Source organism: Methanomassiliicoccus sp. (genome assembly GCA_033485155.1).
GTDB lineage: Archaea > Thermoplasmatota > Thermoplasmata > Methanomassiliicoccales > Methanomassiliicoccaceae > UBA6.
The window spans coordinates 1-177,278 of the sequence record JAWQJJ010000006.1 but is presented as its reverse complement, the minus strand read 5'-3'; the positions used below and the strand labels follow the sequence as shown (position 1 = coordinate 177,278).

The 177,278-nt window shown below is 56.0% G+C and carries 172 protein-coding genes, 3 tRNA genes and 1 riboswitch; of the genes, 72 read left to right on the top strand and 103 right to left on the bottom strand.

Annotation, left to right across the window (positions count from 1 at the left end):
* Nucleotides 1–49 precede the first annotated feature (49 nt).
* The gene (locus SA339_10295) at nucleotides 50–574 is read left to right on the top strand and encodes a hypothetical protein (GenBank protein MDW5563604.1); all 525 of its coding nucleotides are present in this window, start codon (nucleotides 50–52) and stop codon (nucleotides 572–574) included.
* Nucleotides 575–837: 263 nt separating this feature from the next.
* Here the strand turns inward: SA339_10295 and SA339_10290 are convergent, their stop codons facing one another.
* Nucleotides 838–1,653 (bottom strand): hypothetical protein, encoded by an 816-nt coding sequence (locus tag SA339_10290; protein ID MDW5563603.1) that lies wholly within the window; start codon nucleotides 1,651–1,653, stop codon nucleotides 838–840.
* Nucleotides 1,654–1,989: 336 nt separating this feature from the next.
* Here SA339_10290 and SA339_10285 point away from each other — a divergent pair, with 336 nt between their 5' ends.
* From SA339_10285 to SA339_10275, 3 genes are all read left to right on the top strand, one after another.
* Entirely contained in the window at nucleotides 1,990–3,096 is a 1,107-nt protein-coding gene (locus SA339_10285; GenBank protein ID MDW5563602.1) for an acyltransferase, read from the top strand.
* A gap of 668 nt (nucleotides 3,097–3,764) precedes the next feature.
* Nucleotides 3,765–4,760: a hypothetical protein gene (locus SA339_10280; GenBank protein MDW5563601.1), complete on the top strand. Its 996-nt coding sequence runs from the start codon at nucleotides 3,765–3,767 to the stop codon at nucleotides 4,758–4,760.
* A 727-nt stretch (nucleotides 4,761–5,487) separates the two neighbouring features.
* Nucleotides 5,488–5,997 carry a hypothetical protein gene (locus tag SA339_10275; GenBank protein MDW5563600.1) on the top strand — a complete coding sequence of 170 codons (510 nt, stop codon included), beginning with the start codon at nucleotides 5,488–5,490 and terminating at the stop codon, nucleotides 5,995–5,997.
* 130 nt (nucleotides 5,998–6,127) lie between these two features.
* On the opposite strand, the gene SA339_10270 is transcribed toward SA339_10275, so the two are convergent.
* A complete protein-coding gene (locus SA339_10270) occupies nucleotides 6,128–6,946 on the bottom strand; it encodes a hypothetical protein (GenBank protein ID MDW5563599.1) in 819 nt (272 codons plus the stop codon).
* A gap of 559 nt (nucleotides 6,947–7,505) precedes the next feature.
* Here SA339_10270 and SA339_10265 point away from each other — a divergent pair.
* The gene (locus SA339_10265) at nucleotides 7,506–8,324 is read left to right on the top strand and encodes a DUF4352 domain-containing protein (protein ID MDW5563598.1); all 819 of its coding nucleotides are present in this window, start codon (nucleotides 7,506–7,508) and stop codon (nucleotides 8,322–8,324) included.
* Between the two features lie 185 nt (nucleotides 8,325–8,509).
* Here the strand turns inward: SA339_10265 and SA339_10260 are convergent, their stop codons facing one another.
* The 3 genes from SA339_10260 to SA339_10250 form a co-directional block, all read right to left on the bottom strand.
* The gene (locus tag SA339_10260) at nucleotides 8,510–8,872 is read right to left on the bottom strand and encodes an SHOCT domain-containing protein (GenBank protein MDW5563597.1); all 363 of its coding nucleotides are present in this window, start codon (nucleotides 8,870–8,872) and stop codon (nucleotides 8,510–8,512) included.
* 86 nt (nucleotides 8,873–8,958) lie between these two features.
* Entirely contained in the window at nucleotides 8,959–9,198 is a 240-nt protein-coding gene (locus SA339_10255; GenBank protein MDW5563596.1) for a hypothetical protein, read from the bottom strand.
* A 98-nt stretch (nucleotides 9,199–9,296) separates the two neighbouring features.
* On the bottom strand, nucleotides 9,297–9,533 hold the full coding sequence (locus tag SA339_10250; protein MDW5563595.1) for a hypothetical protein: 237 nt from the start codon (nucleotides 9,531–9,533) through the stop codon (nucleotides 9,297–9,299).
* Between the two features lie 1,071 nt (nucleotides 9,534–10,604).
* Between SA339_10250 and SA339_10245 the strand changes: the two genes are divergently transcribed.
* Nucleotides 10,605–11,021, top strand: a complete 417-nt coding sequence (locus SA339_10245) for a hypothetical protein (protein MDW5563594.1) — start codon at nucleotides 10,605–10,607, stop codon at nucleotides 11,019–11,021.
* A 69-nt stretch (nucleotides 11,022–11,090) separates the two neighbouring features.
* Here SA339_10245 and SA339_10240 read toward each other — a convergent pair whose 3' ends face one another.
* The 4 genes from SA339_10240 to SA339_10225 all read right to left on the bottom strand — a co-directional run bounded on the left by SA339_10240 (nucleotide 11,091) and on the right by SA339_10225 (nucleotide 15,606).
* Complete coding sequence (locus SA339_10240) at nucleotides 11,091–12,119, bottom strand: hypothetical protein (GenBank protein MDW5563593.1); 1,029 nt, start codon at nucleotides 12,117–12,119, stop codon at nucleotides 11,091–11,093.
* A 161-nt stretch (nucleotides 12,120–12,280) separates the two neighbouring features.
* Nucleotides 12,281–12,709 carry a hypothetical protein gene (locus SA339_10235; GenBank protein MDW5563592.1) on the bottom strand — a complete coding sequence of 143 codons (429 nt, stop codon included), beginning with the start codon at nucleotides 12,707–12,709 and terminating at the stop codon, nucleotides 12,281–12,283.
* 11 nt (nucleotides 12,710–12,720) lie between these two features.
* A complete protein-coding gene (locus SA339_10230) occupies nucleotides 12,721–12,882 on the bottom strand; it encodes a hypothetical protein (protein ID MDW5563591.1) in 162 nt (53 codons plus the stop codon).
* 1,104 nt (nucleotides 12,883–13,986) lie between these two features.
* The gene (locus tag SA339_10225; GenBank protein ID MDW5563590.1) at nucleotides 13,987–15,606 is read right to left on the bottom strand and encodes an ATP-binding protein; all 1,620 of its coding nucleotides are present in this window, start codon (nucleotides 15,604–15,606) and stop codon (nucleotides 13,987–13,989) included.
* Between the two features lie 408 nt (nucleotides 15,607–16,014).
* On the opposite strand from SA339_10225, the gene SA339_10220 reads away from it, so the two are divergent.
* Nucleotides 16,015–16,374, top strand: a complete 360-nt coding sequence (locus SA339_10220) for a cupin domain-containing protein (protein MDW5563589.1) — start codon at nucleotides 16,015–16,017, stop codon at nucleotides 16,372–16,374.
* Nucleotides 16,375–16,552: 178 nt separating this feature from the next.
* Here SA339_10220 and SA339_10215 read toward each other — a convergent pair whose 3' ends face one another.
* The 3 genes from SA339_10215 to SA339_10205 all read right to left on the bottom strand — a co-directional run bounded on the left by SA339_10215 (nucleotide 16,553) and on the right by SA339_10205 (nucleotide 18,230).
* Nucleotides 16,553–16,816 (bottom strand): hypothetical protein, encoded by a 264-nt coding sequence (locus tag SA339_10215; protein MDW5563588.1) that lies wholly within the window; start codon nucleotides 16,814–16,816, stop codon nucleotides 16,553–16,555.
* Between the two features lie 93 nt (nucleotides 16,817–16,909).
* The gene (locus SA339_10210; GenBank protein MDW5563587.1) at nucleotides 16,910–17,269 is read right to left on the bottom strand and encodes a hypothetical protein; all 360 of its coding nucleotides are present in this window, start codon (nucleotides 17,267–17,269) and stop codon (nucleotides 16,910–16,912) included.
* A 184-nt stretch (nucleotides 17,270–17,453) separates the two neighbouring features.
* The gene (locus SA339_10205) at nucleotides 17,454–18,230 is read right to left on the bottom strand and encodes a phosphotransferase (GenBank protein ID MDW5563586.1); all 777 of its coding nucleotides are present in this window, start codon (nucleotides 18,228–18,230) and stop codon (nucleotides 17,454–17,456) included.
* 630 nt (nucleotides 18,231–18,860) lie between these two features.
* Between SA339_10205 and SA339_10200 the strand changes: the two genes are divergently transcribed.
* Nucleotides 18,861–21,254 (top strand): PAS domain-containing protein, encoded by a 2,394-nt coding sequence (locus SA339_10200; GenBank protein ID MDW5563585.1) that lies wholly within the window; start codon nucleotides 18,861–18,863, stop codon nucleotides 21,252–21,254.
* Nucleotides 21,255–21,263: 9 nt separating this feature from the next.
* Here the strand turns inward: SA339_10200 and SA339_10195 are convergent, their stop codons facing one another.
* Nucleotides 21,264–21,599, bottom strand: coding sequence for a hypothetical protein (locus SA339_10195; protein MDW5563584.1), 336 nt, complete (start codon nucleotides 21,597–21,599; stop codon nucleotides 21,264–21,266).
* Between the two features lie 88 nt (nucleotides 21,600–21,687).
* The gene (locus SA339_10190) at nucleotides 21,688–22,605 is read right to left on the bottom strand and encodes a TRC40/GET3/ArsA family transport-energizing ATPase (protein MDW5563583.1); all 918 of its coding nucleotides are present in this window, start codon (nucleotides 22,603–22,605) and stop codon (nucleotides 21,688–21,690) included.
* 402 nt (nucleotides 22,606–23,007) lie between these two features.
* On the opposite strand from SA339_10190, the gene SA339_10185 reads away from it, so the two are divergent.
* Nucleotides 23,008–24,777, top strand: a complete 1,770-nt coding sequence (locus tag SA339_10185) for a cation:proton antiporter (GenBank protein ID MDW5563582.1) — start codon at nucleotides 23,008–23,010, stop codon at nucleotides 24,775–24,777.
* Between the two features lie 160 nt (nucleotides 24,778–24,937).
* A complete protein-coding gene (locus SA339_10180) occupies nucleotides 24,938–26,338 on the top strand; it encodes a hybrid sensor histidine kinase/response regulator (protein MDW5563581.1) in 1,401 nt (466 codons plus the stop codon).
* Here the strand turns inward: SA339_10180 and SA339_10175 are convergent, their stop codons facing one another.
* The 7 genes from SA339_10175 to SA339_10145 all read right to left on the bottom strand — a co-directional run bounded on the left by SA339_10175 (nucleotide 26,339) and on the right by SA339_10145 (nucleotide 31,076).
* Nucleotides 26,339–26,503: a rubredoxin gene (locus SA339_10175; GenBank protein ID MDW5563580.1), complete on the bottom strand. Its 165-nt coding sequence runs from the start codon at nucleotides 26,501–26,503 to the stop codon at nucleotides 26,339–26,341.
* The gene (locus tag SA339_10170; protein MDW5563579.1) at nucleotides 26,500–27,015 is read right to left on the bottom strand and encodes a hemerythrin domain-containing protein; all 516 of its coding nucleotides are present in this window, start codon (nucleotides 27,013–27,015) and stop codon (nucleotides 26,500–26,502) included. The genes SA339_10175 and SA339_10170 overlap by 4 nt, the downstream gene beginning before the upstream one ends.
* Nucleotides 27,016–27,073: 58 nt before the next feature.
* Nucleotides 27,074–27,526 carry a YbhB/YbcL family Raf kinase inhibitor-like protein gene (locus SA339_10165; protein ID MDW5563578.1) on the bottom strand — a complete coding sequence of 151 codons (453 nt, stop codon included), beginning with the start codon at nucleotides 27,524–27,526 and terminating at the stop codon, nucleotides 27,074–27,076.
* Nucleotides 27,527–27,537: 11 nt separating this feature from the next.
* Entirely contained in the window at nucleotides 27,538–28,053 is a 516-nt protein-coding gene (locus tag SA339_10160) for a YbhB/YbcL family Raf kinase inhibitor-like protein (protein ID MDW5563577.1), read from the bottom strand.
* 254 nt (nucleotides 28,054–28,307) lie between these two features.
* The gene (locus SA339_10155) at nucleotides 28,308–29,345 is read right to left on the bottom strand and encodes an LD-carboxypeptidase (protein MDW5563576.1); all 1,038 of its coding nucleotides are present in this window, start codon (nucleotides 29,343–29,345) and stop codon (nucleotides 28,308–28,310) included.
* A gap of 1 nt (nucleotide 29,346) precedes the next feature.
* The gene (locus SA339_10150; GenBank protein MDW5563575.1) at nucleotides 29,347–29,772 is read right to left on the bottom strand and encodes an ACT domain-containing protein; all 426 of its coding nucleotides are present in this window, start codon (nucleotides 29,770–29,772) and stop codon (nucleotides 29,347–29,349) included.
* Nucleotides 29,772–31,076, bottom strand: a complete 1,305-nt coding sequence (locus SA339_10145; GenBank protein MDW5563574.1) for a phenylacetate--CoA ligase — start codon at nucleotides 31,074–31,076, stop codon at nucleotides 29,772–29,774. The genes SA339_10150 and SA339_10145 overlap by 1 nt, the downstream gene beginning before the upstream one ends.
* Nucleotides 31,077–31,346: 270 nt before the next feature.
* Here SA339_10145 and SA339_10140 point away from each other — a divergent pair, with 270 nt between their 5' ends.
* The gene (locus tag SA339_10140; protein MDW5563573.1) at nucleotides 31,347–31,883 is read left to right on the top strand and encodes a hypothetical protein; all 537 of its coding nucleotides are present in this window, start codon (nucleotides 31,347–31,349) and stop codon (nucleotides 31,881–31,883) included.
* Here the strand turns inward: SA339_10140 and SA339_10135 are convergent.
* Both SA339_10135 and SA339_10130 read right to left on the bottom strand, forming a co-directional pair.
* Nucleotides 31,852–33,960 carry a CHASE4 domain-containing protein gene (locus SA339_10135; GenBank protein ID MDW5563572.1) on the bottom strand — a complete coding sequence of 703 codons (2,109 nt, stop codon included), beginning with the start codon at nucleotides 33,958–33,960 and terminating at the stop codon, nucleotides 31,852–31,854. The two genes, SA339_10140 and SA339_10135, sit on opposite strands and share 32 nt — an antisense overlap.
* 293 nt (nucleotides 33,961–34,253) lie before the next feature.
* Nucleotides 34,254–35,774, bottom strand: coding sequence for an MBL fold metallo-hydrolase (locus SA339_10130; protein ID MDW5563571.1), 1,521 nt, complete (start codon nucleotides 35,772–35,774; stop codon nucleotides 34,254–34,256).
* 356 nt (nucleotides 35,775–36,130) lie between these two features.
* On the opposite strand from SA339_10130, the gene crcB reads away from it, so the two are divergent.
* A complete protein-coding gene (crcB, locus tag SA339_10125; GenBank protein MDW5563570.1) occupies nucleotides 36,131–36,517 on the top strand; it encodes a fluoride efflux transporter CrcB in 387 nt (128 codons plus the stop codon).
* On the top strand, nucleotides 36,518–36,850 hold the full coding sequence (locus tag SA339_10120) for a DUF190 domain-containing protein (protein MDW5563569.1): 333 nt from the start codon (nucleotides 36,518–36,520) through the stop codon (nucleotides 36,848–36,850).
* A gap of 1,068 nt (nucleotides 36,851–37,918) precedes the next feature.
* Here SA339_10120 and SA339_10115 read toward each other — a convergent pair.
* From SA339_10115 to SA339_10100, 4 genes are all read right to left on the bottom strand, one after another.
* Nucleotides 37,919–38,470, bottom strand: coding sequence for a hypothetical protein (locus SA339_10115; protein MDW5563568.1), 552 nt, complete (start codon nucleotides 38,468–38,470; stop codon nucleotides 37,919–37,921).
* A gap of 369 nt (nucleotides 38,471–38,839) precedes the next feature.
* Entirely contained in the window at nucleotides 38,840–39,637 is a 798-nt protein-coding gene (locus tag SA339_10110) for a proline dehydrogenase family protein (GenBank protein ID MDW5563567.1), read from the bottom strand.
* 33 nt (nucleotides 39,638–39,670) lie between these two features.
* Nucleotides 39,671–40,498: a recombinase family protein gene (locus SA339_10105; GenBank protein MDW5563566.1), complete on the bottom strand. Its 828-nt coding sequence runs from the start codon at nucleotides 40,496–40,498 to the stop codon at nucleotides 39,671–39,673.
* Nucleotides 40,491–41,318: a recombinase family protein gene (locus tag SA339_10100; protein ID MDW5563565.1), complete on the bottom strand. Its 828-nt coding sequence runs from the start codon at nucleotides 41,316–41,318 to the stop codon at nucleotides 40,491–40,493. Before SA339_10100 ends, SA339_10105 begins: the two co-directional genes overlap by 8 nt.
* Before the next feature lie 237 nt (nucleotides 41,319–41,555).
* On the opposite strand from SA339_10100, the gene SA339_10095 reads away from it, so the two are divergent.
* Complete coding sequence (locus SA339_10095; GenBank protein ID MDW5563564.1) at nucleotides 41,556–41,948, top strand: OB-fold nucleic acid binding domain-containing protein; 393 nt, start codon at nucleotides 41,556–41,558, stop codon at nucleotides 41,946–41,948.
* A gap of 318 nt (nucleotides 41,949–42,266) precedes the next feature.
* Here SA339_10095 and SA339_10090 read toward each other — a convergent pair whose 3' ends face one another.
* From SA339_10090 to larB, 12 genes are all read right to left on the bottom strand, one after another.
* On the bottom strand, nucleotides 42,267–43,634 hold the full coding sequence (locus tag SA339_10090) for a hypothetical protein (protein MDW5563563.1): 1,368 nt from the start codon (nucleotides 43,632–43,634) through the stop codon (nucleotides 42,267–42,269).
* 155 nt (nucleotides 43,635–43,789) lie between these two features.
* Nucleotides 43,790–45,151, bottom strand: a complete 1,362-nt coding sequence (locus tag SA339_10085; protein ID MDW5563562.1) for a hypothetical protein — start codon at nucleotides 45,149–45,151, stop codon at nucleotides 43,790–43,792.
* A 152-nt stretch (nucleotides 45,152–45,303) separates the two neighbouring features.
* Nucleotides 45,304–46,974 (bottom strand): thermosome subunit alpha, encoded by a 1,671-nt coding sequence (gene thsA / locus SA339_10080; protein MDW5563561.1) that lies wholly within the window; start codon nucleotides 46,972–46,974, stop codon nucleotides 45,304–45,306.
* A gap of 186 nt (nucleotides 46,975–47,160) precedes the next feature.
* Nucleotides 47,161–47,994: a radical SAM protein gene (locus SA339_10075; protein ID MDW5563560.1), complete on the bottom strand. Its 834-nt coding sequence runs from the start codon at nucleotides 47,992–47,994 to the stop codon at nucleotides 47,161–47,163.
* Nucleotides 47,987–49,282: an Nre family DNA repair protein gene (locus tag SA339_10070; GenBank protein ID MDW5563559.1), complete on the bottom strand. Its 1,296-nt coding sequence runs from the start codon at nucleotides 49,280–49,282 to the stop codon at nucleotides 47,987–47,989. The genes SA339_10075 and SA339_10070 overlap by 8 nt, the downstream gene beginning before the upstream one ends.
* 67 nt (nucleotides 49,283–49,349) lie before the next feature.
* Nucleotides 49,350–50,345, bottom strand: coding sequence for a polyprenyl synthetase family protein (locus tag SA339_10065; GenBank protein MDW5563558.1), 996 nt, complete (start codon nucleotides 50,343–50,345; stop codon nucleotides 49,350–49,352).
* A complete protein-coding gene (locus tag SA339_10060) occupies nucleotides 50,342–51,283 on the bottom strand; it encodes a UbiA family prenyltransferase (protein ID MDW5563557.1) in 942 nt (313 codons plus the stop codon). The genes SA339_10065 and SA339_10060 overlap by 4 nt, the downstream gene beginning before the upstream one ends.
* Nucleotides 51,284–51,382: 99 nt before the next feature.
* A complete protein-coding gene (locus SA339_10055) occupies nucleotides 51,383–52,090 on the bottom strand; it encodes a hypothetical protein (protein MDW5563556.1) in 708 nt (235 codons plus the stop codon).
* Nucleotides 52,091–53,059 carry a hypothetical protein gene (locus SA339_10050; protein MDW5563555.1) on the bottom strand — a complete coding sequence of 323 codons (969 nt, stop codon included), beginning with the start codon at nucleotides 53,057–53,059 and terminating at the stop codon, nucleotides 52,091–52,093.
* Between the two features lie 198 nt (nucleotides 53,060–53,257).
* On the bottom strand, nucleotides 53,258–54,223 hold the full coding sequence (locus SA339_10045) for a GNAT family N-acetyltransferase (protein MDW5563554.1): 966 nt from the start codon (nucleotides 54,221–54,223) through the stop codon (nucleotides 53,258–53,260).
* 4 nt (nucleotides 54,224–54,227) lie between these two features.
* Entirely contained in the window at nucleotides 54,228–55,889 is a 1,662-nt protein-coding gene (locus tag SA339_10040; protein ID MDW5563553.1) for a hypothetical protein, read from the bottom strand.
* 22 nt (nucleotides 55,890–55,911) lie between these two features.
* Nucleotides 55,912–56,685 carry a nickel pincer cofactor biosynthesis protein LarB gene (gene larB / locus SA339_10035; GenBank protein MDW5563552.1) on the bottom strand — a complete coding sequence of 258 codons (774 nt, stop codon included), beginning with the start codon at nucleotides 56,683–56,685 and terminating at the stop codon, nucleotides 55,912–55,914.
* A gap of 83 nt (nucleotides 56,686–56,768) precedes the next feature.
* Between larB and larE the strand changes: the two genes are divergently transcribed.
* A complete protein-coding gene (gene larE, locus SA339_10030; GenBank protein ID MDW5563551.1) occupies nucleotides 56,769–57,575 on the top strand; it encodes an ATP-dependent sacrificial sulfur transferase LarE in 807 nt (268 codons plus the stop codon).
* Nucleotides 57,576–57,664: 89 nt separating this feature from the next.
* Nucleotides 57,665–58,228 carry a hemerythrin domain-containing protein gene (locus SA339_10025; protein ID MDW5563550.1) on the top strand — a complete coding sequence of 188 codons (564 nt, stop codon included), beginning with the start codon at nucleotides 57,665–57,667 and terminating at the stop codon, nucleotides 58,226–58,228.
* Between the two features lie 76 nt (nucleotides 58,229–58,304).
* Here the strand turns inward: SA339_10025 and SA339_10020 are convergent.
* A tRNA-Ser gene (locus tag SA339_10020) sits at nucleotides 58,305–58,411 on the bottom strand.
* A 155-nt stretch (nucleotides 58,412–58,566) separates the two neighbouring features.
* Here SA339_10020 and SA339_10015 point away from each other — a divergent pair.
* The 3 genes from SA339_10015 (at nucleotide 58,567) to SA339_10005 (ending at nucleotide 62,058) form a co-directional block, all read left to right on the top strand.
* Nucleotides 58,567–58,767: a hypothetical protein gene (locus tag SA339_10015; protein ID MDW5563549.1), complete on the top strand. Its 201-nt coding sequence runs from the start codon at nucleotides 58,567–58,569 to the stop codon at nucleotides 58,765–58,767.
* A gap of 295 nt (nucleotides 58,768–59,062) precedes the next feature.
* On the top strand, nucleotides 59,063–60,526 hold the full coding sequence (gene dnaG / locus SA339_10010) for a DNA primase DnaG (protein MDW5563548.1): 1,464 nt from the start codon (nucleotides 59,063–59,065) through the stop codon (nucleotides 60,524–60,526).
* Nucleotides 60,523–62,058 (top strand): ATP-binding protein, encoded by a 1,536-nt coding sequence (locus tag SA339_10005; GenBank protein ID MDW5563547.1) that lies wholly within the window; start codon nucleotides 60,523–60,525, stop codon nucleotides 62,056–62,058. Before dnaG ends, SA339_10005 begins: the two co-directional genes overlap by 4 nt.
* Here SA339_10005 and SA339_10000 read toward each other — a convergent pair whose 3' ends face one another.
* From SA339_10000 to SA339_09980, 5 genes are all read right to left on the bottom strand, one after another.
* Complete coding sequence (locus SA339_10000) at nucleotides 62,059–62,493, bottom strand: GNAT family N-acetyltransferase (protein ID MDW5563546.1); 435 nt, start codon at nucleotides 62,491–62,493, stop codon at nucleotides 62,059–62,061.
* Between the two features lie 7 nt (nucleotides 62,494–62,500).
* On the bottom strand, nucleotides 62,501–64,486 hold the full coding sequence (locus SA339_09995; protein MDW5563545.1) for a phospholipase D-like domain-containing protein: 1,986 nt from the start codon (nucleotides 64,484–64,486) through the stop codon (nucleotides 62,501–62,503).
* 57 nt (nucleotides 64,487–64,543) lie between these two features.
* Complete coding sequence (gene tpiA, locus SA339_09990; protein MDW5563544.1) at nucleotides 64,544–65,212, bottom strand: triose-phosphate isomerase; 669 nt, start codon at nucleotides 65,210–65,212, stop codon at nucleotides 64,544–64,546.
* 1 nt (nucleotide 65,213) lies between these two features.
* A complete protein-coding gene (locus tag SA339_09985) occupies nucleotides 65,214–66,356 on the bottom strand; it encodes a fructose-1,6-bisphosphatase (GenBank protein MDW5563543.1) in 1,143 nt (380 codons plus the stop codon).
* Between the two features lie 114 nt (nucleotides 66,357–66,470).
* Nucleotides 66,471–66,698, bottom strand: coding sequence for a ferredoxin (locus tag SA339_09980; protein MDW5563542.1), 228 nt, complete (start codon nucleotides 66,696–66,698; stop codon nucleotides 66,471–66,473).
* A 116-nt stretch (nucleotides 66,699–66,814) separates the two neighbouring features.
* Here SA339_09980 and aspS point away from each other — a divergent pair, with 116 nt between their 5' ends.
* Together aspS and SA339_09970 are read left to right on the top strand one after the other, a co-directional pair.
* Entirely contained in the window at nucleotides 66,815–68,131 is a 1,317-nt protein-coding gene (gene aspS, locus SA339_09975) for an aspartate--tRNA(Asn) ligase (protein MDW5563541.1), read from the top strand.
* A gap of 142 nt (nucleotides 68,132–68,273) precedes the next feature.
* Nucleotides 68,274–68,726 (top strand): hypothetical protein, encoded by a 453-nt coding sequence (locus SA339_09970; protein ID MDW5563540.1) that lies wholly within the window; start codon nucleotides 68,274–68,276, stop codon nucleotides 68,724–68,726.
* On the opposite strand, the gene SA339_09965 is transcribed toward SA339_09970, so the two are convergent.
* Nucleotides 68,723–69,403, bottom strand: a complete 681-nt coding sequence (locus SA339_09965; protein ID MDW5563539.1) for a RusA family crossover junction endodeoxyribonuclease — start codon at nucleotides 69,401–69,403, stop codon at nucleotides 68,723–68,725. The genes SA339_09970 and SA339_09965 overlap by 4 nt on opposite strands.
* Nucleotides 69,404–69,470: 67 nt before the next feature.
* On the opposite strand from SA339_09965, the gene SA339_09960 reads away from it, so the two are divergent.
* The 3 genes from SA339_09960 to SA339_09950 all read left to right on the top strand — a co-directional run bounded on the left by SA339_09960 (nucleotide 69,471) and on the right by SA339_09950 (nucleotide 71,981).
* Nucleotides 69,471–70,679 carry a hypothetical protein gene (locus SA339_09960; GenBank protein ID MDW5563538.1) on the top strand — a complete coding sequence of 403 codons (1,209 nt, stop codon included), beginning with the start codon at nucleotides 69,471–69,473 and terminating at the stop codon, nucleotides 70,677–70,679.
* Nucleotides 70,680–70,812: 133 nt separating this feature from the next.
* Nucleotides 70,813–71,058 carry an Lrp/AsnC ligand binding domain-containing protein gene (locus tag SA339_09955; protein MDW5563537.1) on the top strand — a complete coding sequence of 82 codons (246 nt, stop codon included), beginning with the start codon at nucleotides 70,813–70,815 and terminating at the stop codon, nucleotides 71,056–71,058.
* Nucleotides 71,059–71,354: 296 nt separating this feature from the next.
* Nucleotides 71,355–71,981 (top strand): LysE family transporter, encoded by a 627-nt coding sequence (locus SA339_09950; GenBank protein ID MDW5563536.1) that lies wholly within the window; start codon nucleotides 71,355–71,357, stop codon nucleotides 71,979–71,981.
* Here SA339_09950 and SA339_09945 read toward each other — a convergent pair.
* Both SA339_09945 and nadA read right to left on the bottom strand, forming a co-directional pair.
* Complete coding sequence (locus tag SA339_09945; protein ID MDW5563535.1) at nucleotides 71,956–73,395, bottom strand: hypothetical protein; 1,440 nt, start codon at nucleotides 73,393–73,395, stop codon at nucleotides 71,956–71,958. The two genes, SA339_09950 and SA339_09945, sit on opposite strands and share 26 nt — an antisense overlap.
* 141 nt (nucleotides 73,396–73,536) lie before the next feature.
* Nucleotides 73,537–74,421, bottom strand: a complete 885-nt coding sequence (nadA, locus tag SA339_09940; protein ID MDW5563534.1) for a quinolinate synthase NadA — start codon at nucleotides 74,419–74,421, stop codon at nucleotides 73,537–73,539.
* 167 nt (nucleotides 74,422–74,588) lie between these two features.
* On the opposite strand from nadA, the gene SA339_09935 reads away from it, so the two are divergent.
* The 6 genes from SA339_09935 (at nucleotide 74,589) to SA339_09910 (ending at nucleotide 80,017) form a co-directional block, all read left to right on the top strand.
* A complete protein-coding gene (locus SA339_09935) occupies nucleotides 74,589–74,984 on the top strand; it encodes a dihydroneopterin aldolase family protein (protein MDW5563533.1) in 396 nt (131 codons plus the stop codon).
* Between the two features lie 164 nt (nucleotides 74,985–75,148).
* Nucleotides 75,149–75,694, top strand: coding sequence for an NTPase (locus tag SA339_09930; GenBank protein MDW5563532.1), 546 nt, complete (start codon nucleotides 75,149–75,151; stop codon nucleotides 75,692–75,694).
* A complete protein-coding gene (locus tag SA339_09925; protein ID MDW5563531.1) occupies nucleotides 75,691–76,800 on the top strand; it encodes a tRNA (guanine(26)-N(2))-dimethyltransferase in 1,110 nt (369 codons plus the stop codon). Before SA339_09930 ends, SA339_09925 begins: the two co-directional genes overlap by 4 nt.
* Before the next feature lie 45 nt (nucleotides 76,801–76,845).
* Nucleotides 76,846–78,153 (top strand): adenylosuccinate synthase, encoded by a 1,308-nt coding sequence (locus tag SA339_09920; protein ID MDW5563530.1) that lies wholly within the window; start codon nucleotides 76,846–76,848, stop codon nucleotides 78,151–78,153.
* A gap of 94 nt (nucleotides 78,154–78,247) precedes the next feature.
* Nucleotides 78,248–78,727 carry a flavodoxin family protein gene (locus SA339_09915; protein MDW5563529.1) on the top strand — a complete coding sequence of 160 codons (480 nt, stop codon included), beginning with the start codon at nucleotides 78,248–78,250 and terminating at the stop codon, nucleotides 78,725–78,727.
* A gap of 84 nt (nucleotides 78,728–78,811) precedes the next feature.
* On the top strand, nucleotides 78,812–80,017 hold the full coding sequence (locus SA339_09910) for a phosphoglycerate kinase (protein ID MDW5563528.1): 1,206 nt from the start codon (nucleotides 78,812–78,814) through the stop codon (nucleotides 80,015–80,017).
* Here SA339_09910 and gpmA read toward each other — a convergent pair.
* From gpmA to SA339_09885, 5 genes are all read right to left on the bottom strand, one after another.
* Entirely contained in the window at nucleotides 80,014–80,748 is a 735-nt protein-coding gene (gpmA, locus tag SA339_09905) for a 2,3-diphosphoglycerate-dependent phosphoglycerate mutase (GenBank protein MDW5563527.1), read from the bottom strand. The two genes, SA339_09910 and gpmA, sit on opposite strands and share 4 nt — an antisense overlap.
* Nucleotides 80,745–81,662: an aldolase gene (locus SA339_09900; protein MDW5563526.1), complete on the bottom strand. Its 918-nt coding sequence runs from the start codon at nucleotides 81,660–81,662 to the stop codon at nucleotides 80,745–80,747. The genes gpmA and SA339_09900 overlap by 4 nt, the downstream gene beginning before the upstream one ends.
* Nucleotides 81,649–82,626, bottom strand: a complete 978-nt coding sequence (pfkB, locus tag SA339_09895; GenBank protein ID MDW5563525.1) for a 1-phosphofructokinase — start codon at nucleotides 82,624–82,626, stop codon at nucleotides 81,649–81,651. The genes SA339_09900 and pfkB overlap by 14 nt, the downstream gene beginning before the upstream one ends.
* The gene (gene gap / locus SA339_09890) at nucleotides 82,623–83,672 is read right to left on the bottom strand and encodes a type I glyceraldehyde-3-phosphate dehydrogenase (protein MDW5563524.1); all 1,050 of its coding nucleotides are present in this window, start codon (nucleotides 83,670–83,672) and stop codon (nucleotides 82,623–82,625) included. Before gap ends, pfkB begins: the two co-directional genes overlap by 4 nt.
* Nucleotides 83,673–83,818: 146 nt before the next feature.
* Nucleotides 83,819–85,081 carry a UbiD family decarboxylase gene (locus tag SA339_09885; GenBank protein ID MDW5563523.1) on the bottom strand — a complete coding sequence of 421 codons (1,263 nt, stop codon included), beginning with the start codon at nucleotides 85,079–85,081 and terminating at the stop codon, nucleotides 83,819–83,821.
* Nucleotides 85,082–85,285: 204 nt separating this feature from the next.
* On the opposite strand from SA339_09885, the gene SA339_09880 reads away from it, so the two are divergent.
* Together SA339_09880 and SA339_09875 are read left to right on the top strand one after the other, a co-directional pair.
* Nucleotides 85,286–85,963, top strand: a complete 678-nt coding sequence (locus tag SA339_09880; protein MDW5563522.1) for an alpha/beta fold hydrolase — start codon at nucleotides 85,286–85,288, stop codon at nucleotides 85,961–85,963.
* Between the two features lie 68 nt (nucleotides 85,964–86,031).
* The gene (locus SA339_09875; protein MDW5563521.1) at nucleotides 86,032–87,714 is read left to right on the top strand and encodes a glutamate--tRNA ligase; all 1,683 of its coding nucleotides are present in this window, start codon (nucleotides 86,032–86,034) and stop codon (nucleotides 87,712–87,714) included.
* Between the two features lie 97 nt (nucleotides 87,715–87,811).
* Here SA339_09875 and SA339_09870 read toward each other — a convergent pair whose 3' ends face one another.
* The 8 genes from SA339_09870 to map all read right to left on the bottom strand — a co-directional run bounded on the left by SA339_09870 (nucleotide 87,812) and on the right by map (nucleotide 96,174).
* A complete protein-coding gene (locus SA339_09870; GenBank protein ID MDW5563520.1) occupies nucleotides 87,812–88,447 on the bottom strand; it encodes a LysE family transporter in 636 nt (211 codons plus the stop codon).
* 42 nt (nucleotides 88,448–88,489) lie between these two features.
* Nucleotides 88,490–88,942 (bottom strand): hemerythrin domain-containing protein, encoded by a 453-nt coding sequence (locus SA339_09865; GenBank protein MDW5563519.1) that lies wholly within the window; start codon nucleotides 88,940–88,942, stop codon nucleotides 88,490–88,492.
* 54 nt (nucleotides 88,943–88,996) lie between these two features.
* The gene (gene feoB / locus SA339_09860; GenBank protein MDW5563518.1) at nucleotides 88,997–90,913 is read right to left on the bottom strand and encodes a ferrous iron transport protein B; all 1,917 of its coding nucleotides are present in this window, start codon (nucleotides 90,911–90,913) and stop codon (nucleotides 88,997–88,999) included.
* Nucleotides 90,913–91,575 carry a metal-dependent transcriptional regulator gene (locus SA339_09855; GenBank protein MDW5563517.1) on the bottom strand — a complete coding sequence of 221 codons (663 nt, stop codon included), beginning with the start codon at nucleotides 91,573–91,575 and terminating at the stop codon, nucleotides 90,913–90,915. Before SA339_09855 ends, feoB begins: the two co-directional genes overlap by 1 nt.
* A 56-nt stretch (nucleotides 91,576–91,631) precedes the next feature.
* Entirely contained in the window at nucleotides 91,632–92,669 is a 1,038-nt protein-coding gene (locus tag SA339_09850; protein ID MDW5563516.1) for a radical SAM protein, read from the bottom strand.
* The gene (cysS, locus tag SA339_09845) at nucleotides 92,648–94,054 is read right to left on the bottom strand and encodes a cysteine--tRNA ligase (protein ID MDW5563515.1); all 1,407 of its coding nucleotides are present in this window, start codon (nucleotides 94,052–94,054) and stop codon (nucleotides 92,648–92,650) included. Before cysS ends, SA339_09850 begins: the two co-directional genes overlap by 22 nt.
* A gap of 232 nt (nucleotides 94,055–94,286) precedes the next feature.
* Nucleotides 94,287–94,928, bottom strand: coding sequence for a serine O-acetyltransferase (cysE, locus tag SA339_09840; GenBank protein ID MDW5563514.1), 642 nt, complete (start codon nucleotides 94,926–94,928; stop codon nucleotides 94,287–94,289).
* A 358-nt stretch (nucleotides 94,929–95,286) separates the two neighbouring features.
* Entirely contained in the window at nucleotides 95,287–96,174 is an 888-nt protein-coding gene (map, locus tag SA339_09835; GenBank protein ID MDW5563513.1) for a type II methionyl aminopeptidase, read from the bottom strand.
* A gap of 553 nt (nucleotides 96,175–96,727) precedes the next feature.
* Here map and SA339_09830 point away from each other — a divergent pair.
* Entirely contained in the window at nucleotides 96,728–97,546 is an 819-nt protein-coding gene (locus SA339_09830; protein MDW5563512.1) for a type I restriction enzyme HsdR N-terminal domain-containing protein, read from the top strand.
* 346 nt (nucleotides 97,547–97,892) lie between these two features.
* On the opposite strand, the gene SA339_09825 is transcribed toward SA339_09830, so the two are convergent.
* From SA339_09825 to SA339_09815, 3 genes are all read right to left on the bottom strand, one after another.
* Nucleotides 97,893–98,618 carry a hypothetical protein gene (locus SA339_09825; GenBank protein MDW5563511.1) on the bottom strand — a complete coding sequence of 242 codons (726 nt, stop codon included), beginning with the start codon at nucleotides 98,616–98,618 and terminating at the stop codon, nucleotides 97,893–97,895.
* Nucleotides 98,619–98,826: 208 nt separating this feature from the next.
* Nucleotides 98,827–100,749, bottom strand: a complete 1,923-nt coding sequence (locus SA339_09820) for a PAS domain S-box protein (GenBank protein MDW5563510.1) — start codon at nucleotides 100,747–100,749, stop codon at nucleotides 98,827–98,829.
* A 293-nt stretch (nucleotides 100,750–101,042) separates the two neighbouring features.
* Entirely contained in the window at nucleotides 101,043–102,047 is a 1,005-nt protein-coding gene (locus SA339_09815; protein MDW5563509.1) for a ComEC/Rec2 family competence protein, read from the bottom strand.
* A 173-nt stretch (nucleotides 102,048–102,220) separates the two neighbouring features.
* On the opposite strand from SA339_09815, the gene SA339_09810 reads away from it, so the two are divergent.
* Nucleotides 102,221–102,460 carry a hypothetical protein gene (locus SA339_09810; GenBank protein MDW5563508.1) on the top strand — a complete coding sequence of 80 codons (240 nt, stop codon included), beginning with the start codon at nucleotides 102,221–102,223 and terminating at the stop codon, nucleotides 102,458–102,460.
* 39 nt (nucleotides 102,461–102,499) lie between these two features.
* Here SA339_09810 and cysK read toward each other — a convergent pair whose 3' ends face one another.
* The 3 genes from cysK to SA339_09795 form a co-directional block, all read right to left on the bottom strand.
* Nucleotides 102,500–103,432 carry a cysteine synthase A gene (gene cysK / locus SA339_09805; GenBank protein MDW5563507.1) on the bottom strand — a complete coding sequence of 311 codons (933 nt, stop codon included), beginning with the start codon at nucleotides 103,430–103,432 and terminating at the stop codon, nucleotides 102,500–102,502.
* A gap of 627 nt (nucleotides 103,433–104,059) precedes the next feature.
* Nucleotides 104,060–104,162, bottom strand: a tRNA-Cys gene (locus SA339_09800).
* A 165-nt stretch (nucleotides 104,163–104,327) separates the two neighbouring features.
* Nucleotides 104,328–106,196 carry a LytS/YhcK type 5TM receptor domain-containing protein gene (locus SA339_09795; protein MDW5563506.1) on the bottom strand — a complete coding sequence of 623 codons (1,869 nt, stop codon included), beginning with the start codon at nucleotides 106,194–106,196 and terminating at the stop codon, nucleotides 104,328–104,330.
* A gap of 157 nt (nucleotides 106,197–106,353) precedes the next feature.
* Here SA339_09795 and SA339_09790 point away from each other — a divergent pair, with 157 nt between their 5' ends.
* Nucleotides 106,354–107,160, top strand: coding sequence for a hypothetical protein (locus tag SA339_09790; protein MDW5563505.1), 807 nt, complete (start codon nucleotides 106,354–106,356; stop codon nucleotides 107,158–107,160).
* Here the strand turns inward: SA339_09790 and SA339_09785 are convergent.
* From SA339_09785 to SA339_09775, 3 genes are all read right to left on the bottom strand, one after another.
* Entirely contained in the window at nucleotides 107,144–107,596 is a 453-nt protein-coding gene (locus SA339_09785; GenBank protein MDW5563504.1) for a BTAD domain-containing putative transcriptional regulator, read from the bottom strand. The genes SA339_09790 and SA339_09785 overlap by 17 nt on opposite strands.
* A 782-nt stretch (nucleotides 107,597–108,378) precedes the next feature.
* Nucleotides 108,379–108,777, bottom strand: a complete 399-nt coding sequence (locus SA339_09780; GenBank protein ID MDW5563503.1) for a hypothetical protein — start codon at nucleotides 108,775–108,777, stop codon at nucleotides 108,379–108,381.
* A 320-nt stretch (nucleotides 108,778–109,097) separates the two neighbouring features.
* Nucleotides 109,098–111,383: a carboxypeptidase regulatory-like domain-containing protein gene (locus tag SA339_09775; protein MDW5563502.1), complete on the bottom strand. Its 2,286-nt coding sequence runs from the start codon at nucleotides 111,381–111,383 to the stop codon at nucleotides 109,098–109,100.
* A gap of 322 nt (nucleotides 111,384–111,705) precedes the next feature.
* Between SA339_09775 and SA339_09770 the strand changes: the two genes are divergently transcribed.
* Nucleotides 111,706–111,903, top strand: coding sequence for a hypothetical protein (locus tag SA339_09770; protein MDW5563501.1), 198 nt, complete (start codon nucleotides 111,706–111,708; stop codon nucleotides 111,901–111,903).
* Between the two features lie 924 nt (nucleotides 111,904–112,827).
* Here SA339_09770 and SA339_09765 read toward each other — a convergent pair.
* Nucleotides 112,828–113,655, bottom strand: coding sequence for an ABC transporter permease (locus SA339_09765; protein MDW5563500.1), 828 nt, complete (start codon nucleotides 113,653–113,655; stop codon nucleotides 112,828–112,830).
* Between the two features lie 4 nt (nucleotides 113,656–113,659).
* Nucleotides 113,660–114,592, bottom strand: a complete 933-nt coding sequence (locus SA339_09760; protein MDW5563499.1) for an ABC transporter ATP-binding protein — start codon at nucleotides 114,590–114,592, stop codon at nucleotides 113,660–113,662.
* Nucleotides 114,593–114,934: 342 nt separating this feature from the next.
* On the opposite strand from SA339_09760, the gene SA339_09755 reads away from it, so the two are divergent.
* Nucleotides 114,935–115,192 (top strand): hypothetical protein, encoded by a 258-nt coding sequence (locus SA339_09755; protein MDW5563498.1) that lies wholly within the window; start codon nucleotides 114,935–114,937, stop codon nucleotides 115,190–115,192.
* Nucleotides 115,189–115,824, top strand: a complete 636-nt coding sequence (locus SA339_09750) for a hypothetical protein (GenBank protein MDW5563497.1) — start codon at nucleotides 115,189–115,191, stop codon at nucleotides 115,822–115,824. Before SA339_09755 ends, SA339_09750 begins: the two co-directional genes overlap by 4 nt.
* 153 nt (nucleotides 115,825–115,977) lie before the next feature.
* Here the strand turns inward: SA339_09750 and SA339_09745 are convergent, their stop codons facing one another.
* Complete coding sequence (locus SA339_09745) at nucleotides 115,978–116,478, bottom strand: type IV pilin N-terminal domain-containing protein (protein ID MDW5563496.1); 501 nt, start codon at nucleotides 116,476–116,478, stop codon at nucleotides 115,978–115,980.
* 162 nt (nucleotides 116,479–116,640) lie between these two features.
* On the opposite strand from SA339_09745, the gene SA339_09740 reads away from it, so the two are divergent.
* On the top strand, nucleotides 116,641–117,216 hold the full coding sequence (locus tag SA339_09740; GenBank protein ID MDW5563495.1) for a hypothetical protein: 576 nt from the start codon (nucleotides 116,641–116,643) through the stop codon (nucleotides 117,214–117,216).
* Here the strand turns inward: SA339_09740 and SA339_09735 are convergent.
* Together SA339_09735 and SA339_09730 are read right to left on the bottom strand one after the other, a co-directional pair.
* Nucleotides 117,195–117,395 carry a hypothetical protein gene (locus SA339_09735; protein MDW5563494.1) on the bottom strand — a complete coding sequence of 67 codons (201 nt, stop codon included), beginning with the start codon at nucleotides 117,393–117,395 and terminating at the stop codon, nucleotides 117,195–117,197. The genes SA339_09740 and SA339_09735 overlap by 22 nt on opposite strands.
* A gap of 16 nt (nucleotides 117,396–117,411) precedes the next feature.
* Entirely contained in the window at nucleotides 117,412–117,612 is a 201-nt protein-coding gene (locus SA339_09730) for a PF20097 family protein (GenBank protein MDW5563493.1), read from the bottom strand.
* Nucleotides 117,613–117,751: 139 nt separating this feature from the next.
* Between SA339_09730 and aksA the strand changes: the two genes are divergently transcribed.
* Nucleotides 117,752–118,921: a homoaconitate hydratase gene (aksA, locus tag SA339_09725; GenBank protein ID MDW5563492.1), complete on the top strand. Its 1,170-nt coding sequence runs from the start codon at nucleotides 117,752–117,754 to the stop codon at nucleotides 118,919–118,921.
* On the opposite strand, the gene SA339_09720 is transcribed toward aksA, so the two are convergent.
* The 4 genes from SA339_09720 to nifS all read right to left on the bottom strand — a co-directional run bounded on the left by SA339_09720 (nucleotide 118,905) and on the right by nifS (nucleotide 122,456).
* On the bottom strand, nucleotides 118,905–119,675 hold the full coding sequence (locus SA339_09720; GenBank protein MDW5563491.1) for a dihydroorotate dehydrogenase electron transfer subunit: 771 nt from the start codon (nucleotides 119,673–119,675) through the stop codon (nucleotides 118,905–118,907). The genes aksA and SA339_09720 overlap by 17 nt on opposite strands.
* Complete coding sequence (locus SA339_09715) at nucleotides 119,665–120,576, bottom strand: dihydroorotate dehydrogenase (protein MDW5563490.1); 912 nt, start codon at nucleotides 120,574–120,576, stop codon at nucleotides 119,665–119,667. The genes SA339_09720 and SA339_09715 overlap by 11 nt, the downstream gene beginning before the upstream one ends.
* Nucleotides 120,577–120,799: 223 nt before the next feature.
* A complete protein-coding gene (nifU, locus tag SA339_09710; protein MDW5563489.1) occupies nucleotides 120,800–121,285 on the bottom strand; it encodes a Fe-S cluster assembly scaffold protein NifU in 486 nt (161 codons plus the stop codon).
* Entirely contained in the window at nucleotides 121,266–122,456 is a 1,191-nt protein-coding gene (gene nifS, locus SA339_09705; protein ID MDW5563488.1) for a cysteine desulfurase NifS, read from the bottom strand. The genes nifU and nifS overlap by 20 nt, the downstream gene beginning before the upstream one ends.
* Nucleotides 122,457–122,764: 308 nt before the next feature.
* On the opposite strand from nifS, the gene SA339_09700 reads away from it, so the two are divergent.
* Together SA339_09700 and SA339_09695 are read left to right on the top strand one after the other, a co-directional pair.
* On the top strand, nucleotides 122,765–123,010 hold the full coding sequence (locus SA339_09700) for a hypothetical protein (protein MDW5563487.1): 246 nt from the start codon (nucleotides 122,765–122,767) through the stop codon (nucleotides 123,008–123,010).
* 223 nt (nucleotides 123,011–123,233) lie between these two features.
* Nucleotides 123,234–124,445 carry a cysteine desulfurase gene (locus SA339_09695; GenBank protein ID MDW5563486.1) on the top strand — a complete coding sequence of 404 codons (1,212 nt, stop codon included), beginning with the start codon at nucleotides 123,234–123,236 and terminating at the stop codon, nucleotides 124,443–124,445.
* Here SA339_09695 and SA339_09690 read toward each other — a convergent pair.
* The 4 genes from SA339_09690 to thpR all read right to left on the bottom strand — a co-directional run bounded on the left by SA339_09690 (nucleotide 124,418) and on the right by thpR (nucleotide 126,407).
* On the bottom strand, nucleotides 124,418–124,831 hold the full coding sequence (locus SA339_09690) for a hypothetical protein (protein ID MDW5563485.1): 414 nt from the start codon (nucleotides 124,829–124,831) through the stop codon (nucleotides 124,418–124,420). The two genes, SA339_09695 and SA339_09690, sit on opposite strands and share 28 nt — an antisense overlap.
* Nucleotides 124,828–125,301, bottom strand: a complete 474-nt coding sequence (locus tag SA339_09685) for a hypothetical protein (GenBank protein ID MDW5563484.1) — start codon at nucleotides 125,299–125,301, stop codon at nucleotides 124,828–124,830. Before SA339_09685 ends, SA339_09690 begins: the two co-directional genes overlap by 4 nt.
* A 4-nt stretch (nucleotides 125,302–125,305) precedes the next feature.
* Entirely contained in the window at nucleotides 125,306–125,785 is a 480-nt protein-coding gene (locus tag SA339_09680; GenBank protein MDW5563483.1) for a hypothetical protein, read from the bottom strand.
* Nucleotides 125,786–125,852: 67 nt separating this feature from the next.
* Nucleotides 125,853–126,407: an RNA 2',3'-cyclic phosphodiesterase gene (gene thpR / locus SA339_09675; protein MDW5563482.1), complete on the bottom strand. Its 555-nt coding sequence runs from the start codon at nucleotides 126,405–126,407 to the stop codon at nucleotides 125,853–125,855.
* Nucleotides 126,408–126,566: 159 nt separating this feature from the next.
* Here thpR and SA339_09670 point away from each other — a divergent pair, with 159 nt between their 5' ends.
* Nucleotides 126,567–127,502, top strand: a complete 936-nt coding sequence (locus SA339_09670; GenBank protein MDW5563481.1) for an NAD(P)/FAD-dependent oxidoreductase — start codon at nucleotides 126,567–126,569, stop codon at nucleotides 127,500–127,502.
* 3 nt (nucleotides 127,503–127,505) lie between these two features.
* Here the strand turns inward: SA339_09670 and SA339_09665 are convergent, their stop codons facing one another.
* The 3 genes from SA339_09665 to cbpB form a co-directional block, all read right to left on the bottom strand.
* On the bottom strand, nucleotides 127,506–128,249 hold the full coding sequence (locus SA339_09665; protein MDW5563480.1) for a PrsW family glutamic-type intramembrane protease: 744 nt from the start codon (nucleotides 128,247–128,249) through the stop codon (nucleotides 127,506–127,508).
* A 106-nt stretch (nucleotides 128,250–128,355) separates the two neighbouring features.
* Nucleotides 128,356–128,529 (bottom strand): 4Fe-4S binding protein, encoded by a 174-nt coding sequence (locus tag SA339_09660; GenBank protein MDW5563479.1) that lies wholly within the window; start codon nucleotides 128,527–128,529, stop codon nucleotides 128,356–128,358.
* A 107-nt stretch (nucleotides 128,530–128,636) separates the two neighbouring features.
* Complete coding sequence (gene cbpB / locus SA339_09655; protein ID MDW5563478.1) at nucleotides 128,637–130,007, bottom strand: peptide-modifying radical SAM enzyme CbpB; 1,371 nt, start codon at nucleotides 130,005–130,007, stop codon at nucleotides 128,637–128,639.
* A 357-nt stretch (nucleotides 130,008–130,364) separates the two neighbouring features.
* On the opposite strand from cbpB, the gene SA339_09650 reads away from it, so the two are divergent.
* From SA339_09650 to SA339_09605, 10 genes are all read left to right on the top strand, one after another.
* Nucleotides 130,365–131,432, top strand: coding sequence for an amidohydrolase family protein (locus SA339_09650; GenBank protein ID MDW5563477.1), 1,068 nt, complete (start codon nucleotides 130,365–130,367; stop codon nucleotides 131,430–131,432).
* Nucleotides 131,429–131,881: a universal stress protein gene (locus SA339_09645; GenBank protein ID MDW5563476.1), complete on the top strand. Its 453-nt coding sequence runs from the start codon at nucleotides 131,429–131,431 to the stop codon at nucleotides 131,879–131,881. Before SA339_09650 ends, SA339_09645 begins: the two co-directional genes overlap by 4 nt.
* Nucleotides 131,878–132,723 (top strand): CBS domain-containing protein, encoded by an 846-nt coding sequence (locus SA339_09640; protein MDW5563475.1) that lies wholly within the window; start codon nucleotides 131,878–131,880, stop codon nucleotides 132,721–132,723. Before SA339_09645 ends, SA339_09640 begins: the two co-directional genes overlap by 4 nt.
* A gap of 30 nt (nucleotides 132,724–132,753) precedes the next feature.
* The gene (gene glyS / locus SA339_09635; GenBank protein ID MDW5563474.1) at nucleotides 132,754–134,457 is read left to right on the top strand and encodes a glycine--tRNA ligase; all 1,704 of its coding nucleotides are present in this window, start codon (nucleotides 132,754–132,756) and stop codon (nucleotides 134,455–134,457) included.
* A 172-nt stretch (nucleotides 134,458–134,629) separates the two neighbouring features.
* A complete protein-coding gene (locus SA339_09630) occupies nucleotides 134,630–135,829 on the top strand; it encodes a CBS domain-containing protein (GenBank protein MDW5563473.1) in 1,200 nt (399 codons plus the stop codon).
* 166 nt (nucleotides 135,830–135,995) lie between these two features.
* Nucleotides 135,996–137,198, top strand: coding sequence for a CBS domain-containing protein (locus SA339_09625; GenBank protein MDW5563472.1), 1,203 nt, complete (start codon nucleotides 135,996–135,998; stop codon nucleotides 137,196–137,198).
* 118 nt (nucleotides 137,199–137,316) lie between these two features.
* Nucleotides 137,317–139,935, top strand: a complete 2,619-nt coding sequence (locus tag SA339_09620) for a valine--tRNA ligase (GenBank protein MDW5563471.1) — start codon at nucleotides 137,317–137,319, stop codon at nucleotides 139,933–139,935.
* A gap of 77 nt (nucleotides 139,936–140,012) precedes the next feature.
* Nucleotides 140,013–140,088, top strand: a tRNA-Gly gene (locus tag SA339_09615).
* A gap of 245 nt (nucleotides 140,089–140,333) precedes the next feature.
* The gene (locus SA339_09610) at nucleotides 140,334–140,657 is read left to right on the top strand and encodes a hypothetical protein (GenBank protein MDW5563470.1); all 324 of its coding nucleotides are present in this window, start codon (nucleotides 140,334–140,336) and stop codon (nucleotides 140,655–140,657) included.
* A gap of 110 nt (nucleotides 140,658–140,767) precedes the next feature.
* Nucleotides 140,768–140,986, top strand: a complete 219-nt coding sequence (locus SA339_09605; protein ID MDW5563469.1) for a hypothetical protein — start codon at nucleotides 140,768–140,770, stop codon at nucleotides 140,984–140,986.
* Between the two features lie 65 nt (nucleotides 140,987–141,051).
* Here the strand turns inward: SA339_09605 and SA339_09600 are convergent, their stop codons facing one another.
* Nucleotides 141,052–141,576: a hypothetical protein gene (locus SA339_09600; GenBank protein MDW5563468.1), complete on the bottom strand. Its 525-nt coding sequence runs from the start codon at nucleotides 141,574–141,576 to the stop codon at nucleotides 141,052–141,054.
* Nucleotides 141,577–142,312: 736 nt separating this feature from the next.
* Here SA339_09600 and SA339_09595 point away from each other — a divergent pair.
* From SA339_09595 to SA339_09585, 3 genes are all read left to right on the top strand, one after another.
* Nucleotides 142,313–142,819, top strand: a complete 507-nt coding sequence (locus SA339_09595; GenBank protein ID MDW5563467.1) for a hypothetical protein — start codon at nucleotides 142,313–142,315, stop codon at nucleotides 142,817–142,819.
* Nucleotides 142,820–143,528: 709 nt separating this feature from the next.
* Nucleotides 143,529–143,951: a hypothetical protein gene (locus SA339_09590; GenBank protein ID MDW5563466.1), complete on the top strand. Its 423-nt coding sequence runs from the start codon at nucleotides 143,529–143,531 to the stop codon at nucleotides 143,949–143,951.
* A gap of 380 nt (nucleotides 143,952–144,331) precedes the next feature.
* Entirely contained in the window at nucleotides 144,332–144,895 is a 564-nt protein-coding gene (locus SA339_09585) for a response regulator (GenBank protein ID MDW5563465.1), read from the top strand.
* A 58-nt stretch (nucleotides 144,896–144,953) separates the two neighbouring features.
* Here SA339_09585 and SA339_09580 read toward each other — a convergent pair whose 3' ends face one another.
* Both SA339_09580 and SA339_09575 read right to left on the bottom strand, forming a co-directional pair.
* Nucleotides 144,954–147,320 (bottom strand): PAS domain S-box protein, encoded by a 2,367-nt coding sequence (locus SA339_09580; protein MDW5563464.1) that lies wholly within the window; start codon nucleotides 147,318–147,320, stop codon nucleotides 144,954–144,956.
* 465 nt (nucleotides 147,321–147,785) lie between these two features.
* The gene (locus SA339_09575) at nucleotides 147,786–148,499 is read right to left on the bottom strand and encodes an undecaprenyl diphosphate synthase family protein (protein ID MDW5563463.1); all 714 of its coding nucleotides are present in this window, start codon (nucleotides 148,497–148,499) and stop codon (nucleotides 147,786–147,788) included.
* Nucleotides 148,500–149,156: 657 nt separating this feature from the next.
* Here SA339_09575 and SA339_09570 point away from each other — a divergent pair.
* A complete protein-coding gene (locus SA339_09570) occupies nucleotides 149,157–149,726 on the top strand; it encodes a DUF308 domain-containing protein (protein MDW5563462.1) in 570 nt (189 codons plus the stop codon).
* Nucleotides 149,727–150,365: 639 nt separating this feature from the next.
* Nucleotides 150,366–151,490, top strand: a complete 1,125-nt coding sequence (locus SA339_09565) for a uroporphyrinogen decarboxylase family protein (protein ID MDW5563461.1) — start codon at nucleotides 150,366–150,368, stop codon at nucleotides 151,488–151,490.
* A 37-nt stretch (nucleotides 151,491–151,527) separates the two neighbouring features.
* Here SA339_09565 and SA339_09560 read toward each other — a convergent pair whose 3' ends face one another.
* From SA339_09560 to SA339_09550, 3 genes are read right to left on the bottom strand one after another with little or no spacing between them, the layout of a single operon-like run.
* Complete coding sequence (locus SA339_09560) at nucleotides 151,528–151,737, bottom strand: CooT family nickel-binding protein (protein MDW5563460.1); 210 nt, start codon at nucleotides 151,735–151,737, stop codon at nucleotides 151,528–151,530.
* A 16-nt stretch (nucleotides 151,738–151,753) separates the two neighbouring features.
* On the bottom strand, nucleotides 151,754–152,515 hold the full coding sequence (locus SA339_09555) for an AAA family ATPase (protein ID MDW5563459.1): 762 nt from the start codon (nucleotides 152,513–152,515) through the stop codon (nucleotides 151,754–151,756).
* 2 nt (nucleotides 152,516–152,517) lie between these two features.
* Nucleotides 152,518–153,234 (bottom strand): DUF4198 domain-containing protein, encoded by a 717-nt coding sequence (locus SA339_09550; protein ID MDW5563458.1) that lies wholly within the window; start codon nucleotides 153,232–153,234, stop codon nucleotides 152,518–152,520.
* Nucleotides 153,235–153,904: 670 nt separating this feature from the next.
* Here SA339_09550 and nikR point away from each other — a divergent pair.
* Nucleotides 153,905–154,372 carry a nickel-responsive transcriptional regulator NikR gene (nikR, locus tag SA339_09545; protein MDW5563457.1) on the top strand — a complete coding sequence of 156 codons (468 nt, stop codon included), beginning with the start codon at nucleotides 153,905–153,907 and terminating at the stop codon, nucleotides 154,370–154,372.
* Between the two features lie 38 nt (nucleotides 154,373–154,410).
* Here nikR and SA339_09540 read toward each other — a convergent pair whose 3' ends face one another.
* Genes SA339_09540 through SA339_09515 form a run of 6 tightly spaced genes read right to left on the bottom strand, consistent with a single transcriptional unit; the run spans nucleotide 154,411 to nucleotide 160,182 of the window.
* A complete protein-coding gene (locus SA339_09540) occupies nucleotides 154,411–155,088 on the bottom strand; it encodes a dipeptide/oligopeptide/nickel ABC transporter ATP-binding protein (protein MDW5563456.1) in 678 nt (225 codons plus the stop codon).
* A complete protein-coding gene (locus SA339_09535; protein MDW5563455.1) occupies nucleotides 155,076–156,002 on the bottom strand; it encodes an ABC transporter ATP-binding protein in 927 nt (308 codons plus the stop codon). Before SA339_09535 ends, SA339_09540 begins: the two co-directional genes overlap by 13 nt.
* On the bottom strand, nucleotides 155,995–156,900 hold the full coding sequence (locus SA339_09530) for an ABC transporter permease (GenBank protein ID MDW5563454.1): 906 nt from the start codon (nucleotides 156,898–156,900) through the stop codon (nucleotides 155,995–155,997). Before SA339_09530 ends, SA339_09535 begins: the two co-directional genes overlap by 8 nt.
* Before the next feature lies 1 nt (nucleotide 156,901).
* Nucleotides 156,902–157,843, bottom strand: coding sequence for an ABC transporter permease (locus SA339_09525; GenBank protein MDW5563453.1), 942 nt, complete (start codon nucleotides 157,841–157,843; stop codon nucleotides 156,902–156,904).
* Nucleotides 157,844–157,851: 8 nt separating this feature from the next.
* Nucleotides 157,852–159,405 (bottom strand): ABC transporter substrate-binding protein, encoded by a 1,554-nt coding sequence (locus tag SA339_09520; GenBank protein MDW5563452.1) that lies wholly within the window; start codon nucleotides 159,403–159,405, stop codon nucleotides 157,852–157,854.
* A gap of 9 nt (nucleotides 159,406–159,414) precedes the next feature.
* Nucleotides 159,415–160,182 (bottom strand): methyltransferase domain-containing protein, encoded by a 768-nt coding sequence (locus tag SA339_09515; protein ID MDW5563451.1) that lies wholly within the window; start codon nucleotides 160,180–160,182, stop codon nucleotides 159,415–159,417.
* Nucleotides 160,183–160,801: 619 nt separating this feature from the next.
* On the opposite strand from SA339_09515, the gene SA339_09510 reads away from it, so the two are divergent.
* The 8 genes from SA339_09510 (at nucleotide 160,802) to SA339_09475 (ending at nucleotide 166,733) form a co-directional block, all read left to right on the top strand.
* A complete protein-coding gene (locus tag SA339_09510; protein ID MDW5563450.1) occupies nucleotides 160,802–161,296 on the top strand; it encodes a gamma-glutamylcyclotransferase family protein in 495 nt (164 codons plus the stop codon).
* Nucleotides 161,297–161,656: 360 nt separating this feature from the next.
* Nucleotides 161,657–162,454, top strand: coding sequence for an ATP cone domain-containing protein (locus SA339_09505; protein ID MDW5563449.1), 798 nt, complete (start codon nucleotides 161,657–161,659; stop codon nucleotides 162,452–162,454).
* A 472-nt stretch (nucleotides 162,455–162,926) separates the two neighbouring features.
* Entirely contained in the window at nucleotides 162,927–163,178 is a 252-nt protein-coding gene (locus SA339_09500) for a hypothetical protein (GenBank protein ID MDW5563448.1), read from the top strand.
* A 135-nt stretch (nucleotides 163,179–163,313) separates the two neighbouring features.
* Nucleotides 163,314–163,787 (top strand): hypothetical protein, encoded by a 474-nt coding sequence (locus tag SA339_09495; GenBank protein ID MDW5563447.1) that lies wholly within the window; start codon nucleotides 163,314–163,316, stop codon nucleotides 163,785–163,787.
* A 54-nt stretch (nucleotides 163,788–163,841) separates the two neighbouring features.
* Nucleotides 163,842–164,144 (top strand): hypothetical protein, encoded by a 303-nt coding sequence (locus SA339_09490; protein ID MDW5563446.1) that lies wholly within the window; start codon nucleotides 163,842–163,844, stop codon nucleotides 164,142–164,144.
* Between the two features lie 41 nt (nucleotides 164,145–164,185).
* Entirely contained in the window at nucleotides 164,186–164,440 is a 255-nt protein-coding gene (locus SA339_09485) for a hypothetical protein (GenBank protein ID MDW5563445.1), read from the top strand.
* Between the two features lie 491 nt (nucleotides 164,441–164,931).
* A complete protein-coding gene (locus SA339_09480) occupies nucleotides 164,932–165,873 on the top strand; it encodes an ATP-binding cassette domain-containing protein (protein MDW5563444.1) in 942 nt (313 codons plus the stop codon).
* Nucleotides 165,874–165,875: 2 nt separating this feature from the next.
* Nucleotides 165,876–166,733 (top strand): ABC transporter permease, encoded by an 858-nt coding sequence (locus SA339_09475; GenBank protein MDW5563443.1) that lies wholly within the window; start codon nucleotides 165,876–165,878, stop codon nucleotides 166,731–166,733.
* A gap of 578 nt (nucleotides 166,734–167,311) precedes the next feature.
* On the opposite strand, the gene SA339_09470 is transcribed toward SA339_09475, so the two are convergent.
* A complete protein-coding gene (locus SA339_09470; protein ID MDW5563442.1) occupies nucleotides 167,312–168,109 on the bottom strand; it encodes an alpha/beta fold hydrolase in 798 nt (265 codons plus the stop codon).
* Nucleotides 168,110–168,760: 651 nt separating this feature from the next.
* Between SA339_09470 and SA339_09465 the strand changes: the two genes are divergently transcribed.
* Both SA339_09465 and SA339_09460 read left to right on the top strand, forming a co-directional pair.
* Nucleotides 168,761–169,201 (top strand): hypothetical protein, encoded by a 441-nt coding sequence (locus tag SA339_09465; GenBank protein MDW5563441.1) that lies wholly within the window; start codon nucleotides 168,761–168,763, stop codon nucleotides 169,199–169,201.
* Between the two features lie 600 nt (nucleotides 169,202–169,801).
* Nucleotides 169,802–170,398 (top strand): hypothetical protein, encoded by a 597-nt coding sequence (locus tag SA339_09460; protein MDW5563440.1) that lies wholly within the window; start codon nucleotides 169,802–169,804, stop codon nucleotides 170,396–170,398.
* A gap of 990 nt (nucleotides 170,399–171,388) precedes the next feature.
* Here the strand turns inward: SA339_09460 and SA339_09455 are convergent.
* The 4 genes from SA339_09455 to thiM all read right to left on the bottom strand — a co-directional run bounded on the left by SA339_09455 (nucleotide 171,389) and on the right by thiM (nucleotide 174,362).
* A complete protein-coding gene (locus SA339_09455; GenBank protein ID MDW5563439.1) occupies nucleotides 171,389–171,796 on the bottom strand; it encodes a bacteriohemerythrin in 408 nt (135 codons plus the stop codon).
* Between the two features lie 708 nt (nucleotides 171,797–172,504).
* A complete protein-coding gene (locus tag SA339_09450; protein MDW5563438.1) occupies nucleotides 172,505–173,209 on the bottom strand; it encodes a thiamine phosphate synthase in 705 nt (234 codons plus the stop codon).
* Nucleotides 173,193–173,516, bottom strand: coding sequence for a thiamine-binding protein (locus tag SA339_09445; GenBank protein ID MDW5563437.1), 324 nt, complete (start codon nucleotides 173,514–173,516; stop codon nucleotides 173,193–173,195). Before SA339_09445 ends, SA339_09450 begins: the two co-directional genes overlap by 17 nt.
* 3 nt (nucleotides 173,517–173,519) lie before the next feature.
* Nucleotides 173,520–174,362, bottom strand: a complete 843-nt coding sequence (gene thiM, locus SA339_09440) for a hydroxyethylthiazole kinase (GenBank protein MDW5563436.1) — start codon at nucleotides 174,360–174,362, stop codon at nucleotides 173,520–173,522.
* A riboswitch (TPP riboswitch) is annotated at nucleotides 174,351–174,475 on the bottom strand. Its footprint overlaps the gene before it by 12 nt.
* 459 nt (nucleotides 174,476–174,934) lie before the next feature.
* Here thiM and SA339_09435 point away from each other — a divergent pair.
* The 3 genes from SA339_09435 (at nucleotide 174,935) to SA339_09425 (ending at nucleotide 176,959) form a co-directional block, all read left to right on the top strand.
* Nucleotides 174,935–176,200, top strand: coding sequence for an MFS transporter (locus SA339_09435; GenBank protein ID MDW5563435.1), 1,266 nt, complete (start codon nucleotides 174,935–174,937; stop codon nucleotides 176,198–176,200).
* A gap of 63 nt (nucleotides 176,201–176,263) precedes the next feature.
* Nucleotides 176,264–176,524 carry a hypothetical protein gene (locus tag SA339_09430; protein ID MDW5563434.1) on the top strand — a complete coding sequence of 87 codons (261 nt, stop codon included), beginning with the start codon at nucleotides 176,264–176,266 and terminating at the stop codon, nucleotides 176,522–176,524.
* Nucleotides 176,525–176,770: 246 nt separating this feature from the next.
* Nucleotides 176,771–176,959, top strand: coding sequence for a hypothetical protein (locus tag SA339_09425; GenBank protein MDW5563433.1), 189 nt, complete (start codon nucleotides 176,771–176,773; stop codon nucleotides 176,957–176,959).
* Nucleotides 176,960–177,278 lie beyond the last annotated feature (319 nt).

Sequence of the window (177,278 nt, the reverse complement as noted above, 5' to 3'; positions counted from 1 at the left end):
AAGCAAGCTAACCGGATCAAGCCTTCTGATGTTGATCGGATGTATCTGCATGGCCACCATATTCGTCAGCGCGGCCGTGCTCATACTGTCGATGCCCAGGACTAATGGGTCACAGGCTGTCACCACCTATCCAGTCAACATAGGTTTGACCAGCTCGGCCAACTATCACGATCAATATTCTGCCATCACCGGCATGGAAGCTTGGACTTACACCACGGCCGTCCCTGCCAACCACTATGGGGAGATGTTCTCTGCATTCTACCCTAGCGGCGATGGCCCGAACTATGACATCAAGGTGACCGTGACTTGCGATAAGGCGTTCGTGGGAAGCGACATCACCATCGGATACCTTATGAACATCAACGGCCCCGGCCTTAACACTCCTGACACTGGCGCCTCCTACACCGCTCTGACCATACAGGATGGAACCCAGGTCGACATCGATACCTGGACATCGAGCGCCGTAATCCACTCTGACGCCAATGCCCAGGAGTACTTCTGGATGCAGATCACTCCGTACTTGGAGAGCGCGCACTTCACCGTGACCTACCAGGCCATCCAGGCCGCGGTTTAAACTCTTTAATCCAACTTCTTTTTTATTCTTTTCCGATCTAAAGAGTTACATCTTCGGACCCCCTCAGTACTCTCGTTTTAGATGTAGATTAACAGCCCCTCGTTTGTTATTGCCGTTAGATGGATAATAGAATTTTATAATGGCCATAACTGGACAGATAAAATGAACAATGTGCAGTGACGACCATCGTAAAATTATTATCAAGTTATCGTAATGCTCAATAGCGATAAGATATCAATAGAAAAATAATGGATGAAAGGGGTTTACTGGATCGGCAGCTCCGGCATCCAGGGCATGTTGGTATCGATTATTTCAGTGGTCAAAGTGTAATAAGTGTCCGAATCGATTTCCTTATAAGTCCACCCCTTATCGCCATCAACATACAGGTACCGGTCAATGGTCTCAGTGCCATTGATAACACGGTAATGGCTCAAAGTCATGTTACCCCAATGAGTCTGCACGGTCTCATTCCCGATGTAGGTGAGATTCGTTAGCCCCTCGGACCATGGAGCTGACATGTTGTATGTTATGGTCTCCGATGGGTAATTGATGTTAAGGTAAGTGATCGTCTCGGTGTATGTAGTAGCCGTCAGTGACACTACTGACGCATTTGCACCATAGTCTATCAATATTCCATTCACTGAGCCAGTAACATGGACCTTCATATATGCTCCGACAACATATTCGGGGTAGAAATGCAGGTATGTCGAGTTATCACCTATGGCCATGGTGTGATTTCCATCCTCAGACGTGGTGACGGTGAAGTTGAGGGTCTTGGTCTCATTGATATCCAGGTGCACCGTCTGCGACTGATACAGACTACCGTCCATGGTCAGGTTCGCCGTGTAGTTACCGTCCTTGGTTCCGTTATTCACTACATCGATCGAGACCCTGGCGGATTGATTGTCCAGCACGTTGTGCTTGTTGACGCTGAACGAGGTTACGTGGAACGAAGCGGCGCGATCGTCCGTCTTCGCGGTATTCGACTTGCCGTTGTTCGTCAGCAGCAAAGCTGCTCCAGCACCAGCGATCACCACTACAGCAACAATTACAATTGCGATTATGGAATTCTTTTGCATGTAAGGATTCCCCCCGGAGAGATAGTTTGTTGAACTAGTATATAATGTATTGATATCAATAATATTATTTGAAAAAAGTTCACTGACTGGAGTTCCATGGGTCCGACATTTCACTCCATATGTTCTGGCTTCAAACGATGACACTGATTATTGGAGGGGCGAGGCTTGAGGCCTGGCCAGAAGGGTTGCCCGGAAATTAAATTATTTCTTCCCACATTCTAGGTTTTTCTCCCGGTGTTATCAATCGATAATCTATTTACGCACATGAAAAGGTAGGCGGCCCAGGTCAACTTTGGTGGGGGCCATCATATCGAGAATGTAAAAAATGCTCACTGGATGAACGAATTGGATTACATGCGAGGATTCGCCATCATAGCTATCGTCACCATACATGTGATGGGTTTCGCACTTGTCATAGATCATCCAAACATCATAACGCCGATCGCGAACTACCTAACCCATCTGGCAGATTTTGGTGTGCCTCTTTTCCTGCTGATCTCTGGCTATATCCTTGGATTAAGATATTTCGGCAAGCTTGATCCCAAGCGGTTCTATGGGCGGCGGTTAAAAACTATCCTTTTACCATACATCTTCTTCGCGTTCGTTTATGCGATTTTCAACTGGTTCTTCATGGATCAACGTTCAATCAATGACCAGTTAATCTCGTTTATACTTTTCAGCGGAACGAGGGCACTGTGGTTCGTGGCAGTGATCATCCAGCTTTACCTCCTGTTCCCATATCTGGTTAGGTTCTACAAGCGCCTGGAAAGGACCAATGACGAAATCCTCTTACTCATTATTCCTCTGGCAATCTACCTGCTATGGTATGCCGTGATCGAGGGTGCATTTATCAACTCCATGGGCGGATACTTCGGCGTCTCGTATTACTATGCGAACTTGATGATGAGGCTGATATGCCTGCCGTATCTGGTCTTCTTTACCGCTGGAATGTATCTCAGCAGGCACAGAGATGAAGTGAAAATCGCTATGGGGAAAGCGAACCAATGGATCGTAGCTGTGCTCGCCTTACTCCTGGCACTGGTCTTGCAGTTCTTCCCTTCCGGATTTATATGGTCGGTCTTCCTGTTGCCATTCGTCGCTCTGATGAGCATTTCACTGTACCGCCTCTCTTTATGGCTCAAGGATCATGCAGGCATGCCAGCTAGGATGATCAGGACCGTCGGTCTGTATTCATACGGCATCTATCTGGTGCATATGCTTGCTATATCCATCGTGACCAAGCCTCTTTACACAATGGGCTTAGGGGTCGAAGACGCGCTCTTCTACATTCTGATGATGCCTGGGGTCGTGGCCATCAGCGTGCTCATCATCTACATTCTTGGCCGTCTTCCGTACGGCCGTTACTTATCTGGCATCAAGACCGGTCCGAAAAGTGGTATGGAAAAGAGTCCAGGTCAAAGTTCGCGAGGTGTCCATGACTGAGAAATCCGATGAGCTGTAGGTCGGTAGGCTGAAGAGTGAGCCGTCTCCAGCTGGCAACTACGAACACCCGTGGTTGCTGCCCACCACCCATCAATCAGCCCTCTCTACAATGGCGGGCAGTTAGTGATCGAGGCTAGGGCATGCGGCATTTATTCGGACGCGTAAGTGGTTGCGAATGCGATGCCCATTCTATTCGCGCCTGATGGTCCATTGCCTTTGCGACGTAAGCATCCAGGCGCTCAGGGTGGCCGGCCTTGGCTTCCCAGACCATATCGATAACATCCTTGATGTGATTGCTGCAATCACAAGTGCCGTCGGTCCTCTTCAACGAGCACGTGTTGCTATCGCACCACTTGCCGCCCCTGAGGCTCTCGTCATAAACGAGGCCGAGCCTCCTGGCTAGACAGTCTAGTGTATCATTGTCCATGTTCCGATACCAAGGATATGAAAATGGCAGAAGATAGAGGTCGTTTGTGGGGGGAGGTGACCGAAAGAACACCCTCGTCTCCGGTGGAAATTTAACAATTTTAATAATGATGTCTGGCTCGAAAGGAATCGCCGAGGCTTGATGTTGAAAACTAAATGAACATTAATAATCGCAAGGGAAGCAACAAGATGTTTTACTCTTGATTCTATTCCTAAATGGGCATCAATTGACGCGAAAAGTAGTGGCCACAATCCTGAATTTGGCAATGCATGATGAGATTCAAAGAAATGTGCCCGATGGCATAATTTTTGAATTTAAGGATTCAGAAGGCAATCTCATTCAGATAATCACAGCCAATATGCCAAAGGAATTAGCAAGGGAAGCATTTCACAACCATGACTCATATGAAACCGGCTGGATTGAGATAACAACTGAACAAGAGATAGACACGAATCAATCACTGGATGCCTTTACGGCGAAAACCCTTGATCCTTTAATCGCCCTATTGGATGTGGCAGAGCTGGAAAAACATTATCCAATCAAAATAGACCTGTACGAAGATGGAAAATTCATATGTGGGCATGGAGTAGGAAAATTATTACTGCATGATCGATGTAAACTTCGCCCGGATTATCTTTTCAGCGATGGCACACTCCAGCAATTTTTATTGAAGACATATCCAATCTATGCCTCGTCGGCTATAGATCCTGAAGTAAAAAGAAACATACCAGTGATTAAGGACATCTTTTTCTCAAGTTTCAACTCAACATTTGAGCAGGTCCACTATCTGATAGAGTTTTCAGCTCTAGAATGCTTAGTTGAGACCTATTCAGAAATTGCCGAAAGAAAGGGAATAATCGGAATCTCAAGCGTAATGGGCGAAGACAAGTTTGAAGAGTTCTTAAAGAGATTTGATGAGTGCTTGCCAGCAATGATTGGTGATGGTCCAGAGAAGGAACAGATTGAGAAGATGTTGAAGAAAAAGATAAGAGAATTCAATCGCCCAACATTCAAGAGTAAGATTGAGAACATGATTATGCATTATCACCTAACTGCCCCTAAAAATCTACAGAAGATGATTGATCTCCGAGATCTCATAGTCCATGGTAATTATTATGGGAAGAGGAGTAAAGGGAAACCAGACCCCAACTCATTGGATGATATTTTTCCTTTGAAGGGTGAACTGGATAAGTTGGTTTCTTTGCTCTTGGTCAAAGTCGTGAGTGAACCCATCTAATTATGATGTAGCGTCAATAGAAAGCAATATGTCAATACAATAATCGGTAGTTCCTCTTCTATGGCCTCTTCCCGCCACCAGTGCCAAGCGGTCATCGAGCAGCTGCAGTTCGAGGATCGAGGGCAAGAGGTAAAGATGCCCTATCTGTTGCCGTCGATACGTCCGAGGAAGGCATTGGGTTCTCGACGAGGCGGGCTTCCCGGTCAACGAGATCTGGGACAGGAGCGACCGGCCGGCATATTGTACACAGTGCAACTGGGCCGGCCCCATGAGATCGACCGCGAACCGGGCGGACGATTGTTTCCCCCACCGGTGCCCGAAGTGCGGTGCCGTGGTCGCGAACCGGAAGGGCGAGGAATAGTCTTCTGAAATTCAATGGCAAATAATATGCCAATGAAACGATATTGAGGTCGTTGGTGGGGACTTGGACAGAACTAGAAGTGTCGTTATAGGCTCAGTGCTTGGCGGATTAATTATAGCCTTCTTTGGCTATCAGCTCCTATTATGGGCTGAGCCGTTCGAAGATGATATTACTCGCCAATATTGGCCCGCTTTCTTTCTGTTGCTCGGTCTGGCCATAGCGGTCAAGGGCGCCTTCGTCCACATTGATGCTTACCTGGCCGATAGGCCGTAGGTCGTGTCGCGCCGTTGAGAATGATACTCAAGACTCGGAATCACCGATAGCATTATTATAATCTAAGATTGATGTAAACTTACAGGTGGGGAGATGAACAACGAGATGTTCAAAGTACTGGCAATCTTGGAAGCGGTGACGATCGTATTCCTTGTGATCGTATTTGTTTCGATATCGTCGCTATCTAATGCATCTAGCGGGTCCGACACATCTCTGGACGACACCTTATTCCATTTTTATGGCCCAAACAGTAACGGTTCTTATGTCGTCGTACAGGAACTGATGGTGAAGAACATGGTGGGTAGCGTCAACTTCACTGTCGATGGTAATTGGAATGCTATCGGGATCTATGTTCAGGGCATCAGTGGAGCCGATGTGATCTACACCGAAACTCCTCCTGACAATCCAGCCGGGGCGACCATTGTCAACGGGACGGCGCTGCCATTCATGTATTCCGGTCCGTTTCATGTGAATAGTGAGAACCTCTTTGGGGCAACCACAGTGTTGGACAACCAGACGTCAGGGAACTGGACACTCCATTATGATGTCCAAGGCGGGCCGGTGAAGATCTACATCGTGGAAGCCCAACTCCCAGATCTATGAGTCATTGACCAGTTGGCATAGTTACGAACAGGAAGGGGGAGGAGTGACCACCATTACTCTTCGAATTATAAGGTTTTTCAATTACTTTTTTTCATGATCCTGAATGAACTCAATCACTCGTGGTTCGAATTTAATTTTTGCTTTGACGATGTCTCTGTGCTTTTTTTTCATTAGCTGGATCGTCATAGCTCCCTCCCCTGATGGCACCATTTTTTATGCAATCAGATAAGTAATTGGCATATTCCGGAATTAATCGCGCTTGGAATTGAAAATAGTTTTTTTCCTTGCCCGTAAAAACTTCCTTCTCAGTCTTATTCTCATTCTTCTCACGGCCGGCCTTCTCCTCATCCGAAACTGTGGTTGAACAGATCTGATTGAGACCGTGTATTTCCGCAACTTCCAGCATTTCCCACCCCAGTTCCTCCGAGGTGAGCCTTTCTTTATGCTTTACTAATGGGGCCTGGATATTACATATCAGCCTTTCAAAAACCAAATCCTGTCTTTTCCCCTTTATGCTCATCTTCTTTCTCTCTAAGCTGAGGACGTTTATAACTGCTGATTTGATTAAGAAATCGAATAGCCAGTATCGAGGGGCCCCCATACTCGTATTGGACGATTTCTCTTGAAGAATGGAAACCAGCGTACCTATCTCCACGAGATTGTGCTCAATCGACCCCTCCATATACGATACAGGGTAAGCGCCAATTATTGCCACTATCTTACTATTGTCGTCTTCAATCTTGACGAATAGTCCATTGGATATGCTGAATTCCAATTCTTCCTCTGTTCGCTTGTAAATAGCTTCACTCCGGTCGTCTCCGCTAATCACATAGTCATTTATGAGTTTAGATATCTCCGAAAAATCCTCCTTAGTAGCAATAGCTGCTGTATATATTGGAGATTTAAAATAATTTATTATTTCTTTTTCTGGATTCTCCATCTCCCCCACAATAATAAGGACTCCTTCGAAGTGCTTATAGTTATCTAATATTGGATAGAGAAAACTGCACCATAACAAAGACCTGAGTTATGAATGATACGTCATGCTCCAAGGGGCCGTTATTGTTTCCCGTTCCGTTAACCATCGTGTGACAGCACCATCGCGAACCGCAAGGGCGAGGAATAAAAGCGATAGGTAGCCCCCATGGAGGCGGTGTGACCCCCATGGTATTGTTTACTGTACAAGGGCTACTGTCGGAAGAAAATCTCCAAGCCCGTTCATAATCGTTAGCTCAACGTTATCAAGGGAATAAGGCAACTCGGCGTGCGTAGGGCGCCGTATATCGAGCCCCGTTATTTCCATAGTTATATTTTTGATAATTACAATAATCTCTGGAACTAAATTATGGGGGGAACAAGATTTGACATGCTCTAAATGTGGTGCGCTCACAAAGCCAGGCGCAGAATTCTGTCCGAGCTGCGGAGCGAGCTTGAATGCTTCACCACAACCGCCGGTACACCAGCCGGCTCCAGCGTATTATCCACCAGCCAAGAAGAGTAACAAGAAGTTGCTTATCATTGGGGTGGTCGCCGCAGTGGTCGTCCTGCTCATCGCAGCAGTCGCGGCCTCATTGGGGGGAAACACCAAGGCCACTGACAAAAACAATGGATCGAGCGACAACACTGCTAGCAACTCTCAGCTCGCCATGACGGTATCGAGGATCAGGGGACATCACTCTGCCGACATGATGGATCAGGCTGCTGATGGCAATATCATCGTCATGGCCTACGCCAACATCACCAACAATGGCGCAACGTCGACGCTCGTGTCCGCGCTGTACCTGACTCTGACCTGCTCGGATGGCAAGAACTACACCACTTCATGGAAGGGCGACACCTTCACCGCGCTGAGACTCGATCACGCCAAGTCGACCGCCATTTACTGCGCCTTCGAGATCCCAGTCGGTGTCACTCCCACATCGCTTAAGTTTGATGATCATACCGACAGCATCATCGTCCCGGTCACCTCGAGCATCATCGACCTGTCCTATCCGCAGTTCGCCGAGATCTCCAGGGTTACCCATACGGATCCTCTCGTCTACAGCCCATACATTCTCCCGGCTGCTGGCAACAAGTATGTGCAGGTAACCCTGATTTTGAAGAACGATCTGGCCACCACGCTGACACTATACGGCTCCTACTTCAAGCTGGAGACCTCTGACGGACAGACCCATGACATCACCTACTCCGTTTCCCCGATGATGCCGGACGACATGCAGTCCGGAGCCTCGGCCATCATTCAGGTGAATTTTGAGGTCTCCCAGAGCTCGACCCCGACCAAGCTGCTCTATGACGATTACGTCAACACCGTCACAGTCAATTTGTAAACCTCTTTCATTTCCCTTTTTCATCTCGAAGACTGAGGCGAAGAACTAAGGGGCTCCAGCTGCGCGACATCGATTCATTCGAGAAAGCTATTGGGTCCTCGACGAGGCGGGCTTCCTAGTCAACGAGCGATAGCAGGAGAGCGACCGGCCAGCCCATTTTAGAAGAAGTTTAGGACATCCAAGCTCTATCTGCCCATTCTCATGTCCTCTCTCATCCTAAGATACTCATCCCTGCTGATCTCTCCGCGAGCGTATCTTTGATCCAGCACCTCTTCGGGAGTGCGGCTGGACGTACGCGGAGCATACGGGTATTGATAGTAATTGTAGTAGTAACGCCGGTGAGGCCAACCGAACGCGGTCCGAAAAACCCACCAGATCAAGAGGAATACGATGATGAGGACGAACAGCCACGGAAAATAAACCAGGAAAAGGGCAAAGCCATAGAGGACGGCGAGCACCATGATTACTACAAATATTACCAACAACACTACCAAGAGAAGCGCTAATATCAGGCCAAATATCCCCTGGCGAGAGTCCAGTTTCCGCATCGGTCTAGCTAGCTCATCGACGTGTATATAGGAATGACTTGGAGTATCAACAAAACCAATGCCGTATAAACTCGACAGCGGCGGCATCAGCGCGACATGAGCGCTGCTGGCGATACGGTTCGCTCGAAGCAATCCTTGTGCACATATCCGTACCGCGGCCCCAAGGCCTTGCTCCTGAGCCTCAGTTCGAAGCCGAAGTCCTCGACCGTCACCAGGTCACCGCACAGCTCGCATTGAACGATGCGACCGAGCTCGTAGCGAGCAGGTCCCTCGTACCCGAGGACCTCGAGGCCATGATGACCAAGCACGCCCAGCAGCTTCGTCAAGTTGTGCAGACGGTCCTGTGCTTCGCGAAGGAGCTCGACCTCGCTCCGGGGTTACTCAACGCGGCGGGAGAGGACCGATCGCTGCGATCGCACCGCCATCACGCCTCACCGTCCTGATCGTACTGATCGAGCGTCACGAGCTCCGGCGCATCGTCCTCGAATGCCGTCCGGATGGAACCGCAGGCGCCGAGCATCTTCCGCTTCCACTTGACCAGGGCACCGCATGACGAGCAAGGGGCCTCGACCATCATTGTTCTCCAATCGTACCGGATGCGGTTGACGGCTCCGCAGGCCGGGCAGATCTTCGCCTTGGTGACGTTGACGTAATCATTCATCATAATCATCCGGAGAAGAGGGCCGCTTGACATCCGTTGCGGGGGGAGGGGAGCGAAAGTGTGTACAAGAAGACGAGAAGTGGTTATTAGGCAACAGATAAATGAATCCGAAAAATTTGGAATGAAATACGTTCAGATGATAAGTCTTTGGTAGCAGGGAGAAGTCTCAGTCAATATCTAAATAGATAACAACTTATCTAACCTCCAGAGCTGTAGAGATACAGCTGTGGGGAATAGGAAAATGGTCAAAGGAAAATGTATGCAAATAGCAGTAATGCTCGGCATTTTTGCTATCAGCCTAATGATGATTTTGCCGCCAACAGTCTCTGCAGATTATACGAACGCAGATCCGAGATATGTGAGCTTTTGCTCCGAGACTTGGTCCAATTACTCCTATAATGGCTTCACGGGGATGAGTGCGGACCTAATGGTCTTTTATGATTTCTAGACCCATCACATGTTCTATACTGCCAAGGCACACATCTCTGGATCTAGCCAGTATCCTTTGGCGACAGGGTCGAATCCAGCGCTCTATATGGCTTGGTCAAGCCCAACCTCCAACGGACAAAATGTAGTAGTATCGGCAGCAGCTCCCGCCAATGGGACAACATTGGGTGACCTAAATTCGAACAATTGGGCATATGTTGGATTAAATCCATATGCAGTCCAAAACTTTGGAACACAGCCATCGTGTGAAATTTGGTTCCAAACCTACTATAATAACCAGAAATTGGTTTGCACTGGACACAGTAATACGGTACGCCAATTTAATGGATATATCAAGCAATCTGGGACGAGCAGTTACGATTTTGGGACATGTGCGTCGACACCTAAGGCGGCCGGCGGCTACCAATATTGTGGGTTCACGTCTATCGTATACATGTCCAATGGACAATCTGTAGGGCAGAACTTCGCCAATCTCTATGTTTGGGTCGGTTAACCTGCCTGACCAAACCTCTTTTATTTTATTAATAAGGATATGAGGTCTCGTTCAATGGATCGTTAAAAAATCAAGATAGGGGGAAAAGTCATTTGTGGAAAAAGAGTATGTTTTCGATATTAGGCATTGGATTGATCATCGTCATCTTGCTAGTATTAATGTCGCTCGTGGGGCCAAACCAGGCAAGCACATATTATGGCCCCCCTCTAAGCGATGCCAAGTACACAGAGGTCTTTTCGTTCTCGACTACCAACGGAGAATCTTCAAGACATATTGATGTGGACAGCAGCTGGATCGGCATTAGGCTTACTGCTGAGTTTGTAGGCACGGCTAGTTTGAACATCTCTGCGGTCAGTCCAGATGGAGTTATCCTTGCCTCAATTGTAAAAGAAAATATAGCTAACCAGAGTGTCAACACCGTCAGGTCATTCAACCCATCTATGTATTCGGGCAAGTTTGTCGGTCAATGGACGTTGGAATACAAGGTAACCGGCAACCCAGTGAATATTACGGTGATGAGGGTCGATTCGTTCGGAACGCCACCATAGGTTGTTCGACTTTTTGAATATTCAGCTCAAAGAGGTCGTCGACCATGCTGGCTACTGTCCATTTACGATTTAGCCACTATTAACCTCTCGTACACAGATTACGCAACCGCTCTCGGTGAACACCTCATATAAATGAGCTCCTTCCGCCAACGGGGCGATATTCAGTGAGATGGCAATGATACTCGAATCGACACGAAAGCCAGTCGCTAAGTCGATATTGCCGGTGGTAATATTGACCATTTCGAAGGTGACAGCCCTTCCGAGAAAGTCGAAGGAGAGGTTCGGACGATCGCCCGAAGGGAATTCATAGGTTGTATTCTTCATAGAAAGCGTTACGTTCGCTTCTTGTCCCCCAGCGAGGTGCAAGGTGGAATGGTTCCACGAACTTGATGACGTATCTGGCCCGCTGCTCTCCATCGGAACGCCGTAGACTGAACCTAAAGAGTCGCAATTCATCCCTTCCATCTCTCCAGTCTCCTTAATATAGTATCCAAACAAACCAACTTTGGCATACAGCATCGTCAGTCCGCTCCCAATTGAAACTTTACACGTCATGTTCTTTAATGGAAGGCCAAGAACTTTCGGTTCGGTGGAGCCTTCCTCCTTAACATAGTAGTAGCCACTGGTCAGGTTGACGTTCAACGTAAAATTGGATGAGCCGTCCGGAGAGTCGACATAAGTCACTATGCCTAACGGCAAGTTGATAATCTTGTTTGGAAACAGGGTGAAGTTCTCCTCGAACTCGGTGTCGTGATATTTCGGATACACGGTGGTCTGTTCGCCCCAGTGTCCTTTACAGTTCGCCATTATGGTCAGTGATGATGAAGTGGTATTAAATGCGAGGATGTACGAGCCATTGGCTTCTATTGTGGCGTAAAATTCTCCCTCGTACATGCTTTGTGTCTTTATGGTAGCGTTTTCTAACGGCGTTCCATTGTCGTCGGTCACCATTCCGTATATTGTGACCAGGGCGGGATTTCTATCGTCCAATACAGTATCGTCCTTGCTCGCACCTTGCGGATTGTACATCAGGGCCACCAGCATGATGGCAAAGACAATCATGAGCGCCGGGGCGGTGATGATAAGATTCTTCCTCATTATTGCCAATTATTCTTCCCCATCTTTCAATCTTTAGATTGATATTATATTTATTGGGCCAATTATCCAGATTAATCAATATCATTATCACTAGAGGCCATGGCCATCTATCATCAGGGGCTTGTTCAAGTAAATTTATACTTAAAAATATAAAAAACGACTCAGGGGAACGGTACCTCCACGGCCGCGGTCACGACCTTGATGCCGACGACCGCCATTAGGAGGATGAGGATCACCTTCACGCCGTACTTGATGATCTCCTTACGCTCTTCGATGCTTGCCTTATTGTTGCAGGTCACGAGGCCTTGGTAGAACTCGATGTTCTTCTGCATGGCCTGGCGGTCCTTCTCCCGCTCCTCGGCCTCCTGCATCCTCTCCTCTTTGCGATCCTCGCGGTCTTCCTTGATCTCGGTGACCAGCTGGGTGACCGTAGTCTCCAGCTTGGTGTGAGCGATGGTGAGGTCGGCGACCCGGTCCTCGAGAGATTTCTCCATATCCTTCGAGCTCCTGACCGAGTCATCGATGCGGGAGTGCTCTGGACAAAATAGAAAGACGGGGAGCTCGTCCATCAGGGGATCGTGACCTTCCACCACCTACCACCTCACCCCTTGATCAGCTGGGCCAGTGCTCCGACCGCCTTCTCTGCCTTCCCGACGATGACCGCCACCTCGTCGGCGTCGATCTTGTCGTCCTCCATCGCCTTGTCGGCTGCGGCGACCAGGTCCTCGGCCGCATTGGATGTCGGCTTCAACGATGTCGACACCTTGCATGGCCCTTCACTCCTCCGGCGACTTTGTTCCAAATTTCCTTAGTCGATCTGCGAGGCGACCTTCTTGATCTAGCATTCTCGCCCACCTGTAGCAATGCCTGCAGAACGGCATTCTTGCCGGGGCACCCCCTCGCCCGAGAGGAATTGTTCATAATGCTTTTGTAGCCCGCGTGGACACTATTATTACTCGATCACAGCAACCCTCGGTATTTCAGGAAGGCCACTCAGAACGCTGTGATCATCCGGCCCACCCCCTATTCGCCCGAGCATTGGGGTGGGCCGGGTATAAGCCTTTCACCTTCGAGTCCGCCCCTGCCCAACCATGGACCTCAGCCCCATTTCTCAACTTCATCATCCGTGGAGGTTCTCTTTCTCAACGCTCGACGGGGAGCAATCGTTCACAAGATTCATGTAGTCAATTTTTCGTGTTTGAGGTTCAGTCACAGCATCGGACAGGGGCTTGCTACCAATCAGGCCGCTGTGATCCAGCTCCCCCGCATTCCAGTATCTGTGGTCGGAGCTGCTGCCATCTTTATTCCCCCACCGGGCCGGCCTCATCCCCACGAGGTCCCGGCCCACAACCCCTCTGCCTTGCCATCTTACTCTTGGCATGCTTGAATCCATTGGTCGCTTAGTTGGACATCCATTTCCGCCCATTATGGGCGCAGAATACGCATGAACACCCTGCCGCCTCCTCATTGCGTAAGACTTGATATTATTGGCAGCCCCCACATGCGGAGCATTCCTCCATCCTGAATTCCGTTGCGTACTGTTCATCATATTTTCTGACCAGTAGGTTGAAGGTCATTGCGTACGGGAGGAGAAGAACGTAAGTGCGAATTAGATGGGCGAGGGACGATCATGCGATTGATCTGAGCCCTATCAGACCATCCTCAACTGGTCGATGATGTCTCAGTGCCAGAGATGGTCGGTTGGGATGCATTGACCAGACCCATTTGTAAGGAGGACAGGCTGAAGGTCATCCGAAGTTACGTCAATATCAGATCGGGCCTCGCCTCCTGTTCCATATCTCGATCCCGGGGCCCTCTACACGCTCCATATAGAGCGCCCCACAACCCGCCAGGACCTGTCAACCAGCTACGTCGGTATTGTGAAGTAGAACGTCGTCCCCTTGCCCGGTTCGCTCTCGAACCATATTCTGCCGCCGTGACGCTCCACGATCTTCTTGCATATCGCCAAGCCTATTCCCGTACCGGGGTACTCCTCTTTCGTATGAAGACGTTGAAACATCTTGAACAGCTTGTCCGCGTACTTGGGGTCGATGCCGATGCCGTTGTCCTTGACCGAGAAGACGTACTCGTTGTCGAAGGTGACGGCCGTGATTTCGATGTATGGCTTGTAGTCACCGCGGAACTTGATGGCGTTGGCGACTAGGTTCTCGAGTAGCAGCACGATCTGTGATCTATCAGCCGTCACCGTAGGAAGCTCCACGTTCGTGATCTGGGCCCCGCTCTCCCGTATGGCAACCCTGAGATCGCCGAAGGCGGTAGCAAGCACATCGTTCATGTCAACGGGTATCATGGGTGTACCGCTGGTGCCTATCCGCGAGTAGGTGAGCAGATCATCTATGATGGAGGACATGCGCACCGCGCCTTCCACGGCGTAGCGCAGATACTCCACGCCATTATCGTCGAGCTTGTCCTCGTACTTCTTCTCCAAGAGGCCCAAATACGAGGAGACCATGCGCAGCGGCTCCTTGAGGTCGTGCGATGCGGTGTATGCGAACTGCTGCAGCTCGGAGTTGGACCGTTTGAGCTCCTCCTCGTGCTTCCTGCGCTCGATGATGTCGGCGGCCTGCCTTGCCACCAGATCGATACGCCAGAGGTCCTGCTCGCTCGGGTCGTAGAGCTTAGTCCAATGGGTGCTCAGCACGCCGAGCAGCTTTCCTTCACGACCGATCAGGGGGGTCGACTGGACCGACCGAACACCAGCATTCTGCAGGACCTTAAGGGAAGCCGTCCCGGCGAAGAGGGGGCTGTTTTCCACATCGGGAACGATGACCCGCCCATAGCGCTGCACCGCATGGCCGCAGGAGGAAGCAATCCCTGTGGCATCTGCAAAATGGTCCAGGAATGTTTTCTGGAACCCGTGGTACGCAACGACCGTGAGAGAACCGTTCTCATGGATCTGCATGGTGCCCATGTCCGCCTTGGCCAGAACAACGGCCGTGTCCATGATCTCCTGGTAGGAGGTCCGGGCATCGTCCTCGATCATCAATCGCATGCTCAGGTTCCGCAGAAGGCGGGTATCCCTGAGCTCCGACTCCAATCTTTGCTCCGCTCGTTTGTTCTCGGTGATATCTCTGGACAACGTCCCGATCCGATCCGGACCGATGCGAAAGATACAGCTCTCAAAATACCGATCGAACCTCGGGACCTGGTGCTCCATTATTTCCCGTTCGCCGGTTCTTTCCACCCTTTCGATAGCATCGACCAGGTCCCGGTCATTGTATAAGCTGGAAGCCTTCATTCCTCGCCCGATTACCATCTTGAGATCTTGATGGGCATTTCTCTCCCATACTGTGTTGGCATCGACCAGTATGATGTCGACAACATCGCCACGTTCATCGCGCACCAGCTCCAGGATGGCGAGCGCTTGCCCCGTATTACTATAGAGCAGACGACATTTTTCATCCTCGGCGACATTGCTCCACAATCGGCCTATCGCCTCGTTCCCTTCTCCACTCTGCAAGCCCACTCAGATGGCCTCCCCACGCAAGATTGAACAGATTTATGGGAAGATATTGGCCATCCCCGCTGACCTTGTATGTTATTACCGACCTGATTATAATAAACCATGGTCCAATGCACATATATCCGTATAGCAGTCTCTGGCCTGTCCGATCAACAGCAACGAGGAGGGCATTGTCTCCAAGAGCCGCTGTGAAGGAAAGCTGGTAACGGTGACATTACCTGACCAACAGACCTGGTCGGTTTTCCGGATGTTGCCAAGGCGGCGCCCGACCTGCACCTCGATGCGACATAACGCGCGGCCCATTCAAAGCCGTTGAGGAGCGGTGAAGCATGAACAATTTATGTATCATCACATCGGTTCCATCGAAGGGACGTTATCGGCCTAAAAGGCAGCTCCCAGGTGGAACATATCGTGGCAGGATCCGGGACGGACGACGAGCAGAAAAGAAAATATGACGACCTACACTCCAAGGTCTTCCTCTTAAAAGACCTCATTTCTTATCAGGAGGGGACGGTGGCAAGCCGGATGATTGTAAACAAGAAGGCGGGCACCATCACCGTCTTCTCATTCGACGAGGGCGAGGGGCTATCCGAGCACACCGCACCGTACGATGCGGTCCTCACCGTTGTCGAAGGCGAGAGCGAGGTGTGGGTGGGAGGCCAGGTACACCAGGTGAAGGAGGGAGAGACCATTGTCCTTCCAGCGAACGTACCGCATGCTCTCAAAGCCGTCAGGAGGTTCAAGATGGTGTTGACGATGATCAGGGAGTGAGCTAGAATAAGGATGCACCAGTCAGGTCATCGCTGTGGTCAGGAGCTTGGACCTATCTGATGGTGATCTTATCATCGGGAGAAGTGCTCCAGCGGACCACGGCGATAGACTTCGCATCGGCTAGGAGGGCGTAGGACGATCGCCGACTTGCTAAGCTCTTCTGTTGCAAAAAGAGGGATCATCCATCCATTGGTTGGTAGGCGATGAGGGTTGTGTCCAAGGTTCTCTCAAGCTCTCGCAACCTCTCTACCTGAGCATCATCGAGCTTCGCGAAGATTATTGGCTGTTTGTACCAGGCGAGAAGGATCACGCCCATCTCCCGCTCGAGCTTTTGCATCTCGTTAAGGCTCGCCGCAGATTTTTCCTTTATCCGAGGTGGCTCTCGTGGCATCATCTTTTCTGGAATCTCTAGTTCATTCCGCGTTATAAATGTGTATGGCACTATGTTCCGACCTCCCTTTGTATCCCGCGACGGACCATTGTGGAGCGTGACCGGCCTTCTGGGACGTATCGCGGGCAGATTCACACCATACTCCTACTTCGTTTGATCGCGATTGTCTGGTCGCATTGGTCCGCGGAGCGTCATACGCACGAAGAGAATGGACTGCATGTGGATCTCGAATGCAAGCCCGTTGGTTTGAACAATGGATCGGACGACCTGCAACGAGCGCCAGACGTGACGCGGTCTTTTTACATGGCAAGGGTAAGATCTCTTCGACCCCGTGTTCCCGCCTTTATCCCCCTCATCCTTCGTCGACCTCTCGCAAGGGCCAGGGGGCATGTTCTCGATGATACGGGCCGCCTCGGTGAAAGCCCTGCATCTCTCCTCGTTCCCGAAAACCTGGGCGGCCATCGCTCGAGCTATGAGATAGCCGACGGCCTTGTTCCTGTCCACGGTCCCCCCACCTTTCATATCCGTCACTTAGACGCCGATATATAACATCGGTGCCCGGCATATTTATATTTATCCAATAATAATAAATATCCTTTCGGATAATGAGTTCCCAGAGCCTGAAAAAATTGACGGTGGCACGGCCGCCGACCGGGCTTTAATTTCCAGTCTCGACACGCGGGCCGTTTCATCGCCGGGCCAAATTATCGATCAGATCCCTCAGCCTTCTCTCCTCCCCGGGTATGGACTGGCAAAGGCGGGCAACGGCCATCGTGAAGGTCCATCGGTCGAGGAGTTCCTCAGTCTCTGGGGTGGAGCGGAACGAATGTGCCCGATAGACCTTGTGGAACCGGTCAAGGTCATGGGCGGGAAGGGACGCCCCCATCCGCTCTAGCTGGTTTGGCAGCCAGGCCAGAATTAGCACCAACGACCGAGCTACATCCGCCAGGTAGTGGCCGCTGGACGCCTCCACCCAATCGAGTATATAGCTGCCCTCCTGAGCCATTATGACGTTGCCGGGATGGAAATCCCCATGACATATCCATTCCCCGTCGGGAAGGTCGGATAGCGACCACAGGGCCTTGTTCTTAAGCTCGGCCTGGAGGTCCGCTTCCTGGATGAGGGGCCGAAGGCGGTCCTTGAGCAGCGGCATCCCCGTCCCGGGGTGCTCATGAAGGTGGCGATGGAGCTGGGCGAAGGACATGGCCAGCTCCTCGATGTCCCGTTCCCCGGCGATCAAGACGTCCATGATAGTGGAGCCGTTGATCTTGTGGTAGGAGAAGCCCCATCGGTCACTGGTCTGGACCAGCTCCTGGATCTCGGGTGTCAGTATTCCCAAGCTGCGAGCGAGGTTGGTAAGTCTTACCTCCTCCTCTACCAGCTCCCTGGATACCTGCGGGGAGAACAGCTTGATAACCAGGGCCCCGTCACACTCGATGATGTCAGAAGCCAGACGTTCGCTCATGAGCCTGGTGGTCTGGCACGTACCATTCAATGCTCTCCCCTTGACCCCCATAAAAAACCGTCCCATGGCAGTTTTTGTAACCCCGGGTATAGCTAATTATCGGTATCCTTACCGCGGTTGCCGGCGAGCGAGGGGAGCGGACGGCATGCCCAGTACCCTTCCGGCCGGCGAGTGGTCTAATTATCACGGGGTGAAGCGTCCTAAGCAATTACTTAAACCGGGAGGCACGGTAGGTATCATCTGAACAAATGAGACCTACCGGAGGAGGCTGAGCTTGTGACCTTGTTGCGCGAATATGGGTCTCATTCCCCCTCCCGTAGGTCGAGGACAGGAGTTGTCGGCGGTCGTTGAACCTAGACCAAGGGGAAGTTCTCCTGCACCTCTGTTCTTTCAATTGCATCGACCTGTTTATAATAATTTCTGATGACATAGAAACTTTTTCAATAACTATACTATTTGAGAATGAATGCTTCTGGCCTGACGCCATTTATTGTTCTTGTTCTATCAATATAAAATTGGCCAGCATCTCTTTTGGTTCTCCGGAGAGGTGTACCCCGCTGGGGCGAGGGGGGGCGGGGCGATGGACAACTAAATCTACTTCTGGCCCCGCTACATAATAGGAGGGCAGTAATGGAACAGGCGAACCGGCTAAGGGATGAGGCGGCCGATCATCTAGACATCACGACCGTCCTCACGGGGACCACCAGTTACATCTACCTCGTGGACCGGAAGCTGCGGATCCAATATGCCAGCCCGAGCGCCGAACGGTACCTGGGCCTCAAGCTCGAAGGCATCATGGGAAAGAAATTTTCCGACCTTTCTCTCTCTTCCGGTGAGGCCAGGGAACTGGAGGAGATCGTCCGGCGAGCCTTCGAGAACGAATCTGCCCAGAAAGGCGAGGCTACCTACGTCACAACCGGGAGAAGGTCTTTCTTCCACTACGATGCGGTCCCGGTGCGTAACCAGAACGGCGAAGTCAGGGTCGTTGTCACTGCCAAGGATGCCACCGCTCACAGAAGCGGGGAGATGCTGGGGGAGGTCCTTAACCGGGTCTATGGAGCGGTCAATTCGACCATGAGCACACCCGACATCATGAAACGGGTCATCGAAATCGCCGCCTCGGCGCTGGACAGCGAGACCGTGATCATCTCCATACGGGAGGGCGATAGATGGACGGTCCGATTCATCAACGACTCTCCTCCCAACGGCCAGACGGAGCACACCATGACCGATGAGACGATGCACCGTACATTCCTGTCACCAGAGGAGGTACCGGTCGCCGTCCCGGACATCCGCCAGGTCGCATGGGTCGACCAGGAGACTATGGCCAAGTTCAACATCCTGTCAATCCTTAGCGTTCCCTTCAAGGTGCGTTCGGACGTAGCCTGGGCCTTGGTGTTCTCCTTCTCCCACCCTCGTGCCTATTCGACTGAGGAGATAGATTTCTCGATGAAGCTGGCGACCGTGGTGTCCCTGGTTCTGGAGAACTCCGAGCTGTACCACCAGGAGCTGGATCAGCGCTACATACTCCAGACATTGCTGGACGACGTACCGGCGGTGGTCATCGCGGTGGGTGGAAGAGACCTTCAGGTCAAGTGGACCAACGGTTATGCGGATCGGTACCGGCCTGAAGGATTCAAAGGCAGATCCATCGTCGGCTTGAGCCTGGAGACGGTGATTCGGGGTTCCCAGGAGACCGGCATGATCCAGATGCTCAAGAACGTCGCGACAACCGGCAGGCCTTACTACGCCAGCGACTTCGTCCTGACCGGACTGGGGCCGGATGTCATGTACTGGTACGGCTCAGTGGTGCCCCTGCGGGCCGAGGGTCGGGACCTCCCGGACCTGCTAATCATGGCCGTGGATGTCACCGAGCAGAGGAAGACCCGCCGACGGGCACAGGAGCTATCCCAGGAGGTCACGGAAGAGAGGGAGAGGCTACAGGCCATAATGGCCACCCTGCCGGTGGGAGTGGCGTTGGTCGACCGCTCTGGAAGGATAGCCGAGATTAACGCCGTTGGGGTCAGCTTATGGGCCTCCATCCTCCCCTCTTTCAGCGACCTGAAGGACCTGGACAAGGTCCAGGCTTGGTCCTTCGAGACCGGAGAGCCTCTCCGCATGGATGACTGGGGGATGGTAAAAGCGACCTTCGAGGGCGTTGTCACCAACAACGAAATGGTCACCCTGAAGCGGTACGATGGACGGGACATGGTGATGATGATGTCCTCCACTCCCATCTATGACGACGAGTCCCACAGGACCATCGGAGCCGTCGCGGTCGGACAGGATCTCACCAACCAGCTCCAGGTCCAGAGGGAGCTGGTCGTCTCCAAGGAGCGTGCCGAGCTGTTCATCGACCTGCTCACCCACGACATCAACAACCTCAATGCCGCGTCGATGGGGTACCTCCAGCTGTTGCAGGCGGTGAACGAGCTGGGCACGAAGGAGCGAGGTTGGGTCAGGGGATCTTTGCAAGCCCTGGAGGAGAGTTCCCGCCTGATCGAGAGCATCCGCGGCCTGCAGGCGATCGAGTCAGGGCGGGAGGCGCTGGCCATCATCGATCTAGATCAGGTGTTGCGCAAGGTCATCGCCGACCATGCTCCTCACCCCAGCCGGGAGATCGACATCCGGTTCATCTCGAGGGGGAACCACTGCATCATGGCCAGCCCGCTTGTCCAGGAGGTCTTCTCCAACCTCATCGACAACGCCATCAAGCATTCCGAAGGGACGCTGAACATCTGGATCGGGGTCAGCTCGACCTTCGAGACGGGGATCGAGTATCACCGAGTGGATGTCGAGGACGACGGCCCGGGGATCGCCGACCGGGTCAAGGAAAACGTCTTCTCCCGGACCTGGCGGGGCCGGACCAAAGGGGTGGGTAAGGGGCTTGGTCTTTTCCTGGTGCGAAGGTTGGTGGAGAGCCTCGAGGGGCGGGTGTGGGTGGAGGACCGGGTCCCCGGGCAGCCGGAGGCAGGGGCTCGCTTCGTCGTTCTCCTTCCTGCCGCCAAATGCCGGGATCCTTGAGCCTCGGCCTCAGAGCCGGCCTTGTTCCACTGCCGTCCTGGCCTTCTCCAGCGTTTCCACCAGCTTCTCGACCGTAGGCACTCCACCGAACAAAGTGAGGCTGCTGTTGATGAAGAGCGCCGGGGTCACTCCCTGCCCGTACTTCTGGATCAGCGGCTGGATCGCTCCAAGGTAAGCGTACTGGGGTGACATCCGGGCCTCGGTGGCATGCACCAGGTCGATGTCCCCTTCGATCCCGGTCCGGGAGAGCGCTTCCCTCAACCGTTCGGCATATTGCTGGTCGTACGGCGCCAGCTTGGGGTTGCAGCAGGCGAACGACAATATGGTTAGGCGCAATTTGTCCATGGCATCCCTCGTCGTGATCGTCCCGATCGGTCAAGCCTTGAACGATATCGGCAGTATAGATAGCTTCGCCGCATCCAGGGCTCGAGCCTCATCCATATAGGATCTTTCCGACCTTGCGTAGGCTCTCCACCCCGTAGACGTCGGTCTCGAGAAGCGGTACCTCCGTCCTGAGCATGTCCGCGAACTTATTCTGGATGATCGTCAGATACTTGTCCTGGGTGGCCCGACGGCGCTCCAGGAACCAATTCCCTTGAAGCACCTCCCGGGGGATGACTTCATTGATGATGAGGGCCGGCACATTGATGCCAAATGTCCCCAGGTCCTCAACCGCCCGCTCTGTCTCGTCCACGGGCAGCTTCTCCGGCAGGAGGACCAGGTTGAAGGCGGAGGTGGAGCTGTCCGATAATGCCCGGACCGCAGCATCGTACCGCGCCTTCTCGGCCCTCAGGTCGTTGATCATGTTCTCATCGTAAACGAAGCCCATGAGCTCGGATAGCTCCCTGCGGTTCTCGATCTGGTTGGCGATGTAGCCAGACCAATCGAAGGGCATGCTCAGCTCCCGCAGGGTATGCCCGGTCGGCGCGGTGTCGAAGACCACCTTGTCATGCTCGGTATCAGCCATATGGGTAACGAACTGGTCGAAGGCGGCGATCTCCTCGGTGCATGGCGTCGAAAGCAGCTCCGACCCGAAGAGAGTGGAAAAGCCCTCCATCATGTTATTCATCCGGCTCTGGAAGACCCCCATGGCCTTCTTGGGATTGATGTTGAGCCCGCACAGGTTCTCCTGCTTGTCGATGACCGTGAGGTCGGTCTCCCCGATGTCCTGCTCATAGATCGCCGATAGTGAGACCGTGGGATCGGTCGCCACAATCAGGGTCTTGTAGCCCTGATCAGCGAGCCAGCTTGCGGTGGCCGACGCCATGGTGGTCTTGCCCACGCCCCCTTTGCCCCCGAAGAACAGGAACTTCTTGCTCTCGACAAGCTCGGTCAAACCGGACTGGTGCATCATTTCGCCTCGCCCCTCGAAGGCTTCGGGCCTCCATTAGTCTTTCTATCGCCCGGCCTTCTCCCCACCGTCCCTCGTCCCCGAGCTCGATCACGATGAGGGCGGCAAACGGCACTCTCCCTGAGCATGACGACTTTCGTCCGGGCTGGCGATCGATCGAATATATTTTTATATCAGGATGGTCTCGTAATAGCATAAGCCTGGGCCGCAAAAAGGCGGCCATTGCGGCAGGGTGTCCTGACCCGCTTACACCGGCCCCATGAATTTAACGGGGGCCTGTGCCCCAGAGCCTGGACCACACCCTGATGATGAAGTGCACGCGTGACCGGTCCCAGGTAGATCGCCGATGCAAGTTACGAGGTCCGATGAGAGCACATGTTGAGTTGACGGGAGCAGGGCACGATGGCTGAAACGACCAGGGTAGTCATTGACCTGGCCCTCCTCCTGCTGATCTCCGGAGGGCTCTCCATTCTTTTCACCAAGATCAGGATGCCTCCGATCCTCGGCTATCTGGCCGCCGGCATCATCCTGGGCCCCACCATGCTCCCATCCCTGTGGGTGGAGGGGAACACTGTCTCCCTGCTCTCCGACATCGGGATCGTCCTCCTTATGTTCTACATCGGCCTGGAGACGGACATAAGGAAACTGAGAGTCACCGGCTCGAAGCTCCTGTTCATCGTCTGCCTGCAAATGCCCATCGTCGTCGCCGCCGGCTACCTGACCGGAGTCATGCTGGGAATGACCACATTGCAGGCTATCTTCCTCGGCGCCATCATCTCCGGGACCAGCACGGCGGTGGTGGTGGGAGTGTTGAAGGAGACAAAACACATCGACGCCGAGATGGCCAGATCGATCATTACCATCACCATATTCGAGGACGTGGGCCAGGTCCTGATCCTGGCCATGGCCGCCCCGCTGTTGGCGGGAGACTCCCCGGCCCTGGGCTCCACGGTCAACATGGTCATCGGGCTCGTCCTATTCATCGGCCTGTCCATGGTCTTCGGCATGTCTCTGGTGCCTCGGGCCTTGGATCGCATCGGCCGCCGGTACTCGTCGGAGATCCTCCTCATCGTAGGCGTCGGCCTGTGCTTCGCCATGGCTGCCATCTCTCAGGAGATGGGGCTCTCCATTGCCATCGGCGTCTTCATCATGGGCATCATGGTCTCGCTGTCCAAGTTCAGCGACCGGATGATCAAGAGCGTGGAGCCGGCTAAGGACCTGTTCATGGCGGTGTTCTTCATATCCATCGGGCTGCAGATCACGCCCCAGCTGATCGGGGAGAACATCGTGCTGGCGGTGATCATCGCCGTGGTCTTCATCGTCAGCAAGACGTCCACTGTCTGGCTGGGCAGCTACCTCTCCAACATGACCGCCCGCGACAGCTTCCTGGTCGCCACCAGCCTGCTCGCCATGGGCGAGTTCGCGTTCATCATCGCCAAGACCGCCTACGAGGCTGGGGCGGTAAGCGAGGGTTATTACTCGGCGGTAATCGGGGCGGCGCTTATGACCATGATCATCATGCCCATGATCGCCAAGAAGCAACCCCAGCTGTTCGACGCCCTCTCCCGCATGGTCCCGGAGAGGGTCCGGTGCGCCATGGGCCGGATCGATGATCTGCACTCCGCGGCCGACCGGACGAGGGGGGCCCACCCCGCCAAGGCGGAGATCAGGAAGCGGCTTTCCCTGATCTTCATCGATGTCATGGTCATCGTGGCCATCATGATGGCGTTCACCGTGGTGTTCGATCTCACTGCAACCTTCGCTCATCCCGCCACCGAGCTGAGGCTCCTCCCCCAGGAGCTGCTGCTGTTGATGCTGCTGGTGGTCATGGCGCCCATTATCTACAACATGCACTCGCACGTCAAGGGCATAGCCACCGGTCTGACCGCCCTGGTGAGGGATTCCTCCAAGGAGACGAGGACCAACGAGCGGACGGTGTACCTGATCTTCGCCAACCTCGGAACCGCTTCGCTGGTGCTCCTGATGTTGGTCCTCGTCGTGCCCTTCCTGCCGCAACTATTGTTCGGCACGGTGTGGACGATCGCGGTGGGAGGCGCGGCGGCGATCATCGTGTACCTGTCCTGGAACACGGTGAAGCAGGGATATGGCAGGTTCTGCCAGCTCATCTCTCCTAACGGCGAGGAAGCCGACGAGCCCGAGGCGGAGCGCTGAACCTCGGCGAACCTTTTCCGTCCCCGGACGGTGCCTTTGGTGACAGGACGGGCGATCGCTCCTCCATGTTCCAATTGTTCCCTGTTCAGATTACTGTTATTTTAGTGCCATCTATTATATCTGGAACCGTTAATGGAGTGGGGCTTGGAGAGTATGCTTGATGCAGGTGCTGTTCGTAGACGACGATCCCAAAGATCTGGAGTCATGCGCGGACCTGTTAGGCTCAGATGGTAGCTTCAAGGTCGATACCGCATGCTCGGGGGAGAGCGCCCTCGATATGATCGCTTCGGGCAACTACGACGCGGTGGTCAGCGATTACATGACCGCACTTTCCATGAACGGCGTGGACCTGCTGCGCAACGCTCGGGCCATGGGATACCTCAACACTTTCCTCTTGGTGTCCAGGAACGCCGACGAGGATATCGTCCTCGATGCCATCCTGAACGGGGTGGACCAGTACCTTCCCCGGACCGGGGACGTCTGCCATGATATTTCCATGGTGCGGTCTTTCCTGGAAACGAGGCAGCGGCGGATGATCGAAGAGAAGGAGAGGAAGGATGAGGCCGCCTATCATTCTCTCCTCATGAGAATGGAGGAAGGCTTCGCCTACCATCGCATCATCTACGATGAGCGCGAGAGGGCCTTCGGTTCTGTGATAATCGATGTCAATGACGCCTTCGAACGGGTGTTCGCCCGGCCTGGTGAGTCGGTGCTAGGCCAGGATGTCCGCCGGCTCATCACCGACCACGAAGGCTTCGAGCACGAGATGCTCAAGGCCTTCGACGGCATCATCAAGGACGGCAGGGAGGTGCGCTTCACCGCCCGCTCCGAGCCCCTCGACCGCTGGTTCTCGGTCGCGCTGTACACCCCCGAGCCAGGCTACTTTGTCACCATCCTCACCGACCTGACGGGACAGAAGAAGCTGGAGGAGGAGCTCACCATATCGAAGAGGAAGCTGTCGCTGATGGGATCCATCACCATGCATGACCTCATGAACCAGCTGACCATCCTCTACGGATACCTGGACATCGCCCGTTCCAAGAAGGACACCGACAGCATGAGGGACTACATCGCCAAGGCGAGCGTGTCGGGGGAGAAGATGAGGAAGGCTATGCAGTTCTCCCAGGATTATCTCAGGATGGGGGAGCAAAGCCCGGAGTGGTTCTTCGCCCATGAGGCCGTGGCCAAGGGAATAGCCGAGGCGCAGATGGGTGAAGCCGCCGTCATTATCGACCTCAAGGGGCTGGAGATCTACGCCGATCCCCTGATCCACAAGGTCTTCCACAACCTCGGTTTCAACGCCGTTCGCCATGGGAACGCGAGCGAGATCAGGTTCACCTATGAGATGCGTGGGGAGGATCTGGTGATCGTCTGCCTCGACAACGGCTCAGGCATCCGGCCAGAGAAGCGCAGGGAGATGTTCGACGACCGCTTCGGCCACGGGCTGTACCTGGTCCGGGAGATCCTCGGAATAACCGGCATGACCATCCGGGAGACCGCTCCGGCCCAGGGAGCGCTGTTCGAGATCCTGGTGCCCCGGGGCCGGTACCGATTCGTTTAGTCACTCTTCGATGGGTTCGAACGCCGACTTGGGCGCTCCGCACATCGGGCACACCCAGTCATCGGGCAGGGACTCGAACGGGGTTCCCGGAGGAATGTTGCTGAGGGGGTCGCCATTCTCTGGATCGTACTCATAACCGCAAACCGTGCATCTCCACTTCCTCATTTTCTCTCCACTCCCTCTACCACCGCGCGATATTTCTCATGGATGAGCTTGCGGTCGAACTCCTCGAATTGTCCGAGGAGAGCGATGCTCTCCTCCTTGTCAAGATATTTCATGGCCGCGGGGAAGAACTGCTTATCCTCCCTGAAGATGTGGTCCGGGTAGAGAGTCACAATCTCGCCAAGAACCTTACTTATCTCTCTCCCGTCGGGCAGGTCCCCGCCGCGCGATCGGTCGTTCAGCTCGCTCAACCGGCCGACAAGCGCTCGCGAACGAACATGGTCGGCTATCAGCCGGTCCATGGCCTGGACCATCTCCGGGACCATCGACTTGGCCCTGAGCTTGGCGAAAAGCAGCTCCTCCTCCTTGCCGTGATGGCACCGGTCGGCGTAGGTCCTCATGAAATCGACCGCACTGTCCAGCAAGCCATGGTTCGGGGGGCTTCCCGCTTCGACGGATACCCGTTGCCGGTCCAGCACTGTGATCATCCGCTCGATCAGCCTATGCTCGATCATCAGGGGCCCTGCCGGCAACATCGCTCCATCATTGGCCCTGGAGGCTAATATAATTCACTCAGGGGCGGGCGTAGGTGGCCATGGCCTCCCCGAACTGCACGATTTTGGCCTCCATCTTCGTTTCCAGCTCCCTCTTCGACGCCCCCGGCCCAAGGTCCAGCTGCGCGTTCAGGCCGTACACCTTGAGAACGTAGCGGTGAGACCCCCGCGGCGGACAGGGAGGCGTGTAGCCGATCTCCTGCCCCGAGTTCAGCCCCTGGGTGGCACCGGGGAGCTCAGGGGGATGGTCCACGGGAGATACGCTCTCCGGTATCCTGTCCCTGGCCGGGATGTTCCAGATAATCCAGTGAGTAAAGGTACCCCTGGCATCGGGATCATCCATTATCATCGCGAGATAGGGAGCGGTCAGGCCGGATATGGTGATCGACGGAGAGATCCCTTCCCCGTCGCATGTGTATCTACTCGGATAGATATTGAAGCCCAGCTCCACTTTCAGGTCCCTGTCGCTCAAGCCCTACCACCTCACGGAGCCCGTCCCAGGATGTTCCCGGCCATCGGACGCTCGTAGATCGTAGATGCTTCCCCGAATTGCAGGATCTTGCCCTCCATGGCCCTCTCCAGGTCCCGCCCGGTGGCCCCGCCTGGGAGGTCGAGGTCCTCGCTCAGCCCGAACACCCGGAAACGGTAGGTCCGCTTCGCCCCCTGGGGCGGGCAGGGTGCGGAGTAGCCGATGTCGCCGAAGGAGTTGCGGCCCTGCCGGCCTCGGATGGGGCGGGTGATCTCCGCCTCTTTCGGCAGGTTGCGGGGGATCGCCTCCGCCCTCTCCACATTCCACAGAAGCCAGTGGACGTTCGCTGGGACGCCCCGTCCCATCTCCTCCATGACCACCGCCACGAAGGGCGCCCGCAGGTTGCCGATCGAGATCTGAGGAGAATACCGTGTTCCCTCGCACACCTCGTCCGTGGTCAGGTCCCCGGCCTCGACCATGACCTCCAGTCCCCTCTGCCTCGGCCTATGGGCCACCTGCTCATCGATCATCTTCAATCTAGCACCTCCTCGAACATCGTTTCTTTTCCAACCCAGGGTATAAATCGGTTTCCGGGCCACGGCATGCATATGGGGGAGGCAGACGATCGGACCGTCAACTCGATCCGATCAACCACGCGATGCTCTGGAAACGTTCGGCTGGGCGGCGCCATTCCTTCCCTCAGCTCGAAATAAAAAGCGGTGGATCAGCCAATCGAGATCGTGCGGCAGGATGCAGGAAAGGGCTTTGAGCAAACGACGAGAACTCATCGCACCGCTGGCTCGAGCAGCCTCAGCCCCGGCCCGGCGATGTCCACCTCGACCCTGACCCCCAGGGGCAAGACCATCTGGGGATCGGTGTGTCCGAAGTCCATGTTGACCACCACGGGGAGCTCGGGTCTCCCGACCTCCTCGCTCACCACCGCCCTTATCGTTCTTTCCATCTCGGCCCTCTGCTTCGCGGAGAACCCGCGGAGTCGGCCGAACAGCACCGCGCTCACCGACTCCAGCGCCCCCATTATGCCATAGTTGCGGAGCATCGTTTTGACCGATGACGGTGACGGTGTCGACTCCGAGGTCTCCAGGAACAGCACCTTGCCTTCCCAGAAACGCTTGGGCGGCCAGTACCTGGTGATCCTCATCAGATCGAGAACCTCGAGGCAACCTCCGAACAGCTCCCCGCTCACCCGCCCCTCGCCCTGCAGGGCCTTCCACCGCATGCTCCTCTTCCTTCTGTTCACCCTCCCCACCGCGCTGTCATCGGACCAGTCGGGATATCCTTCACTGTAGGAGGGTGAAGGGACGTAATCGTAGGTCGGCCGGGGGTGGAAAAGGACAGACTTGAGATGCTCCACCTCCCGGGGACGACCTCGCATCTGCGATATGCCGGCCATGACCGAAGGGCCGTAGAAGGTGACCATTCCTCCCAGGGATAGATGGGTCAGCAAGGTGGTGGTATCCGAGAAGCCCATGAGAACCTTGGGGTTGTCCAAGATCTCGTCAGTCCTCAGGCCGGGGAGCGTCCGTATGGAGTCGTCCCCTCCGATGGTGGCGATTATGCCGTCGATCTCGGGATCCAGGAATGCATTGTTGATGTCGTCCGCCCGCACCTTGGGGTTGCGGCGCAGGTAGGATTGCCGGGTGCAGGTGTGCTCCATCGCCACCACCTTCAGGCCGAACTCGTCCTCGAGGACCGATACCCCCCTCGCATACACCTCGGGAAAGGCGTGGGGACCTCCCCAAGACGGGGAGATGAGGGCGACCGTGCTCCCCTCCCGCAACCGGCGGGGCCTGGTCGCAGCCAAATCAGGACAGCTCGTCACGGGCCAGCAGCTGCCCGCCCTTGGAGAGGATGGCCTTGATGGCGTCGTCGACCTGGTCTACCCGGAGGATGAGGACGGCATGAGGGCGGCCAGAATAGGCATAGGCGTACTCGATGTTGATGCCCGCATCCCCCAGCATCCTGGATATCTCCCTCAGGCCCCCGGGGCGGTCGTGCATCTTCACCCCTATGACATCGGTGGTGGAGACCACGTAGCCCAGCTCGGAGAGCTTCTTGAACGCCTTCTCCGGGTGGTCGACCAGCGCCCTGACCACGCCAAACCCGCTGGCCTCGGCGATCGAGAACGCCAGAATGTTGATGCCCTCCGACTCCAGGACCTCAGCGATCGCCGCCAGCCTTCCCGGCTTATTCTCGGCGAATATCGATATCTGCTTGATAGTATAGCTCATTACAGCACCCTCTTATCGACTACCCTCTTGGCCTTTCCCTCGAAACGGGCCAGGGTCCCCGGCGACACCAGTTCCACGTCCACAGCCACATTGAGGTTGTTCCTCAACAGATGGGCGACCTTGCTCTTCAGCCGAATGAGGTCATCGAGCTTGTCGGAGAACAGCTGGGCGTTCTTCAGCTCGACCCTAACCAGCATGGTGTCCAAGGCCCCCTGGCGGTCGACCACGATCTGGAAGTGCTCTCCCAGCTCGGGGATGGACATCAAAGTGAACTCCACCTGGGACGGGAAGACATTGATGCCGCGGATGATTAACATATCGTCCACCCGGCCCTGGATGCGCGATATCCGCACGTGCGACCGGCCGCAAGAGCATTCCGAGTCGTCGTATGAGGTGATATCCCCAATGCGGTAGCGGATCATGGGCAGGGCCTCCTTCTGCAGCATGGTCATGACCAGTTCTCCTCTCTCCCCGGGTCCGAGGCGTTCCCCGGTCTCGGGATCGATCACCTCCACATACGCCAGGTCGCCCCAGATGTGGATGCCGTCCTGCTCGCTGCACTCGGTGAACAGCGGACCGGACAGCTCCGAGGTCCCGTAGATGTCATAGGCCTTGATCCCGGTGCTCTCTTCGATGCGGCTCCTCATCCTCTCCGACCATGGCTCGGCCCCCAGGATGGCGGTACGGAGCTTGGTGTCCCGGTTGATGTCCACACCCATCTTCTCAGCCACTTCGGCCATGTGCAGCATGTACGAGGGGGTGCAGGCGATCGCCGTGACCCGGAGGTCCTGAATGAGCTCGATCTGCCGCTCGGTGTTGCCGACCGAGGCGGGCACGACGGTGGCCCCGATCTTCTCCGCGCCATAGTGAAGGCCCAGTCCGCCGGTGAACAGTCCGTAGCCGTAGGAAACTTGCATCACATCCTTCCGGCCCAGGCCCACCGACGACAGGCCCCTCGCCACCGATGTGGACCAGTTGTCGAGGTCCTTCTGAGTATAACCCACCACTGTGGGCTTGCCGGTCGTCCCGGAGGAAACGTGATAGCGCACCAAATCCTCCTGGCCTCCGATGAACATCTTGTCCGGATAATTGTCCCGCAGGTCCTTTTTGTACATGAACGGGAGCTTGACGATGTCATCCAGGGACCGGATGTCATCGGGGTGAACATTTGACCCTTTCATTCGGGCCCGGTAGAAGTCGGAGAAGGAGTACAGTCGGTATACCAGGGTCTTCAGCAGCTTGAACTGCATAGCCTCGATGTCGGCCTTGGTCATCTCTTCCATGCGGGGGTCCCAGTACCTCACGTTATCACCTAGTCGTCCCTGGCGGCCGAACTCGGTAGCTGGCGGCCGGGGTCGTGACTTGCTACGCCATAGCACGCGAGATATTTCATTCTTCCCGCCATCCCCCGGTTCGCTTGTCGCCATGCTCGGTCGCTTGACATCATCTCCTGATAACCGAGCACATTCCAGCCGAGATGGCGTCCAGCGACCATATTGAGATAATATCTTGAGGAAGTGATTTCGAAAAATATTGACGGTATCCTATATCTCTGTCCAGGTAGATGTCGAGGCGTGAGCAAACGCAGCGTGCTGATCATCGAGGCCATTCCCCTTAAGGAGGACCCCACCGAGGGGGACATGCTCAGCAAGGTCCTGGAGATGGCCAGCTACGACTACTTCGAGCTGCACGGTGTTTCCAATAAGAGCGATCTGCTGAGCATGTTGGAGGACCGTCAGTTCATGAGGCGGTTCAGGATCGTCCACCTCTCCGGACATGGAGACGAGGGCGGGGCCAACTTCCTACTTCCTCGGGGGAGCATCGATGCCTCGGAGTTCCCCTCAGAATGCTTCCGCAACCGCACGGTGTGCCTCTCCGCCTGCACCCTGGGTAAGACCTCCTTCGTCACCCCGTTCATGGAGCAGACCGCGGCGCGCTTCGTCATCGGGCCCCGCCGGTCCATCTACCTCATCGACGCCACCCTGTTCTTCCTTACCTTCTACTATTGGACCAACCGCCGGAGACTGGGCATCGAGGCTTCGTTTAACCGGGCGGTAAGGAGCGAGGCGCGGGGGGACTTCACGCTGTGGGCTCGATCGAGGACAAAGTGAACCGGGGAGCATGGCGATATTTGGTCGGGGGGACGGAGATCTCGAACCTCGCCCCCTTGCCCACCTCTCCGGTCTCTCGTAAGGTCATGCCCGAAAAGCTCAGTATCTCCCTCGCCAGGAAGAGACCATAGCCGGTGTTCTTTCCATAACCGGCCCTGAAGATCAGTTCTTTCTCCTCCTGAGGTATGCCTGCGCCATTGTCCTCGATCGTCAGGAGCATTCCGTCTTCCTCGATATGAGCGGCAATATGGATGGTAGTCACCTTCACGCCGTGCCGCTGGGCGTTATCAAGGATATTGAAGAATACCTTCTCCACGAGTGGGTCGGTCAGGATCTCCAGGTCCCCCACCTCCACGGTCACCTCGATGCCATCGGAGCGTACACCGGCGGCAGCTTCGCCGATGGCCTCTTCCAAATTGAGCCATACCGGTGCGGCCAGGCCCATCTGTTGGAAGTCCCGGGTGAAATCCAGGTAGCCTTCGATGGACTTCAGCGCAGCCTCGGCCTTGGTCAGGTGTTCAACGACCTTGGTATCGGAGGACTGTCCCCGGACTATGGTCACGTAGCCATGGGCCACTGTGAGCTTGTTCATCACGTCGTGGCGGGTGATCGAAGCGAGAAGATTGAGCTTCTTGTTGGCCATGGCCAACGCGCTCTCGGCGATTTTTTGCTCGGTGAGGTCCCTGCCGACCCACTGGAACTCCAATGCGCCATTCTCCACAGGGATCTTCCGGATGATCCAGGACATCCACCTGTCCCCGGATGAACGGGGGGAGTGGTGGTCGATTTTCAATGCGCCTTCGACCATTGCCGCTTCTTCGCAGCGGGCCTTCAGCCTTTCGAAGATCTCGGGCGGCACCAGGTCCTGCACCTTCGTACCAATGACCTCGGCCTCGCTGCGGCGAAGGTCGTGCAGGAGGGCCTGGTTGGCGAAGGTGACCACGCCGTCCTCGGTCATGCGGAAGATCATCTCAGTCTGATCGTTGACGATGGCCCGATACCGTCTCTCGCCCTCTTGGAGGGCGATCTTGGTCGAATGGAGGGCGTCAATGGTCTCGTTCATCTCCTGGGCAAGATCAGACAGCTCGTCCGAACCGTCCATGTTTACATGGCTGGCGGTGTTGCCGTTCTTTCCAATCTCCTTAACCTGGCGAGACAATCGGCCTATCCGTCTCGTGGTGAAGCGGTCTGTCACCACCAGTGTCACCGCGCAGAACAGGAGGGAGACGAACACGAGATCTGTGGCGATGAGGTTAGTGGACTCGATCCCCTGAGCAATGGAATGCCGTTCGCCCACAATCTTCATCACCGCCACGGCCGACCCGTTGATCCCGGGCAGGGCCTGATAGCCGAAGACCAAGGTGTCGTTGAAAGGCTTAACCACCACCGACCCGTTGTGGAGCACATCGTTCCAGGTCGCTGCGTCGAGATCACATCCGGCAGAGTCGTTGGCCGGGAACACTTCCGCATGCACCTTGACGATATCGCTGATGCTTTCGATCACTGCATCGTCTAATTGACGGGCCATTACCAGGAACCCCCTTACCGGCAGGGCCTCGGACCCGTCGGTTATGGAGTGAACGGCGATCAGGAGGGGGCCCCGCTCGGTCAGGACCACCCCCTGGAAGGAATCATTCGGCTCGTCCACGGCCTTTTCGGGAATATTGGCCAGGACGACGTCGATGATTCCTGGGGATACGTTCAGAGGTTCGGCATTCTCATTGTCGTATCCCTGACCATAGATAAGCTGGCGGGAGTTATTGAACATCAGGAGATAGTTCATCTGCAGGCTGCTCAACGTCTCATTATCCATGTTGGATTCCAAATATGACTGGTCCAGGCTGTCGATGAACTCGTAGGTGGCGTCCCAAGCGGCCCAATCCTTGGCTGTCCTAGACATCTCCGATTCGACCGATCGAATGGAGATGGAGACGCTGTCCAGGGCTAAATCGACGTCCTTCTTCTCGTGAGTGATCGCCCCCTGCATCACTATGTCTGAGGTGATAGCAACGATGGCGAACATCATAACTATCATGATAGCGCCCACGGCGAGGAGGGTCTTCGAACGGAGCTTCATCGTAGCCTCTGCGGAGCCCCGGGACGGAGTCCAAAGCGCCCCAGATGTGTCAAAAGAGCATGTTATATAATCCTTCTAACCCGTCTATCAAAAGCCAGCTTGATGCAATTGATACGAGACGAAGTTGGTATAATCATCCCCGTATCCTCGTCCGCCTGCGGGAATGTATGGAGGGGAGATCAAGAATGATCACACCGTGACCGACCGGTAGAGGATCGATCGCTCAGGATCATCCTCTCCATCACTCGGATCGGGCATCGTCAACCTTCACTTGCAGGAGGACAGAACAATGCTCACTTCGCCTGATAATGCTCCTCTACCGAGTAGCGTTTCGTTTCCCCGAGCACCCTGAGGCCGTTGCCCTCGATGGTGGAGACTGCCCCGTGACCACAGCAGACGAGTAGTCGACGGCCATCTTCTTTTGCACGGTCGTCGAACTCACGGCCGATCTCCAGCAAGGCCTTGCGTTCCTTGCGCGCTCGTTCCGAGTCAACGTTGACCGTGGTCATCAGGTTCTTGGCTAGAGTGGCGAACTCCTCCATCTCGGGGGTGAGGGAATCGAAGTTGATGAGGCAATCGCCGGTGAACACCAGCCCTACCTCTGGGCAGAGATAGAAGACGTGCCCGTGAAGATGCCCTCCCAGCGATTCGAGTACCTCGAACTTCAGGCCGCATATTTCGATCTCACCCATGATGGAGAGGCCGTTGCGGGTCTTGTTGGACGCCGGAGGTAGGAGAACCACATTGGTCGGAGGGTTGAACTGGGAGAACAGGTTGATGAACTTGGTGTACACCTGGCCGAGGATCGAACCCTCCATCTGCGAGCCGTATGCCCGGTTGGCAGCGTGGATGATGTCCATCGAGCCCTGATGCAGGTACGATGGGGCCTCGAAGAGCGCCCCGCCCCCGGAGTGATCGGCGTCGGCATGGGTGATGAATATCCCTTCCAGCTCCCGCGCGTCCAAGCCGAAATGGGCCAGCATCTCCACGATCTCACGGTGATAGATGCCAAACCCGGTGTCGAACATGGCGATCCGGCCGGCGTTGCGCAGGACGTACACCGATCCGCCGCAGGGCAGCTGGAAACAGTAAAGCTTCCCTCCAGTGCTCAGCGTCATCTCCTGGAATACCGAGTAGAATCCGGCCCCGGTGGTCTGGCGAAGGGTCCGGCCGGTCTGCAGGATGGAGCGGAACACCATATGGGGATCGCGTCCCTGGGAGGTAAGCTCTTGAGCGATGTGGTTGGAATCGTGCAGCAGACGGAACAGGAACTCCTCGTCCTCGGTACCGATGATCTCGCGGAGCTCCTGGGCGAAGCGGATGTAGAAGACAGTGTCATCAAGCCTCTTGCCCGTGGAGTCATACTCGAGGATCTCCAACCTCCATCGGAGCTTCATTTCCTCCAGCAGTTGGTAGGCCACGACGTCGTTGTCCAGGGTCAGGGCGACGGTAAGGCGCCCGGGGTGCTTACCGCGGTCGTCAAAATCGAGGAATGCTATATTGGCGCCGGCACCAGTGGTATGTCCGAGGAACTCGAACAGCATGCCCGGCTCGTCCGGAAGGTACACTGAGAACTTGAGGAACCTCAGGGTCGCCAGCGAGGTCTGTAGGTACCCGATGGCCCGGAGGTCCTTGGTGATCTTCTCTGGGGCATCCTCGTCCGCGTCTACCTGGAAGAACACGATATGGGGATCGATGCGGCGGTCGTAGTCGACGCGATGGATGTTCCCACCGTGGCTCTTGATGATCTCTGCGGCCCGATGCAGGGCGCCGGGATCATCAGGCATCCGGGCGATGAACGAGAAGGTGCTCACGCGCCCATGTACCGGCCTAAGTGGTTTAAAATGTTGCCAATCGTCCATCTGGTATTTTCAGTGCGGCCGTTCTATTCACAGAAAACGATCTTCATTCCAAGACCTGGTACTGGAAGTTGAGAACTTATGGACACGGACGACGACTGCTCTTTCCGATCGGGCTTCCTGATGACCCGCACGTCGGCACGATATTCCCTTTCAAGCGACATTATGTCCTATTTTAGACAACATAGCTGTATCATTAAATCATTAAGCTATTTCAGCTACTAACTTGTATTTTTTATCTTTTTGCTATATTTAACTGGAAAACCTGGAAAATAGTCAATCATAAGTAATCTGATTGCTTGAGGGCGGGCGTGGAAACGGAAGAGTTGAAGCTCGTTATTCTTGTAGCACTAGGTGGGGCCATCGGAAGCGTGTTCCGCTACCTCCTGCAGGGGTATTTGACCAGGGGAGACTTCCCTTGGGGCACCTTTGCTGTCAATCTGATCGGCAGCTTCCTGATCGCCATGCTGTTCTTCTTCTGGTCCCAGGGAGAGGGCATCAGCTCGGTGACCAGGGCGTTCCTGTTCATAGGCGTTTTCGGCGGTTTCACCACCCTGTCTTCATTCTCCCTGGAAACGGTCAATCTAGCTCAGGGAGGGCAATGGCTATGGGCTTTGGGGAACATACTCCTTAATGGCGGAGTCTGTGTCCTGGGGGCGTTCCTGGGGAGAGCAGTGGGTTTGCTGGTAGGGAGCTGAATGACGTCAATGGTGAAGATGCTGCGGCTGAAGGCATATGTGGGTGAATCGGACCAGTTCAAAGGAATGCCGACATACAAGGCGGTGGTCCATTTGCTTAGGGAGGATGGCATCAGAGGGGCTACGGTGACCCGTGGCGTGTATGGGTTCGGAAGGCGAAGTTTGCTACATTCAACGTCCCCTTTGCGTCTTTCAACTGACCTCCCGATGCTTATCGAGACCGTGGATTCTGAGGAGAAAATCATGGCCGTTCTGCCCAAAATCCGGGCGATGATCAAGGACGGGCCGATAACTTTAGACGAGGTAACGGAGGTCCGCGAGAGCGCGCCTTGACTGAGAAAGTCAAGTGAAAAAGATAGAAAATATTTATTAATTAATATATAAATACAATGTATGAAAAATCAAAAATCCCCATGTTTTTTCTTGCCCCTATCTTAGGCGGGGCGCCGTTTCTTTTCGTTTTTTTACTGCTAATAATATCGTCACGAGCGAAAATACGCGTTAATGTTTCACCTTAACAATAATAGCAGTTATCCATACTAGCTAATAATTATTAGCTTCGTAAAAAAATGATGAAAAAGGTGTAAAAAGTCAGGGAGTTTTAGATGATTCTTGGGTGCTTTTTTCCTCCCTTTCGTAAGCATCACAGAGCTCGTTCAAGAATTGATCATAGGTCCTTCGGAACTTCAAACGGAATAATCGATCCCGGGTCTCCGGAGAAATCTGTATGCTTGTCCTCGCTTCGGGCGCTTTGCTTTCTTCCATTTTGAGACCACCAAAGAGCCGGGGTCGAGACCCTCGGCTATAGAAGCTATTGATGCTATTGATATAATTGTTATCATACAATTCCATATTGTTAATAGATACAATGCAATCAATAGAATATTACGCTAATAATGCCAATATAGTCAACAACGGTCTCCCGAATATCAAATTGAGTGGGGAGATTTGATGCACATTAATGCGCAATATCGCCTACCGGAGCATTCTACCGTTATACATTATAAGAACATACGATGACTGCGTTGAGTACATTCGACGGACGAACGATATTTTTTTGTTCTTCGAACCCGAAAATTGCCATAGATCGGCAAGAAAACAGGGGGGCATTTCAACAGAAAAACAGCCCGTAAATCCCCCTTTTCTTGCCCGAGGTTCTAAGATGTTTTCATGCATCAGGACTTGTCGTTACTGCTTGCAGGAACTCCTAAGCTTCGAATCTTGCCCGGAGTTGGGCTCCTAGAGAGCGCTTAGAGTTTGAACGACTGCCTCCCTAATCTGCCGTTTTTTCAAGACTAGTAAGCCATTTTTGTAGAGCCTAGTATGAAAAGAAGCAACGGCTAGGTTTGAAAAAAGAAAGGCATAGGAAGGGGTTTTGGCCTTTAAGCGAGGTTTGGACGCTTAAGCTTTGATGAGCAACGGGAGAACCTGCTTGCCCTTCAGTACCAGCAGCATTATGCCCGCCGCCATATAGAACGAGTACAGGCCGAGCACGAACCACAGGATACCGAAGAGATATCTCGCCGCCTCAAGGCTAGTGTCGTTGTAGAACGCAGCGGTCGCAAAGAATGCGATTGTTGCGATTCCCAGGTGGATCGGAAGCGTCTTAACCGGCTGGCTAAGGGCAACGATAGCGTCAACCCCGATGATGATGCCAATGGTGACCATAAACAGGGCGCCACTGACGCTTGTGGGTATCACACCAACCGATAAGAAGAATATTGCCAGCGGAGCAAATATTCCAGTTCCTAGGACATTCTCGTTCAGATACATCATCAATGTGACGAGAAGGGCGACAATACCTACTGGGATGGAGATCGCCACAACCACATCGAGAGTGTCCATCAGCTTCAATCCGTAGCATCCGACCAATAGGACGAAGAACCCGATGAGGAACAGTCCAGCCACATCGGCCATCGCCACTTTCGCATGCACATTCGATTCTTCTGCCATTTTTTTTCCTCCTTTTTTCCCTCAGTTACTGTTTGAGCCGGACGTGCGATGGAGAAGCTCGGTCGCCCTTGCTTCCCTTCCCTCGCCGTCTAATCGGCTTCTCCTCCTCTGAAGTCAGGTCCCCTTGTCACCAAGGATTCCCGCCTCCTGTATGAGCTTGAAATATTAAAGCTATTATTATCCATATAGTCTGTTAATACATTATCAATGCGATTAGGAATTTACTCCATCGGCTCTATTTATGCAATCATTATGATAGGAATCATGCCCTCCTCCTAGACATGTCCCCACCGGTGCTAGGCTAAGGGCATCGACGGACTTAGAGCTTAATCGGCAATTCATTATAGAAAAAGGTATGCCACGGATGTATCATGGGGCAGGGACTCTTCCGAGTTCATCCAGTGTTCTCAGGTAGGTCTTCCTGCGGGCTTCATAACCTTCCTTGTTCGCCCCGTAAGGGACATACTCCGAGACCTTCCAACCATCGGACACCAGATGTACCTTGGTCTGGTCGGACAGGCCCTTGAGGAAGCTGAATTCCATCATGTCGCGGTCATGGAACCTTTGTTGTGCCCATTCGATGAGGTCCGCGTCGTGGGTGGCTACACAGAACGGGACGTCCCTGGAGATTATCAGCTCAATTAGGTCCTTGTATACCTCGCAGATGGTCGTGAAATCGCGGATGTCGCCGGTGTACGCCCCCTTCACCAACCTCACTCTGACCCCAGAATCGATCATACGCTCGATGTCCTGCGGGGTGCGGTTGAGATATGCCTGCAGGGCGACGGTGGGCTTAATGGCGGAATGGGCGCAGTCCTCGGCCAATTCCAAGGTCAAATCGACCATACGCTGCCCCTCCATGTCTAACTCTATAGGAACACCGAGATCAGCTGCCTTCTCGCACAGGCTGCCGACGAGCGCCTTGGTGAACTGCCGCCCGACGGTCCCCCCGAATGTCGATGGTTTGACTGAAAGAGATGCCTTGAGGCGGCGGCTAACGATTTCGTTCGCCAGGGCTAGGTACGCATCGTGGGACTGGCGGGCCCTCTCCTCATCCTGATTATACCGGCCCAGGATGTCGATTATACAACGTATGCCCTGTTCATTCCTCCTCGCGCACCAAGATAGTGCGGAATCCCGGTCCGGAAGGGTCCATCGGTCTGGCATGGTTAAGCATATTGAGTGCCATATCAAAAAACATTAGGCATCTTCAGGGGTCAGGACCCTACGTCCACGCTTCCGGGGGTCGCGGGTCCTCGAGGCGGCGAGCTCCTGGACCCGATTATAGGTCTCCAGGCCGATGATGGAGGCGTGCCCGCTCCTCACCAGGTATCCGTCCCACCTGCGGTACCCAGCATAGGCGGGGTTGTGAAGGATCTGCCGTATCGAGTAGAGGGTCCAGCGGGCCCCCCGACGAGTGAAGACCCCCCGTCCGTTCAGGGACTGGGCGATGGAGTTCATGGACAGCCCGGAGCAGTAAGAGTCGAACATCTCGCGCACCACCGCGGCCTCTTCGTCCTTGACCACAAGGTCGTTGTTCTCGATACCGTATCCAAAGGGTGGGTTGAACCCCAGGAGCCCCCCAGACTCGGCCTTTTGGGCCATGCCCATGTACGTCCGCTCCCCGATCTGCTCCGATTCAAGCTGGGCGATCCTCTGGATCATGTCCACGACGAAACGGCCGATGGAGGTGGAAGTATCCAGCTCTTCCTGCATTGAGGTGAACTTCTTGTCCCACTTTTCCAGCTCTTCCATCATGATCATGAAGTTCTTCGAGTTGCGGTGGATACGATCCATCTTCATGACCAGGATGTTGTCCCATCTGTCCTTCTCGGCCAGCATCCGTTTGTACTCGTCGCGGTTGCTGATCTTCCGGCCGGTGTGTCCACGGTCGGCATAGACATCGGCGATGTCCCAGCCTTGCGCCTCGCAGTAGGCGACCAGGCGATCCCGCTGGGCCTCGAGGGAATAGCCTTCCTCGGCCTGCTCCTCCGTGGATACCCGGATGTAAATCGCCGCCCTAGTCATCGGAGGTCGCCTCCACCAGCCGGTGATGTGCTCCCAGACCGTTCCTCCGGCGCTCCTCCATCATATCCTGGACCAGATTGTATGAACCTGTGGAGACGAGCGTGGGATGGCTCAGAGGGATCAGCTGCCCATCCCATCGTATGTAACCGCAATACACCGGATTGCGCAGCACCCCGCTCACCGCCTGCTTGCTCCATCGGCCTCCCTTCTTAGCCGGGATCCCGAGGCCGTTGAGCCTTCGGGCTATGTCCTCGAGCGACGTCCCGTTGGCATAGCTATGATAGATGAAAGGGACCACTCCGGCCTCGTGGTCCACCGCCTTGAGCTCGCCCTGCACGATCTCGTAGCCGTACGGGTCGGGGCTTCCCAAGTGGCCTGAGCATTTCTTGGCCTTCTGGACCATGCCGACCTTGACCCGTTCCCCGATCTGCTCCGATTCAAGCTGGGCGATCCTCTGTATGATGTCCATGACGAAGCGCCCCATCGCCGAGGTGGTGTCGAACTTTTCCTGCATGGAACTGAACTGCTTATTCCACACGTTCAGGTCGTCCATCATCTGGGTGAAGTTTCTCGAGTTACGGTGGATACGGTCCATCTTGAGGACAAGAAGGACATCCCACGCCTCTCGATCGGCCATCATGCGCTGGTAACGTGGTCGGTTGACATCCCGCCCGGAATACCCTTCGTCTACATACTCTGAGGTCACATCCCAGCCCTTGGCCTTGCAAAAAGCGTTGAGACGCTTTAGCTGAGCCGGAATGCTATAGCCCTCTCTCGCCTGATCATCCGTCGATACTCTGGCATACAACGCTGCGCGCAATAGAACGGCACTCCCATCATGCCCGGGCCGGCCCCAGGTGCATCCCAGTCTTGAATCGGTTATCTACGAATAAGATTTCCTGTCACCTCGACGAGCAAATACGTGCATCTTTTGGTGTTAATTAATTATTTAAGCTGTTATCTTTACTTGCAATACATTATTAGCTATTGCCGTACACAATGGTTTAAAGGCTAGTCCTCAATCGCTTCATATATGAACGAAAGCCCAGAATCCAAGATGGCAAGGCTCCGAGAAGAGTTCGGTGGCCTGGTGGACGACATTACCATCCGCCGTTTGGTTCTGGAGGACAGAGGGATCAAGATGGTTGCAAAGAAGATATCGGACATCAAGGACCGGGAGGAGGTCTCCGCGGTGGTCAGGGTCACCAAGATAAACGAGGCCAAAACGTTCAACAAGAGGACCGGCGGGCAGGGCAGGGTCAGGAACCTAGACATCGAGGATGATTCCGGAAACTGCCGCCTTACGCTGTGGGATGAGGATGTCGAGCTCCCCGAGAACATGGACCTCGAGATTGGGACACAGCTCACCCTGACCGACTGCTATGTCAAGAAGACCGATTTCGGAACGGACATATCCAAGGGCAAGAAGGGTAAAATTGAGAAGCTATAAAAGTTAAACTTATAACGTTACCTATTTTTTATCTTTTACTATCACCTTTTTCTTATATATTGTATGATACTAATATAATACTGGCTAATGTCTCATAGCAAACCTGTATTCTCGTTATTAAATCCATAATCCGACCACTTTGAGATCGTAATCAGTGGATAAATATACACCGAAGGAGGGCCCGATCATGGGGCAGTGAACCGAAACGGTTCTGCTCTCCCACGAGGCTGTCGCCCGAATGGGCTCAGCGGCAAAACGACGATGAATTCCCGGACCATGGTAAAATGGAAAAGAGGGATTGAGGAAGAGGTTTGCAGCCTACTCTTTTCGGGGCCTTATCATGACGAACGCCACAACTGCGACGGAGACCGCAGCCATGATGGCGATGGCATAGAACATGCCAGCATACGGGGCCTTGAGGAAAAAGTCGGTTATGTTATAACCCGCTCCGTTGACATCGTCGGTCAGCCTGGTGGTATTGTCATTGATGGATGCTATATCGCTGGCGGCGACCCCTGTATCCTCCGGCTCCAGATCGACATTCTTATTCTGGAAGGCCGTGAAATAGTCAGTACCTTCCAGCCAGTGACAGATCATATCGTTGTCCACCATAAGGTATGCCCCGGCCCAGAAGCCAAGGTCTGGGGAGTACAGTAACTTCGCGCCGTCGTTGACCTGGATGATCAGGTACTCCTTGTCCTGGCAATTGACGTTCCTCACGATGCTCTCATCAAGGCAGTGCATCTTCATTGAGGGGATGGTGAACTCGTATGGTCCGAACCCGACGCCACCGGCAGGGAAGCAATGATCGAATACCATCGACGGATCGAACGGTAGATCATCCATACCCGTAACGGCTTTCAATCCCATTGAGATCATTTCGGTTTTCTGGTCTTCGGTCAGCCCGTGAGTGCAGATGCGCCCGTTGACGCATCCTGTGACCGTAGCTGTGCTAGCGTTGGTGTACCAGGTCTCACCCTTCTCCACAGGCGGTTGCAAGAGATCCAGAGCTGGATTGAACACTATGTTCATCCGCACCCCCATGGCGATGTTTCCTCCGATATCAAAGTCCTTGTAGCAAATGGCCACATTGCCGTCGGTCGTGTTTATGATGGGGACGTTCTTGGCATCCAGCTCCATGCAGCCCGCGAACCTGCCAGCCACGTCCATCTTGGAAATGGCCATCGAGGACTTCTCCAAGGTGATATTGGCCGATAGCACCATGCACAGATTCTCCTCAAAACATGCGCACATGGTCTTGGCCTCCTTGTTCACGGTGGAAGAGGGGGCGAAGGGGTTGTCGCTCGCGCTGTACGAGCCGGCTACCGGCACGTTCCCGCTTACAACCACGGTGGCGGAAGTGGTGATATGAACGGCCGTCTTGGCGAAGATCGTGTAGGCGGTCTCGTTCTCCCCGGTCACCTCGATCAACGCACAGTAATTGGCCTTCGAATCGACATTTAACTTATCGATGGTCAGGTTAGCCTGGCTCTTGAGAAGGTCGTTAATCGAGCTCTTGTTTTCAGTGATCATGGAGCCAAGATCGATCTCTTTTCCCATGGCCCACTGGTCACCGACCTTGAGGCACGAGGTGGATGCCGAAACCGTACCCACCGGGACCAACAGCATCCCAGCGAGTAACAACATGACGACCAGCACCGCGGCCGCTGATGTGATTTTTTTCATTTAATCCCACCAAATATCTATTTTGATAATAATGGACTGCATATTAGTAAATAGCGGTAGGTAAAAGACCGAATGCAGCACGGCCATTATCGTCCAGTGAAGCATGACTGGTGTTCGTATAAAAGAAAAAAAGGGAAGATAATAGGTTTATGGGTCTACGGTTTTCGGGGCCTCACTGCGAAGAACACTATCACGCCAACCGAGATCACTGCGATGATGCCGAAGAAGGTCCCGAGGAAAGGAGCTTTGAAAAAGAAGTCGGATATGTTGAACCCCGAGTCATCGACGTCTGAGGTCAGCTTGTTGGTGTACGACTCTATCGAGGCGATGTTGTTGCTGGCGGTCTGCGCATCAACGGGCTCGAGGTTCACCTGGTTGCCGAGGATGGTCATGATATAGTCTGTGCCCTCGGGAAGGTCCGGGATCTGGGTGTCGTCCAACGACAGATACATGCCCGACATGAGGGCGGCATCGGGCGAGTACAGGAACTTCGCGCCGTCGTTGACCTGGATAATCATGTATTGCTTGTCCACGTCATCGACGTTGCGCACAATGTATCCGTAGAGGCAGCGCATCTTCATCGGATCGACTTTATACTCGTATGGCCCGAACTGGCCGTTAGATATCTTCCCGTCGGTGGTGTTGAGGTTCCGTAGGTCGATCGGAAAGTCCGTGGCCCCTGTGGCGTTGGCTAGTTCCTCGGTGAAGATCAGGGCCTTTTGGTCGTCGGTGAGGCCGTGGGCGTCGATGTGGCCGTTTATGCTACCGCTGACCGTCGCTGTGCTGGCGTTGGTGTACCAGGTCTCACCCTGCTTCACCGGCATCTGGAGGAGGTCAAGGGCGGGTGTGAAGTCCATGTATAGGTTCATCCCGGCAACCATCTCCATCCCCACATCGTAATTCTTGTAGCTGATCCTCTGCACACCGTCGGAGGTGTTGACGTCGGGTATGTTCTTGCCGTCCAGCTCCACGCTCGCCGCACCCTTGTATGTCCAGGTCATATTGGTGATGGCTCTGGATGCCTTTTCGACGATGGCGGTGGCGGAGAGCACCATACCCAGCTTCTCATCGAGGCTGACGGTCATGGTCTTGGTCACCTTGTTCACGGTGGAAGAGGGGGCGAAGGGGTTGTCGCTCGCGCTGTACGAGCCGGCTACCGGCATACTTCCGGTGACCTCGACATTGGCCGAGGTAGCGAAACGGACGGCCATCTTGGCGGTCACGGAATAGGTGGTCTCAGTTTCCCCAGTGACCTCGAAGAGCACGTAGTAGGCGACCTTGGAGTCGACCTTCAGCTTGTCTATGGTCATATTGACCTGGCTCCTTAGCAGGTCATTGAGCTGGTTCTCATTAGCGGTGATGTTGGAGCCATAGTCTACTTCCTTTCCCATGGCCCACTGGTCACCGACCTTGAGGCTCGAAGCGGAGGCCGAAACCGTTCCCGCCGGGATCAACAGCATCCCGGCAAGGAGCATTCCGACGACCAGCACCGCGGCCGCGGATGTCATCTTGTTCATGGAATCCCAACCAGTGATTTTTCCGAGGATTTTAGGGCTGAATATTAGTAGCTAGCGAAGCGAGATGCACTGATCAGGAAAGAGCACGACCGCGGATAATGAAAAAATGTAATGGTAAGGGGTTTGCGAAGGAGGTTTGGCCTGTGCTGACCTTACATCATGCCGGGCATCATGCCGGGCATTCCGCCTGGAGGCATCCTGTCGGCGCCGGGCATTCCGGGGGCGCCGGGGCCAGGGCCCTTCTTGGAAGCGATGACATCATCGATCCTGAGGATCATGCCGGCGACCTCGGTCGCGGACTCGACAGCCTGCTTCTTGACCCTGAGGGGCTCGATGACATTAGCGTCCATCATGTTGGCCGGCTCGCCGGTCTCCAGATCGATGCCCATGTACATGGCGTTCTTCTTACCCTCGTGAGCGGTCTTCAGCTTGATGACCAGGTCGATGGGGTCCAGACCGGCGTTCTCGGCCAGGGCCCAGGGGATGATCTCCATCGCTTCGGCGAAAGCTTCGATGGCCAGCTGCTCGCGGCCTCCCACGGTAGAGGCGTAGTCGGCGAGCCTGAGGGCGAGCTCGATCTCGGGAGCACCGCCGCCGGCGACGACCTTTCCGTCCTCCATGGCCACTCCGACCACGCGGAGGGCGTCGTGCAGGGCGCGCTCGACCTCGTCAATGACGTGCTCGGTGCCGCCCCTGATGATGATGCTGACGGCCTTGGGGTTCTTGCAGCCGGTGACGAAGGTCATCTCCTCCTCACCGATCTTGCGCTCCTCGACCGAATCGGCGCAGCCCAGATCGGCCTTGGATATGGAGTCCAGGTTGCCCACGACGTTGCCGCCGGTAGCCTTGGCGAGCTTCTCCATGTCCGACTCCTTGAGCCTCCTGCAGGCGTAGATACCGGCCTTGGCCAGGTAGTGCTGCACGAGGTCATCCATGCCCTTCTGGCAGAACACGACGTTGGCGCCGACGGACTTGATCTTGTCGACCATCTCCTTCAGCTGGGACTCCTCCTCGTCCAGGAAGCGCTGCATGGCGGCGGGGTCCCGGATCTGGATCTTGGCCTCGACCTCGGTCTTCTTGATCTCCAGGGCGGAGGATATGATGGCGATCTTAGCCTTGTTGACGACCTTAGGCATCCGGGGGTGGACCTTTTCCTTGTCCACGACCAGGCCGTTGATGAACTCGGTGTCAGCTACGGTCATGCCGGTCTTCTTCTCGACCTTGATGTTCTCCACGTCGACCTTGCACTTGCCGTCGGAATCCTCGGCCACGGCCTTAACGGCCTTCACCGCGAGTTCGGAAAGGTAGTCGATCTGGCCACCCACGGACTTGCCGGTCATGGCGGTCTTGGCGACCCTCTTCAGAACATCGTTGCCCTTCGCGTCCACGGCGATCTTCTCGAGGATCCTGATGGCCTCGGCGGCCGCAAGCTTGTACCCGTTGGCGATGATGGTCGGGTGAACGTTGTGGTCGATAAGCTGCTCGGACTGCTTCAGGAGCTCGCCGGCGATGACCACGGAGGTGGTCGTGCCGTCCCCGCACTCGGAATCCTGGGTCTTGGCCACCTCCACGACCATCTTGGCCGCGGGATGCTGGACGTCGATCTCCTTCAGGATGGTCACGCCATCGTTGGTGATGACGACATCGCCGAGGGAATCGACCAGCATCTTGTCCATGCCCTTCGGTCCCAAGGTGGTGCGTACCGCGTCAGCTATGGCGCGGGCAGCGGCGATGTTATTGGCCTGAGCTTCCTTGTTCTTGGTCCGCTCAGTGCCCTCTCTTAGCACGATAATAGGTTGGCTTTGTCCTAGAGAATATGCCATTAGTTATCCTCCTTTCGTTGGGCCCGATAGTTTATCGCTTCTATATAAGAATTACTATTTTGCCGGCCCCGCGGGCATCGTGTGGCACCCCCGACCGAAACGATCCGGAGCATGCTGCGGGCGAAGCATCGTCAAGGTCGTCCATTCTCTAGTGGCCCACACCTTCATCCTCCAGGTCGGCCATGCTTAGAACGCGTCGATGACCACGATCCCGCCGTCGGTGAGCGAGCGCTTCAGGTAGGTGATTATGTCATTGTAGAAGCGATCATTGTCGACCTCCAGCTCGAACTCGTCTAGTGTGGATGATGAGCGTTCCCTCATCACCGCGCTCATCCTCTCCTTCATGCCCGGCCTGAGATTCAGACGGTCAATCATCACTGACCGCACGCGGGTCTCGATGAGCGAATTCACCAGTCCATCAAGGTCATGGTCGGTAATGGTGGGTATGACCGGCCCCAGGAAGATATAGGTCCCAATCTCAGCGTCTACCAGGGCCCGCACGGCCTTCAGCCTCCTCGAGGGCGGGGGGGCGCCGGACTCGAAAACCGCCGCCCGTGCGTCCTCGCAGGTGTTGATGGTTATGCCCACCTCGGCCGAGGCCATCTTCCTCAGAAGGTCTATGTCCCTGATGACCAGGTCCGACTTGGTCAGCAGCGAAACGCTCGACCCGGCCCGCACCATCTCATCGAGGCACCGGCGAGTGAGCTGAAGCTCGGCCTCCACCGGTTGGTAAGGATCGGTCACCGTACCCAGGCCGACCACGCCCTTCTTCCTCATCAGCTCTCTGGACAACAGCCGGGGGATGTTGATCTTGGCCTGCACCGCGGCCCCCCACTCCAGAGGATCGACCCTCATCAGGTACGGCGCATAACAGTAGGTACAGGCGTGGGCACACTGAGTATAGGGGTTCAGGGCGAGGTCCAGGCCCGGAAGCCGGGAGGGGGAAAGGGCGGTGTAGCACTCCTTCTTGATAATCTTGGGGCCGCCGCCGTCCTCCATGAACGCGTCCAGATCAGACATAATCGTCCAACCTCCTCTGGGTGAACATGTCCGTCAGGATGACCGACGCCCTTATCCATCTTTCGAGGGAGATGTCCATCCTCGAGGTGACATGCTGGAGCGCCGCCCCCATGGTCTCGAAGCTGTGGGGCTTGGTCTTCAACGCCGCCCGCACGTTCTCACGCACGTTCCACACTCCTACGGGCATGACGTACCCGGGATGCGCCTCCCGAAAGATGACCGCCCCGGCCTGCCTGTGTTCGGCGGTCAGCAGCTCGTTCACGGCCAGCCGGGCCGCGTAGTAGCATCCGCCGATTTCGGCGTAGTCCCGCCTTCCCTCGTAGAACTCGTGGGAGCTGATGATTTCGATCTCGTTGCCCATCGGGTTCCATGTGGTGTTGGGATACCAGGCCTCGATGAGCTCGTACTTCCAAGTGGTCGGCATGAGCAAGATGCTCCACCGGTTGTCCAGCATCTCCCAATCATAGATCCGCCAGTCTTCGATGAGAGGGTTGCGCTTAGTTGTCCTCAGAAGGTCCTTACCCAGGATGTCGTCTACGGCGGTGATCGACCATCGGGTGGGAACGAACCGCCGGTTTTTATCAATTCCGAACGCTCCCACCGAGAACGCCTTCTGGATCTTGGAAATGAGGACACCTTCCCGGTACAGCGCCTTCACCGCCTCGGTGGCCTTCAGGTCGGTATCGTAGAAAGCCTTCTCCACGTGGTGATCGTAGCGAGGGTTGCCAATGGTAAGGTCCCTGAGCCTGGCTGATGGGCCGAAGGGCTGGACCTCGTCGTCGAGCACCAGGCGGCCGGAGGGTTTTTTCTGGAAACGAGCCTCCACCTCCAGGGGGTTGACGGCCAAGGCCAGGTCCCGGGTGTGGTCGACGATCCGCCCGTACCTCCGGAAATCGGTCGCGTCGATGCGGTGCTTCCCCCGCACCAGGTTGAACCTGAAGTCGACAATCTCGTCGATCGACTTGCCCACCCATCTCTCCGGAGTGTCCATGATCGAGGTGTCGCCCATCACCGGCGGAACCAGGGGGCCGACATCGACTTTGGGGTAGCCGTACCGGCCGACGAAGATCCCGGGAGGAGACATCCCCGCGAGGTCTAGGGTGTCGATAAGCGTCTTGGTGCGGGAGCGGGAGTAGAACTTGATCATCAGTGGACAGCGGTCCTTACCGCAGAGGTTCCGCGATCCTTTGCATATCACGCAGGGAGAACCAGCGGGGACCTCTAGGACGCCCGCTGAGGACAGCGTGCGGACATGGTCATCAAAAGCTCCGACGTTACCCCCGAACATCCGATTGCCCAGCCCCCTAAGGATATATATCCTTTATGACCAGTCCTCCGAACAGCGCGGAAGGCAGTCACTTCCTGCCATAGGGTCTCGAGGAGATCATGGCGGAGGCTATCTCGAAGGGAGCGGAGAGCATTATCGGCAGGAAGGTACCCGTGGACCTCCTGCCCCCACACCGCCCAACCGATGATGAGAGCTTCAGAGCAGCGCGCTCGGCCCGGCGCACGTGGACCTGCAGCTCGCTATCCAGCTCGCTCTCCGCCTCTCGACCAAGGGCACCGTGGTCGATCGCCCTCCGCCGTTCTCCTGGCTCTCGTACCGCCCACTGGAACAACAGCCCCTCGGAACCCCGGACCTCCCGGCCAGCGGAGAGGGCGTCCCTAAGGTCCACGATATCATCGGCGAACTGGTGGACCGTCCCCAGAGTGTTGCCGTACGCCCCTGCCAGGGCCGCCTTCTCCTCGCAGCATCCTGCCGCCAGGGCTCCGAACCGGGCAGCCAACTCGAACAGGCTACCCGACTTCATCGAGATCAGGCGTGCATACGGGACCTTCTTACCCTGATCGGACCGCTGCAGCTCGGCTAGCGCACCGCTGACCATTAGCTCATGAGTGGCGGCCAGGTGGCTGATGACGGCCGTCCCATGAGGGCCGGCCAGGGAGTAGGGGACAGAGAGCATGCGAACCGCCTCCAGAATGGTAAGGTGAGGGCCTCTGGTGGCCGGTAGGGACGGTGCATCCCGCCGGATCCGGTCGCCGTCCAGCACGTCATCGATCATGAGACTGACGGCATGAGCGAGCTCAATCGCGGCGGCGAGGTCCAGGGCCATGCCCCGCCCCCCGTCCCCGTCGGAGAGGGCCTCGTACAGAAGGAGCACGGTTCCGCCCCTAAGGCGCTTTCCCCCGCGGAAGTGGTCCGCCAGCTCCCGGTCCCCACCGGCTCGCAGGGCGATGTGTTTTCCCATCCATTCGTCGATCTCCTTCCTCACTCCATCCAGAAAGGCGAGGAACGACGCTCGTCCTCCCTCACGATTCGTCGCCTCGAACGCCACCTGCCCTCTGTTCATGCTCCGAGCCCTCCAGCCAGCAGAACGATGGACAGGGCGACCGAGAACAGCACCGAAACGTACAGCTGCCCCAACCGGAGGCGGGCGGACATGCCCTCGGGTTGCTGGACGCCGCCATAGATGAACTTCAGCCTCAGGTCGTCAACGCCGGAACCGAGAGCGGCCAATACTGCGAAGGTCAGGACGCACAGGCATACGGCCGTCGTCGCCGTCAATCCTCCTATTAATATGAGCACGGGGATTGCGCCAATGGCCACGGCGAGGCCGAGCATGGGGTAGCCGGTGCAGTACCGCACATGAGGCCATCGTACTATCGAGGTGATCTTGCCGTTCAGGCGGTCGGTCGGATAGTCCATGCTCATCATGCTCACGAAGAAGGTGCTCGAAGCGAATCCGAACACCGCACTCACCGCTACCGATGCCGCAGTGATGGTGCCGGAACCGATGAACGATATCACCAGAACGGAGAGGGCGTTGACGGGCGCGCTCAAGTAGAGCTCGGTGTAAGGCTTGTAAGCCCATCGTAGGCGAGGATGGTTGTAGCCGAAGAGAGCGATCATGCCATAGGCGGCCGGGGCGATAAGCACCGGCCGGAGGAGGATGAGGTAGGTCAAGATGAGCAGGATAATCACCACCACCACCGCGCTCAGACGCTGGACCTCGGGCACCGTAGCATTGCCATCTACCAGAGGTTTGTGGCGGCCGGTCGGACCGATCGGCGCCTGGCGATCGAGGTCGAGGTCCATGAGGTCGTTCATGGGGTGCGCGACGTACTGCATGAGGGCCACGCATATTATCGCCAGGACCATGGATGCCGGACCGACCAGGGTTCCTTCTCCCGCCAGCAATGCAAGCGCTACACCCAGGACCGACGCGCTCACGCTCCAGGCGGCGAGGGGCTTGAAGCGAGCGAAGTGTAGCAAGGAAATCGAACGCATGAGCGGTCGTCCCGCCGGTAGACGGGACGTTATCCATTACTGGGCTCATAAGGCTCATCTACTTTGCTGCATGGACCTTGATGGCCACCATGATCGACTTCAGGTGAGGTCGAGCAGCACCGCAGCGGCCAGGGCGTAGATCGTCACAAAATGGACCGCAAGCAATCGCCACATGAGATGGCAGTCCCCGACCTTAGTGCTTTCGTACAGCGAGAGGAGAACAAATCCGTAGCAGGAACCGAAGATGAACAGAACAAGCGCTGTGACGAGATTTCCTCCGCTCCCGAAGCTCAGAGCTTGGGCGAGGTAGGATAAGGGCGTCACTGCCCCCATGCCCATCCCTCCGAAAGCGACGGTGTGGAATCCTCCCACTTCGAGCCCGTAGAGGATGGTGAGAACGATGCCTATACCTACTCCGACCAGGGGGAGCGCCGATCCATAGCGCAGGCTGGCGTACAAGGCGATGAACAGGGACGCGGCGAAGAGGGAGGCAGCGATAGTGAGCAGGACGCGATCCCCGAACACGGTGCCCCATGGCTTGCCGACCCTTGTGGTGTCGTCCAACATGTGCTCCGCATACAGGAGAACAGCCACCACAGCCAGGGAAAGGAATAGCACAGTCCTGTCCATCTTTCCCTCCGCTGCCGCTCCCACGATGGTCAGGGAGAGGAAGGCCAGCATGAACGGCAGGTGTACAAGAGTGAACAGGCTGCCGCCCACACTACGGTTATGCACGAACGATCGGTACCATCCAAGACGCTCCCAGCGCCCCGAGGGAAGGTCCCTGGCCCGTGCACCGGTCGGCACCTAGACCCCGCCTATCCTCTCCAGGAACTTGATGGCTTGCAGGGGCCTCATGGAGAATCCGGTCCTTCGGGCATGTTGGACGAACACCCTGATGTCCCCAAGGGAAGGATGGTTGCCGTCCAGCAGTTTGAGTAGCGTGGCCCTCTCCCGCCTCATCCATTCATATCGGCGCAGCACCTCTCTCTGATAGCCCTCCAGATCCCCGAGGTTATCGAAAAGCATCTCCGCGCACTGCATGGCATAGAGGTTCCCATCTCCGCCCAACGGTCCCACTGCTCCGATGCTCTCCCCCACCCCCACGATGTTGTCCTTGACCAGTGGTCGAGTGTGATGAGGCGAGGACAACCTGATCCGGCTAAGACACTTGCACTTGACCGTCGAGGCTTCCACCGTGGCATCGATGGTGGCCATCCCCGCGCCGACGTGCGGAGGTAGGTTTCCATAGCCGACATGATATTCACCCTTCCCGAGGGGGAAGCACCATCCGTAGCCTGAGCTCGAGGTCCTGAACCATGTTCCCAGATCCTCCTCGGAGGCGATCCGGTATTGGCAGAGCTCGGCGACCAGGTCCTCGTCCTCCACCGGACCGAGGTAGGCACGCTCCACGCCCGTAGCGTCGACCACCAGATCGTACGCCTCGGGATCCAGCGGACCATACCTCAACGGTGTGCCGTTAAGCATGTCTCGGATGAGGGCAGGCTTATCCACCGTCAGGAGGTCGGCGCCCATGGCGATACCGTCTATGCTGACCTTTCCCGACCGCTTGTTGATATATTTCTCTGGGTCCAGGAAGCGGCCCACCAGGCGGCGATATTCGTCCGCCGGGGCCACTCCCCAGGCACACGGCCTTTGCCCGCAACCGGTCCTCTTCACCTCATCATAGACCACGACCTCGTCGTGGCCCGTTTCGTTCAACAGCCTATTAAGATAAGCTCCGGCCATGCCGGCCCCTGCGATGGCGATCTTCACCCTCTCGACCTCTTCGTTGTTACTTGACCCGTTCCGGGCCTCACTTATATTCGAACTTCAAAAGGATATATTCGTAGGTTGCGAGGGTAGGGCGGTGGAAAGGTTCGCCGGTGCGCCATGGGCATTTCCCTGAAGGGAAGAGATACGGGCCAGGTCCCGTTCGCCCATTGTAAGGCGGGGACCGAGGCCGCAAATAGCTCAACCGGCCCACGAGGTGATGCTGCACCATCCGGCCTCGTCATATTCCCCGACCTTGATCATCCGAAGATTCGCCCCCCTGAGGGCATAGGAGCGGGCGAGCATCACTCCGTACATGCGGTTGTCGATCGGTGAGAAACGAGTCAGAAGCTTGGTCTTCCCCCCCTCCAGGGATTTTGCCTCACACCTGTTCATCAGTCGGTCCAGGACCATTCGGGGATCGGGGGCGCGGGGATCGACGAGCACCGCCTTCACCGAGGAGTAGGGAGCTTCCTCCCCCCGCTGATAGGTATGCAGGAGGGCGCATCCAAGGGGCCCTTGGTCCCCTTCCAGCACGTAAAGGTTGCCGAGACCCTTACTGACGATGGACAGAGCCTCAGGGGCATAGTCTAGCTGAGGGTTGATCGCCTGGCTGAGCCGGGTCACTATCTCCAGGCCTCCATCGAGATCGCTCTTCTCGATCTCCTTCACCCCCGCGGTATCACCGTGCTCCTGCCTGAGCACCTTCTCCATGATCAGGGTGGCCGGCCCGGTACGATATCCCGATGACATGTAAAAGTGGAGGTTCTTGGGCAGGTGACACATGGTCTCCAGACCAATGATCGAGCACCCTCTCTCCGACAGATGAGACTCGCAGGATTTCAGAAGCATCTTGCCGATCCCATGGTCCTGATAGGCAGGAAGGACCTCCAGAGGGCCGGTCCATCCGACCCTGCCCCAGGTGTGGCAGAACGCCGAGCCCACGATCTTGCCCTCGACCTCGGCCACCACACAGCCCTGGGGATCGTTGGTCAGATAGGCATCGATGATCCGCTCCGACCGCTTGGGGTACTTGAACCTCCGCCCTATATCATGCATAGCCAGGTCCGACCATGCGACCTGTCCGACCTCTCGGACCTCCTCCATGTCCCCCGTGGTCATGGTCCTGAGCCTGGCCTCCCTCTCCCGTCGTATCAACACGCTCATCGGTTCACTTCCTCCAGGCCCGCCCTTTCAGCAGCTGGGGGGACAACGAATTTAGTACCCTTCCCGGTTCCAGCATAGCCTTGCGAGCCATGGTCAACGCCCACCTCCAGCCGTCCAGTTCCACGGGGAACGCGGCATCGGTGCCCAACGAATAGAACGCTCCTGACTCATAAACCTTGAAAGCGTCATTATCAGAAAGGTCCAGGCGGTCGGGGTAAGCATTCATCTCTAGCGCCACCCGCCTCTCCGCAGCACGCTCTGCCACTCTGGATAGGTCGATGCCGTTCCCCTCCCGCAGGCCGATCACCCGATTGGTGGGGTGGCCCAGTACATCCATGTTGGGGTCGTCCATTGCCCTCAGCACTCGGGCCTCCATCTCCCCAGGAGGCATGGCGAGCCTGGTGTTCACCGATGCCACTACCAGATCCAGGCCGTCGAGGACGTCCGAGGGAGCGTCCAGGCGCCCGTCAGGGGTGATGTCGACCTCTGCTCCCTTGAGGATCACCATGCCCTCATACCCCTGGATCTCGTCGATTAGGGCGTTCCGGCGGTCGAAGGCGTCGACGTCCATGTGCCGCCCTATCCGGTCGCAGAAGCACACGAGGCGGTGCCCGAGCCGGGCCGCGGCAGCCATCATCTCCTTGACCCTCAGAGGTCCGCCGAAGGAGGAGCATCGAATGTGAAGGTCCCCCACGAGGTCATCGGCAGTCAGCGGGACACCGGGGGCCTCGCGACCCTCCCTCATCTCCGGCGAGACGTAGCAACGGCCCAGGCGAGCGTAGATCTCCTCCTCTGACCCAGCATGTTTCAGCGCCGGCGAGCTTAGGCGGGTCCCTGCGGCCTTGGCCGCCTCGGCCAGCTCCCGGAGGTGGGCGTCCGCCCCTGTGGCCTGTAACAGCTCCCAAGCGAACTGATCTTCCCTCACCTGGCGGACCATGCATGCCGCCCCCGACCGGGTCTTGCCGATGGCTTGCTCCCGTTCCACCATCGTCAGCTCGACCACCTCAGGAGAGATCCCGAACTGGGCGACCACTAAGTCGGGAACAGGCGAGGAGAACAGCAGAGTGACATTAGCCACCGAGCTCACCATCCTCCTGGCCGGGCCCGCCAGCTCGATCCCGGTGACATTGCCGCCCGCGAACAGCTCGTCCAATATATTGATGGCCGAGCGGAGAGCAAAAGGGGCGGGTATCTCTGCCGCCTCCTCTCTCCTCCAGTTGAGCCACTCTGCTGTACGCTGCTGCACCTCGTCATCGAAGTCCGGCAGATCAGCGAGCCGCCCCTCGCTTATAGCCCTGAGAAGCTCATCAACCGTGCGGACGCCAAGCAAGCGGTCGAGGTCAGCGACCCGGCGGAAGCCCAGCCACGGGGCGTCCCGGAAGACGGGGAGGTCCTCGGGGAGCAGATCCTTGACCGCCTCCAGGACCTCGATCCGACCCGTGGCGAGGAACTCTTCCAGCTTGGATTCGATGCTCTCTCCCACCCCCTCGATGCTGCGGAGACCCCTTCGGTCGCTGATGGAGCGAAGGGATTCGGTCTGGGCCTCGATGCTGCGGGCGGCCTTCATGTACGAGTTAGCCCTCCATCTTTCACCCTGGAGCTCCATCGCCAGGGCGAGATCGTAGAACTGCTCGGCCGCCCTCCGGTTGTCTGCCCTGCCCATCATCACCCGCATTTCCGTCCTTTCATTATTTAGAGCGTCGACATCTTAAGCTTATAAGCCCGGCGGTGGCTCCAGCACCTACCCCGTTGTCAATGTTGACCACTGCCAGCCCCGGAGAGCAGGATTGCAGCATGGTTAGCAGCGCTCCCTTACCATTCCCTCCGGCCCCGTATCCAACCGATGTGGGGACGCCGATGACCGGGACATCGACAAGAGATGATACTACGGAGGCCAGCGCTCCCTCCATCCCAGCGACCACAATGAGCGCGTCCACCCCCTGGTCGAGCATCTTCGTCAGGGGATCGAGCAAACGATGGAAGCCGGCGATCCCCACATCATAGGCGACGGTAACCCCTACGCCCATAGCCTCGACCACGACCTTGGCCTCCTCGGCCACCCGAACATCGGAGGTTCCCGCGGCCAGGATGCCGATGAGCCCCCTGAACTCGGTCCGGGGGCGGCGGTCCACAATGATCATCGACGCTGCCTTCTCGTAACGCACTATTTCCACCCCCAGCTTGCCACATACGGCCTCCATGTGCCCGATGCTGGCCCGGGAGATGATGAGGTGATCCTTGTCCTGAAGAGCCTGTCCGACGATCTCGGCTACAACCGCAGGGCTTTTTCCCTCCCCATATATGATCTCGGGGACGTCCTTGCGTTCCGACCGGCGAGGGTCGAACAGAGTGTGCTCCCCGATCTTCCGGACATAGTCCAGACGCAACAGCCTTTCCGCCTCGTCGCTCTCCAGCTCTCCCTTCCTGTAGCGTTCCAGCACGTCCCGGATGGTCATGTCCATCCCGGATTGGCTGATTCTCCTTATATTGTTCGCTTCCCCGGACCAGGGTAAACGATTTTACGGGGCAGAGTAGATGACCGCACGTGCAAGCGTCGGACCGGTTGCGGAGACTGCGCCACATCGTGAAAAGCATGGACGAGGTGGCCATCGCCTATTCCGGAGGAGTGGACAGCACCCTGTTGCTGAAGGTCGCCAAGGAGGAACTGGAAAGTGGGGCATCGGCCATCGTGTGCTCCTCCTCCCTCATGCCCGAAGGGGAAGTGGCGGAGGCCGTGCGCACCGCCAAGGGACTGGGGATCGAGGCCAAGGTCATCGCCTTGGACGTACTTTCCCGATCCGAGATCATCGCGAACCCCCCGGATCGATGCTATCATTGCAAGAAGCTGGTCTTTCAGGAGATTATCCGAGCCGCGAGAGCCATGGACCTGCAGTTGGTCGCCGACGGCACCCATTCTGGCGACCAGGACGGTGACCGCCCCGGCATGAGGGCGCTGCGTGAGCTGGGGGTACGTTCCCCGCTAGCCGAGGCGGGTATGGATAAGGAGGATATTCGCGGGGCATCCAGGGAGTTAGGACTCCCGACCGCCTCCCGGCCGCCATCCCCCTGTCTTGCAACCCGGATACCTTACAACGAAAGGATCACCACGGAAAAGCTTATCCAGGTGGACGAAGCGGAAAGGCTCCTACACGACCTCGGCTATGGTCAGGTACGGGTCCGGCATCACGGCACTATCGCCAGGGTCGAGGTCGAGGCACGGTTCCTGGTTCGAGCGGTAGAGGACCGCGAGGTCATCGAGTCCGGGCTGAGGTCGCTGGGCTTCATCTATGTTACCTTGGATCTCACCGGTTTCCGTTCTGGAAGCATGTCCGAGGCCCTGCCTGGTCGTTAGGTCGACCCGGGGGCGTTCACCGGCCATTTGCTTGTGTCAGCGGACGCATCGGCGAAAAAAGGATTAGCATCACGTGACAATGAGCGGGTATGCGCATCATGATCACCCTTCTGTCATATGATCACGGCATCCTGCGCCAGGTTCTGGATGTCGCCGCCGACATGGCTGCTGAGGGGACCTTCGACCAGCATCGGGACATCATGCCTGAGGTAGCTCAGTTCTTCCTCGACTTCATGGACCGATACCACCATGGTCGGGAGGAGAGGTTTGTGTTCCCGGCCGCAGCCGTTTCTCCAGAGCAGATCAAGGAAATGATACCTGAGCTCATCGATGACCATCGCAAGGCCCGAGCCTTTGCCCTGGCCATCGATGAGAACGTGAAGGCCTGGGAGACCGCTCCCCTAGCCCGCAACATCACAGACCTCGCCGCGCACATGATGCATCACATCCGAGAAGAGGAGGAGGTGGTGTTCCCAGGGATGGATGCCGCATTCGAGGGGGATAATGATCTCGCCATCTTCGAACAGTCGCAGGCCTTCATTAAGGAGGAGTTCGGAGAGGATTTCCCGAAAAAAGCGGAGGATTTCGCCAACCGCCTCCAGGACAAGGTTTGGGGTGAGGGGGTCATCAAGTACCCCCTTATGGGACGATGAGCCTCGAACGCGCCCGGACGAGCGGGAACTTGGCAAGGGGACCGCACGTTGAAAGCAGATAAAGATTGATAGAGAATGGCGCCGAGGGAGAGATTTGAACTCCCGTGGCGGAGACCGCCAGTGGTTCGCTCGGAGATCTCGGTCTTTCGAGACCACCGCCTTACCGGGCTAGACTACCTCGGCGTTGGATATGGCAGAATCGTCACCACCTATAAGTCATTTCCTAGGCAAATGGTGCTCCGGAACGGATACAGGGGGTTTCGACCTCCGGAACGCCGCAGGGATGGTCGGCGATCCACAGGCAAATGATAAAAACCCTGAGCTTCCTGCAAGGGCCGATGAGGGTCATCATTACCAAGGGCGGATGCAGGGAAGAGATGGAGGTCCCTGAGCATGCCTCTTCCGTCGAGGTGCTCGACCGGCTCTGCCTCCTTCCTGACGCCCATATAATATTGCGGGGAGGAGTACCCATTCCCGTGGACGAGAGATTGGAGGACGGGGACACCCTCAGGATAGTCAAGGTCGCCTCAGGCGGCTGACCTTTGCCAGTGAGTGGACCGACGGTCAACCGAAACCTGTCTGAAGTACAGTACCCGGCCAGAAACCTTTATTATTACCTTTAGCACCTATCGGGGGCGAAACGACTTCCTCACATGACTGATTTCATGCTCACTATCATCATCACAGCTCGCCCTGAAGCGAGCATAATAGTTGAAACCCCAGTCTCGTCCAGCCTTCGATCGGGCGAACGACCGGGTAAACGTAGTGGATAGAATAGCGTGCGTTTTGGTCGTCAGGACAGTCGTTTTCAAGACTATATGAGGTGTAACCATAATGAACATCGATCCTAGCACTACCAAGTACATGATCAAGGCCAGGCTACAGGCCGACGGAATCGTGGAGAAGCCTGATGTGGTAGGTGCCATCTTCGGCCAGACCGAAGGTCTGCTGGGCGACGAGCTTGATCTGAGGGACCTCCAGAAGAGCGGCCGTATCGGACGCATCGAGGTCGAGGTCAGCTCGAAGCAGGGCAAGTCCGACGGCGAGGTCCTCATCCCATCGAGCCTGGACCAGGTGGAGACGGTCATTCTGGCCTCCGCCTTGGAAACCATCGATCGGGTAGGCCCGTGCAAGGCCAAGATCTCCGTCCTCAGCATAGAGGATGTCAGGATAACCAAGCGGTCCAAGATCATCGAGAGGGCCAGGGAGCTGCTGACCGAACTTATCAAGCAATCCAAGACCTCCGGCATCGACCTCACCGAGAGCGTTCGGCAGAGCGTGCAGACCGAGGAGATCATCACCTACGGTAAGGAGCACCTGCCCGCCGGACCCAACGTCCAGGACAGCGATGCCATCATCATCGTGGAAGGCCGCTCCGACGTCCTCAATCTCCTCAAGTCGGGGATCAAGAACGCTATAGCAGTAGAGGGCACCAACGTCCCCAAGACCGTCATGGACCTCAGCAAGGAGCGCGTCATCACCGCGTTCGTGGATGGCGACCGGGGCGGGGAGCTCATCCTCCGGGAGCTGTTCCAGGTGGCCGAAGTCGACTTCGTGGCCCGCGCCCCGCGGGGAATGGAAGTCGAGGAGCTTACCCAGAAGCAGATCATGAAATGCCTCCGCAACAAGATCCCCGGCGAGCAGTTCATGGAAATGTACGGGATGAGTTCCGAGAACGGCAAGGCCGCGGCTATGGAGCCCCGCGAGGAGCGCGCTCCCCGGGAGCAGCCCCGCGAACCAAGGGAAAGAGAATTCCGTGAGTCCAGGGAGCCCCGCGAGGAGCCAGTCCAGGAAGCCAAGGCCCAGGAGCGCCCGCCAGAGCAGCGGCCTCACCGCGAGCCCCGGGACCGCCGGTCCCGAGAGCAGCGCGAGCCCAGGGAGCCCCGCGAGCCGGTCAAGGAGCTGCCGGTGATCGAGCCCATGGCCGAGCTGCCGGAGAAGACCGGAGCCCCGGTCGAGGAGCCGCAAGTGGTGGAGGCCGAGCCGAGCAAGAAGCTGTCCGAAGCCCAGACGCTCTACAAGAGTCTTATCAATGAGCTGGCGACAACCTCAAAGGCCAAGATCCTGGACGCGTCCGGGGCGATCATCAAGGAGGTCCCGGTGAGGGACCTCGTCAACACCCTCAAGACCAACGTCAAGGGTGTGAACGCCGTGGTATTCGACGGCATCGTCACCCAGAGGATCCTGGACATCGCGGCCGACAACAAGATCGTCACCATCGTAGGCACCAAGATGGGTAACATCACCAAGCAGCCGGCCTCGGTCGAGGTCTGGACCAGGGACGACCTGAACGAATGAGCGAAAAAGTGGACATCCGGAAAGAGATGGACCTGAGGTCCATCGACACCACCGCCGACATCCTCATACCGAAGGATCCCCTGGCCAGAGTCATCGGGCAGGAGGAGGCGGTGGAGCTGGCGCGGATCGCGGCCCGGCAGAGGAGGAACCTCCTGCTGGTCGGCCCGCCCGGCACCGGAAAGTCCATGATTGCTCAGGCCCTTGCTCTTCACCTGCCCAAGCCCCGCGAGGAGATAAGGGCGGTGCACAATCCCGAGAACCCCGAGCGGCCGCTGGTCGAGGTCAAACGGGAGGACGAGGTGCTGAAGGAGCGGGAAACGAGAGGATCGGCGGTCGGTGAGCTTATCGACCCCGAGTCCGCGCCGGTGAGCGTGGCCGAGCGCCTGGGCTACCGCTGCCGATCCTGCGGAGCGTACTCCGCGGCCACGGAGCGCACCTGCCCCCATTGTGAGAAGGCCAAGCTCGACACCGGGATGCAGGCCAATAATCCATTCGGGGACATCCTCGGAAACCTCATGGAATCGATGGCCAGCGCCGCCCCGGGGCTCGCCGCCGCGGGCAAGGAGAAGGTCACCACCACCCGCAAACGCGGGGACAAGGAAGAGGTGATCGTCTTCGAGCGCGCCGGGGACAAGATCCGGGTCCTGGACCAGGGCGCGCTGGAGAAGCGACGTGCGCTGGAGCGCCAACGGCCTCACAAGGTAATCGTTCCTCTAGAGCGCAATCCATTCGTCCTGGCTACCGGGGCCTCGGAGACCGAGCTCCTTGGGGACGTCCGCCATGACCCGTTCGGCGGGCATACTCAGCTAGGCACCCAGCCGTACGAAAGGGTGATCCCTGGCTCCATCCACGAAGCGCACGAGGGGGTGCTGTTCCTGGACGAGATCTCGCATCTGGGCCAGTTGCAGCGCTACATCCTTACCGCCATGCAAGAGAAGCGGGCACCCATCACCGGTCGGAACCCTCAGTCATCGGGTGCGTCAGTTCGCGTGGACTCGGTACCGGCCAACTTCATTTTAGTCGCCGCGTGCAACATCCAGGATCTGGAGCAGGTCCTTTCCCCGCTGCGGTCGAGGATCAACGGGGACGGCTATGAAGTGCTGGTCGAAACCTTCATGCCCGACACCGATGCCAACCGCGCCAGTATCGCCCAGTTCGTGGCCCAGGAAATCGCCACCGACGGCCGCATCCCTCCGGCTTCACGGTCAGCTGTCGAGGCCATCATCAGGGAAGCACGGATCAGGGCCAAGCTCATGGATGGGAAAGAGAACGCGCTTACCCTCCGCCTCCGGGAGCTCGGAGGCCTCATCCGATCCTCGGGAGACCTGGCCGTGGCCAACGGGGATGCCCTCATCGAGGCCCGTCACGTCGCCGTGGCCATGAAGAGGAGCCGCCCGGCCGAGGAGCAGATAAAGGAGCGCTACGGGACATACATGAAGGGGCTGGGCACCGACATCTCATCAGCACAGAAAGAGAAATCCCCTTACTACTTCTGGAACGAACATATGCGGGACGATCAAGCATACCAGTGATCAGACGAACAGCTGCATCTGGTAGGCGTCCTCACCATCATTATAGTAACCTTCGATGACGTCGACCGGCTCGAAGTTGAACCGACGATAGAACTCCATGGCCGCATGGTTTCCCTTGCGGACCTCCAGAGTGAGTACCCTGGCCCCCTTCCGGCGGCTCTCCTCCAGGTACCGTTCCATCAGCATGGTACCTATGCCTCTACGGCGTACCTCGGGGGCTACCGCCAGCATGAGTACCCGGGAGTGAATGGGAGAGGTCATGACCCCGAGCAGGAAGGCCTTGATGCCCCACGGGCTCTCGACCACGATGAACCCTTCAGGCCAGGAACTGGATATGGCCGTGAACAGATGTGGATCGTACCGCTCGCTCAGCGTAGAGCAAGCTAAGTTATAGACCGATGGAAGATCCGCGACCGAGAATCCCCTCAGATGCAACGCCTCATCAATGTCTCTTCGACCCATTAATCCTTTTCCAACCCATTACCATGGCCACGACTATCATGGGCACGGCTAGGAGGGCTGCGGTCATGGATGGAGCCGTTCCCTCATCAGGAAGCACGCTCACCCAGCAGGTTGCGGTCACGGTGTTGTTGCCTCTGTCCCGCAGCGTTAGGATTATGATATGGTCTCCCGCCGGCAACCTCACCGCCCAGGAGGTGGCATTGCTGTCCATCGAGCCGTCCCCATCGACGTCCCATTCCACAGCCAGCGAGGGAGCGTTATCGGAGCAGTTGCTGGCATCGAGCAGCACGGGCTGTCTGGCAGTGATCGTCAAATGGGTCCAGGACAGGCATGCCACCGGTGGAACGGGATCCACTGACCAGTCCTTCCAGAACAATGTCCCGAAGTACGAAGCGATCTCCTTCGATCGCACCGCCACCCCCGCCTCCCGGTTCTCCTGAAGGGCGCTGTCGCCCCAGTTGATCGAGGAGATTACCGCCAGATCGTCGATGATCAACCCCTTGTTGTGCATCACCGATAATTCGTGGTAGGGTGAGATTACCTTGGCTTCGAGGTCCATGCCCCTAGTGCGGGCCATGGCGTTGAGCGCATCGGCCACCCTCTGGTTCTCTTCCTCGCCCCACGAGGAGTCGAGGAGCAGCCTGACAGTCACCCCTCGTCCGGCGGCCTCGACAATAGAGGTTATGAGGCTGGAGCCTTCCAACCATTCAGGGTCAACCGAAAGCTGCTCTACCAGGACCCTTTCCGAAGCGCGATCGATGAGGTTCTTCAACGCTTCCCCGGAATTGTCCGGCGAAAGTAGGGACATCACTCCACAGCGATACCTGATGGTCTCCTCGGCCAGCCCGGCCCTCTCCACGGGGTCCAGGAGCTTTCCCTGGGACTTAGGCACCATGGCATCCAGGGGTCCGTTGAAATCGGACCCGAACACTCGTTCGAAGTAGGCACCGACCGCGGCGCCGTCCATGGTGACGCCCCAGCCCCGGTTGGCGTAGAGGCCGGAACCCCAATTCTCCGACATCACCGTGACTCGGCGTGCATCGACCACCATGTACTTCGCGTGCAGGTAATCGTACCGCTTGTAGGAATCGACCGAGCGCAGCTCCTTGACTTCCGCCCCCGAGGCCTTGAGAGTAAATATGGCGTCCACAGAGCGATCGGACAGGCCGCCCACTGGTTGCCCCTCGATGAGGATATTGACTTTAAGCCCTCGCGAAGCGCACCGGCACAGCTGGTCGACGACGTAAGGATCGGAGATCTCGTACACCGAGCAGTTCACCGTTCTCGAGGCCAGGGACAGCTCTCTGGCGATGCGTCCGGCGGCGGTCTCGGGGGCCGAGAAGGGCTCCACCACTGCCTGGAACTCAGCCGACACGTAACTGGACCTTCCGGGGGGCTCGACCGACCAGTCGGATGATGTGTTGGAGTCCTCGCCCTCCCTCAGAAGAGCATGGCCTTTGGGAACACTGCCGACCGCTGGCCCCGACCATCCGGGACCGCCGTAGACCGATGCCCCGTAGGCGACGGCATCCGCGATTTGGTGGTCCGGGGATATGAGCAGGACCTCGTCCCCGCTGTCGGCCAGAACGAATCTGCTACTCCACATCAAGGATGCATCTCCCTTTTCCAAGTATGCCATATCTGGCCATAGGAGGGTGAAGGCTTCATGATCGGCGACTAGGGCGAGGGACGCACCCCTCTCAAGGGTGAGATCGGCGAGGATAGTCACATTGCCCTCACCGTCGTCGAGCGCCGTCCCCTGGAGGCGCACTGACGGCCCATGGTTGGTAATGATGCAATACTCCAGCGGACGCCCTGGACACAGCTCGGTGATCCTGACATCCCATTCCCGCGAGACCTCCGCGCGGAGATCGAGGGAACCCCACTCCGTGCCTGGAGATGAGGGGCCAGGCTGGGCGGTAGGGAGAACAAGCACCAGCAGGACCATGATATACAAGCCCCTCATCGGAGCGTACACCGCCTGCCGGAGGATATCGTTGACCGCTACAGTTAGGCAGGACGATCAGAGGAACTGGACCAGGTCGGCCAGGACCTTGCGGGGTTCCTTGGCCTTGACCACGCCCGACGCCAGTAGGACCCCTGAAGCACCCAGCTCGACCGCCTTCTTGACATCCTTGCCGTTCTTGACCCCCGCACCGCAGAGGATCTGGATCCCATCATCGATCCGGCGGACGGCACTGACCGCATCGCTGACCACCTCGGGCCGGGCATCGGTGACCGAGATGTCCCCTCCGATCAGTTCCGGAGGTTCCACGGCAATCATGTCCGGATCGAGGGAGGCGGCCGCAGCGGAGGTGGTGCAAGTATCGGTGCACACGCAGGTGGTCAATCCGGCGTCCTTGCTCAGCTGTACGGCGAGAGCGAGGTCGGCCAGGACCATGCGCCGTTCGGAGTGGTTCAAAAGCGTACCTTTCGCCCCAGCCGCCTTGGCCAGCTCAGGGGTGGTATACCCTGTCGCGGCGCCCGGGCGCTTGGCGTCGACGTGTTGGGCGAAGACCGGTACGGTGACCGCCCGCGAGACCGAGGAGAGCTCGGTGGTAGGGGGGCACACCGCGATGATCACACCCGTGTCATCAGATACCTCTTGGCACGCCTCGGCCAGGGCTATCGCCCTTTCTCCTTGGACCTCGGCGTAGGCCTTGAAGTTGATGATGACGACGGGCGCTCTCATCTCACTCAAGCTTCTCCATGCGTTCCTTCAGCTTGCCGAGGACTGCCGGACGGGTGGTGTACTCCATCTCTTCAGGCCCAAGGACCGCGGGCATGAACGGCCCGTGGCGGCGCATGTAGATGGACGCTTTGACCGCCCCTCTCCTGGCCTCATCCCAGCAGCTCCCTGCGAAGTAGTCCAGAGGCTCATGGTGACCGGGCGCGGAGCCGGGGTCCTCAAGACCCTGGAACTTGCCGTTGCTGACATGCATACCGACCGCACAGATGCGGGGCGGGCCGTCGAAGTACACGGGGTCGGAGTCGGCAACCGCGCAAGGGTACCAACCGCCGTAGTGCGAGCCCCGCATCCATCCGGAGACGAGCATGGGGAACATGTAGGGCTGCAGGACCTCCCCGACCGCGGGAAGGCCACTCTGGGCCCGGCAGATGCACACCGGATCGTCCTTGCCGACGTACTTGCCGGCGGAGATGTTGAGCTTCTCAGTGGACACTACAGCGCCGATGCCGATGTCCGGGCTCTTGGACCATATCTTCTTGATGGCGTACCTGGTGGTATCGCCGAGCAGGGTGAGGATATCGTAGGTCTCGTCCGGAGTGGACATCACTACCTTCTTGGAATCACAAACGTCCACGATCTCGAACTTGAAGCCCTCGTGGGCCCGCGGATCGATGACCAGGCCAGTTGTGGTGAACGGGTCCATGAAGGTCCTGCACAGGGGCAGGGAGTAAGCGGACGGCTCGGTCTTGTCGGCCATGAAGAATATCATGGGTTCGGCCCCCCTCTCCTTGAACTCCATCTCCGCCGCTCCCGGACCGGCGCCCCGGACGTTGCCGGAGAAGGCGTCGGTTAGAAGGTCTTGGCCAGCAGCATAGAGCTTCATCCTCTTCGCTTCCTTGGTGGCGTCCATGAACGCCTCCCAGCACAGGCCGTGGACGTCCCGGTTGTTCTCTCCGCGCGTGTGAGTAAGGAACAGGTTGATGTCGTCCCCCACCCGGGTAACATAATAGTCGTCGATCGTTCCGGCCTTGAGACCGTCAGCCAGACGCTCTCCGGCCTTCTTCATCATCAACGGGTGCGGCCTAGCGTGACCGCCGACCGAGCCTACGTCGGCCTTTATGACTGAAACAGTAACCCTGTCTGACATTTACTTTCCCCTTAGTATTCCTCGAAATAATGCTCTCCATATAAATAGATAGTAGGGCTGTTCAACCGACTGAATGTTGATCGGCGCCCTTTGAGGTGGTCTTTGTTCGGCGTCTCACCTGCTCACAGTGATTACCGTCACCGGGCAAGCCTCCGCTGCCTTGTTCACACAATCGAACGTTTCATCGGGGACCTTGCCCGATGCCGAGCCGCCGTCGCGATACTGCTCATCGATCTCGGCGGTCCCATCCTCCCCTTCCTTGAAGACATCGGGACACTCATCGCCATAACAGCGGCCGCATTGGATACAGCCCTCCTGGTCGATCTCGACGTTGACTGCCATGGTCTTCGTATTTCGAACATTCCGCTTATTAATCTTTGGTATCTGCCGTGGCCGAGGTCGACCTGCCCGGGCATCACTTTTATACTGCGGCGGACTATCCACGCCCAGGTATTCCAATGAGCGAGGCGTCGCTGCGTAATTCCAGGACCCTCTCCCCCGCCGACTCGGGGAAGGAGGTCGTGGTTAAGGGCTGGGCCCAGGAGATAAGGAACCTGGGCGGCATTTCATTCCTGATCATACGGGACCGCCATGGGGTCGTCCAAATAACTGCCCCCAAGAAGAAGATCGCTCCCGAGGTGATGTCTGTATTGACGTCCCTGTCCCGGGAGTCGGTGGTCAAGGTGACCGGCACCGCCAAGGCCGCTGAGCAGGCCAAGGGGGGCGTGGAGATCATACCCTCGACGGTCGAGGTCCTCAGCACGGCAGCGTCCCCTCTTCCCATGGGCGTCATTGACAAGGTGAACGTGGAAGCGGACACCAGGTTCGACCACAGGTTCATGGACCTCCGGAGGCCAGAGGCCCGGGCCGTCTTCGAGATCAAGTCCCTGGCCCTCAGTCTGATCGACCAGTTCCTGGTGAACGAGGGGTTCGTAGAGGTGTTCACCCCCAAGATCGTGGCTTCCGGAGCGGAAGGAGGGGCGACCCTGTTCCAGCTCAAGTACTTCGAGCAGATGGCCTACCTGGCGCAGTCGCCCCAGCTGTACAAGCAGATGCTCATGTCCACCGGTCTGGATCGCGTGTTCGAGATCGGACCGGCTTTCCGGGCCGAGCCATCTGACACCGTCCGGCACGTCTCCGAGTTCGTGTCCTTCGACGGCGAACTAGCGTTCATCGAATCCATGTCCGACGTGCTGGATGTGGTCGAGCGGTGCACCCAGTCGGTCATCGAGGGGGTTGCCTCCAAGGCTGCCCCGCAACTGGAGGTCCTCAACGCCAAGATCTCCGTTCCCAAAGCCCCTTACCCTGTCATCGAGTACAAGGACGCTGTGGAGATGGTGCAGGGCACCGGAATGCAGATTAAACTGGGCGACGACCTAGGCACCGAAGGTGAGAAAGCCCTCGGAGAGGTCATGAAGGAAAAAGGATACGATATGTATTGGATCGTGGAGTACCCGGAGGAGGCCAAGCCGTTCTATATCATGGAGAAGGACGGGACGCCCTACTCATACTCCTTCGACCTCGACTACAAGGGCCAGGAGATCTCGTCCGGTGGCCAGAGGGAGCACCGGTACGATCGCTTGGTCGCCAGGATGCAGAAGAAGGGGCTCGACCCCGGAGCGTTCGGCTTCTACCTCGACGCGTTCAAGTACGGGATGCCTCCCCACGGCGGTTGGGGGCTGGGGATCGAGAGATTGGTCCAGAAGATGCTCGACCTGCCCAACATCAGGGAGACCATTCTCTTCCCGAGAGACCGCATCCGATTGGTGCCTTGATGGGACTCCGACAAACACCTTCCTCTTTCTTGCCACGGCCTTTCCCGGCCGTCCGCTATCCTGAACCATCGCCGACCCCGGGACCGCCTGGCCGGTCGGACCATAAGGTCTTAACCCTCGGGTTTCCAGATGCATCCTGGATATGATTATACCGAGGTCATTGAGGGAGGAGCACGCTCACATCATTGAAGTTATGGAGAGCGCGTCGCGAGAAGGGGGCACAATAGGGCCGGCGGCGACAGCGGTCCTGGCGGTACTGCGACCTCATTTGGAGAAGGAGGAACAGATCGCTCTTCCGCCGCTGGGGATGCTCACCCTTTCCAGTGAGGGAACGGCCCAGGAGGTCGAGGAGACAATAGCCCTGAGCCAGCGCTTCAGCGATGATCTGTCCCGCATGCTCGAGGAGCACGTGATTATCGGTGAGAAACTGCAGGTCCTGTCGGTAGAGGCTGAGAACGCCGCAAGGAAGGAGTATGCGACGATCGCCCGCGAGCTTGATCGCCACATGAGGCTGGAAGAGGAGATCATCTACCCTGCAGCTCTACTCATAGGCTCCTACCTCCGCTTGTGGCAGGCAAGGAAGGTCAAGGCTTAATCTCGAGGGTCCTCGCAGGGCTCTTCCTCGGCCTTGGGGACCGAGACCTCCGCCTTCTTGCGGGAGCGCTTCGGCCTCTCGATTTGATTCGGATATCTGCACACGGTGACGTACGCCCCTGCCCGTCGCTCGTCGCAGTAGTCCTTGGACATGGACATCGCGACGACCTGGCAGTCATCAGAGAATAGAATGCCGGTCAGGGCATCGTTGATCGCCCGGACGAGCTTATCGATGTCCGGTTTGACGGTAGGGTGCAGCCTCCTATGCTCGGGGACGGAGGGAGGACGAGAGAGCACAAAATCCACGCTGACAGAGTAAGCTGAGCAGGGGTCGCATTTCCACTCCCGGCCGTCGAGGGCCCGCTGAGCCTCGGTGGCGACCCGGTTACGCCACGCTTGCAGGCCTTTCTTGTTCTGGTGCGTGGTCACTGTTCGGTCTAAGGCCTTTATGTAGTACGCCCTCGTGCTCCCTTCCGGGGTTGGCTCTCCCAGGACCACAAATGACAGCGTCTCCACCGGGTTCTCTAACGCCCTCAACAGATCATCTTCCTCGATTCGGGCATGCCCATTCATGATGGCCATTCGCAGGCAGTATATATCCTGATGCTCTAGTAGGCCGAAAGTGCATCTCCCATCCTGGCCCGGGATGAGCGTTCCGCTCATAATAGTTCTGCCCATGGTTCAACAAAGGTGAAATATCGATGCTGAACTATGGGCAGGTAGGACGGGCATGAGAGGATGGAAGATGGCCGATAAAGAAGAACCGAAGGGTGACCGTTCCTTCCTCCGCTCCACCACCCGTGCTCAGAAGATCGCGGTCATCTTGGTAGTGGGCATGATGTGCTACGGTACGATGATTCTCGCCGACGGGCTGATCATCAGGCAATGGCTCGACTCGTCCTTCGGCCCCACCCCGGACCTGCCCATCTATCAGGAGAGGACCTCCCTCATCCTGAACGGAGGTATCATCTACCGGGACCTGGATATTGAATCGCCACCCCTTATTAATTACATATTGCTGCCTCCGCAGATGATCGGAGGGGAATGGTGGGCCTATGAGCTCTATTTCTCCTTATTCCCCATCCTTACCGGCTTGGCCATGTATCTGGTGATGCGACGATGGGACGATCATTACGCGCTTCTCGCCGCCCTCCTCCTGATCATCTGTCCTTATGCTCTTCAGGATGCCACCTGGGGGATCCAGGACGAGCCCATGGTCGCATTCTTCTACATCCTCCCATTGCTCCTGTTCCTTCATGGGAGGAAGGGGCTGTCAGCAGCGGCCACGGCGTTCGGTTTCTGGACCAAGTTCCTGCCCATCATCACATATCCGGTCATCCTGCTCGAGCTGAGAGGTCGCCGAGAAGTGGTAAAGAACCTGGCCATCGCCGTCATCACCTCGGCGCTCATCGCCCTGCCTTTCCTCCTGCTGTGCCCTATCGAGTTCCTCAACTTCCCGTCGTACTATCTGCTGGGCCGAAGCGGCGAGGGCAGCGCGGGAATGTCAGTCATCAATCTCGTCGGCGAGAGCGGATACCAGCTCCCTGGCACAGTGGGAGCGGTGCTGACCATCGGCGCCCTGGTGCTATCCTATTACCTCGTGTACCGATGGAAGCTAGACATCTGGAGGGGGGCCATGCTCACCACCGTCCTGTTCCTCTCAATCTACCCCATGATCCGGTTGGGCTACTACATCTTTCCCTTCGCATTCTTCGCGGTGTGGGCGGTGAAGGATCGTGGAATCCTGCTTCGCCTCGTCCCCATGTACCTGGCCCTGCTGTTCGGACAGGGACTGCAATCAGGAGGCCTAGGGGTCGATCCCTCATACTCCTGGATCATCGCAACAGCCCTGGTCCTCGCCGGTACCATCATAATGCTTGACATCACCAGGCTGTGCCTCACCACAAAGAGCTTCCTGGACGGCGAAGGGCGAGAGGGGCCCGCATCAGCCTAGAAGGTCTCATCACATCCGGGCGGATCTGCTGACCCTCTTATCATCACCCGGGCCCCTCCCGCAACAGGTACGACCTGGCCCTATATCTCGATAACGGGAAGGTTGAACTACTTCCTGCACCAAGCCACTCCTGATGCCAAGCGCCGTGGTGCTGATCAACTGCGAGGTCGGAAGGGAAGCTTCGGTCGTGGAGAGCATCTGTGCTATCGAGGGCGTGGAGAAGGCCTACGTCGTCTACGGGGTTTATGACGTGGTCGCCATTGTCGATGCGGCCACCATGGAGGGCCTGGAAGCGGCGTTGATGACCAAGGTGAGGGGCTTGCCTGGAGTCAGGAGTACAATGACTCTGATGATCAGTCGAGACTGCACCAGGGGTTGAATCCAATAGGTCGGTATAACGATCTGAAGCGACCTTCAAGACCAACGTCCTGTAAATGATCCGTTCTGCATCCTCATGAATGGCGATCCGGTTTGCGCTGGAGTGGTCGGTCCATCGCGTCGCCTCGGGACTCTACCTAGATCTGCCCTCAATAGCATATTGACGATCTCCGATCCTCCAGAGATTCGGATGGACCGTCGGAAGTCACAGCAGGTCAATCCGGAATCCTGGTTCGTGAGGAAGGCACGGTTCAGGTGACCAATTCGCATAAATATGCCTCTTCCTTTCGATGAGGCATGGACGGTCTGGGCGACCCCCTTTTATTCCTAGGCCTGGTGGCCTTCATCTCCCTATCCGGTGCGCTGATGCCCGGACCAGTATTCGCCACCGCGGTGGCCAAGGGATACCAGGACCGTCACTCGGGAGCCAAGATCGCCGCCGGACATGCCATCATCGAAGTACCACTGGTGGTGGCGATCTTCCTGGGCTTCGAGACAGTGCTGAAGGATCCTGCGGTCTTCGCCCTAATCGGACTAGTGGGCGGGGCATTCCTTCTCTACATGGGCGTGTCCATGATGCGCACCAGGATAGAGGATGGCCAGGTGCAGGGATCCAAGCTCGGGCCGTTCACCGCCGGGATCGCCCTCACCGCGGTCAACCCATACTTCCTGTTGTGGTGGGCCACCGTCGGCGCCTCGCTCATCGGTACTGCCCTCGGATACGGGCTGATCATCCTGCCCCTGTTCGTCATCGTCCATCTGGCCTGCGACCTCGGGTGGCTGGAATTCGTTTCCTTATCCGTCAACCGATCCAAACGGTTCCTCACCGGCCGAAGATACCGCCTGTTATTCATGGCCTGCGGGACCTTTCTCATCGTCTTCGCTCTCTATTTCGTCGTCAGCTCGTTCCAGGCGATTTTGTGAGCATCGGGCTGATCGTCTTCAACCTCTCCCTGAAGACCTGCTTTACATGTTCGGCATCTCCCTCTGGCATCAGGCCAATGTTGCTTCGGATGATGACCAGACCTTCGGATGTAGAGACCTGCATGTCCTCCAGCTTAAGCTTGAAGGGCATCTCCGGGGGAAGAGGGATCTCAGTGGGGAAAGCTTTGGGCAGACGGGAGGTGATGATCCCCTTTCCCAGCCCCTCGACCACCCGCTCCATGGTTTTTTCGGGCAGAGGCCACGGCAGCTCAAGAGTCAGGTCCAGGGCGGTGACATCCATCTGGGGTGGCATCTTTGGCTCCTGCTTCACGGTTACCTCGGCGCGCTCGATGACAAAGTCCTCGTCGAAGTCCCAGGAGTTCACCACCGCCTTCTCGTAAAGAGCCTCCCGCCCCTCGGCGTAAGGGCGGAAGAACGACCGCAGGCGTTGCCATATGCTACCCTTGAACCTCTCGACTTCCAGGAACGCTTTGGCCGTCATGTGCGCCGGGAGCTGGCATATGGCAATCCGACCGCCCTCTTGAAAGCACAGCTTGGGTCGTCCGGAGCGGGCCGAGTACTCCACCCTGATGAATGTCCCGCTCCTCAGTTTTCTCCTCCCCAGCCCCAGCCGTCCCAGGGTCGTCACCATCTCCGCGGATGCGACCAGAACATCGGCCATCTCGCTGGCATCAGGGATGGCGAAGGACATGTTACCCTTGATGTCACCGATGGCCGCCATGGCCTTCTCCATCATGACCTCGGCCGTGGCATCGGAGACCGCCATCAGGACATCCCATCCCTCCTGCGCCGGCAGGGGTGCCGGGGGCGTCTCATCTCCCTTCATCCCGACGTTCAGGACGATGCCGGGAGGCTCGATGACGATGCTTTTTACCTCGATCTCGATGGGTGGCGCATCGACCGTCAGTTCGTCCGGCAGCAGCTCGGACAGGGGCAATTGGATCGATGGCAGGTCGACAAGTGGTCCGCCGCTAGGCCCCATCAGGAGGCGAAGGAACACGTTCTGGACGAAGGACCCTATCAATTCCAGGGTCCCCTTGGGCATGGGGCAACCGCCTCCCAGCCGGAGGTTCTGTACGGTCAACCTGCTCACGTCCGTGGCCACCTTCCGCCCCTCCACCGCGACTCCTATATCGGTCGACGCCTCCATGTGGTACTTGACCCCGACCCCCCACGGGATGGCCATCTTACCCTCGATGGGGACCCGCACAGAGATCGAGCCGGGGCGCCTCACCTCGATATCGGGGGGCGAGATCAACCGGGCAGTGAAGCACATGTGCATGGAGTCGTACTTCCCCAGGCGGCCATCGATCTCCGGAATGACATCCTGCCGGTAGGTCTCCTTGACGATCCGATCGATCGAACCGCCATTGATGGAGACAAGGATAGTCATGCCTGTTAAAATTCGTCCTACGATTATTTAACGAGCCCGGTCCAGGGCCGCCGTTACACCAGTACGGGTGAGTGGGGACGCTTCGGACGTGTCTATCGCATCGGCGGCCCGAGTTAGCGCTAAGCCCGGTTCGGCCGAAATTCAGTCGCCGCGCCCGATGTCCATCATGCGCTGGAGCGGTTTCCTTGCCTTCTCCATCAGGTCAGGGCCCAGGTTGACCTCCGGCGTCATCGACTCTAGGGCCGCGAGGACATTGTCCAAGGTGATGAGCTTCATGGTCGGGCAAACCGCACCGGGAACCGCATAGAACCGCTTGCCGGGGTTCTCCTTGGCCAGTCGGTAGGTCATCTCCTGTTCCGTCCCGATGATGAACTCAGTCTTGGGCGATTCCTTGACGAACTTCATCATCCCCTCGGTGGAGCGGGCCGCATCGGCTATGTCGATGACGTCGGGTCGGCACTCGGGGTGGACAATAATTACCGCTTCGGGATGCTCCTCCTTGAGCTTCTTGAGCTTCTCCACGGTGATGGACTCATGGGTCGGACAGAAGCCTGGCCAGGGAATCACATCCTTCTCGGTGGAGCGTTGGACGAAAGAGGCAAGATTCTCGTCGGGGATGAAGATGACAAGGTCAGAGTCGAGACTGTTGACCACCTTCACGGCATTGGAGGAGGTGCAGCATATGTCCGCCTCGGCCTTGCACTCCGCGGTGGTGTTGACGTAAGCGACCACTTCGGCGCGGGGGAAGTCCTTCTTGAGCATCCTCACTCCCTTGGGATCGCACATGGCGGCCATGGGGCACCTGGCCTTGGGCTCTGGATGCAGGACGATCTTGGAGGGGTTGAGGACTTTGGCGCTCTCAGCCATGAAGTCTACTCCGCAGAACACGATGACGTCGGCGGTGGTCTTGGCAGCGGCCATGGCCAGGCCTAGGGAATCTCCTACGAAATCGGCGATGTCCTGGATGTCAGGAAGCTGATAGTTGTGCGCTAGGATAACGGCGTTCCGTTCTTGCTTCAGTTCCAATATTCGGTCCTGGGGCCGCATCAGGGTCGTGATATTGAGAACGATATAAATAATTGATTCCCTGGACCGCCTGGGTGACCGTTGCTCGATGGTACGGACCGCGCCATGGAAGGGCTCATCAGGTTTATTAGCCGCAAGGGTATGATGCTTTATGGAGGACGATTAGGATGAGGGCGTCGCGAGAGGAGCGGGCGGCCAGCTACTTCCGCTGCACCGATCGGGAGAGAGCGACCTTCGAGGCCGGAGTCAAACTGGCGACGGTCTACCATCAGTTCATCGGGACCCCTGTGAGCACCTCCAACGCCGAAAGCTTGGAGAGGGCGATCGAGGAGGGGGTCAAGGTCCAACCCTTCGTCGAGTCGGTCGAGGTCCGGATCCGTCGGGACCGGCTGAAGATGAAGAAGAACGAGTACGATTACCAGAGCCTCACCGGCGAGATGCTTGACGTCAAGGTCACCATTCATATCGGGGACGTCCGGACGGTCGGGGAAATGAGGTACCTGGAGGACATCAGGTATCCACTCATGTTCATCAGCTCCATCGAAGAGAGCGCCAGGCCATGAGGTGACCGCTGCTTTCGCCCATGAGGTTCAAGGTCGACGTAATACGTTTGTAATCTGTTGAGAGCCAACGATAGTTCGAAAACCATATTAAGAAAGGACATCCATACGGGGTGGCATCGTTTCAGTGCGTTAAGGTCAGTACTTGTTATAAATTCGGTGACAAAATGAACACCACTATCAAGATCGGCATAACCGGTTTGCCAGGCGCGGGCAAGACTCATGCATTGCTCAAGGTCATAGAGATGCTGGAGGCTGAGGGGATCAAGGTCGGAGGGATGGTGACCGAACCCATCGTCGAGGATAATAAGCGGACCGGGTTCGCCATCGTCGACTGGGCCAGTAAGGAAAAGGGTACCTTTGCTCATATCAATATCCAATCCAAGTTCATGGTCGGCAAGTTCGGGGTGGACCTGAATATATTGGAAGAAGTAGGCGTCAAGGCTTTGTTGAAGGCCTGCGAGGACGCTGACGTGATCGTCATCGATGAGGTGGGACGCATGGAGGTAGAATCCCAGACCTTCATCGACACTGTGAAATACGCATTGGACATCGAAAAGCCCCTTCTTCTCACGCTCCATAAGAAATCCCGCAATCCCCTTCTCCAGGATATTAGACGGCGGGACGATGTGCGTATTCTTGAGGTCACCCCCATAAACCGCAATCTGCTTCCCTACAAGATCATGAAGCTCATGAAGGGCGAACTTCTGTGAGCGCTCCCCCCGGGTCGGTGCTGAAAAAGGAAGGGGACACCGAACTCCATGTGCCCTCCATCCACTCCGAAAAGGGACCGGGCAAACGGATCGGCAGGGTGTTCTTCAACGACCAAATGGCATTCAACAGGGACGTCACGGTCATGCTCCTGGCGGCCTATCCCCGAGCACTTACCGCTCTGGACGCCATGGCCAGCACCGGGGCCAGGGCGATGCGCATCGCCCGGGAGGCCCGGCCGGACATGAAGATCGTGGCCAACGACAAGGACGCCGAGGCCTGTGAATACATCAGTGCCAACATCGAACATACCGGGAGCGACAACGTGGAAGTGTCCAATGATGATCTCCGGTGCATCCTGGCCAGGCGGGTGTTCGACTACATCGATCTGGACCCCTTCGGGACCCCGGTGCCCTTCGTCCCAGCGGTGATGCAGGGGCTCAAGAGGCATGGTGTGGCCGGCATCACCGCCACCGACACTGCACCGCTGGCCGGCACCTATCCGAGGAAATGCCTGCGCCGATACGGGGCCCATTCGATGCGCTCCCCGTTCGGCCATGAGAGCGGGCTAAGGATCCTCATCGGGCACATCGCCCGCGAGGCGGCCAAGGAGGATAAGGGCCTGGAGTGCCTGCTGTCGTTCTACGCCGACCATTACATGCGGACCTATGTCCGGGTGGTCGATGGGGGCGGGGAGGCCGACCGGACCATCGAGAAGCTGGGGTACGTGGACTACGATCCATCGACTGGAGAGAGGTCGATCTCCAGGGAACGGACCTCTTCACGATCCATCGGTCCCCTGTGGCTCGGACCTCTGCACGACGCTGAGGTCCTGGGGGAAATGGAAGCTAGGGAGAGCCTTCAGACCAGGAGGAGGTGCGCCAAGTATCTCGAGGTCTGGAGACAGGAACTGGATGTTCCATTCTTCTATGATAACGACGAGCTCGCGTCCCTCGTGAGAACGTCCCCCCGCCGCCTGGATGCGGTGCTGGAGGCCCTGGGCGCGTCCGGCCGGGTCTCCAGGACCCATTTCGCCCCGACTGGAATCAGAACCGATCTGCCGCTCAGGGACGTTCTATATATCTATGCCTCAGTGAAGGAGCAATGACAAAATCATTCAAATAACTGGATTATATGAGGAGATGGAATTTCGATGCCTACCTTAGCTGTGATCGGTTCGCAATGGGGCGATGAGGGGAAGGGAAAGATCACCGACTACCTGGCCGAAGATGCGGACCTCGTGGTGCGATACCAGGGGGGAGCGAATGCAGGCCATACCATCAAGGTGGGCAATGAGGTCTTCGCCCTCCACCTGCTCCCATCGGGCATCATACGCGAAGGGATTCTATCAGTGATCGGGAACGGCTTGGTCATCGATTGTGATGAGCTTCGGACCGAGCTGGAGATGTTGCGCAAGACTGGCCGTACCGGGGAGATGTTGAGGATCTCGGACCGGGCCAATGTCGTACTGCCCTACCACCGTGCCCTGGATGGGGCGGAGGAAAGGGCCCGAGGGGCAAAGGGAGTGGGGACCACCGGCAGGGGGATCGGCCCGTGCTACGCGGACAAGATCGCTAGAGCCGGGATTCGCATGGGCGACCTCTTGGACGAGGTCTACCTGTGGGAGCGGCTGGACATGGTCTATCCACAAAAAGAGAAACTGGCCCAGTCCCTTGGCATCAAGCTCGAGCAGGAGAAGGCCTCCCTCCTGAGGGTCCTACTGGAGTACGGCAACCTGTTCCGTCCGTTCATCACCGACACCTCGGTATTGGTCAACGACGCCATACGGGACGGTAAAAAGGTCATGTTCGAGGGCGCCCAGGGAACCATGCTGGACATCGACTACGGGACCTATCCTTACGTTACGTCGTCCAACTGCACCTCGGCGGGCATCTGCACCGGGGTGGGCGTACCCCCTTCGGCGGTGCAGGACGTCATCGGGGTCACCAAGGCCTACACCACCCGGGTGGGAGCGGGCCCATTCGTCACAGAACTTCATGACGCGGTAGGGCTGCATCTGCAGAATGTCGGCGGGGAATTTGGCACCACCACCGGGCGGCCGCGCCGCTGCGGTTGGTTGGACATGGTCGTGGTGCGCCATGCAGTCCGCTTGAACGGCATGACCTCTATGGCGATGACCAAGCTGGACGTGCTCAGCGACCTGCCGACGCTTAAGGTCTGCGTAGCCTACGAGATTGACGGCCAGATCGTGGAGGACTTCCCAGGAAGCATCGCCAAGCTCTCCCGGGCCAAACCTATCTACGAGGAGCTGGAGGGATGGACTGCCGCCTCGTGCAAGTCCGGCGACATCATTCGCAAAGGCTACGGCGCTCTGCCGAAGAACATGCGCAAGTACCTGGATTTCATAACCACCAACGCCGGCGTCCCCATCGAGATTATCTCCTTCGGCAAGGGCCGGGAGGAGACCATCGATCTGCGCAAGCGACGCTGGTCCGAATGAACTGATCCCCCGTCCACTGTCGGAGCTATGCGCCCTTCGGTCACATCGACATACGCTTATTAGCCAGCACTCCGAATACCGTACGGGGACCTAAATGAGGATCGAGATAGTCCACGCGTCCAAATACGGGAACGGGGAGCAGGTGGCCAAGGAGCTGCAGAGGATCTTGACGGCGAAAGGGATCCAGGGAGAGGTTCACCACATCCACGAGGTCAAGGCCCAGGATCTGCCAAAGGCGGACCTGCACGTGTTCATCTCACCGACCAGGATAGGCAAGCCGCCAGGCAGCGTGCGCCGTTATCTTGGGAAGGTGCAGCTGCCCTCGGGAACAAGGTACGCTCTAATCGCCACCCACGGCGCGCCCCAGCCGGATAAGAAGACCGGCCGGATGCCTACCGAGGAAGAGATGGCGAAGTGGCAGCGCACACTGCCCATCCTCGATGAGATGCTGAAGTCCAAAGGGCTGGTCAAGGTGGCAGATCTTATAGTCTTCGTCACCGACCTGAAGGGGCCGCTCGAGGAAGGTTGGCAGGCGAAGGTCTCTGCGTTCGCCGACCGCCTACTCCAACCCTGAGCTATCTGACGGTGACGACACGGAGCCAGGGTAACGACCCCCAATCGTTATAATCTCGCGGGTTCCCACGTAGTTCCGAGGACGATGCAGTACATAGACAACTTGGACATAGGTGGAAAAAGGCTTCTGTTGAGAGTGGACCTGAATGTCCCGCTGGACAAGGGAGAGGTGGCGGACGACTCCCGGATCCGAGCGATCCTACCAACCGTGAGATATGCGCTGGAGAACGACAGCAAGGTAATCCTCATCTCCCACCTGGACCGGCCGGGGGGGAGAGTCGATCCTCGCTATACATTGGCGCCGGTGAGCGAGCGTCTATCCCAGTTGCTGGGCGCTCCGGTCCGGTTCGTTCCACAGGTCCGGGGGAATGCGGTAAGGGAAGCGGTCGAGGAGATGGTCCCGGGCACCGCCATCTTGCTGGAGAACCTGAGGTTCGATCCCGGCGAGGAGAGCAACGATCAGACCTTCTCCAGCGAACTGGCGTCCCTGGCCGATGTCTATATCGATGATGCCTTCGCCGATGCCCACCGTTCCCATGCTTCCAATGTGGGGGTCACCGACCACCTGGCAGTCACCGGTGGAGGCCTCCTGATGCGAAGGGAGATGAACACTTTGGGAAGAGCCCTGGACAATCCCCAGCGACCCTTGGTGGTTATCGTCGGAGGGGCCAAGGTGAAGAGCAAGATGGGAGTGATAGAGCATCTCTCGATCAGGGCGGACCGCATCCTGCTCGGAGGCATGATGGCGCTCCCGTTCCTGATGGCCCGGGGCAGATTCGCCGGCCGCCACGATTTCGGTGAGGATCTGATCATGGAGGCCCAGAGGATCATGGAGAGAGCGGGGCCGAGCAAATTCGTGCTCCCCCTCGACGTGGTCGCGATACGGGAGGGAAATGGAGAGGTGATCAACATCGTGGCCGCCGAGGGCGTCAGGCCGGACATGATGGTCATGGACATCGGTCCGCGGACCATCGAGGAATTCTCCATGGTCCTGCGGACAGCCATGACCATAGTGTGGAACGGCCCCTTGGGGGCGTTCGAAGAGGACATCTTCAAGCACGGGACCCGGGCGGTGGCCGAGGTCATCGCCGGCACCAAGGCATTCTCCCTGATCGGGGGCGGGGATACCGGACGAGCCCTGGAGCGGTTCGGGCTCCAGAATGAATATTCCTACGTGTCCACGGGGGGAGGGGCCTTCCTCGAAGTGATGGGCGGGCGGGAGCTCCCAGCAGTGAAGGCTTTACAGGGCGCGGATAAATCGAAAGCCGCACCCTCCACCCTGACCGTCTAACGGACCCCGGCGGCCTTCTGGGTCGCCCGGTCCAGTTCTTCGGTGGATGCCAGGTAATGGTGCCCGAGCACCTTTCTGCCATTCATCTCATAGATCAGAGGGATGCCTGTGGGGATGTTGAGTTCAGCGATCTCATCGTCCGATATCCCATCCAGGTGCTTGACCAGGGCCCGGAGACTGTTGCCATGGGCTGCCACCAGGACCTCCTTCCCCTTCAACACCTGGGGGAGAATCTCCTGATCCCAGTACGGGAGCACCCTGGCCAGGGTATCCTTCAGAGACTCGCAGGACGGGAGGAGGGCAGGGTCAACACCCCGGTACCGGGGATCGAACCGAGGGTGCATTGGGTCCGAGAGTTCGAGAGGAGGAGGGCGGACATCATACCCTCGCCTCCAGGCATGGACCGCCTCCTTTCCGTGCACCTTGGTCATCTCCTCCTTGTTGAGGCCCTGCAGGGCCCCGTAGTGCCTCTCGTTCAGGCGCCAGGAGTGATGGATGGGTAGGTACATGAGATCCATGCCCTCCAGTGCCAGCCATGTCGTGCGGATGGCCCGCTTGAGCACCGAGGTGTAAGCCAGGTCGAATGTCATGCCCGCCTCCCGGAGGCGGTCCCCCGCGCTCCTTGCCTCCTTGCAGCCCTCGGGCGAGAGGTCCACGTCGATCCATCCAGTGAACTTGCCCAGCTTGTTCCACTCGCTCTGACCGTGCCTTAGTAGGACGAGATTGCTCATTTCTCCAGGTCACCCCAGTATATGCTCATCGCCTCGGCGGTGCTGGCGCCCTCGACGGTGATGGCGTAGATGGCGTTGGCGAACCGCACAGCCTCCCCAAGCGATTTCTGGTGTATGTTCCTTCCGGTTGCGCTGCCAGAGGTGCCGGAGACATTTATCTGCGCGTGTAGGCGCTGCAGGAAGGGCTCGACCTCTATCCTCCCTCCCCCCGAACATATGATCTTCGTTCGGCCGGCCGCCCGTACCGCGTCCCCCAACCGGGCGGGGGCGTCGGCCCCCTGAGGGTAGTTGACCTTGGCAAAGTCCGCGCCGAGGCAGGCAGCGACCCCTGCCGCCCCGGCGATGATCCGGGCGTCCTTCTCCTCGGGAACAGCCTTACCTCTCGCGTAGGACCAAAGAATGACGGGGAGTCCATGACGGTGGGCCTGATTAACGATCTGGGCCGCCTCCCGCAGCATATGGGCCTCATGCTCGCTCCCGATGTAGAAGGTATACCCGATCCCCAGGATCCTGAGCCCGCTCTCCTCCCTGAGCTTCACGACATCATCGACCGACTGCCACTGGACGCTGAGCGGCTCGGCCTGATCGATCTTGACCAGATTGGTCTTGGAGTTCAGCTTGATGACATACGGCACGTCCGGGTAGCTCATGCCATAGCGGCTGACCAGGCCGAACTGCGTGGCGAAGGCGCCGATCCGGGCTCGGGAGGCGATTCGGAAAAGGTGCTCGGGGTCCCCGTCGTCAGGAGAGATACCATCACCCAGGAAATCGGTGTTTAGGTGCTCCACCTTCTGATCCCCCGCGAACAGCATCAGCCGCCCCTTCCCTGAAGTGAGGGCAGCGTAGTTATCCTGGAACGCCCGGCGTTCCGCCCGGGGCACGTCCAAGGGCACGAGCTTGTCAAGCTCGGACATATGCCTCCCTCTCCAGTTCCTTGGTCCTTATCCTGGGCAGCATCGCCAGGATGTCCGCTCGGCTCGCCCTCGCTGTTCCCGGCTTGAGGGCAGTTGCCGTGCCCGCGGCAGTCCCGTGCCTGAGGCAGTCCACCGCCCCCATTCCGGAAGCTAGGCCGTAGATGAAACCGGCGACGGCGGAATCCCCGACCCCCACATTATTGACCGCCTCGACCGCGGGCGGGGAGGCCCAGTAGGCCCGCTCCCCATCGACCATCACCATGCCCTCCGCGCCCATGGAAGCGAGGACAGTGCCGACCCCTTGAGCTTGGACCTCCTCAGCCGCTCCGATGACCTCCTCAGTACTCCCGAGCTCCCTCCCCACCATTTCCCCGAGCTCGTGACGGTTTGGCTTGATATAGTCAGGACCGGCGGCAACGCCATGCCTCATGGCCTCCCCGTCAGCATCAAGGAATGTGATGATGCCCTGCCCTCGCAGCATGGTGATCAATCGACCGTAGGTGTCCGCCCCCGCCCCCGGCGGCAGGCTGCCGCCGATGGCGACCATGAAAGCGTCGTCAAGCCGTTGGATTTTGGCGATTAGAGCGTCCATCTCCTGACGGGTCACCTCCGGGCCGCTGGCGGTGAGGAGTATCTGCCGGCCGGTCGATGACTCGTTGACGATGACGTTCGTCCTCGTCTCTCCGGAGACCGGAATAAGATCGGTGGCCACGCCCTCGCATGCCAGGCGGTGCTCCAGCTCGTGCCCGGTGTAGCCGCCGGAGAAGCCCAGGGCGATGTTGGGGACACCCAGGCCGGTCAGCACCCGGGAGACGTCGATCCCCTTGCCCCCAGGGTAGCGGCACTCCTGGCGTACCCGGTTGGACTCCTCGTAGTCGATCCGGTCGACCCAGAAGGTCCGGTCGATGGCCGGGTTCAGGGCCAGGGTGTACACCCGCGTCCCCGCCGCTCCGCGGTCGTTCATGCCCTGACCATCTCGGCCCTACGCTCCCTATCCATACCGCCCAGGCGGGCCATGTATGAGGCGAGGTCCAGCATGCGGCAGGAGAACCCGTACTCGTTGTCGTACCAGGCCAACACCTTGACCATTCGTTCGGCCACGACCTTGGTGGACCGGGCGTCGATGATCGAGGAGCGGGGATCGGTGATAATATCCTGGGATACCAGCTCGTCCTCGCTCACCCCGAGGATGCCATTCATCGGACCTTCCGCCGCGCCCCTCAGTGCGTTGTTGACCATGTCTTCGGTCACCTCCTGCTTGAGGAGGGCGGAGATGTCGGTTATCGCTCCGTCGGGCACCGGGGCACGAATGGCGGTGGCGAACATCTTCCCTTCCAGCTCCGGGATCGTCCTCGCCGTGGCGTTGGCGGCTCCCGTAGTGGTTGGAACAAGAGACAGGGCGGCGGCCCGCCCTCTCCTCTTCTTCCTCGCCGGCCCGTCCACCAGCTTTTGGCTGGCGGTGTAGGCGTGCACGGTGGTGGCCATGAGGAGCTCGACGCCGAAGGAATCGTTGAGGACCTTCGCCACCGGGGCCAGGGAGTTCGTCGTGCACGAGGTGTTGGACACCACGTGATGGACGCGGGGGTCGTACTTGTCCTGGTTGACGCCCAGGATGATGCTGAGGTCCGCGGTGTCGGAGGGGGCGCTTATGATGACCTTTGATGCCCCGGCCTCCAGGTGCTTGGCCGCCTTGTCCCGGTCCCGGAATAGGCCGGTGCACTCAAGCACGATGTCCACTCCCAGATCCGCCCATGGCAGATCGGACGGATCCTTCTCGTGCCTCATGTCGACCTCCTGGCCGTCTAGTCGCAGGGAGTTCGCGGTGCTTTCGACTTCGAACGGTGCCCTCCCGTGAACCGAGTCGTACCGCATAAGATAGGCGATGTCATCGGGCGAGAACAGGTCGTTCGCCGCTACCAGCTTGATACCTGGCGGCGGGTCAGTGATGTAGCGCCTGGCGATTATCCTTCCGATGCGGCCCATGCCGTTAATAGCGATGTTAGTGGTCATATCAGCCTCCGTTCCAGTTCCTCAGAAATAATGGAGCGGAGCGTTTTAAAATACTTTCTTAATGATAATAATATCCTGTCGAAAAATAAATTGGACGTGATAGAGCGACCGAACCCCGGCCCCGGGCAGTGCGAAGGCCCTGAGAACTAAAGCCTGGCACGGTCGAAACCCTTGGCCCCGAACGGCTTGGTGGCGTCGATCGCAACCTTGGAGGTCGTGCCTTCAGAGCTGGGATCCAGGGAGGAGCCAGCGGCGTTGTTGGCTACCATGAGCGAACGGGAGGCCTGGAAACGGGTGGCCTCAGCCCACTCCACGTCGCGGTCGTCGAATATGTCGATATCCTCGTCCACAATGGTCACCTTCTTCATCGACGGGTGGCCGGAGAACGCGGCCATGGCAGCGTTGATCCCATCCCCTTCCTTGTTCTTGGTGATGGACACGACCCCATGCAGCCAGCAGCAGCCTCCTTCGGTCAGCCGGACTCCGTGCACTCGAGGTACGACTTGGTTCACCGTGCGGTAGATTATCGGCTCTCTCGGAAGACCCATCATCATGTAGTGCTCATAGCCGCCGGGCAGGAGGAGATGGAACACCGGGTCCTTGCGCATGTAGAGGCGGTCGACCTCGAACACCGGGGCCGGACGAACCGAGTCATAGGTGCCGGTGATGTCCATGAACGGACCCTCGTCCACCATGGTGGAGGTTATGCGTCCCTCGAAGACTATCTCCGCCTGGGCCGGCACCGTTAGGCCGCCGTTGAGCCTGGCCACCTCCAGGGGGGAGCCCAGCGTCCTCTGCTTCAGGGAGGAGGCGATGTGCATCTCGTCGGTGGCGTAGTCGGTGGACATGGCAGCAGCGAGGAGGACAGGGGGACACAGTCCCATGGAGAACGCCACCGGCAGGTCTTTCCCCTTCGCCTGGGCGCTCTTCCACATGGTGTACAGATGCCTGGGCACCAATCGTATGGCGAAGGACCTTTCGTCCCGCAGGCACATGCGGTGGAAGGACACGTTTCGCTTGCCCTCGTGCTCGGCCACCGCCACCGCGGATGTGATGTACCTTCCCTGGTCCCCGGGGAAGTACTTGGGAATGGGAAGCTTGGTGAGGTCAAACTCGGTGCGGACATCGTCCATGAACGGGGCATCGCCCACCAGCTTCGGCGCGGAGGGCGAGGCCATGGCCTCCAGCATCTTGGGTATCAGCTCCTCCTTGCGAATTCCCATAGCTCCGGCGATCCTCTCCCGGGTGGACCACAAGTTGCCTGCCGCACGCATCCCGTTTAGATCGGAGAACACCACCGGACGGGTCTGGTCTTTCATCAGGAGCTTGGAGACCTCCAGCTCGAGCGGGACCGCCTCGTCCACCTTGATCGCGTCCTTCATCCCCTCTACGAGATTGCGCATGGCCATGGCCGGTAATCGTGTGTGCGGTTATATTAATGGATTGGCACCAGCTTCCCAGCAGGCATGACGGACGCGGCCGGTTAGGGATGGAATCTGAGGTGGCCCTTCGGGCGAGATCTATCCCCGCCTTTGTTCTAGCCCAATTCCTGAGGACTGGACATACTGGATTATTACCGACCTGCACGATCCCCCTCCGGAGCTGGGACCTGAATGGAAATAGGGCGGATCAGGATCGATGGACCGGACATCGAGGTGCCGGGCATGGTGATCACACCTCGCCATCCTGTAGGATCGGCGGTCATCGCCCATGGCTACGGGGGCTGCAAGGAGGAGCAGTTGGGCCTCGCCATGCGGGTAGCCGAGAGCGGCCTGACGGCTTGCGCCATCGACCTACGGGGCCACGGGGAGCATCCCCTTCCCCTTGACCTCGGTGCTCTTGACGACGTCGAGGCTGCCATCGGCCACTTCCGGAGCCGGGGCCGTGTGGTGGCCATCGGCCATTCACTGGGGGGACGGCTGGCGCTCATCAGCAGTGCGGACTTCGCCATCGGGCTGTCCCCTCCCCTGGACCCCGGCTACTGCCCGCGGACCCAGGACCTGCTGCGAAAGCTTCGCAGCTACCGGGTGAAGCCTGACGATCCAAGCGCGGTCTTCGATCTCCTCCGCCGCCTCCCCGCCGTCCAGGATGTGGAAAGAAAGAGGACTTTGATCATCTACGGATCCAGGGACGTGCCCGAGATCGTGGAAGCGGGGGACGCGCTGCGGGCCCGCGGTCGCAACGCCGTTCGGCTAGAGCAGGCCATCCATGGCGACACTTACCTCTTGGAGAGCGCCTTTGCCGCGGTCTCGGACCAGCTCACTCGATGGTTCGGTCCCGGCGGGCGGTGAGCGCACGGAAGGAGCCGCCCTTACCCATAGTAGAAAGATAGAAGAGAGGGTTATCTGATGGACGCCCGATGTCCGCCGAGCTGAAAGAGGCGATCAGGAAGTACGCGCTGCAGAACGCCGCCCTCTTCGGAGGGAGGGCCAACCCGAAGGCCGTCATGGGCAAGGTGCTGGCAGAACGGCCGGACCTGCGGTCCAAGGCCAAGGAGGTCGCGGCGGCGGCCGAGGAGGTCTGCCGCGAGGTGGAAGCCATGCCGCTCGAGGACATCCAGAGGGCCGCCGAGACCATCGACCCCAATCTATTAAAGAAGACCAAGACCGAGCGCAAGCACGTGCTCCCCGACCTTCCCGAAGCGGTGGAGGGCAAGGTCGTGATGCGCATGGCTCCCGGACCCTCGGGGCCGCTGCATATAGGCCACACCCGAGTCTCGTTGCTGAACGACGAGTATGTGAAGAGATACAAGGGCAAGTACATCAACCGGCTGGAGGACACCAATCCGGAGAAGATCGATCCCGAAGCCTACAAGATGATCCCTGAGGATCTCGCCTGGCTGGGGGTACACGTCGACGAGACGGTCATCCAATCTGACCGGTTCGAGATCTACTACGGCATCGCCCGACAGCTCATAGACATGGGCAAGGCGTACGTGTGCACCTGCCCTCCCGAACCATGGAGACAGATGAAGGAGCAGTGCACAGCGTGTCCCCACCATTCGCAGACTCCAGAGGAGGCCAACGAGCTGTTCGACAAGATGCTCTCCCACGCCTTCGGCGAGGAGGAGGCGGTGTTAGTGGTCAAGACCGATCTACACCATCCCAACCCGGCGGTCCGTGACTTCGTCGGCCTGAGGATAGTGGACTCGGTACCCCATCCTCGGACCGGGGACCGGTACACCGTGTACCCGATGATGAACCTCTCGGTGGCGGTGGACGATCACCTGCTCGGCCTCACCCATGTCATCCGGGGCAAGGACCATCTCAACAACACTCTTCGCCAAGAGTATATATTCAATTATTTCGGATGGAAACGACCTTGGTACCATCACTACGGCCTGGTGCACATTCCGGAAGCGATCCTCAAGACCTCTACCATCCACAAGGGCATCCAGAGCGGGGAGTACTCAGGTTGGGACGACATACGCCTGGGCACGGTCAGGGCGATGGCTCGGCGGGGTATCCAGGCCGAGGCCATACGCAACTTCTGGTTGGACGTCGGGATGAAGGACGTGGACATCGAATTCTCCTGGGAGAACCTGTACGCGTTCAACAAGCAGATCATCGACCCGGCGGCCGACCGCTACTTCTTTGTGTGGGACCCGCAGCCGCTGGAGATCGTGGGCGTGGACCGCCTGGAGTCTCGCTCCCCGCTCCACCCTGATCATCCCGAGAGGGGGACCAGGAACCATGTCCTCACCGCGCCCATCACGGTGCTGATGACACGGGAGGACCTGGAAGGCTTCCGGGAGAGGGGCACGGTACGGCTCAAGGACCTGTGCAACCTGCGGTGGGAAGATGGCAAGGGTGTGTATACCGGCAACGACCACAATGTGCTCAGGGAGGGGGTCAAGATATCCCACTGGGTGCCCGCGGACGGGGCCGAGTGTGAGGTCCTCATGCCCGATGGTTCGGCCCGCAGGGGGGTCGCAGAGCGCCTACCGACCAACGAGGCGGATAAGGTCGTGCAGTTCGAGCGGTTCGGCTTCGCCCGGATCGATTCGATCTCCCCGCACATCTTAGCCTACTTTACACAGTGAAGAACGTGTAAGGTCGTACCATCCGGGGTATCGGCCCCATGGTAACGGCCGGCGGGCAGGCCGATGTCCGTTCTATCGCTTGGCGACGCGACGAGGTTCAGATCAGGCCGGTGGAGGCGAGGGTAGACCACAGCAGGTTCAATCCGACATAGGCGAGGAAGATGCCGCAGATGAGCTGGATCGCCTGGAAGGTGCGGGCGTTGACGAAACGCCGCCCCACGCTCACGACATAGGCGAAGAACGGGCACCATAGGAACCCGGCGATGGTGAAGCCCGCTAAGAACACTACATAATGCTCGACGGCAGGGTTGGGGACGATGGCGGCGATGGTAGTAGCCCCGATGCCCAGCCAGAATGCCAGTTGGAAGGGGTTGCTGGTCGAGAGCATCACTCCGGTCATGAAGTCGCTTCGGTCCCCCTCGGACGTAGTCCCGGGCATACCGCCTCTCCTGGCCCCCATGAGTGACTGCACCGCCAGGTACAGCATGAATAGGCACCCGATGAGGCCAAGCCCCAGCCGTACCGGGACGCTCTGGAAGAGCACTGCCAGGCCGACCAAAGCGATCACTGCCCATATCAGGTCCCCGATTAGGGAGCCCAGCTGCACCCACAAGGCCGGACGATAGCCTCCGGTGATCCCTCGGCGCAGGGCCTCCGCGGTGACCGCACCGGGGATGGCGCAGAACACGATCTCGAGCGCGAAGGCGGTTGCGAACAGTACCTCCAGTTCCACGCCGCCCTAGAAAGCCGGCGATGATATAATGATTGGCCAGTTCTACCGGCGGAGGGCGAGCAGCAGCTTCTCTTCCTCCTCGACGAACCTCCTGTCGAGGTCTTCTTTCTGGGCGTCGTCGAACGATTGCTGCACCAGCTCCAGCACATTGCCCTCCTCGATCTGGACGTGCAGGGAGACAAGGTTGTTGGCCACGACCAACCGGGGGATCCATACCTCCTCGGTTATCTCCACGTCGGCGAGGTCCCTCATCACCTGCCTGATAAGCCGGTGCTCCTCCATGGCTTGCAGGGCGAGAGGGCGGATGGTCAGGTCCGCCGACAGCTCCCGATAGATGGTGTTCTCCTCCCCCCGCTCGTGCGCTTCCAGCCGGGATATTAGCTCGATGTACGATTTGGAATAGGCCTCGGAATCTTCGATCGGCCCCCGGAGGAGATCGTTCATCATGCTCTGTATCACTCGGTGCTCCTCTTTCAAACGGTCCACTATATTCATCCGCATCTCCCGGACGTTCTGAGAACCGCACTGTATAAGTGACTTGCGGAGCGCTCAGAGCGAGAAAAGGAAGTTGGCCGCTCCCCCCAGCAGGAAGGCGAGGACGATGGAAGCGATGGACACGGAGACCGCTTCCTTCACCCCGAACTCCTTGGTGAGCGCGGCGAATACACCAATGCATGGCATGTAGGTCGCCATCACCAGGGCGAACACGAAGAGCTGCTCGGACGTGAGCACGGCACCTAGGTCTGCCCCGGCGCTCAGGGAGAAGATGACAAAGAGGATCTGCAGGGCCATCTCCTTCCTCAGTACTCCGAAGATCAAGGCCACGATGGTCACCGCCGGTAGGCCGAGAAGACCTACGGTCAGGAAGCTCAAGGGGTCCACCAGCGCGTTGAGGACGTTGTAGCGCATGAGGGCTTCTAATATGAGGCTGCCGACGAGGAGCAGCGGGAAGGCGATGATGAAGAAATCCTTCACCCTCAGCCAGGTCTTCGACAGTACGTTCCTGGCTGAGGGCATGGACAGCTCGGGGATCTCGATGACCAGGCTCGCCGGTTCTTCCCTTAGCAGGATGTGAAGCACCCGGCCCAGGATGAGGGCGAGGCTCAGCAGCACCAGGTAGATCAGGGCAGCCCATAGGATGCCGGAGTGCTGACCTACTGTGCCGATGATGATCACGGTCTGGGCGGAGCAGGGCACGGCCATGACGATGATGGTCGCCAGGATTAGCCTCTCCCTCTTGGACTCCAGCGTGCGGGTGGCCAGGATGGCGGGGACGTTGCAGCCGGTTCCGACCACCATAGGTATTATGGCCCGACCGTGCAGGCCCAGACGGACCATGAGGCCGTCCAGCAGCATCACTGCCCGGGGGAGATAGCCGGAGTCCTCCAGCAGCCCGAGGATGAGGTAGAATACCAAGATATACGGAATGACGATGGCCAGGATGGCCTCGATGGAGAGGTTGATGCCCGAAGCGATGGCCGCCCCCAGCGTCCCGCCGATGAACGCGGCAAGCTGATCGAAGAAGTTACCGGTGATCGTGGTGTACACGTCGATGATGAGCGTTTCCAGGAAGCCGCCGATGACGACGACCGAGAGGAAGATGCCAACGAGTATGCCGATGAGGATGGGGATACCGGTGCGCGGGCGCAGGGTGAGGTCGGAGATGCGATCCTTGACGGTCAGGTCCCTCATGGGGAGCCAACTGATGACCTCTGAGGCTATCTTCCCAGCTTCACCATAGCGGTCCCTGGCGATGTGAACCTCGACATCCTCATAGTGCTGCTCGCGGAACTCCTTGCGGTATTCGTCAGCCAGCGTCTTTATGCTAGGACTGAATTGCTTGGTGAAGTAGGGATTATTCTCCAGGAGCTTGATCGACGCGCCCCGGATGGGAAAGCCGGACTCCGTCTCCACCACCCCTGCGGCCATCTCCTCTAGGAACGCCTCGATGTGACTGTCGTAGCGCGTTACGTAATAGGCACGGTGAACGGTGCCCGAAACGGCAAGGTCCATGAGGCGGTCGACCCCCTCCCCGGTGAGGGCCACCGTGGGCACCACCGGGACCTGGAGGATCTTCTCTAACCCCTTGACATCCAGGGTCATCCGCTTCCGCGCCTGGTCCATGAAGTTGAGGGCGATGATGACCCGGTACCCGAGCTCGATTAGCTGGAGGACAAGGACCATGCCTTGCTCCAGCCGGGTGGCGTCGAGGACCGCTATAACGTAATCAGGGTCCTTCTCCGCCAGGAGGGTGGTAGCGACCCGCTCGTCCTCGGTGACACCTGCGAGGGAATAGGTTCCCGGCAGATCGAACACCTCGATCCTTTGCCCCTTGTGGGTGACCGAGGCGGACTCGAACTGCACCGTGGTGCCCGGATAGTTGGCCGAGATGACCCCTATGCCAGTGATCCGACTGAAGAGAGCTGACTTGCCGACGTTGAGGTTGCCGGCCAGGACGATCTTCATCAATCGCACTTCCTAACCATGACCTTGGAGGCATAGTCACGGGACAGGGCGACCTTCATCTCCTGCATCTGGACCAGTATCGGCCCCCCCAGAGGGATCCGCTCCTCGACCGATATCGTGCGCCCTGGTACGAACCCCATGGAAATTAGCCTCTTGATCTTGGCCGAGTCCTCGCTCGCCAGGTGGGTGATCTTGCCCCGGTCCCCGTCCGACAGGTCGGTTAGGGGCATGGAGAGGTCGGGATCATGAAGAATGATCGAATCGCTCGGAGGGATGGGATCGCCGTCCGGGCAGCAGGTCGGATAGTTTAGGATCTGATTGATGACCTCGACGGTGCCATCGGAGACGTTGTGCTCCAGTTTCATCGCCTCTTGGTGGCTCTGTTCCTTCTGCATGCCCACGATATCCACCAGGAAGCGCTCCAGCAGCCGATGGCGGCGCTTGATGCGCTCCGCTACCTTCCGTCCCTTGGAGGTCAGGGTGACGCCTTTGTACTTCTCGTAGTTGAGGTATCCCTCGGCGGCCAGCTTCTGGGTCATCTCAGTGACGCTGGCCGGGGTGAGATCCAGCTTAGCCGCTATGGCCGTGGTCTTCACCGATCCTACCTCTCTCGTTAGGTCGTAAATACAGGCGAGATAGTCCTCGGCGTTCTCACTAACCATGTTTAGGGGCAACTAACATATGATATTAAAAAGTGTGGCCCACCTAAACGTGGTGCCTAAATATCTCGGAAGGGCACGATGTCACAGCATCCGCACTCGTGACACATAGTGTGCAGGGTGTATGAGGTCAGACCGTGCCGCTCAAGGACCGCCCGGTGCTGGCGGGCGAGACGAAGCATGCGCTCCGGGGTGATCGGTTCCAGCTCTCCCAGCGCCTCGGTCATCGGCCCCCGATTGATGTCGTTTAACCGCAGGGGACGAAGCGTGGCGACGCATCCCATCGTGGCCAGGAGCTCGACCCCCTCGAGGACGTTCTCGTCCGACTCCCCCATCCCCACGATGATGTTGGATGTCACCTTCCCCCGGCCGAACACCTCCGCCGCGTGGGCGATGGCCCCGAGGATGCGGTCCAGGTCCTGCTCCCCACATACCTTCTCGAAGATCTCCCGATCGAAGGTTTCGATGTTCAGTTTGATCTCGTCGGCGCCGGCCTCCTTCAGCTGGTCAACCTGCTCCAGGCGGTCGATATACGGCTCGACCCCGATAGGTATGTCCGGCAGTTCCTTTCGCACATGGGAGATAACGTACGCCAGCTTGTCCACCGTGCTCTGAGCGTCCTTGATCACCGCGGAGGTGACCGCCACCGCCTTCAGGTCCGACCTCTCCGCCGACCTCAGGATCATCGACACGACCCTATCTGGATCGAGGCCTTTGGTGATCTTTCGGTCCAGGGCGGGGGAGGTGCAGAAGCGGCAGTGATAGATGCATTCGGTGTCGAGATTATAGAACGCCTGCTCGGGAGCATGGGCCACAGTGGGCCTGATCTCCACCTCCTCCACGAACACCTCTTCCCCGTGCATCAGCGTGTAACGGGGACCGTCACCTACTAGGGAGTACTCCGCATCTCCGGTGGTGATCGCCTTCTTCAGCCTGGTGCCGGCAAATGTCAGGACGATGGCGGTCGATCCAGCCCCCGGCCCGGCCGTAGAACGGGACACCGGAAAGGGCGGCCGGAAGCTATTGGCCACCCTCACCGGCCCGCTGGCCAGCAGCATCGCCTTCTTGCGCGCTATCAGTTCCCGGTCCGCTTCCACCTCACACCCTCCGCGGTGTCCTGCAGCTCCACTCCCTTTTCCTTCAGGCGGTCGCGTATCCTGTCCGCCAGGTCGTATTGCTTCCGCTTGCGCAGCTCGTTGCGCACCTCGATGAGGATGTCGATGACCTCGCCGGAACGGTCTTCGGTCGCCGCCTCTACAGTCGGCAGGATGGCGAATACCTTGTCCATCTCCTCGAGAGCGCCGAGCACCTCGTGCGCCCCTTGGGCGCTCAGCTCCCCGCTCCCCAGCAGGCGGTTCGTCTCTCGGACCAGCTCGAACACCTCAGACATCGCCGCCCGAGTGTTGAAGTCCTGGTCCATCGCCTCCACGAACCGCTGACGGAACCGTGCGGCGAGGTCTGTGGCGTCGTTGTTACCCTTTGCGCTGCCCGCGGCTGCCTTGAGCTCATGGTAGGTATTATGCAGCCGGCGCAGGCTCGCCGCAGCCTCCTCCAGGGCCGCCTCCGAGTACACCTGCGGGCCACGGTAGTGGGCGGACAGCACATAGAAGCGGATCTCCTCCTTGGTGTGCTTGGCCAGAACGTCTTTGACGGCGAAGAAGTTCTTCAGCGATTTGGACATCTTGGCATCCTGTACCTGGAGCATACCGTTGTGGATCCAGTACCTTGCCAGCGGCTTGCAGTTGGCGGCTTCGGACTGTAGGATCTCGTTCTCGTGATGGGGGAAGATGAGATCATTCCCTCCGCCGTGAATGTCAATCGTCTCGCCGAGGTACTCGGTGCACATGGCTGAGCACTCGATGTGCCAGCCCGGCCGCCCCTTGCCCCACGGGGAATCCCAGGCGATCTCTCCGGGCTTGGCTGCCTTCCACAGCGCAAAGTCGTAGGGGTTCCTTTTCAGCTCGTTGACTTCGACCCGGGCCCCGGCCTGCATGTCCTCGAGCTTCTGCCCCGTGAGCCGCCCATAGTCTTCGACCTTGTCCACGGCGAAGTAGACGCTGCCATCCTCGCTCTTGTACGCGAAGCCGTGATCGATGATCCTCTGAGTCATGTTGATGATCTGGTCAATGTTCTCCGAGGCCTTGGGATACCCGTCCGCTCTTCTTACTCCCAGGGCGTCGACGTCCCGGAAGTACCGCTCGATGTACATCTTCGAGAGCGCCAACGGCTCCATTCCCATCTCCGCCGCGCGGTTGATGATCTTGTCATCCACGTCGGTAAAGTTGGTCAGGTGGGTGACCTCATAGCCGCGGGAGCGGAGGTAGCGGGCGATCATGTCGAAGACGATGATCGAACGTGCATGCCCCATGTGGATGTCATCGTACACGGTGACGCCGCAGACGTACATCTTGACATTACGGTCATCGATCGGTACGAACTCCTCCTCGCGCTTGGTCAGGGTATTGAATATTCTAAGAGCCAAAGTATCCCGCCCCACTAATGGTTCGGTGCTTTTTTTAACTTATGCGAGTGTGGAGTCTTCTGTGAAAGCGGGGAATGGGGGGCGCGGCAGGGAGAGTACCTTCGCTCGACCCCTCCCATGAGGCCTCCATGCTCACGCTCTCGAGAGAGCGATGAGGAGCACAGCCTCCAAGTTACCCTCTGCCCCAATGTAGGATAAGAGCACAATGTGCCGTTAACCAAGGAGGTTGGTTTCAATCCTTCTTGACCTTTTCTTCCAGTTCCTCCACCCGGCGCTCCAGACGGTCGATGGAGGTGCAGATGTCATTTAGAACGGTGATCATGGGGTCTGGAAGATTCTCCATCCGGGGCTGCGCGGGCTTCTCGCCGTTCTTCCGGACCACCTTTCCGGGGATCCCGACCACGGTACTGTTGGGGGGCACATCCTTGACCACCACCGATCCCGCCCCGATCTTGGAGTTCTCCCCCACGGTGATATCTCCCAGAACAGTGGCATGAGCGCCTATGATGACGTTATCCTGTATAGTGGGGTGCCGCTTCTCCTTGGAGGTCGAGACCCCTCCCAGGGTCACCCCCTGGAATATAGACACATTGTCACCGATGATCGAGGTCTCGCCGATGACCACTCCCGTAGCGTGATCGATGAAGAACCCCTTGCCCACGGTGGCCCCGGGATGTACGTCAGCGCCAGTGAGCACCCGTCCCCAGTAGTTAAGGAGACGGGCGAGCTTGTACTCGCCCTTCAGGTACAGCTTGTGCGAGACGCGGTGAATGAGGATGGCGTGAAGACCGGGGCTGAACATCAGCGCCTCTGAGAAAGACTTGGGCGCCGGGTCGCGCTCCAGAACCGTCCTAACGTCATCTTTCCAGGACATGCTGAACCCTTGTCAATCGCCAAGATGAAATATATCTTTCGGTACCAGAGTTTACTGGCAAGGATTACATGGCCAGCTTTCCCGCTTGTTGATCGTCCCCCTTTTTATCGAGACTACGGCCACCCTCGCGTCACATACCATAGCGAGGACGCCAGGAAGCGATCAGAACTCAGCTCAAGGCATCCGGAACGGCAGCTATGTTTATCGCATAATGATCAACATTAGCTTCTTTTGGGATCGACGGGGACTGTATGATGGACCATTCGGTCGTCACCACCTCGAGTTACTAGATCCCTTCAGAATGAGAGCCGATGGAAACACCACAAATATCACCAAACGGGATCCCTGTCTTCGCGCTCTAAGTCGTCACTTGTGCCTTGGAGCCGTTTACTAGTATGGTATGCTCAGTCTGGGAGACCATTCCACCCTTCACTTCCGTTAGGATCGGATATGCATAGATGGCTCCATGCCTAACAAGGGTCCTCAAGTGAGCGGATGCTTTGGGATCGAAGGCCGTGCACCACCTCTCGCAGAAAGCCAGACTTCCGAATTCATCTTTGATCATGCTGAAGAGGCGGCTTGCACCAGAGTCTTTGATCTCACGGTCCCTTAAAAATATGTAAATGTTTCCAGGTTTGGTATTATCGACCTCCCCTGCACCATTGGTGGCGAATGGCTCGATTGCCAGTAGCATATCTTTGCGTACCTTCGCAGTGTTACCATCATCATAATTGGAGATAGACAGGCCCGAGTGAAGATTGTGCTGTTTGATCTCATGACCCGCAAGGTTGCGTATCGGCACAAATCCATTGCTTCGTATGCCCCTCTCGATCGTGCCCCCGAGTGCACTAATGGGTACTCCTTCGCCGATCATCTCGATCACCATCGACAGCGCTTTAGATGGTGCTTCGATCAAGCTGCTCCAGTTCCTCGTGCCTACCTCGACCGTTACTGCGGTGTCGCCCATGTAGCCATTCACATGCGCCCCTACATCCAGCTTCACAACATCTCCTCGACGGAAGGTAGATGTATCATTCGAGGCCGGAGTATAGTGAGCAGCGATCTGATTGATGCTTATATTCACAGGAAACGCGGGTTTCGCTCCCTTCTTGCGGATGTATGCCTCCGTCTCCTCTGCAACACTGAGGAGGCTTACGCCCTCGGCGATCATGTCTGCTCCAAGCTGACGTGCCTCCCGCGTCACGGCCCCTGCTTTCAAAATATTTTCCAAAGCGTCCTGATCCATCTACAGTCCCTCATATATTGTCATCAAAGCAATATTTGACAGCATCCGGTTCCAACAATCTTGAAAATGGTCATCAAACCATGGTAAATATGAATGGAGATGCAAGTTATATTGCCACGGAGAATTCTACTAACGATTCCTTGCCGTCGACGAAGTTATTCCCTCATCGCCCTTCCGGTTTGCGATAATGCCGCACCAGACGAGCAGCGAAAGGGCAGGCCATACTCCTCGAGACATCCGACACACATAATTGCGCCGTGCCGCCCGCATCCAAGTATGCCGATCAGGCCCGCTCCGACCATACTCGGTGAAAGCCGCCCCGTCGAGGATGACATTGCCTTCTACAAGCTAATCGCCGGCGGCTGATAGGACATCAAACCTTTGACCCCGGTCTCGAGCTAAATTTGCTTGATGATCGCTTAACACCGAGACCATCGGATCTCTCGAAATGAAGAATGTTGTTCTCGAATATGCGGTGGATCGAACGAAGCATCGATGCAGTCCTTGCCAACCATTAAACGTTCTCAGAAATATCATCCAGTGAGTGGGGATAATGAGTGTCACCAAGGACTATATTGACAAAGCACAGCTGAAGAGATATCAGGCAATAATGCTGGATGCTAAGGAGCAGAACATCAACGAAGCGGACACCGTCCTGCGACTGGTCAAGATGTTCGAGGATGTCTTCGGCTACGATGCGTTCAAGGAGATCAGCAGGGAGGCGCAACTCCGCGACAAGTATGTGGATTTAATGATCAAGATCGACGGCGTGCCAAGGCTGTTGATCGAGGTCAAGGCGCCGACCGTGGCACTCCGCGACCGGCAGATCGAACAGGCCCAGAGCTATGCTTCCAGGAACAACTATAATTGGGTGCTGCTGACCAATGGAGTAGAATGGAACCTTTATCACTTGACGTTCAGTGAGGGCATCGAGTACGAGCGGGCGTTCCATCTCGATCTGTCCACCGATGACATCAATAAATGCGAGGCGACGTTGGTGGTCCTGCACCGCAAGTCACTCAGCAAGGGCGGCCTCGATGACTTTTGGGCCTGTCAGGTCGCGCTGAGTCCAGCTTCGATCTCCAAGGCGTTGTTCCACGAGGACGTGCTCAACGCCATCCGGAGGAATGTGAAGCGGGAGACAGGGCGATCTATGGATATCGAGGACCTGGCAGATTCGATCAAGCGTATGTTCTCTCAAGAGACGCGTGAGCTCATCGGGCCGGTGAAGATACGGTCGACTCCGAAGGCCATCAAAAAGCCTGCAGCGGCGCTGGGATCTCCACCCTGCTCGCAGGGAGTCCCCGCTGACACGCCTGAGATAGCACTTGATCCTGAGGAGGCGACAGACCCACCAGCCCCGAGTGGCTAAACAATTTTAATCCAGATCATGACATATTGATTCCATGGTTCGGGACCAAGCCACCTGAAGCCTCAAGGAATTGATTACAAGCTTCGCAAAATACGGAAGACAATAAGTGTCCACCCGCTGAGGGTCAATTACAGCTCTGTCCGGACCATGAGATTAGTCCGCGACCCTCAGCATGGTGGGCGCCCTAACTACTCCCTCATGACCGATAAATGTTGGGGTGTCCCTTTTCCGATCGCTAACTGAAACCTAGATGGAGCCGGAGAGCGGGATTGGAGGTCAAATGTAACTTGAGAGAGGATTCAAATTCACGGTATGGCCATTGATGAGTCTCGAAGCATCATAGCCATCACACGATTTTTGCATTCATCTTGTTCGCCAGGTCGATCAAAAGCTGGTTTGGCAGAGGATCGTATGATGTCATGTCGTGGTACATGATGGTGCAGGCTACATTCTTGTTCAAGGTGAAGATCGCTTTTGCTTCATGTCCCAAAGTGATATGAGGTCCATCGATTACGGCTCCCCTATCACCTATGCTGACATTGGCAAGCAGAACAGGGTATGAGGGCCGGAATTCTGGCGCAATGTTGGAATCGTCCTGGGGATGAATTTCTGTCCTGTTGTCGTAGTAGGCGGCCGCATCATCTGCCGTGCTGAATACCATCACAGTGACTTCGATCCTATAATGTATGGAGCCAGTGTAGTTATTTTGTGAGAAGATAATGCCAGCAGCGCTCGTAATATGCAGGCTGGTGGGGTATCCGCCTATTTGACTGATGTCGGTATTTACTTCAGATGCGTCCCAGGAAGCCCCCATGTCTCTCCCATCGAGGATGAAGTCAGAAGCAACACCGCTGACCAATTCGTTCCCATCCTCGCTGTCCGTCGTCTTCGAGTCATTCCCGTCATCGGAGGCCATCTGATCGTCATCATTCTCCTGGACTGGCATCCTTGATGCAGAGGTGAGGACAAGGGCCGATGCCAGTATTGCGATTAGGAGGGTAGTCGATACAACAATGAAAAGCTTACCTTTTACCCATGCCCCTCTCTTTCTGCGCCCAGCTCCGTCTTCCATCCAGAATTCTCCTATGATGCCATACCATATTTTTTCATATATAATAGCCTATATCTAAATTTGACATGCAGCTCGGTTCAAGTCGACAGTAGGCCATAGTTCGACTGATGGACCCGCGCCCATCATCCGGCGCCCTAGTCGAGCAGAGGCGCAAAACCCTGAGTCCGGCAGAGCTATCCGTTGGTGTTCGGGGAGATGAGCCGGTCTGTTATGTCGGTATTGTGAAGAAGAACGTCGCCCCCTTGCCCGGTTCGCTCTCGAACCATATTCTGCCGCCGTGTCGTTCGACGATCTTCTTGCTGATCGCCAGGCCGATGCCCGTCCCAGGATACTCCTCTCTGGTGTGCAGCCGGGAGAACATCTTGAACAGCTTGTCCTGGTACTTGGGATCGATGCCTATGCCGTTGTCCTTCACAGAGAAGACGTACTCGTTCTCGTAGGCGATGGCTGAAACGATGATCCTCGGGGGCCTGCCATCGTGGAACTTGATAGCATTCGAGATCAGGTTAGTCAGTAACTGCTTCATTTGTATTTCATCAGCCCTGATGGTCGGCAACTGTTCGATGGCCAATTCTACCCCGCTCTCGTTGATGGCCACGTGCAAGTCCTGCGCTACTGATCTGGCCAATTCATCCATATCGATATTTCTGAGTTCATATGTTCGCGTATCGACACGCGAGTACTCCAATAGGTCGTCGATGAGACCTTTCATCCTACGTGAGCCATCAACTGCCATGTCCATATATTCCTCGGCCTGCGGCGGAAGATCGTGACCGTACTTCTTCTTTAACAGACCTAGGTAAGAGGTTACCATCCTGAGGGGCTCTTGAAGATCATGAGAGGCGATGTAAGCGAACTGTTGTAACTCGTCGTTAGAGCGTTTCAGATTCTCTCCGAGCTTCTTTAGCCTGGTGATGTCGGTGAAGACACCCAAGGCTCCAATGAGGCCGCCTTCCTTATTTTTTATGGATCTGGCCGAGGCCAGCACGATAACCCGTGCCCCATTGGCTCTCACGATCTCCAGCTCTTCGTCATTGATAACATCCCCGCGAAGGGCCCTCGACACCGGCATCTCCTCTGCATTGAGCCTTATGCTCGAACCAGGATAGTACACGCGGAAAAGGGCGAGGTCAGAGAAGTCACTCGAACGAGCATTGCTTCCAAGATACTCATACATCAGCTGGTTCCTCAGGACAATGTTTCCGTGGGCGTCCGCCACGGATACACCGACCTGCAGAGTGTCGAGGATCGTTTGAAGGCGGGAGCGCTCCTCCATCAACGATTCTTCCATCCTCTTGCGGCCAGTGATGTCTATGACTGACGTGATGCCCCCTCTGACATTTCCATATTCATCGAAGAGCGGCTTGGCATTGCAGATCGTGATGATCTTCCTGCCACTAGGAAGGATAGTCGTGATCTCTGAACCGCGGACCTCGGCGATCATGGACATCGCTATTTGCATTGGGAGGCCTTCTGGCTTGATCTCAACCCCATCAGTATCGTAATTTCGAGGCGCAGCTTGACTAGTCGATGGCATTACGCCCGAACCTCGATCGTCATCATGTCTCCCATACAATCCGCTTGCTGCCTGGTTGCCGGTTATGACCTTACCGTCCGGATCATGTGCTACCCAGATGCCCACAGGTGCGACGTCCAGAAGCGTCTCGATCTCCTCGGTCCTCCTGCGCGCCATCTCTAGGGCATTCTTTAACGCTTGTTCTGCCAGCTTGTGCTCGGTGATGTCCCGTATCGAGACCATGTTGCTCAATGTACCATCAGCGTCGACGAACATCGTGGATGTTGCCTCGCAGGGGAATGTCTCACCATCTTTTCGACGGCAGGTGAGCTCGGCGGTGACCTTGCCTCTTTCTGTCCGTTCACGAATGGCCCTCTCGAGCTTGCTGTCCTTTAACACCAAGCTATCCCTGCCAACCGCCTTGATCTCCTCCTCGCTCATTTGGAACATACTTTGTGCTGCAGGGTTGGCTGCAAGCACCCGGCCATCTGGTTTGGCAAGGAATAGGGCGTTACCGCTGTTCTCGAAGAATAAGCGATAGCAGATCTCATTCCTCTCCTCTTCATCTGTCAGCTCATGGGTCGTCCCGTTGTCTCCCCTTATCTCCGAGCTCATGCCGATGGCCACCTGGTGTCAATTGCAGGAAAAATGATTGGCCGTCCCCACTGACCTCATTAAGTATGTCAAGCCCGGCTATAATAATTCATAGGTCCCCCGTTATTGTCAACCTCTGGCCATTGATCATCGACGGACTGTGAATGATCTACGCATTTATCCATACGGTCATTCCTCGCCCTTGGGGGGCGAGACGGACGAGTCGCCTGGTGCCAGTCTAGCTGCACCTCGTATCAGGTTTTATCAGACCTAAACCAAATAGCCAGGTCTCGTCCCCGTATTATGTTGGCGCTTCACCGTTCGCAGTTAATCGCCCACGTCGCCCCATCGGTGGTGAGGGCAATCGTTCCCTGGAGGTCGGTGCGATAGATCTCCGCTCCGGCCTTGCCCAGGCGGTCCAGGGTCTGATTGGTAGGGTGACCGTAGGTATTCCCTGTCCCGACCTCGATTATCGCGACCGCCGGCGTGGTCTGCGCCAAGAACGCGGCGCTGGTGGAGGACGCGCTTCCATGGTGCCCCACCTTCAACACCTCGACGTCCATGGTCGTCCCGAAATCGACATCCATCTTGCTCTCGACCGAAGAGGAGGCATCGCCCTCGAACAGGATGTCGACCGACCCATCGGTCATCTTGAGGACCACTGATGCATCGTTGGAGCTGTCGGCATGGGCGTTGATGGACATCACCTCGAAGGTAACGCTGGCATTGAGGTCCAGGCGATCCCCGGGGTTCAGCTGAGCATCGTCGTAAGAAGGGCAGCCCTCGGCGACCACCGCAGCCTGGAGCGAGGTGAAGGTCTTGGTGCTAGATGCGTATCCAGATTGGTAGACGGCGAGCACGGTGCATGCGTCAAGGACATCCTTCGCTCCCCCTATGTGATCGGCATCGGGATGGGTCAGCACGAATGCGTCGAGAATGGTGGCGTTATGCGACCTCAGGAATGCGACCAGCGTGGGGCCGGCGGAGGACGGACCAGCATCGATGAGCACGTTCCTGCCCTCCGCTGTCTTGATAAGTTCGGCATCCCCCTGGCCGACGTCGATGAAGTAGACCGTGGCATTGGTCGTGCTTCCGGCGTCCGAGGGCGAGGCTGATGCTGAGTTGTCGGACGGTACGCTTCCGCTATCTCCCGAGTGACTTGTGCTCCCCATCTTGCTGGAGCCTCCGGGTGGAATCCTCGATGAAGATACCAGCACGGCGATGACTACGATGATGACCAGGACGATGATCACGGCGGCGACCATTCTCCTATCCTTGTTCCTTCTTGACGACCCCATCCTCTCCCTCTGCCAGTCCATGAAAAGCGAAGGAGATTGTTAAGGCCATCTCAGTCATTCTATATTGTCAGACGGGTCGTCCGCCCGTGCGGATCGCCGATCTTCAGTCGCTTCCGATCGCCCCCTAGTAACATTACCGAATAACGCGAATCAGGGAGAAAAACGTAAAAAGGGGACTGATATCGGGGCAGATAATGATAGTCAAATTCCTTCTTCCTCAGAGCGACCGGGGAGCACAAGACATGGTCGCACAGTTCAACCAGGAAGGTGCCGTACCGGTGGCGACCGACCGCATGCACCTTGGCTCCGTGCGGCAGGTCAGCAGGGAAAACGGCAAGATCATGATCGTCGCTGAGGTTACCGAACCGGGCATAGTCAAGTGGATCAAGGATAACGTCGGCGAGGGAGAGCCGATCGAGATCGGTACTCAATAGGTGACCGGATCAGGTCACAAAAAAAGGGTCCGATGAATGCTACTTCATCGCGGCCACCTTGAGCATCAGTTCCGTGGTCAGGTATCTTTCTCCAGTGTCGGGCAGTATCGCCACGACCTTCCTGCCCGGCCCCAGTTCCCTGGCTACCTTAAGCGCGGCGCTCATGGCCGCGCCGGACGACAGGCCGCAGAAGATACCTTCCTTGATGGCCAGCTCCCTAGAACAGATCGCGGCATCCATATCGGCAACCCCCATGACGCGATCGACGAGATCGGCATCATAGACTCGGGGTATGAAGCCCGCGCCGATCCCTTGTATTCCATGCGGCCCCGGACTTCCCCCGGAGAGCACGGGGGAGGCGGAGGGCTCCACTCCGATGACCTTGATGCCGGGGGTTGTCTCCTTGAGCAACTTACCAACCCCGGCTATTGTGCCCCCAGTACCGACCGTCGCCACCAGGGCATTGAGATCGGGAAGGTCGGCGAGGATCTCACGCGCCGTGGTTGAGTAGTGGGCGAGCGGGTTAGCGGGATTCTCGAACTGCTGGGGCATGTACGCTTTCGGGTCGGAGGCAACGATGCCTTCCGCCCTCCTGATCGCTCCCGCCATCCCCTCAGCGGCCGGGGTGAGGAGCAACTCAGCGCCAAGCGCCTTCAGCAGGTTCCTCCGCTCCACGGACATGCTCTCCGGCATGGTGATGACCAGGCGGTATCCCTTGGCCGCACAGACCATGGCCAGACCGATACCGGTGTTGCCGGAGGTCGGCTCTACTACGTACATGCCGTGAGCTAGAACCCCTCGTCTCTCAGCGTCCTCCATCATAGAGAGCGCCACCCGGTCCTTGATGGAATGCATGGGATTGAACGACTCGACCTTAGCATATATCTCGGAGCTGCCCTCCGGGACGACCCTGTTCAGGCGGACCAGGGGGGTGTGCCCGATGGCCTCCAGGATGTTGTTATACAGCACCATATTACCGGCGCTGGCATTCTCTTGGACAGATATATATGAAGCGGGACGAGAGTGACCCGGACGCTGCGGAGACCGGCGATCAACCGTGACCGATCGGGGCGGCGTTACTAGATGAGTGGGCATCAATTTCTCCCTGTGTCTGCATTGATGTTATCAAAATAGATATTTATATAATTCCTTAGAGCCAGCATTTTATTTATCGTTCAAGATTTCAGTGGAAGGGAAGGGGTCGTGCGAGGACCGTTCCAGGTGGGTTCCAGGGATTTGTCTCCTTGCTTTTCCGGTGGAAGTTTTTTCAGGTCCCGCATCGCCTTGAAATGCAGGTCCGATCACGCTAGAATTCCATGCGCTCCGCATCATAATTATCCTCGATGATTCCAACTTATGAATGAATAATGCTACATGTTCGTCCCTGCTGCCCCTGCTTATGATAGCCGCGGTATGCTCCGCACCGACATCGGATGCGATCAACCAGCGCACGAAACATGAAGATGCTCAGATGTCTGAGGCCATCCGTCCGAGGTCTGTTAAAACATTACCGCGCGTTGCGGTCGAGAGGTGACGCGTTGCTCAATGTGAGCCCTGTCCGTCGAGACGAGGGCATGTCCAGAAGTGGAGAGAAATGATTGGGGCCGGGACCGAGATTTGAACTCGGGTGTACGGATATCCGCCAATGGCTTGCTGCCTTGGTAGGCTGCAGTCCGCCACATGGCCGCTCTGTCATCCCGGCGTCGGGGGTAGAATCAGCTACCCATATATTAGAATATCGTCGATCAAAGATACTGGATACTCTCGGTTGCTCTTGATGCCCATTTCTTGCAGCCATTTATGACATCTTCGCATGCTGTCGGGCGAGCAAGAAAGAATTAGTGGGGCGAGTGTGGATAATCGTATATCAACTTTCGACCGCTCGCTCCTCAATGGCCCCTTCGGTCGTACCCCGGATGCCGTTCTTATCTTCCTTCCCCCACGGACCCCAGCGTTCGAGGATGTAGGTGAATAACATAAGGCCTACAAGGTTGGTCACGATCATGGGCACGGTGACGTGCCTAAGCACGTCGAATACTTCGTTGAAGGGGTGGTCCAGCGTCAGCATCGGAAAGTACAGGAAAAGATGCATTCCCTCCACGGTCATTCCCAGGAACCCCATCTTGAGGTAGGAGATGCGTCCCTTCCAATGGCGGGAAAGCAATCCAGACACCAGGCCTGCGGAGACCGTGGCAACGAAGCAGGCCATCGAGGTCCAGCCCCCCATCTCGTAGCGGTATAGACCTCCTATCATTCCCACGAGCGTGCCCACGAGCGGGCCGCCGAGGACCCCAGCTATGATGGGGCCGAGGTCCCTGAAGTTAATTACCGCTCCCTCGTAATCGACTCCGCCCATCGTACCGAAGACGGAGATGGCCCCGAAGACTGCGATCATGAACAGAGTGCCCTTGACGTCATGGATGTTCTTCATCATCCGGTCAAGGGCGCCGAAACGGGCTAGCAAGTATAGGACAAGCGCCACGACTGCCAGGCGCATCAGCATGGGGACGCCGAACTCCAGCATGGTCTGCTCCTCGATCAAAGCGATGGCTAGGAATACCGAGCTACCTGTGGCGGTCAGGACGATCCATGGCCGCCCAGCACGGTATGGGGGCTTGAGCTTGGTGTTAAGATAGATGAGCGAGAAACCCACCAATGCGAACATAACCGAGGACAGGGAGGAGATGAAGAGCAGCAGGTCAATCGGCTCCCCGCACAGAATGGTTAACAATAATATGACTGTAAAACCTATGACCAGCATCCGATAGAGCGGTCCCTTCTCCATCTTGGTCAGGCCCATCTGCCTCAGCATACGGCCGATGGCCTTGGCCCGGCCGTCCATCCCCACGAATACAATGCCGAACATCAGGCTGCCTACGGACAGGATGAAGATGGGAACGAAGAGGGGCAAGGACACGATGTCTACATTGATCAGATCGGTCACGCTAGTAGCGCCAGTCACAGCCGCCACAACCATGATGGCCATCGACAACACCCCGGTGATGACGAATGCCATGATCATTCCGGTCCTGAGGGCGGTGAGGGCGCCCTCCTTGCTCATGCCCGCCGGTACCTTCTTGATCTTCTCGCTGACCCAGACAGAGTAGAGCAGTAATGAGAGGCCCGAGCCGCTACCTAGAAGGAGGGTTATGCCCTCGGAGACGCTGGGATCGGAATAAGAGATGATCGGGGTGAGCTGTGGCCCGGTGGCGATCGCCCCGATGAAACTGTAGAGCATCAGGAGGGCCACCCCACCCACTATCACATATACCACCTTTTCCAGGAACCCGATGGATCGCCATAGTAGCATGACTAGCGCGACCAGGACGACCGAGGTCGCCATGACGAGGGCCGGTTGATCGCCGGGCATGAGCTCACCGAGGATCGAACCGGCCAAAACCGCAATGCTGGCGTATGCCATGACCTCGACGACGTATACAATGATGACCGCCCATACCCCCCAGTTCCGTGGGCCGGGAAGGGAGGGAAGGCTGGAGAAGATGCTGTCGCCGCGGGCTAGGGTAAGCCGAGCTAGCCCATCTACGATGGAGAACTTGAAGATCAGCGTAAGGATGGCAATCCACAGGAGGGACAAACCGGTTGACCCCCCGACCTGGAAGGAGTTGGTGAACCCTTTCCCGCTCATCTGGAGCGCCAAAATGAGCGATGGCCCCAGGAACACCGAGGATCCTAATAGCGCCTCCTTCAGTCCCCGGCCCGTCATCATCCCTGGCATGCATCAAAATAATGGGAGATAGAGAAATAGGATTCCATCTGAATGTCTGATTCCATATATTACTCCGAGGGACATCGCTCCCGCTGCCTGAGCACCCTTAAATATTCCGAACAGAGTGTTGACGACGATGCTGCCAGGGCACTGTAAAGACGTTGCCGTGAAGGAGGTTGAGTTCCCTCTTACGAGGGAGGATATTGCACGGGAGATCGCCGGCAAGAAAGCGTATACGCGGTGCGACCACTACGTCCTCCGTAACGGCAAAGACCTGGCCGTTGTCCGAATCGATAAAGCGGAGGGTAAGGAACTGTTCCGATGCATCACCAGACATGAGGTCATCGCCCTGCCTGACAGCACGGTGTTCATCGAGGATCCTTTGATCGACGTGCTCAACTCACCGGCGATGGCCGCGCTCTCGATGAAGTACCCTGGCAAGACAGTGGTGGTCCAGGGTCTGTTCAACCATGTCTCCTTCACCCAGCCCGGGGAGATCATGGACCTCGAGGTCCTTGATGTAGTCCCCCCATCGCCGTCCAAGCTCTCGGTGCTCGTCTCCAGGGCCCTTGAATCAGGAATGGTCGACCTGCCCGTCGTCCCCAAGTACACCGAAATCGATCTCAACTCCATTGCCCAGGGGATCGCCACCAAGGGGGTGCTGTTCCCCTGCCAGGCCTCGGGGCTACGGTCCGATAGATCGATGTTCTATCTTGACCAGGTACCAGTCATAGACGAGGAAGTGACCTTGGTAGGGTGCGACCTCTCTGCTCGTATCTTCCGTTCGCTGTACCATCGGGACGTGCCGCGCATCGAGATGTGCCCTCAGGCCCTCGCCCCCAGCGATGGCCGGAAACGGATAGTCAAGTGCTGCAAGGTCAGAGAAGGTTACCAGATCAAGGGCGATCTCGCTGTCGTGCCGTGGGGCGCGACGGTGCAGGAAGTCGCGGATGCCATCAAGGCGCTTTTTTGACTGTCTTCGACAGCTCGCGCGCATGGTTCATTGCTCGAAAGGCATCCTCCTTCCGATCAAGCTTGGAGAGCACCTCCGCGACCGCATACCAGGCGTCGGCGTCCTCCGGCTCGTCGATGAGATGCTCCTCCAGTATGCCAAGGGCTGTCTTCACCCGTCCGCGGGCCAGCTGCTCCCTTGCCCTCTGGTGCACGGTCTTGGAGCGCTCGATGTGGTCGGACATGGCGTCCTTCGCTTCCTTTACCACGTCGTCGAGGGCAAACTGACTGAGCCAAGGGTACCTTGAGTTCACGGTCTTGCGGAACGCCTCCTCTTCCGCCGGGATGATCTCGGCGGTGCCATCCTTGAATAACCGGCGGGGGATGTTGATCTCGAGGTTCCCGTGGTACATCTTGATGAAGTTGGGATTGTTCTGCGTGCGTGCCGCGCTCTTCACGAGCGCGGTGTTAAGCCGACGTTTTAGAAAACATTTTCTATTGTATCGAGGGAGTGGCTTTAGCGCTTGGGAATAAGTCGGTCCTGCACTGCCCTCATTTCGTCCTGATCGATTCCGATATACGCTCTGAAGGACTGCGTTAAACTCTCGTGGCCCATTAGTTTCGCAATTGTTTCTAGAGGATCACCTACGTCGTGCAACCGATGTCCATAGGTGCGCCTGAGATCGTGAGGCAGGAAGTGAATCCCTAGTTCCTTCGATATCTTCCCGATGGCCTCTTTGATGAGATCATAAGAGATTGGCCTGGCATGTAAAGACGGATAAGATCGCTCTGCTATGAACAGCTCGTCCCAATCTCTTTCCCATCGCCAAACTAGTTGCAGACGATAGCAAAGATAATCCCTAAGCGGCTGCTGAATCATCTGGGAGAGTTCTAGATAACGAATTTTGCCGCCATTCCTTCCTTTTCCTCTTACTCGCTAAAGCGATAGCGAGTTAGTTCGGAAGCGTTGGTTATGGTCGAGTTCTGCATATCTATGCAGCGCAAGCCATTGTCTACGCCTAGCGAGAATAACAGATGATTCAAGGTACCTAACGACCTTGCCTGTTCTCTCGCTCTGGCTATTTCTTCCTTTGAAAGATAGCAATACCTATCATCCCTCCCGCAAGCATACCGACGCCGGGAACAGCTGAACCTCCGATAGCTCCGATGGTACCGCCGGTTACGGCGCCAGCTATTACAGCGTCCTCCCATGAGGCCGCTTGGATCGTAGGGGGCGCCACTATGGCGAGGCATAGGAAAGCGCCAATAATCCCCAGGACAGCGGCCAGGACCGTAATCCTGGAATGCTTGCCGTTCCATGCATTACGGGGCTTGTAGAGAAGTAATAGGTCACGAGGGCCAGAGCGGCGAAGACGAACAGCCCGTACAGCAACAGCGCTTCCTCGGTGAGCTTCCAGAGGATTAGGCAACCTACAGCCACGGCAAGGAAAATGTAGGTGATGATCGGAGCACCCACTCTTAGCTCCTGGTCCGAGGTCGCGGCCGATGCCGTGTCAGTCACAAAGCTAACAGCCAGAACCATCATGACAAGAATGAGGATGGCGGCTGGCACGATGCGGGCGCGGAGATCCTTGAGCTTTCCCCGTACTCTCTTGGCGATGTTCCTAAGTTTGGACATCGCCAGAGAGGAATAGTTCAGAGGTATCCTAGCGTTGCGCTAGTGCTTATCTCGAAACCCCTTTAATACGATTTATATCGGCTTAGTAAGAATTCTTCGAGTCCGCATGAAACCAGTCCATTAGCTCTTCAGCTTCTATGTTCGTATCGATTCCTCTGTAAGCCACATCCCTCATTCTACTTCAATCACCTAGCAATGCAGAGAAATGGCAAGGTAGTACCGTCTTATCTAGCCTTTAGGCGGTTCATCGAAAATAATAACTTTTTGCGTCTGGGTTAAAAATATAAAATATTTAAAAAGGGGCCGTGAGGCCTCGTTGATCACTTCTCATCCTCCTTCTTGTTACGCCGATAGACCAGGATGAGGAAACCTGCGAGCACAATGACGATAATCAAAGCCCCACCCATCAATGGCACTAAGCTCGCGTCGCCAGAGCCAGATGCTATAGTTTCCGCAGCCCTTAAGGATCCCAAAGAGGTCGTCTGACCGGCCGAGGCTGTAACAGTCTGGGTCATCTTTTCATACCCATCCTTGGTCACTGTCAGCGTATACGACCCCGAGGTGACGTTGGCAAAGGAGAAGTAACCGTTCGAATCGGTGGTGGTCGTCATACCGTTACTCAGAGTGACCGTGGCACCGACTATGGGATCTCCGTTCGCGCAGGTTAGCTTCCCGGTAATCATGCCCTCATCCTTGAGGGTGGTGAATGCCCATGAGTATTCAACCGAGTTACCGATGAGGTCCTTGCCAGCGACTGTCACCGTATATGCCTTTCCGAACTCAAGGTTCGAGGACGAGGTGCAAGTGATGACGTTACCGGACCAGGACACCGAGCATGCAATATCGTTGATGCTAACGGTTACCGAACTCTCGTTCATGGCTCCGGAAAACTCGACGCTTATCACCGCGTCTCGAGGTACATCATCACCAGATGGGGAATGAGCGATGACCGCTGCTGAGGAACTGCTCTCCCCGCTGATCGATCCCAAGGCGGTCGTTTGTCCAGCAGTGACTACTATCGTCCGAGTGATCGTCACATAACCGTCCTTGGTCACTGTCAGCGTATACGACCCCGAGGTGACGTTGGCAAAGGAGAAGTAACCGTTCGAATCGGTCGAAGCGCTTCCCCCATTGGAAATCGTCACAGTCGCACCAGCAATGGCATTGCCGTTGCCGTCAACGAGCGTGCCGTTAATCGTCCCTTTGCTTGCCGGTGCGGAACCGACAGTGAAGCTGACGGAGGTCGTGTTCCAGTTGCCAGCATGGTCTTCGGCCTTAACATAAACGGTGTGCGCACCGTTCGTGGGTGAGGATATGCTATAGAACGTGTCGCTGCCGACGTCTGTCCACGACCCGTCATCGACCTTGACCCAGTAATTATCTATACCTGAAGCGGAGGAGGCGGACCATGCCACCCCGACGAAAGGTACTGGGATTGAAGAATCAGGAGCCGGCGAGGATATACTAAGCTCGGGATTCGAAGTCTCGACATTGAAGGTCCTGTTGACCTCACTATAGTCTCCCGAAGGGTCGTAAACCCGGATGGTCACGTTATGATGGCCTTCACTAAGCCCGGAGAACTCATAATATGTTCTGGTGACATTGTTCCATGACCCACCATCCAGAGCTATCCAGCAATAGTCGAGTCCACCAATCGCGTCAGCCGTCCAAGTGATGTTCATCGAGGTTTTATTAGACCATTCACCAGGGTTGCCGGGATAGGTTATGTCTATCGAAGGCAGGACTGAAAAGAAGCCGTGCATTGTGGCGTAGATGCCATGGCTCCCGCTGCTTGCGTTCCTTTGCTCCCAGACGACCATAACCGCCCCCCCATCGTTCACGGCCACTTGAGGATAATAGACATAGTCGTCCGATGAGATGGTCGTAACTTCACCCCAGGTTCCGGTGATATGGTTGTACGTAGCAGCATCCACGACACTGGGCGAACCGTTTCCCCACACAACTACCGCATCGCCGCTTGAGTTCATAGCGACCTGAGGATATTGCCCATAGGTGGATGATCCCGCCGGCAATACCGTGGCCGGGCTCCAAGCATCGGCAGTGTAATTATAAACACAGGTATGGACCCGACTGTCGCCATCAGTGTTGTACCAAACCGCTACCACGTTACCACGCGGATCCATGGCAACATAGGTGCCCCAATAGAATCCCGTTCCTGAAATTTGACTTGGGGTTCCCCAGGTACCTCTCGTGTGATTGAACACTGAGGCATATACCAAGTAGTCCGAACCGCTCTTCTGACGCCATATCGTCACCGCATCCCCCGCAGCGTTCATGGCATTATGTGGGCTCTCTGCATGGGCCGACCCGTCTGAGACCGCCGTTGTCGCTTCCCATGTATCGGTGGCATGCTGATAAGATACAGAGTAGACGGTCCAATAGGTATCGTACTGGGACCAGGTCACCTCTGCATCTCCAAGATGACTCATGGTCACCTGGGGCCAGGCCACACTCGTGAACGGAACAGACAAGCGTGTCTCGGCGCCCCACGAATCAGTGGTGCGATTGTAGATACTAGCAAAGATGTGCATACCCTCAATATTGTCATTGACCCATGTTGCTATGGCGTTTCCATAATCGTCCATCGCAACCTGGGGATTGTATGAGTTAGAAGTAGGATTCGAGAGCATTTCCGCTGCCCCCCAGGTATCGGTGGAATGGTCGTAGATGCTTGTATAAACGTGGGTGGACCCGCTGCCTTCATACCATGTCGCTATCGCATTCCCTTCGGCATCGATGGCAACATCAGGGGTTTGCGCGTTGGACGTCCCCAGCGACAGCATAACAGCAGTACTCCAGCTTTGCTTGGAATGATTATATGTGCTGGCAAAAACTGTGTAATACGAGCCTCCTACTTGATACCATACTGCCGCGGCATCCCCGTGGTCGTTCATGGCCAATTGAGGATTGACCGACGTGAGGGATGATGTGCCCTCCTGGAGAGCTTTTGGCTCCCCCCACATCAAGGCCTTTCCAGCCTGTGCATTCGATGTCATAACCACTATGCAGGAAAAGATCATCGAGGCGCACAACAACAGGGTTAGTGATTTTCTTAATTTCATAAATCATCCCATCCTGGGCTCAGACTTGCACGAAGCCATTTGAAAACTTTTCAGTCACTATATAATATTACTTTTGATATTACTAGTATCTGAACTGTGATAAACCTGTCCAGCGCTGACCATCATATTGCACCCTTAGCTCCGATCGCCCGATGTTTTTAACAGCCGCCGTGCGGTGAAGCTTGACCTGAAGGAGGTGCATCGCTCCCACGTCCATAATTACCCATTACCGCTCCTATCCAGATCAAGGCAACCGCATCTAGTCACGTGTTGATACTTTATCCAACCCTCACCTGCGCCATCAAACGACCAATCCCTATAGTATGTTACTCTCTGTCGCCCCTTTTCTCTTAGCTTTTTGATTGAATATCTGGGTCCTCGAAAAGTATTCCTCTAGGGCAATCTCCGCAACATAGCTTTTTGTCACCCCCAATATCCGATATATCTTTCCAAGCGCTCGGCTTGATTCTGGGATAAGCGGACATGAACGACAACTGCTTGTTCTCTCTCTTCCGCTATCAAAATCTACCTCCCGGTTTAGTTCTCACTAAAGGAGGAATCAGAATGATCCATGTTGATTTCTCCAAGGGCCCCTTGGGCCTCCGGATGGAGGAGAGGATTAGGAAAAAGGAAGGGAAATGAAGAGATGAGGATCGCTAGGAACCGAAAGAAATTTCGATCCCCTTTGTATTTAAAGAACCGGACCCCTCACTTGTGGCCGCTGACTTCTACATCATAAAATCCAGCTTAAAGGCAAATCATTTGCTTGAGCAATGAAGGTGGCTGGCACAATTGGGACATTCCATGGGAGAATGGTTAAGGGATTCCCTAGCCTTGTGCCAGCAATTAAATATGGTCTCCTAAATTCTAAATGCATGGAATCCGTTAGCCTAAGTGTCCGGATAGTTGAATCGTAAATAAGTGATTGGAAAGTGTTTAATTGCCATGCATATCGATGTATGGCTACCTAGAATTGCCTCCGTTTGAACAATACGTTAGCCACAAGCAAAGAAACGACCACATATCCAAGGAGAACCAAGGCCGCTGTAGCTTCGGTAGGAATGTAGGTCGTCGATGCTATATTTCCCCCATTGGGAGTATGGGTCGTCGTTGTGTAGGTCGTCGGATACGTGCTCTGCAAGGAGTATGATATTACGTCTCCAGCATTCGACGTCATAAAGAATGGATCAATATGCGACATCGCAAGCAGCTGCGTAACGAGGGTCATAACCATCAGGAAGGTCAGCACCGTAGCCACGATCGCCGCGGTGTTGGTCTTTAGAATCGAACTGAACAGCATAGCTACAGCGCAAACGGCCATGCCGTATAGCACCGCAAAGCCGTAGGATAGTACGATGGTCTCAGGAACTGATCCAACGATCGCCAGCGATAGGATGCTAACGGCCAGGTAGTACACGCCGAGAGCTAGGGCCATCACGATGGTGCTGGAGAGGTACTTGCCGACCAGGAAAGTTGTCCTCTTCACCGGCTGAGGGAACATTAGGAGTCCAGTCCTCTTCTCGAACTCCGAGGATAGAGCGCCGCTTGCAAAGGCCACAGCACCAATGAGGACGATTATTTGCACCCAGGTCGTATAGTCGTTAACGAACGATACAGCATCGCTGGAGAAGTCCAAGCCTAGCAATGGCCGGATTACAGTCATTAAGGTGATCACAACGCCGATAAGGCCCATTATACCAAGGAAACCCCGGCTCTGGAAGTGCTTCTCCATCTCATATCTAGTTGTGACCCCAATCTGTTGAAAGTCCGATGGGACGTCCTGCCATGACGTCATCGGATCACCTCGACTCCTTTATCAGGCCCATGTATAACTCCTCCAACGGGTTGCCAGCCTCAGAGAACGCAGTTACCTTAAGATCGCTGTCTATGTTCCTTAGAAGTGCATTCCTATCCTCCATGTCTCCCTTGAACTCGACCACGAACTGATTGCTGTGAGAAGGTTCGACGCCAATAACATGAGGTAACTCAGCAAGCTTCTTCAATCGTGCCTCATCAATCTTCTTAATTGTCTCAATTTGTATCCTGCTCACCTCGATGCTTCCTTTCAGCTCCTCCACCGACTTATTAAGCAACAGTTTTCCTCGGTTCATCATCGCCACCGAGTCACATAGACCGTAAACCTCGTTCAGAAGGTGAGAGGACATGAAGACGGTTAGGTCCTGCTCCTTCAAGTCTAAGAGAACCTCACGGACCTCGACCATTCCCCTCGGGTCAAGGCCGGAGGTCGGTTCATCCAGTATAATTATCGAAGGGTCGAACATCAAGGCTTGAGCCAGAGCGACCCTTTGCTTCATTCCTTTGGAGAACGTCCCGATCTTCTTGCTCCTCTCCTTTTCCATCTTGACCAGTTCAAGGACCTCGGTTGATCGTTTTTTAATGTCCTCGCTCTTCATCCCTCTAAGCTTGGCGATGTACTCCAAGCTCTTATCTGGTGTAAGATAAGGGTAGAACTCTGGGGTCTCCACGACTGCCCCTACCTCGGCTAACGCCTTTTTAGGATCGGTTACTACATCAATGCCGTCGAGGTAGGCCTTTCCAGAGGTCGCCTTGGTTAAGTTCGTGAGCATCTTGATTGTGGTTGACTTTCCGGCCCCGTTAGGGCCTAAAAATCCAACAAAGCGATTCTTCTCGATCTTTAGAGATAACGAATCGACGGCGACGAAATCCTGATATGTCTTCGTCAAGCCTTCAATCTCTATTGCATAATCCATGTCTTGCACTCCTTCAGGTTTAGGGACATATTGGTCCGCAACGCACGATTCCCAGCGAGCGATATAACCCGTTCCGGAACATTGGTCCATATTCATGTCAGGAGTTCAGCAGCTATGGGGGCCGATGATAATGATAGAGAGATGACGTTACTGGCCTTGATTTTAAGGGCTTAATCGATATTAACTAGCCTTCGGTACGTCCTAGCATCAGATGGTATAATGTGGCCTACCATTGTTCTGGAACAATGAATAAGCTACTATTCATTTGAAAAGATTGATGGGTGAGGATACATCAAGCGTAAGTCCGAGTACAGATCTAGCAACATCATCATCCAGAACTTATTGGAACGGATTATTAGGAATAACCCTGAAGAGGGGGGGATAGTAAAGACGCACCTTATTCAGACATGCGGCCTCAAGGCATCGACCGCGGAAAAATATCTGGCAAAATTAGAGGAGGCCGGCTACATTGAATCATACGAGGAGCAGTGGGGAGAACGGACCAGAATTCGGTACAAGATCCTCCCTTTGGGCATAGAAAGATACAGCTGGTTCATGAGGATCAACGCTGAATTGTACATTGGGGAGGATGGATTGTGACGCGGAATCATGGGGTGCAGGGAGTCATAGAGTCGGCCGAAGCCGATACTTTAATGCACCTGCGCTATCTGAAGAACGCTATCCTGCGCGGTTTGCAGTTTACCTTGGTCATCATCCTCATTGACATCATTAACGTCACGACTACTACGCTGGAGGGTGGATCGGCGCAGTTTATCCGACAAACATTGAACATATCACCCAACCCGGTGCTTCTAATCGGCTTGATAGCCTCAGCGATAATCCAAGCATATCTTCTGATGCAAATCAGAGCAAACTATGAGCAAATCAAGCAGATCGGGAAGAACCCAGATACTTGGGAAAATGGACAAAAGAGCATTACCGACATAAATTACGACATAGTTAAAGCGATCAATATCTCCCTAAAAGTATGGCCGCTCATCGCTATCCTGTTCGTACTATATTTCCTGGGTTGTCTGTCAATGCTGGTGGATTTAATACTAGGAATTCAAACAGGGATAACTCTTAGCTCATCTACTGCTCTGAATCTAACCACGGTCATCATCTCAGCTTACTTCTTTATAACCCAAACTAACAACTGGAGAGTACAGAGGAAGAGAATGAGGAAGCTAGAGAAGATGGAGAGAGTTGTCTCTGATGAATTGCATATCTGAATGAATGCTTTTTCAACATCATTTTTCTTGAAGTCTCTTCATATTGAAGGTCTGGGTTTTGGAGAAGTATTCTCCTAACGCAATTTCCCGACCCACGGGGCGGGGTCGGGCGATCCTGCCCGATCAGCCAGCCTCCCTAGCTTGAACGGATCGTCACAGTGGCAGGGTCATGGTGCAGATAGGGGATCCGTCCTGGGCCCACAGCAAGTATGCCGTGTACACGCCAGGAGTAAGAGCGTTCTCACTGGTGACGATCTCTGCATAATCGCCCATGCTTATCTTGCCGTCCTCCTTGAGGTCGACGAAGGTGACGGTGAAGGTGGCTCCGCCCTCGACCGGAGTGAAGGTCAGGGCGTTACCGGGTCCGGTGCCGATCACCGCCTGGGCCGATGCCACAACGTCATTGAGGCCGACGACGAACCTGCACTCGGTGAATTCGACATCTCTGCTCATCGTTCCAAGATTGAACTTGATGCTCTTCGCATCCAGGGTCTGGGCGGAAGCGTAGGCTCCGCTGGGTGCGGAGGAGCCTGTCCCTCCGAGGCTCATGGCATAAAGATAAAGGGCCGAAGACAACACGACGGTGATCGCGACCAACAGGATGGTGGCGATGACCGGGGACACACCGGAGCGGTTCTTCCACATCTTCTTCATATCCAACCTTCCACGTCTGGGCGGTGATTCACTTACTGGTCTTTAATGAAGAGTATGTCAAGACCTCCGTCTCATCATGTTGACCGTTCCGATAATGGACGTTCTTTAGACGGACCCTCGGGCCGAAAAGATATATTGCCCAGACTTGCCATTTTCCCGGCGATGTCCGCGACCCGTGCAGCGGCCCCCCTAATCGCTCTGACCATTGTACTGTTCCTTGGACTCAGCTCGGCGAGCGCGGAGTGGGCTGCGGATGTTGACTTCACCGATGCGGTCCACATCAACTTCAACGAATACATCCACGTCACGGTGACGAATAAGGGGGCAGGGGACATGACCATCCGCTCCGTCGCTCTCACCATCAATTGGCCAGGGATGCCCACCTACTACAGCGTGTTCACCGGCTCTGAGGTCATCCCCGCCGGCGGGACCAAGGAGTTCGTTAGCGAGCAGACGAGGATGCCGGTGGAGGCCGAAGGCACGTACTCCGCCTTCGTCACCATCATGGCTGTGGGCGCCGATGGCCAAGCCGTCCAGAAGCAGTTCTACGGCACCATCGACGCGACTAAATTCAGCATCTCGGCCTTCGGCATCCCCGAGGAGGTCTTTGTCCCGATCGTGGTGACCGTGGTCCCCATCCTCGTCATCCTAATCATCTTCCGCCTGGAACGTGCGCCGAGATGGCCCTTCGTGCAGGCTGTACCCCGGTTCGGCGGTCACAGGTCGCGGCGGACATAAGCGTACACGGTATAGGTGGCGAAAAAGATCAGCAGTAGGAGGCTGATGCCCACGATCGTGCCGATCTGGAGAGCAAATCCCACCGACATAACGAACAACGATGCCAGCATCAAGACGAGGTTGATCCTCAGCTCATGGGCCTTCCACCAGGGCCATCGGCTTGTATTGACACCGGTCATGCCTGCGAAATGCCGTTCAGTATTGAATAACTATGGTGTGGCAATCCCGGCAGCGGAACCCTTCCATGAAGCAGAAGCCGAGCGGGTCGGGCTTGGCCAGGCTTTCCAAGCCCAGGCTCTTGGAGCTCCGCTCGGCCATCCATTTCACCCCGCCGATGAAGCTTTCTGAGCGAACGAAACCGTGCTCCATCTCTTTGTTGCACTTGGGACAGTTCATCGAACACTCCGCGGGTTGAACATAGTGGAAGCATATAGATATTTCGAGCTTGAAATAATATTACGATTATCGACTGCCGTTAGGAGAGCGTCGCCGAAGCGAGAATAGTGTTATAAGGTCCCCCTCGGTTCGGCCTATCATGGACAAGGTCGCGGTCAGTCCTTTCAACCCGGTGCTGAAGGGTGCCAAGGTCATCGTCTACGACTCCACCCTTCGCGATGGGGAGCAGACGCCGGGCGTAGCGTTCTCCTCGGAGCAGAAAGCGGTCATCGCCCGAATGCTCGACGATGCCGGTGTCCATCAGATCGAGGCCGGCTTTCCGGCGGTCTCTGAGAACGAGGTCCGCACGATAAGGGCCATCGCCGACATGGGCCTGAAGGCGGATATTCTGGCGCTCTCCAGGGTCACCAAGGGAGATATCGACGCTGCTGTCGACGCCGGCGTGGACATGGTGCTGCTGTTCGTCGGGACATCGGAGATCCATCTCAAACACAAGATGAAGAAGACTCGCGAGGAGGTGCTGTCCATGACCGTCGATGCTCTCGATTATTGTAAAACCAGGGGCATCCCGGCATCGGTCAGCGCCGAGGATACCACCCGGACGGATATTGAGTTCCTCATGGAGTTCTACCGCCAGTCGGAGGCCAATGGGGCCGTGAGGGTCGGCGTGACCGATACCCTAGGGTGCGCCACCCCAGAAGCGATCACTGACCTGGTCACTCGGACTAGGAGGGAGGTCAAGGTGCCTGTGGCCCTGCACCTTCATAACGACTTCGGGCTGGCAACGGCGAACGCCATCGCCGGGGTGAAGGCCGGGGCGGCCGCGGTGACCACCACCGTCAACGGGATCGGGGAGCGCGCAGGGAACGTTCCCCTGGAGCAGTTCGTGGTCGCCCTGAAGTACCTCTACGGCCTGGACATAGGGATCGACTGCACCGTGATGAAGAGACTGTCTGACCACATCTGCCAGGTGTCCGGGCTGCACAAACCGAGGAATCAGCCCCTGGTCGGCACCAACGTGTTCGCCCACGAGTCCGGGATACACGTGGCGGCAATCCTCAACTGCCCCATGACCTACGAGTCCATACCGCCAGAGGCGGTGGGCAACGAGAGACACATCATCATGGGCAAGAAGACCGGGGTCAATTACGTCAAGCGCAGGCTGGAGGAGATGCGCGTGAACGCTACTGACCAGCAGGCGGTAGAGATATGCAAGCGCATCAAGGAGCTGGGTGAAAGGAAGGGGCGGGTCAGCAATGCCGAGTTCAACGACATTGTGGCCCAGGTCATCCCTACAGCTTCACTCTAAGCCCGGCATCGTCCCGCTTGCACTTGCCGAACTCGGCCATCCTCTCAACCTGCTCGCCGGTGAATACCGGACCGTCGGCGCACACCCGCAGGCCGTCAATGACGCAGGAGCCGCACAGCCCGGCGCCGCATTTCATCAGGCGTTCCAACGAGAGCTGGCAAGGTACTTCGTTATCCTTGCAGGCCTTGAGCAGGAATTTGTTCATGACCTCCGGGCCGCAGCCGAGGACGAGGTCGTAGCGCTTCTCCTTCATCATCGTGTCGGCCAGACTGACCACGGTGCCCTTGAGCCCGTAGCTGCCGTCATCGGTGGTTATCCGCACATCGTTGGACACGGAGCGCGCACGTTCCTCGAATATTATCTCCCCGTGGTTGCGCGCTCCGATGGCCACAGCCACCCGGCCAGGGTCGCCGGCGGCCTCCACTGCGGTGATTATGGGGGCCATGCCCACCCCACCACCGACGCACAGGATGCGACCGCCGGATAACCGCCATCCGTTACCGTACGGTCCCCGGATGCCGATGACATCCCCCGGCCGGAGGCACGATAGCGCTTTGGTCGCTTCTCCTACCTCCTTGACCGTGATGCCCGCATGCGGCCCGATGTGAGAAAGAGACATGGGCACCTCATCGACGCCGGGGACCCACACCATGACGAACTGTCCGGGCCTCGCCTCCATGGGGGCGTCGAACACTAGGGTCGTAATGCCCTTTCCGGCCTCGATGCGCTCCCTGACCCTGGTCTCAATGAGCATGGGCCACCCCCACAATCTCCCTCAGGTCACCAAGGTCGTGCGCGCCCATGTAACTCATCAGGCCGTCGGTTATCTCCCTGAACACCGCCAGGCCCTTCCTGCCCACCGCGCTGCCCACCTGGACCGCAGAGGCGCCGGCCATCATGTACTCAAGCACGTCCCCGGATCTCTCAATCCCGCCTACCCCGACAATGGGCAACGCCACCGCCTCATGTAGCTCGTACACGCACCGCAACCCCACGCCTTTGATGGCCGGACCGGAGAGTCCCCCCGTCCGATTGTACAGTATTGGTCGGCGGGCCTCAACGGAGATGGCCATGGCCTTGACGGTGTTCACCGCCACGATGGCATCACCGCCCGCCGCCTCCACCGCCCGGGCGACTTCGACCAGCCGGTGGGTGTTGGGGGTCAGCTTGGCCATCACCGGTATGCCGACCGCGCCCTTGACCGAGGAGACGATCGACCGTACCGCATCGGGGTCGATGCCGACCTCCATGCCGTAGCCCTTAGCATGGGGGCAGGAAAGGTTCAGTTCCACCGCCGCCGCCCCGTAGTCCTCCATCTTGCCAGCGAGGGTTGTGAAGTCCTCGGGGATGGCAGCGAACAGGCTGCCGATGATGGGCACCCTGCTTCTCAGCGCGACCTCCATCTCCTCGGCGAAGGCCTCGATGCCCGGACCGGGCAGCCCCATGGCATTGATGTAGCCGTCCGGCAACTCCACCAGGGTGGGGTTCGGATACCCTTTCCTGGGCTCGAGCCCGATGGACTTGGTGACCAGTCCCCCGGCCCCTGCCTCTGCGACCTTCAGCAGGGATTCCCCTGTCTCTCCCATCACTCCGGACGCCAGGATGGTGGGGTTCCTGAGCTTGATACCGGCAAGGTCCACCTCGAGCGTGGTCATCGCCTGGACCGATTGCGTCCGGGGATGAAAAGCCTTCGGTGCGCGCTTAGTTGTTCGACAGAAGGGGGCGACAGGTGCTTGCGAGATGTGGGTCGGTCGGAGGAAGTCATCCCAGCCGTCGCGGCCTTCCCTACCACCCTTCCATGCGGTAAAAAATGGGCTTGTTTGAGATCGATTCCAGCTCAGGTACGGATGATGAAAAAGTAGGAAGTGGTTTCCGCCGTCACGGTTTGGGGACGGTATCCTCGATGTGGATTGGGGAATCGACATCGACGACACAGTGGTCATCCTCCTCATGCTCCTTTTTGGCGCCGGGGGGCAGGGGGGGTTCTCGTCCCTGCTTGCGCAGGTAGTCATGGATGGCCTCGTGGAGGCCGTCGGCCGCAAGGTTCGAGCAGTGCATCTTCTGGGGCGGCAATCCTCCAAGGTTGTCGGCGACGTCCTTCCGAGTGATCTTCAGCCCCTCATCGAGGGTCTTGCCCCTGGCCAGGTCGGTGACCATGCTGCTGGTGGCGATGGCCGCCCCGCATCCGAATGTCTTGAACTTGACGTCGGTGAGTATATCGTCCTTGACCTTGATGTAGATGTACATCAGGTCCCCGCAGACCGGGTTTCCCACTTCTCCGATCCCATCAGCGTCCGGTATCTCCCCTACGTTGTGCGGGTTGGTGAAATGCTCCATTACCGTCTTAGTGTACTGTGGCGACATTGTAATCCACCTTCTCGTTTAGCGGCGACATCTTTCTCAGGTTCTCCACGACCGGCCCGATGGCCTCTATGAACAGCTCGGCCTCGTTCATGGTATTGAACTTGCTCAGAGATAACCGTAGTGAGCCGTGGCACTGCTCGTGCTTCAGCCCGAGGCTACGTAGGACATGCGAAGGCTCCAAGCTCTTGGTCGAGCATGCCGAGCCGGTCGAGGCGGCGAACCCTCTCATGTCGAGGTGCAGTATCATGCCCTCGCCCTCGATGTAATCGAAGCGGAAATGGGCGTTGTTGCACAGCCGGTTGGCTCCCCTCGGGCCGTTCAGATAGGAGCGGGGTACGGAGCTCAGGGTACCTTCGATGAGGCGATCGCGGACCGCCGACATCTTGGCGACGCTTTCATCCATCTCGCTCATCCCGATCTCGAGCGCCTTGCCCAGCCCGACGATGCCCGGAATGTTCTCGGTCGAGGACCGTAATCCGCGCTCGTGCCCTCCGCCATAGATGATCGGACGAAGCTTCACGCCCTTGCGGACGTAGAGGGCGCCGACCCCCTTCGGGCCGTGGACCTTGTGCGCCGATAGTGACAGGAGATCGATCTTCAGCTTGGACATGTCTAGGGGAACCTTGGTCATTGCCTGGACGGCATCAGTGTGGAATATGGCCCCACCCTCCTTGGCCACTTCGGCCAGCTCCTTGACCGGCTGTATGGTGCCGATCTCGTTGTTCGCGGCCATGATGGACACGAGGGTGGTCTCTTTGGTCATCGCCTCCTTGAGGCTGTCGGGAGATACCCAACCCTCCTCGTTCACCGGCAGGTAGGAGACCTTGAAGCCTTGGGTTTCCAAAAACTGGCAGGTATGCAGGATGGCGTGGTGCTCGACCTTGGAGGTGATAATGTGACGGCCTTTGCTGGCGAGAGCGTAGGCCGCCCCTTGTATCGCCAGGTTGTCCGATTCCGTTCCTCCCGAGGTGAAGATGATGTCTCTGGCCGCGGTCCCGAGGGCCGCTCCGACCCTCTCCCTGGCCAATTCCATCGCATCATAGGCATCTTGCCCGAAGGAGTGCAGGGAGGATGCATTGCCATAATGCTCGGTGAAGAAGGGCAGCATCTCTTCCAGGACCCGGGGGTCCACCTTGGTGGTGGCGCTGTTATCGAAATATACTCTCTCCATCAGCTCACCTTTTATCCATGGGGGCATAATCCAATGGGTTATAAATAACAATCGTTAATTCCAATGCTGATGCCCTCATATGGATAATGGACGGACCCGATGGATAAAAAGGGTTTCTACGCGATAATTTTCTCTAAGCCTTGGGCGATCGTCCTCCGATCGCTGGCCAGGAAATCCTGATGCCCCCGTCGCCGGGACCGTGCGGGAGCGTTAGACTCGAGGTGGGCAGCGCCAATATTCCGAAGGACGCCGAATGGCACTTTATAGATGAGAAAGACGTAAAATACTTGGACGCTTGAGGGACCCTCATGATGGTCAAAATGCTCCTTCCTCAGAACGATGCGGATGCTCGGCGCATCGTATCACAGTTCAAGAGCGATGGTATTGCCTCTCTCTCCACCGAGGGGATGCACTTCGGCTTCATCCGCCAGGTCGGGGAAGAGAAGGGCAGAATCGTCTTAGTCGCCGACGTCACCGAGCCGGATTGGGTCGCGTGGATCAAAGATAACGCCGGAGAGGGGGAGCAGTTCAGGATATTGTCGCCAGGAGGTTAATGCCGGGCATGGACGATGCCGGATCCAAAACATATCCGAACGAATGGCTTGCCCGGGGGGAGGCGCTCGGTACCTTCGATGAGGCATGCTTGATCACCCAGCAGCAAGAAGGATGATCGGTGGATTTTCGCTCGCACGGACTACACTCGAGCCGATGCGCAAGGATTTTCATCCGGTTGACAGCATACTGTGAAATAGACCGATCGGAATGCCAGGAGCGATCATGGACGTCGAACGACTGCGACAGGATTTTCCCATCTACTCATCGGCAGAAAAGGACATCATCTACCTGGATAACGCCTGCCAGGCCATGAGGCCGAGGCAGGTCATCGATGCCATGAACGAGTACTATCTAGAGTATCCGGCCTGCGGCGGGAGATCGGTCCACCGTCTTGCGACTAGAGTATCGGTGAAGGTGGAGGAGGCCAGAGAGAAGGTGGCCGCGTTCATCGGCTGTTCCGACCCCTCGTGCGTGATCTTCACCAAAAACTGCACTGAGTCCCTCAATATCGTCGCCAAGGGCTATCGGTTCCCCAAGGGCGCGGCGGTGCTCACCACGGACATGGAGCACAACAGCAATCATGTTCCCTGGCTCCAGCGGCGGGCCGAGGGCAGGATCAAGCACCGCATGGTCCCCACTCCGCCGTCTGGGCTGTTCGACATGGAGGCGTTCAAGGCGGCCCTCACCGCCGATGTAGCCATGGTCTCCATGGCCCACACCAACAACGTGACCGGCACGACCCTCCCGGTGAAGGAGATAATAAGGATGGCTCACGACCGGAAGGCGGTGGTGATGCTCGACGGAGCGCAGTCGGCCCCTCACCGCAAGATCAACGTCGAGGATCTAGATGTCGATATGTTCGCCTTCTCCGCCCACAAGATGCTGGGGCCATCGGGTGTGGGGGTGCTGTACGCCAAGAAGGAGCTGTTGGGCAAGATCGAACCGCTCCTCGGCGGGGGCGGAAGCGTCGGGACCACCGACTATGAGGGTGTGGAGTTCCTGCCCCCTCCCGAGCGGTTCGAGGCCGGCCTCCTCAATTATTCAGGGGTCATCGGCACGGGAGCGGCGGTCGACTACCTGAGCGCCATCGGGATGGATGAGGTGGCCGAGCATGAGAAGGGCCTCAATCGGATGATGACCAAGGGGGTCAAGGACCTGGATGCGCTGACCATCCTCGGTCCGAGAGATGCCGCCCTGCGAGATGGGATCTTCCCGTTCAACATCCGGGGGATGACCTCTCACGACGTGGCCATGATCATTGATGAGATCGCCAAGGTCCAGATCCGGTCGGGGATGCACTGTATGCATCCCTTCTTCCGCTCCAGGGGCATCGACGGCTGCGCCAGGGCCTCGTTCTATATCTATAACAATGAGCAGGAGTGCAGGAAGGTCATCGATGCGCTCCATCACATCGTCGAGACCTTCTCCAGCTGAACCTTCCCCGCCGAGGAACGGATCAGTAGCACGTCGTCCCGGCCGACCTCGAGCCGGTCGACCGCCTGCCCATCTATGATCAATGTGACTGCTTCGTAGAAACCCGCTATCCCTCTCCGCCGACCCTCGTTTATCTCGATGGTCCCTGTGCTGATCGAAAATGTGACCTGCTGATCAGAGATCATGGCGCCCATGTCGACCGCCATCTCGGCGGTGGCTTCGTTCCGCTGGAGGTCCGAGATCACAGACGACAGGGTGGATGCCCCCTCCATGTCGACCGCTTCCTCAGCCTTACGGTCCAAGCCAGCGAAGGCCGCCATGATGACCGTCAGCACCGCCAGTCCGGCAATCACCATCCATACTCTTGACATCACAAACTCCATCATCCCACAACCTCCACGACCGCCACCATTCTCCCCTGGACCATGGCGCATTCCACCGACAGACGGTGCTCCCCGCCCACTAGCCTCAGGGTCCGCATATCGGAGGAGGTCATCCTTGCCGGTGGGTCCTCCGGCACCATGGTGGCGAAGGGGAGACCATCGCAGGTGCATCGGATGGTCATCGACGAGGGTCGTTCCAGTTCGCCTCCGACCTCGAGAGCGAGCAGGTATCTGTCGACGCTCCAGGGAAGCGTTAGGACAATGATCCTGCGGTTACCTTCTCCCGCAGACATTGTCTCCTCGACCGTGCTTAACAAATGTTCCGACGCCGATACCAGCATGGAGCGGGCGGTGGAGCGCTCATAGCTCTCCACACTTCCCATGACCACCGGGACGGTCAGGGATACGAGGAGGGACATGATGAGGAGCCTTAGGGGAAGGCCTTCCAACGCCCTCCGGTCCCACCTCTTCATGAGATCACTCCGAGATGACCGGGACGGTGAGGGTGCTGTCCGCCCCCATCCCGCCCTTGGTGACGGTCACGGTGATGAAGCCCACGGACCGGCCGGTCTGGGAAGCGGTGAGGCTGGTGAATACGACCTTGCCAGAGGCGTCTGTCGTCCCATGGACCTGCTTGCCTGCTGAGGTCTTGATATCGCACCCGTCCAGGACGACGGTGGCGTCCTTGACCGGCTCGCCGTTCTGGTCCATAGCGGTGATGGTCAGCATGATGCCGGCCTTGGAATACACGCCGTCCTTGTCGCCATCACTGAGAACGATCTCGGTGGGGTTCGAGTACACGGCATCGATCGTGCTCGGCGCCCTAATGCCGCCCATCCACCCCAGGATGATGGCCGTTCCCAACCCCGCGACGACCACCATGATCATCAGCTGAAGGGGCAGTCCCTCGATCCCCCCGTTCCTATCCTTTCGGATGCTCTTGGTGAAATACCTCATGGTTCTCCCGCCCCTCTAGGCACGGGAGAGGTATCTCTTCCCAATGGCTACACTGACGCTACGCCGTTCATGACAGCAATATCTCTTCCACCGTCGAGTACTGCGGTCCGCATTTGGTGAGAATGCTTTTCTTGAGCCGGATGCGGTCCACGAATATCGTGCCGAACTCGTTGTGGGCATTGTTGTCTATGAGCTGGCGGAGCACGGGATTGGATGCTTCAACCTTGGTCCGGGCCATGGTCAGATGGGGGGCGAAAGGCCTCCTCTCCCGCTCGAAGCCCTGTCGGGAAAGCGACTCATCGAGCCGGGTGGCCATGGTCCCCATGGGCAGGGTATCGTTCATCCCGACCCAGATGACTCTGATGCGGTTCTTGGTGGGGAACGCTCCGGCCCCCTTAAGCTGGACCTCGAACGGCTCGATCCCCTGTGCCGCCTCCTTCATCGTGTCCACGATCCCCTGGACCTTGGATTCCGGCGTTTCCCCCAGGAACTTCAGGGTTATGTGAATCTGCCCGGGGTCTACCACCTTTAGGGTGGGATCTGCGGTTTTCAGGGAAATGATGAGGTCCTCGATCTCCCTGATCCTGGCAAGGTCTATCGATATGAAGGCTCGGAACGACATTCTTATCCCCTGGTAATCACCACCAATAGGGCTTCAAGGTGTCGGCTCTCCGGAATCCATCAATCGCGGGACGATTATCATTATAAACGATGCTGAGGGGGCGTTGTCCGCCCGAAACCATTCGAAACCCTAATAACATTAACCTGTATTGCTCCCTTAATGCTTCACGATCTCATTATCATCGGCGCTGGACCGGCAGGGCTCACCGCGGGCGTTTACGCACGTACGAGAAAACTGACCACCCTCATCATCGACGCGACCGCCGCCGGTGGCCAGTTGGCCAGTTTGTACCCGGAAAAAAGCATCGAGAACTGGCCGGGATACGTGAGCACCGATGCTGGGCATCTGTCCAACAACCTCATCAACCACGCCGTGTCGATGGGGTGCATTATCCGGGACCACGAACGCGCTTCCGGGCTCGAGGACAAAGACGGCCACCTGCTCGTGCGCACGGACAGGGGAGCTTACGAGACTAAGGCGGTCATTCTCGCCACCGGGATGGGTCTTTTCAAGCCCAAGAGGATCGGAGCGAAGGGCGAAGAGAGGTTTGAGAACAAGGGCATCTACTACAAGATGCCCGAGAAGGAGTACCTGCTCGGCAAGGAAGTCATCTTCGTAGGGGGAGGCAACTCCGCGCTGGAGATGGCCCTCCTAGCGTGCGAGAACTCGGAAACCTGCATCGTTCACCGCCGGGACACCTTCCGGGCGGACGAGGCGGTCGTGGAGAGGGTCCACAACTCCGAGATCGAGACGGTCATGAACGCCGAGGTCGTGGAGATCAAAGGCGCCGATCGGGTCGAGAGCGTGGTCCTGAAGCAGAATGGGAAGCTTATCGAGCGCAAGGCCGACGCCGTCGTGGTCAACATCGGCACCTCTAACGAGGCTGACGACTTGAAGAAGTGGGGGGTGGAGCTGGAGGAGGGCCTCATCAGGGTAGACACCGACATGTGCACCTCCCGCCGCGGGGTCTTCGCCTGCGGCGATGCCGTCGCCTACAAGGGCAAGTACAAGCAGATCGTGGTCGCCTGCGGGGAGGCGGCCATCGCGTCCAACAGCGCCTACAAGTTCATCAAGGAGCCATACTGGGCCAAGTGATCCTCAGGCGTGGTAACCGCCGATCCTCCACCGGAGATAGATGGTGGCGATGAGGACCAGGCCGATGGAGAAGCCCAGGCCAATGACGTTGGCTATCGGCCCGATGCGAGTCTCGAACAGCTCCCCAAATGACGCGAACATGTTGAAGGTAGAGTGCATCAGGATCGCAAAGATGAGGAACGGCCACCAGTGGTCGGCGTACGATTTTGCCCTGGCCACCCCATAGCCGGAGATGGAAGTGGCGGAGGCGTGCATCAGGAGCGATGACACACTGCGGATGATCGCCAGAGTTATGAACGCGGCAAAGCCGCCGGTGAACAGCGCGGTGCCCTCATACAGGAAGTTCTCGGTGGCCGCGAACCCGAGGCCGCAGGCAGCCCCGAAGACCAGGCCGTTGCGCGGCCGCCAGATGTACCGGGAGAACCGCAGAACGACCATTGCCTTGACGAACTCCTCGATGATGGGCGCGATCGCGATGATGATGATGAAGGTGATGAAGTTCGGGTTCCGGACGAAGAAGTCATATTCCCTTATGACCGCCGAGCTGAGTATTCCCGCCGCGGCGATCTCCAGCACGGTGGCGGCGATGACGGCGATAACCGCTCCGCCCAGGAAGGTAAGGAAGAGGTCATCCCACCTCTCCTTGCGCCCCCGCTCCCCCCATCGTATCCAGATCAAGGCAAGAACGGCCGGCACGTACGCTGCTGACAAAAGTGTCAGAACAGACAGCAAGTACCCGGGCAACATCCGGCAGAGGTAGCGACAACGTGGCTATAAACACCGCTGATAAGGGAATGAATATAACAAAATCGGGAAGGGTGGAGCGGAGCTCCAGTTGGAAACAGATCCGGGTTTACTCGTCCACGGTGATGGCGTTGTTCGGGCACTCGTCCACGCAAGCGCCGCAGTCAACGCAGTCCTTCTCGTTGACAACCGCTACATCGGTAACCTTAATGGCCGACTGGGGACAGACGTCCTCACAAGCTCCGCATCCAACACACTCGTCAGCGTTGATCTTCGCAACCAAGTCTAACACCTCAGATAATTTGGTCCACTCAATCTGATGAATCTATAAAAAGTATTCCCCTGCCGACCATTCGATGAACAAAAATGAGGAAAAAAGGGGTTTGCCATTCACGAGAACAGATTGAAACGAAAATCGTAGCCATCCATTCTCACCAGGTTGGGCAGCTCCCCCTTGCCAATGAGATGGAAGGCATACCGTATGACAGCCTCGTAGAACTCGCAGTATGGGCTCTTCTCCATCACCGTCCCCGTCTCGCTATACACCTCCCCGGGGCAGGGCGCGCCGCAGATGTTCCTCAGGACGCAATCCGAACATACGGGGATGTCCTCGGCCCACCGGGAGCGCACCGCCGTTAGCTGCGGCGATCTCACCGCCCTCTCCACCCCGCCCTTCTCGAAGACGCTGGAGGTGCTGAAGTCCTTGATGCCGAGGAACTCCGAGCATGGGTAGATGGAACCGTCAGAGGCAACGGAGACGAAGCACCGGCCTCCACCGCAGGGAGTGATGTCACACATCAGCCTGCGGCCTTGCGGAGCGACGATGCCCAGGATCAGGTTGGAGAAGTCGCCGATAGTGATCCGCCGCCCCTCCTTGGTCCTAGCCACCGCCCGGTCCACCGCCTGGGTGAACTTGGGAATGAGTACATCATTGGGGGGCCTCAGGGACCTCGCCACCTCCTGGGTGCCGCGGACCGGGTTCATGAGGACCGAGGGAACCTTCCGGTCGGCAAGGAAGTCGATCATCTCCGGCAGGGTGGTCACATTCATCGAGCTGATGGTGCATATGACGCTCATATTGCGGTAGCCGTCGAGGTGCTCGATGGCGTGGACCGCCCGGTCAAAGGTACCTCCACCTCCCCGGAGAGGCCGGATACGGTCGTTCACCTCCCGGAACGGTGAGTCTAGTGATATGCCGAGGGAGACCCGGTGATCCATGAAGTGATCGGCGTCCTTATCCTCCAGATGATATCCATTGGTCTGAATGCCGAAGATGAACTCGTCGGCGCGGTCGACCACGATCCTTTTTAGGACGTCCTTCACCAACAGGGGCTCGCTGCCATGGAACACGATGACCGGCTTCTTGCCCTTCTTGGCCACCGAGCCAGGATAGTTCTGGAAGAAGTCATGCAAGTTATCCAAGGCCAGGGAGACCTCCTCATAGGTCATGTGATGCCCCTGTCCCCGCAGGTCGTCGGGAAGGTAGCAGTACCGGCAGCTGGCGTTGCACCTGCCGGTCGGATTGAAGTATACGGCGCTGAACCGCTCCTCCGATCGGAACTGCCTCAGCTCGCTCCGCATGCTCTCGGCATGCTGTGCGTACACCGGAAGAACGTCCTCCCGGAGCGCTTTACTGAGGTCCTTGTCCTTCGCCACCAGGGCCCAGAACATGCTCTCCGGCTCGATGAATGCATACCAGTCTCCCACATCAAGCAACTGGAGGTGGGGGCCCGTTCCCGAGTTGAGCCCGAACGGCTTCATAGCTATCGCTGTGTTGTCATCAGATATCATCGTCTCTCACCTTACAGAAAAAGGTTGGAAAGGGGTTTGATCAGAAGGGGAGTTCGCCCTGCTCATCATATATGATGTAGTGCGAGAGCCCGTTCCCATCGACCTTGCATTCCATGCGGCACATTACTACGCTCATTTTCTTACCTCATAGTTGGATGTATAATCCAACATAGCGGTTTAGCCTGAATTATATTATAAATAAATTGCTATCGTCCAGTTTTAGTTGGATGTATACACCTACACGTTTTACTGGTTGGACAGTTCTTGCCCCGGCGGCGGGGCACGGCGGCAAGATGATTGAAATATATTCACCCTGTTCCCGTAGCCATGCAGTACGTTTCCGGGAAGGTCCTCACCTCGGGCGGTTTCCGGGATGGCCATGTCGGTTTCGAGGATGGTCTGATAAAGGAGGTCGGCAGCGGCAGGGCAAGGGAGAGCGTTGCCGAGGGCATCATCGTTCCTACATTCACCAACGCCCATACCCACATCGCCGACTACGTCGTGCCGGTGGACCTCTCCCTTTCCTTGGCTGAAGTGGTGGCACCTCCCAACGGACTGAAGTATCGGGTGCTGGCCAACACTCCCGAGGATAAGCAGCGGGAAGCCATCGCCCACATGTCCGAGCTCATGTTCCGCCGGGGGATCTCCTCCTTCGCCGACTTCCGGGAGGGTGGGGTCCGGGGTGCCCGCCTGATGTCCTCGGCCAAATGGGCCAGACCGCACGTGCTGGGCAAGCCGCAGGCTCCGCGGTTCGATCAAGAGGAGATCGATGCGCTGCTCAAGTTCACCGACGGGATCGGTCCGTCGGCGGTATCGGACTGGGACTACGAGGAGCTAAGGGAGTTGGCGCAGTTCGTCAGATCGAGGGGCAAGACCTTCGCCATCCATTGCTCCGAGAGGATACGGGAGGATCTTGACAAGGTACTTGACCTTAAGCCTTCCTATATCATTCACATGACCCAGGCCACCGATGCGGATCTGGAACGATGCGCCCAGTTGGAGCTGCCAGTGGTGGTGTGCCCCCGGTCCAACATGTTCTTCGGCATGGCCCCGCCCCTGGCAAGGATGATCAGGACCGGGGTGTCGGTAGCCCTGGGCACGGACAACGCGATGATTTCCATGCCCGACCTCTTCGTGGAGATGGAATTCGCAGCAAGGATACTCCGACAGCAAGGAATCACTCGCCTAGACTGCGTTTTAGAGATGGCTTCCAGTAATGGGCGAAAAATTATAAATCAGAGCCAACTGTTAGAGTTTGAACCAGAGAGAACATGCGACCTCATGGTCGTGCGTTCGAAGCATGGGGAACCCCTCACCGACCTGGTACTGCGCACAGCGGGTGAGGAGCCGTTATTGGTCTGCGCAGGTGAAAGGACGTGGAGAGGAACACGATGAACAGGTTCAACAAGATACTGATACCGACCGATGGGAGCGAGAACACCAAGGCAGCCATCGCCCAGGGGCTTGAACTGGCCAAGGCCATGGGAGCCGAGGTAACGGCCCTTTACGTCGTCGATCAGGCGTCCTTCGTCAACTTCCCCATGGACGCGACCGTGGTCAGCATTTACTCCCTCCTGGAGAAAGAGGGCAAGGATGCGGTCGATTATGTGGTCGGGGAAGGAGAGAAGCTCGGGGTCAAGGTCGAACCCAAGGTCGTCGAGGGCAACCCGGCGAAGAAGATCGTCGACGAGGCCGAGAACTACGACCTCGTGGTGATGGGTACCCTCGGCCGCACCGGCATCTCCAAGCTCCTGCTGGGCAGCGTCGCCGAGAGGGTGGTGCGGTTCGCCCCGGTCCCCGTCCTGGTCGTGAGGACTGAACCTACGCCGGAGGAGAAGAAATGACCACAGTAGACAAGGTGATGTCCCACAACCCCATCACCGCCGAGATCCCCGGTTCCCGAAATGACGTCCTCAAGCTCATGGTCAAGCATAACCTCACCGGAGTTCCCATCATAAAGAAGGCCGATGGCTCCCTGGTGGGAATGATCACCCGCCAAGATATCTTCCAGAACCCTGAGGAGGACCAGCTCGCCATGGTCATGAACCGTGAGCCCCTTACGCTGTCCCCTCAGGACACCGTGGAACATGCCGCGTCCCTTATCGTGAAGACCAAGGTCACCCACTACCCGGTGATAGAGAACGGTAAACTGGTAGGCATCCTCACCCCCACCGACCTTCTGTATGAGGTGGAAAAGAGGGCCTCGGGGATACCCGTGGAAGAGCTTGCGCTCTCTCCTTGCGTTCCCATCTATCAGGACGCTCCCCTAAGGGTCGCCCTCGTCACCTTCAGGGCCTCCAGGGTCAACGCGCTTCCGGTCCTGGATGCCTCCGGACGCCTCTCCGGCATACTGACTGACCGCGACGTTTTCAACAAGAGCCTGATCAACGGCTCCATTGCCCTCACGGCCCTGGGCATCGGGGGGGACGAGGATGAATGGACCTGGGAGGGGCTCAGGAACGTCATGAAGCTGTGGTTCGAGGTCTCGAAGATCGATGTCCCCGCCATCCCGGTGAGGGACATCATGATCCGATCACCCACAACCGTCTTTAGGAAGACCAGCGTATCGGAGGCCGCTCGGACCATGAGGCGCAACGACTTCGGGCAGATGCCAGTGGTGGACTCCAAGGACAACCTGGTGGCCATGCTGTACGATGTCAACGCCATTTCCATCCTGGCTCAATAGACGTTCGGACCCATAGAAGAGGTAATTACAATGGATGCATCAGACGTTCTCTCGCTGTGCAAGCGCAGGGGTTTCCTTTACCCCTCTTTCGAGATCTACGGCGGTGTCGCCGGCATGTATGACTACGGCCCCCTGGGCACCGCGATGAGGAACAATATCGTGGAAATATGGAGAAGATTGTACACCCTGGGGGAGGGCTTCGTGGAGATCGACTCGGAGACCATCGGTCCGGAGATCGTGTTCAAGGCCTCCGGGCACGTGGACGAGTTCGCCGACAAGATGGTGAAGTGCAAGTCGTGCGAGGAGGCGCATCGGGCCGACCACCTGGTCAAGGACCTGCACCCTAACCCCGGCATCCTGAAGGAGAAGGAATTGGACGAGCTCATAAGGAAGAATGACGTGACCTGCCCGACCTGCGGCGGCGAGCTCTCCTCGGTGGAGGAGTTCAACCTTATGTTCAAGACCGTGATCGGTCCGGGGTCCGGCAGGGTCGGCTACCTCAGGCCGGAGACGGCGCAGGGCATCTTCGTCAACTTCCCGAACCTATACCGCTACAACCGGGAGAAGCTTCCCCTTGGCGTCATCCAGGTGGGCCGTGGCTACCGCAACGAGATCTCGCCCCGTCAGGGCGTCATCCGCATGCGGGAGTTCAACATGATGGAGTGCGAGCTCTTCGTGGACCCGGAGGACAAGACCTGGCCTCGCTTCGATGACATCAAGGAGGAGAGGTTGAGGCTCTTCACCAACGACCACCGCGAGCTAGAGCTGACGGTCGGGGAAGCAGTGGCCCAAGGGGTCATCTGCAACCAGGTGCTGGCGTACTTCGTATGGTTCACCCAGGAGTTCCTCAAATCGGTGGGCGTGGACGGCGAGCGGCTTCGCTTCCGGCAGCATGAGAAGGATGAGATGGCCCACTACGCCGCGGACTGCTGGGATGCCGAGGCACTGCTGAGTTTTGGCTGGACGGAGATCGTGGGCATCGCCGACCGGGGGTGCTGGGACCTCTCCCGGCACATCAAATTCTCCGGGGTCGACATGTCCGCGTTCAAGCGGTTCGACACCCCCCACGAAGTGGAGAGGGACGCCATCAAGCCGAAGTATGGTCTGCTGGGCCCCAAGTTCAAGGCCCTGGGGGCCAAGATTGGCAAGGCCCTGGAGGCCACCGACCCGGCGATGATAGAGAACGACACCGTGACCGTGGAGATCGATGGGCAGAAGCATGCCATCGGCAGGGAGATGTTCGACATCGTCCGAGTCAAGGAGAAGGTCTCGGGGGTCAAGGTCATACCCCACGTCATCGAGCCCTCGCACGGTCTCGACCGCATCACCTACACCTGCCTGGAGCACGCCTATGCCAAGAAGGGGGACATGGAGATGCTGAAGCTCAGCGCCGCGGTGGCCCCCATCAAGTTCGGGGTGTTCCCGCTGATGGCCAGGGATGACCTGGACAAGGTGGCCATGGATATCGACCAGGAGATCCGGTACAGCGGCATCGAGACCTACTATGACGACTCCGGGTCCATCGGTCGGCGGTACGCCAGGATGGATGAGGTAGGGACCCCCTATTGCATAACGGTGGACTACCAGTCCCTCGAGGACGGTTCCGTGACCTTGAGGGAAAGGGACAGCCAGTCCCAGGTCCGGGTCACCATCAAGGACCTGCCCCTGGTCACTCGGGCCGTGCTCTGCGGGGCCAACATCGACCAGTTCGTGGTCCCCTCGAACAGCGAGTGACCTCAAACCGTTCCTTTTCTTTTCCGGCGGCCCTCGGGCCGCCGGCATACAATTTAGCAACATTGGCAGCCAAGGTTCAATAGCTTGGACGGTGTTTTACGCACCAGGAACGAGACTTCGCCGCACAGGCGAAAACCTCTTCGTAGATGTCCCAAGCGACTGGAGAGAAACAATGAACGCACAGGAGATAGCGGGAATCAAGAAGAGGGAGCAGATCAGGTCGAGGATCGAGGCGATTGATCTCAGCGACCTGATGTCCAAGGGGTTCGAACATGTCAGCCCCGAGGAGCAGCTCTCGGACGTGCTTAAGAAAATGGGACAGCTCGACCTGCACGAGATGCCGGTCAGCCTGGATGGTAAGAGATTGATGGGCGTTGTCAGCTACGGCACGCTGCTGAAGAGGCGGAACCTCCCCATCACTACCAAGGCCGGTTCCATCGCCGTCATGCCGCAGGAGATCACCCCGGACACCTTGGTGACCGAGGTGGCCGAGGCATTCATGACCTCCGGGTACCGGCAGATACCCATCGTCCGGGGTCAGATCATACAAGGTATCATCTCCCGCACGGACATGGTCAAGCTCATCCTGGGTATCAAGGAGCTACGCGAGCTGAAGGTCGAGGATGTCATGACCGAGGATGTCCAGACGGTCGGCTCGGAGGATCCCGTGGAGGCAGCCCTGCTGTCCATGAAGAACCTCACCATCCGCACCCTACCAGTGGTGGACGGGGCTAACCGCCTTACCGGCATCATCGGCATCAAGCAGGTGGCGAACTACAACTGGAGGGAGAGAAAGCGGGAGACCGTGGGAGAGATAACTGGGGACAACAGCCCGGTCAAGGTCAACGTGTCCTCGGTCCAGCTGGATTCGGTGGTCACGGTCGAGAAGGGCGCCGACCTCGGGAGGGCGGTGGAGCTGATGCTCGACCACAAGGTCTCCACCCTGCCGGTGGTCGATGATCAGGACCTCGTGGGCATCATCACCAAGTACGACATCATCGAGCTACTGGCCTCATTCCGCCAGCGGGACATGGTGTACACCCAGATCACCGGCCTGGACTCGGAGGACAAGTTCGCCGCGGAGCAGATGGAGAAGGACATCACCGCCTCGCTGCAGAAAATCGCCAAAATATCGAGGCCCATGCTGTTCACTCTGCACGTGACCAAGTACAACGCCCAGGCGACCACCAACAAGTACTCGCTCAACGGACGCCTGATCACCGAGAACAAGGTGTGGGTGGCATCCGCGGTGGACTGGGACCTCAACAAGGCTACCGTCGACCTCATGCAGCGCCTGGAGCGCATGGTGGTGGAGCGGAAGGAGGAGAAGATCGACCACCGCAAGAAGGCGCGGAACATCGGGCACAGCTGAGCCGCGAAGACCGATCAAACCCCTTCCTTTTTTTCGTACTGGTCATCGACCATGGGCCACACCATAAATACACGTGGCTACGCTGTTAATCATCGGGCTGAAGTGCGCTCCCGACAACGTTCGGCACCGGCGGGGGCGGAGCCAGTTCCGCATTAGGAGGTTTTTGATGCCAGCTGAGGAATTGGTAGGAGTGAACAGGAAGGAAAGGATCAGGACCGAGGTCGACAGCATGGGCCTAGATACGCTCATGAGCGAGAAGTTTGAGACGTTCTCGCCGACGGACACGGTCAACGACATACTGAAGAGGATGAGGGACCTGGACATCCATGAGGTCCCGGTCGCCGCCGAAAAGAAGAGATTGATGGGCGTGGTCAGCTACGGCACGCTGCTGAAGAGGAGGAACCTGTCCATAGATGCCAAGGCGGATACGGTCATGGTCATGCCCCAGCTCGTCACCCCATCGACCCCGGTCACAGAGGTGGCGGAACTGTTCATCAATTCCGGTTTCAGGGAGGTACCGGTGCAGAACAACGGCTCGATCGTGGGAATGGTCTCCCGATCGGACCTGCTGAGGGTGGTACGGGAGATCAGGGAGCTGCAGAGGATACCGGTCGGCGAGATCATGTCCCCCGACGTCAAGAGCGTGAAGCTCGACACCAGCGCCAGGGACGCGGTCAAGCTCATGAGCATCCTGGACGTCCGAGTCCTCCCGGTGGTCGACAACAACGGCAGGATCGTTGGGGTCGTGGGGATAAAGGACATCGCCAACATGAACTGGTACGAGAGGATCAGGCAGACAGTGGGCGAGGCCAACGGGGAGAAGGACCCGGTCGACGTGACGGTCGGCTCGGTAGCGGTGGAGCCGGCGGTGGTCGCTCCGCCGACCATGGAACTGGGGGAGGCGGCGAGGATCATGCTGGACCGCGGCATCTCCACCCTGCCGGTGGTCGAGGGGGGCGAGATGAGGGGGATCGTGACCAAATACGATCTGGTCGCGCTCATCGCCTCCCTCCGCCAAAGGAGCATGATGTACACCCAGATCTCCGGTCTGAGGGATGATGACCGGTTCGCCCAGGACATGATGATGAAGGAGATCGAGCTGTCGATGAAGAAGATCTCGCCGATCGCAACGCCGATGCTGTTCGATCTGCACGTCGGGATGTACAACGACGAGGGGCTGAACTACAAGTACTCGTTGCACGGCCGGCTGACCACCGACGATCGGGTGTTCACCGCCAGCTCGGTGGATTGGGACCTTATACGCGCAACGGCGGACCTCATGCGGACCTTCGAGCGGCGGGTCATCGAGCACAAGGAGCTGAAGCTGGAGCACCGGCGGAAGACGCGCAACATCGGCCACAGCTATTGACCGGCCCCTTTCCCATTTTTTCCTATCGGGCAAGCCAACCGTTAGGTCGCTCTCGCCGCTCGGCGAACCGCCCGCGGCCAAACCCTTTTTAATCAAATGTCCATCTCGAACCCCGTCCATGGCTCAGTACGAAGCAGTGCAGACGGAGAAGAAGTGGCAAGAGAAGTGGAAGGAATGGGAGATCTACCGGTTCGACCCTTGCTCTCCCCAGCCCGTATACAGCATCGACAATCCTCCGCGGTACACCTCCGGCTCGCTGCACCTCGGCCATGCGACCGGTTACTCGCTCATCGATTTCGCCGCCCGGTACAAGAGGATGCGCGGCCACAACGTGTTCTTCCCGCTGTGCTTCGACGTGAACGGGACTCCGACCGAGGTCAAGGTGGAGAAGAAGCACGGCATCACCAAGCTCACGGTGCCCCGGCAGGAGTACATCCGCCTGTGCTCGGAGTTCGCCAACTCGTTCATCGATCAGATGACCAACCAGTTCGAGGTGCTGGGGGAGAGCATGGACCCCTCCATCTACTATCAGACCGACGCTCCATACTACCGGCGCATCACCCAGATCACCTTCCTCAAGCTTTTCAAGAAGGGACTGATCTACAAGGGCACCTATCCTGTGAACTGGTGCCCCTCCTGTATCACCGCCCTGGCCGACGCGGAGGTCGAGTACTCCGACAACATGACCAAGCTGAACTACATCAAGTTCAAGGTCAAGGACTGCGACGAGGAGATCATCATCGCCACCACCAGGCCGGAACTGCTGTCCGCCTGCCAGCTCGTGGCGGTGTCCCCGGACGACCGGGAGAAGGAGAGGCTGGTGGGAAAGACCCTCCTCACCCCAATCTACAACAAGGAGATCAAGGTCATCGCTGACGACAAGGTCGATCCAGTGTTCGGCACCGGGGTGGTCATGATCTGCACCATCGGCGACAAGACCGACCTGGAGTGGGTCATGAAGTACAACCTGCCGCTGGACAAGGCCATCGACGAGCAGGGCCGCATGACTCGCCTGGCTGGCAAGTACCAGGGAATGACGGTGAAGGAAGCCAAGGCCGCCATCATCGAGGACCTCAAGGCCGCCGGGCTGATCGTCAGGCAGGACAGCATCAAGCAGAACGTGGGCGGATGCTGGCGCTGCCACACTCCCATCGAGTTCCTCCAGGTGCCCCAGTGGTTCCTGAAGATCATGGACTTCAAGGAGCAGATCCTCAAGCTGGCGGACGAGGTCCAGTGGCACCCCGACTTCATGAAGGTGCGACTCAAGGATTGGATCAACAGCTTGCAGTGGGACTGGGTCATATCCAGGCAGAGGTTCTTTGCCACCCCCATTCCTCTCTGGGAATGCGAGGACTGCGGGCATGTCGTCCCGGCCAGGGAGGAGGACTGCTACATCGACCCCACGGTGGACAAGCCGCCGATGGATCGGTGCCCGCTGTGCGGAGGCCAGCTGATCGGCTGCCAGGATGTCTTCGATACCTGGATGGACTCCAGCATATCTCCACTGTACAACACCTTCTGGGACCGGGACATGGAGAAGTTCGACCGCCTGTACCCGATGTCCATGAGGCCCCAGAGCCATGATATCATCCGGACGTGGGCGTTCTACACCCTTCTCCGGTGCTACCTCATGACCGACAAGCGGCCGTGGGACAATATCATGATCCACGGGTTCATCATGTCGCCCGACGGTACTCCGATGCACTCCTCCCTGGGCAACGTCATCGATCCCGTGCCCATACTGCAGGAGTACGGCGCGGACGCCCTCCGCTACTACGCATGCACCTGCGCGCTGGGGGAGGACAACGCCTTCCGGGAGAAGGATGTCATCCACGGCAAGCGCCTGGCGACCAAGATGTGGAACATCGGCAAGTTCACCGGCATGGTCGTCAAGGCCAAGCCTGAGATGAAGGGGCTGCAGCCCCTGGATCGGTGGATCCTCAGCCGGTACTCCAAGGTGGTCAAGAACGCCACTCAGTACTACGAGGGCTACCAGTTCGACAAGGCCATGAGGGAAGTGGAAGAGTTCGCCTGGCACGAGTATGCCGACCACTACTTGGAGCTGGTCAAGTACCGCACCCGGGAGGGCGACGACGGCGTCAGGTTCACGCTGTACACCATCACCCTCGGCCTGGCGAAGATGCTGGCGCCCCTGATGCCGCACGTCACCGAGGACATCTATCAGGACGGGTTCGCCGACATGGACGGGGTGAAGAGCATCCATGTCTCCGCGTGGCCGGAGCCGGTCCTGTTCTCCGAAGAGGACGAGGTCCGGGGGGAGCTGGTCAAGGACGTGGTCAGCGCCATCCGCTCGTGGAAAGCGGAAAAGAAGCTTCCACTGAACAAGGAGATGGAGCTCATCGAACTTATCGGGCCGTCGGCGCTGTCATTGCAGGGCTACGAGACGGACATACTGGAGACTTCCCGGTCCAAGGAGCTGAAGATCGTGGCTGAGGCGGCTCTCGAGGAGAAGGTCGTGGCGGTGAAGCCGGTCAAGGCCAAGGTCGGACCGACCTTCAAGGCCAAGGGGAAGGAGGTCCTGCAGCTGCTGGAATCGATCGAGCCGCAGCAGGCTGCGGCCGCCTTGGAGCGCGGGGCATTGGAGCTCACGCTGTCCGACGGCAGTACTGTCTCGCTGGATCAGAGCTTCGTCGAGGTGCAGAAGAAGCTTACTCTCGAGGGGAAGGCGGTGGAGACCCTGCAGGTCCGGGACGTGCTCATCGCCCTCTCCCCGTGAGGCCTTTCCAGCAGGTGAAAATGGACCTGCCAGACCGGTAAGGTTTAAATGGAATGAGGATATACACAGGAGCACAAGCGGGCGTAGTGTAGTTGGTTATCACTTAACCTTGCCAAGGTTAGAACACGGGTTCGAATCCCGTCGCCCGCACCAGTTTTCCTATCTAGCAAGATGAAAACGATTCCTAAAGTTTGCATCTTTGGGATTGGTCATTTTCCATCTACTTTCATCAGAATATTCAACTAATCCGACATTTCTTTCCAGTTTGGGTGGGCTGAGATGGTGAAAGACACCATTTGCGGGACCGTTGATACCTCCAATCCGGTCGGTGAGTTCTTCGTACGTGTCATCCTCGCTCTTGAAGGTCGAGATTAGAGAGGAAACAGACCGCCGAGCGCGTGAAGGAAGGTATCGCTCGAAGAATGCACGAAGGCGAAGGATGGGGGCAGAAGGCGAGGACCGACGTCAATACCTCCCTTGCCATTGAGCTCCTCAAGGTACGCGGATCGCTCTCTGCAGTAGCCAAGGAGCTAGGTGTCCCTCGAAATACGCTTAGGGAGCACTTCGAGCGGGATGGTGTCGATTACAAGACACACCTCCCCTGTCGGAATACCCCTTCCTCGAAAAGCAGGAGTAATTTAAATGTCCAGATCGGAATGAGACCTGACGGCGCAGAGGTCTCCGCCGACATCCCTAACGAGGTTTCCGGAGATTCGGCATGAACTCTTGGGGGCATGTGCAATTCTCCTTGATGTTCACCGCCCTGGTGATTCTCCCTATTACTGGGGGTGATCCTCTTTGAACGAATCAGGAGAAGAGGGCGGTCGAGATGATGGCCGAGACGGAAGAGAGCAAGGTCGTTTCCATCCAGATTAGGCTCATTCCAATGCAAGCGGAACGGCTTGAAAAGCTGTATCGTATCTTCAGCCTGACGAAGTCAGATGTTACCGACGCCACGCTTGAGGTGTCCTCCAAGGTCGGGCAGGATGAGATCAGGAGGAAGGTAGTTAAACGGTCGCTGAACAGGATTCACCGGAAGGCAGGGAAATGAAACACTTTCACCACACGTCTGATTTAACGATGAATAAAAAAAGAAATGAGGTTGGGTTAAGAGGTTTAAACCTCGGCCTGGATGGCCTGATAGGTCAGCGTGAAGTGTGCGCTCTCCAGGTACGGAGTGATCTGCATCCAGTAGAACATATCAGTGATGTCATTGGAATGGATGACCATGCTGGAGGTCCAAGTGCTGCTATCAACCTGGGTCCCATCCTGAACATTCAGGTTGATATAGGTGGCACCAGTGCCAGGAGTCATAGTGCCGGGGCCGGAATGGCTCCCAATGTAGCCGATCGTGATGTCGCTACCCACGAACGCCTTATCGCAAGTCACGGTCACCCTGATGTCGTACCGTGGTTGAGATTCGCCGGTGTAGGAAGAGTAGAACATCTCCCCATAGTGGTTGGCAGGAACGGCCGTGGTGTAAGTCCAAGCTTCCATACCGGTGGTGCCAGAGTAAGTGGTGTGATAGTCGAACGAGGTGGTAATGCTTATGTTGACCGGATAGGTGGTAACTTCCTGCGAGCCATTGGTCCTGGGCATCGACAGTATGAGCACGGCCGCGCTGACGAATATGGTGGCCATGCAGATACATCCGATCAACATCAGAAGGCTTGATCCGGTTAGCTTGCTTCTCTTGAAATTCATGTTACCCATCTCATGTCATCCGGAGGGGTTTACCCTCCAAACCTGTTGCAAAATCCATTGGATTAGGACTTAAAGACATGTTTATTAATATTAATAGTGATAATGATAATGGCCAGATAATTATTGGGCGTGTTGGGAGAGTGCGCGGTGGAATCTGCTTAGCTTTTACACCGAATTGTTCTCCTCAAGCTCCACTTCCCGCTCTGAATAATCCATTGAATAATGCAGCTCCATAGTATCCATAGGAAGGTGAAATTATTCAACGGTCGTTGATCTGGCTCAATATCACTTTTCGAGTAAGGTTCGACACCGACGTACATGAAAAATATTCAAAATTCATTTCTCTGGCAGTATAGAATAAAATAGTGAAAACATTTAGAATACTATTTGAATACATTATTCGGGTCTCTAAAACGGCGATCTACGAATCTTGTTTTCGACCAAGTTACCAGCGATTTATAGACATTATGCAGTCAAAGAAGTGGACGAACAACCAAATCTGTTTGAATTGAGGATTCATGCGACAAACTTCTTTTCTACACCCACTTGATAATTATTTGGATGTTACTTATTATCATTATTAATATTAATGAGCATCACTTTAAGCCTCGATTAAGCGGATGTTCTACCAAGTCTGGAAGTTTATCACTCCCAGATCGTTTGAGATGGGAACATGAATCTTAAGAAAAGCAAGGTTACTGGAACGAGCCTCTTCATGTTGCTCGGGGCAATTGGTTTTGTGAGCTTGATTGTATCCGCAGCCATCATATGGGACAGCATTCAAACCGATTCAAAGGACCCTCAGGTCGTCTACCTTCTTCAAACCGATAACGAGTGGAACGAAATTACAGATTCCTATGCTGTCGGTGATCAGTACAATGTGACTATGACCGCCAACTATGGAGGAAGTTCCACCTCAACATACTACATTACGATAACTGAGTCCTCTACCGGAACCAAGTCTACGGGTGACTTTACCGTAACGATGACGGTGGATGGCGATACGGTCGGAGTAGCCGAATATTCGACTGGTGTATACGGCAGCGTAGGCCTGACCGCCACGCCTGGCACATCTCAAACCATCGTCGTGACCATCGAGCCCGAATTTGGTTCGCTCGACCTGTCCGGCGTATCCTGGACTATCGCTGCAGGGAACACCGATCCATACGTCCCGCTGTAATCCAAACCCATTTCTAAACTCTTCTTTTATTCTATTTTCGGGCATTCATTATTTTGGAATCGAGGGACTCTGGGATCAGTAAGTGCCATTGTATTATTGCACGGCAAATGGGCTGATCGAGAAACGGTTTTGACTGTTTCAGGACAAACCTTATTCAACGAAGCCGATAAGCGGTTAATATACCTCTTTGGCCAGCGATCCATCGACATTAGGTTATCAAAGTAGTGGACGAACAACTACATCTTTTTTTGACTGGAGGCAAATGCAACAAACTATTTTCGACCGAAAATCGTTCTCCTCGCGCCCTGTTCCCTCCATTTCATAATGCGTTGCATAACCGACCCAATAGTACCACAGTATGCAACGAACTATGCAAAGTCGGTACATCTAGCCACTTTACTAAACCCGGTAACAGATAAGTTTAAACCATGAAAATAATACAAATCCACTTTTCTACCAAGTCATAAAAGCAGATGGAAAATGTACTGGTCATGTGTCGGGGAACAGTTATCTTACATGCTCGTTGCATACTACTTTGCTAATTCATCTGGCTGTATTTTCTACTTCCCAACTTCATTATTATCAATATCATTTATTTGTACAATAGTATAATAGAAATGGTCATCCTCGATTACTAGATCATATGGCACTTAGTATGGTGGGTAATGTTGCCAATGCAAGAAGGAACAATCAGATATTATGGCCATTGGTGTTCATCATCATGTTTCTGCTTGGGTTTTTCACCGGCTACAATGGAAGTATCAGTGAAACCTACAGTTCATGGTTCGTGAAGATCGAGTTAGCGTTCATCGCTTCGATTCTGATGCTTGGTCTACTCTCTGGAATTAGCCTTTATGCAAGCAGGAATATCGACCTTGGAATGGTCTCTAGGACTAATGCAGATCAGTATCTCTGGATGTCTTCGATGTGCTATGCCATATCGGCTGGCATTGGCTTTGTGCTATTGCTCATTACTAATCCGGATACTGGCAGGGATTCAATGATCTATGGCCTCTATGGAGGCATGATGGTCATGATATTATTCGGAATACTGACGCTCGGCATCTTTACTTGGTTTGCATCAAGGAACCTGAGCCGCCTCATCGATGAAGATATGAGCGAACACAAGTGAGCCACTTTCGGAGCCGTTGCGATCGTATTGTCAAAATTGAGGTAACGGGAAAAACACGACGGCCATCATCCTTTTTTTCTAATGCCTGCACAAGGAGTGCTTCGAGAGGGTGACCATCGCCTAGAAGTAACGGCAATCGGTGAATGATCACACTCGATTGTTATCCATATCATTCTCTTAACATATAATGATGGCATAATTTTTTACTCAGAGCATTTTGATGACCTAACAATGGATTAGCCTCTGCCCAGAATGAATCAAATCAAAGGGATGGGAAAACATGAGCAAACAGATTATAGAACGGAGCGAGTGTCCTTATAACTCAGGGCGAAGCCGGAAAACGAGGTTGTCTTCTTTCCCCTGCCGAGAGAGGTGAGGGGATGAGCAAAGCAATCGATGTCTTGATAGTTGAAGACAACCCGGCGGATGTGCTGTTCATGAATGAGCTTCTGGCGGACGCCAACGTGCCAATCTCTGTCACCGTTGCCAACGATGGGCGAGAGGCACTGGATATTCTTGAGGGGCAGAGGATCCTTGGCAGCCCGTTTCCCGACATGGTTATCCTGGACTTGAATATGCCCAGGGTCAATGGTTTCGAGGTACTGAGGGCTATAAGAGAGATTCAGGGATTCCACGGCATTCCTGTCATTGTGATGACTGGTTCCAGGAACCAGGATGACGAGGCCAGGGCACGATACCTAGGTGCAACAGATTATCGCGTAAAGCCCGCCACCACCAACGAGATAGATGCTGCCATACTGTGGCTCAGGGGGATTCTTGTACCACTACTCGCGTTGAAGTCAAAAACAGAGCAACCTCATAGCATGGGTGTATCGAACGCAGGCATGAAAATTAGGTTCATTGCCTGTGAGATGCAGCCATATCGTCCTTTTTTTGATGGCAGGGATCTTGTTCCCTTCATTGAGCCATATGGCCCAAGATAATGAGAGATCAATTCTAAAGACCCCCATGAGGACGTTATCGAGAACTCCTCACTGATGCTCAAACTGGAATGGTGAAATAGAACGTCGTCCCCTTGCCTGGTTCGCTCTCGAACCATATGCGGCCGCCATGACGCTCTACGATCTTCTTCGAGATCGCCAGACCAATGCCCGTTCCAGTGTACTCTTCCCTGGTATGCAACCGCGAGAACATCCTGAACAACTTATCTGCATACTGTGGATCGATCCCTATTCCGTTGTCCTTCACCGAGAACACGTACTCATTGTCGTAGGTGACAGCCGAAACCTCGACTGTTGGCGACCTGCCATCATGAAATTTAATAGAATTGGATACCAGGTTCGTCATAATCTGCTTCATCTGAACATCATCGGCCCGAACCACTGGTAGGGGTTCGATCAAAAGCTTCGCGTTAGCATCTCCGATGGCGATGTGCAGGTCTTCCACCACCACTTTTACGACCTCATTCATGTCAACATCCTTTAGCTCGATCGGTCGTGCATCGACACGTGAGAACTCCAGCAGGTCGTCGATGAGCTCTCTCATTCTCATCGAGCCATCGATCGCCATGCTCATGAACTCCTTCGCTTTTGGCGGAAGCTCTTCCCCATACCTCTTTTTCGTAAGACTGAGGTAGGAGGTTACCATCCGCAACGGTTCCTGGAGGTCGTGGGAAGCAACGTAAGCGAATTGCTGCAACTCATCGTTAGAGCGCTTCATCTTATCCTCAGCCCGCCTGCGCTCGGTGACATCGTGGATGATGGAGTACAAGAGCTTTCGGCCATTTACAGTGATGGGGCCGGAGAATACTTCGACATCGCGGATCTCTCCGTTCGCCAAGACATGTTGAAAATTGAAGCAGCGCTTCTCGCCCGACAGGGACCTCCCCATCTCCGCCCGAACCTCTCCCGGCGGTAGAGTATTGATATCCATGGTCTTCAGCTCAGTGAGCTTGTCGAGTGAGTGACCGTAGTATTCGCTAGCGGCGCGGTTGGCATCGACTATCCGACCAGAGGAGGGGTCTATGAGCAACATGACCGAGCTGTTCTCCTTGAACAGGCTGCGGTACTTGGCCTCGCTCTCCCCGAGCGCTTCCCGCTCTTCCAATTGATGCATAGCCAGCGAGATGTAGCCGGCGACCTCCTGCATCGTTGCCAGCTCTTCGTCGGTGAACTGCGGCCTGGACTTGGTGCCGAAGGAGAGCGTACCGATGATCCTGTCGCCTATCATCAGAGGATTGCATGCATAAGCTTGGACGCCCTGAGAACGTTGGAATGGCGTCCGATCATCATCACTCGTTAGGATATCGCCTACATTTATCCCCTTACCGCTCTGGGCAACTCGACCACAGACCGCTTCTCCATAATTGAGGTGACCCATGTTGGTCATCTCTTCGGCCGGGACACCTGTGTATGCGTTGAGCGTAATTCCGCCGCATTGTTTGTCTACAAGATAGTTGAAGAAGACATCGCAATCAAGGAACTCCATGGTGCTCTTCGCCAGATCATCGATCACGGATTGAGTGTCGGTCGTGGACAGAAGCTTGCCGGCTATATCCTTCATGAGCTCATCCTTCTTCTGTCGCCACTTCAATGCTTCCTCTGCTCTGGCCCTTGCGGTATAGTCCATTATGAACGACAATACTGAGGACATTTTACCTTGGGCATCATAGAGAACGGTATTGTACCAGGTGCAGTACAGAACCTTACCATCCTTGGAAATGTTGCGGTTGGAAGATACGACCCTCTTGCTGATCCCGTCGGTCAGCTTCCCCATCGTTCTTTCAACAATAGGTACGTCATCGGGGTGTATCAGGTTCAGATTCATGATCAACCTGCCCAGCGTTTCTTCTGCCGTGTAACCGAATAACCTTTCAGATTCACCGGCCCAACGGGTCACGATAAAATCTCTATCCCACTCAACGACTGCGAGGGGGGAATTCTCGATCTGAGAGCGAAGGCTTTCTTCGCTCATCCTCAGCGCTTCCTCTGCATTCTTGCGCCTTGAGATGTCTCTGATAATCGAACTGGCTTTTTTCACTCCGTCGAAGTCTTCGAACACGCTTGAGGTGACCTCACCTGAAAAAGTGGAGCCGTCTTTACGCCGATAGGTCAGCTCTGCCCTTGTGCTCCCATTCACAGAGCGCTCACGTAATGTTGCATCCAGGCGCCCATCTTGAACGACTATCCCATCCCGTCCTGCGGCTTTGAGCTCATCCTCGGTCATACCAAACATATGCTGTGCTGCAGGATTCGCTTCGAGGATAGTACCATCAGTTTTCGTCAGGAAGACCGCATCAAGACTATTGTCGAATAGAGATCGATAACGGCGTTCATGATCCGCTTCCTTGCTCGATTGCTGAGGATCAATATCTCTTTCCTGAGTATTCGGGCACATCTGGCTGACCATCCAATTATCCATCAGGCTTGAACTTATTGGTTTAGAACAGAGTGCCCCATTCCCTTTCCCATCATCGATAAAGGCCTTGATATAATAAAAAGTAGCTTCAACATTCTATCATAAGCAACCGCTTTTTTAGATTCTATCTTCATCCCCTCATCAGCAATCTTGTTCATCGACACCAGAAATATCGTTGTCAGACCGATGGATAATGATAAAGTGCCCCTTTGCCAGTATAGATGAGTCGATAAGCGCCGAGGAGATTACGCTTCGGCCGAAAATAGGTGCCTATTATTTCTCAATCATCATTGTTAAAGGTTTGAAAATCTCACTCCTCGCCCATCCTGGTAGTGACGATGCGCGGGAGGGACATCGACTCCAACGACCCGCTCGCTACTCCCTTGTGGCCTTCCCCACAAATGAAGCAAGAAGGAGGATAGCTTCGTATGGCCTGATTAATTACCATGCATTTTACTATCCGCCTAGCGTAACGTCCTGTTCCTGGAACCACTCCAGCGCGGCCAATACATGTTCATCTCGGTAATCGGGCCACAGTTCGTCGATGACATACATGTCTGAATAGACCGACTGGACCGGCAGGAATCCGCTCAATCGCATTCTTCCACCCCATCTGAGAATGAGATCGATGCGAGACACCTCTGAGGAACCAAGCCTGCTGATTATTCCGTCACCATCCGTTCCCCTTGATCGGAATTGCTCGAGGTCCCATTGCCAGCTGTAATTTACAAGAACATTGGTCTTCAGCAATCCGCGACCAAAGACGGTTCTATTTGTGAATGGTAAAAGCTCCGAAGGAAACATCGAGGAACTAGTGTTTCCGATGACCATCAGTGCCAGATCCTTGTCATATAGCTGGTGAGCGGCCTGGACCAATATTCCTTGGAAGGCTTTCCTCTGGACCTCAGGTCTCTTGGTGTTATCCTGGGTGAATCCGTAGAAAGTAATCTCCTCCACTCCCAACTTGATGCATAAATCGCAAAGTCTAAAACTGGGCTCAAGGCCGAATTGGTAACCTTCATGCTTCTGCATCCCGCTCTTGATGGCCCATCTTCTATTCCCATCGGGGATCACACCAATATGCCGAGGAATCCTATAAAGATGTGAAAAATCAACTTCTTTCCTCGCCTTACTAATAACCGCTTGGGCAGCCCCCTTAACAGCCGTCATCTTATTTCCATACGATTTTCCAACGCGAGATAGAAGTATTTTGCGCCAATGATCTTACGTTTATATTGACACGGGCCAGAAGTTGGAGATGGGATGTATTTCATCAGTATAGTACGTAACTCTTAGCAAAATACACTAATCTACAACTTTAGATTGAGGGCACCAGGATACTTGGTCGCTCTAGGCCTTCCCATTCGTGATGATGCCACCGCATAAAGGATTGCTGAACGTGAGCAGTCACCCTCGAGATGTGTGGCTCCCTTAGCTAGCCTTCCAATCGCACTTGGTGCGTTAGGCAAGCCTGCACCGTTCTCGTCGGCCTCGCCGTGTGTGATGTTTGCCCCATCTGGAGCGCAGTCAGAGGCTCTGATATCATTTCGTCCGAAGTCCGGCATCAAGTAATATGTCATTACTCTCGGCCTTGAAGCCATGAAATGATCTCCCAGCAGCAATAGTACCAAGATGGGCGCCATTAATGGCGAGGCGTCCGCTTCTCCCTTTGAGCGTAACTGAAATTAAAAAATCATTTTCATTTTGAGAGAGAGCGGTAAAACGATAAGTTGTGAGAAAGACGCTGAAAGCGCTTGCAATCCTTTAATAAAGGTGGTTCAGACCGATTTCATCGCGCATAAGCGCTTGATAGATGAGGTATGAACCATGGCAAAAGAAGGAATGAGTAGAATATGGTGGGGCCGAACAGCGTTCGGCATCATCGCCCTGATATTCGGCCTGGCGTTCATCTTTGTACCAGGGATCACTTTGACAATATTTTTGATCATATTCGGCATTTTCATGCTGGTAGCGGGTTTCATTCTCCTCGGATTTAGCCGATCCAGGAAAATAGGGACGCATAGAACGCTGAACCTCGTGGAAGGTGTCCTGGATATTATCATCGGATTGGCGGCGATCTTTTTACCAGGAGTGACCGCGGTGGCAGCCGTGTATATCGTCGGAATTTTTGCCATTATCGCGGGCATTCTTCAGATCGCTGAGGGCGCCATCGCTCCAAGAAGGACTCAAACTTTCGGAACTTCCAATCGCTGGTTGCTGGTACTGTCGGGAGCATGGGCCCTGATCATAGGCATTCTGCTGGTGATATATCCAGGAACTGGAATATTGGCTCTGCTGATCTTGGTTGGCATCTTCTTGGTGATCTTAGGCATCATCAATATCTTAGGTGGCCTAAGGATGCGCTCGGCAGGCAGTCCAGCAACGGTCAGGGAATAAACCTCTTCGTTCAATTTTTCTGATACGTGCTGCGACAAAATATTCAAAGGAAATTGACAGATATCGGTGGCATATCTCTGGCAATTGCCAACAGGGAGAAGATCACTTGGTATGGTGAACGTCAGGTTTCACAGGTCGACACCTGGCTGGCGCAATGGTGATCCGAGTCGACGTCATTAATCGATTTGCTTGACCGGCGGACAGCCCCAAGGTCAGGAGCATACCCCCGCTTGAGTGGATGAGTATGAAACTAAACCATTCATCAACGTTCTAAAATCTTGTTTCAATCCACTAAAGCAGCTCCCAGTTTTCTTCCGCCCCATATCACCATGTCCCCAAATCACACCGGAGGCCCCGACCTAGATCGCTCGGCGATCATACTGATAGGACACTAGGCACGGCAGACTGGGGAGGGGGACTGAAAGCGAAATAAGCCTGTGAGTGAGCCAGATGATTTCATTCTGCCTTCAGGTTGCCCGATTTCAGGTAATGATGCGATAAGTAACTTATACGCTGGACCATATGCAAAAGGATGCCAATACAAGGAGGCCAGTACCATCATCGATGAACCCGCCTCGGATAAGGCGACCGCCATTGAATACGAGGGGGTGAGAGGATGGAAATAATGAGAGGATCAATATGAGTTGGGAATCGCTGCCTGCCGGGACAAAGGAGAACTACGATAGGGAAAGGGAAAACATCAAGAGGATGTTCGTTGACGGAAAACATGAATACGTGCCCATAGGCCCGCTGGTCGGCGGCTATGCAGCCACCGCTCACAACCACTCCCTGTACGAATATTACATGGAACCGGAAATGGCCATCGCCTGGCAGCTGGACACCGCTCGGATGTACGGCATCATGCCGTATCTGAACTGGAACTATGCAGTCTACTGGAATGAGGATTATGGGGGCACCATAAAGATGCCTACCGGCCCCATGTCCGCTCCCAGCATACTCACATACCCCGCGGACACGGTGGAGAAGGCGGATAAGCTCGAACCCTTGTCGCCCGAGGAACTGGCAAAGGGGCCGACGATGGCACGGCACGTCAGGGGGCTCAAGGCGGTGGAGATGTACTCGGGCAAAGGTTACAAGCCATGGCAGTTCATCTATGAGCCGTTCGTCATCGGAAGCTTCTGGGTGTCGCCAGAGAACATGCTCATGTGGGTCATCCAGGAACCTGACCTCATGCACAGCCTCATGAGGAAGGTAGTAACCCATTGCATCAACGCCTGCGAGGCGGTGAGCCAACTTTATCCCGGAAAGCCGTTCAAAACATCCTGCGCCACCCTGCTGGCCAACAGCTCGACGATGTCGGTCGACCAGTGCAAGGAGTTCGCCACCGACTACATGAAGGATGCACTGGAGAAGATCATAAAGATAGGTGCGGGGACGACCGGGATCTTCTACCACCAGTGCGGCGACCACGGACAGGACTACCATCTATGCCAGGACATGCCCTTCCCGCCCGGGTCGGTCATGCATGCCGCATATGATGGGACGCAGCCCATCGACCTCCTAAAGGTGGCAAAAATCTACGAGAACAAGTGCTGCATGATGGGCAACACCGACACCCTTCTGGCGTTCAGTGGCACGCCCAAGCAGGTCTACGATCAGGCGTACAAGGACGCCATGCGCTACAAGCACTTCAAGAACGGTTTCATCGCCAGTATGGCCTGCGAGTGTCCTCCCCTGATGTCTGCGGCGAATTTCGAGGCGTTCGTCCGGGGTTCGAGAGACGGGGGCAAGATGAGGGAGTGAAGGGGCCCTCGCCCCCCCCCTCTTTTTTCAATGGCAACTAATGAGAATCCTGAACCCTCCCGCCGGAGATTATCATCTCGGCCATCATGGTATCGACCGTAGTGATGACTCCTCCGTCGATCTTGGTGATCTTTCCCTTGATATCCATCAGGACCACCTTGCCATCCTTGATTTTGGCCTTGATAATATTCCTGGCCACCTCCTTTCTGTCCTTACCACTGTCCAATAGTACTGTGAACTCACACATCTGATTCCCCTCGGCATTAACCGCTCATCATCACATTGATCAGCGATTCGATGTCCTTCACCACAAGAGAGCTGGGGGCGTCGTCCAAGATCGATGTACAGTTGCGGTCCGCTTTTCTGACCGCATCGTCGCTCCTTATGGTCACGATGTCCTTTCGATCCAACTTCAATTCCCTCCTGACCATATCGAGGTCGGCTTCGTTCTCCAGTTTGTTCAATACGAGCAGCGATCGAGATATCTGCAGGTCATTGCTCAATCTGAGCACTTGGCGGGTCACTTCCATCGCCTTGGGCATCGCCTCGGTGACCACAAGGTTGCAGTCGAAACAGGTAGCGAGACCCCGACCCAATATCTCAGGTCCAGCTTGGGAGTCGACGATGACGATATCATATCCTCGGGGCTCGTCCGAGAGCGATTGGATGATTACCTTTACTAGAGATATGGGGGAGCACAGGCAACCGGACCCGCCTGAGGGTATGGTGCCCATGATAACGACCTTGACACCGTCCACCGTGTCGGCAGAGTGCTCAGCTATAATCTCATCTATGTCGAGCTCTTCATCATGACACCCATCGAGTTCCTCTGAAATCGCGGCCTTGTCCTCGGTGAGCGTTGCTATGTCCCTAAACGGTATCCCAAGCGTCATTGCCAGGTTCATACTGGGATCGGTGTCGAATACAAGGACCTTCTTGCCCCCTTTAGCCAGCAGGCGCGATAGAGTGGAAACGATCGTAGTTTTTCCCACGCCCCCCTTTCCCGTGGCGATTATCTTCATCATCTTCAGCGGATCTCCATGGTCAAGGTTGTAACGTAGACCGTTTCATCGAACTCATCACTGACTTTCTTGGTCTCATCGCGGTGACGAACCAAGAACATCCAAGTACCCTTGCTATCTATGGTAACCGCAGCCTTTCCCTTCATCACATCGACCATCGATTCCTTGCCGGAGTCCTTGCAATAGGCCTTCATCTGCCCAGCGAGAAGGTTCTTTTTCTCGTATTTTACAGTGAACAATGCAGTGTCACCCAATTTGACCTCTCGGGCCGGGGGGAGGATATCAAGAGTCGTATGAGCTTTCGGTGCGAACCTGCCGTCGGCTTTGACGGATATTATTCTCTTGGCTACAAGCTTGTAGGCTCCAGAATAGGCGACGTCGCCGACCTTGGCCTTCGCGCCCATCTTCCAATCTCCCTTCGAGTCGCGGCACCAGACTGATGATGAGTCTGTATAGAATGTGTAGTCTCCATCTACGGTCCTCGGGCAAGAGATTTTCCAACCGTTCTTCTCTTCCACGCCTATAGCCATCTCTCTGAGCGACTTGTTCGGCGTGTATACAAAAGGATTCACGTAATCCTTTGGTGCTATGCCGTCGACACTCATATTATGTCCGTACCGCAGGTGGCAGGAGATGTTTATCCCTCGGTTCGAAGACGTGTCGAGCCAAAGCTCGTGTCCGTAGTACACCTTGCTAAGTTTCTCAAGTAGGCGTTTATCCAAGTTCCTATTCATACGATCCATCATATTATAATCCATTTTCATATCGCCCCATGTCACAATGATAGCATTTTGCTATCGGCCAGCGCATAGTATTACGAATATAAAAAAAGTATTACCGCATTGAGATAGCTATAGTTGCAGCCCTTTAAAATATCGATCGGGGAGACCGGCATGGAGGCTAGATCATGCAGGTGTGGCCAAGGTGTCCTCTCCAACACATATGCGATTAATGAGGGGGAGATGAGGGTTGCCTATTGAAAAACCACCTTTCTCAGCCTGAGCACCACCTTTGTAATAGAAATGATTGGAAATGGCGGTAAGAGGGTTGCTTTGTAAGGAGGTTACTGAACACGAGCGAAGTAAGACAAAGGGGTCCGCCATTTCCATAGACCAGAATGTGCGTGTTACTATTTTAAAATTCGTAATACTCTTGAGGTTTGATAATGCCATAAGTAAATAATGATCACAGCTGGATCATAAGAATATTGAAAACTGGCAGCATTTGATTGCCCAAAGAAAGCTGCAGTGGAAAAAGTCATTTTCAGAGGAGAATTTATCCCGACCACCTAGGTTACGAGAAAACAGGAGATGAGGGCACATTTTTTCTTCAATGATAGATATCTGGAACAAGAAACGAAGCTTTTTGTGATGGCCAACCTTTTCAATAGTCATGGAGGAGATAACACGGATGGGAATCTCCCTGGAACCAGAACTCTTGAACAGATTCGATAGGTACATCAAGCGAAAAGGCTACCCCACCAGATCTGAAGCGTTCCGCGAGCTTATTAATGAGGCCCTGACGAGAGAGGCGTTAAAAGATGAGAGCACACAGGCCGTCGGAGCAATAGTCCTCCATTATCACCACCATGGAGGGAGTTCGACCGAGAAACTCATCGAAGCTCAGCATAACCATCACAATGTTATCTCTTCGAGCGTTCATGTTCACCTTGACCGAGAAAAATGCCTCGAGGTGTTGATTGTACAGGGCCCTGTCCTCGAGGTTAACAAACTGTCGGAGGAGCTTACCAAGGCCAAGGGCGTGTTGCATGCTGGGCCAGTGCTATTCTCAACCAGTTCTTCAGAACAGTGCCGTCAGGACCACAATGCATGGCCGGGAATTCGAAGCTCTATGGATTGAAGCGACGCCTCCGAGCCATCCACACACATCGCTGGCGATCACACCTCCTTCAGAGACCCATTCTGAAACTTCAATATGCGGTCGCAGGTGGCCTTGAGGACGTCCTCGTCATGGGAGATCATCAGATAGGATACCCCAGTCTCCTCCTGTATCTTTTGCATTAGTCTTAGGACCTGAGCCTGGGTCGACACATCCAGCATAGAGGTTGCCTCATCCGCCACGATCAGCTCTGGACGTAAAGCTATGACTCTCGCTAGAACCGCCCTCTGGATCTCTCCACCGCTCAGCTGATGAGGATATCTCTGAAGGTGAATGTCCCGAAGCCCGACCATCTCTACCAACCGGGATACCTCCTTTCTTATCTCTTCTTTATCCCCCTTCTTCTGAATGATCAATGGTTCGGCGACACAGTCATACAACTTCGATCTGGGATCGATGGAGGTCTCTGGATTCTGGAAGATCATTTGCAGCTTGCTACGATATCTCCTAAACTCTCGACGGCCCATTTCGTTGATATCATGGCCCTTGTAGAGAATTTGTCCGGATGTGGGCCGATCCAATTTTACGAGCATTCGTCCCACAGTTGTCTTGCCTCCTCCGCTGTCTCCGTATAGGCCCAGGGTCTCGTGAGCGCTTATCGTGAAATTGATATTTTCAAAGATTTTCACCTTTCCATAGTATTTTGAAAGATCGGTGACTTCCATCATGGTCGACATCTTACCCACACTCCTTCTTGTTCGCTAAGATCGGGATGTATTGCCTTGCATTCGGCGCAGCGCTTCGCGCTTTCGCAGCGATCGTAGAACCGGCAGCCCGGTGGTAGGTCCGTGAGGTTAGGGGAAAAGCCCAGCATCGGCATCATACCATTTTTGGGCACGGATCGGATCAACCCCTGAGTATATGGGTGTCGAGGATGCTTGATGACCTCCTCGGTTCTCCCCATCTCGATGATTTCTCCCGCATAGATGACCGCGATCTTATCGCATATCTCCTCGGCCAGGTCGATATCGTGAGTTATGACCAGCAGGGCCCTTTCCTCATCCCCTATGCCTTTTAACAGCTGGGCTACGTTATCTCGCGAGCTTCTATCGAGCCCCTTGGTAGGCTCGTCGGCAACAATCAGACGAGGATGAGCAGTCATGGACACCCCTACCAAGATCCTCTGTTTCATCCCTCCTGATAACTGGTGGGGATATTGCCGCGCCACGCGTTCGGGGTCCTGAAGGTTGAGCTTACGCAGGATCCCAACCGATCGGGCCCAAGCCTCTTTTTCCCCCATCTTTTGTTCGTAGAACACCTCGGCGATCTGCTCCGCGTTCTTCATCAAGGGATCGAGGGAACCCGAGGGGTTCTGCGGCACGAGGAAAATGGAATCTCGTCGGACATGCTGCATATCTCGCTCACTTTTTGTTATGAGATCCTCACCGTCGAAGAAAATACTCCCCGTCATTCGGGCCGATGCTGGCAAGAGCTTCAGGATCGACATCCCAATCACCGACTTGCCCGAACCGCTCTCCCCGATCATGCCGAAGGTCTCTCCCTTTTCAATTGTGAGAGAGACATCGCAGGCTGCCTTGACCTCACCGCGAGAGGTTGTAAAGCCAACGTTCAGACCACTGATCTCAAGCATTGCCAAGTTCGCCCTCCTCCTTCTTTGGGTCAAGAACATCTCTTAGGCTGTCACCCAACAGGCTGAACAGAACTACAACCAGCGTAATGGCCAATCCAGGGCCGAGGATCACATAGGGCGCGGACCGGATGTACTCCTTGCCCAAGCTGATCATGGAGCCCCACTCCGGAATGTACGCGGGGATGCCCAAGCCAAGAAAGCTCAGTGACGCCGCGGCCAGGATGACGTGCCCCATGTCAATGGTAGCGAGCACGATGACCGGGGCGATGGAGTTGGGCAGGATATGCTTGATCATGATCCTCATACGGCTCGATCCGACGAGCTTCGAGGATGCGATATAATCATTGTTCTTCACCGTCAACACTTGTCCCCGCGTGAGACGGGCATAGCTGGCCCAGTGGACTATGGAGAGGGCAAGAATCAGATTAAACACTCCCGCTCCCATTACGCCGATCAAAGCCAACGATAGGATGATCCCTGGAAAGGAGATGAGCACGTCAATGACTCTGCTTATTGCACCATCGGTCCATCCACCGAAGTACCCTGCGAGGCTGCCTGCAGCCACACCGAAGGTCAGCGAGACGGCAACGACCGCCCCGGCGATGAACAGCGAAGTCTGAGCTCCGTACAGCACCCTGCTGAAGATGTCTCTGCCCAGGTAGTCGGTGCCCATCAGATGAGACATGGAGGGACTTTGCAAACGGTTTGTAAGGTTCTGCTCGGCTGGGTCGTAGGGTGAGATGAACGGCGCGAATACCGCCAACAAGGTGATGGTCCCCAGCAGGAGAAGACAGAATAATATCATCCGGTTGCCCTTGATCTTTGACCAGATCTCCCTTCCAGGGACGATCCCTACGAGATCGTCGATCAATTTCTTTCGCTGTTCGAAAAGTTCCATCTTATCCGCTCCTAATGCGTGGGTCGATGAGCGTGTAGAGAACGTCGACCACCAGACTAACCAAGACGAACATGATCACGATTACCACGACCACGCCCATTACTACTGGTATGTCTTTAGCCAGCACAGAGTTAGCTAATAGATTGCCCAATCCGGGCCAATTGAATATGCTTTCTATGATAACCGTGCCTCCGAGCAAACCTCCGAACTCTATCCCCAAAACGGTGAGGGTTGGTAGGAGAGCGTTCTTCAGCACATGCCGGCTGATGATGCTGGATACGGGGAGACCTTTGGCCCGAGCGAAAACGATGTATTGTTGCCCCAATGTCTCCAGAACGCTGGTGCGGGTCATGCGGGTGATCACCGCAGCAGGATGAAGGCCGAGGGCCAGAGCTGGCAGTATCATATACTGCAGACCTCCGTATCCTGACGTGGGGAACAATTTGAAGGTAATGGAGAAGACTATGATGAGCATGAGCGCCAGCCAAAAGCTGGGCATAGATGCGTTGAACATCGAGACCATCCTGACCACATAGTCAATCGGTTTGTTGCTTTTCAACGCGCTAATGATCCCCAACGGGATGCCGAGGGCCAGAGCCAGCAGCATTGCCAGGGCAGCCAATGAAATCGTTGGCAGCAGCCGAATGGAGATCATGTCCGATACGGGCTGATGATAGACGTATGAAGTTCCCAGATCGCCATGCATAGCTCCAGAAAGCCAGTGGCCATATTGATCCAGTAATGGTTGATCAAGATTGTATCGTTGCGCGACCTCCTTGATCTGCCAGTCTTGAGCGGATTCGTCAAGGCCTAGGAACGTGTGCCGTAGGACGGTGTCAGCCTGCTCCCCTGGCATGATGTTCATTAGGAAGAAGGTGAGCACTGTGACTGCGACGATGGTAAATAAAAAGGAAAAGGTTTTTTTCAGTACACCTTTCCACATGGCGACACCTACTTTTGCACCTTCATGTCCGGGTTGAGCCGATAGTCATGAGCGGTGGGATCGAAGTGAAACCCTGTTACGTAGTCATACATGACCATGGCCACACCATAGTAGCTGATGTAGATGGCCGGTGCATCGTTGTAAAGGAGGCCTTCGATCTGCTGAGAGTAGTTGTACCTCGCAGTGATGTTCCACTCCGCAGTCATCTTGTTATAAAGGTCGACGACTTCGGGGTTGGAATAGTTCATAGCGTTGAGGCTGCCACCAGGAAGGTAATCACCGAAGACATAGGCAGGATCGGGAACCATGGTCAGCGCCCGGGCCATGATATCGAGGTCCCACTGGCGCTCCTTGCTCTGAGCGGTGTAAGCGCTGTACTCCTTAGCGTCGTAGGTAACGTCAATGCCCATGTCCTTGAGCTGGCCGGCCAAGGCCTCAGCGATGAGCGGCAGTCCTGGCCTATCGGTGTAGGTCAGGATAGAGATGCTCAGCTGCTTGTGGCTTGTCTGGTTGACCAACTTGCCGTTCTCATAGGCAAAGCCCGCTTCGGCGAAGAGCGCCTTGGCCTTGTTGGCATCATACTGGTAGCCGGTGAGGCTCTTGTTGGCCCATGCCATGTCGGGCAGGAATATTCCCTTCGCCGGGCTGCCTACTCCAGAGAGAGCGTTGTCGACAATGCTCTTGCTGTTGATCGAGTAAGCGATGGCATGTCTGACCGTGATATTGTTCCAGGGATCCTTGTCCAGGTTGAAGGCCAGCCTATATACCCGAGGTGTCACGTGTTTCTCGACATTTATGCCCGGCAGAGCGTCAATGGTATTGATCTCGCTCAGAGGCACATCGGCAGTGAAGTCGACCTCGTGGTTCTCTATCGCCAGAGCTCTGGTGTTCGGGTCGGTGATCGGCTTGATGATAAGCTTGTCGAAGTTGACCGCTCCGCCCCACCAATCAGAGTTCTTGACCATGGTCATCTGATGCGTCAAGTTATCATAGCTCTCCATCTCGAATGGGCCGGTGCCGATGGGCTTAACGAACTTGTCACCGCTCACGGAGTCCGTACTTAAAATCACGAAGCTTGAGTATTCCAAGGCTGCAGGAGCAATAGAGTTGGGAGCGGTGGTGTGAATTCGAACGACGTAATCACTTACTATCTCCACATGATCGAGCTTCAGGAGGGATTTGGCGGTCGGGTTGAGGTTGCATGCTCTCTCAAGGGAGAACTTAACGTCCGAAGCCTTCATCTCCTTGCCATTATGGAACATCACATGCTGTCTGAGGTTGAACTCCCAGGTGTTGTTATCGATGTTCTTCCATGACGTGGCGAGCTCTGGCTTCAAGGAGAAATCATCGTTCGATCCGACCAGACACTCACCTACCAGCGCTTTCTCTTTCATAAGCGTTCCATCACCGGCATGTGGGTCCACAGCAGTGATATCCCACAGCTCTCCGACCGTCAGGGTCTTCTCCGAGGTACTGCTGCCCTGATTCATGAGGCCGATCGAGGCAACCGCGACGATGGCCACTACGGCCACGGCCAAGATAGCCAGTATTTTTTTCTGCATTTTTTCCACCTAAACCTTTTTTATTCCTTTCACTAAAAAGTAGTTCCACTTATTGGCGACCCGGTAGCGACGGGGCATGCTCGCGCTCTGGATCCGTCGGATCTCCGTGAGATCAACGGCGGTTACATTCACCAGTCCTGCCTTTTCCATGTATTCACGGGTCTTTTCAGGAGGGACACCACCTGGGTGTGGTAAACGGGAGTTGACATCCCGCCCATAGTAGCCCCCCCATGGATTCTTTCGATCGACGACCGCAATAGCGATGTTCCTCACCGCTCGGCGGAATTTGGTACCGATGGTTCCGTCATTCCATACTCCGTCGATTACGATGACACTACCCCCTACGGTGACGACCCTCATCCACTCCTGAAGCGCCCTCTCTGGATGTGGGAGCGTCCACAGAAGATGTCTGTTTACCACGACATCAAAGGAGCCGGCCCCGAATTGCAAGTTCTCTGCATCTCCGTTTTCGAAGGTAGCATTCAAACCGCGCTGTGAGGCTTTGGTTCTCGCCTTGTTCATCATGTCCTCGGAGAGATCGACACCTTTGACTCCATAGCCCATCTCGGCCAGTAGTAGGCTGATCTCCCCAGTGCCGCATCCAACATCAAGAACACGACATCCTTTCGTAGGCAACGCGGTCCCCAGGTATCGTTTCCAGGCGTCCCTCTCCTCACCATCTTTTATTCCATGTCCAAAATCGGAATCGTAGGTGGATGACGAAAGGTCCCATTTTTTTCGTATCGCCCCTTTGAGCGCTTGGTCCTCCGCGGTCATTTACTCGGCGATAATGCGTACGAGTATTAAGAATTTAAGAATCGTAGCACGATTAGCATATGATATTATATTTCGTGTTATCATAAGTATACCGAATGAAACATGCTGGACGATAATTCTGAAAATTGATATGAAATTCCATGGCATTTTTCATTGCTTTCTCTGTTTCGATAGTAACACTTCAATTTGTGTTACCTCGATAAGGTCCCCGTAATAAGCCCCGCCTAACTATTCGTCAATGTCAGGCTAGGTAATTTTGAAAGAAGCAGTTGATTATGTAAAGCGGCCGAGTTTGGTCCAATTTAGATTTCAACATGTTCAATCAGTGTTTTTTAAAGAGAGACGATATTTTAGACAGGGGAAACCCAGGCAAGAGGGTAGGAGGGATGAATGCAGCGTTCAAGCCATCAGTGATAGCTTTTAGCAATAGTCATCACACCTTCGCCAGCCGGTTTTTGCTAAGTAACTTGAAAGCGTTTCCGGCAGCCTCATGTTGCTGCACATCGAGTACGACATCTTGGATGGGCGACTAACGCCTCAATTTTGGACACGTTATACTTTGAAGTCCGCCAGAAATGCAGTCGATCGATGAGATCAGGACCATCCTTAAGAGTCGGGATTGGAGAAAAATACTTGTCCACGCCTGATTTTTCGCCAATGGGGAGATGATCGTCTGAAGTACTTTGCATATGGCTCCAACATGAACATTGCTCAAATGCGATCGCGATGCCGTGACCGGCGCCCACCCCTCGGTGTCGCCACCCTTGACAACCATCGTCTCATCATCAACGTCGATGGCTATGCATCGATCGTCAAAGCACCTGGTAGCCGGGTTATAGGAGTTCTTTGGGAGATAAGCAGGGACTGCGAAAAAGCCCTCGATGAGTATGAGGAAGTCCCCCGCGGCCTTTACTCAAAGGCGCAAGTATCAGTGAAGATGGCAAATGGCACATCGACGGACGCTTTGGTTTATATTGCATCGGATGAAAGCATCGGGAGTCCGAGGCCAGGATACCTGGAAAAGATCATAATGGGGGCAAAGGAAAACCATCTACCGATCGACTACGTAGAGCGGATCTCGAGGTTGGGGTCCTCGGGACATTTTGTCGAATGAGGCATCTACTTGTACCTTATACCTTCTATCCCCGCTTGATCCTGCTCGACCATAGCAGAACAGGATCAATAATGAACATTAAAAAAGGGTTGTTGGCTCAGGGGCTGAGATGTCGTCACCTGAGCGGCCTGGTTCTATGCTGGTGCCCCCGGCTGGGACCATCGAGCGCAAAGAATGACCCGGGTCTTCGTGGTGATCGACCAAACAACTATTGGACGAGAAGACCTCCAGGGCATGATAGGCGCAGGAGTAATGAGAAAACGGAAAATGCAAGATATTCGTCCCTCAGAGTATCTGTGACGGCCGATGTGGCCCTGCTTTCATCATAATATAATTATAAGATAATAAATTATTATCGAGGTGAGAATAATCGAAGTGATAAAGAGGTCTGGAGAGCGAGAGGAGTTCGATCCTAGAAAGACCATCTCTGCGATAGTCCGATCGGGCGTCGCTCAGGATGAAGCTCAAAAGATCGTCCGGGACTTGGAGCCGCTCTTATACGATGGTATCACCACGGAGGAGATTTACCGCCAAGTGCGCCAGATGATCAAGGGTCCCAGTGCCGCACACTATAGCCTGAAAAAGGCACTGTTCAGACTTGGTCCTGACGGAGAGAACTTCGAGAGCTACATCGCGCGTCTATTTCAGGCCGAGGGGTATTCCACCAAAACGCGCCAGATCCTAAATGGAAAATGCGTGAAACATGAGGTGGACGTGCTTATGGCCCGGGAACAGGAGAAGGTGATGGTAGAGTGCAAGTTCCACAATGATCTGGGATTGAAGTGCAACATCCAGATCGCACTCTATGTATACGCGCGCTTCCTTGATCTCAGAGATACGGAAAAAATCGACCGGCCCATTCTGGTAACAAATACGCGGCTTTCTCTTGATGCTCAGCATTATGCGGAATGTGTCGGCATGGATGTGCTAGGGTGGAAAACTCCCCGGGTGAACGGATTAGAATCATTGGTCAATAAGCACCGACTATTTCCGTTAACGATGCTGGAAATGCACCATCGCGATCAGGCCACATTGCTAGAGAACCATTTCATACTGGTGAAGGACGTCCTCAGTCGCTCGAACGAAGTTAAACTCCTGCTCTCGAAAGAATCGGCAGATGACGTCATCTCCCAGGCGATGACCTTGATGTCAACCTGAGAATCGTTATTATCTATCCAGGGGAAGCCATACTTGCCTGTTCTATAGCAAGGAGCTTCCACATATCGTCGATCGCAATCCCGCCGATCCCGAGACCGCTCAGAAGATGAGCGAAGCCTGAACGACTGACGGGGCAGCAGTCATGCAAAAATGGTATCGACGATAAACCTTGACATATGGTCAGCGATCCACATGCAGCAGGCATCCGACCACTGACAGGGCAGATGTATCTACAAAATGAGTCCTGTGACGGCCAATTGTTGCGAACCTTGGACTATACCTATGTCCAGGGAGCGGGACATGCGTAAGTGTCCTTAACCGCTCGAGAGCAATCGTTCATAAGTTTAATGAAGTTCGATTTTGTAAAAAGTAGGAGGTTATTGCATCACCTCAGCAGGCTGATCGATGCCTTGGGCGCAATGAACCTCATCGAACTCCGATATATGAAAAATATCCATTCGGAAGTGATCTCATGGGTCCGATTGCTCGCTTTTTCAAGGCACTGGTCGGTGCGACGTGGCTCTTCAGCATGCTGATGTGGTCCTATATCGTTCTGAGAATAGTCATCAACGGGGTCGATGTGCACTATCCCTTCATCGACAGCATCCCCGCCTACTCCATCGAGCTCGTAGGTGCGGCATCATTCGGTTTGGCATTCCTGTCCATGCTGACCTATCTCACTCTCTGGGGCAGCCCATTGGCACGACGAAGGAATGGGACGTAAAAAGGATGTGGCATCGGACCGGACGGACCTATGGAGACTAAGCACCTCGGGGAGGAGACCAGAGCATTCTAGCTCGGTCCTCGATAGTGAGAATCGACGACCTCTTTTTAGCCTTGTATGGCTCTTATCCATTCATTGGCGGAAGCAGAAAGCGACAAGGAGCAGGAAAAGGACAAGACGATTAGGGAGCTGTCAGAGCGCATTTCCCAGCTGGAAGCATCTATACGTGAGATCACCAAGCCTTACGCCAACCTGGTGGCTCAGCTGGATCAAGTACAGGGCATTGTCGGCCGCTACTTCCGCCTTTTAGACATCTATCAGACCCACGGGGTCATCTCCATCGAGACCATCCTCCCCCAGGTCAAGGACCCGATATCCAAGGAGATAGTCCGCGTCCTGCTTGACCATCCTGATCTGAACATATCGCAGCTGGCCGACGAGCTAAGGAAGAGGTTGGGGAGCAGCTCCCGTCGCATTGTGCGAGCCAAGCTAACCGAGCTGAAAGGGCAGGGCATTGTAATCGAGAGAAGCGTTAAAAAATTCAAGACCTACTGCGTCTCCGATGAAGTGGTCAGGAAGTGGTCACAAGTGCTCGGTTTGACCAAATAATGTGAACATGATAGTATCAATTACGGGCAGGGGCCCGAACAAGGAGTAATAGAGATGAACGATGAAAGAACACACAAGATGCCGTCCGAGGAGGAGCTAAGAGGAATATTCAAGGTCCTGGGCGAAGAGGTCCCCGGACTGCTGGAAAAGCTGACCAAGATACTGTACGGGGTCAAGGAGAGCGAAGACTTCGGCAAGGCTGTGGGCAACTTCTACAAGGCCCTCAAGGAAGCGGGCATGAGCAATGAGGAAGCGTTCCGTCTGACCCAGGAATACATGGGGAACCTGAATGTGGGCAAAGCCTTCGGCGGATGGGGGCGAGGAATGCAACGAATGAGCGAGGAGAAGGACGAGTAGGGATCAAATATCTCGATCACTAAGAACACTGGGGGATACCTGTGGAACCTGACGATAAGGAAGCGGTGCTGATGGCCGCGGTGCACGCTCCCGGCCTGGTCATGCGGGTCGGGTTGCAGTACCTTAGGATGAAGCGCTCGGCCATCAAGGCCCGTGAGCGATTCTACCGGGAGCTGGTCAAGAGCGGTATGCCGACCGGGGACGCCAAGATCCTGGCCGACGAGTATGCGTCATTGGTCAGTGTGCGGAACCTGGTCCGGACGAAAGCGTTCGGATGGGGCCGGGCGGAGTGGTGATGAGAAAGCACCGTCTCCGAACGGCCATGTTTTCTTGAAGCTCGAGTGAGGGCGGTCCGGCGACCGACCCAGACATGATGAAAAGAGCATTGGAAAAGCGACAGGCGTAGTGAAAACCAGGTTTGCAGAGAGACCGTATGCGATCACCGTCATTGGCCGAGGGCCTCGGGAAGCAACATGGCGATCTCAGGGCATCGTATTAGTTCATCGACCGGGCCGGTGAGGTCCCATCGACCCTCGGGCCGAACGACGAACAAGGCCGCGACGCGGCGATCGTTGCATGCAAGTAATTAGTGATCAGGATGTGGTCACAACTGTCCAGTTCGGGCAAATAATGTGACCACGTTCTTCAGAGCGAGCGAAACAGAGACTCAGAAAATGAGGATGAGATCATGAGCAATGTAGATAGAACCGAACATCGGGCACCATCGAACATTCAGGCCGATGGTATCGACAGGCCATCTAAGCAAGCTGATGGACGAACATTAGCGGTGGTTACTCAGGGCCTGGTGAAACAATTTGGCGATAACCGTGCAGTGGACGGAGTTGATCTGGCAATACCAAACGGATGCATCTATGGATTGCTGGGGCCGAACGGTGCGGGCAAGACCACGATCATAAACATATTGGCAACGCTGCTGAACTCGGATGCTGGAACGGCCAAAATATTCGGCCATGACGTCCATGGCGAAGCTCACGTCGTCCGTCAGCTCATCAGCGTGACAGGACAATATGCCGCGGTTGACGAGAAGCTATCGGCATCTGAGAACTTGGTCGTTTTCGGAATGCTGCTCGGCCTGAGCCGATCGGATGCACGCAAGCGAGCTGCTCAACTGCTGGAGGATTTCGGATTGACCGAAGCGGCCAATAAGACGCTTGACAAGTTCTCGGGAGGTATGCGCCGCAGGCTCGACATAGCAGCGAGCCTCATCGTGCAATCCCCCTTGATCTTTTTAGATGAGCCGACCACTGGTCTTGATCCGCGAACGAGGGCGCAGATGTGGAACACCATCAAGCAGCTCGTTTCATCAGGATCGACGATCCTGCTTACGACCCAATACCTCGACGAGGCCGATTACCTCGCCGACCGCATCGCGGTCATCGACCACGGACGCGTCGTCGCCGAAGGAACGCCTAGCGAGCTGAAAGCGGAGGTCGGAGTGGCAACGTTGCGTTTGGGGCTTATCGATGAAAAAGATAACGCTGAGGCGACCCGAGTGATCGAGACAGAACTGCAGGTCAAGTCGACAAGTCCCGAACCTATGCTCATCACCGCTCCGATGGCCGACCCAGAAAGGGTGACCGACCTGCTCATCGCACTTCGTGAGGCGGGCATACGCCTGGCCAAGATAAGCGTTCAGGAACCGACCCTCGACGAGGTCTTCATGGCCCTGACCGGGGAGAACATACTGGTGGAGAGGGAGGCGGCTTGATCATGGCCACGCAAAGTGTCTCTAGGAACGACATTAAGGGCCGCATAGCGACCGCTACGATCGTTCCTGTCACTGAACGAAAATTGAAGACCCGTGCAAGCTTCGGTGACTCCATAAAGCATACTCTGACCATGGCCTATCGCTCTTTGCTGCTGATCAAGCGAACGCCCCAGCAACTTTTCGACGTGATGATCCAACCGGTGATATTTACGCTCCTGTTCACGTTCCTTTTCGGAGGAGCGGTCTCGGGGAGCTGGCAAAACTACCTGCCGATTATCATCCCGGGAATCTTGGTGCAGACGCTGGTATCAGCATGTATGGCCACCGGCGTGCAGATCCGTGAGGACATGGATAAGGGCGTGTTCAACCGGTTCAAGTCATTGCCAATCGCCCGGATCGCTCCTTTGACCGGGGCACTCTTGACCGATACGCTTCGCTATGGTATAGCCACCGCCCTAACGTTCCTGATGGGTTACCTCCTGGGCTACCACTGGGCTACCCTCGGCGGCGCTGTGCTCGGAGCCATGCTCATAATCCTGGCAGCGTGGTGCATCAGCTGGATATTTGCCTTCCTCGGCACCATTGCTCGTTCGGCCACCACTGTGCAGGGTGCGTCCACCCTCGTCCTGTTCCCACTGGTCTTCCTGTCCGGAGCATTCGTTCCGACCAGCACCTTGCCAGACTGGCTTCAGGCATTTGTCAACATCAACCCGTTGACATATGTGGTAAGTGCCATCAGCGAGCTTTTCAACCAGGGCATCATCGGCAATGACTTTTGGTTCTCGCTCATCGGATCGTTGGTGGTTGTGCTCATATTTGCTCCCCTGACCCTAGCTGCGTACCTGCGCAAGGTGGAGTAAGAACCGTGCTGTCTTGACGGAGGCCATGATGACGCATACTCGCGAATTCGGATCTCGCCGGGAAATTCGGAATCGCAGGGGACCAAAGGAGGTGATCGGCATGATACTCAATTGAAGAATGATGGTGCTGAATGCGATGGGGGACCTCCCACGACCAGCATAAAAGGCCTCTTGGATCAGATGATAGAAAGGATACTGACCCCTGTCATCGGATAGGCTAAATCCATTGTTAAAAACAGCTCCTATGTGCCGGCCAGGAGACCGACGCCACATCGGAATAGTGTTCGTTGGGAAAGGAGTTCGCCTCTTGGCTCGGCCAGTAATGTTCGGAATCCCGAGTATTAACTGCTTTGCCTAAGCTGGGCCGATCAGCCAATGGCACTTGGCAAACCCCCGCACCAGCAGGACAAGAATGGGGGGGACAGAGCATCCTGGGTCGACGACCTGAGTTGAGTGCTCGTCCATTGTATTCTCTCAAACCATAGATCGCTGTGGTCACTTTACGAATAGCCCCGCGGTATGCGGCCGATCCTCCGCTCAATGGAGACAAAACGGTAAGGCGGAGATCAATTCATCGATCAATGAAGTTTCAACCACTCCCTGGCTGGCACAGATACCTTTCTCTTCACCTCAGGGTTGTACTTGGAGCCCATGTTCGGAATGATGCTCTGATAGAGCCAATGGTCACCGCCTTCGAATGTCTGAATCCGCTTATCGTCCGATTCCAACTTGTCTCTGATATCCTCTGAGCTCTTTGGAAGCGCGATGACGTCCTTATCCCCGTGGAGCAACAGCACTGGATTATTGACTTTTGAGGCATTATGCGGCATATTATTGGTCAGCTTGGTCTGGGCATCGAACAGGTAGCCAAGGCCGAATATCTTGGTGCTAAGGGGATCGTCCGAGATCAACTGGTACTCCTCGCTAACCTTGAACGTCTGCGGCCACTCGTCAATGAGATTGTACATTGAATGGTGATGGTAGACCGGCGACAGAGCGAGCTTCAAGGTATCTTGACGAGGCAACTTGAACCCCATCTCCAGGGGAGGAGACGCCAGAATCAACCCGGCGATCTTCTCTGGATGGTTTGCGGCATACCATAGGGCATAGGCACAGCCGATGCTGTGGCCGAAGAGAAATAGTTCCTTACCCGGATGATTCCTGTTAACAAAGTCCACGAAATCATCTACATCCTGCAGATGACGATCAAAATCATGAGTATCGCCCCGCGGTAGATCTTGCTCCTTTGAGTTACCGAACCCCCGCCGGTCGAAGGCATAAACCTCAGAATGATCATTCGCCAACTCTGGGCCCACGAAACGGAACGCACCTGAATGAACCTCTATCCCGTGGAGGAAGATCACCACACGCTCCACCTTTCCCGTTGCGGGCCATCTTCGGTAGAACAGCTCAAAGCCATCGGTCATCTTGGTGCGTTCTTCCATGGCAATAACGGTTTGAGTTTGCATTATTTCACCGAATAAGTCTTGAAGATTCGGTTATTTGAGAATGATTGAACCTATCGGCGTCAGATCCCTCTCGATATCCCGCCGGAGCGATTAGACCGCGTACACGTTCATCTCAGGCCTCGCGGTAGCTGTTGGCTCTGGCAAGATGAAGACCGGTGCACCTACCAGGAGGAGAACGGATGGTAAAGTACAATCAATAGCTGAAGCTCGAAGGAAAGCTGGCAGCAAAGCTGCATTCATGGGCAGAAGGGCGTTCGAAAGGCGTTGATGATCGCGAAATCCGACGTCTTTCAGTAGATGATTTACCCAAATGCAGGTAAAAGGTCTGACGCACTGCGGGTATGGCGGGCGATATTGGGGGCCCCTGTCCGATCGATGTAGCGCTTCTCAAGTGTAAGCGCAGGAGCCGCTTGACGAGTGTAACTTCACCGACACATAGGTAAAACCATCATCGGGCCGGTCGAACAGGGACCCTCGCTCTGCTCAGGGCTACGAGTCCCCTATCTCGGGAGTTTCGAGGGCGAGTGGCTAAATCCCTCTCTTGCTTGATGGTCTGTTGTGCCCGCAAAGTCCAGACCGACCGGGGTGACGATCGTCGGAGCGCTGTACTTCATCATGGCGGCCCTTGCGTTCGTGGCAGCACTAGGTTATCTCCAATGGGCCGGTATTGCTCATTTTCCATTCATATCACGAACGGAAGCACCGTTCTGGCTTGTTATCGGAGGGAATCTACTCCTGACCTACCTGGGCCTTATCGTTTTCTTGGTCGCGGTTGTTGACCTCATAATGGCGATAGGCTGCTTCAGAGGTTGGGGTTGGGTGTGGTCATTCGGAGTGGTCCTTGTCATTATCAACATAGTCCTTTCAATGATCTACTCCCTAAGCCAGGAGCTATCGGTGGACGAGGTCAAGGCCGGCATTATAGGGGCGTTCGTTCCGATCGTCGTCCTTGCCTACCTGAGCACCAGAAAGGTGAGAGCCTTCTTCGGAAAGGCCTAACCCCCCACTGAAAAGCCGTGCCTGGGGTGCCATTTCCCTGATGGGGGGTTGCATTGACTTTAGATTATAGTCTAAAAGGACTGAAACCAGGCTGCTGACTTGCACTACTCTGATGTGCGGCCCATGCACATATTCCGCCTATTGGATGAACATATGGACTCAAGACAAGAATCGATCCACTTAAAAAATAATGCCATCATCAAGACATCGTTCTTGAAGTCATCTCAACCCCACATTGGAAATGATATTACTTCCAGCCCACCTTGATCTTCCCCACTTCATCAATGGTGGGCTGGAGACCATAGCATTGGATCCAAGCTTTCTAGGCTTCGAAATGATGCCATGTTCGACCCAGGATAAAAATGTGATATACAAATGGATTATGGACGATAGTTCTCCCCATCTGGTTGGACATTACACGACACACATTCACGGTTGCTTTGACCGACGGTTGGCTGGAAATGCACTAGTCAATTATCTGACTGACCATGTGTTTGGAAGGTTCCAGCATCGGTAGCAACTCGTTCCTGATCAGACTGGTGGCCACATTATACGAATTATTAAATGTAATAATGGCGATAGTTAGGTCGGGGAAGGGAGATGGATAGAGGTGAATCTGTAGCCGCTGTGGCGATAGCGACCATAATGTTCCTGGCTGGATCGTTAGGAACCGTTTTTATCCTGGTGTCGACGAACGATATTTACAGAGGGGAGGTCAATCACATTCAGACCAACGGTGTTAACGATCTGCCGCTGTTCACCAACTTGTCCATCGCTGTGCTCGGCATCTCGGAAAAAACCTCAGAGATTTCGGGAGCTTTGAACACCAGTACGGCGACCATATCGTACGCCAACGACCTGGCTAGATTGGAAGACGTCCATTCGGTTAAAATCCTGCTCATCGATGGCAGTTGGCTCAGAGACAAGAACTCAAAGGATGTGGCCGATGCCTTGGTGCGGTTCTTCCTAAATAACACGGCAATCGCTGTTGTCGGTGGGCCATCGGACGCATTGTCGCTGGTTCTACATAATACGGGCACTAGTGGCAATTTTGAAAATTCTTCGAGCAATTCGTATGCCATGCGCTATGCTCCGGGTGTCAAGGGTGCGATATGCTTTGATCTTGAAAATAGGGACACATACAGGAGTACCATCGTGCTGTACAATTGGTGCGTTATTCAGGAAGCAAGGCTCTGAGCTTCCGTCTGATTTTCCTGTTGCATATCCATTTGTACGGGGAGCGACCCGATGCGATAGATTGGGCGACATGGTCGCATGCTTTTCCACCTCTCTGACAACGCAGAGATAAAAGGAAAACATCTTCGCTTCTGTGAGTTCATCATGTGTTTCTATTGCCATCGACACAGGAGGCCTGAGCCTCTCTCGCAGACAAGACTTGTGCCACTGTTGAAGATTTAATAATTAAAGGATTCGAATATGCGACCATGGCGAGGGCGGCACCAAATAATTAGCGAAAAAAGGCAAGCGGCCTTGCACCGCTCAGACACCGATACTATTCATCCAAACGGTAAGGCCAGAGAGTTACCCTTAACCTCATCCCAGTAGTATTGTATTCACTACGATCGATGCGAAGAGGCCCAATATGGATAGGGTTATACCTGCATAGGCAAGTTTGTTGCCCTGGCTCTTCTTGGACAGTGATAAAGCGCCAAATATTACTCCGGCAGGGGTGAATATGATGGGCAACACGAGGAAGCTGCAGACACCCAATACGATGGATGCGATTGCCCAATTCCTTTCCGGCCCGGGTTGGTTCATCATCGGTTGAGCATAGTAAACGGGAGGATTGACAGCATAGGCCACATTTTGTACTCCGTCTTGAGGGATCGCGGTTCCGCACTTCGGACAAAAGTGTCCTTCGGGAAACTCGGTTGAACATGTCGGGCACTGCATGAGCGATTATTGGTTTGTATAGTATTTATAAATAATCATATAATAAAATAAAGCACCATTTACTGTTCACGCATGCGCCTTTTCATTCATTGTTTACACTGTTCGTGCCGATACAGTTACCATGAAGGGCGGTGCAATACAAAGCAGACGCGCTAAGGGAGCTCATCAACTTCGGTCTTGGAAGTAATTCACTCCAACGCTCGGCCGTGTTGAGCGTTGGGATAATGAGCTGAGCTAGACTATGACAAGGCCGAACGGCCAATGGTCACTGATCTAGGTCAATCCGTTGTAATTGAAGAACGGACCGAACTTCTTATCGACGGTCAGAATATGGTTCTTGAGCCAATCGAACAGGAAGTTCATCACATCGATAGTAAGGTCAAGGCGATGAGCATCGAAATCGTCCTTGAACGTAGATACTTTCTCTACGAATCGTTCATGCTCGAGGTGATGCGCGTTATATCCTGGATAATTGAACTTTTTCATATACCTCTCTTCGGTGGCGAAGTGTTTCTTCGCATATTCTGTCATGTCGCTCAGTATCTTCCCCACCATAGAACGACCCTGCCCTTTAACCATCGCATCATGGAGTTCGTTGATCATCCGAATGAGGTTCTTGTGCTGCTCATCAATCTCCTTGACATTGACACTGTAATCTTGGGACCATTCCATCAAGGACATAACCATTGTTTATTATTGTCGTTATTTATTTATTGACTAACCAAAATCATTCCCGATAGCGAGATTATTTCACATCAATGCTAAAGCCTGACCTCTAGCAGCTATGCGCCGATTAACGGCCCCCATATATGCAATCTATCTAGTTGAGATATTGATTGGTGCTGTCGTCCGTAGCATCACTCTTGTTCGAGTGCCCAATCCGTTGATCGTTCGGCCGGAACCGAGGCTGTTAGCGTTTGATGTGCTTTGCTGAAAAATTGCCACCGCTTATCCCGTAGGGCTTACGCGACCGTCCGCTGGGTTTCAATCTCATCTTTCGATCACCATGGGCGTGCTCCTCTAGCCGACATTATCGGTCCCATGCCCTCAGGAGCATGAGTCTCTTCCAAAACGATCCAATCATTCTCATTATCAACTCCTGTAATTTGGAGTGGAAATAAAGGGGTCTATTCTCCCGATGCGTTCAAGACGTAAGACGGCCGCGAAGGGAGCAACGAGCGCACATTAGCAAAGCGGCCCCCTGCTCTGGAAGAGAGAAACGGCAAATCGACAACAGATTTGAAGCGATTCTTCAGGCGATCTACAAACACTGATGATCGGCGGTCACATCAGTTAATGAAATATTTGTGTGCCGTACTACGTGTACTGCACATTCAAAGCGGCATCGCGACGAGGGTGCTCATCCACACAACACCCAGGTGCATTTGATCACCGTGACCGAACCCTATTCGTTTTCCATTCCTCAACCAGCCTAATTGCCTCTGCCTTTGGATCATCGGCCTCAGCCACCGCTGACACCACAAAGAAACCATCGGCCCCCGTTCTTGCGAGCGGAGGTATGTCGGAAAGCTTGACACCGCCGCCGACAACGACCGGGACCGGACTAAGCCTAGCCAGTTCAGCGACTTCGGCGAAGCTCCTGGTGATCACCTTACCGTTCGGACCCATCCCACAATCCGGTTTCGTGCTTGTCTCATGCAGCGGCCCAGCACCAAAATAATCTATCTGACTGACATCCACCGTTCTGATGTAATCAAATAGCTCGCTGGTTCTGGCCGAGAGGCCGATGACCGAGTCGTCACCCAGGTACTCCCGACAGATCTCCACCGGGATATCAGATTGTCCGACATGTATTCCATCCACCTTTGCCCCCTGCTTTCTTGCCGCCAGAATAACATCGAGGCGGTCGTCCACCAGTAAGGTTACTTCATCTGACCTGCCGAGCTCAGCGATCACGTCAGAAGCCTCATGGGTCAGCTTGATCAATTCACGAGCCGAGGCTGTTTTCGACCGTATCTGCACGCAGGTGAATCCGGCCTCGATCACATCTTTGATGATCTGACGAACGGGCCGTCCTTTGGTGTTCTCGGGTCCGACCACGAAGTATGCGGATATGTCAAATTTTTCTCTCATGTTCGTTTTGTCCGTTCAGGATGTCGTTCACTTTCTCCACTTTGGCATGGATCATGTCCGCGAATCCGGGGCGCACATCGGCTTTCAGTACAACCTCCGTGCGGATCCCTTTGTTGGCGAGGATGAACGTTGCGTCTTTCACGACCTTCATCACATCATCCCACTCGCCTTCGATCTCCGTGAACATGGAGGTCGTGCGATTCGGCAACCCTGAGGATCTTATTATTCGCACGACCTCAGCCACTTCAGGCGCGAGCTCATCACCTATGCCACAAGGGGTGATGGCGATAGCAACAAGCGTGTTCATAGATCACACTTCCTCGATCTCAAATGAGCTTTGAGCAACATCTGCCGCGGTAGCCTTGTACAGTTCGTCGAGGAATGCCACCTGAAAACTTCCGGGGCCATCCGCTCGACCTTCGGCCCTGGCCCCCGCCACATTGTACATCGCTGTAGCGGTGAGCGCTGCGATGAACGGCGAAGCTACAGCCGCATAAACGGCGACTACACCGCCCAACGAACAACCCGACCCGGTGATCTTGTTCATGAAGTGAGATCCTCCATGAGAAAGGGCTATGACGGAGCCATCTGTTACCAGATCCGTCTCGCCGGAAACGGCAACGGCCCCGCCCGTCCACTTCGCCAGAGCCACGGCCGCGGCCTTTGCGGCGATCACCGAATCGGTAGAATCGACGCCACGAACATGAGATCCGTCGGTCCCGCCGTCCAGCCCCCATAGGCCGGCCAGCGCGAGAATTTCCGAAGCGTTCCCCCTGATGACGGTAGGCTTGAACTCCCTGAATTGCCGCAACAGGTCCGTTCTAAGTGAACCGATGCCGACCGCGACCGGATCCAGGACCCATGGTTTCCCTAATTCATGTAGGGCCTTGACCGTACGGGGCAGGGTCTGTTCGTAGACCGGCAACAGAGTACCCGCGTTCACATAGGTGGCACCGCTTGCTCTCGCGAGGAACTCACCCTCATCGGGCAGGTAGACCATGGCGGCGGACCCTCCGACGGCAAGTTGCGCATTGGCCACGAAGTTGATGGTGACGGCGTTCGTAATCGACCCCACCATCGGATTTTGTTTTCTTACGATTTCCACTGCCTGGATCATCTGATCTTGAACGTCTTTTTTATTGATTGATTTCATCTTCATCCTTCCGCTGGCATTACCCAGATCAAGTTCTAATGGTGTGTTCTCAGCCCTGCGGTCGATACGCATTTGGTTTGCTTATCTGCAAACAGGCACCCATTTACGCCATTTCGGCCCTGCATCGATTTTTTTCTTACCAGTTCCAACTTCATCGGTTCAGGGGCGCAACGCACCCGTTAACCATCCCTGGAGCCGTTCTCCCCTTTTTCGGTGGTGCGCTGGCATTTTACTTTGATTGTCTCGCGCGCCTACCGATGTCTGCGATATCTGCCGAAATATTGGTAGCGATAATGCCCCTTTGATATTTGAACTGGAGGCAGGATCTCTAGCTCGATTCTGTTTGTTTAGATAATAGGATAGAACTATGGTTCTGCGAGATGGGGGACCATTTGGGATCATCGTCTGTGAGGAATAATTTGAGCTCTTCAGCGAAACGGTAGACTGCCAACAGTCAATACAGGTCCAGCTAGTCGATCGGGTGATGCGAAGCCCACATGATCCGCGCGACGTTCTTACTACCAGCAATCAGGTAAGTCTTTATCTTTCTACATGATGCTAGGAAGTCAGCTATGGCAGTGGACGAGAATAGCAAGTGGGTTAGGCGATTTGTGACCATGTGGACAGGGCAGGCCTGCTCCTTCTTCGGCGCGGAGCTGGTCCAGTTCACCCTGGTATGGTGGCTAACCATGCAGACCCATTCCGCCACCGTCCTGGCCTTCGGAATGATAATGGCCCTACTGCCACAAATAATCATTACTCCACTTGCCGGGACGAAGTTGGACAGATGGAACCGTCGTCGGGTCATGATATTCGCCAATATTGGCATCGCGGCTCTGACCACCATGCTAGTGATCATCTTCACCCTAGATCTGGCCGAGGTTTGGGTCATCTATGTCATGATATTCATTCGATCATCGTTCGCCGGGTTCCTGTGGCCAGCCTTCCAAGCCTCCACCACCATGATGGTGCCTGAGAAGTTCCTTACTAAGGTAAATGGACTGAACGAGTCGGTCCGTGGTGTCGCCACTATATTCGCGCCCCCTCTGGGCGCGGTGCTGATCGCGATGCTTCCTGTCGGGGACGTCCTCATCGCCGACATTGCGACCACCGTCCTGGCAATAGGGACCCTTATGGTCGTGTCCATCCCTCAACCAGAAAGAAGGCCGGGGCCGAAGACCTCCATGAAGGAGGACCTCAAGGAAGCTGCCGGATTCTTGCGGTCGTGGCCCGGGGTGATAAGCTTGTTGGCGGTGTTCATGGTCGTCAACTTCCTGATATCGCCTACCTTCTCCCTACTGCCCATCATGGCAGTAAATCACTTTGGCGGAGGTGCGATGGAGTACGCGTCCATGGAGTCGATGGCCGGTATCGGGATGATCATTGGGGGCGTGCTCATGGGAGTGTGGGGAGGCTTCAAGAAGCGCATTGTGACGGTACTCGTCGGCATCTCGGTGGTCGGAGCCGGCATCCTCCTGGTGGGCCTGACCCCGGCTTCCGGCCTGATGATGGCCCTTGGCCTCCTGCTCGTGGTCGGCATGATGTTTCCCATCATCAACGCTTCAGTTTTAGCCATCATGCAGACGGGCGTACCTCCGGAGATGCAAGGCCGAATATTTTCCATAATCATCAGCGGGGTCACCATCATGACCCCCCTGAGCCTGGTGATCGCTGGACCTCTTTCAGATACAATGGGCGTGGAGCTTTGGTATCTGCTCGCCGGATCATCTCTCCTGGTGGTTGGCGTAGGATCGTTCTTCGTTCCGGCTTTGATGCGAATTGAGGAAATGGCTCAGATGGCAAAGCCATCTGAACCGACCGCGCCGTCTGAGGTCTGAGATCCACCCATACTCAACGATCACCCCACCTCAGGAACAGGTACAAATACGGATGCGGTCGGCATGGCCAAGAGAGATGAGCGAATGACCCCGATTCGTATGAGCTCGGAATACTTCGGAACGAGGGACTTTGAGACGCCTGAGGAAGCCAGTAGGAGCATCAACCGTTTGGATAATAGGGCGGAGCTTGTTGACGAGCTAGGTAATACATATTCGAATACGGCGCCAAACATCAGGTTCGTTACCGAGAGGAGAAAGGAGGCCACCATCCGAGATAAGGTCTCGAAGGAAGAGATCGGGACCATCCGCGGAGAGGAGGATTGAGCTCTCCAGGGATCAAAGAACGGTTAATCCTCACTCCACATGATTAAAGGAAGGAGTGACTCACTTCTCGATCGCTTCGGCCAAGCTCCTTCTTAGCTTCTCCTAGATGGCGATATTATTGAGATATTGGTATTCATGTACTCGGCATTCAGAGAACGTGTTCTTGAAGAGCGAGACGCATGTTACGCCATAGTAGCGCAAAAAGAATATCAACTCCCCACTATAGGTCGTAAACGAGGGGCAAGTATGCTGAAGATGCTCAAGATGTACATCATGATGCTGTGGGTAGTATGGGTGGCGGCGACCGTTTCCGCCATGGTCTCTGGGAACATAATGAGGAATATGCGCATGCATAAGATGAAGGAAATGTGGATGGAGAATAAGCATAAGATGCAGGAAAAGGGCTGCGAGGAAGGAAAGCCGAACGAACCATGAATATTACATCACGCTGGTCCCTTAAACCCCTTATCATAATCCTGTTCTGAACGCCTGTCAGGTTTGAACTTCATCCTTTCTGGACTTCATTCAATGGATCACTTAGGAAAGGACTTTGGATGAGGTTATCGACGTACAAAAATATTATAGCTAAAAAAAGGAACGGGTTTAAGGTGAGGAACTTTGGCTGCCTCAATCGTTCTTGTGAGAGTGTTCTCCTCCCTTGCGCTTGGCCTCCGTCGGCTGGGCCTCCGCTCCCTTGCGACCGGCCTCCGACAGCTTCTCGTGAGTGGACTCTCCCGAGGTGCCGCTCCTCTCC

Bases quoted from the DNA above. Each gene is read 5' to 3' on its own strand.
- SA339_09665 (MDW5563480.1), bottom strand. From the start codon at position 128,249: ATGTTGCCCGGGTACTTGCTGTCTGTTCTGACACTTTTGTCAGCAGCG.
- SA339_09740 (MDW5563495.1), top strand. From the start codon at position 116,641: ATGTCCGCGACCCGTGCAGCGGCCCCCCTAATCGCTCTGACCATTGTA.
- thiM (MDW5563436.1), bottom strand. From the start codon at position 174,362: ATGAAATCAATCAATAAAAAAGACGTTCAAGATCAGATGATCCAGGCA.
- SA339_09460 (MDW5563440.1), top strand. From the start codon at position 169,802: ATGGATAGAGGTGAATCTGTAGCCGCTGTGGCGATAGCGACCATAATG.
- cysK (MDW5563507.1), bottom strand. From the start codon at position 103,432: ATGGTGCTGTATAACAACATCCTGGAGGCCATCGGGCACACCCCCCTG.
- SA339_10135 (MDW5563572.1), bottom strand. From the start codon at position 33,960: ATGAAGCTCCGTTCGAAGACCCTCCTCGCCGTGGGCGCTATCATGATA.
- SA339_09595 (MDW5563467.1), top strand. From the start codon at position 142,313: ATGAATCTTAAGAAAAGCAAGGTTACTGGAACGAGCCTCTTCATGTTG.
- SA339_09630 (MDW5563473.1), top strand. From the start codon at position 134,630: ATGAACGCACAGGAGATAGCGGGAATCAAGAAGAGGGAGCAGATCAGG.
- SA339_09945 (MDW5563535.1), bottom strand. From the start codon at position 73,395: ATGACTATCCTTGTCTCCATCAATGGCGGTTCGATCGATCGGATCGTC.
- SA339_09685 (MDW5563484.1), bottom strand. From the start codon at position 125,301: ATGAAGAGGTGGGACCGGAGGGCGTTGGAAGGCCTTCCCCTAAGGCTC.
- SA339_10180 (MDW5563581.1), top strand. From the start codon at position 24,938: ATGCAGGTGCTGTTCGTAGACGACGATCCCAAAGATCTGGAGTCATGC.
- SA339_10170 (MDW5563579.1), bottom strand. From the start codon at position 27,015: ATGATCGAGCATAGGCTGATCGAGCGGATGATCACAGTGCTGGACCGG.
- SA339_09580 (MDW5563464.1), bottom strand. From the start codon at position 147,320: ATGGTCAGCCAGATGTGCCCGAATACTCAGGAAAGAGATATTGATCCT.
- SA339_09680 (MDW5563483.1), bottom strand. From the start codon at position 125,785: ATGAGGTATTTCACCAAGAGCATCCGAAAGGATAGGAACGGGGGGATC.
- SA339_10070 (MDW5563559.1), bottom strand. From the start codon at position 49,282: ATGTTCGGGGGTAACGTCGGAGCTTTTGATGACCATGTCCGCACGCTG.
- SA339_10105 (MDW5563566.1), bottom strand. From the start codon at position 40,498: ATGACTAGGGCGGCGATTTACATCCGGGTATCCACGGAGGAGCAGGCC.
- SA339_09950 (MDW5563536.1), top strand. From the start codon at position 71,355: ATGGACGGTCTGGGCGACCCCCTTTTATTCCTAGGCCTGGTGGCCTTC.
- SA339_09760 (MDW5563499.1), bottom strand. From the start codon at position 114,592: ATGGATTATGCAATAGAGATTGAAGGCTTGACGAAGACATATCAGGAT.
- SA339_09930 (MDW5563532.1), top strand. From the start codon at position 75,149: ATGAACACCACTATCAAGATCGGCATAACCGGTTTGCCAGGCGCGGGC.
- SA339_09970 (MDW5563540.1), top strand. From the start codon at position 68,274: ATGATTATACCGAGGTCATTGAGGGAGGAGCACGCTCACATCATTGAA.
- SA339_10285 (MDW5563602.1), top strand. From the start codon at position 1,990: ATGAACGAATTGGATTACATGCGAGGATTCGCCATCATAGCTATCGTC.
- SA339_09625 (MDW5563472.1), top strand. From the start codon at position 135,996: ATGCCAGCTGAGGAATTGGTAGGAGTGAACAGGAAGGAAAGGATCAGG.
- SA339_10075 (MDW5563560.1), bottom strand. From the start codon at position 47,994: ATGTCTGATCTGGACGCGTTCATGGAGGACGGCGGCGGCCCCAAGATT.
- SA339_10150 (MDW5563575.1), bottom strand. From the start codon at position 29,772: ATGAGCTATACTATCAAGCAGATATCGATATTCGCCGAGAATAAGCCG.
- SA339_09490 (MDW5563446.1), top strand. From the start codon at position 163,842: ATGAACGATGAAAGAACACACAAGATGCCGTCCGAGGAGGAGCTAAGA.
- SA339_09810 (MDW5563508.1), top strand. From the start codon at position 102,221: ATGATAGTCAAATTCCTTCTTCCTCAGAGCGACCGGGGAGCACAAGAC.
- SA339_09880 (MDW5563522.1), top strand. From the start codon at position 85,286: ATGGAAATAGGGCGGATCAGGATCGATGGACCGGACATCGAGGTGCCG.
- SA339_10065 (MDW5563558.1), bottom strand. From the start codon at position 50,345: ATGAACAGAGGGCAGGTGGCGTTCGAGGCGACGAATCGTGAGGGAGGA.
- SA339_09955 (MDW5563537.1), top strand. From the start codon at position 70,813: ATGCCAAGCGCCGTGGTGCTGATCAACTGCGAGGTCGGAAGGGAAGCT.
- SA339_09985 (MDW5563543.1), bottom strand. From the start codon at position 66,356: ATGTCAGACAGGGTTACTGTTTCAGTCATAAAGGCCGACGTAGGCTCG.
- dnaG (MDW5563548.1), top strand. From the start codon at position 59,063: ATGAACATCGATCCTAGCACTACCAAGTACATGATCAAGGCCAGGCTA.
- tpiA (MDW5563544.1), bottom strand. From the start codon at position 65,212: ATGAGAGCGCCCGTCGTCATCATCAACTTCAAGGCCTACGCCGAGGTC.
- SA339_09995 (MDW5563545.1), bottom strand. From the start codon at position 64,486: ATGAGGGGCTTGTATATCATGGTCCTGCTGGTGCTTGTTCTCCCTACC.
- SA339_09535 (MDW5563455.1), bottom strand. From the start codon at position 156,002: ATGCTTGAGATCAGTGGTCTGAACGTTGGCTTTACAACCTCTCGCGGT.
- SA339_09645 (MDW5563476.1), top strand. From the start codon at position 131,429: ATGAACAGGTTCAACAAGATACTGATACCGACCGATGGGAGCGAGAAC.
- SA339_10275 (MDW5563600.1), top strand. From the start codon at position 5,488: ATGAACAACGAGATGTTCAAAGTACTGGCAATCTTGGAAGCGGTGACG.
- SA339_09815 (MDW5563509.1), bottom strand. From the start codon at position 102,047: ATGGACTGGCAGAGGGAGAGGATGGGGTCGTCAAGAAGGAACAAGGAT.
- SA339_09450 (MDW5563438.1), bottom strand. From the start codon at position 173,209: ATGAGAGAAAAATTTGACATATCCGCATACTTCGTGGTCGGACCCGAG.
- SA339_09425 (MDW5563433.1), top strand. From the start codon at position 176,771: ATGCTGAAGATGCTCAAGATGTACATCATGATGCTGTGGGTAGTATGG.
- SA339_09745 (MDW5563496.1), bottom strand. From the start codon at position 116,478: ATGAAGAAGATGTGGAAGAACCGCTCCGGTGTGTCCCCGGTCATCGCC.
- SA339_10110 (MDW5563567.1), bottom strand. From the start codon at position 39,637: ATGCCAGACCGATGGACCCTTCCGGACCGGGATTCCGCACTATCTTGG.
- SA339_09715 (MDW5563490.1), bottom strand. From the start codon at position 120,576: ATGACCACGCTCGAGGTGGACCTTGCCGGTATCAAGCTCAGGAACCCC.
- SA339_10005 (MDW5563547.1), top strand. From the start codon at position 60,523: ATGAGCGAAAAAGTGGACATCCGGAAAGAGATGGACCTGAGGTCCATC.
- SA339_09865 (MDW5563519.1), bottom strand. From the start codon at position 88,942: ATGAATATAGTGGACCGTTTGAAAGAGGAGCACCGAGTGATACAGAGC.
- SA339_09445 (MDW5563437.1), bottom strand. From the start codon at position 173,516: ATGAACACGCTTGTTGCTATCGCCATCACCCCTTGTGGCATAGGTGAT.
- SA339_10015 (MDW5563549.1), top strand. From the start codon at position 58,567: ATGAGGGTCATCATTACCAAGGGCGGATGCAGGGAAGAGATGGAGGTC.
- SA339_09455 (MDW5563439.1), bottom strand. From the start codon at position 171,796: ATGTCCTTGATGGAATGGTCCCAAGATTACAGTGTCAATGTCAAGGAG.
- SA339_09825 (MDW5563511.1), bottom strand. From the start codon at position 98,618: ATGGAAGACGGAGCTGGGCGCAGAAAGAGAGGGGCATGGGTAAAAGGT.
- thpR (MDW5563482.1), bottom strand. From the start codon at position 126,407: ATGTCGTTCCGAGCCTTCATATCGATAGACCTTGCCAGGATCAGGGAG.
- SA339_10085 (MDW5563562.1), bottom strand. From the start codon at position 45,151: ATGAACAAGATGACATCCGCGGCCGCGGTGCTGGTCGTCGGAATGCTC.
- SA339_09640 (MDW5563475.1), top strand. From the start codon at position 131,878: ATGACCACAGTAGACAAGGTGATGTCCCACAACCCCATCACCGCCGAG.
- SA339_09960 (MDW5563538.1), top strand. From the start codon at position 69,471: ATGGCCGATAAAGAAGAACCGAAGGGTGACCGTTCCTTCCTCCGCTCC.
- SA339_09855 (MDW5563517.1), bottom strand. From the start codon at position 91,575: ATGGTTAGTGAGAACGCCGAGGACTATCTCGCCTGTATTTACGACCTA.
- SA339_09820 (MDW5563510.1), bottom strand. From the start codon at position 100,749: ATGAGCTCGGAGATAAGGGGAGACAACGGGACGACCCATGAGCTGACA.
- nifS (MDW5563488.1), bottom strand. From the start codon at position 122,456: ATGGAGAGAGTATATTTCGATAACAGCGCCACCACCAAGGTGGACCCC.
- SA339_09605 (MDW5563469.1), top strand. From the start codon at position 140,768: ATGGCCGAGACGGAAGAGAGCAAGGTCGTTTCCATCCAGATTAGGCTC.
- SA339_09695 (MDW5563486.1), top strand. From the start codon at position 123,234: ATGGACGTCGAACGACTGCGACAGGATTTTCCCATCTACTCATCGGCA.
- SA339_10040 (MDW5563553.1), bottom strand. From the start codon at position 55,889: ATGATGGGCAGGGCAGACAACCGGAGGGCGGCCGAGCAGTTCTACGAT.
- SA339_10260 (MDW5563597.1), bottom strand. From the start codon at position 8,872: ATGCGGAAACTGGACTCTCGCCAGGGGATATTTGGCCTGATATTAGCG.
- SA339_09565 (MDW5563461.1), top strand. From the start codon at position 150,366: ATGAGTTGGGAATCGCTGCCTGCCGGGACAAAGGAGAACTACGATAGG.
- thsA (MDW5563561.1), bottom strand. From the start codon at position 46,974: ATGGCATATTCTCTAGGACAAAGCCAACCTATTATCGTGCTAAGAGAG.
- cbpB (MDW5563478.1), bottom strand. From the start codon at position 130,007: ATGAAGCCGTTCGGGCTCAACTCGGGAACGGGCCCCCACCTCCAGTTG.
- SA339_09520 (MDW5563452.1), bottom strand. From the start codon at position 159,405: ATGCAGAAAAAAATACTGGCTATCTTGGCCGTGGCCGTAGTGGCCATC.
- SA339_10200 (MDW5563585.1), top strand. From the start codon at position 18,861: ATGGAACAGGCGAACCGGCTAAGGGATGAGGCGGCCGATCATCTAGAC.
- SA339_09885 (MDW5563523.1), bottom strand. From the start codon at position 85,081: ATGGCCATGCGCAATCTCGTAGAGGGGATGAAGGACGCGATCAAGGTG.
- map (MDW5563513.1), bottom strand. From the start codon at position 96,174: ATGGATCAGGACGCTTTGGAAAATATTTTGAAAGCAGGGGCCGTGACG.
- SA339_09670 (MDW5563481.1), top strand. From the start codon at position 126,567: ATGCTTCACGATCTCATTATCATCGGCGCTGGACCGGCAGGGCTCACC.
- SA339_09915 (MDW5563529.1), top strand. From the start codon at position 78,248: ATGAGGATCGAGATAGTCCACGCGTCCAAATACGGGAACGGGGAGCAG.
- SA339_09575 (MDW5563463.1), bottom strand. From the start codon at position 148,499: ATGACGGCTGTTAAGGGGGCTGCCCAAGCGGTTATTAGTAAGGCGAGG.
- SA339_09730 (MDW5563493.1), bottom strand. From the start codon at position 117,612: ATGAACTGTCCCAAGTGCAACAAAGAGATGGAGCACGGTTTCGTTCGC.
- cysE (MDW5563514.1), bottom strand. From the start codon at position 94,928: ATGTCCTGGAAAGATGACGTTAGGACGGTTCTGGAGCGCGACCCGGCG.
- SA339_09600 (MDW5563468.1), bottom strand. From the start codon at position 141,576: ATGGCCACCATATTCGTCAGCGCGGCCGTGCTCATACTGTCGATGCCC.
- SA339_09515 (MDW5563451.1), bottom strand. From the start codon at position 160,182: ATGACCGCGGAGGACCAAGCGCTCAAAGGGGCGATACGAAAAAAATGG.
- SA339_10045 (MDW5563554.1), bottom strand. From the start codon at position 54,223: ATGAGCGTGTTGATACGACGGGAGAGGGAGGCCAGGCTCAGGACCATG.
- aksA (MDW5563492.1), top strand. From the start codon at position 117,752: ATGGACAAGGTCGCGGTCAGTCCTTTCAACCCGGTGCTGAAGGGTGCC.
- SA339_10290 (MDW5563603.1), bottom strand. From the start codon at position 1,653: ATGCAAAAGAATTCCATAATCGCAATTGTAATTGTTGCTGTAGTGGTG.
- SA339_09525 (MDW5563453.1), bottom strand. From the start codon at position 157,843: ATGTGGAAAGGTGTACTGAAAAAAACCTTTTCCTTTTTATTTACCATC.
- SA339_09910 (MDW5563528.1), top strand. From the start codon at position 78,812: ATGCAGTACATAGACAACTTGGACATAGGTGGAAAAAGGCTTCTGTTG.
- SA339_09920 (MDW5563530.1), top strand. From the start codon at position 76,846: ATGCCTACCTTAGCTGTGATCGGTTCGCAATGGGGCGATGAGGGGAAG.
- SA339_09980 (MDW5563542.1), bottom strand. From the start codon at position 66,698: ATGGCAGTCAACGTCGAGATCGACCAGGAGGGCTGTATCCAATGCGGC.
- SA339_09570 (MDW5563462.1), top strand. From the start codon at position 149,157: ATGGCAAAAGAAGGAATGAGTAGAATATGGTGGGGCCGAACAGCGTTC.
- SA339_10120 (MDW5563569.1), top strand. From the start codon at position 36,518: ATGACGTCAATGGTGAAGATGCTGCGGCTGAAGGCATATGTGGGTGAA.
- feoB (MDW5563518.1), bottom strand. From the start codon at position 90,913: ATGAAGATCGTCCTGGCCGGCAACCTCAACGTCGGCAAGTCAGCTCTC.
- gpmA (MDW5563527.1), bottom strand. From the start codon at position 80,748: ATGAGCAATCTCGTCCTACTAAGGCACGGTCAGAGCGAGTGGAACAAG.
- glyS (MDW5563474.1), top strand. From the start codon at position 132,754: ATGGATGCATCAGACGTTCTCTCGCTGTGCAAGCGCAGGGGTTTCCTT.
- SA339_10175 (MDW5563580.1), bottom strand. From the start codon at position 26,503: ATGAGGAAGTGGAGATGCACGGTTTGCGGTTATGAGTACGATCCAGAG.
- SA339_09650 (MDW5563477.1), top strand. From the start codon at position 130,365: ATGCAGTACGTTTCCGGGAAGGTCCTCACCTCGGGCGGTTTCCGGGAT.
- SA339_09965 (MDW5563539.1), bottom strand. From the start codon at position 69,403: ATGGGCAGAACTATTATGAGCGGAACGCTCATCCCGGGCCAGGATGGG.
- SA339_10185 (MDW5563582.1), top strand. From the start codon at position 23,008: ATGGCTGAAACGACCAGGGTAGTCATTGACCTGGCCCTCCTCCTGCTG.
- SA339_09720 (MDW5563491.1), bottom strand. From the start codon at position 119,675: ATGCTCATTGAGACCAGGGTCAGGGAGCGCATCGAGGCCGGAAAGGGC.
- gap (MDW5563524.1), bottom strand. From the start codon at position 83,672: ATGACCACTAACATCGCTATTAACGGCATGGGCCGCATCGGAAGGATA.
- SA339_10160 (MDW5563577.1), bottom strand. From the start codon at position 28,053: ATGATCGATGAGCAGGTGGCCCATAGGCCGAGGCAGAGGGGACTGGAG.
- SA339_09735 (MDW5563494.1), bottom strand. From the start codon at position 117,395: ATGACCGGTGTCAATACAAGCCGATGGCCCTGGTGGAAGGCCCATGAG.
- SA339_09500 (MDW5563448.1), top strand. From the start codon at position 162,927: ATGGGTCCGATTGCTCGCTTTTTCAAGGCACTGGTCGGTGCGACGTGG.
- SA339_09900 (MDW5563526.1), bottom strand. From the start codon at position 81,662: ATGTCCGAGCTTGACAAGCTCGTGCCCTTGGACGTGCCCCGGGCGGAA.
- SA339_09830 (MDW5563512.1), top strand. From the start codon at position 96,728: ATGAGTGTCACCAAGGACTATATTGACAAAGCACAGCTGAAGAGATAT.
- SA339_09435 (MDW5563435.1), top strand. From the start codon at position 174,935: ATGGCAGTGGACGAGAATAGCAAGTGGGTTAGGCGATTTGTGACCATG.
- SA339_10250 (MDW5563595.1), bottom strand. From the start codon at position 9,533: ATGAATGATTACGTCAACGTCACCAAGGCGAAGATCTGCCCGGCCTGC.
- SA339_10190 (MDW5563583.1), bottom strand. From the start codon at position 22,605: ATGCACCAGTCCGGTTTGACCGAGCTTGTCGAGAGCAAGAAGTTCCTG.
- SA339_09620 (MDW5563471.1), top strand. From the start codon at position 137,317: ATGGCTCAGTACGAAGCAGTGCAGACGGAGAAGAAGTGGCAAGAGAAG.
- SA339_09795 (MDW5563506.1), bottom strand. From the start codon at position 106,196: ATGCCAGGGATGATGACGGGCCGGGGACTGAAGGAGGCGCTATTAGGA.
- SA339_09530 (MDW5563454.1), bottom strand. From the start codon at position 156,900: ATGGAACTTTTCGAACAGCGAAAGAAATTGATCGACGATCTCGTAGGG.
- SA339_09700 (MDW5563487.1), top strand. From the start codon at position 122,765: ATGATGGTCAAAATGCTCCTTCCTCAGAACGATGCGGATGCTCGGCGC.
- SA339_10060 (MDW5563557.1), bottom strand. From the start codon at position 51,283: ATGCGTTCGATTTCCTTGCTACACTTCGCTCGCTTCAAGCCCCTCGCC.
- larB (MDW5563552.1), bottom strand. From the start codon at position 56,685: ATGGACATGACCATCCGGGACGTGCTGGAACGCTACAGGAAGGGAGAG.
- aspS (MDW5563541.1), top strand. From the start codon at position 66,815: ATGAGCGAGGCGTCGCTGCGTAATTCCAGGACCCTCTCCCCCGCCGAC.
- SA339_10115 (MDW5563568.1), bottom strand. From the start codon at position 38,470: ATGGCAGAAGAATCGAATGTGCATGCGAAAGTGGCGATGGCCGATGTG.
- SA339_09585 (MDW5563465.1), top strand. From the start codon at position 144,332: ATGAGCAAAGCAATCGATGTCTTGATAGTTGAAGACAACCCGGCGGAT.
- SA339_09780 (MDW5563503.1), bottom strand. From the start codon at position 108,777: ATGTCCAAACTTAGGAACATCGCCAAGAGAGTACGGGGAAAGCTCAAG.
- SA339_10295 (MDW5563604.1), top strand. From the start codon at position 50: ATGGCCACCATATTCGTCAGCGCGGCCGTGCTCATACTGTCGATGCCC.
- SA339_10090 (MDW5563563.1), bottom strand. From the start codon at position 43,634: ATGAAAAAAATCACATCAGCGGCCGCGGTGCTGGTCGTCATGTTGTTA.
- nifU (MDW5563489.1), bottom strand. From the start codon at position 121,285: ATGTCGCCACAGTACACTAAGACGGTAATGGAGCATTTCACCAACCCG.
- SA339_09475 (MDW5563443.1), top strand. From the start codon at position 165,876: ATGGCCACGCAAAGTGTCTCTAGGAACGACATTAAGGGCCGCATAGCG.
- SA339_10025 (MDW5563550.1), top strand. From the start codon at position 57,665: ATGCGCATCATGATCACCCTTCTGTCATATGATCACGGCATCCTGCGC.
- pfkB (MDW5563525.1), bottom strand. From the start codon at position 82,626: ATGAACGACCGCGGAGCGGCGGGGACGCGGGTGTACACCCTGGCCCTG.
- SA339_10195 (MDW5563584.1), bottom strand. From the start codon at position 21,599: ATGGACAAATTGCGCCTAACCATATTGTCGTTCGCCTGCTGCAACCCC.
- SA339_09555 (MDW5563459.1), bottom strand. From the start codon at position 152,515: ATGATGAAGATAATCGCCACGGGAAAGGGGGGCGTGGGAAAAACTACG.
- SA339_10205 (MDW5563586.1), bottom strand. From the start codon at position 18,230: ATGAGCGAACGTCTGGCTTCTGACATCATCGAGTGTGACGGGGCCCTG.
- SA339_09690 (MDW5563485.1), bottom strand. From the start codon at position 124,831: ATGATGGAGTTTGTGATGTCAAGAGTATGGATGGTGATTGCCGGACTG.
- SA339_10095 (MDW5563564.1), top strand. From the start codon at position 41,556: ATGGCAAGGCTCCGAGAAGAGTTCGGTGGCCTGGTGGACGACATTACC.
- nikR (MDW5563457.1), top strand. From the start codon at position 153,905: ATGGAGGAGATAACACGGATGGGAATCTCCCTGGAACCAGAACTCTTG.
- SA339_09935 (MDW5563533.1), top strand. From the start codon at position 74,589: ATGAGGGCGTCGCGAGAGGAGCGGGCGGCCAGCTACTTCCGCTGCACC.
- SA339_09775 (MDW5563502.1), bottom strand. From the start codon at position 111,383: ATGGACGATTATGGAAACGCCATAGCAACATGGGTCAATGACAATATT.
- SA339_09875 (MDW5563521.1), top strand. From the start codon at position 86,032: ATGTCCGCCGAGCTGAAAGAGGCGATCAGGAAGTACGCGCTGCAGAAC.
- SA339_09540 (MDW5563456.1), bottom strand. From the start codon at position 155,088: ATGTCGACCATGATGGAAGTCACCGATCTTTCAAAATACTATGGAAAG.
- SA339_09560 (MDW5563460.1), bottom strand. From the start codon at position 151,737: ATGTGTGAGTTCACAGTACTATTGGACAGTGGTAAGGACAGAAAGGAG.
- SA339_10240 (MDW5563593.1), bottom strand. From the start codon at position 12,119: ATGAGGAAGAATCTTATCATCACCGCCCCGGCGCTCATGATTGTCTTT.
- SA339_09430 (MDW5563434.1), top strand. From the start codon at position 176,264: ATGGCCAAGAGAGATGAGCGAATGACCCCGATTCGTATGAGCTCGGAA.
- SA339_09765 (MDW5563500.1), bottom strand. From the start codon at position 113,655: ATGACGTCATGGCAGGACGTCCCATCGGACTTTCAACAGATTGGGGTC.